Genomic DNA, 230,686 nt, shown 5'->3' with positions numbered 1-230,686 from the left:
CGCCTGGAGAAAACTCTTTGCAGACGAACGGGCCGGTGCCAATGCCTTTGGTGAAATCTTTGGTGCCATCCTGAACTATCAAAAACGCCGGGGTAGCCAGCATGTACGGCACGTCAAAGTTGGCGCTGCTTAACACCAGCTGCACTTCATTATCGTTGACCGCCGTGATGGATTTGAATTGATCGGCCAGCTTAAAGGCGTTAGAGGCGACAGCAGGATCTTTATGGCGGCTCAGCGAGTAGATAACATCTTTAGCGGTAAACGGCTTGCCGTCGTGAAAGGTAACGCCCTGGCGTAGCTTGATGTGCCAGGTAATCCCATCCGTTGATTCAAGCGATTCGGCTAACGCCGGTTGGGCAGCCAGATTTTTATCCAGCTCAGTCAGACCGCTGTAGAACATATACTGGCGGGTGTAATCGCCGCTGTTGTTACTTTTCGCCGGATCTAAGGTATCCGTGGCGGAAGCGTTGGACATCGCCGCCCGAATTTTGCCGCCTTTGACCGGGTTCTCAGCCGCAAAGCTCATCTCCGGAAATGCCATCAGTCCGCTGCTCATTACCGCGCCGGCGGACAATAACTTCATTAAGCTGCGGCGGGAGAGCGATCCTTCCGTGATCAATCGCGTCAGAGCCGGATTTGCCGCACCAGAATCTTTACTCAATTTACTCATCTGCACACCCTCAATAAGCGTTTAATAATCAATTTTCTAAACAGTTCAGGTTGCAGCATCAGGGCAATTGAGCACCTCCCGATGCGCTTACGCCTGTAAGTGATTCGGGTAAGCGAGTGCAGCCATGCCCCTGCGGCCTGAAACAGCACGGAAATTTATGAGAGCCGATCCTTAGCTTTGTAGTACAGCCCGGCGAGGGGCAAAAACCACGGCTTACCGTGATAACCTGGCAAAGCAGGCCATGCGTCGCGCTGCCAGGGATTTTGATGACGTTTTTCAGCCAGCAAGTCAGCCATGACCTGTCCCATCCACACCGACATTTGTGTGCCGTGACCGCTGTAGCCGAGGGAATAAAACACGCCATCGTGCTCACCAGCACGTGGCAGACGATCGGCAGTCATGTCCACCATGCCGCCCCAGCAATAGTCGATGCGTGCTTTCGCTAATGCCGGAAACATAGTGGTCATGGCATCGTGCAGGATTTCGCCGCTGCGCGAGTCTGAGCCAGGATTGCTGACGGCAAAGCGAGCACGACCGCCAAACACCAGGCGCCGATCGGCTGTGGTACGGAAATAGTTGCCGAGATTCATGGAGGTCACGTAAGTGCGATCCTGTGGCAGCACCTGACGCAGCAGTTCATCGCCCAGCACTTCGGTAACCACAATAAAGCTGCCAACCGGTACGATACGACGCTGAAACCACGGAAAGGGTCCCTCATTTGAACAGCCTGTTGCCATTAACACCTTATCAGCCACGATTTCGCCCTGCTGGGTGTGGATACGGTGCCGATAGCCATCAAGACGCACCAGTTGGGTGACAGCATGGTGCGGGTAGATTTTTGCGCCGTTACGTGCCGCCGCTTCTGCCAGACCCGCACCAAATTTGCCCATGTGCATTTGTCCGCCGCGCTTTTGCAGCAGGCCGCCGTGAAAATCATTGCTGCCAACTTCACGGTGGATCTCATCTTTGCTAATCAACTCAATTTCAGGATCGACGGTACGGCGCATCAATTCCCAGGCTTCACGTAATCCCTGAAAATGGGAGGCTTTACTGGCCAGCTTGATTTTGCCGCACAGGCGAAAATCGCAGTCGATCTGCTCTTCACGCGTCAGCTGCTCGACATAACTTACGGCATTGTCATAGGCGCGATAGAAACGGCTGGCCTGCTCAACGCCCTGACTTGCTACCAGCGAGGCAAAATTTTGCGCGACGCCGGTGTTGCAGTGACCGCCGTTGCGCGCTGAGGCCTGGCTCATGATGTCGCCGCGCTCAAGCAGCACCACATTTATGCCATTACGCGCCAGATTCAACGCCGCTGAGACACCGGTAAAACCGCCGCCAATGACCACGACCTCCGCGTGTGACGGCAACGGCTCACGGGCGGCACCGGTAAAGGCCGGTGCGGTAGCTTGCCAGAACGATTCCAGTTTCATGGGGTGATCCTCAGAGTCCAACAACACCCGGCAGATCGCCGATGTCTTTGATTTCGGTGTAGCCGTAAGCCGGACAACCCGGTTCGTGACCCCGGTCTACCCAGACTTTATGAGTAATGCCGAGATCGTGAGCGGTCATCAGGTCATAACGCAGGCTGGATGAGACATGCAGGATTTCATCCGGGCGACACGCCAGCTTCTCCAGCATGTACTCAAAACCTTTCATCTGAGGTTTGTAAGCACCTACTTCTTCTGCCGTAATGGTCATGTGAATCGGCGCGCCCAGACGCGGAACATGATGAGGAATCAGGTCTTTCATTGAGTTGGTCAGTAGCACCAGCGGAAACGCTGTAGCCAGCTTTGCCAGGCCCGCAGGCACGTCAGGATGCGGCCCCAGGTGGCGCAGTCGGTGTAAATAAAGTCGCTATCCGCTTTATCCCAGTTCACACCCCATTTTTTACAGGTGCGCTGTAAGGCGTTGCTGACCACATCGTAGTAAGGTTTCCACGCGCCTAACACCTCATCCATACGGTAGCGGGCGAAATCGGTGATAAAGGCACTCATCGCTTCGGGTGCGACGCGGTCGGTGAAGCAGCGTTTGGCTGCACCTGCCATGTCAAAGTTGATCAGCGTGCCGTAGCAGTCAAAGGTGATGTATTTAGGTTTAAACAGTGCCATGAAACAGCCTCGTCATTGTCAGATGTTCAGTTTAGAAATCGATAAGTACGCTTTTCTGGCGCTGGCAGGCCTGAAATGCCTGACGCCCTAAATCCTTGCCGATGCCAGATCCGATAAAACCACCGGTGGGAATAATGAAATCACCGGAACGGCCGTAACGGTTGATCCATACGGTGCCGGCATCAATTGCTCGCATCGCGCGTAATGCACGCGGCAGGCTGAGGGTATGCACCCCGGCACATAAGCCATAAATCTCATGTGCTGCCAGGGCTAAACCCTCTTCTTCATCATCAAAAGCCTGGACGGTTAACACGGGTCCGAAAATTTCCTGCTGCACGGCCGGATTGTCCTGACGGACGTTGCTGAGCAAGGTAGGCTGCCAGAACCAGCCCTCTTCGGTATTGGCGAAGCGTTCACCGCCAACCAGTACCTCTGCCCCCTGCGCTTTGGCGGCCTGAATTACTGAACAGACTTTGTTGCCCTGACGTTCGTCGATCAGCGGCGCATAGCGGCTGTCACTGTTCCAGGTGACGCCTGGCTGGGCTTCGCGACACAGTACAGCCAGCTTTTCCACCAGCGGGTCGGCCATGCCGCGCTGCACAATAAGACGTGTTCCCGCCACGCATGCCTGGCCGCCGTTGGCGGTGAAGCCACGAAAAATTCGCTGCGCCAGAACGTCGATATCGCCTGCATCGTCAAATACCAGCTGTGGGCTTTTGCCGCCGAGCTCCAGCGTGACCGGTTTCATCCCGAACTGCGCGGCGTCGCTCATAATGCAGGCGCCGGTCAGCGTGGAGCCGGTAAACGAGACTTTGCGCACCAGCGGATGTTTCACCAGCGCGCTGCCGGTTACGGCGCCGCTGCCCTGAATAATGTTTAAAACGCCTGCCGGTAATCCCGCCTGTAGCGCCAGTTCCGCCATACGCACCGTTGAGAAAGGCGTGAGCTCTGAGGGCTTGAGCACCACAGCATTTCCTGCTGCTAATGCCGGCCCGCATTTCCATGAGGCCATGGAGAGCGGAAAATTCCACGGCGTGATGGCACCAATCACGCCATAGGGTTCAGCAATCAACATGCCAAGGCTGCTTTCACGGGTAGGAAACAGATCGCCACTGTATTTATCTGCGCATTCGGCGTAGAAGCGGATGGCTTCGGCGGTAAACGGAATTTCGTGCTGCACTACGTCGCTGATGGGGCGGGTGGAGCCAAGGGCTTCCAGTTGCGCCAGTAAGCTGTCCTGCTCAATCAGATCGGCCCAGCGGCGCAATACCCGGCCACGTTCGCGCGGTGAACAACCTGACCAGCCGCTGGTTTTCAGTGCCTGATGAGCGACCTGGACGGCGCGATCAACCTCTTCCGGTAGTGCTTCATTCAGCGTGGCGAAAACCTTGCCGTCAGAGGGGCGTTTCACCGCAAACGATGCACCCTGCGTCTGCACATGCTGCCCGCCAATATAATGACCAACAGGAAGAGAAATTTTTTCAGGGTCGAAACTTAACATGGAAAAATCCTTATTTGTTAAACCCATCACTCGCTGGCGAATAAATTTTTCAGCGGCGCTTATATTCACTGTTAATAAGCTAATGCAGAAAGTATGCCAGTCGGGCAAAAAAAAAAATGCGTTTAAAAGAGCGCAAAAAAATTTTCTGCCGTTTTAAACAAGTAAAATTTGCTGAATTGCCGAACCTTTAAACAGATGATTTACTTCACAAAACAGACGCATTCTCTTGGTGCAATGCGCATGAAACTTGCACTAAAACAGAGAAAAAGCGTGAAACCTGACGCAGTGCACAAAATAAAAAGCGCCCGCAATAAAGGATTGCAGGCGCTTTTTTAAAATTAATGTTGATTATTCAAAGACTGCCAATATGAAAAGTTTTCTGCTCCAGATATTCATCGATTCCGTAGCGCGATCCTTCCCGCCCTATTCCTGATAATTTTACACCGCCAAAAGGAGCAACCTCTAAAGAAATGGCACCGGTATTAAATCCAACCATGCCAAATTCTAAAGATTCAGCAACCCGCCAGGCACGGCGAATATTTTCAGTAAAGAAATAAGCGCCTAAACCGTAAGGCGTATCATTAGCCATCGCGATAGCCTGCTCTTCATCATCAAAAATAAACAGCGGTGCGACCGGCCCGAACGTTTCCTCATGCGCAATACGCATCTTATTTGTCACATTGCCCAGAACGGTCGGTTGAACAAACGTGCCGTTATCTTTGCTGATCCCACCAGTCAGTAAGGTTGCGCCCTGGCTGAGTGCATCATCAATGTGGCTGTTTACTTTTTCGACGGCGCGATCGTTGATCAGCGGGCCGATGGTGCTGTCGGGCGCAAAGCCATCGCCTACTTTCAGTGTTGCTACCGCCTCCAGCAGGCGCGCTGAAAAACGTTCATAGATGCCGCGCTGTACCAGAATACGGTTGGCACAAACGCAGGTTTGTCCGGCGTTACGGAACTTGCTGACCATAACGCCCGCAACGGCGATTTCAATATCCGCATCATCAAAAACAATTAACGGTGCATTACCGCCGAGTTCAAGGCTGAGACGCTTTATGCTGTCGGCGCTTTGCTGCATTAACAGCTGTCCGACACGGGTGGAACCCGTAAAAGAGATTTTGCGCACCGTGCGGCTTTCAGTAAGCGCCGCACCAATCTCCGTTGGCAAACCTGTCAGCACCTGCAGCACGCCGGACGGAAAACCTGCCCGTTCAGCCAGCACCGCCAGCGCAAGGGCTGAAAGTGGCGTCAGTTCAGAAGGTTTGACAATGACTGGGCAACCGGCAGCCAGCGCAGGCGCGACTTTGCGGGTGATCATCGCTATCGGGAAGTTCCACGGCGTGATCGCGGCAGCGACACCCACCGGCTGCTTCAGTACCAGAATGCGGCGATCGTGAGTGGGAGCGGGAATGGTGTCACCGTATATGCGACGCGCCTCTTCGGCGAACCATTTGACGAAGCTGGCCCCGTACAGCACTTCGCCTTTAGCTTCTGCCAGCGGCTTGCCCTGCTCAGCGGTCATGATCGTCGCCAAATCGTCGGCGTTATCGATAATCAGCTGGTGCCATTTTTCCAACAGCGCAGCGCGGCTGGCAGCGGGTGTTTTGCCCCAGCTGCTGCGCACTGACTCAGCATGTGCAATAGCCTGTTCCGTTTCTTCACGTCCCAGCGCAGGGATCGTAGCGAGGGTTTCGCCGTTAGCCGGGTCGATAACCGGCAGCGTTTCGCCCTGATGCGCATCCTGCCAGCGTCCGTCAAACAACGCCTGCTGGCGCAGCAGATTGCCATCCTTAAGTTGTATACGCGACATAACATCCCCTTTTGATGATTTAAAATCACTTTATCGCGTCGCATCGGCGCAGGATGTTTTTCTGAGGGGTTAGAAAGAAAGTTACGTGAGTTTTACTGGCGGAAAAAAAATTTTATGCCGTGAATCCCTCCCGGCCTGGCCGGAAGGCGTCGGTTCAGATTTGGAAGTCGATAATCTGCTCTTCTTCGCTGGCGTAAGAGAGCGCCTGGCGTTTGATCTCTTCCAGCGAGAGATTAGCGTTACACAGCTCAAGAAACTGCCAGACATAATTGCGCTGTAACTGACCGCGCTTAAGGCCAAGCCAAACGGTGTTGGCCTCAAATAAATGGGAGACATCGATGCGCGTCAGATCCTCGCCCGCTTCCGTTTCACAAGCCTGATCTGCGAGGATCCCGACACCCAGCCCAAGTTTGACATAGGTTTTTACCACATCGGAATCCTGTGCGCTTAACACGACATCGGGCCGCAACCCTGCACTCTGAAACGCTCGATCAACGCGCGAACGTCCGGTAATTCCCTGCCGATAAGTGATTAACGGATGCTGGCTGAGTTTATTGAGTGAGACAGGCTGATGCTGCTCCAGCTCATGACCTTTTGGTACCAGCAAAGCATGATGCCAGCTGAACCATGGAAATGCCGCCAGATTTGGGTTGTTGACCAGCTGTTCACTGGCAATGCCGATATCCGCTTCGCCCGCCATTAACATCGTGACAATTTCCTGCGGCGAGCCCTGGTTTAGCTCCAGACGCACATTGGGATAGAGTTGGCGGAACGCTTTGATGACGCGAGGCAGGCTGTAGCGCGCCTGCGTATGCGTGGTGGCGATGGTTAATATACCGCTGGTTTGGTTGGTAAAGACATCCGCGAGGCGACGCACTTTGCCCGCCTCATCCAGAATGCGTTCAGCAATGGTAAGCAGCGCCTTGCCGGGTTCCGTCATGCCTAACAGACGCTTACCCCGACGGATAAAGATCTCAACGCCAAGCTCATCTTCCAGATCGCGAATATGGCGACTGACGCCCGACTGGGAAGTAAACAGCGTGTTTGCAACTTCCGTTAAATTAAACTCACAGCGGGCCGCTTCACGGATAATTTTAAGCTGCTGGAAATTCACGGCGTTTACCTCCCTTTACCTGATTGGTTTATCTGATGTTAAGAAGGAAAATTGATAACAACAAATAATAAAAAAAATTCTTATATGACAATAGGGAATAAAAGGCGCGCAGGGTTCGGGGGCGAACTGGTGCTGATTTCGTTCGCTGCGCGAACAGGGCTTCGTTCGCTGCGCGAACCGGGTGCTGATTTTGTTCGCTGCGCGAACTGGCGCTGATTTTGTTCGCTGCGCGAACTGGCGCTGAGAAGGTTTCGTTCGCTGCGCGAACAGGCACGGAGAAGGTTTCGTTCGCTGCGCCAACGGGCGCTGATTTCGTTCGCTGCGCGAACCGGGCGCTGAGAAGGTTTCGTTCGCCCGGCAGCCGGGCAGTTTCATTTTCCCCGCTGCAGGCGACCGACAAGGGTTGCTGAGCGGCAACCCTTGACCCGCGCTTCCGGCCTGCCCGCCCGCCGCTCCGCGGTCCCTTCGCTCTTTCTGGATTTCTGACGGAACGGCTGAATTCACCCTCCGTGGTTCATTCCAGCCTCTTCGCGGCATCCATGCCGCTCGTCCTGAAATCCCTCATCCGCTCAGCGTGCGGGAAGGCCTCTGACAACCCCCCGCTGCACCAGCGGTTTCCCTGTTTTCATAACGTCATCGTTGTTTGCTCATGCGAAAATCCCTCATCCGCTCAGCGTGCGGGAAGGCCCCGACAAACCCCCGCTGCACCCGCAGTTTTCCTGTTTTCATAACGTCATCGTTGTTTGCTCATGCGAAAATCCCTCATCCGCTCAGCGTGCGGGAAGGCCCCGACAAACCCCCGCTGCACCCGCATCTTCTGTTCTTTATAAACCTCATGGCGGTGAGTTTTTGAGTTTAGAGTTTTGCGTTTCAAAATCTCAGACAACACGAATCTGTTTTAATAAATAAAAGGATTACAGGCGGGGGTTGGTGGAGGCATCCGGCGCGCTGAGGAAAGAGCGCAGGCCAGGATGAGCCGACAGGACGTCGGCGAGAGGCCGGAACGCGCCAGGGACTGGCAAGTCCGGGCGGTCCGTCAGGCCGCAGCGAGAGACGAAGGTACAGCAGAGGCTGCCGGGCGCGGGGATTGTCAAGGGGGCCGCAACGCCCCCTTGACACGCCCGCCTGCACGGAGGCGCTGAAACTGCCGCACGCCTGGCGGGCGGAACCTGCACGGAGCGTGTTTACCCGCACGGCGGGTTTCGTTCGCTGCGCGAACAGGAAGGCCTCTGACAAACCCCCGCTGCACCCGCAGCTTCCGTTCTTTACAGACTTCATGGCGGTGAGTTTTTGAGTTTAGAGTTTTGCGTTTCAAAATCTCAGACAACACGAATCTGTTTTAATAAATAAAAGGATTACAGGCGGGGGTTGGTGGAGGCATCCGGCGCGCTGAGGAAAGAGCGCAGGCCAGGGTGAGCCGACAGGACGTCGGCGAGAGGCCGGAACGCGCCAGGGACTGGCAAGTCCGGGCGGTCCGTCAGGCCGCAGCGAGAGACGAAGGTACAGCAGAGGCTGCCGGGCGCGGGGATTGTCAAGGGGGCCGCGACGCCCCTTGACACGTCCGCCTGCACGGCGGTGCTGAAACTGCCGCACGCCTGGCGGGCGGAACCTGCACGGAGCGTGTTTACCCGCACGGAGTGTGTTTACCCGCACGGCGGGCGGAACCTGCCCAGAGTGTGTTTACCCGCACGGCGGGCGGAACCTGCCCAGAGTGTGTTTACCCGCACGGCGGGCGGAACCCGCACGGAGCGGAGTATTACCCGCACGGCGTGCACACCCACACGGCGTGCCCCTTAACTCACTAACATCAGTTCACGCTCTTCGGATAGCGGCTTGTTCAGCAATGACAGCAAAATATTCTTCACGGCTTGCGCTGATGGCGACAGCGGCAGACGCGCGGACACATTCAGTGACAACGGCAGGTTCAGTGAGGGGCTGTTAATGCGTGCCATCCAGGCGTTGGTTGAGCCGACCAGCGAACGAGCAGCGGATTCGGGCAGCACAGTAACACCCATGCCGCTGGAAACGGCGGCCGTCAGTGTAGAGATCGATTCAATCTCACCGATAATGCGGGCGCTTAAACGGCGCAGCGAAAAGGCTTCATCAACACGTTTACGCACGGCGCTGTAGTCACGTGGCAAAAACAAACTCATCTGTGCCACATCGGCAAGATCTACGGTCGCACCCGGACAATCTGTGGTCCCGACCAGATAAAGTTCCTCTTTCATCAACGGAATGCTGTTGATACCCGCCGTTGGCGCACGATCATACAGCACCGCCATATCAAGCTGACCGTTCATCACCTTTTCGTTCAATGAACTACCGCTGTTTTCATGCAGGTAAACCAGCACATCTGGAAACTGCTCGCGCACGGTTTGTAGCAGCGGCATGGTCAGTGACGATGCCGCTGTCCCCGGTGCCAGGCCGATTGACACCTGACCATTTAATGCCTGTCCTGCATTGATCACCGCAGTTTGTGCCTGCTCACACTGGCGTAAAATGGTACGTGCGTGCGCATAAAGGATCTTACCGGCTTCGGTCGGCGTCACGCCGCGCTTAGTACGGATGAGCAATTGCTGGTCCAGTTCATTTTCCAGCGTGGCAACCTGTTGACTCAGCGCAGGCTGCGCGATGTGCAACACTTCAGCTGCCTGGGTCAGACTGCCGATATCGACGATTTTTACAAAGTACTTCAGTCGTCTTAAATTCATCTTGCCTCCGTCACCTATCCCCGAATACCTGACTGGTCTGAGCCAATCGCTTTGTTAGTAATCAGATTGCAATATGCAGGCCAGTTTTTTGCAATTCAGCCAACAGTCAGGCCAGCCTCTTGCTAACGGTCAGTAAAATAAGCGTTTCTGATTACCTCATAAGAGGTAACTGGCGGGGCGTATATTGATTAACGGATGACAAAGGCCCGCTTGCACTGTCATAGTGCAGAAAATGAAAAACAGGTGTGCAAAAAAGTGATGGCCCGGCGAGCACTTTTAGTGCATTTCACAGACGCAAGGCACGCTAAAGGCGCGTGGCGACTGGATCAGAGAAGAGTCAGGCGTTAAGGAAGTGTAAACGTTATCAGTAGTTAATCTTATAGACGACATGTGTGGCCTGCTACCGTTACGAACTGACTGCGGGTAGCCGGAGCGTCGGAGCGAGCAGGCAAGCGCCTTCGCGGTGTGGGAAGGCGACAAGATTGTTCAGCCCCGGAAGCATAAATAACGGTGTGACCGGGGTGAACAGACGCAGCCAACGCCTCCACAACGCGAAGGAGAAAGAGCATTAGCGTTTTTTGCGGTTGCGGCGCATATCAATTGAAACAGCAGCCACGATAATGATGCCTTTAATGATGTCCTGAATATACGCATCAACACCCACAAAGGTGAATCCGCTCTTGATCAGGCCGAGAATGACAGCGCCTATCAGCGTACCGGTAATACGCCCTACCCCCCATCAGGCTGCTGCCACCGATAACGGCGGCGGCAATGGCGTCCAGCTCGTAGGCCATCCCCATGCTTGACTGTCCGCTACTGACGCGCGCCGCCAGTACCACACCGGCCAGACCAGAAAGCGCGCCGGCAATGGTGTAAACGATGACCAAATATTTGTTGACGTTAATACCGGAGACTTTCGCCGACGTCATGTTACCGCCGATGGCGTAAACATATTTGCCGTAGCGCGTATGCTTCAGAGCAATATGGAACAGAAAGGCGACGACCAGAAAGATAATGACCGGCATGGCGCCCTGACCAATCGCGGTGAAGCCATCGGACAGAAAGCTGATGGGATTACCCTGGGTATAATATTGTGCCAGACCGCGAGCCGACACCATCATGCCCAGCGTGGCGATAAACGGAGGGATCCCGGTGCGGGTAATCAACACACCATTAACCAGCCCACACAGCAAACCCACGCCGATCCCGGCACCAATCGGTATCGCCGCAGGCATATTCACCAGTGACGGGAACATCGGCGACAGGCTGTCAGAAGTTTGCGCCAGGCTGGCCGCGACGACTGCGGTAAGCGCAATGACCGAACCGGAAGATAAATCAATACCGGTGGTGATAATGACCTGGGTCACGCCAACCGCAATGATACCGATGATGGCAACCTGAAGCAGAATCAGAATCAAACGGTTGGTATTAAGCAGGAAAGACTGATCGCGAACGTACCAGCCCGCCATTTCAAAAATCAAGGCAATGCCAACCATCACAATAAAAATACCGGTATCTTTAGGTAATTTATGTCGCAGGTTCGCCAGGAAAGAAGGTTGCTCAGGGGCCGCAGGGGCCGTTACTTTTATATTGCTCATAATCGTCTCACGCCTCACTCGGATGCCAACGACAAAATGGTTTCCTGGTCGGCTTCTTCTTTATCGAGGATGCCGGTTATACGTCCGCCATGCATCACCATCACCCGGTCACTCATGCCTAAGATTTCCGGCAGTTCAGACGACACCATGATGATGGCCACGCCACGGTTGGCCAGTTCACTGATTAAGCGATAAATTTCTGCTTTAGCCCCACCACATCAATGCCGCGGGTAGGTTCATCCAGAATCAGAATTTTGGGTTGTGCCAGTAGCCAGCGAGCAATCAGGACTTTTTGCTGGTTGCCCCCGCTGAGGTTATTGATGATTTGATCCATCGTTGGCGTTTTGATGTTCAGACGACGGATTTGATCCATGCAGTCCTGCGCCATCCTGACATGGCTGACAAAGCCGCTTTTGCCACTGTATTCCGGCATGTTGACGATGCTCATGTTTTCCAGCACCGATAACACCAGAAACAGGCCCGATTTTTTACGATCCTCGGTCAAAAACGCCATGCCCTTCTCAATGGCTGTCGAGGGTGAATCAATATTCACCGGTACGCCATCAATTAATACCTCACCGCTGTCGAAACTCTCCATACCGAACAGACTTTCCATCACTTCACTGCGCCCCGCCCCAACCAGACCGGCTACGCCCAGAATTTCGCCTTTACGCAGGGTAAAGTTGATGTCAGTGAAGCGATCTTTGCAGGTGAGATTGCGTACCGTCAGTACCTCTTCACCGATGGCATTGTTGAATTTCGGAAACAGCTGCGTCAGTTCACGCCCCACCATCTGTGTAATCAGCGACTGGCGGGTAAACTCAGTGGTGTGATTACTGCCAATCCAGCTGCCATCACGGAAAATGCTGATCTCATCGGTGATAGCGAAGATCTCATCCATTTTATGACTGATATAGACGATGGCTTTACCCTGCTTACGCAGGTCACGAATAATGGTAAACAGATGCGCCACCTCGGTTTCGGTCAGCGCAGATGTCGGTTCGTCCATGATGACGATGTCGGAGTTCCATGACACCGCTTTAGCGATCTCGACCATCTGTTGCGAAGCGATACTTAAATCACCCACCATACGATCGGCTTTGAGACGGATATTCAGTTTGTTTAACAATTCCTGGGTGATTTGGTTGAGCTTGCCGTGATCAACGAAGCCATACTTCATTGGTTCACGCCCCAGCCAAATGTTTTCAGCAACCGTCATATAGGGCACCAGATTCAGCTCCTGGTGAATCATTGAAATGCCCGAACGCAACGCATCCATGGTGTCCTGAAACTGCACCGGCTCCCCTTTAATGCGAATGGTGCCCCTGTCGGGACGATACATCCCGATCAGGCACTTCATTAAAGTGGATTTGCCCGCGCCATTTTCACCCATCAAGGCATGTACCGTTCCCGGACGCACACGTAATGACACGTTGTCGAGTGCTTTCACTCCGGGGAAGAACTTGCTGATGCCTTCGGCTTCAAGCGCAAAAGCGGACATACATCACCTCCGTACGGCGAAAGAACCATTATTTTTGATTGCGATTCACAAACTGTTCCATGTTGTCTTTGGTGATCAACTGATACGGGATATCGACCACTTTTTGCACTTTTTCGCCTTTTGCCAGTTTCACCGCTGTCTGCACCGCGCCCTCACCCTGCCCTTTCGCATCCTGGAAAACGGTCGCGACAATTTTGCCGTTTTTCAACATCTGCAAGGCGTCGGGCGTGCCATCTACCCCGGCGATTAAAATTTTATTGGGGTTTTTACCCAACGCCTGCAACGCACCGATAGCCATTTCATCGTTATTGGATGCGATGGCCTGGATATCGTCCCCTGCGGTCATCCAGTTGCTCACCACATCCACCGCATCGTTACGCATGAATTTGGCCGTCTGCTTTTGAACCACTTTGATGCCGGGATATTTAGCCACAACCGCTTCCACGCCTTTGGTGCGGTCGCGCGTGGCCTCGTTTGCCAAATCACCCAGCAAAATGGCGACGTTGCCTTTACCGTTCATCGCTTTTGCCAGGGCTTCCATTTGCAAACGTCCCGCCAGTTCAGAATCCGATCCGACATAGGCCATTTTGTCAGTGAGTTCCGCTTGTGGACGACGGTTAACGAACACCAACGCAACGTTGGCTTTTTCGGCCTGGTCCATAATGGGTTTAACTGCGTTGGTATCCACTGGGTTAACGATGATGGCGTCAACGCCCTGACCAATGAAGTTTTGTACCTGTTGTAGCTGTTGTGACACATCGCCTTTGGCGTCTTCGATCTGCCCTTTTACGCCCTCTTTTTGCATCTCTTTTTGAATTGAGGTGCGGACAATGGTCAGAAAGTTGTCGTCAAACAGCGCCATTGAGACGCCAACCTGAATATCTTTTGCCATCGCGGCGGCGGGTAACATGCAGGCTAACAGTGAGGCAACGATCGTTCTTTTGATGTTCATAGGGATCCTTCTTTATTGTTAACTTGCTCAGTTGGCTGACACCGCGAATGAAAAATATCTTTTACATTCATTCAACCCGGCTGGCGTTTTTTGGTCGGTTAGTCGAGGTAAAACACGGGTTTAAATCTATTTTTGTGACCCATAACTCCTTTTCACAATCTCCTGATTTGAAACCGTTTAATTTCAAAACCACGTTTTATTTCTCTCATGCTGTTTCGTCCGTGAAAACAAACAGTTCATTTGTTCCATATGGGTAGTTTTTGAAATTTTTATCATAAAAGCACTGAAATGCTTGTTTTAACATCATCAAACAACAAAACTTTGACATGCCTCTAACATCTGCAGAGAAATGCGTTTAAAGTGAGATCCTGTTGGCAGTTTGAAAAGCAGGCGAATGTGATGAAAAAGCGCCAATCCGCTGCTTTTACGCGCACTTGAACGCAATTAGTAAAAGAGTGCTTTGACATCCGTGAACGGCATCGCTAATATTCGCCCCGTTCCAACGATTCCTCTGTAGTTCAGTCGGTAGAACGGCGGACTGTTAATCCGTATGTCACTGGTTCGAGTCCAGTCAGAGGAGCCAAATTCGAAAAAAACCGCTTAAGGCAACTTAAGCGGTTTTTTTATGCCTCTGTTCCGCCTTCCTGTCGCATATTCACGCTAACGGCTGTGTTAATCTCTTTCTCCTGTTTTACTGATCACTTTTTTGAGCACTATGTCGGCACCCACAAAACGAAAAAAATGACCCTGAAGGGCTAAAAAAACGCATCATTGCTGGCGCGTTAAAAACCTTTGCTGAATTTGGTATGCAAGGCGCGCGCATGGAGCAGATTGCGGAAAACGCGCAAACCACGAAGCGCATGGTGGTGTATCACTTTGGCAGCAAAGAGCAGCTTTATATCGAAGTGCTGGAACAGGTTTATCAGTCCATTCGTCAGCACGAAACGGGCCTGAATCTGACGGTGATGGATCCGGAAACGGCGATGACAAAACTGGTCGAAGCCAGCTTTGATTATCACGTTTCACATCCTGACTTCATGCGGCTGGTGTGCAGTGAAAACTTGTTGCGTGGCCGCTACATTAGTCAGTCGGTTCGCATCAAGGCGCTGAACCGCAGTGCGCTCGATCTTCTTGATGACATTCTGACGCGCGGACAACAGCAAGGTCTGTTTATCAATGAAGTAGAGACGATTGATGTGCATCGCCTGATCAGCAGTATTTGTGTTCACCACGTCTCTAACCGCTATACCTTTAATGCGCTGTTTAGTCCGGACAACAGCGAGGAAGAAAGCATTCATCGCAACCGGCAATTAGCGGTAACGGCAACGCTACGCTATATCCGCAAGCACAATTAGCCACCTCAGGCTGCGTTTTTAATGGTCTACGCTTTATAGACGAACCCGTAACAAACCATAAAAACAGGAACGCAGTAGTGAGCAGAGACGCCCGCCTTTATCCGCTTCGCCAACCCCATATCAACCCGCATGATGATGCTGTCTGGAACTGGGCGCAAAATGCTCAGATCGGCAGCCGTCATCAGGTGCGACGCCCGGCGAGCGAAGCGGATCTTCAACAATTACTACGCCAGACACAGGACCAGGTACGCGTTATCGGCAGCAAACTGTCGCCAGGCAGAATGCTGCACGTCAGCGAAAATGATCTGCTGCTGGATCTCAGTGCCCTCTCCGGGGTGCTAACCAGCGATGAAAACAGTGTTACGTTTGGCGGCAGTACTCCGCTGCACCGGGTTTACAGCATATTGACCAGCATGGGCCGTATGTTGGGTTCATCACCCGGCGTGATCGCGGTGCAAACGCTGGCAGGTGCCATGACCACCGGCACGCACGGACAGGGATTGCAGCAGAGTTCGCTGGCAGATGAGGCGTTGCGCATTCGTATGGTGCTTGCCGATGGATCGCTACGCGAGTTTGTGCGTGGGGAGAATGATTTTGCTGCTGCGCAAGTGACGCTGGGCGCGTTGGGCATTGTTACTGCCGTGACGTTACACACCGAACCCTTTCGCATCTTTACCTGCCATAAATATGCCGTATCGGCAGATACGCTTGAGCAAGATTTGCTGCACTGGAATGAAAGCTATCCATTAAGCAAAGCCTGGTGGTTCGTTGATGATAATGTGATGCATGTCTGGAACGCACACCAGGCGAGTGAAAGCGATCGACAACGTTATGAGCAGCAGGGCCGCCAGGTACTTCTGCACGCCGAAACGGGCGATGACAGCCTGAACGACACCATTGATCAAACGCTGGCGCACATGCACCGCGATACCCAGATTCAGGGTAAAGGCGGTAAACAGTTCCGTACCGTGACCCGCTTTCGTGATTTTACTGACGTGACAGGCGACATTTATCAGCTCTTTTGTCGCGGCATTGCGGTACCGCAAATCAACGTAGAAATTGGCGTACCGCTGGCAAACACGCCAGCCATTATCCGCAAAATCAAAAGCTGGTATGCGCAAAACCGCCCGCATATGCACTACCCCATTATCCTGCGCTGTACGGGCGCATCATCAGCCTGGCTCAGCCCAGCGTATGAACAACCCACCTGCTTTTTTGGCTTTGTGGTTTATTACGCCGATGACGGCTCACTGTCACAGGATGGCCTGCATTTTCTGACCGAAGTCGAAAAGCTGCTGGCAGAAGAAGGCGGACGCCCGCACTGGGGCAAATATTATGACGACACAAGTTACACGTGGCGCGAAATTTATCCCCGCTGGGATGATTTCCGGGCATTGCGCAGCCAGCTCGATCCACAGCGCCGCTTCAGTAACGATTATGTCACAACACTTTTTGACTGAATTTAACGGGGGAAATCATGTTTGCCTGGGTAACGTTGTTGACTCAACCCGACTATCTGGTGGGTGTTAAAGCCCTTCACCACTCATTAAAGCAGAGTAAAACCCGCTGGCCGCTGGTGGTAATGACTACCGATGCCATTTCGCTGGCCGATCGTGAAGATTTGCAGGCACGGGGCTGCGTCATTCATCACGTCACGCCGCTCGCCCCACGGGACGATTTGGACCATCATTACGCTTCTGCCAAGTTCAGTGAAGTCTGGACCAAGCTCCGTGCCTGGCAGCTGACCGAATGTGAGCGCGTGGTGTTTTTAGACGCCGACATGCTGGTAATGCAAAATATGGACGAGCTGTTTACGCTGGATCTCGGCGATAATTTGCTGGCCGCGTGTCACGCCTGCCGCTGCAACCCGAATAGTATTGCTACCTACCCGGCTAACTGGCAGCCGGAGTTTTGTCACTATACCTGGCAGGAGCGTGGCGAACCGGCTCCCGCCATGCTTGATAATTATCTGAACGGTGGTTTTCTGGTCTTCAGACCTGATAATGAGGTGTTTGAAGCCATGGCGCAGCGTATTGCGGCGATTGACGATTTGAGTGCTTATCCTTTTTCTGAGCAGGATTTGCTCAATGAAGTGTTTGCCGGACGCTGGCTGCCGCTACCTTATATTTACAACGCGCTGAAAACCCTGCCGTTCCAGCACAGCCGTTTGTGGCAAGGCGATAAAGTGAAAAACCTGCACTTTATTTTGGCTAAACCGTGGGATCGTGATTTAGACCAGCCAGAGATCGAGCGCGATCGTTACTACGCGCTGGATAAACTGTGGTGGGAGAAAAGTACGGATAGTTAATTATCTGAACATTTGCAACCAGCCTGTTGTTTGTTTTAATCACCTCATAAATAACAGGCATCGCATTAACCGGACCAAACTTACTCCAATAATTCGAAGCCGGATGTAAGGGTTTTATATGAAATTTAATTTTAATCGAAGGGGATTAATGGCTTTTATATTGTTTAATCCCTGAAACGAATGATGTAAGTGAGCCATTTAGTTGTTCTTTCAATGTTACTTTCGCTTTTAATTCTTGCAGCAAGCCTGCGGGGATATTCGTTCTGACTAAACCGTGGAATCGCGATTTGGATCAAACTGAACTTGAGCGCGTTAGCTATTATGTCCTGGAAAAATTCCGGTGGAAAAAAGGGTCAACCCTCTGTTGGCTCATCCCTCACCGTTCTCTTCTTTCTGGCGCGGGTGACCTTCCCGCTTTTATCCTGTCTGGATAGCTAAATCTATTTGATTACCTTTTACAGGAGTAAATAACGTGATTCGTTCAGCGAGAGCACAAGATTTACCGGCTATCATCGCTATTGCTGCCAGCACAACGATGTTTATGAGTGATGAGCTTGACCATTTTCGCGATCTGCTGGCTTCCTTGTTCCATCAGCAGGAGACTTTGCCGAATGAAGCGGGGCTGATTGTTGCGCTGAACGGGCCTGGCGATGAGGCAGATATTGTCGGTGCCGCCTTTTTCATGCTGGAGCCGATGGCACAGGGGATCATGAATTTGCTGTTTATTGGTGTCGCGCCTGAAGCGAGAAAACGCGGCTTTGGTCGCGCGTTGCTTGACAGTTTTGGCGAGGCAGTTCAGGAACATAGCGCCCGACTGGCTATCATTGAAACGGCTGGCGATAAACTGTATGAACCGGCATGGCGTCTTTACGAGGCAGCAGGCTTTAGACAGGAAGCATGTATCCGTGATTATTATGATGACGGGCTTGATAAACTGATATTTAGTCAGCGTTTTGCAAGGTAAAACCCGGTAGTCAGGCTCCTTCCCTCGCGGCTTAACTGGCTCTTTTCCTGCAAGGTTGCTGCAAATTTCAGCAGTCAGAAGATTTTATGAAAAAGAGCTTTGACAAGCCAAAGTGAGGCCGTTAATATGCGCCCCGTTCCAACGATTCCTCTGTAGTTCAGTCGGTAGAACGGCGGACTGTTAATCCGTATGTCACTGGTTCGAGTCCAGTCAGAGGAGCCAAATTCGAAAAGCCCGGTCTTTGCAAAAGACCGGGCTTTTTTCGTTGTGTTGAAAAATGGTGTCGAGACGTTGAGCCAGAAAGGGCTGCGGCCTGGCCGCAGCACATTATTAACGCCAGCCTAATTCTGGCGCGACGTATTTCAGGATCGATTCAATCACGTGCGCATTGTACGCCACACCGAGCTGGTTTGGCACGGTGAGCAGCAGTGTATCTGCTTCCGCAATGGCTTCATCCTGCGCCAGTTGTTTAATTAACGCTTCCGGCTCCGCCGCATAGCTTCGGCCAAAAATGGCGCGGGTTTTTTCGTCCAGGAAGCCTACCGAATCCTGCTCCTGACCGCTGCGGCCAAAGTAAGCCCGGTCCGTATCATTAACTAACGCAAAGATGCTGCGACTGACAGAAACGCGCGGCTCATGCGTGTGCCCGGCAGCTTTCCATGCTTCACGGTAAGCCCGGATCTGCTTCGCCTGCTGAATGTGGAACGGCTCACCGGTTTCGTCATCTTTTAAGGTTGAGCTTTGCAGATTCATCCCCATCTTCGCTGCCCACTCTGCCGTGGCGTTGGAGCCGGAACCCCACCAGATACGCTCACGTAAGCCCGCAGAGAAAGGTTCCAGGCGCAGCAGACCCGGCGGATTGGGAAACATCGGCTGTGGATTCGGCTTCGCAAAACCTTCACCACGCAACGCGTCAAGGAACACTTCTGTGTGACGACGTCCCATATCCGCGTCAGATTCCCCCTCTTGTGGCGCGTAGCCAAAATAGCGCCAGCCATCAATCACCTGCTCAGGTGAGCCACGACTTATCCCCAGTTGCAGGCGGCCACCAGAAATCAGGTCAGCAGCGCCAGCATCCTCCACCATATAGAGCGGATTTTCGTAGCGCATATCGATAACGCCAGTGCCGATTTCGATTTTGCTTGTGCGTGCGCCCACCGCAGCCAGGAGCGGAAACGGTGAACTGAGCTGGCGGGCAAAGTGGTGTACGCGAAAATAAGCCCCATCAGCCCCCAGTTCTTCGGCGGCAACCGCCAGATCAATGGATTGCAGCAGCACATCCTGCGCCGAGCGCGTCGCTGACTGCTGAGAAGGCGTCCAGTGACCAAAGGATAAAAAACCAATCTTTTTCATGCGTTGCTTCTCCGTGCGGGCCGTTTGCGCCCTTTTAACTTGATGGGCAAAGGTTACGCCAGCCGGGTCGCCACTGATAGTCAATTTCTTTCAACCGCATTTTCGACTTTTTCGACAGAGCTTTTGGCTGGCGTCCTTGCCCTGACATCCTTATTTGCGTGAAGCGATAATCTCATCAGCAACCTGGCGTGGCGCTTGTGCATAGTGGCTGAACTCCATGCTATACGTTGCACGGCCTTGCGTCAGAGAGCGGACGCTGGTCGAGTAGCCAAACATTTCAGCCAGCGGCACTTCGGCACGAATGATGCGGCCACCAAAATGCTCGTCCATCCCCTGGACTGCGCCGCGCCGTGATGAGAGATCGCCCATGATACCGCCCGCATACTCTTCCGGGGTTTCCACTTCTACTTTCATTACCGGTTCAAGGATCACCGGATCGGCCAGTTTCGCCGCGGCCCGAAAGCCCAGGATGCCCGCCATGCGGAACGCCATTTCTGATGAGTCAACGTCGTGGTAAGAGCCAAACGTCAGGGTCGCTTTGATATCCACAATCGGATAGCCCGCTAACACACCGGTATTGAGTGCTTCACGAATCCCTTTTTCCACCGATGGTATATATTCACGCGGCACCACACCGCCTTTGGTGGCGTCTTCAAAGGCAAAACCGCTGCCGGGTTCACGCGGGGCCAGACTCAGCACTACGTGCCCGTACTGCCCTTTTCCCCCGACTGACGTACGAACTTGCCTTCTACATCCTGCACCGCTTTGCGTATCGTTTCGCGGTAGGTAACCTGTGGTCGGCCAATATTCGCCTCAACGCCAAATTCGCGTTTCAGGCGATCAACGATAATCTCCAGATGCAGTTCTCCCATGCCGGAGATGATTGCCTGGCCAGATTCTTCATCGGTGTGCAGATGAAACGACGGATCTTCTGCCGCCAGGCGCTGTAAGGCGAAACCCATTTTTTCCTGATCGCCTTTGGTCTTTGGCTCAATCGACAATGAAATAACCGGCTCGGGAAATTCCATCCGTTCAAGGGTGATCACCGCGTTGGGATCGCACAGCGTTTCACCGGTTGTGGCCTCTTTTAATCCCACGCAGGCCGCGATATCACCCGCGCGGATTTCATCAATTTCATGGCGGGCATTAGCATGCATCTGGACGATACGGCCGATGCGCTCTTTCCTGCCTTTCACGGCGTTAAATACGCTGTCGCCTTTGCGCAGCACGCCGGAATAGACCCGTACAAACGTCAGTTGCCCGACAAACGGATCGCTCATGAGTTTGAACGCCAGCGCCGAAAATGGCTCGTTATCATCTGCATGTCGCTCGACGACATGACCCTTTTCGTCCATCCCTTGTATAGAGGGAATATCTGCTGGCGAGGGCATCAGTTCAATGACGGCATCCAGCATGCGTTGCACGCCCTTGTTTTTGAATGCGCTGCCGCACAGCATCGGCTGGATCTCCCCCGCCAGGGTTCTCAGACGCAGCCCTTGTGTCACCTGCGCTTCAGTGAGATCGCCGTTTTCCAGCCAGGCCTCGGTCAGGGTTTCGTTGGCTTCTGCCGCGGCGGCGACCATTTTCTCTCGCCAGATTTGCGCTTCTGCTCGCAGCGCCTCGGGGATATCGCTATAACTGAAGCTCATCCCCTGCGTGGCGTCATCCCAGTAAATCGCCTGCATTTTATTCAGGTCGATAACACCGACAAAATGCTCTTCGCTGCCAATGGGGATCACAATCGGCACCGGATGGGCTTTCAGCCGATCCTGCATCATCTGCACCACGCGGAAGTAATCCGCGCCCTGACGATCCATTTTATTGACGAAAGCCAGACGCGGAACGTGGTATTTATTGGCCTGTCGCCAGACGGTTTCCGATTGTGGCTGTACGCCGCCCACGGCGTCATAAACCATCACCGCACCGTCCAGCACCCGCATCGAACGCTCCACTTCAATGGTGAAATCAACGTGACCGGGAGTATCAATGATGTTGATACGGTGCGGTTCGAACCGGCTATCCATGCCCGGCCAGAAGCAGCTCACCGCAGCAGACGTAATGGTAATGCCACGCTCCTGCTCCTGCGCCATCCAGTCAGTTGTTGCTGCGCCATCATGCACCTCTCCCAGCTTGTGGCTCATTCCGGTGTAAAACAAAATGCGCTCAGTTGTGGTGGTTTTACCGGCATCGATGTGCGCGGAGATGCCGATATTGCGGTAACGTTCGACAGGCAGGGTTCGGGGCATGATGCGTCCTTAGTCAGTTTGACTGATAATGCGGTGAGCACCAATTGCTCACCCGCGCCAGCAAGCTTAGACCAATGGTACGTATAAATACGAACAGTTTGAGCTATAATGCGTCAGGTAAATCACACACTCAGGAAATTCATGATTACGAATCATCCCGAAGCGGAGCAGATCCGCCTCGAAAATATTTTGTTTGCTTTAGGTAATCCGCTGCGGCTGGACATTGTACAAACGCTGGCACGAGAAGGAGAACAGTCTTGCGGCATGCTACGCGGCGAAGTCGCGAAATCTACCATGACCCATCACTGGCGCGTGCTGCGTGACAGCGGCGTCATCTGGCAGCGCCCACTCGGCAGGGAAAATCTGATTTCTTTACGTCGTGACGATCTGGAACAGCGTTTTCCTGGCTTACTGGAGAGCCTGCTGACGGCAATGACGCATAATTAAGCATTTCCTGGCTGGAAACCGCTGTCGCCACGCTTTAAGGTAACGATTTCAGCTAAAGGGAAACTTCATGCGCATTTTGATAGTCGGCGCCGGTGCAACCGGCGGATATTTTGGCGCGCGTCTGGCCCAGTCGGGAGAGGACGTTACGTTTCTGGTGCGTGAGCGCCGTTACCAACAGCTGCAAGAGACCGGACTGATCTTGCAGACGCCGCAAGGCACCGAAACCTTGCAGCCACAGCTGGTACAGGCGCAAACGCTGAACAGCCATTACGATCTGATTATTCTGACGGTGAAAAGTTTTGGCCTCGATCAGGCGATGGATGACATCACGCCTGCGGTCGGTCCTGACACCTTAATCATGCCGATCCTCAACGGCATGCGGCATATCGATACCCTGCGCAGTCGCTTTGGTGACGGCAAGGTGATTGGCGGCTTGTGTAAGATCAATGCAACGCTTGGCCCTGAGGGCGAAGTGGTGCAGATGACGCCGCTGCACCAGATTTTTTATGGGGCGCTGAACGGTGAAAACGATGCACGATTACAGCGTGTCGATGCCGCGTTGCGTGGCAGCGGGGTCGATACCATTTTTAGCGAGGATATAATCAGCGAGCTGTGGGAAAAGTGGCTGCTGCTCAGCACGCTCGGTGCCGTGTGCTGCCTGGCCCGTGGCAATACGCAGCAGGTGTTGAATTCACAGGGCGGTGAAGCGTTACTGCAAGATATTTTCACTGAAATCCTGACAATTATCAGTGCAGACGGCTATCAGCCTCGTCCGGCGATAACTGCGAAAATCTATGAGTCGCTGAACAATCCCGCTACGCCGATGACCTCATCACTGTATCGCGATCTGACGCAAGGCTACGACATCGAAGCCGGACAGGTGATAGGTGATCTGCTGCTGCGCGCCCTGCGCAACGGCATCAGTGCGCCGTTGCTGAATGCGGTGAACGTTAACCTGCAGGTCTATTTGCAGGGACGCTAATGCTTAACGGCTAATGCGCGCCTGGAGATGGGGTAAGCGCATTAGTCTGTGCCACGCATGATCGATCTCATCCGGCATCTCGACTTCACCAAAAAATCCTTTGCCTTTTGGCCCGTAGCCCTGCTCATCATTGCGCAGGCGCTGTACTTCCCCATCAATAGCGAAAGAAAACGCTCCAGCGACCACAACCCTTGCGGTGGCGCACCGACAATGCGAACCATTCCGGCGTCGGTGATCAGTTGTGGCGTAAATACCGGCCAGTTGATGAAGCGTGGCGCATCGCTGCGGTTACGCCATTGCCAGCGAAACGTCGCATCGGTACGGCGCTGCATTAACGGATCCTGAATCAATATAATCTGCTGAGGTTGCAGGTTATGGTTATCCAGTAAACGCTGGCTGAACGCCGCGTTTTCGCCGCAGTTGCGCGACGCCCCTTCCAGCAACAGCTGCACGTCAGGCAATGCAGCAAAGGTGCGGGCAATTTCAGCCAGCATCTGCGCTTCACTTAATCCCTGGGTATTGATTTGTCGATAGAGTGGATGTGCCGCCATCGCTTCTGCCAGCACGGCTGTGGCGTGACCGATGCCGCCACTGATTAACAAAGGCAACGTGAATTTTTTAGCCAGCGCCACCGCGCCTTCAATGTTTGGCAACACGGAATGTCCCGCCAGAATCGCCAGCTCTGCGCTGATTTCACCTTCATGTGGCATTTCATCCAGCGCCAGCCAGGCAGCGATAAGATTGATATCCTGGATGTGGTTGTCAGTGAGTTGCATATTTTCCTCCTGTTCACCGCGCAGTCTACCCCTGTCCAGGCACGATGACAGGGAAAAATTTGCTACACTCGCCGCTCTATCTTCAGGAGAGAACCATGATTTCCCGCTCCGTGACCCTTGATGACGTCGCTCAACTGGCCGGCGTCTCTTACCAGACCGTTTCGCGCGTGCTTAATCGCTCTGAGCAGGTTTCAGCGCGCACCCGAGAAAAAGTCGAAGCGGCAATGCAGCAGCTTAATTATGTACCGAATCGCGTGGCCCAGCAGCTTGCAGGCAAAGCGACACGTACGCTCGGCCTCGCCACCAGCAATCTGTCATTAATGGCACCGGCGCAAATCGCTGCAGCCATTCAGCAGCGTGCCGCCAGCGCCGGCTATCACCTGGTGATCGCGATGAACAGCGGTCAGCCGGTCGAAGCGACAATTAATGAACTGCTGGCGCAGCGTGTGGATGGGCTACTGATCAATATGCCGTTGCAGGCTGAACGGGCGGAGCAGATTCAGGCGCTGTGCGGGGAAAAACCCACGCTGTTTTTAGATGTCGAGCCACGAGCTGCGGTAGCACAGTGTCAGTTTCCTAATGAGGCGGGTGCACGCGCCGCCGTTGACCATCTGGTTGCGCTGGGCCACGTGCAGATTGGTTTGTTAAACGGCCCCGTAGATTCAGTCGCCGCCCGCCAGCGCGAAGCGGCCTGGTTAGCGGCGCTGGCCGAGCGTCAGTTAACCCCTTATTGCCTGCTGCGCGGGGACTGGAGCGCCCGGTCGGGGTATCAGGCGATGCTGAATCAGCTCCCTGACGCTTTGCCCTCAGCCCTGCTGGTGGCGAATGATCAAATGGCGCTGGGTGCAATGCGGGCGCTGCATCAGTATGGCGTGCGCATTCCTGCGGAGATGTCGTTAGTGGGTTATGACGATACAGCGGAAAGTGCCTGGTATCAGCCGCCACTGACCACCGTAAGGCAGGATTTGCAGCGGCTGGGTGAAGCAAGCGTTGAGCAGATAGTGTCACGCTTAGCGGGCAGCGAAACCCCTGCTTTAGCGTTAGAGACAAAACTGATTGTGCGGGAAACCACGGCGGCGCCTGGCGATGAAAGCTCAGCGTTACCTGAACTGGCGCAGCAGTTACAGCAGATAGCGCGACAACTGATGAAGCCTTCTGCGTATTAATGCACCACTTTACAACCTGTGACCCCCTCACCCAGCGCGCCCTCTGTTTATGAGGAAGAACTAAAGTGAGGGGAGCCAGCACAAGCCCTGTGCTTACTGCGGCTTGACTTCGCCCATGCTTTTGAGCTTTTTCGACAGCTCGCGGCGCTCTTTAGAGAGGTCGGCGTTTTTGATGATGTACTCGTCAACACGATCTTCATAGTCAACGCGCATGCTGGCGATGATTTCCTGAATCGCCTCAATGCTCATGCCGGGTTTGATGTATTCACTCAGGTTGTCCAACAGCAATACACGCTTCTGGTTATCACGAATTTTCTTTTCGTTGTCGGTGATTTCACGCTGCAGTTTATTTTTGCGGCGGAACATACGCACGAATTCCAGTACGTCCTGAAATGACTGCTTGGCATTTTCCATGATGGCACCTTCTTTGAGCCTGCTGTCGCAGGGAGAGAGTCAAAACGATCAGCTTAGCGGCTAGCCAGCCTTGTAAGCAATTTTCACAGCTAAATTCAGACTGGCTCTTATCTTAGCGCAAAGAAAGCAGTTTTCACATTAAGTCATTGTCTGAGGTGATTATTTGCGCAACGCCATACGCAGCAGATCAGACATACGCTCTAACTGCTTCGCCAGCTCCAGGCTCAGCCAGACGTAACCGTAAATCGGCGTCTCCTCTAACCTTTCACTGCCTGCGTCGGCAATTAACTGCTTCAATTCCCGTGTAATTTCAGCCAGTTCATGACTGGTAGCGATCACCTGTTCGGTTTCGCCGCGTACCGCCAGAGTAGAGAGGGCGCGTAGCGTGTTTTCGGTCATCTGCTGGGTGCGACGTAAGGTTGGCGCATTGAGCAAGATCAGATGACTTTCACGAGATGCCCACCAGGCATTAATTTGCATCTCAACTGTGTACACCATATTACGGTTGATGGTTTGAATCGCTTCAAACACCGATTTTGGAATACGTGTCTCTTTACTTGACGGCTCCAGCAGTGCACGCATCTTGATGATGCTGGTGAGCAATTTGCCTAAGGGTTTACCCAGACGCGGCTTTTCCACCAGGTTATGCGAAAAACCTGCATGATAAATCGTGGCGATTTTTTCCAGCGAATCAGACAGCTGAATACGCCAGTGGGTATAGGCGCGCTGCGCCCAGATAGCACTGAACAGCAGCGCCAGCAGCGATCCCAGAATCACATCGCCGCCGCGCCATAACGCCATAGTGAAGTCGCCTGCCGGTGCGCCCACCACCACGCTAAGGGTGATACCAATCAGCAGCGCCATATAGGGATGTTTACCCAGAGTAAGAAAACCACAGACAAACATCACCACCGCACACCAGGCCAGCATCACCGGCAACGAAATAAGCTCCAGCTTTAACGCGATCAGACCTGAAATCGATCCTGCCAGCGTACCGCTAATACGCTGTATTGCGCGCGGAAAGACGTTGCCCCACGTTGAGATAGGCCCCATCACCACCACCAGCGTGATAAGCGGCCATGTTCCTTCGGGAATATCTGTAATGCGCACAAACAAAAAGGTCAGCAAAAGGCAATAGCAATGCGTACACCATGTACGCTGCGGTAATAGCGGTAGAACCAAAACTCCAGTTTCGATATTGGTTTATCAGGACGCAAGATGGTTTTCCGGTTGCAGGATCATTATGTGCGCTATTTTAACCCGTCGCGTTGCTAAGGCTTAATCACGCTTTTCCATTTCAAGACAGTGTTGACCTTCCCTTACAATTATCAACAAACAGTTTACATGGCGAGGCCACCCATAAAACAAACATATAACTTATTGTTAAGATTGTTCTTTTTATTTAACACAGAGAAAGAGAGCAACATGAAAAAAGAGCCAGCTGGCTGTTTTTCAACGCAGAAGAAGCGCGTACTGTTGAAGCGATGGTTGACTGCCGACAACCTCAGCGGGGGCGGCAAAGACGCAGGATATGCCCCCTTCATTGATCACGACAGGGCAGCGACCGCACTGCCCTGTTATTTTTTCACCGGAATGTAGAGATCGATATCCCAGACGCCACTTTGTGCCCCATCGTTGAGATAGTGATCAAAACAAGGACGCTTATCTACCTGCCAGCTGCTGCCAGGTAACCATTGCTGAAACAGCGTCAGCCAGGGTTTAGCGAAATCGCCATCATCGACCACCACCCGTGCGACAGCATACTTGCCACCCGCTAACTCACCTTTTTGCGGCGCACCCTCACCCGCAGGCTGATAGTCAGCGTTCACGCTGATTACGGTATCAATGGCCCGCTGTGAAGCAGCAGCGTCATTGGGATTACTGTGATAGATCGCCATCCATTCGCCGGTAAGATTGTGCTGCGTCACCCATTCAGACAGGCGGGCAAATCCTTCTGGCGCCGTTTCATCCCACGGCCCGATTAAATGAAATCCGACCCAGGGCGTAGCTTCGCGTTCAACGATGGTTACCTTCATCACCCTTCCTCTGTTTGTGGCTCAATGAAGCGTCCTACTCTGACACAGCATCACCGGGCGCACTTTGCGTAGGGCCACAAACCTGAATCAGAGCTTTTGCTTAATGTAATCTTCGATGCGCGTAATGATGCCCGCTTCGTCTACCGCCTGTAGCATGACCAGCGGATAACTCGCCAGCTGCTTATCTTTATCCATCACCTGAATCTCACCAATGGTTTCATTGGCTTTCAGCGGTGCGTCCAGCGATTTGCGGTTGATAACGTATTTCGCTTTGACGTTTTGCACTTCGCTGCGCGGCAGTGACAGATAAACGTCGTTCGCGGTGCCAACCTCAACCTGATGCGGATTGCCGTACCAGACATTTTCAGTGCCAATTTTTTTGCCACCGTGGAAGAGTTGCACGGTATCAAAGGTGTTCTGTCCCCACACCAGCAGTTTACGCGCCTGCTCTTCACGTCCCTTTGCACTCTTACCGCCCATCACGACGGCAATCAGGCGGTGTTGACCCACAACATTTGACGCAATGATATTAAAACCAGCGGTGGCGGTATGGCCAGTTTTCAGCCCATCAACGTGCAGATTGTTATCCCACAGCAGGCCGTTGCGGTTATTTTGCGTGATGCCGTTCCAGGTCAGCGTTTTCTCTTTGTACATAGCGTAAAAATCGGGTTCGCCATCGATTATGGCGCGTGACAGTTTCGCCATATCTGACGCGCTGGAGAACTGCCCTGGCGCATCAAGACCGTGTACCGTTTCAAAATGAGTATTGGTCAGGCCCAGGCTTTCAACGTAATGATTCATCAGCTTGACGAAATTAGCTTCGCTGCCCGCAACGTAATCCGCCAGCGCAACACAGGCGTCATTGCCTGAATCGATAATGACGCCCCGGCTCAGATCGCGCACGCTTAGCTTGTCGCCGGGCTTAAGAAACATCAGCGATGAACCTTTGAAAACCGGATTTCCTGCCGCCCAGGCATCTTTACCCACGGTGACTATATCGTCGCGGGTGATTTTTTTCTGATCGATAGCGCGGTCAACAACATAGCCCGTCATGAGTTTGGTCAGGCTGGCCGGATTACGCCGCTCATCAGGATTTCCGGCGGTCAATACCTGGCCGGTGGTTGCATCCATTAGCACCCAGGATGCAGCATCAATTGCCGGTGGCGTCAGAGGGAACGGCATATCACCGGCCTGAACCAACGATGCCCAAAGAGTGGCAGTTACAGTAATCAGCAGACGCCTTTTCAACACTTCATCCTTAGTTGCGCAAATATATGATTAAAAGAAACAGCCGCACTTTTTACGGCAAAAGCGTTTAACAGGTTTGAAGAAATTGAAAAAAAGTATGATCGCTGCGGTGTTGCTCTCAGCCTGCACGCAGGCGGTTGTGCTCAGCGGCGCACAAGACTATCCTGAGTATTGATTTCTACCCGCTCAGGACAACGACGTGCCCTCGGAATTAACTTTTTTATTTCACGATTATGAAACCTTTGGCACCAGTCCCTCGCTGGATCGCCCGGCACAGTTTGCAGGTCTTCGTACAGACAGCAACTTCAATCCGGTTGGCGAGCCACAGGTATTTTATTGCCGTCCGCCAGATGATTATCTTCCTCAGCCTGAAGCCGTGATGATTACCGGTATCACGCCGCAAATCGCCATGGCGCGTGGTGTAAGCGAAGTGGAATTTGCCGAACGCATCCATGCCCTGTTTACCGAACCGCAAACCTGCGTGGTTGGCTATAACAATGTGCGCTTCGACGATGAGGTTACGCGCAACATTTTCTATAGAAACTTTTACGATCCTTACGGCTGGAGCTGGCAAAACGGTAACTCGCGCTGGGATCTGCTGGATGTCATGCGCGCCTGTTATGCGTTGCGCCCAGAGGGCATCAACTGGCCGGAAAATGACGACGGTTTCCCCAGCTTTCGCCTGGAACATCTGACTAAAGCTAACGGTGTGGCGCATGAAAATGCGCACGATGCGATGTCTGATGTGTTCGCCACCCTGGCGATGGCAAAACTGGTAAAAGAGAAGCAGCCAAAGCTGTTTGATTTTCTGTTTACTTATCGCAACAAAAACAAGCTGATGACGCTGATTGATATTCCGCAGATGAAGCCGCTGGTGCATGTCTCCGGCATGTTTGGCGCTGAACGGGGGAATACCAGTTGGGTTGTGCCACTTGCCTGGCATCCTGATAACCGCAATGCGCTAATTGTGGTGGATTTAGCCGCAGATATGACGCCGTTGCTGGAACTGGACGCTGATGCCCTGCGTGAACGGCTGTATACCCGTAAAAGCGATCTTGGCGATTTGGCTTCAGTGCCAATCAAGCTGGTGCATATTAATAAGTGTCCGGTCCTGGCTCCGGCTAATACCTTACGACCCGAAGATGCCGCGCGGTTAGGCATTGATCGTCAGCACTGCCTGAATAACCTGGCGCTGCTACGGCAACAGCCAGATGTGCGGGAAAAAGCGGTGACGCTGTTTGCCGAAGCTGAACCGTTTACGCCTTCAGAAGATGTTGATGCTCAGCTTTATAACGGCTTCTTTAGCGATGCCGATCGGGCGGGCATGAATATCATCCGCCAGACCGCGCCGCAGAATCTGCCCGCTCTCGATTTAACATTTGAAAGCCCACGGGTGATGAAGCTGCTGTTCCGCTATCGCGCACGTAACTTTCCCGGCACGCTGGATGACGCCGAGCAGCAACGCTGGTTGCAGCACCGCCGTGACGTGTTAAATGCAGAAAAAGTCCAGGCGTTCTTGCTTGAGCTGGAATCGCTGGCAAGCTTGCACGAAGAGGATGCAGAGAAGCTGGGTCAGTTGAAGGCGCTTTATCTTTATGCGCAAGCGTTGGTTTCTTAGCGTTTGTTTTCTCAGTGCGCTAAGCGCACACCAGGGCTGAGAGAGGGTTCAGACCAGGATCTGAAACCTCTCTCCCTGAAAGATTAAATCAGCGTCCACACCAGCCAGGTAAACGCGAAGCCACATAATCCCATCAGGGTTGTCAGCACCGTCCAGGTTTTTAACCCATCCGCCACCGACAAACCGAGATAGCGCGTAACCACCCAAAAACCGGAATCATTGACGTGCGATAAGCCCAGGGCGCCAAAGCAGGCTGAAAGTGCCACCAGAACCAGTTGCATATCCCCTAACCCGGTCACCGCGGTGCTCAGCAATCCACAGGTTGTGACAATCGCGACCGTGGCTGAACCCTGTGAGGCACGCAGCGCCAGCGATAAAATAAAGGCAGCAGGAATTAACGGCAAATGAATCGTTTGCAGGGAACTGGCCAACGCTTTACCTACGCCAGATTCAACCAGCACTTTACCAAACGCACCGCCCGCTCCGGAGACCAAAATGACCCCCGCCGCCGTTGAAATCGCATTATTTGACAGCGTTTCCAGCTTCTCTTTCGGCCAGCCACGACGTAACCCAAGCAACCATCCCGCCAGGGCGAGGGTAATCAACAGGGCGATAGCCGGTGCGCCTATTAGGGTCAGCACTTTCAGCGCCATGCTTCCTGGTGCAAGGTGCGGTGGGACTAAAGTTCCCAGCATGATTAATACAATAGGCAGCACAATTAAGCTCGCGACCAGCATGGCGCCAGGCGCGTTTTTCGTCCGCATTTGCGGCTGCGATTGATCCGCAGATTCCGTCAGTTGCAGTTGCTCAAGCACCTGCACAGAAAGGTGATATTTTCTGCGATTGAGCGATTTGGCAATAAAATAGCCAACAACTCCCACCGGCACGGAAATTGCAATGCCCGACATCATCAACCAGCCCAAATCAGCATTGAGCAAGCCCGCCGCCGCCGCCGGACCGGGGTGAGTTGGCACGGTAACATGTACCATCAGCATCATGCCCGCCATTGGCAGACCAAATTTCAGCGGCGACAGGCGCATCACTTTACTGAAGCCATAAATCAGCGGGACGACAATGATGAAGCCCACATCAAAGAAAACCGGCAGGCCAAGGATGAAACCGACAATGGTCAGGGCTGCTGCCATTCGCTGCGGGCCGCACAGGCTGGCGAAGCGATTTGCCAGCGCGTCAGCACCGCCTGAGGCCTCAATAATCGCGCCAAGAATCGCACCTAACACGATAATGACGGCGATGCTGCCTAACAGGCTTCCCATGCCCCCAGTATCACTTTCATGATGTTTTCAGCAGGAATGCCGGTGGTTAATGCCACAAACAGGCTGGCAACCAGCAACGCGATAAACGGATGAACCTTGGATTTTATTACCAGCAGCAGCAGTAATATCACGCTGACCAGTGCAATGGATAACAGCAATGTAGTGGACATCGGAAGACCTCTAAATAATTATATTTTTCAGCAGTTTAATAAGCGTTTAACTTTGGTGTCGGGCACAATTTGGCTACAGCGCAACCCACATCGATTCGCCGTAAACCGATGTGGTCTGCATGATTTTTTACTTAACGGCGCTTACGCCAGGGTTCAAACCAGCCGAGTCCATCAACGGTATTACCCCGCGGAATATATTCGCAGCCGATCCAGCCGTCATAGCCAACCTCATCAAGCAGGCTGAACAGGTACGGGTAGTTAATTTCCCCCTCATCCGGCTCATGGCGATCGGGCGCAGAAGCGATCTGCACATGACGATAACGACCCGCATTGTGGCGGATCAGGTGGCTGAGATTGCCGTCCACTAATTGCGCATGAAACAGATCAAGTTGGGTAAAGACGTTGGGACGATCAATTAACGCCATCATCTCCAGCGTTTGATACTGGCTGGAATAGAGATAATTCGGCTTCGTTTTGGGGTTTAACGCTTCAATCAGCAAGGTAATGCCGTGCGGTGCAAACTGCGCCGAGGCGTAATGCATATTGCTTATGAAGGTGTCGACGTAAGCCTGACGATCCGCACCTTGCGGCACCGTCGCAGACATAACGTGGACCTGAGGACAGCCGAGCGCCAGCGCATATTCCAGTGCGCGATCGATATCCGCTTTTGCTTCTGCTTCCCGGCCAGGAATGGCCGACACGCCCCACTCGCTTGCCGCCACGTTTCCGGCAGCGGTATTGAATAACACCAGCTTAAGCTGATGTGCTTCCAGCAGCTGCTTTAACTGCGCGGCGGGATAGTCGTAAGGAAACAGAAATTCTACCGCCTCGAAACCAGCATTAGCCGCAGCGGCAAAGCGTTCCAGAAACGGTACCTCAGTAAACTGGGTAGAGAGATTGGCAGCAAATTTCGGCATTATCGACTCCTTAACTCAGCAACTTCGCTATCGCTGAGATAACGAATCGCACGATCGCCCAGCGTGAACATCAGTCGCGCGGTCTCTTCCAGCTCTTCGGTATTGTCAGCGGCTTCACGCAGCGATTTGCCTACCACGACCGGCCCATGATTCGCGAGCAGAAAGGCACGGTAGCGACCTGCCAGCTGCGCTAAATCGTCAGCCAGACGCTGATCGCCTGGCTTGTAATAAGGCACCACCGGTACATCACCTACGCGCATCACCACATAGGGCGTAAAGGGGCGAATACAGTTTTCTGTGTCTAATCCCTGCAGGCAGGAAAGCGCCGTCAGGTAATGGCTGTGCAGATGCACCACCGCTTTGCAGTCAGGATTGTTCAGGTAAAGCGCACGGTGAAAAGCGATCTCTTTTGACGGTTTGTCGCCTGAAAGCCACTCACCTTCTGGCGTGACTTTTGACAACCGGGCGGGATCCAGTTCGCCTAAGCACGATCCGGTTGGCGTCGCCAGCAAATTGCCATCTTCCAGCAGTAGCGATAAGTTACCGGCAGAGCCGGTGGCGTAACCGCGCTGAAAAAAGGACGCACCGAGTTGCACCATTTCCTGGCGAGCTTGTTGTTCAGTCATGGGAAAACTCCGTTTGAGCACGGCGGAAGAAATCTTCATCGCCAAAATTGCCGGATTTCAGCGCCAGCGACAGCGGCTGATGAATATCACGCACCCAGGGCACGCCTGGCGAAATCGTCGGGCCGATGTGAAACGCGGTTACGCCAAGGCTCTGCGCCACCACGCCAGAGGTTTCGCCCCAGCCACAATAAAACGCTGCCAGCCGCGTGTTTTCAGCTCTTTCGTTACCGCCGCAAACAGCGACTCCACCGCTTCGCTGCTGCGCTGCGCGCCATATTGCTGTTGAATAGCCTGCAACTGTTGCGCATCTGCGGTGGCAAACAGCATCGGTGCCAGCGCCTGATCGCTATTGGCATCAACCCAGTCACACAACTGCTGCGCATAGCTTTGCGTCTCCTCCAGGCAACGCCTGACCAGCACTTCCTGCGCCGGTGCCTGTTGACGATAGGCATTGACCTGACGGTTGGTCATTTGCGAGCAGGAGCCGGAGATGACTACCGCACGCTGGCCCTGTGGGCGGCCTGCCTCTTCGGCGCTGCTGTGATCGGCGTCAGCGGCTGCCCACTGTCGCGCCAGGCCGATCGCCAGGCCTGAACCACCGGTCACTAAACGCATGTCGCGCAGTGCTTCACCCTGCGTTAACAGGTGCTGCTCATTAAGCGTATCGAGCACCACATAATTAATGTTCTGTTCACGCATATTGTTAAGCTGACTGCGCACCGCTTCCGCGCCCTGATCCAGCAGCGGTGCAGCGATTAACCCGGCTTTCCCGCGTGCCTGACGTGTCATCAATCGCAGCAAATTACTGTCTGTCATCGGTGTCACAGGATGATGGCGCATACCGGAGTCGGATAAGAGCTGCTCGCCAACAAACAGATGCCCCTGATAGACCGTGCGCCCGTTAACCGGCAGCGCCGGACAGATCACCGTTTGCGTTTCATTCAGCGCCGCCAGCAGTGCATCCGTCACGGGACCAATATTGCCCTGTTCAGTGCTATCGAAGGTCGAGCAATATTTGAAATAGAACCGCTCGCAGCCTTGCTGTTGCAGCCAGCTAAGCGCAGCCAGTGATTGCTCAACCGCCTGCTCAACCGGGCAGGAGCGGGATTTCAGGCTGATCACAATCGCCTGAGCTTCCAGCGCATCACTGTTATCAGGAATGCCATTAAACTGAATAGTGGAAAGCCCGTTCTGCACCAGAAAACTGGCAATGTCGGTTGCGCCGGTAAAGTCGTCGGCTATCACCCCTAATCGCATCATGCTTTCTCCTGACCTTGTGGCAGCGTGATGCCGCTGAAAATCTTGATGACGGCGCTGTCATCTTCGCGGCCATAACCGGCGTTGCTGGCTTCGGTAAACATATTCAGTGCAGTAGACGCCAGCGGCAGAGGGAAATGCAGCGATTTCGCGGTATCAGCCACCAGGTTAAGATCTTTAACAAAGATATCGACGGCAGATTTTGGGCTGTAATCCCCGTCAACGACGTGGCGCATACGGTTTTCGAACATCCACGAATTGCCTGCTGCATTGGTCACCACGTCGTACATGGTATCGAGTGGAATGCCCGCGCGCGCCGCCAGCGCCATCGCTTCTGCGCCCACGGCAATGTGTACGCCAGCCAGAAGCTGATGAATAATTTTAACGGTAGAGCCCAGACCGATCTCTGTGCCAACGCGATACACTTTAGCGGCTACCGCATCCAGCACTGGCTGTAAGGCTGCAAATACCTCTTCACTACCTGAAGCCATCACTGTCATGTCGCCGGTTGCCGCTTTGGCCGCGCCACCCGAAACCGGCGCATCAAGCATTAAAAGCTGATGCTCTGCGAGCTGTTTTTCAAACTGCTGCGCATCCTGAGCAGAAATGGTTGATGAGATCATTACCGCCGTGCCGGGTTTCAGCTTCGCTGCCAGGCCATTTTCACCAAACAGAATCGCATTGACCTGCCTGGCATTCACCACCAGCACTAACACCGCATCGAGCTGATCGGCAAAACTGTCGGCAGAGGTTTGCGCATCACGAGCGCCTGCCTGACGCAAGGTCTCTAACGCAGCAGGATTGAGATCGACGCCCCAGGTATTCAGACCCGCGCGAATACAGGATTGCGCCGCGCCCATGCCCATTGAACCTAAACCAATTACACAGATGTTTGAGACTGGCACCGTCGGCCTCCGCTGTTAAATTAAGTGATTATTTGTTTGATGATGTTAATCGTGACAGGATAACGGGCGAAAAAACGTGTGTGTCATCACAAAAATTCACTTAACATTGTTAAAAGAACATATTTTCACAAAGGTGTTTATTCGCCCAAAGCCTTATGCACGGCGCTTCTGATGCCTTTGTGCTGTGAACCCTGCCAGTAATTCAGGCTTCGCCTTGAGTAATGATTACATTACAATGTGAAAAAATGATAACTATCAAGGAGCCGATGTGATCCCAACAGAACGGCATCAGCAGATTTTGGCACTGGTCGCTGAGCGTGGTGTGGTAAGTATCGCTGAATTAACCGATCGGTTAGGCGTGTCGCACATGACGATTCGCCGCGATGTGCAGAAACTGGAAGAACAAGGTGCGGTACTGTCAGTATCAGGGGCGTGCGCTCGGCAGATCGCCTGGCTGCTGAACCCTCGCATCTGACAAAAACTGCCCTGTATAACGACGAAAAGAATGCGATTGGCCGACTGGCGGCTCAGCATATACCGCGCAACAGCTGTATCTATCTGGACGCGGGCACCACGACGCTGGCGCTGGCACGTGAACTGGTGAATCGCGACGATCTGTTGGTGGTGACCAATGACTTTATGGTGGCAAACCTGTTAATGGAAACCAGTCTTTGTCGGGTTATTCACACGGGTGGAACAGTTTGTCGGGAAAATCGTTCCTGTGTCGGCGAGGCCGCGGCACGCAGTTTGCGCCATCTGGCAATTGATATCGCCTTTATCTCTTCCTCTTCCTGGGGACCGCGCGGATTATTTACGCCAGACGAAGATAAAGTGACGGTAAAGCAGACGGTAAGTGAGGTAAGCAGTAAGTGCGTGCTACTGAGTGACAGCTCAAAGTACAACAAAATCGCGACGTTTTTAGTGCTGCCACTGGCGCGGTTTGACACCATTATCACGGATAAGCAACTAAGCCGGGCGGCGCAGGATGTGCTGAGCGGTGGAGCGTGGGAACTGATTATCGCGGGTTGAGGTTCTGTCTTACGGCCTGATGCCGCATCAATCTGAGAGACGCGGCGGGATACGGTTCAGGCAGCCTCTTCCCTCTCTTTTACAGGGAAGAAAGAGGCTGTTAACCGGGTTTAAATCTCTTCGCTAAATTGCGGCACCGGATTGCGGAAGCTGCGGGTCACAAATGCCAGATAGAGGATCCCGATAGCGGCCCAAATCAGGCCCAGCACCATCGAACTCTCTTCCAGGTTGATCCACAACGCACCGACCGTCAGTGCGCCAAGCAGCGGCAACACCAGGAATTGCAGGTTATCTTTCAACGTGCGGTTACGTTTCTCACGGATCCAGAACTGGGCAATCACTGACAGGTTAACAAAGGTAAAGGCGACCAGCGCACCGAAGTTAATCAGGGCCGTTGCCGTGACCAGATCAAAGTTAATCGCCATCAGCGCAATAGCACCAACCAGCAGGACGTTCAGAGAGGGCGTGCGCCATTTGGGGTGGATATAACCGAAGAAACGCTCCGGGAATACGCCATCACGCCCCATGACGTACATCAGACGCGAAACGCCTGCATGGGCTGCCATACCTGACGCCAGTACCGTGACCACAGAGAAGATCAGGATGCCAACCTGCAATACTTTACCGGCGACAAACAGCATGATTTCTGGCTGCGATGAATCGGGGATCCTGGAAGCGTGAAATGTCCGGGAAGTAAAGCTGCAGGAAATAAGACGCCACAATGAAAATCACGCCACCAATCAGGGCGGTCAGGAAAATCGCGCGCGGAATGGTGCGTTCTGCATCTTTTGTCTCTTCAGACAGCGAGCTGATGCCGTCAAAGCCGAGGAATGAGAAGCAGAGGATCGTCGCGCCGGTAATCATTGGCACTACGTGAGCATTTTCAGACCAGAATGGCTTGCTGCTGGTCAGTGTTCCTGCGCCTTCACCGTTTGCCACGCCATAGATAACCATCGCGGTGATACCCACCATGACGATAACCTGCAGCACCACAATCAGGCTGTTGAAGTTAGCGACCGTTTTGATGCCCTTCAGGTTTGAGAGCGTCATAAAGCCCACCAGCAGCACGACAAAGATCCACGATGGGATGGCGGGCACCAGTGTTTCAAAATAGTTTTTAGCCAGCAGAATATTGATCATCGGCATGAACAGGTAGTCCAGCAGTGATGACCAGCCAACCATAAAGCCGACATGCGGACTGATGGCCTTCTGAGCGTAGGTATAAGCGGAGCCCGCAGATGGGAAGCGGCGTACCAGCTTACCGTAACTCACGGCAGTAAACAGAATCGCAATCAGCGCAAACGCGTAAGCGGTGGCAACGTGACCGTCGGTCAGCCCAGAGACGATACCGAAAGTATCAAACAGGGTCATAGGCTGCATGTAGGCTAAGCCCATCATGACGACCGGTAATAAAGTCAGTGTTTTTTTCAGATGCGCACGCTGTGGTGCAGCAGTATTAAGCGACATGCTTCAGTCCCCCTGTGTGGCAACCTGGCTGGGTTGATTCACGGGGCAACTGCGCATAATGCGACAGGAAGTAAAGTTAGCAGTACGCGCGGCGCCGTAGTCATCACGAAAACGCGTACCAGCATGGGCTGGCAGAGTGGAAAACATCCCCATCTTTATATCCTCAATCTCACGCCTGCGCGTGTTTTCAGTGTTTATCTATCCGGGTGCGTGCCCGGCCTCGGTTAAGTCGGCAAAAAGCTGTTTGTAAAAACACAATGCAAAAAAATAACCGGCGCGGTTAGCGTCGGTTATATTCTTTTTTGCAGGGCGCGTATTTTGCCTCAAACTATTGGCTAAGCACAAGATGTTGGGGCATCAAATGCAAAAAAAGTCCTTACGCATTTTTCAGCATCCAGTCTATTTCGGTGGCGGTGATTAAACGCTCAAACTGCATCAGCTCGTAATTTTTGCAGCTGTACCATACTTTGCCAAAACGCTCGCCCAGCAGTTTTTGTAGCGGATAGCTGTTTTCAAACTCATACAGCGCATCGCTTTGACGAATCGGTAACGCCAGCCCTTCCGCTTCGTGTCCGTTGCCTTTCACCGGCTGCGGTAGCGGTAAAGCATTATCCAGTCCGTGGAGCATACCGGCCAAAATCGCTGAAACCACTAAATAGGGATTGGCATCGGCACCGGCCACGCGGTATTCGATGCGATGATTTTCAACATCGCCACAGGGAATGCGCAGCGCCACGGTGCGGTTATTGTGGCCCCACGAAGCCTGAAGCGGCACAAAGGCTTCCGGCACAAAGCGGCGAAAAGCATTTACATTGGGGGCCAGAAGAGCCATAGACGCCGGCATTAAGTCGATCATCCCTGCCAGCACGCGCTTCAGCAGCGGCGAATCACTGCCGTCATCACAGGCAAATGCATTGTGATCGGCTGCATCCAGCATACTGATATGCACATGCATGCCACTGCCCGCATATTCTTCGTAGGGTTTAGCCATGAAGGTTGCCGTCATGCCGTGATTTTCCGCTACCTGGCGAATCAACCGTTTTAACTGGATGGCATGATCGCAGGCTTTCAATACGTCACGCGTGTGATGAAGATTAATTTCAAACTGGCCTGGCGACGCTTCTGCCAGCGCGCCATCGGCAGGAATGCCCTGCAGTCTGGCTAAATCATCAATATCCCGTAATACATCGGCAAAGTGGTCAAGATTATCAACGGAATAGACCTGACTCTGCATGTTGCGCTCATCACTTCCGGGCGCACAAGGCGGCTGAATATAGCCCTCCGCATCACGCTTTTTATCCACCAGATAGAACTCCATCTCTACCGCTACCACCGGAAATAATCCACGATTGCGTAGCTGTTGCCACAGCTGATTCAGGACATTTCGGGGTTCAACGTCAAAGGGAGTGCCATCTTGGTTGCGCATGGTTAGCAGCAATTGAGCGATATGTTTAGGATCGGATGCTGAGGGAGCTAAGGTATCAAGAACAGGCAGGCAAAGATTATCTGGTTCGCCGAGCGATTGCCCCAGCCCGGCTTCTTCAACAGTGTTGCCCAGAATATCCATAGCAAACACTGAGGCGGGAAAATAACATCCTTTTTCGAGCTTCGGTAATGCAGAAACAGGAATACGTTTACCGCGAAAGACACCATTTAAATCATTTAACAGGATATCGACATACTGCGTTTCTGGATGGCGCTCCAGCCAGGTTTTCACCTCAAGCTGGAACGCGCTGGTTCGTCTCTCTTCACTGTGACGCGTAAAGTCTTCTACTTCTACCAGGTTTGTCATGATCTTACCCGCCCCTTTATAGGTTTGCGCAATGCTCAAAATAACAGCCACTCTTCTAACATAGCGCCAAGACAAAAAGTGTGCAAATGTTACAAATCTGTTTGAAGAGCGAAGCGCGGATTGCTAGATTGGTAAAATATTGAACATTTTGTCGCCATATCCACCCCGCCGGTTAATATTTTGAACAGCAATGCGAGGGAAAGTAATGGGCATTATTTTTAACAAACCCTTGATTGGCGTAGTGATGTGCCAAATTGATAAAGGCGGCCATCCCACGCAAACAGTGCATAACAAATACCTCGACGCCGTCATATCAGCGGGTGGCGTTCCTCTTGCACTGCCACATAATTTGATGGATGTCCCTCTTCTGTTAGAAACCGCGTTATCTGTTCTGGATGGCGTACTGTTGACCGGCAGCCCCAGTAATATTGAACCCTGGCATTATGGCGAGGAAGGCAAGGAGCCACAAGCCGATCCAGGCCGCGATCGACTGGCTTTTAACCTCATTACGCATGCAATCGGTAAAAAAATGCCGCTGTTTGGCATTTGTCGTGGCATGCAGGAGTTAGTTGTTGCCAACGGCGGTGCGCTTTACCGTCAAATCAGCCAGCATCGTCAGTTTCAGCGCCATCATGAAGATCTCGCGCAGCCGCTTGAGCAGCAGTATGCGCCTGCGCATGTGGTAATGATTGAACCTGACGGCCTGCTTTACCGCTTGCTCAACAGCACCACGCTGGCCGTGAACTCCTTACATCAACAAGGGATCCGTGAAACAGGTCCACAACTGCGCATCGAGGCGCGCGCCCCCGACGGCCTGATCGAAGCGGTCAGCCTGCGCCATCACCCCTTTGCGCTGGCAGTGCAATGGCATCCTGAATGGCACGCAGAAAGTGTGCTGGCCTCGCGTCAGTTGTTTGAAGGATTTATCCGGGCAGCTCTGATCTATCACAAGGAAAAAACACCATGAATGATGCCACTCTGACCCCCGGACGACGCTTATCACAGATCCGGCAAGAGTTGGGATTGTCTCAGCGACGCGTCGCTGAACTGGCAGGTTTAACACACAGCGCCATCAGTACTATTGAGCAGGACAAGGTGAGTCCGGCAGTCAGTACCTTACAAAAGTTATTAAAAGTGTATGGTTTGTCGTTATCGGAGTTCTTTTCTGAGCCTAAGCATCTTACGACGCCCAAAGTGATTGTCGGGCCGGAAGATTTGCTGGAAATCGGCAGTCAGGGCGTCTCGCTGAAATTAATCGATAACGGACAGACCAAACGCACGCTGGGCATGTTGCTGGAGACCTATCAGCCGGGTGCCAGCACAGGTGAGAAGCTACGCCACCCCGGCGAAGAGACCGGCACACTACTGGAAGGCGAAATTACCCTGGTGGTGAATGGGCAAAGTTACCATCTCTATGCGGGCGAGAGTTACGTTATCGATACCGGTTTACCGCACAGCTTTACCAATACGGCCGATCAGCTTTGCCGCATTGTCAGCGCCCATACGCCGGCCAATTTCTAATAACGGTTGAGCATCAGGAGGTTGTGATGAAATACGTGGAGAGTTATTACGCTGCAACAGCCAATCCTCATGCGCCATGGCCGCTGTTGCAGGACAGCATCCTGTGTGATGTCTGTATTATTGGCGGTGGCTTCACTGGCCTTTCCGCCGCGCTTTATCTGACCGAAGCGGGTTACGACGTCGTGGTGCTCGAAGCAGCGCGCGTCGGCTATGGGGCCAGCGGTCGTAATGGCGGCCAGGTGGTGAACTCATACAGCCGTGATGTGGATGTTATTGAGCAGCGTTACGGTAAAGAGAGCGCCCGCATGCTCGGCAGCATGATGTTTGAAGGTGCGGAGATCATTCGCGATCGCATTGATCGTTACGCTATCGCCTGTGATTACCGTCCCGGCGGGATTTTCGCTGCGCTTAATGCCCGACAAATGGGCCATTTATGTACTCAGGAAAAATTGTGGCAGCAATATGGCAATCACGATTTGGAATTGCTGGATGGACGCGGCATTCGCCGTGAAATCGCCACCGATCGTTACGTCGGCGGTTTGCTCGACAAGCGCGGCGGTCATCTGCATCCTCTTAATCTGGCTCTGGGCGAAGCAGAAGCGATTCGTCGCCACGGCGGCCGTATTTATGAACAATCAGCGGCACTGAATGTAGCTTACGGTACGCCGAATCGCGTGAAAACCGAACAGGGTGAAGTCACGGCAAAATATGTAATTTTTGCCGGCAATGCCTATCTGCCGACCAGGGTCGAACCGCGCCTGAGTGGTAAAAGTATGCCCTGCGGCTCACAAATTGTGGCTACCGAACCGCTGAGCCGCGATCAGGCGCTGGCCTTACTGCCAAACAATCATTGCGTGGAAGATTGTAACTATCTGCTGGATTACTTTCGTCTGACTGCCGACAATCGTCTGCTGTATGGCGGTGGCGTGGTCTACGGAGCGCGTGAGTCTGGCGATATTGAGGCGCTCATTCGCCCGAAGCTGCGTCGTACCTTTCCGCAACTGCAAAATGTGAAGCTGGATTTTGGCTGGAGCGGTAACTTCCTGCTCACGCTGTCACGCATGCCACAGTTTGGGCGCCTGGAAAATAACGTCTATTTCATGCAGGGCGACAGCGGTCACGGCGTTACCTGTACGCATCTGTCAGGAAAATTAATCAGCGAAGTTCTGCGCGGCGATGCGGAACGTTTCGATGCATTTGCTAATTTGCCTCATCTCCCCTTCCCCGGCGGCCGCCGGTTTAAGATCCCGTTAACCGCAATGGGCGCAGTGTGGTATGCGATCAGGGATCGGTTGGGGGTTTAAGTTCTTTTAGCTAACGGGCAAACAGGGCGGCAAATGTCGCCCTTTATCATTCATGCCTTCACAGATTATCGAACTTGCTATCGCACGATTGTAATGACAAGATCGAGCTCTTTGAAATTTGGGCTACGAAATGATTAAGTTGTTTGCCAGATATGCTTCGATAGGGGTTTTAAACACTCTCATTCATTGGGCCGTCTTTGCCGCTATATATGCGTGTGGATTTAAGCAGTCACTTTCTAATTTTGCTGCCTTTTGTATTGCAGTTACGTTTTCGTTTTTTGCGAATGCCAAGTGGACTTTCAACAGCGAAGCGACAACGGCACGATATATCCTTTACATCATTTTTATGGGCGCAATGGCGACATCGATAGGCTGGTTAGCAGACCATATGCATATAAACCCGCTAATAACACTGGTAATTTTCTCTGCAATTAGTTTGGTTTGTGGCTTCATCTACTCTAAATTTTTTGTGTTTAGGGAAAGTAAATGAAATTATCTTTGATTGTCCCGGTATTTAACGAAGAAGAAACAATTCCGCTTTTTTATAAGGCTGTGCGCGAATTTGCGCCTTTCAGTGCTTATGACATTGAAATCGTTTTCGTTAATGACGGTAGCCAGGACCGTACAGAAACAATCCTTAACCAACTCGAAAAAGATGATGCATTAGTAAAACACATCTCTTTCACCCGTAATTTTGGCAAAGAGCCTGCACTTTTTGCTGGGCTGGAAGCAGCTAGCGGGGAAGCGGTTATTCCAATAGATGTTGACTTACAAGATCCTATTGATGTGATTCCCGACATGATTGAAAAGTGGCTCGACGGTGCCGATGTCGTCCTTGCTAAACGCGTTGACCGCAGCACTGATTCACATTTAAAAAGGAAAACGGCAGAGTGGTTTTATAAACTGCATAATAAAATCAGCTCACCTAAAATTGAAGAAAATGTAGGCGATTTTCGCCTTATGTCACGCAGTATTGTTGAGAATATAAAACTCCTGCAAGAACGCAACCTCTTCATGAAAGGTGTTTTAAGCTGGGTTGGTGGAAATACTGAGGTAGTTGAATATACCCGAGCAGACCGCGTGGCGGGAAAAACGAAATTCAATGGCTGGAAATTATGGAACCTGGCTCTTGAAGGTATTACCTCCTTTTCAACCTTCCCGCTTCGCATGTGGACTTATATTGGGCTTTTTGTCGCTACTGTTTCCTTTTTTACGGTGCGTGGATGGTTATTGAAACCATTATTTGGGGAAATCCAGTCAAAGGTTACCCATCCATTATGGTCGCCATCCTTTTTCTTGGCGGCATTCAACTTATTGGTATCGGTGTTTTAGGTGAGTACATTGGCAGGATCTATATAGAAAGCAAAGGACGCCCGAGATTTATTTTACAGAAGACAGTGAAGGATAAAAAATCTGATGTTTAAACTTAATCAGTACTCATTTTCTAATTTTAAAATAGCTTTTATATTAGCTATATTATCCTATTTTTTTGTCTATGGATTTGAAATCACCCATTTTACGCTTTCTATTGATGAAGAGCCTTTAGACAATTTTTTCCAAACGCTTTCAGCAGGTAGATGGGGCCATGCTTTATTACGTCATTATGTTTTACCTGAACCCTACGTTCCCTTTTTTACCACCGCTTTCAGCTTACTTGTTCTTTCCATCTCAGCGGCATTTTGTGCAACATATCTAAGCTTAAACAAGTTACAGTCAGCAGCATTTGTTATTATGCTTGCGGCCATGCCACAGTTTGCTTATCAACTCGAATTTTCTAATCAAGCCGATACTGTATCTTTAGCTTTTTTATGCTCTGTTTTATCACTCTTCATGCTTGAGTCGTTTAACCTGGCTCGATATGCTATCTTTATCATCTTAACGATCCTTTGCCTCTCTGTTTACCAATCTATTTTTTTGTTCGCTGCCACGCTTCTCTGTGTAAAATTAACCATTGATTCACTCCAAGAAAAAATTAATTTTAAGGATGTATTTAAACGTATAATTATTTTTGGCGCTCTTGTTTTAATTTCTCTCGTAATCAATAGTTTTTTATCTAAATGGATTGCTTCTTTTTACAATGTTCAGATTTCAAGCTATCTGTCTTCCATGATCGGATGGGGTAAAAGAGATATTTATTCCATATTTAAAAGCGTGCTGTTTTTCATAAGAGATTGCCTGGCTTTTAAATATGCCTATGGCATGAATTCATTTCCTTTTGCTCTACTGTGGCTTCTTGGAATTATACTGCTTGCTGTTAAGCGCAAAAAAACACCCTGCTGGTGTCATTTATGGCGTTAGCAACTTTATTGTCTGGTTTTTTACTTAATTTTGCGATAGGTTCCGACTTACCGCCCAGGACCATGACTCAGTTACCCTTAGTATTTGCAGGATTATTTGCAACTCTCCTGGTGGTTTTCAGATGCAAGCCTGCTATTCTCATCGTTCCGGTGATATTCTTATGTGTCGGTGCGGCAGCATCAAATAAGCTTTTTTACAGTGATTACATGGCAAGAAAATCTGATAGCTTTTTTGCACAACAGCTAATTACGGCGATTTATCAGAAATATCCAAACTTTGATGTAAATAGCAATCCTGTTTATTTTTATGGCAGCTACTCCCCGATTAATTCCTGGAAAATCCCTAATGCTGATGTTTTTGGTCATTCTTTCTTTGAATGGGATGGAGGAAACAATCGCAGAATGTATTTGTACTTTTCAACGGCTAATTTAATAAAATTTGTCGAACCGAATGCTCAGCAGGTTGATCAATCAATTCAGGCTGCAAAAGTGATGGCGACCTGGCCAGCAAGAGAGTCTATCAATAAGGTAAATGGCGTTGTGATTGTAAAACTAAGCGACAAATTAAGTCCTTACAACAGATAACTATTTTTCTGGACAGACTATTTATTGAAGATTTTATCAATCTGAGTTCGCAAAAGTCGAACTCAGATTTTTACAAACTGATATCAACAACGGTGACAGCTGCAATCTCCTTGAAACAGGTGCTCAGGTCTGGTTGAAAATTAACTGAGTGTAGCTTTACTCCAGCGGCATTTTGCCCGGATCATCATAGATATATTCAAATCCCAGCTCACTACAGATCCGTGTGCCATCAATCAGTTTGCCGCTGTCATTGCTTTCTTCAGCTAAAAATTGCGGCGGCTCTAGCCCTAGCTGACGCGTTACAGTGGAATAAAACGTCGCACGCGACGGATGTTTTGGCGCACACAGATTGAAAACACGTCCGCCCTTTGGCGTTTGCAGCAACAGCATGATCGCTTCAACAACATCATCCAGGTGCACTAAATTTACCCCGTGTGAACCGTTTGCCACCTCTTTCTTACCGGCTAAAAAACGCCCCGGATGACGTTTCGGACCAACCAGACCTGCCAGACGCAAAATATCGACGCTGGTGCCGGGTAAGTCATGTAGCCAGCTTTCCAGTGCTACCAGCGTTTTCCCCGCCAGCGTTTCTGGCTGAAGTGCGCTGTTTTCCTTCATTAAGCCTGAATGGCTGCCATAAACAGAGGTTGAGCTGGTAAAAATAATACGTGGCACGTTATACACCAGCGCGCTGTCTACCACGTTCTGCACTGCCTGCAAATATTTTTCGCCGCCCTCTGCTGTGCGGCTGGCGGGCAAAGTTACTACCAGCGCATCCACATTCAACAGCGGTTCGATATCTTCCGCGTCGCACATCATCTCTGGCGTCAGCTCAAGCTGAAATGCTTCGATACCACAGCGACGGGCCGCATCAACGCCATCGGGCGTGGTTTTGCTGCCGGTTACCTGCCAACCGCGCGCTGTCAATGCTGTTGCCAGCGGCATGCCCAACCATCCCAGACCTACAATCGCGACCTTTTTCATCTCAACTCCCGGCTTTGCACAACATAATGTTATTCATACTAGTGCTGTGCTGCGTTGCAAACCAGTTCAATCTGTTTCGGCTCTTTCTGAATGTAAAGATTAAAAAAGGGTTGCCAATCGCAGTGAACCTGGTTAGGTTAATCAGCACATAAATGAATACTCATTCATCTGGATTTTATATGACACGCGTTCAGTTCAACCACCATCATCACCATCATCCTGACTAGTCTTTCAGGCGATGAGTGCTGGGAGACTGTCAAGATCTTCCAGTGGTGTGAACGCAAGAGAACCCCCGGAAGATCGTCTTCCGGGGGTTTTTTTATGGGCTGACGTAACCCAACAGGATTGCATAAGAGGACAGGAATCATGTTAGACAATACCCGTTTACGCATAGCTATGCAGAAATCAGGCCGTTTGAGTGATGATTCACGCGAATTGCTGGCGCGTTGTGGCATTAAAATTAATCTTCAGCAGCAGCGTCTGATTGCTTTTGCTGAAAATATGCCGATCGATATCCTGCGCGTTCGCGATGACGATATTCCGGGCCTGGTGATGGATGGCGTCGTAGACCTGGGTATTATCGGCGAGAACGTTCTGGAAGAAGAGTTATTAACCCGCCGCGCACAAGGCGAAGATCCACGCTATTTCACCCTGCGTCGTCTTGACTTTGGGGGTTGCCGTTTGTCGCTGGCGATGTCGGTTGATGATGAATACACCGGCCCGCAATGTCTGCACAATGCCCGCATCGCCACCTCTTATCCTCACCTGTTAAAAAAATATCTCGATCAAAAAGGCGTAAGCTTCAAAACCTGTATGCTTAATGGCTCAGTTGAAGTAGCCCCGCGTGCGGGTCTGGCTGATGCCATCTGTGATCTGGTGTCAACCGGTGCCACGCTGGAAGCAAATGGCCTGCGTGAAGTTGACGTTATTTACCGCTCTAAAGCGGTGCTGATTCAGCGCGATGGTGAAATGCCAGGCGCGAAGCAGGAGCTGATCGACAAGCTGATGACGCGAATTCAGGGTGTGATTAAAGCACGTGAATCGAAATACATCATGATGCACGCGCCGAGCGAACGTCTGGAAGAGGTGATTCAGCTTTTGCCGGGTGCCGAACGTCCAACCGTTCTGCCTTTAGCTGGCGATCAAAGCCGCGTAGCGATGCACATGGTCAGCAGCGAAACCCTGTTCTGGGAAACCATGGAAAAACTGAAAGCGTTGGGTGCCAGCTCTATTCTGGTATTGCCCATTGAGAAGATGATGGAGTAAGCCATGGCCTTTGCAACCCCAATCGACTGGCAAGCGTGTAGTAAAGAACAACAGCAGGCGCTGCTGATGCGTCCGGCTATCGCGGCATCCGAAACGATTACCCAAACGGTACGCGAGGTTCTGGAGCAGGTTAAAACCAACGGTGATGACGCCCTGCGCGCCTTCAGTGCTCGCTTTGATAAGGCGCAGGTTGAAGATCTGCGCGTTACGCCGCAGCAAATGGAAGAAGCCAGCGCGCGACTGAGTGATACACTGAAGCAGGCCATGGCTGTTGCCGTCAGCAATATTGAAACCTTCCACAATGCGCAAATTCTCGCGCCGGTTGATGTGGAAACACAACCCGGTGTGCGCTGCCAGCAGATTACCCGTCCGGTAAAATCGGTGGGTCTTTATATTCCTGGTGGCTCCGCACCGCTGTTTTCGACGGTTCTGATGTTAGCCACACCCGCGCGTATTGCCGGTTGTGGTCGCGTGGTGCTGTGCTCTCCGCCGCCGATTGCCGATGAGATCCTCTACGCGGCACAGCTGTGTGGCGTAAAAGAGGTGTTCCAGGTTGGCGGTTCGCAGGCTATTGCTGCTCTCGCCTTTGGTACTGAAACCGTGCCGCGCGTGGATAAAATTTTTGGTCCTGGTAACGCTTACGTAACCGAAGCTAAACGTCAGGTCAGCCAGCGCCTTGATGGTGCGGCGATTGATATGCCCGCCGGCCCGTCTGAAGTGTTAGTGATTGCCGATGAGGACGCAACGCCCGCCTTTGTCGCCTCCGATCTGCTGTCACAAGCTGAACATGGCCCCGATTCTCAGGTGATTCTGCTGACGCCGTCATTAACCTTAGCGCAGGGCGTTGCCGAGGCAGTCGAACAGCAGCTGGCGCAGCTGCCACGCGCAGCTACTGCACGTCAGGCGCTGGAAAGCAGCCGCCTGATTGTGGCGCGCGATCTTGAACAATGTGTTGAGATTTCAAACCTGTATGGCCCGGAACACCTGATTATCCAGACTCGCCAGCCACGCGATCTGGTCGATTCAGTTACCAGCGCCGGTTCGGTGTTTTTGGGTGACTGGTCGCCGGAATCAGCGGGTGATTATGCTTCAGGCACCAATCATGTATTGCCGACTTATGGTTATACCGCAACCTGTTCCAGCCTGGGTCTGGCCGATTTCCAGAAGCGTATGACGGTGCAGGAGCTGACGCCGCAAGGCTTCCTCAATCTTGCTGCCACCATTGAAACCCTGGCTGCCGCAGAACAGCTGGATGCCCATAAAAATGCCGTTACCTTGCGCGTTGCCGCACTGAAGGAGCAAGCATGAGCCTGAATGTTGAAGATTTGGCGCGCGCCAACGTGCGCGCCTTGACGCCCTATCAGTCTGCACGTCGTTTGGGTGGCAACGGTGACGTCTGGCTGAATGCCAATGAGTTTCCGCTACCAGTGCCGTTTGAGCTATCGCAGCAGACCCTGAACCGCTATCCAGAATGTCAGCCCAAACAGGTGATTGAACGTTATGCGGCCTATGCTGGTTTGCAGCCAGATCAGGTGCTGGTCAGCCGGGGAGCTGATGAGGGTATTGAGTTGCTGATGCGCGCATTTTGCGAGCCGGGCAAAGATGCCATTCTGTTCTGTCCGCCCACTTATGGCATGTACAGCGTAAGCGCGGAAACCATCGGCATTGAGTATCGCACCGTTCCGGCACTGGACAACTGGCAGCTCAATTTGCCTGCGATTGCTGACAAGCTGGATGGCGTAAAACTGGTTTATATGTGCAGCCCGAACAACCCAACCGGCAATCTGATTAACCCAGACGATATTCGCCAGTTGCTGGAGATGACTGCCGGTAAGGCGCTGCTGGTAGCCGATGAAGCTTATATTGAGTTCTGCCCGGAAGCGACGCTGGCAGGATGGCTGAAAGATTATCCACATCTGGTGATCCTGCGCACCCTGTCAAAAGCGTTTGCCTTGGCTGGCCTGCGTTGCGGCTTCACGCTGGCGAATAAACCGGTTATCGATCTACTGCTGAAAGTCATCGCGCCTTATCCCCTGGCAACCCCAGTAGCCGATGTAGCGGGCCAGGCACTGAGCGAACAAGGCATTGCATTGATGCGTGAACACGTGGCTGAGTTAAATGCGAATCGTAGCTGGCTGCTGGCGCAGTTAAATCAGTGTGCCTGCGTCGAACAAACCTTTGCCAGTGACACTAATTACGTGCTGGCACGCTTTACCGATTCGCCGGTGGTATTTAAAACCCTGTGGGATCAGGGCATTATTTTGCGGGACCAAAACAAAAACCCGGGCCTGTCGGGATGCCTGCGCATTTCCATCGGCACGCGTGAAGAGTGTCAGCGTGTGATTACCGCGCTGCAAGCCTTATCTGTGGAGTAAGCATGAGCCAGAAGACCCTTTTTATTGACCGCGACGGCACCATTATTTCTGAACCACCTGCTGATTTTCAGGTGGATCGTATGGATAAGCTGGCGTTTGAACCTAATGTGATTCCAACGCTGCTGGCGCTGCAAACGGCGGGTTATCGTCTGGTGATGATCACGAATCAGGACGGGTTAGGCACGTCCAGCTTCCCGCAGGCTGATTTCGACGGCCCGCACACTCTGATGATGCAGATTTTAACCTCACAAGGCATTCAGTTTGACGATATCCTGATCTGCCCTCATATGCCTGACGACAACTGTGATTGCCGCAAGCCGAAAACCAAAATGGTAGAAGCCTGGCTGGCCGAAGGCGCGATTGATGTGGCTAACAGCTACGTCATTGGCGATCGCCTGACGGATGTGCAACTGGCGCAAAACATGGGCATTCAGCCGATTCGCTATGGTGCGGAGGGTGAAGACTGGAATGCGATCCTGCAGCGCCTGACTAAACGCGACCGCTACGCACTGGTGAATCGCAACACCAAAGAGACGCAGGTTAAAGTTGAAGTGTGGCTGGACCGTGAAGGCAACAGCAAAATCAATACTGGCGTCGGCTTCTTCGATCACATGCTTGACCAGATTGCAGTTCACGGCGGTTTTCGCATGAATATTGAGGTGAAAGGCGATCTCTATATTGACGACCATCACACCGTAGAAGATACCGGTCTGGCGCTGGGCGAGGCGTTGTTAAAAGCATTAGGCGACAAACGCGGCATTGGCCGTTTCGGCTTTGTTCTGCCGATGGATGAGTGTCTGGCACGCTGTGCACTGGATATCTCTGGTCGTCCGCATATTGAATTCAAAGCTGAGTTTAACTACCAGCGCGTTGGCGATCTCAGCACCGAAATGGTTGAGCACTTTTTCAGTTCGCTCTCCTACAGCATGATGAGCACGCTGCATCTGAAAACCAAAGGTAAAAACGATCATCATCGCGTTGAGAGCCTGTTTAAAGCCTTTGGTCGTACCTTGCGCCAGGCGATTCGCGTTGATGGCAACACCCTGCCGAGTTCGAAAGGAGTGCTGTGATGAATGTGGTGATCCTTGATACCGGCTGCGCCAACCTGTCGTCGGTAAAGTGGGCTATTGAGCGTCTTGGTTATACACCTGACGTCAGCCGCGATCCCGATGTGGTGCTGCGCGCCGATAAGCTGTTTTTACCCGGCGTGGGTACCGCGCAGGCTGCGATGAATCAACTGGAAGAGCGCGATCTGATTGAACTGGTCAAAGCCTGCACACAGCCAGTGCTGGGCATCTGCCTCGGTATGCAATTGCTGGGCCGTGGTAGCGATGAAAGCGGCGGTATTTCCACGCTGGGCATAATCGATGAGCCGGTCTCACTGATGGATACGCAAGGCTTGCCTCTGCCGCACATGGGCTGGAACCAGATTACCGCTAAAGCCGGTAATCATCTGTTCCGCGACATTGCTGAAGACAGCTATTTTTACTTCGTCCACAGTTATGCGATGCCGGTTAATGCCTGCACTATCGCGCAGTGTCACTACGGTCTGCCGTTCACTGCTGCGGTGCAGAAAGATAATTTCTTCGGTGTGCAATTCCACCCGGAACGCTCTGGCAAAGCGGGCGCGCAGTTGCTGAAAAACTTCCTGGAGATGTAATGATTATCCCTGCGTTAGATTTGATTGACGGTAAAGTGGTTCGCCTGCATCAGGGCGATTACGGTCAGCAGCGCGATTACGGCAGCGATCCGCTGCCGCGCCTGCAAGATTACGCCAGCCAGGGCGCAACAGTGCTGCATCTGGTGGATTTAACCGGCGCAAAAGATCCGGCAAAGCGCCAGATTTCGCTGCTGCAAACGTTGTTGACTGGCGTTGACGCTATCGTACAAGTGGGTGGCGGTATTCGCACCCGTGATGACGTCAAGGCGCTGTTAGATGCCGGTGCCAGCCGTGTGGTGGTAGGCTCCACGGCGGTAACGCAGCCGGAAGAAGTGAAGCGTTGGTTTAATGAGTTCGGGGCTGATGCCATTGTGCTGGCACTGGATGTACGCATTGACGCTGATAATCGTAAAGAAGTGGCGATCAGCGGCTGGCAGGAAGCCGCAGGCGTGACGCTGGAAGAAGTCATTGCGCAGTTTCAGCCGGTTGGCCTGAAGCATGTGCTGTGCACTGATATTTCACGCGATGGCACGCTGAGCGGCTCTAACGTTGCGCTGTATCAGGAAGTGACTGCACGTTATCCAGCGATTGACTTTCAGTCTTCCGGTGGCATTGGTGAACTGAACGATATCGCCGCGCTGCGCGGCAGTGGCGTGCAGGGTGTGATCGTTGGACGCGCGCTGCTTGAAGGTAAATTTACAGTTTCGGAGGCAATCGCATGCTGGCAAAACGGATAATTCCCTGTCTCGACGTGCGTGACGGTCAGGTAGTCAAAGGCGTTCAGTTTCGTAATCACGAAATCATTGGCGACATCGTGCCACTGGCGCAACGTTACGCTGAAGAAGGTGCCGACGAACTGGTGTTTTACGATATTACCGCCTCCTCTGACGGGCGCGTCGTCGACAAAAGCTGGGTATCGCGCGTGGCGGAAGTGATCGATATCCCTTTCTGTGTAGCAGGCGGTATCAAAACGCCGGAAGACGCGGCGCGCATTCTTGAATTTGGTGCAGATAAAATTTCCATCAACTCGCCCGCTTTGGCCGATCCCACTCTGATTACCCGCCTGGCCGATCGCTTTGGTGTGCAGTGCATTGTGGTGGGTATTGATACCTGGTTCGATGAAGCCAGCGGTAAATACCACGTCAACCAGTATACCGGCGACGAGTCGCGCACCCGCGTAACGAAATGGGAAACCGTTGACTGGGTGCAGGAAGTTCAGAAGCTGGGCGCAGGTGAAATCGTCCTGAATATGATGAACCAGGACGGCGTTCGCAATGGCTATGATCTGGTACAACTGAAAAAAGTCCGTGATGTCTGCAAAGTGCCACTGATTGCCTCTGGCGGTGCCGGCACTATGCAGCACTTCTTCGACGCATTTGAGCAAGCCAATGTTGATGGTGCGCTGGCAGCGTCGGTGTTTCACAAACAAATTATTAATATCGGTGAGCTGAAAAGCTTCCTGATCGACAAGGGTGTGGAGATTCGCGCGTGTTAACTGAACAACAACTGGCCCAGCTTGACTGGGACAAAACGCAAGGCATGATGCCGGTTATCGTCCAGCACTGCGTTTCAGGTGAAGTGCTGATGCACGGTTACATGAATCAGGAAGCTCTGGCCAAAACCCTACACGAGGGCAATGTCACCTTTTTCTCACGGACCAAAAGTCGTTTGTGGACCAAAGGCGAAACCTCTGGCAACTTCCTGAAAGTTGTCAGTATCACGCCCGATTGCGATAACGATACGCTGCTGGTATTAGCAAATCCGATTGGCCCAACCTGTCACCGCGGCACATCAAGCTGCTTCTCGCCTGCGGCCCCAGACTGGACTTTCCTGTACCAGCTGGAACAGCTGCTGGCCGAACGCAAGCATGCCGATCCGGACAGCTCCTATACCGCTAAACTTTACGCCAGTGGCACCAAACGCATCGCACAAAAAGTGGGTGAAGAAGGCGTTGAAACGGCGCTGGCAGCCACGGTGAACGATCGCCATGAACTCACCAATGAGGCATCAGACTTAATCTATCACCTGCTGGTGTTATTACAGGATCAGGATCTGGACCTCAGTACCATCATCGCAAACCTCCGTTCCCGCCATAAGTAAACGGTGCAATATGCTGCTCAAAATTGTGCTGAAATGGCCATTTTGAGCAGCATGCTTCTCAAACGCCTTATTCCGGGAGATTCAATGACAACCCATGAAAAGCTCATCGCTCTGCTTGACCAGCATCAGGCGCGTTATCGACTCATGCAACATGAAGCGACGGGGAAATGTGAAGCGGTAGCAGCAATTCGCGGTACGCAGGTTGGGCAAGGGGCTAAGGCATTAGTGTGTCATGTGAAAGGCAACGGCGTGAAGCAGCATGTCCTGGCAGTATTGCCTGCCGATCAACAGGCTGACCTCAGCAAAGTAGCAGAAGCCGTCGGTGGACGTCGCGCATCGCTTGCCAGCCCGGCAGAAGTTGATGCATTAACAGGCTGCGTATTTGGCGCGATTCCTCCTTTTAGTTTCCATCCGGCCCTGAAGCTGCTTGTTGATCCTTTGCTGTTCGAACGCTTTGATGAGATTGCCTTTAACGCCGGATTGCTTGATCGCTCAGTCATCGTCAATACGCACGATTATCGTGCGCTGTGTAATGCTAACGTCGTGAAAATAATCCAGTAATTGCCATAACGCCAGGTGAAAGGTACTCTCAGTTCTACACATCACGACAAAAGAAGAACTTTACTATGGCACGTTTTTTCACTCCCAAAACCCTTTCAACGCGTTTGCGTCAGACGCTGCTACTGGCAATGATGGCCGGCAGTGCTTTCACTGCGCAGGCGAAAATTGAGCAGGTGCGCTTTGCCGTTGACCCCACCTATCCGCCTTTTGAATCGAAAACGCCACAAGGTAAGCTGGTGGGTTTTGATATCGATCTGGGGAATGCACTTTGTGAACAGATACAGGCTAAATGCGTGTGGGTCGAAAGCCAGTTTGACGGCATGATTCCCGCCCTGAAAGCACGTAAATTTGATGCCATTCTGTCTGATATGGGCATCACCGAAGAGCGACTGAAGCAGATCGACTTCACCGTGCCGCTGTACGATACCAAAACCCAACTGATTGCCCGTAAAGGAGCTAATATTCTGCCCACCGCAGAATCGCTGAAAGGCAAAACCGTAGGCGTAGAGCAAGGCACAGTACAGGAGCGTTATGCACTGGCGAAATGGCAGCCGTACGGCGTAACCGTTGTTCCTTATGGCGATCAGGCGCAGGTTGAAAGTGATTTGATTTCTGGCCGCCTCGATGCCGTCTTTACTGATGCTGCTCAGGCAGCCATGGGGTTCCTGAAACATCCGCAAGGCAAAGATTTCGAGCTGGCTGGCCCTACCGTGCAGGATCCTATCATCGGGCCGGGTACCGCTATCGGTTTGCGTAAGGGAGACAGTGAATTAAAAACCGCCCTTGACAGTGCCTTTGGTGAAATCAAAAAGAATGGCACCTTCGATAAGCTTCAGAAAAAATATTTCGCGACGGATATCTCTATTCAGCAATAACCTCACAGGCGGTATTTATGCCGCCTGGCGTAATCCAGCACTATAATTTCATTCTCTGCTTAATTTAAGGACGACAGGTTACTCGTCTGCTGCCGATGACAGGACAGATATGCATCAACAACATCATCCTCTGCTAAGCGCCTCGTTGGGCACACAACGCGAAATTATCAGCTTCCACTTTGGCGAAGACAATAAGCGTCAGGTTTATATTCAGGCGGCCCTGCATGGCGATGAACTGCCCGGTATGGCGGTCGCCTGGTTTCTGAAAAAGCGCCTCCAGGCGCTGGAATGTGCTGGTCAGTTGAAAGCTGCGTTTACGCTGGTGCCGGTAGCAAACCCTCTGGCGCTGGGTCAGCACTGGCATGGCACCCATCTTGGACGTTTCCATACCCTTTCTGGCCAGGATTTTAATCGCAAGTTCCCTTCCCTGGGCGAGATTCTGGCAACGAAAGTGGCTCACTCTTTAACACAAAACGAGTCAGATAATAAGCAAATCATTCGTGAAGCGATTGATCGCCATTATCGCGACACCATTGCTAAAACGGAATTAGAGGCCCAACGTTTTACCCTGATGCGCATGGCCAGTCAGGCTGATTTAATGATTGACCTGCACTGTGACTGGGAAGCGTTACCGCATCTCTATACGACGCCTCACGCCTGGCCTGATATTGAACCGCTGGCGCGCTGGCTGGGAAGTGAAGTGCAGTTACTGGCGCAGATTTCGGGCGGTGAGCCCTTTGATGAAGCATGCTGCGAACCCTGGCTGACGCTGGCAGAACGTTTTGGTAAAGAATATCCCATGCCGCGTGGCCTGCTGCCGGTAACGCTTGAACTGCGCGGTGTACGTGACGTGTCACCTGAACAAGCTGAAAAAGATGCTGATGCGATTATCCAGGCGCTGGTTGAAGGCGGTTATATTGCGGGTGAAGCTGGCGAAGCGCCAGCTTTGATTAACCCGGCAACGCCACTGGCTGGCTGTGAGTATATCCACGCGCCACATTCAGGCCTGATTCTTTATCGCCAGGCGTTAGGGGCATGGGTAAAAGCGGGAGAAGTTGTCGCGGAAATTATCGATCCCATTACCGATCAGATTACGCCACTGATCGCTGAGTTTGGCGGCGTTGTTTACGCCCGACACTGGGTGCGGTTTGCAACGGCAGGTATGCTGGTAGTAAGGCTGGCAGGAGAAAATGCGAAGCGCGCAGGCTCCCTTTTAGTGGAATAAAGGTTAATCGCATAAGAGATCGCTTTTCAAGTTCAGGCTATTCGCTTAAAGAATGACCTGAACTTGTTATTAGGAATTATCTGTTTTACTAAAATAAAGCAACTTTTTAACAGTACCGGAAAAAAGGCTTTGTTAACCTCATTGTTATTTTTATAAATGAGCTAACATTATGTCTGAAAAAGATTACAGCCCAATTCCTGAAAACTTTGATGAAAAACTCTATTTGGCGCTCAATCCAGATGTGCGACTCGCAGGCATGGATGCGAAAGAACATTACCAGAAGTACGGAAGATCAGAACAGCGCCCTTACCAGACAGCTTTTTCCCATCTACATTGTTTGCCCGAAGATTTCAATTCACTGGTTTATTTAGCATTAAATCCAGATGTGAAAAACTCAGGAATGAACGCGGCGGAACATTATCTTCAATATGGCATTAATGAAAAGCGTTGCTATAGCGTGCCGGGTGTCGCTCCGCTCCCGGACGACTTTGATCCTGAACTTTATCGAGAAATGTATAGCGATATCGTTTTAAGCAATAGCGATCCTGTTTTGCATTACTTAAAATATGGCAGAAGCGAGGGCAGGATCTATAACTTCAACTTCCATGGAAAACGCGCCCCTGACACCAAACCTATTTTTTTCCTGCACATTCCTAAAACTGCGGGCTCGTCGTTTAATAAGTATGTTTCGGAGAAAATGGTTTGCGTAGAGCACATTGAAAGTAAACCTGCAATTTACACAGAAGTTGATAAAAACATCGCTGACTTCGACTTTGTTTCTGCACATATTGATTATAAAAACCCACTTTCAATTATTCGAAACTCTTCGTGGTTTCGATTTACTTTTTTGCGTGACCCCATCGCACAGACTGTTTCCCATTTAAAATGGGTTCGTTCATTTGGCACAGATGAACGTGCGCATGAGCGTCATATTTATACAGAGGAAGAAAACGCATTATTTGCTCGCTTACAGTCCGTCACTCTAAATGATGTCGATACTCTGAATGTATTATTTGAAAGCTGTGCGCAGTTCAGAAAATATTTTGATAATTGCCAGGTGCGTTATTTGTCTAATGCTGATAATGATCGAATTGATGAGCAGGATTTTATTAGAGCCATAAGCAATACAAAGTCACTTGATTATATCGCTTTTTGCGAAACTGCCGCTGAAGACTCTTTGGCTATATTAAACGCTGCAGGCTGGCAAACTAATCCAGATGCGTTCCCTGTTACTAACCTCTCTCCCAGCAAGGAAATGCCTGATTTTTCCAATACTGAAATACTTGCTTTTTATCAGAAATTAACGCGCTACGATCAAAGGCTTTACGACATGTTTAAGCAGTTAAGAAAAAGTAATTTAAGCGAAGGCGAAGGCTAAAACTTGAATAAGGAACAGGAAGGGAAAATCATACTGGCAAAAGAATAAAAAACTGGTGAGAAAATAAAGCCACCCGCAAGTTTGCAGGTGGCTTTTTTATTAATCCAACCACTCGGTGTGGAATACACCGTCTTTGTCGATGCGCTTATAGGTATGCGCGCCGAAGTAGTCACGCTGTGCCTGAATCAGGTTTGCAGGCAGTACCGCTGAACGATAGCTGTCATAGTAAGCAATCGCTGCGGAGAAGGTTGGCGTTGGGATACCATTCTGTACCGCATAAGCGACAACATCACGCAGCGCCTGCTGATATTCATCAGCGATGTTTTTGAAGTAAGGCGCTAACAGCAGGTTTGCAATATTGGCGTCTTCGGCATAAGCATCAGTGATTTTTTGCAGGAACTGAGCACGGATGATGCAGCCAGCACGGAAAATCTTAGCGATCTCGCCGTAGTGCAGATCCCAGTTGTACTGCTCAGAAGCCGCCTTCAGCTGCGAGAAGCCCTGAGCGTAAGAAACGATTTTGCCCAGGTAAAGTGCGCGACGCACTTTTTCAATGAATTCAGCTTTGTCACCAGTAAAGGTTTTTGCTTCTGGGCCACTCAGCACTTTTGATGCAGCAACGCGCTGGGTTTTCAGTGAAGAGAGATAACGAGCAAAGACAGATTCGGTGATCAGTGACAATGGCTCACCCAGATCCAGAGAGCTCTGGCTGGTCCATTTACCGGTACCTTTGTTAGCGGCTTCGTCCAGGATGACATCAACCAGATAGTTGCCATCTTCATCTTTCTTAGTGAAGATATCTTTAGTGATGTCGATCAGGTAGCTGCTCAGCTCACCGTCGTTCCACTCACTGAAAGTTTTAGCAAGCTCTTCGTTGTCCAGACCCAAAGCGCCTTTCAGCAGAGAATATGCTTCTGCGATAAGCTGCATGTCGCCATATTCGATACCGTTGTGTACCATTTTTACATAGTGACCCGCGCCATCTGGGCCGATGTAAGTGACACAGGCTTCACCTTCTGCTCGTGCAGCAATTTTATCCAGGATTGGTGCAACCAATTCATAGGCTTCTTTCTGACCGCCAGGCATGATTGATGGGCCTTTCAGTGCGCCCTCTTCGCCGCCAGAAACGCCGGTACCAATGAAGTTAAAACCTTGCTCAGAAAGTTCTTTGTTACGACGGATAGTATCTTTGTAGAAGGTGTTACCACCATCAATCAGGATGTCGCCTTTATCGAGGTGTGGAGTCAGGGAAGCGATGGTTTTATCAGTGGCTTCACCCGCCTGCACCATCAGAAGAATGCGACGCGGTTTTTCCAGCGATTCAACGAAATCCTCAATGCTGTAATAAGGCGCGAGTTTCTTGCCCTGGTTCTCTGCGATGACTTCATCAGTCTTTTCACGAGAACGGTTGAAGATAGAAACAGTATAACCGCGGCTCTCAATATTAAGAGCCAAATTGCGGCCCATCACTGCCATACCTACAACGCCGATTTGTTGCTTGGACATTATATACTCCTGTCTGAGGTTCACTCGCCTGTCATCTGGACAAACGAACTAATGTGGCAAACATGTTAACTCATGAAACGCAAAAAAAGGTAGTGATTGATGCGATAGAAAGTAAACTCAGAAATAGCCAAACCGCATACTAATTACTCAATTATTGCGTCAAAGTATCCTCTTTTTTTGCATGACCTTTAAAATAGTGTGGCAATACATCATCAGGTTTACCGTCCATTTTAACTGTGCCATGCTCCAGCCAAAGAATACGTGTACAGGTTTTCTGTAAAAGTTCGTAACTATGGCTGGCGAGTATTAAAATTTTTGTGGAATTAATCAAATGTGTAAGACGATTTTCAGCTTTTTCTTTAAAACCTTCGTCTCCCACAGAAAGCCATTCATCCATTAGCAATATTTCTGGCGTAAAGATGGTTGATACACTAAAACCTAAACGCATTTGCATGCCAGAAGAATAGGTTCTAACCGGCATATCAATAAAATCACCTAAATCGGTAAACTCAATAATCTCTTCGATTTTACTGTTAATTTCACGCTTCTTTAGACCTAACAGTGCTCCGCGGATATAGATATTTTCACGTCCAGTAAACTCAGGATTGATGCCAAGCGATATTGAAATCAAAGAGCCGATGTCGCCTTTTATTATCGCCGTTCCACTTGTAGGGTGATAAACACGGCTAAACATACGTAGCAAGGTTGTTTTACCGGCTCCGTTATGTCCAATTAACCCTACTCTTTCTCCGTCATTAATTTCAAAATTCAGATTATTTAATGCTGACACAACAACTTTGCCATTGCTTTCGCCAACTTTTCCACCAGTAGCAAAATTAATAAACCCTTTCTTTATCGAACGGGCAGCAGCATTGAATATAGGAAATTCAATTCCTACATCCTGAAATTTAATACATGCCATATATATTCCTACACCCAGTACGGGACACGATACTTATATTTGCTAGTCATATAAGTTGAAAAACAAACACCTAAAACTGCCATAATGATAGCCGTATAATAACTAGCAGGGGCGGGAATTGTGCCCAACAATGGCGCACGGACTAATTCTATAAGATGATAAAGAGGATTGAAATTTAACAAAGCTTCACCTGTACGATGCGTTAATAATTTTGGCATCCAGATAACAGGTGTGAGATAAAATATTACTTGCATAATACTTAATACGATTTGCGTCATATCTCTGTAACGTGCACATACCAGAGAAAGTACCATTAATACCCATGAAAGATTAACTATAAGCAGTAAAAAACCAGGAACTGCTAACAGAGCTTCCCAGGCCAGGCCCTTACCTACAGCCAAAAGTACCAGCGGAAGTATTACAATATTATGCAGAAAAATAATTAAATTTTTCCAAATCACCCGAAGAACGTGAACATGAAGAGGAACAGGCAATTGTTTAATAATACCTTCTGAAGAAATTAAAGCATCGCATCCTTCAGTGATACTACTCAATAAGAAATTCCAGATTATGAGTCCTAACGTCAAAAAAGGGAGGAATTCTTTAACATCCGTTTTAAATAAATTCCCGAATACTAATCCCATTGTTGTGATCATAACAGCCATGCTGATTGTGATCCAAAACGGTCCCATTTTTGAGCGTTTATAACGCATGCGAATATCCTGACTTCCCATTACCCTAATGATATGGAAGTTACGGATAGCTGATATTAAATCATCTAAGCCTGGTGAGCTTTTCAAAAAATTCATTACAAAATTCCATGTTGATATGCCAAACGGTCAAGCCCCACCAAAAATCTGTCGCCACATAGCCGTGATGTCATTAATGTCATAAAATCATCTCTCTGAGACTCGTCAAGTTGATCTCTGAGTTTAATAATATCATTTAGATTACATACACAGCGGAAAATAAGATCCAGTTTAATAATAGGTAAACCAACGTGATGCAGTGCCAGACAGTTAATGTGTATTTGTGAACCTAAGGTAAATTCATCAAGATAAAGATATATTAGTCGTTGCTTAAGAATATGTAGATCAGGATTTTTCTCAATATTCTCTACTTCAAAAAATTTTATGACTTCCAAATAGTCAACATTTTTTAGCTCTTTTTCTTCGAGATCATAACTAAGATTGCTGCTTGGAAGTAAAGCTTTATTCTTTTCAAGAAAATTTAATTTAAATTCATATTTTTTGAAGTTTTCATTTTGCACGAAACGACTATAATACGATCGCAATACTTCATCATTTTTAAACAAAGAAGTGATACTTTGATTATACCACGCTCTTTCACCTTCACGGCGATAATAAAAGAAATGATTAAAGAAATTAGCATCATTTTTTAACTTATCTTCCATAAAGGAAATGTTAAATATTGATTTAAAATTTTGTTCTGAGCTAGCCAAAGATTTTAGTAACTTACTCAAAGCAAACTCGCCGCGCTTAATAACTAGTGGGCGTACATTAGATAGTTTGTAGCCATACCAATAGTTTTTAAAGCGTTCATTCCTGACAATATCACCATTTACAGAAATGCAAAATGAACCTAAATGATGGGAGTGTTGGCTGTTTTCAGTCGCGCCGAGTACTTCTGTTTTTGAATTAAAAAGCTCGTAGATAAACGCACTCAGATTTTTTAGTGAAAAGAATACACTATCATTAATAATCAACAATCTTTCGCAGCTGGTATCAATCTTATTTTCATAAATGTATTTCATTCCAGCCTGATAACTACCGAAATCCCTACCGAAATTTTCTCTTTCGATGTACACATCAACTAAAGAATCAGGATACTCTTCAGCTTTCAATTTCAATGTGTTTACGGCGATTACAAATATATTTTGTTCTTTAGCAACTTTCAGGAGTTCTTTTGTATCATTTCTTAAGGTGCTTTTTTCATACAGGGCTAGCAGCATAACTTTACCACCGTTGAAATCAGTGGTTTTAATAACATGTGTATACTTTTTAATTTTTTGCTATCGCGCCAAGATAGTAAACCAAAATAAATAAAAAGCATAACCTTGATGCATAATCTAAAAAAAACCTGAATAGCTCTCTTCATATTCCCCACCAAATTCCTATTTCAGCTTATTAAGTGCGCTCATAATCATGAAAATGAATGTTTCTAATTTATATTGCCTATACACTTTCGCATAAATAAAACTTTTCACTCTGAAAAATGCATTCGGACTGGAACAGCCTGAAAAGGTTTTGCATATCTTTTGATTTTCCAGAGTAAAATCTTCAATAAAAAATTTAATCCATCGATCATTAATTTTAGTCCAGCGTCTAAACTCTCCCGAGAACAATTTTTTTAGCCTATATACTTTTGAAAAAAAGTGATTATTGCTCCCAACCAGATTATTTTGATGCTGTCGATATAAAAGACCAGGTTGGGGATCGTAAATAATCACCCCACCCAATCCAGAACATAAAATATATAAAAACCAGTCATGCGATACGATTTCAATATCAGCGGGTATACTCTCGACACGTTTTTTTAAACTGTGATTAAAAAGCATTGTATTACCGCCAGCATAACTTTGTATTAGGGCATTTTTGAATGAAAATTCTTTTTTTAAACTGAGGCGAATAGCCTAAAGGCAACTCATTTTCATCGATTAGCTCAGTTCTGCCACCATATAACAACTCAGTTTGATTATCCCTTTTTGCATCATTAGCAATATTGAGAGCTCTTTCAAGTTTATCTTCCAACCAAATATCATCCTGATCGCAAAATGCATAATAAGGCGACTGAATTGATTTGTTTTTTAAGAGATGCAGAAAGTTTTGAGCAAAACCTTTATGAGGGCCTTGTAAAATATTTACTTTACCGGGAGGTAATTCCCTGGCAAAACTTTTGATTATTTCAAGTGTACGGTCAACTGAACCATCATCGGAAACATACAATACCCAGTTTTGATAAGTTTGAGCACGTATTGAATCGAGTTGTCGTTGAATGTACAGCTCTCCGTTATATGTACCTAACAGGATACTGACAGTGCCAAAATCGGAAGTTTTCACGTTTGCTTTGATATCATTTTGAAGAAAGTATGCTGTACTGCATAACATTCTTCATTTAAAAAACAAAATAGTCAGCGATTATGCTGACTATCTGACTTAGTTAAAGTAAACGGCTTTCTGAAACGAAAGCCCTTCCATATCTTTAGCCGAAAGTAATGGTTGCACGCCTTCAGCTAACGGCCATTCAATTCCGATAGTCGCGTCATTCCAGAGCAATGAGTGTTCTGCTTTAGGGTTATAATAGTCAGTGCACTTATAAACAAACTCAGCACTGTCTGACGTTACCAGGAAACCATGTGCGAATCCTTCCGGAACCCAAAGCTGACGCTTATTATCTGCGGACAAAAACACACCAACCCACTGCCCAAACGTTGAAGAAGATTGTCGCATATCTACGGCAACATCAAAGACTTCACCCGACACAACGCGGACCAACTTCCCTTGGGTATTTTCCGTCTGATAATGCAGCCCACGCAGAATACCTTTCGATGATTTAGAATGATTATCCTGGACAAACTGGCGTGGACAAACCAGCTCTTCAAACTTCTTCTGCTGCCAGGTTTCCATAAAGAAACCGCGCTCATCACCGAAAACAGACGGCTCAATAATTTTTACGTCAGGAATTTTCGTTTCGATGACTTTCATTACAATTTACCTTCATAAAGCGACATCAAATATTTACCGTATTCATTTTTCATCAAAGGCTGAGCCAGCGTTTTCAACTTCTCACGATCGATAAAGCCCATGCGGTAAGCAATCTCTTCCGGGCAGGCAACTTTTAATCCCTGACGCGTTTCAATCGTCTGGATAAAGTTGTTGGCTTCGTTCAGGCTTTGGTGCGTGCCGGTATCTAACCAGGCATGGCCACGCCCCATGATAGAGACGGAAAGCGCACCTTTTTCCAGGTAAAGATTATTGATATCGGTAATTTCTAGCTCGCCGCGTGGTGAGGGCTTAAGGTTCTTAGCCATTTCAACCACACTGTTATCGTAAAAATAGAGGCCTGTCACAGCATAATTGCTTTTCGGCACTGCTGGCTTCTCAACCAGTGAAATGGCTTTACCCGTCTGATCAAACTCGACCACACCGTAACGTTCCGGATCGTGTACGTGGTAAGCAAATACCGTTGCGCCCTGCTCTTTTTACAGGCTTCTTCAAGTTGCTTATGCAGGTCGTGTCCGTAAAAGATGTTGTCGCCCAAAATAAGTGCGCAGGCATCATTACCGATAAACTCTTCACCCAGAATAAACGCCTGAGCCAGCCCATCCGGGCTTTCTTGCACCTTATACTGGATGCTGATTCCCCACTGGGATCCGTCACCTAACAGACTTTCAAAGCGTGGCGTATCCTGTGGGGTACTGATAATCAAAATATCGCGGATCCCCGCCAGCATCAGCGTGCTCAGTGGATAATAGATCATCGGTTTATCATAAATCGGCAGCAGTTGTTTACTAACCGCCATCGTCACCGGATAAAGGCGCGTACCCGAGCCACCCGCCAGAATAATACCTTTGCTGTTCTTCACGACATTCACCCTTTAATTAATAGATATTCCATCGGACACGCTTTATGCATACAGCTCATCGATAAGGCGAGTGACACCCGTTTCCCAGTCAGGAAGCGTGAGCGCGAAGGTTTCCCTGAATTTACGTGTGTCTAAACGTGAATTGCCTGGACGTTTCGCTGGAGTAGGAAAAGCGGACGTGGCTACCGGATTAATGGTTTTAACATTTAATTCGATTCCCTTGCTCTGCGCATAACGGATAACCTTACCGGCATAATCATACCAGGTTGTGGTTCCTGCGGCGATCAGGTGATAAAGCCCACTGACTTCCGGCTTTTCTAAGGCAACACGAATAGCATGTGCCGTGCTGTCTGCAATTAAATCTGCACCCGTAGGGGCACCGAACTGATCGTTGATTACCGATAATGTGTCACGATCTTTGGCTAAGCGAATCATGGTCTTGGCAAAGTTATTACCGCGTGCGGCATAAACCCAGCTGGTGCGAAAGATCAGGTAATGACGCATGTTGCGCGCAATAGCCTGTTCGCCTTCAAGTTTGGTTTGGCCGTAGACATTAAGCGGCGCTGTTACATCGCTCTCTTTCCACGGCGTATCGCCTGAGCCATCAAACACATAATCGGTAGAATAGTGTACTAACCATGCGCCGCACTCCTCTGCCGCTTTGGCTAAGGCTTCAAGTGCAGTGGCGTTGATAAGCTGGGCTTTCTCTTGTTCTGACTCTGCTTTGTCCACCGCAGTATAAGCCGTCGCATTAACTATCACGGCTGGCTGTAATTTGCGCACGGTTTCAGCAATGCCGGTGGGGTTTTCGAAATCACCACAGTAGTCAGTAGAGTGTCGATCCAGTGCAGTCAGACTACCCAGCGGTGCCAGCGCACGTTGCAATTCCCAGCCTACCTGACCATTTTTACCAAATAAAAGAATATTCATTAGCTACGCTTCTCGTAGTTTTCTTCGATCCAGTTTTGATAAGCACCACTTTTAACATGCTCAACCCACTCCGGGTTATTCAGATACCATTCCACCGTTTTCTTTAAACCGGTTTCAAACGTCTCCTGAGGCTTCCAGCCCAGATCCCTTTCAATTTTCGACGCATCTATCGCATAGCGTCGGTCATGACCAGGTCTGTCCTGGACATAGGTAATTTGATCGCTGTAAGGCGCAGCTTTCGGGCGGAGCTGGTCAAGCAATTCACAGAGTGTAAGCACAACATCAAGGTTTTTCTTTTCGTTATGACCACCGATGTTGTAGGTACTGCCCGGCTGTGCTTTTTTCACCACCGTGTAAAGCGCACGCGCGTGATCTTCAACATATAACCAGTCACGAATTTGGTCGCCTTTACCGTAAACAGGCAGAGGCTTACCTTCGAGCGCATTGCTGATGATCAACGGAATCAATTTTTCAGGGAAATGATAAGGCCCGTAGTTATTGGAGCAGTTAGTAACAATAACCGGCAATTTGTAGGTGCGACCCCAGGCTCGGACCAAATGATCGCTGGCGGCTTTGGTTGAAGAGTAAGGGCTGCTTGGCGCGTAAGGCGTTTCTTCAGTGAACAGCGGCAACTCACCTTCCATTTCGTCAGGATGAGGCAGATCGCCATAAACTTCGTCAGTAGAAATATGATGGAAGCGAAACGCATTTTTACGCGCTTCGGGTAGGGCTGACCAGTACTGGCGGCAGGCTTCCAGCAGCGCATAAGTACCGACAACGTTAGTCTGTACAAATTCTGCCGGGCCGGTTATTGAGCGATCAACGTGGCTCTCTGCTGCCAGATGCATAATCGCATCGGGTTGGCATTCATTGAGGATGTTACTGATGGCCTGTCCATCGCAAATATCAACATGTTTAAATTGATAGCGAGGATTTTGGCTGACATCTTTTAGCGACTCGAGATTACCTGCATAGGTCAATTTATCAATATTAATAACATCATCATCGGTATTATTAATAACATGTCTAACAACTGCCGAACCGATAAAACCTGCACCACCCGTAATTAAAATCTTCATAACGTTTCGTTAATCCTGACAAGCTAACTGAGGCATCGCTGCCTGTATATAAAACAGACAATCTTTAGCAGTCTTTAAACACGCTACCGCCCTTGGGTCACAGCTCCCACGACGCTGATTATCTTCGGCCAGAGTGAAATCTGTTACTGAGCATAGCAGCAGCCAACAGTATTTCATTGAAAGATAACTCTTTATTACGAAAGTAAATTAAGCAGAATTATCAATGGATAATTTCAAATTCTATCACTCGCGTTAAACAATGACGAACAAAATGATTTTAAGTAATGAACGTTAGTACATGTATTAACCGCTTATTAGGCGTAGATGATGGTTGCTGATGCGTCAATAGCGGACAATCAGAATTTTATGAAAAAAACAGAAGAGTCTTTTTATTTGGAGAAAACGAAGGGCGAGCAATATCGCCCTAAAAAAAATCAACGAAAACCGTTTGGATTTTTTTGCTGCCAGTTCCACGTGTCACGCATCATCTCGTCAATACCCCGCGTCACGCGCCAGTCCAGCTCGTTGTTCGCCAGTGAAGCATCTGCCCAGAAAGCAGGCAGGTCACCCTCGCGGCGGGGTTTGATGTCAAAGGGAATGGTTTTGCCAGACGCTTGTTCGAAAGCCTTGATCATTTCCAGCACGGAAAAGCCTTTGCCACCGCCAAGGTTGTAAGCTTTATAGCCTTCAACTTTTTCTAAATGATCCAGCGCCTTCAGATGCCCTTCTGCCAGGTCAACAACGTGAATGTAGTCACGCAGGCAGGTGCCATCTGGCGTGTCATAATCGCCGCCAAATACACCCAGCTTTTCAAGACGCCCAATCGCAACCTGAGCAATATAAGGCAACAGGTTGTTAGGAATACCGGTTGGATCTTCGCCAATCTCACCAGACTCATGGGCGCCCACTGGGTTGAAGTAGCGCAATGCAATGGATCTGAAGTTGGGTTCAGCCTTAGCGAAATCTCGCATCACCAATTCGGTCATCAGCTTGGAAGTGCCGTATGGGCTGGTGGTTCCGCCAATCGGCGTGGTTTCTACATAAGGAACCGGTGCATCTGCGCCATAAACGGTCGCTGAAGAGCTAAAAATAAAGTTCCATACGCCCGCGCTGCGCATTTCTTCTAACAGCACTACCGTACCGGCAACATTGTTTTCATAGTATTCAAGCGGCATGCGGGTAGATTCGCCCACGGCTTTCAGCGCAGCGAAATGAATCACGGCAGAAATGCTGTTCGATGCAAACAGATCGCGTAAGCAAGCGCGGTCGCGAATATCGCCTTCAACAAAAGTGGCCTGTTTACCCGCCAGCTTTTCAACGCGGCTAATCGCTTCGCGCGAGGCATTACACAGGTTATCCAGTACTACAACGTCGTCGCCACGCTGCAACAGCGCCAGCACCGTATGGGAGCCGATATAGCCTGCGCCGCCCGTTACTAAAATAGCCATGTGAACTCCTTTCTCTCTGCCGCGTCAAAACGCGGCACATAAATGTTGAAGGTTACTTCGCCAGGATTTTTTGAATAGCTTCGCGGAAATCACGGCCCTGCGTGTTGTTACGCAAGCCATAAGAGACGAACGCCTGCATGTAGCCCAGCTTACGTCCGCAATCGAAGCTGTGACCTGTGAGCAGTGAGACATCGACGGTTTTCTTTTTGCTCAGGCTGGCAATGGCATCAGTGAGCTGAATACGGCCCCATGCGCCCGGCTCGGTGTGCTCTAACTCTGCCCAGATATCAGCAGAGAGTACATAACGACCCACCGCGGCCAGGTCTGAATTCAGTTCATTTGGCGCGTCCGGCTTCTCAACAAAATTGGTGATGCTGCTGACATCGCCTGGATTATCCAGCGCATTTTCAGTGGTAATCACTGAATACTCAGACAGATCGGAATCAGGCATGTGTTTCGCCAGCACCTGGCTATGGCCCGTTTCTTCAAAGCGTGCCACCATCGCGGCCAGGTTGTAGCGTAAATGGTCGGCGGTAGAGTCATCCAGCAGGACATCCGGCAGTACCACCACAAAAGGATTGTCGCCAATCATTGGGCGGGCACACAAAATAGAGTGACCAAGACCCAGCGGCTGTGCCTGGCGCACGTTCATGATTGTCACGCCTGGAGGACAAATTGACTGCACTTCACTCAGTAACTGACGTTTTACACGCGCTTCGAGCAGAGCTTCCAGCTCGTAGGTGGTATCAAAATGGTTTTCAACTGCATTTTTGGAAGCGTGGGTGACCAGCACAATCTCTTTAATACCCGCTGCAACACACTCATCCACAATGTATTGGATCATCGGTTTATCCACGACGGGCAGCATCTCTTTCGGAATGGCTTTCGTCGCTGGGAGCATATGCATACCGAGACCCGCAACCGGGATTACTGCTTTAAGCTTGGTCATATTTGTTCCATTTAATGAAGTGATGACATGGGTCGATTATGCAGGATCGGCCAGAACTGCAAGTATAATCTTTATCTGAAAAACCTACACTAACTCGCTGTCAAATCTTAGAAATTCGGCTTTTTGCCCATTGCGTCAGACATCAGAATCTCAGGAAAGACAATCAGTAATCTGCTGTTTAAATTCGATCTGCTCAAAATAAATAAAATGATCGCTAAGACCAGCCATAAAAAGAAACGGGCGACATAAAGTCGCCCGTGATTAACGCTTATCCTGTGGTTATAACCACTGTTCAAACCATTGCGGCATCACAAACAGATCAAAGTGATTGACCAGCAAAATCACCGCGACAAACACCACTGATACAGATACCCACTGGCGGGCATAAGGCAAAAAGCGAATACCAATCACCGGTTTTATAAAGAACGGATGCGCAAAGGCCGCAATTAATACCTGCGAAATAGAGAGCGTTAAGGCGACATAGAGCACATTCGGCCAGATAAAGGTCGTGGCTAACACCGCCATCACCACCAGGCTTGCCACAACGTTCCAGTAAAACTCAACGTTGGTGCGTCCATTCGCCTGCGAAATAGCGCCCGTTAAGCCGCCCATTGGGCGCAGCATACCAAACAGCAACATCAGCGGAATGAGGTGATAAACCTGCTCATGCGACGCGCCATACAGTACGCGCACAATCACTGGCGAGAAGATACCAATCACCAGGTACATGAGGCTACTGAACATCATAATGACGAAAGTACCCTTGAGGAACAGCTTCTTCAGTTGCTCTGCATCGTGCTGCTTCTCGGCAAAACGTGGCAATGCCAGGCGATTAATCACCGGCGAAACCAGTTTCAGCGGTTGCAGCACCAGCTCTTTCGCCAGTGAATAGACGCCCAGCATCTCCGCTCCCATCACTTTCCCCACCACCAGCGCATCTGCCTGGGTGCGTAGCTGGTTAATGGTCTGCGAGCCTAACTGATAAATACCGTAACGTACCGCGCTGATAAATGTCGCTTTGTCGAATTCCCACGTCGGACGCCAGGATTTCTCACCAAAGGTGATCATACAAAGAATGCGCGTAAAGGCGTTGATAAACAGACCAAGAATCGCTGCCGCAACCGTCAGCGAGGTAAACTCCAGCATGGCGACGACACACAAAAAAGCGAACAGCTTAGTGCCCATTTCGATTTTCGCCAGCGACACCATGCGTTTCGTCTTGATGTAGTGCGCCTGGTATTGCGAAAGATGGCCCAGCACCAGGAAGTTAAGGCTGGTCAGCATGATCAAACCAACCAGTTCCGGCAGATGATAAAACCACGCCACCGGGAACGCGATGGCGAGCATGATCACACCGGTACAAAGACTGAGCGAGACGTTTACCCAATAGATAGTGCTCTGCTCGCGACGGGTAATATCCTGACGATGTACGATGTAACTACTCATCCCCATATCTTGCAATACGCTGGCGACAGCCAGAATGGCATTGATAATAGCCAAAAGCCCCAACTCATGGGCTTCCAGCTTACGGGCAAGAATACTGAGTTGTGCGACCTGAAGTACCGCAGAAAAACAGGTACTGCCAAACAACCACATTGCCTGTGACTTTAATCCACTCACACCATCCGCTCCAGAATCTGCGCCAGCTCGCCATAAGCGATATGCTGATTGAATTCGGTCTCAACTTTATGTCGGGCCGCTGCGACAACCGGGGCAACATCTACATCACCAAACGTGAGTTTCAGCAATGTTTCCGCCAGCGCCCGTGGATCATCTTCTTCCACCAGCCAGCCGGAAACGTTGTTTTCAATCAGTTCAGGAATACCGCTGTGAAAGGTGGATACCACCGGTAACCCCACCGCCATCGCTTCCATCAACGCCACGGGAATACCTTCCATATCGCCATCGGCCGCGGTTTTTGACGGTAGCAGGAAAATGTCTGCGTCGCTTAGCGCGCGGCGAATCTCATCCTGCGGCTTAAAGCCCGGCATGGTGACGCAATCTTCCATGCCTTCCTCAGCAATGAAGGCGCGCATCATTTCATCCTGATCGCCATTACCAATAATGGTGTACTGGAACTTGCCGCCACGCTGTCTCAGAATAGCACTGGCTTTTACTGCCACATCCAGCCCTTTCTTCTCGGTAAGACGTGCAACTGAAACAATACGCAGCGGCTTATGAAAGCCCTGCCGCGGCTGGAAATTGAATTTTTCCGGCTCAATTCCCATGCGCGTAACATGAATTTTTTCAGGTGGACAGCCCATTTCGATCAACTTGTTTTTCCACAGATTGCTGATCGGCAGCATCAGTTCACTCTGCTTAAACAGGTTAACGTAATCGTATTTGTGCTCTTTGAGAATATGACGACGCGAAATATCCGCGCCGTGAAATACGGTGGCTTGTTTACCCTGTAACACACCCAGTTCACGCAGTTTATTGGCTAACGCACCGGCGTAGCCGAAATGCACCAAAAAGACGTCTGCCGTGAAGGTTTGACTGGCATTGGCGACAATAGACGGCAACAGCAGCTTGCTGGATTGTGCGCCGTAGCGGCGCACGTTGAGCGAACGAAGCAGCGAGGGTTTCGCTAACCTGGGCAATACCAGCCTCAGACGCTGGTTCAGCTTATCGATAAGCGAGACTTTCTCTTCTGGCAGTAAATAGTGCGTCTTTGCCGCCAGTCCATATTCATCGAAGGCCGCATGCCGGTTCACCAAATCACCCGGAAATACCGAAATAATCTCCACGTCGTAACCGGCATCAATAAAATGGGTTACCTGATTCAGCACAAATGTCTCAGAGGCAACCGGGAAACGCATGGTGAAAAAAGTCAGCTTCATCTCATTACCCTAATACTTTGAGAATCTCTTCAGTGATCCGATTGCCAATTTCCCTTTCATTCGCAACGGCCGTGTTGACCTTCTGCCTGATGTTGTCGTAATCAGCCAGGACCGTCTGGACCTTGTCGATCAGCGAGCCGTCCATCAGGCTTTGTACATCGGTTGCCATCTGCGGCAGGCCAAGCTGATTCATCACGCCCATCGACTTGTGCTCATAGTTGATAGCAACGGCAGGTGTTCCGAAGTTCATTGAAATAATGGCGGAATGCAAGCGTGTGCCAATCGTCAAATGACAGTGGCTTAAAAGAATTCCCAACTCAAGGTCATTAAACTCATCCATGATGACATGGTAATGCTCAGGGTGCTCAACATGCTCGCGCAGCGTCAGTGCCACCATGCGGTCATCTTTTGCGTAGCTGTCGATGCCGGTACAGGTTGAGAAAGCGACAACCTGATAACCTTCAGCGATCATTGCGTTAATCACGCGCCCGAAGGCTTCTTCATACTCTTTTTGGGTGACACCCAGACGTTTGTCAAACGGTGCCAGTTCACGCACGGTAATCGCAATGGTTTTACGGGCACTGATTATTGATTTCCAGTGCAACAGGTTGTGGCTTGGGTTGGCCACTTCACGCGCCTTCACCAAAAACGCAGTATCCACGCCAGCGGCCACTTTGCTGCTGGTCACGCCGTCGCGCTTCATCAAATCAAGACTCACTGATTCACGCAACACCAGGCTGTTTACGCGATCAAAAACAAAATTGGCTAACGCATTAACGCGCGGATTCTGGAACGGCCCAACGGAATGACCGATCATATAAATCGGTTTTTTTGCCATCAGTGCGCAGAGTGCATGGTCAAACTGGGTCACGCCATAGAGATCAACGAAAAACGAACCGCCAACCTGAATAATCGCATCATATTTTTTCAGGCTTTCGGTAAACGCTTTCAGGTGAGGAGGAACCGCAAACGACTTGTATATACCGCCTTTGCCGAGATGCGCCATCATAATGTCAGGCATCAGGCGATTGGCTACCTTGCGTTTTACCGAGCCGACTAACCCCTTCGCTGACTTACTGTTATGCAGAAACAGTGAATCCTGTTGAATGTCCTGCTGAAGCAAATAACCAGAGCTGGTTGGATAACGACTGATCACATCAATATCTAAATCACTGCGTGCGGACTGCATTGAGTCAATCAGTCCACGGAGAATCGCGCCATCCCCACGATTTCCACAGGTATGGTTACCCACCAATAAAATTTTCATAAAAACTCCGAATGAATTTTTTTAATTCTGTAAGCCGCCATCGTCCAAACTGGCAAAGTGAACTCTGTTAAAAATGTGCAATAAGGCAAAAAGTACCCAAAGGTTCTGCTTCATACATAACTGGCCGCGTGTGTAACGGCGGCCAGTAATCACCCTCACGATTTAATTGAGAAGTAAGGCATTGCGACCTGTTTGCCGTTGATTACCACCGAAACAAATCCAGCGGGCTCGCGGGTATCAACCTGATCGTCTGACAGGGGACGCGAGGCCAGCAACAGATCGCCCTGCTCATTCGCGCCGATTCCGGCTTTGCCGTTGTGCAGGCTGAAACGCTGTGGCGCAAGCTGGCTACCGTCGCCGCCTGGAGGAGTGCCTTTCACCATTTTGGCGTTTACCCGGGCACAGCGTCCGGTATCAAAGCGTGTTTTACCGGTGCCTTTTACCAACACCGCCGCGGCAGGCATCCATCCCGCCAGCTTAACGAAGATCCGCACATCCGTGTCATGGGCCGCAATGTAGCGCACTTCAACCACCGGACTGCTGCCTTCGGCTGACCAGCTGGCTTCGGATTTAGCTTTTTTACGCTGAACGTGAATCACCGCGCGACCGCCGGTCGTGTTGCCATTAACGACATGCATCAACGCCGCGTTATCCGTGCCATTGCTGAACTGCGACTGACCAAAAATCTCGATTTCCCACGCGTCACCCACATTCGGTGAGTAAAGGCTGCCAAGCTCGAACCAGGTCTGTTGATTGCTGTTGTTTTCCAGCCGCCAGCGCGAGGTGATGTAGTTGTAATTAAGGCTGCCATCTATCGCCACGCCGTATGATTCAACCCGGGTTGAGCCCATTTCCCAGATGCTGAGCAGGCGGTCGCCCTGCGCCGAGTTATCGATCCAACTGCCCGATTGCAGATTGGTCTGACGCATATTCAGACGCGAGTTGTGGGCAATCAGCGGGTTTTTACAATCTTCCAGGCTGAGCGCATCAACAATCCACTGGCCGTTTGAGATGTCGCCAGGATAATCGCAGTGTTCTATCCAGCCGTTATGAATAATGGACTGACCACAGCGCGGCAAATTCAGCACTTTGCCGCCACGGCAGTGCTGCGCATTGAAGTTTGATAATTCAATGGCAGTGCTGTGATCCCAGTTGCCTTTTTTTTGCCCGGACCAGCCCGCTTTAATCACATCACCGGTGCAGCGTGAGGCGTACCACTGGTCGATTTTGCAATCGAGTGTATCCAGCAGGCTGATTGCCGTGCCGCCTACGCGACTAAAGCGCAGACAGGCGCCACGGAAAAATTGTCCGCCAGGGCAAACATTGCGGAAAAGCCCCTGTTTATTCGGATTGGTGTCCGTATTGCCGTTAAAAATCAGGTTAGAAATCTCAACCCAACGCGCATTCATATCAAAAATAAATTCAGATTTGCCGTCTGATATCAGCGTAGTCGCGGGGAAATAGCCAAAATTGACCATCGCGCCTGAAATGCGGAAGAAGCGCAGTGGCTCTTTGCCAAAATCACAGGCGGTAACAAAGAAGGTACCCGCTGGAAATTGCACGCAAATTTGCTGATTCGCCTGCAGTGACCACTGATACATCGCTTCTATCGCGGGCGCGGTATCTGTTTTACCGTCGGCAATGGCACCAAAATCAAACAGTGTCAGACGGTTGTAATCTTCCACGACACGTCGCCAGTGAAACCCCTGACCGGCAAAATTGACGCCTTCATCATCTTTGGCATCCGTAAAACTGCCGATGAACTCACCGCCACCGACTTCAAAGCCAGCATGCCAGCTTTTTAACTTGATTTTTGCCCCTTCAAACAGCGGGCGCGTTTTGCGCAACTCCTCTACTGAAGCGATTTCACCAATCAGTTGATAGCCCGTCGGTTGCGCCAGACGCTGACTGAAATCAGCCTGACCGGGACGGCTTACATCCGCAATGCTAAACAGCGTTTCACCCTTGTTATCTTCTACCGTCATTGAGTGAGACGGATCGGCGATTAACGCTGAGTTATCATGAATAAACTGCGCAAAGTTGCCTTTATTCAAGGCTATGGGCTGGCTGATTTCCGACACTTTACCGCTGGCATCACGCAAGAAAACCGGGATTTGGTTACCTGCTTTGCTGGCATCGCTGCCCGCTTTACCTATCCACAACTTGCCTTCAAAACTTTGCCAAAATTGCGAGGGCATGGCATAGACATTTTCCGGGGTCAGAATCGGCACGTCCCCTTTTGGAATGTCAGCAGCATCAACAGGTGTCAGGGCTGTGCCATTACTTTTTGCTGCATAGCTGGAAAAAGTACTCACAGAGAGAGCACCAACAATGGCTGAAGCTGCGGTTTGCAACACTTCTCTTCTTTTCATCAGACTTTCCCATGGTTAAAAAGGCCGCATTACCGGCCGTGGCTACATCCCTTGAGGCATTTTGCAAACAGGCTTCGTGTGCCCGTGTTAAACCAACGCCAGCCAGCTTTGCTTGATTTGGTTACCGTCAAATTTCAGTGCGGTATCCTTTGTTTTTTCGCTCATGCTGTAAAACAGCGCATCGTCGCTCGCCAGCTGATCCATGCGGGCTAAAAATGTCGCTTTATCATTCATTGGCACCAGGAAACCATCTTCAGCGTGATTGATGATCTCCTGGGGACCGGTTGGGCAGTCATATGCCACCACCGGTAATGACCAGGATTTCGCTTCCAGTAACACCAGCGGCAATCCTTCGTAGCGTGAAGTCATTAATGCCATATCACTGTTACGGTAGTAGTCATTGATATTGCTGACCTTGCCGACAAAATTAACGCTATCAGTGATGCCCAGCACTGCGGCTTGATCCTGCAATTGCTGGCGCAGCTCACCATCGCCCGCAATCACCAGCGTCCAGTCAGGATGGGTTTTGGCAAAATCACGCCAGATATCCAACAGTAAATCGAAACCTTTTTGGTGATCCAGACGCCCCACCGCTAGCGCCTGGCGGCTGCGCGTCTGACGCTGAAAGGCTTTATAAACCACTGGATTAGGGATTTGCTTGCTGGGAATGCGCCAGCGACTGAAAACCTGATGATCCTTCTCTGTCAGGACAATCACGCAGTCGTAGTAGCGCAACAGCAGATATTTGAGGAATTTGATTGGTTTACTGAAGGAGTTAATGGCGATGTGTTCGCAGGCATAGGCTTTGCCACGCTTTTTCTTCATTGCCAGCAGGTTCCAGAACGCGAACATCACGCTCAGACGCCCCATGCTAATCAGGAAAACAGTGTCAAAATCTTCGGCGTGGATGCGGTTAACAGCACTTTTGATCGGATTACTGTCTCCTTCAAAGCTCACGATCTCTTTGACGTGCTCGAAGGGATAGAATGTTTTTCCGCTGCCTTCCAGCGAATAGAGGGTGACATCGTGCATCTCACCAAGACATTCCGACATAAAGTTACAGATGTTCTCAGTGCCTGCGTAAGAATAAGCATCTTTGATCACCAGGACGATTTTTTTCATGAAACGCTACCCACCTCAAAAGAATAAAAGACAATCCTGCCGATCGGCTTAACGATGCTTAAGGGTAAACAGCACCCCATTCACCATATACCAGGCGTAATAGTAATAGATTTTTAAAGGATTGTTTTTATAGATAATTCTTAATAATTCAAGGTGCCATTTCGCCGCTTTGTTTTTATTGCGTGAAAGGGAATCCCCTAATTCGTAATAATTGACAAGAATTGTCTGAATCACGCGTGCCTGCTTATAGCGGGTAAACAATTCAAAAAGGAACAGAAAATCTTCGTGGCCTTTCCGCTGGAAGAAAATACCCTGTGGCGGACGGCGGAAACAGACCGATGAGAAACAGACGCGATACTGCTTCTTTACGAAGTTTTCTTGTTGCAGGTAGGGTTTGGAATAGGTGATATCGTGGTCGGCGTTGCGGGTTTTATAGTGATATTCGGTAATAACAAAATCATCGCCAGCCGCAATGGCTGCGGCCTGCTGTGCCAGTTTGTCAGTATGCCACTCATCATCGCTATCAAGAAAAGCAATGATCTCTTCGCGGGCCGCCCGTAGCCCTACGTTGCGGGTTTCTGCGGCCCCCATGTTAACGGCGTTATCCAGAATGGTAATACGTGCATCCTGACAATGTTCACGAACAAATTCGAGTGAGTCGTCGGTGGATTTATCATTGACCAGATAAAGGTGCCAGTCGGTGTAACTCTGATTGATAATAGATTGCACGGCGCGTAATACCGTCTGACGTGCGTTATACATAGGCATAACGATGCCAACGGTTCCAACGTGATTAATCATCTTCGTTCCTGAATAAAAAAGAAATCACCAAAAATTTGCGCCTGCTAACAGGAGCAAAGCGGATCTAAAGGACTCAGGAGAGCGCCTTCTCACCGCCAAAACGCGACCTCACCTTATCTTTCAGACGATTCATAAAGTAAGCGCGATTGTCTTTATTGGTCAGAAAGAAGTAGCGTGCAAAGCTCACGCTAGCCATCAAGGCATTACCATCCATTTTATAGCGCAACGGCAGTTTGAAGGCTTTGTAAGTGTGAATGTCACGCGGCGTCAGGTGCGGTTTCATGGTATCCAGCCAGAAAATCGAATACTTCACCGATTCGCCTTTATGTTTGGAACCAAATTTGGTGACCAGATGATAATTCGCCAGGGGTGCGCTAATCATTTCGAAGGCATAACCCATACGGTCAGCGCGAATGCAGAAGTCATAATCCTGATGACGAATATAGCGCGCATCAAACTGGATTTTAGCCGCGTCTTCCCGCTTCAACACAATGGTGCTGGTCTGGATAAAGCCATAGCAGCCAAACAGATATTCAGCAACGGTTTCATCTTTACCCGGTGGCTGCATTGGCATGACTTTCAGGAAATTGCCATCCTGATAGATATTCACCTGGCTGAAGATGACAACGTTTTGCTTGCCCTGGGCCTCCAGCTCAGCAATTTTTTCACTGACTTTCAATAATTTGTCAGCATGCCATTCATCATCGGCGTCCAGAAAGCTGACATAATCGCCCGTCGCTAATTCAATACCTTTATTACGGGCACCCGCTCCGTTCAGCTTTACGTCAGACAGCACCAGATTGATAGCTAAATCCTGATAGCGTTCGCTGCGCACGACTTCAGCCAGCGCAGCGGCATCAGCGGATTTATCATCCACGATAATCACTTCAAAATTGCGGTAGCTCTGCGCTTTAACACAATCGAGTGTGGTAACGATAGATTCTGACGCGTTGTAAGCAGGAATTACGATGGAGAAACGAATATCCTTCATTGCCAGCACCTCATTCAAATAACACAAAATTTAAAGACATAATCTGTATAAAAGAAATTCGTTGATGTCCTAATTTGATGGCGAGGCTTTGATCGCCACTTTTTTCTTGCTGCTGCCAATAAACGGCTTTTCCACATAGAGGTAAGTCAACTTCGCAACATAAAACGAGACCACGAAGAAGAGTGTGGAGAGCAAGGTATAAAACAGAAACGAATGCTGAATCATTGACGCCGGGATTTGCTTGATGAAGTAAAGCACCACGCCATGAATCAGATAGAGGCTGTAACTGACTTCGCCAATCGCCATCAGGGTTTTGTTTTCCAGCAGTCCAAACACGGCATTGCCGCTGCTGACAATCAGAAAGATGCCTGACAGGCACACCAGAAAGACCAGGTAAAAGAAATTGTTACTGGTAAACGTCAGTGAGAACAGCGTCAGCAGTATCACAACGATGCTCGCAACACTTGATGTTTTATAGCGGGTAAACAGGTCCCGGTAGGTATACGCCATATACCCCATAGCAAAACCGAGCACCGGGCGAGGATCGGTGTAAGCCGTACTCCATAAACGCAAACCCACGGCCACACAAAAATGATGCCAATCGACGCCATGATTAACAGCGTTTTATATTTGCCGCCCGTTGCGCGATTCACCACGTAAATCAGCGGGATCGATAAATAGAGCATCCATTCCAGGCGCAACGTCCACTCTACGCCAGCGTTAACATCCGCCGTTAAGAAGCTGCCAATGTAGTAATTGCCTACAAACAACAGCCACTGCACAGCATCTGTTAATTGAGTGAAGCCAAATTTGAGATCGCCGTGCAGCAAACCGATGCTGATAATGACAAAACCCGAAAACCAGAACATCGGTAAAATACGCCGTATGCGTGATTTTAGTAACTTCACTGTCAGCTGTCCCGGCGACATCGCCTCGTTATCCAGCCAGCGATAAAACAGGAATGCTGAGATCATGAAAAATAGCAGCACGCCAAATTTGCCCGCATTAACGAAAAAGTTACCTTCTGAAAACAGCGAGAAATAATGCTTATCAAAGATCCACTCGTGATCAAGTGAATAGATATAGTGAACCAAATGAGAAAACGCGACGATGCTTGCCAGTAGCGCACGCATCCCGGAAATACTTTTTATGCCGCTCTCGTTGTAAATACCTTTATGGTAAGAAAAGGCGCGCAAAATAAGGAGCGCCAAACAAAATGACAGCACCATGATAAAAATATACATGTCAGCTCCTGTTAAAAACCATTAGCTGTTACGCTTTAAAACTTTATCAAAACTGGCGCTCAATACATCGAAAGTACGCTGTGCTTTTTGCTTATAAAGTTCTTCAGAAGGATGGATACAATCTGGCGACATCTCTTTTTGCCAGTCACGATTCTCTTTTATCACACTAAACTGCCTTACAATCGGTACATTTTGCTCTTTCGCAACTTCATTTAACTGATAAACATAAGGCCAGATATTCCAGCGTTCTGCCCGGCCACAAACAGGGTTCGGCTCTTGTAATATCACCAACTTATTACTGGCTTTCGCCCCTTTCACCAGTGCCGTCATAATACGTCTATATTCTTGTGGGCTTTCCTGGTGTGCTTTCTTATCTTTATAAAAATAAATACGCGCATCGTTGATGCCGTAATTCAGTAAAATGATACTGGCACTGGATTGACGCATACGCTCTGCCCAATCCAGATGCGATTTATTGTCCTGCGTTATCACCAGTTCAGCGGCTTGCGCACCCGGTACGCCATGATTTTTCACTTCAATATCATCGCCATACGTCTTTTTCAATAACTGATGTAAATAGTTAATTTCGTTGTTTTTTGTAATGACATTCCGGCCACCAGAGGAAATAACCCCTGCGGTAGTCGAATCACCGTAGGCGGCAATAATAAGCGGCTTTTGATTATCGGCTGCCTGCGCCAGCAGTGGCGCAGACATCATCAGAACGGTAAGCAACGTTTTTGTCATAGTTCCTCTTAAACGTTAATGAAATACTTTGAATTCACGAGCAACTTCATAGCCAACAACGGCCTGCTTCTGTGAAATCGTGTTGTAATAGAGGTAATAGACAAGAAAGAAAGCAAACATCGCAAACATTGCAGGTTTTAATATTTTTCTGGACTGATAAATCAACGACGTGAGAAGTATCGGTTCAACCTGCAACAGGTAGTTCGACAAGCGTGCGCCTGAAGAGTAGTTATAAAAGAAGATCCTGATCCCGCCGCCAATAGCGAACGTCAAAATTAATAAATAATTGAGGCGGTAAAGTGCATAGTCGTCACGTTTGAGCTGTTCGCTTAACATGAAATAGACAAAGATAAACACTAACGCCACATTCTTCAGGTTAGAAATAGAGAAGACGCTGCCGGTCTCTGCCGCCGCTGAGTTATCGTTATTATATCCCGCAGCCCTTTCCCCTAACGATCCCAGATGGGAGGAAATCAAGGCAACAAATCCCATTCCACCTACTTTTGACAGCGGGATACTCGCGACGATTATCAGCACCGGCCACCAGCGTGATTCACGAATAAACAGGAAAGGAATAATGGTAACGACCATAACTGCAGTGTTATGACTTAAGAATGAGAGTACAAAAAAACCAAATGCCAGCCAGTAACGTTTTAAATAGATTGTCCACAGCACACCGAGAAAAAAGGCGGAACTTAATCCAAAGCGTATCTGGTTTACATCTTTGTTGATGTAAATGTGTGCGGAATAAAGCACCAGCGCCAGAACTGGATATGGCGACATTTTTTTGAAGAAAATGGCATTGACCGCAACCGCCAGAATACAGAACACAAATAAAAATGCGCTTGAGTTATGTGAAATCAGGCTGGTTATCCAGGCAATAGCAAAAATCAACGGCTCGTAACGGAAGAACGCCACGGTGGTAAAGAAACCGTTAACCTGAATACGTTGAATAAAATCGTCAAAGAAGCTGCGGTACTGGTAATCATCCATTCCCGTGCCTAATCCACGAATGCCACCAAAGATAATTAATGTAACCGCGGCAACACAAAGCATCCAGGTAAGAAGATGAATGCTTCGTTCATTTTTTTCAGCAGGATTTCGACCAGACCAATGACCAGCAAAAACCCTGATATATACCAATATGGAGCCATGGTGTGATTCCTTAATTCCACAAGTTCTCATGCCAACAGTGACTTGCGCTAATGACATCCAGCTGTCTCAGCGTATCGTGCACTCCGCACCAAAGGCGGATAGTGAACGAAAAGTCACGTTGATAAGGCTTCTGTTTAGAGGCACGCGTTATAAGACGTTTAGGTTCGTCGCGTTGTTTTAGCGTTGACCACAGAATGACCTGTGCAAATCGTTGCGTGTCGTCATGCAAATCGTGCGATAAAAAGGGGCGGTCTGCCCGCCCCTTTAACCACTCAATGATCAGCTTTTGGTCGGTTTACCGTATTCATAATCGTAATAGTCGAAACCATACCCGTAAGCATTCGCCGCTTTACGTACCACGGCGTTAAGGATCACACCTTTAATCTCAATACCATTCTGGGCAAAGCGTTTGAAACTCACATCCACTTCTTTCGTGGTGTTGGTTTCAAAACGCGCCACCATCAGCGAAGTGCCTGCCAGCTTACCGATGATTGACGCATCGGTAACAGCCAGAATTGGCGGCGTATCGATCAGCACCAGGTCGTAGTTCTTGCTTGCCCAATCCAGCAACTCACCCATGCGGCGATGCATTAACAGTTCCGACGGGTTCGGTGGCACCTGGCCGCGTGGCAGGAAGTCAAAGCCATACACACCTTTTTGAATCAGCGCCGGGCTGAATTCAGTTTTCCCTGACAGCACGTTCGACAAGCCTGACTTGTTTTCAGCGCCTAACAGTTCATGGGTATAACCACGACGCATATCACCATCAATGAACAGTACACGCTGGCCCGCTTTTGACACCAGCGTTGCCAGGTTGGCACAGATAAAGGTTTTACCAATTCCTGGGCTGGCACCGGTAATCATCAGGATATTGTTCTTCGCTTCCATCATGGCGAAATGCAGACTGGTACGCAGACTACGTATCGCTTCGATCGACAGGTCAGTTGGGTTACCCAGCGCCAGCAACGTATCGTGCGGATCGCTTTTGAGTTTTTGACCGCGACGCGCCAGTGCTTCGGTATCCTTTTTACGCTGCCACTCAGAAAGCGGGACGCTGGCGTACACGTTCATGCCCAGCTCTTCCAGCTGATCCGGGTTTTCGATGCCGTGATGCAGTAACGCTTTCAGCAGAACCAAACCGACTGAAACGAACAGGCCGAAGAGCAGGCTAGCTGCAATGATTAACATTTTCTTCGGGGCGACAGGTGAGTTGGCTGTTTCAGCATTATCGATGATACGAACATCACCTACGGTGCTGGCTTTACTGATGCCCAACTCTTGCTGACGATTCAGCAACTGCATGTAGATTTCCTGGCCTGACTGAACATCACGCGTCAGACGTAAGATCTCTTGCTGCGTTTGCGGCATTTGCGAAATTTTCTTGTTCAGCTGCGCCTGCTCACCTTCCAGCGTTTTGCGTTTTTCCAGCAATGCACGGTAAGTCGGGTGATCTTTGGTGAACAGCTGTGAAACTTCCGCTTCACGGAAAGTCAGCTCATTTAACTGGCTCTGCACGCTGACCGATGAATCCAGGGCTGATTTGGCTTCCAGTGAAAGGTCAACCGATTCGTTCTGGCGACGGAATGTGTTCAGCTTGTTTTCCGCGTCATCCAGTTTGGCGCGCACTTGCGGCAACTGATTACGCAGGAACTCCAGGCTTTTTTCCGCTTGCTCAGATTTACGCTCAACGTTCTGCAACAGGTAGTTATTGACGATCTGACTCAGAACTTTGCTGGTCTTAACGGGATCTTCACCCAAATATTCCAGGCCTAATACGCCGGTATCTTTACCTTTATCCGCGACGGACAAATTACTCAATACCGAGTTGATGGCTTGCAGATCGTTCAGCTTGGTGACAGTGAAGCTGGTGCCTTCTTCAGCGTCGATTCCGCTCACCAGCATGGTGATCTCACCGTGAGTTTCCAGCTGACCGACTTTACCCTTGAACAGCTCGTCGCCATCTTTCGAAACGGTATAGGTATCGGGGCCGGTGACTTCCAGCTCAACATTACGCTTATCAACCGTGCGGGGAATTTCCAGGCGGGAAATAGCAATATCAGACGGTTTGTTGCCCATCAGGCGTGACAAACCTTTACCGATAACCGGGAAATAGTTCTGCTCAACAACCGTGTCCAGACCCAGATCGTTAACGGTTTTACCGATAACCATACGGGATTCCAGAATTTGAATTTCCGTATCTGATGCTGGCGTGGCTGGCAGAATGTTTTGCAGATCGTCGAGTACCGAACTGGCATTCTTCTGCTCAACCTGCACTAAGGCATCAGCACTGTAGATCGGCGTTGCGAAGAGTGTGTAGAGCGTTCCCACCAGCATAAAGAAGGCGGTAACGGCAACAATGATCCAGCGATGATCGATCAGCTGTCCCACAAGATGCGCCAGATCCCATCCATTCGAATCCTCTCTCGGCGCGGTCATAACCTTGTTTTTTATATTCATGGATAATCCCAACTATCGGCTTAATACGTTGACCCATTTCTGGGTAGCGTTTTCCAGTAACCCGTAAACCTCTTCAAAGGCCTCACGGCTTTTTCTGTACGGATCCGCAATTTCTCGTTGATTGAGCCAGTGCCCAAGTAACATGGTTTTGCCACGTGCGGCCGGGTCGATGCGATTAACCTGCTCAACGTGCCGCTTCTCCATGACCAGAATCAGGTCGTAATTACGGCACATATCTGCCGTTAATTGCTGCGCCTGATGACCTTCCAGCGACAGGCCGTGTACAGCGGCCACATCACTGGCAGTCTGGTCTGCCGGGTAACCTTTCAGCGCGCCAAGCCCTGCTGAGGCTACACGGGTATGAGGAAGTGCGCGTTTAAACAGGCGCTCCCCGGTTGGAGAGCGGCAAATGTTGCCAACGCAAACGACTAACACGGACGTAATCATGGCTAAACCTTAGTTTGACCAGTTGCGGAAACGCAGTGCGCTCTCGCTCGCGTCGTTGATGCCCGCGATGGTCGGCAACAGCTGCGAAATTACGCGGTTCCAACGCGTGAGCGGCGTGGAGGTGACATACACGATGTCGTAAGGTTCCAGTTGGAATTCGGTACCCATCACCATCGATGCCGCATCTTTAGTATTCAACTGATAGATGTTGGCAATCTTGCTGCGATTGGTGCCACGGATTGGACGGATAACAAACACACCCGTTGCGTCAGACGTGGTTTGATCCATGCCTTGTGCATTACCCAGTGCTTCCGCCAGAGTCATGCCGCTACGGTCCATCTTCAGGGTCGTTTGCTGACGCACTTCACCCATGACGAAGACTTTCAGCTCATCGTTACGTGGCACATACAGAATGTCGCCAGGATAGAGCAGATGGTTTTGGCTCAGGTCGCCATTTTGCATCAATGCCTGCAGAGAAATGCGCTGCTCGCGACCATTATGGGTGAGTACCACATTGCGCCAGTCTGCATCGGCAGTCAGGCCGCCCGCGGCGTTGATGGCATCCAGAATGGTCAATGGCACGTTAGTAATGGGCTGCTGGCCTGACGTGGTGACCGAGCCGGTTACGTAAGTTTTTTGCGATTTAAACGACGCGATGCTGACATCAACCTGAGGGCTTTCAATGTACTGTGCCAGGCGGCGTGCAATTTCGTTACGTACTTCCCCAACGGTACGGCCCGCTACGCGAACACGACCAATGTAAGGGTAGAAGATTGTCCCGTCGGAATGCACCCAGTTGCCGGTGTCGCTGGCACTACGATACTGCCCCGCTGGGGTTGTCAGTTCTGGGTGATCCCATACGGTTACGGTCAGTACATCACCAACACCGATACGGTATTCATAGTTTTGAATCTCGTTTTGCAGCGCAGGATTGGCTTGCGCAACGAGGGGTTTGGGACGCATCTGCTCGACCAGGCGCGGTGTTAATGGAAAGACGTTGACGTATTTGTCGATGTCAAAGTTGCTGTCCTGTTGCTCAATGACATCTTTTCCCATAGTGGACAGGCGTTGACCTGGTTCGATCGTACACCCGGTGAGAAAAGTGGCGGATACCAACAAAGGTATCAATTTCATTTTGATTGTAATCATTTAGATCTTCGCTATCAGTTATTGATTGATAGAGGCGAATACGCCGCTGTGTAAGCGTCCAACAAAAAGTAAACCCATCTAATTAAGCACTGAACCTGTTGTTCATTATCCTTTGCTCCTGTTTTTTCTGTCGCCGCCAGTGAACAAGGCGAAATACCTTTAAGTACATCATGAGTGCTATCAAATAATGACTTAACGCCTTGGTTTATGGCTGCTAAAGAGACGCCTGACAACGGCACTAAAAGTGGAGAACCTGTACAGTACGTTCCCCTTTTCGCCTCACGATCAATACGCACCATCTCGCTTCAGCACGACACCCACTGTTTTGAACAGAATGGCGATGTCATTCCACAGTGACCAGTTTTTCACATACCACGAGTCAAAATAGACCCGCGTTTCATAATCAACGTCGTTACGACCGCTGACCTGCCACAATCCCGTCATGCCTGGCTTCGCCATCAGGTAATAATCAACATCACCGGCATAACGACAAAGTTCGTCTTCAATCACGGGGCGCGGACCAACCAGACTCATGTCTCCCCGAACCACGTTCCACAACTGTGGCAGTTCGTCGAGGCTGGTTTTACGGATAAAATGGCCCACTTTAGTAATGCGTGGATCGTTTTTAAGTTTGAAATCTTTGTCCCATTCCGCCCGGGCCACCGGATCGGTGCGCAAGACTTCTTCCAGCACTTCTTTTGAATTGATCACCATGGAGCGAAACTTAAGGCATTTGAATTTACGACCATTCATACCCACGCGTTCATGACCATAAATGGGTGGCCCCCGTCACGACCCACCATGAAACCCAGCACCAGAAGCGCAGGCAGTAACATCACGATAATGGCGAGCGCGCCTACGATATCGAATGCACGTTTCAGGAAGCGCGAAGTCCGTTTTGCCAGATTATTTTGCACCCGAAGAATCATCACTTCGTGGCTAAAGATGTACGCCATATCCGTGCCGTAAAGTGGCACACCGCGCAGGGTAGGAATGACAGAAACTGAACGGCAATTGTGCATCGCCAGCGATTTCAGCCACATGTCACGATACTGGCTCTGCTCAAATTCAACCGCCACGATAAACTGCGTTTCGCTGTTGGTCAGGCTCCATAATTCCTGCTCATCACGCAGAACCGGCACGCCGGAAATGCTGCCTTGTGGACAGGTGCCGTCAACGTCGTAAAAGGCGATGACATCAAAGCCCATCACTTCTTCACTCTGTAATGCCTGCCAGGCTTCCTGTGCATTTTTACTGCTGCCGATAATAATGGTTTGCTTTTTCCACAAACCGTATTGATTCAAGACGCGTTTTGAAAGAGCACGGCAAACAGGAATTAACATTAACGCCAGCGCCCATGTTAATAACCACACAAAGCGCGACATCTGCCATTGTGATAATGCGGTAATCGACAAATCAATAACGGAGAAAATAAGAATGGTACGAAAAATTTCTTTTAATTCGAACCAGAAAGGCTTGCGGTAAGTATAGTGACGCAGCCTGACCCAAAACCATCCTACGCAAATAATGGACAGACAAATATGGGTGGCGATTTTTAAATTCATTTCTTTTTCAGATATATCTGCCAGCGGTGAATCTGACATCATATTAATAAGCATCATTGCGACAAATAATGCCGCATTGAAGCAAATTAAATCTGAACAGGCTAATAATAATTTGGTGATAAGACTTTTAAACGTAAATTCGGTGTCGCGCATATTTAACTCTTTATTTTATTTCCTTAAACCCGTAACGCTCAAGCCTGTATATTAATTGAGCGGTGTTGCATTTTCAGGCTGAAACGTTGCTGAGGTGAGCTCCTGCGGCGTTTACGCCAATGCTCTTACCAATAAACCAATAAAATTGTGATAGATACCAACAGATTACTCTGACTTTCATGCAGTAATGAGTTGGTTATTTAATAAACGAAGAAAGCAATTCAGGCACGCTACCGCCCTTGGCTGTCGCTGCCAATACCGCTAATCATCATATTTCCCTGCATGATGAACCGATAAGGGACGCATAAAGCGCCGCTTTCCCGGTCGAGATCACAATTCATAACTTTTAACGCTGATTCACCGCGCGAATAACAACATAAGCGCAGACATTTACTAACTCGTTGCTATACTAGTTATTACTGGCTTGTTTACAAGTAGGCCCCGCCTTCCCTGGACTATTTTAGGAATAAGACTACCACTCATTAGTATTGAGGCCAGTCAGCACTTACCATTCCCTCTGCAAAATTCAGATTTATTCCATACTCAAAGCGCGAAGAAATTGCATCAGAATTGCATGCCAGAATGAGACGAAAAGTTATTGGCTTTGCGAGATTCACTTTTTCCTCGCGTGCAAATTTAATGCAATACGAAAAAAGCGGCTGTCAAAATCAGGCAATATACTGACATAAAGCGAGCCGAAACCTTACAGAACGGCTATTTGTCGCCTGCTTTTTACTCCACTATCATCAGATAAACCTCATTTTCAGACATTCAGGTGAATAAAGCATGTTGGAGGGAATAACCGATCCTTCGCTGTGGGCAGGATTAGTCACGCTTATCGTTCTTGAGCTGGTGCTGGGCATTGATAACTTAGTGTTTATCGCTATCCTGGTGGAGAAGCTTCCAGAAAAGCTTCGCGACCGCGCGCGGGTGATTGGCTTAGTGCTTGCGCTGCTGTGTCGATTACTGCTGCTTGCCTCACTTTCATGGCTGGTGACGCTGACTCAACCGCTGGTAACGCTGTGGGACCACGCTTTTAGTGCACGCGATCTGCTGCTGCTGTTTGGCGGTATTTTTCTGCTATTTAAGGCCACTACGGAATTGAATGAACGGCTCGAGGGCAGTGATGACGATCCAGGTCAACAAAAAGTCGGTGCTAAATTCTGGCCCGTTGTGGCACAAATTGTGGTTCTGGATGCCATCTTTTCATTAGACGCGGTAATTACTGCTGTTGGCATGGTAAAAGATTTGCCTGTCATGATGACGGCCGTGACTATCGCTATCTTATTGATGTTATTAGCCAGTAAGCCGCTTACCCGCTTTGTAAACAGCCATCCCACCATTGTTATTCTCTGTCTTAGTTTTTTACTGATGATTGGTTTCAGCCTTGTGGCGGAAGGCTTTGGCTTTGTGATCCCGAAAGGCTATTTGTATGCGGCGATTGGTTTCTCAGTGCTGATTGAGGCGCTTAATCAACTGGCACAATTTAATCGCCGTCGGGTTTTATCGGCGGGTAAGCCTTTACGCCAGCGTACTGCTGAAGCTGTGCTTCGTTTATTACGGGGTGAAGCTGAACGGGCCGAACTGGATGCAAAAACATCGTCTCTGATTGCGGACAATCATTCTGGCGCCTTATTTGATCGCCAGGAGCGGGTAATGATCGCCCGGGTATTGGGGCTGGCGCAGCGTCACGTCAACACTATTATGACCTCACGTCACGATGTAGAGCACATCGATTTGAGAGAAGATCCGGCAGAAATCATGTCCCGCCTCGATCGCAATCAGCATACCCGCATTCTGGTGACGGAAAATACCAATGAACCGCTGGGCGTGGTTCACATCATCGATCTGCTGCATCAATCGCTGCATCACGATTCCCTCGATCTTCGTGCGTTGATCCGCCAGCCGCTGGTGTTCCCGGAGCGATTAACCCTGTTACAGGCACTGGAGCAATTCCGACAGGCTCATACGCACTTTGCATTTGTGGTGGATGAGTTTGGTTCAGTTGAAGGGGTGGTGACGCTGAGTGACGTAATGGAAACCATTGCAGGCAATCTGCCTAATGAAGCGGGGGAAATTGATGCACGTTATGATATTCAGCCCAACGGCGACGGCGGCTGGATTGCAAATGGCCATATGCCCCTGGAAGATCTTGCGATGTACGTCAAATTGCCGCTGGATGAAAAGCGCAGTTATCACACGCTGGCGGGATTATTGATGGATAGCCTGCAACATATTCCACAGGAAGGCGAAGAGCTGGAAGTGGGTAATTATCTGTTACGCACTTTGCAGGTAGATAACCATCGCATTCAGAAAGTCGAAATTATCCAGCAGCCTGCGACTGCGGATTATGAAGTATGATGAAAGCGCCCATTACGGGCGCAGTAAATTCTTCATATTTTGATTTTTGTCATTATCCTGCTGGCGATCTATCCACTGATTTAAACGGGATTTTGCCTCGCTCTGTAACCTGTCACGTAATATCTGATCGACCGGCAATGAATATTGCACATTATTCCAGTTACCAAATATGCGCAGCGGAATAGCCTGCTCAGAGAGGGCCGCCACCAGCTTTTCATCACCGCTCCAGCCGGTGAGATTCAGGCCAAGCGTCATATCTAACTGCTGTTGCACCAGGTTAACCTGGCCTTTGCCCTGTAATGCCAGTTTGTTTCCGTTGCCGTTCAGATCGCTGAAGGTCAGTTGCCCATGATCCAGCACCATTTTTCCAGCAATCTGTTTGATCCCCTGCTCTTCGTTGCCATCACTGCTTACCCGATTACTCACTCGCGCCACGGCACGACGCACCATTTGTTGCAGATTAATCTGGGCCAGCCTGAGATCGCTGGCGCTGATTTCTGCACTGCCCTGCCAGCGGCTTTTCGCCGCCGCCACAGAGAGGTCTGTTCCTGAAAGCTGACCCGAAAGCGTCACCGTTCCCTGCAAGGATTCGGGTAATTCAAAAGCCTTAAGCAATGGCTGAATAGCAATCTGCTGTAATTCTGGCCGTAAGTTAACCCGCGTTTCGGGCTGACGAATATCTATCGTCCCGGGCAAAGAGAAGCTGCCCGCGCCAGACGTACCTTTGAAGGTATTCAGCGTCATTAAGCCTTGCTGATTACTGGCGTCAATTTGCAGATTATTCAGCGTCAGGCCGCGCCATACCGCATTATCAGCGCGCAGTTGAAGCAGCAGATCCAAAGTATTGAGTTGCGAATCCGCATTATTTTGCAGGCGCGGTTCGGCAATAACCGGCGCGCGGGCCACCACCGCGTGTTGAGCACCTTGCGTCTCAGGCACCGGCGCATTAGCCATCAGGTTATCGAAATTAAGCGTCGTCGCATGCAGGTTGAGTGCTAAATGCTGCGGCACGGCCAGGCTTCCTTCGGCATGACCTGACAGCGTTGTGTCATTGGCAACCAGTTGCAGATTCGACACAGAAAACTGTTGGTTGTCATCCTGCCAGCTGCCTTCGAGGCTAAGTGTTCCTTTGATGCCCTGCGGAGGAATATTGGCACCCGCAAGGGTGTAATCCAGTTGACTAATTTTACCGCTAAGACGATGCGGATAGTGTGCCGCATCCAGCTGGCCTTTGAGGTTCACGGTCGCGTTGCGTTGATTACGCGACAGGCTGGTACTGAGCGCAACTGTGGCTTGTTTACGCGCGTCCTGCTCCAGATTGAGATTAAAGTTGCGGAAGTTATATTCTTCTCCTCCCGCACGCTGCCAAATCAGCAGGCTGTCAGCAACTTTAAGCTGGCCAATATCGAATGACCACCCGTTTGAAGACGAAGCGGGCTGTTCATTACGTGGCGCCTGTGGCGCATTTTTTGGCGTTTGCGTCGCGCTGTCTGGGGTGACGCGCACCACCGCATTTTTCAACATGACCTGTCTGACTTGCAACTGGTGCGATAACAACGGCCAGAGCGCCACATCAAGACGCATATTCTCCGCCGAAACCAGCGGTTGCGCTGCACCGGGTGCGGTCAGGCTCATGCGCCCGGCCAGAATGCTCATTTGTGGCCAGACGTGCCAACGCAGATCACCTTGTAATGCAAGCCGATAACCACTGCGTTGTTCAACCTGTTGCACCATATAGGCACGGAAGTCGTTGGGATTCACCAGTAATACTAATGCGGTCATTCCCGCTACGACCACCACCAACAAGATGGCCAGCGTGGTTATCACTCTTCTCATGACATCCTCAGTGCAATCAGTCTTTGTCGATACGGCTGGCGTCAGCACCCTGCTGTCCGCGGTATTTAGCGTCTTCGCGGCGATTATAAGGCCGTGCAGCCGGGCCAGAGAGCGGTTCAAAGCTCAGTGCGCCAATCAGCATGCCAGGGCGTAATGCCAGCGGCAATTTACCGGAGTTATAAAATTCAAGCACGATGCGACCATGCCAGCCAGGATCGATGCGGTGCGCAGTAACATGCACCATCAGACCGAGACGCGCCAGCGAGGAGCGCCCATCCAGCCAGCCCACTAAATCGTCAGGAATAGTGACCGACTCCAGCGTAACCGCCAGCGCCAGCTCACCCGGATGCAAGAAAAAGGCTTCACCTTCCGGCAGCACGATTTCGTCGCTCATGACGCGATCGAGCGCCGCGCTGACTTCGTGTTTGGGACCGCTCAGATCGATATAGGCTGCGGTGTGTCCACTAAAGGTGCGGAACTGGTTGCCCAGACGCACATCGACCGTGGCGCCATTGATGCGTTCCACCGGGGGGCGCGGCGTAATTGCCAGCTTGCCAGTGTCGAGCCAGGCTTCAATATCGCGGTCGCATAATCTCATTGACGTAACTCCATGACGTAAGTGTAGCGAACAGACGCCGCTGCGCACTGTTCGCACCACATCCCGTGGGACGCGGACTATTCAAAAAACTGGTTGATTTTGGCTTTGAGGATATCAATAGCGATACGGTTTTTCCCACCACGCGGCACAATGATATCGGCGTACTGTTTAGACGGTTCGATAAACTGCAGGAACATGGGACGCACCGTTTTCTGATACTGGCTCATTACGGAGTCCATAGAACGTCCACGTTCGTTAACGTCACGTTTCATACGACGCATCAAACAGATATCCAGTGGCGTATCAACAAAAATAGAAAAGTTAAGTTCCTGACGCAGACGCGCATCGGTGAGCAGCAGAATCCCTTCCAGAATGATCACTTTTTTGGGTTTCAAATGAATCGATTCTTTGGTGCGGGTATGTTCAACATAGCTGTAAACAGGCAACTGGATATCCTGGCCCGCTTTTGCCGCCCGCAAATGCTGCAACAGCAAATCATGATCCATCGCGCTGGGATGGTCATAATTGGTTTTAACCCTCTCTTCCATGGTGAGGTGACTTTGATCTCTGTAATAAGCATCTTCCGGGATCACCCCGATATGCTCGTCACCAACCTGATCACGGATTTCACGATAGAGCGTGCTGGCGATTAAACTTTTACCGGATGCGGAGGCACCGGCAATGCCAACAATCACGCACTGATGAGACTTGTCAGTCATACTTTCAAAGACCTGATAACTGGAGCCTGCAACTGTACACGGATTACGCGTTCAGTTCGCGGGCCTAAATGGAGAGGGTGAGTTGGCGCTAAGTATAGGGATTTCGTCGTTTTGATGCCAGAGAAATGGCGCCAGCACGTTTTCAGATTTTACCCTTTTGCAGCTAATCGTTTCATCGATAAACTGGTTATCCATTTTGTTTTGAATGAGCCGGCATTGGCGAAACGCTTTTTTCGCCGAATGATAACGGGAATCATTGTAGCCGATCACATTCACAAGGAGTCCTATGCACTGGAAAACCTTAACCTATTTTGGCGACAGCATGTTGTTGATTCCGACAGCAGTCATCATCGCACTCGTTCTACCGTGGAAGAGTGATAATCGCCGCACAGTGCTTTACTGGATTGTGGCATTTGGCCTGGCAGGCCTGTTTGTCAGCCTGTCCAAAATTCTGTTTCTGGGCTTTGGTATTGGCAGTGCGCGCTTTAACTTTACCGGCTTTAGCGGCCACAGCGCCATGTCCGCTACGCTATGGCCCGTGATGTTGTGGCTGATCTCGGGCCGCTGGCCGGTCTTATGGCGCGGTTTTGCTATTGGTGTCGGCTATATGATCCCGCTGATGGTTGGCTTCTCGCGACTGGTGATCCACGCCCACTCAAAAAGCGAAGTGGCAACGGGCTTGCTGCTGGGTTTTACCCTGAGTACGGCTTTTTTAATTTCCCAGCGGCGTACCGCACTAAAAGGGTTTAGCTGGCCGCAGGTCAGTGTCGCGCTGCTGGTGCCGTTATTGCTGTTCGGCCACGGTCGTGTTGCTACTACCCAGCAGTTTCTTGAGCGTTTTTCTGCCGATCTCGCGGGGTTAGAAAAACCCTTCACCCGCGCCGATCTTTTTCGAAAGTAATCAATAGTATGACTCTTTATTGAGCAAAGCGTCATTCTATCCCTCGAATAACGCACAAAAGTGATTTCACGGCAATATTCTCTGACGAATGTGCTAGCATGCCCGAAAGTGAATGACGAGTGCATATTTCGCCTTTGCGAAGCAGTGCACGCTGCTGGGTTTATGCATGACCATTGAAATAATGTCCTCGCCAAACAAAACGCACAACCGATTGCTCAGCGCCTTACTGCTGGGCGTTAGCGCCTTTTTCTGACGCTGTTTTGCCTCGAACTGATCATGGTCAGTGGAAAAATTTCCCCGCTGTGGTTTGCGACAGCGTTAATGACCGTGGTGGTGTTTCGCTGCCCGTTGCGCGATCTCCCTTTACTGCTGCTGTGCTGTGTTATTGGCACCGCGTTCGCTAACGCCCTGGTGATTGGCCCGGCCTTTTCGAATATAAAATTTGTTCTCCTGAATCTGTTGCAGGCGCTGACTGGCGGCTTCCTGTTACGTCTTTTACTGGATCGGCGGGCTCCGCTGAACTCAATGCTCGACTGGGCGCGGTTTATCGGTTCAGTTGGCATCATTACGCCGCTAATTGGCGGTGCAGTAGCCACGTTGCTGCTGCATACCGGCGACAAAGTCTCCTATTCTTTCTTTTATATGTGGGTCATCTCTGAAGTGATTGGCATGCTGGCACTCGGGCCGGTTCTGCTGTTGCTTCCCTGGCCGCACAGGCGCCTCAATCTTTCAGAATTGCGTATCACTGAAACCCTGTTCACGCTGGCACTCACCCTGACCGCCAGTTATCTGGCGCTGCGCTTCATGCCGTGGCCGTTTACCTTTATCGTGGTGATTTTATTTTGGTGTGCAGTACGCCTGCCAAAACTTGAGGCGTTTATTCTGTTTTTCCTCAACGCCTGCTTTATCTCAACGCTGTTGGCATTTGATCTCATCTCTGTGAGCAGAAGCAACAGTACGTTTGGCCAAATCAGCAGTTGGTTGCCCTTTTTGCTGGTGTTAATTCCCAGCCACGTGATGTCACTGATAATGGATGCTTTTCAGCGTGAAAAAAATCATATCAGTGAAAGCGAAACGCGCTTTCGTCATGCTATGGAGTATTCTGCAATCGGTATGGCGCTGGTGTCACCACAAGGTGCCTGGCTTCAGGTCAACCATTCGCTGTGTCAGACGCTTGGCTACCCGGAAGATGAACTCAAACGCCTCACCTTTCAGCAGATTACGCATCCTGACGACCTCAATAATGACCTGACGCAGCTCAATAAATTGCTGAGCGGTGAAATCTATACCTACACGCTGGAAAAACGCTACTTTCGTAAAGACAATGACATTGTGTGGGCGCGCCTTACGGTGTCGCTGGTACGCGATGCGGCTCAGCAACCGCTCTATTTTATTGCGCAAATCATCGATATTTCGGAACTGAAACAGAGCGAACAGGTGAATCGCCGCCTGATGGAGCGCATTACCCTTGCCAATGAAGCAGGAGGTATTGGCGTATGGGAATGGAATTTACTGACTGGCGAAATGCTGTGGGACAAGCGGATGTATGCGCTGTTTGGTCTCGCGCCTCATGAGTCACCCAGCTACGATCTCTGGCTGCATTTGATGCACCCAGCCGATCGTGAACATGTTGCTTTGATCATCCAGCAGGCCATTGAACACCGCAGCGCCTTTCACATGGAATTTCGTATTACTACTCCTGACGGTCAACGCTGGTTACGCACGCAGGCAAACCGGCTTTTGAGCCAGGAGGGCCGTATTGAACGCATGCTGGGAATTTGTCAGGACATCACCTCGCTGCGCACGCTGAACGAGGCCCTGTTCCAGGAAAAAGAGCGCATGGCCATCACGCTTGATTCCATCGGTGAAGCGGTAATAAGTACCGATGTAGAGATGCGCGTGACCTTTATGAACCCCATCGCTGAAAAGCTTAGCGGCTGGTCGCAGGAGCAAGCGGCTGGCAAACCCTTAAGTGAACTGCTGCACATTACCCAGGGCCGCCTTGGTGCGCAGATTGAAAATTTGCTGTTGTGTCATTTGCCCCATGAAAAAACTACGCCAGATGTTGCAGAAGAGCTGGTACTACATACACCTGCGGGTGAGAAGCTCGATATTCACTACAGCATCACCCCGCTGAAATCTGAAGCGGGCGCAGAAATGGGGGCGGTAATGGTTATTCAGGATGTCAGCGAATCGCGTAAAGTCATGAAGCGCCTGAGTTACAGCGCCCTGCACGACACGCTGACCCGCCTGCCAAACCGTGCCAGCTTTGAGCATCAGCTGAAACGCCTGTTGATGGCTGCCGCAGAGCATCAACAGCAGCATGTGCTGGTATTTATCGATCTCGATAAATTTAAAGCGGTGAACGATACGGCCGGACATGCCGCAGGTGATGCACTGTTACGTGAATTGTCAGAATTGATGCAGCATCACCTGCGCAGCAGTGACTTCCTGGCGCGACTGGGGGGTGACGAATTTGCCCTGCTGATGCCGGAGTGTCAGGTTGATCCCGCGCGCGAAGTAGTTCAGCGCATTGTCAGCGCCATTAATGATTACCGCTTCCACTGGCTGGGCCGTGTTTATCAAGTGGGTGCCAGCGCCGGTATGACGCAAATCTCGCCTGAGAATTGCCACAGTAGCGAGGTCCTTTCCCAGGCCGATGTCGCCTGTTACAACGCGAAACGCAGCGGACGTGGTCGGTATGTGGTGTATGAACAACATCAGTTACCGCTGGCGGGTGAACACCACCCGCTAAATGCCGCCGCCCTGAATGCGCTGAAAATTGATCTGAATGCCTGGGCGGTTGCCCCGCCGCAAACGCCGCAAGCCCACTCTTTTTGGCTACTGGAACCGGTGTTTACGGCAAATGGCACGCTGCTAGATGAATCGCTGTTACGTAATAACTTGCCCGATGAAGCCTTACAGCGGTTGATCGATAACAATATTATTGAGGCTTTCTTCCGGCATGACCTGCAGACGCTGAGTAAAAAAGGTATCGCTGTGATTTTGCCTCTGAATGCCAACGCGCTGAACGATGCTGAGTTCGTGCAACGCTTATGCAGCCGATTTAATCAAGCGGGTCTGGCTACCTGTCGCAGCGGTTTTGCCTTCGATGCGGCAAGCGTGCTGAATGGCAGCGATCGCCTGCATGCGGCACTGCTGCAATTACGGCATTGCGGATGCCGCATTGTGCTGGCGCATTTTGGTCGCAACCTTGACGCATTCAATCAACTGACCGGCGAGATGGTAGATTGCCTGCTGCTGTCACCTGAACTGATCGCCAACGTGCATAGCAACCTGATGGATGAAATGCTGGTGTCAATTATTCAGAGTCAGGCCGGGCAGCGAAATATTGCATTACTGGCGGGGCCGGTTACAGTACCTGCCGTGTTGAACACGCTGGCAAGCCGCGAAGTCAGTGGTGTCTGGGGCAGCGCAGTGGCCGCACCGCAACGGCTTGAGACGCTGGCTGAGTAGCCTCTTCTTCCCGCTCATGATCCCTCTGGTGGGAGCTTGCCAGCCAGTTAAAGCTGCGCTAAAGTCGCCCCCTTTTTTCCGGCATGGGGGCGAAAATGTTCATAGGGTTCGATTACGGCACGGCCAACTGTTCAATTGCAGTAAGCGAAAAGGTGCGCCGCGTCTGTTGACGCTGGAAAATGGCCAGCGTTTGCTACCATCAATGATCTGTGCGCCAACGCGTGAATCCATCAGTGAATGGCTTTATCGTCACCACCAGGTTGCTACACCCGATAGCGAAACCACGGCGCTGTTACAGCGTGCGCTGCGTTTCAACCGCGAAGAAGATATTGATGTTCTGCCAAACAGCGTGCAATTCGGTTTGACCGCGCTACAAAACTACATGGTCGATCCTGAAGATGTCTGGTTCGTTAAATCCCCTAAATCTTTTCTGGGTGCCAGCGGTCTGAAGCCGCAGCAGATTGCGCTGTTTGAAGATCTGGTGTGCGCCATGATGCTGCATATTCGTCAGCAAGGTGAAAGCCAGCTCGGCCAGGCAATCGATCAGGCAGTGATTGGTCGCCCGATTAACTTTCAGGGTTTGGGCAGCGAAGACGCTAACCAGCAGGCAGAAGGCATTTTGTTACGCGCCGCCAGACGCGCCGGCTTTCGGGATGTTGAGTTTCAGTTTGAGCCGGTTGCAGCCGGTCTGGATTTTGAAGCCACGCTGGAAAAAGAGACGCGCGTGCTGGTTGTCGATATTGGCGGCGGAACCACCGACTGCTCCATGCTGCTGATGGGCCCACAGTGGCGCAATCAGGCCGATCGCCGCGAAAGCCTGCTTGGCCATAGCGGCTGCCGTGTCGGCGGTAACGATCTGGACATCATGCTGGCATTCAAAACGCTGATGCCGCTACTGGGCCTGGGTGGAAACACGCAAAAAGGCACCGCCCTGCCCGCTCTGCCGTGGTGGAATGCCGTTGCCATCAATGACGTTCCGGCACAAAGTGAATTTTATTCCGCTGCCTGTGGCAAACTGCTGCGCGATTTAGTGCGCGACGCTGAGAACAGCGACGTGGTTACGCGCCTGCTGAAAGTGTGGCAGCAAAAACTGAGCTATCGCCTGGTGCGTGCGGCAGAAGAGAGCAAAATTGCGCTATCCGATCGTGCTGAAACCGACGCCCTGCTCGATTTCATCGCGCCCTCTCTGCATACCGCGATTAGCGTTAATATGCTGCAAGAAGCGATCAGTCAGCCGCTGGAGAAAATTCTTGAGCAGGTTGATTTGGCGCTTGCCACCAGCTCGATTAAACCCGATGTTATTTATCTGACCGGCGGCAGCGCCCGTTCGCCGCTGCTGCGCGCCGCGTTACAGCAGGCCCTGCCAGGTACGCCAGTCGCAGGTGGCGATGATTTTGCTTCAGTAACCGCCGGGCTGGCGCGTTGGGCTGAAGTGATGTTTGCCTGATGGTTTATGTAATGTCCGTAAAACGGCCCTTTAAGGGCCGTTTTTTGTGGCTGTAATTTAAGCTGAAAGATCCGGGCCAGCAACAGCGTGGCCGGGCTGCTTTTGACTTCCCTTTAAAAGGCAATATTCGCGCTGATACCGCCAATAAACGCATCTTTCACTTCACTCACCGCACCCGGTGCCGTGACGTATTGCAGGTTTGGACGCAGCGACATCCAGTTCGTTACTTTCGCGTTGTAGTAAACTTCGTAGTTGTACTCTGAACCTTCCTGAATCGGCAGATAGGTCGGGCTGTCGAAGTCGGTCTCACCATTAGCCGCATTTTGCTGGCGCAGCGAACGGGTATAGTCACTGTTTACGTGAATACGCGCTGCGCCGACCCCAATCTCATCGTTCGGACGCGCATCAAACGGCCCTTTCCAGGTCAATGCGATCGATTGATAGTTATCGGTTTTGGACGTTTTATGATCGTTCATCACCGCCTGTACGCGCACGCCTAAACCGCGATTCACGTCGCCATCTTGTGCCGTCAACTGCTGTTGCAGCAGCACATAGCCGCCATAGGCGTGATCTTTCTCCTGATAAGCGCCGTCGCGCCAGCTGCCATACACATCGCCGTTGGCAGAAGAGTAGTAATAGCCCAGGCGGTAGTTACCCGGCAGCTTCTCTGGACCAAAAGTGGGTGTCCAGCCCAGTTCAACCGGCACCATATTGCCTTCTGAATTGCTGGTATCGAGGCGGAAACCGTCACCGCGATCGTAATTAGCACGGTTTTGATTATAAAAACCCACCTGCAGGAAGAGTTCTGGCGTGACGTTCAGCTTGATGCGCCCGCCCCACTGCGATACCGGCCAGTTAAACCAGCGATCGCCGCGCCAGTTACCCGCCTGCCCGCTACCCAGCGCCAGGTTCTGGAACAGGTTGCCGTCAAAGTTATCAAAGTCTTCACCCACGGTTACACGTCCGGCTTTGATATCCACCACGTTGTCGAAAAAGCCTTTGCGTAACCAAAACTGCGTCAGACGCCAGGTTTGTCCACGCCCGTAAACTTCCTGAACCGATGACAGCATCCCGGTGCGTTTGTCAGCAACCTGATCGGAGAGGTTTTGTCCGTCACGGTTGGTTATCGTCATCTGAAATTCGCCATCCTGCCAGTTAAGCAACTTCTCCAGATTGAAGTTTGTGCCAAATGACCACTGGTCGCTGTAGCGCATGGTGGTATTGGTGTCTGCCCCGCCGCCTAAATTTGCGGCGCTTTCCATGGTGTAATTAACGTCGAATTTGATGCCATCGTTCTGAAGCTGCGTTCGGTAGCCGCCCCAGTCGCCAAACATCCATTCAGAATCGGGACTCAGCGCATCGGCCGCCAGTACCGACCCGCTTAGCATGGTAAACATCAGAGCGCCGCTTGCCACGCGACGCAGCGGAAAATACTGCACTGCTTTTTTGTTTTTCATAGAGATTATCTTTATCAGGAAATAACCGGCAGAGGATAAGACTGACAAAAGGGAAATATTTATAAAATGGTGCGCACACCCTCGCGTAGTACCGGTTTGATTGTATAAATGTGAGAGAGATCGCTGACTGGACATTCTTTTTTGTTCAATGCGCACGTATTGCCCTGCGCATAAAAAAGGCGCAAGCGCCCCGCGTGTTAATTAATTGCTGGCCTGGGTCAGGTGATCGATCTCCTGCTGCGTCAGTTTTAGCGCCATCGCACCCGTCAAATCATCCAGTTGTTGCAGTGACGTTGCACTCACAATAGGCGCAGTAATGCCCGGCCGGGCAATTTGCCACGCCAGCGCCACCTGGGTTGGGGAAACCTGATGCGCGTGGCTGACCTCATCCAGTGCCGCCAGGATTTTTAACCCACGTGGGTTCAGATATTTTTCAACGACACCCTGTCCGCGTGCGCTTTTGCTCGCATCGGCTGCGCTGCGGTATTTGCCGCTTAAAAACCGCTGGCAAGGGAGTAGTAATTGATGACCCCTAACCCCTGTTGTCTGACGACGTTTTCCAGCTCCGCTTCATATCCTTTGCGATCGTAAAGGTTGTACTCCGGTTGCAGCGTTTCATAACGCGCCAGCCCCTGGCTTTCGCTGATTTGCAATGCTTCCTGTAAACGCGCCGCACTGTAATTCGACGCCCCGATGGCGCGCACTTTTCCCTCTTTGATTAAGCTGTCAAAGGCGCTGAGCGTCTCCGCTAACGGAGTATCTTCATCATCGCGGTGTGCCTGATAGAGATCGATGTAATCGGTTTGCAGACGACGCAAAGAATCCTCAACGGCCTGACGAATATATTGCGGTTTTAAACCGTTTTTTTCAGGTGACAGTTCCATGCCTACCTTGGTCGCCAGGACAATGCTGTCACGCTTGCCACTTTTTTAAGCCAGTGACCGATAATCATTTCTGATTCGCCGCCCTCATTACCCGGTGCCCAGCGTGAATAGACATCCGCAGTATCAATAAACCACAACCCTTTTTCTACCAGCGCATCTAACAGCGAAAACGAGGTGTTTTGATCGATTGTCCAGCCAAAAACATTGCCACCAAAGGTTAACGATGGCACTTCAATGCCGCTGTCACCTAACTGCCGGGTTTCATTTTGACGCATAATTCCTCCTTTTATCGAATCGAAACGGTTCTTTAATCAGCATAGCAAAGGGATAATTGACCTTAATGCGTATTCCGGGCGGAAGAGTGTCAGATTATGAATACTTACCCTGCTCTGACAGTTATCCTTATTTCCTTCAACTTCTGCCCGCCAGAGGCGACTACACTCTTTCGTTTGCAGGCTGGCCCTTTTATACCTGCCTCATGGGACTACAACACCGCCGGAGAGCATGAGAAACAATGACGCGACACTCCTTTGCCAAAAAATTCCTGTTTGTACTGATTGTGATTACTGCTGTGGCTGGCGCTTATTACTGGTGGCAACATCCCGCGCAGCCCGATACCGATCCCCAGGCGGAAGCAAAACCCCAGCGTGGACAAGCCCGTTCCAGTGGGCAGCGACCCTTAGCGCCGGTGCAGGCAGCCACGGCGACAACGCAGAGCGTGCCGCAATATCTCAGTGGATTAGGCACAGTCACGGCGGCGAATACCGTCACGGTGCGCAGCCGGGTAAATGGCGATTTAGTGGCACTGCATTTCAGCGAAGGCCAACAGGTTAAAGCGGGAGCGTTACTGGCAGAGATCGATCCACGTCCTTACCAGGTTGCGTTAACCCAGGCGCAGGGACAGCTGGCGAAAGATCAGGCCACGCTTGCCAATGCACGCCGCGATCTGGCGCGTTATGAAAAGCTGGCAAAAACTTCGCTGGTGTCGCAGCAGGAGCTGGATACGCAGCGTTCGCTGGTCAGTGAAACCCTGGGCACGATTAAGGCGGATCAAGGCAGCCTGGCCAGCGCACAGCTCGATCTCACCTATAGCCGCATCACCTCACCCATTGACGGCCGCGTTGGTCTGAAGCAGGTTGATGTGGGCAACTACATCACCAGCGGTGATACCACTGGCATCGTGGTGATTACGCAGACGCACCCTATCGATGTGGTTTTTAGCGTGGCGGAGAATAACATCAGCCAGATCCTTCAGGCGCAAAAAAGCGGCGATCCGCTGCTGGTTGAAGCCTGGGATCGCAGCAATCAAAACCTGATTACGCGCGGAATATTACTCAGCCTGGATAACCAGATTGATGTCACCACCGGCACGATTAAAATCAAAGCGCGTTTCGATAATCAGGATGATCTGCTGTTTCCTAACCAGTTCGTTAATGCGCGACTGAAGGTCAACACGCTGCAGGACGCGATTGTTATCCCGACTGCCGCGCTGCAAATGAGCAACGAAGGCCATTTTGTTTGGGTGGTAAACAGCGACAATCGCGTCAGTAAAAAAAGCGTGAAGGCGGGTTTGCAGGACAGTCAAAAAGTGGTGATTACCGCCGGACTGAATGCAGGTGAGCGCGTGGTCACTGACGGACTTGATCGCCTGACGGAAGGCGTGAAAGTCGAGGTGGTCGCCCCCAAAGCACGGCGACCACCAACAGCCGCGCAACATTACCGTCACAGGGAGAGCGCAAGTAATGCAGGTCATGCCTCCTGATGGCAGCGGCGGGCCGTCACGCCAGTTTATTCTGCGCCCGGTCGCCACCACGCTGCTCATGATCGCCATTTTACTGGCGGGTGTGCTGGGCTATCGCTTTTTACCGGTTTCGGCACTACCTGAAGTCGATTACCCCACTATACAGGTGGTCACGCTCTACCCTGGCGCCAGCCCGGATGTGATGACATCCGCGATTACCGCGCCGCTGGAGCGACAGTTCGGTCAGATGTCAGGTTTGAAGCAGATGGCATCGCAGAGTTCAGGCGGTGCTTCGGTGGTGACGCTGCAATTTCAGCTTAATCTGTCACTGGATGTCGCTGAACAGGAAGTGCAGGCTGCGATCAACTCCGCGACAAATCTGCTGCCTGATGATTTGCCTAATCCTCCGGTGTACAGCAAAGTCAATCCTGCCGACCCGCCAATCATGACGCTGGCGGTGACCACCAGCAGCATGCCCCTGACGCAGGTTCAGGACATGGTGGAAACACGTGTTGCACAAAAAATTTCTCAGGTTTCGGGGGTGGGTCTGGTTACTCTGTCGGGGGTCAGCGCCCGGCGGTGCGGGTAAAAATGAATGCCCAGGCGCTTGCAGCCCTTGGACTGACCAGCGAAACGGTGCGCACGGCGATCAGCAATGCTAACGTCAATTCAGCCAAAGGCAGCCTGGATGGCCCTACCCGCTCGATTACGCTTTCTGCTAACGATCAGATGAAATCGGCAGAGGATTATCGTCAGCTGATCGTCAGTTACACCAACGGTGCGCCAGTACGGCTGGGGGATGTTGCCACCATTGAACAGGGCGCTGAAAACAGCTGGCTGGGTGCATGGGCGAACCGCGATCCCGCTATTGTTCTTAACGTTCAGCGTCAACCCGGCGCGAACATCATCGCGACGGCGGATAACATTCGCGCCATGCTGCCCGCCCTTACCGCAGCGTTACCAAAATCGGTCAATGTGCAGCTCCTGACCGATCGCACCACCAATATTCGTGCCTCTGTAAGCGATACTCAGCATGAGTTGATGCTGGCGATGGCGCTGGTGGTGATGATCATCTATCTGTTTCTGCGCAACGTGCCCGCCACAATTATTCCGGCGGTTGCCGTGCCGCTGTCGCTGATCGGCACCTTTGCCGCCATGTATTTTCTCGGTTTCTCCGTCAATAACCTGACGCTGATGGCGTTGACTATCGCAACCGGCTTCGTGGTTGATGATGCGATTGTGGTGATCGAGAACATCTCACGCTACATCGAAAAAGGGGAAAAACCGCTTACCGCCGCGCTCAAAGGCGCGGGAGAAATCGGTTTCACCATCATCTCTCTCACCTTCTCTCTGATTGCGGTACTGATCCCACTGCTGTTCATGGGCGATGTCATTGGCCGCCTGTTCCGGGAGTTCGCGGTTACGCTGGCCGTAGCGATTTTGATTTCGGGTATCGTCTCACTGACGCTGACACCCATGATGTGCGCACGTATGCTCAGTGCTGAATCGCTGCGCAGGCAGAACCGTTTTTCGCGCGCCAGCGAAGCGATGTTTGAACGCATCATTGCCCGGTATGGCCGTGGATTAACCAAAATCCTTAATCATCCGTGGCTCACTCTGTCAGTGGCCATTAGCACGCTGGGACTCACAATATTGTTGTGGATAGTGATCCCCAAAGGTTTCTTCCCGCAGCAGGACAACAGTATTATTCAGGGGACATTACAGGCACCGCAATCGGTCTCTTACGCCAGTATGGCGCAGCGCACCCGGGATGTGGCGTCGGTTATCATGAAAGATCCGGCGGTACAAAGTCTGACGTCGTTTGTGGGCGTTGACGGCACCAATGCCGCGTTGAACAGTGCGCGTTTGCAGATCAATCTGAAGCCGCTCAGCGAACGTGACGATCGCATTCCTGAAGTGCAACAGCGTTTACAACAGCAGGTCAGTCAGCTCCCCGGCGTTCAGTTGTGGCTGCAAGCGGTACAGGATTTAACCATTGAAACGCAGGCCAGCCGCACGCCTTATCAGTTCACGCTACAGTCGGGATCGCTGGAATCACTCAGCACCTGGGTACCGGCGCTGCTGGGCGAGCTGAATAAACTTCCGCAACTGCGTGATGTCAGCAGCAACTGGCAGGATCAGGGGCTTGAAGCCTATGTGAATGTCGATCGCGCCAGTGCCAGCCGCCTAGGTATTAGCATGGCTGACGTGGATAATGCCCTTTTATAATGCCTTCGGTCAGCGCCTGATCTCAACCATTTATACCCAGGCTAATCAGTATCGGGTCGTGCTGGAACAGGACACCAGCGCCACGCCGGGACTTGAAAGCCTGGACGGCATTCGCCTCGCCAGCAGCGAAGGTGGCAGCGTACCGCTGAGCGCGATTGCCAGCATCGGGCAGCGCCATACACCGCTCAGCGTGAGCCACCTTGATCAATTCCCTTCAGCCACTTTCTCTTTTGACGTTGCGGAGGGTTATTCACTGGAAGATGCGGTAAAAGCGATCTCACAAGCTGAAGCGCAGTCAGGTATGCCCGCCGAGGTAATGACGCAGTTCCAGGGCAGTACGCTGGCGTTTGAAGCGGCGCTCAGTAGCACTATCTGGCTGATTGTCGCGGCGATCGTGGCGATGTACATCGTACTCGGCGTGCTGTACGAAAGCTTTATTCACCCCATAACCATTCTTTCAACGCTGCCCACGGCGGGTGTCGGCGCGCTGCTGGCGCTGCTGTTAAGCGGTAACGAACTCGATATTGTCGCTATCATCGGGATTATTTTGCTGATCGGTATCGTAAAAAAGAACGCCATCATGATGATTGACTTTGCGCTGGCAGCCGAGCGTGAGCAAGGTATGTCACCCTATGATGCGATCTATCAGGCCTGTCTGCTGCGTTTCCGGCCCATATTGATGACCACGCTGGCGGCGCTGTTCGGCGCATTGCCGCTGATGCTGAGTACCGGCACCGGTGCAGAATTACGTCATCCACTGGGTATCGCCATGGTCGGCGGCCTGATCCTCAGTCAGATCCTGACGCTGTTCACGACGCCGGTGATCTATCTGCTGTTTGATCGCCTGGCCCATGCGACGCGGCGCCGTTTTCGTCGGGCGGAGGCTGAGGGGTGAAATTCTTCGCACTGTTCATTCACCGGCCGGTTGCCACAACGCTGCTGACTATCGCTATTGCGCTGGCGGGGATTCTGGGTTTTCGCCTGCTGCCCGTGGCACCGCTGCCCCAGGTCGATTTCCCAGTCATCGTGATTTCGGCCTCACTGCCTGGCGCATCACCTGAAACAATGGCGTCATCAGTTGCAACGCCACTGGAGCGTTCACTGGGGCGCATCGCTGGCGTCAGCGAAATGACCTCCACCAGTTCGCTGGGCAGTACCCGTATCATTCTGGTGCTTGATTTTGACCGCGACATTAACGGCGCGGCGCGCGACGTGCAGGCTGCGATCAACGCGGCGCAAAGCCTGTTGCCCACCGGCATGCCGAGCCGCCCAACCTATCGCAAAGCCAACCCGTCTGATGCGCCGATCATGATCCTGACGCTCACCTCAGACGTTTATAATCCGGGTCAGCTCTATGATTACGCTTCCACGCAACTTGCGCAGAAGCTGTCGCAAATTGAAGGTGTGGGTGATGTCACCGTCGGCGGCAGTTCGCTACCCGCAGTGCGCGTGGCGCTTAATCCCCAGGCGCTGTTCAGTCAGGGTGTCTCGCTGGATGCGGTACGTGAAACCATTTCCAACGCCAATCAGCGTCGCCCTCAGGGTGCGGTGGAGGATGGACAACAGCGTTGGCAACTGCGCACCAATGATGCGTTACAAAGCGCCAGTGAGTATCGGCCCCTAATCGTTCACTACAATAATGGCGCGGCGGTGACGTTAGCGGATGTCGCCAGCGTTGAAGATTCGGTCCAGGATGTGCGCAATGCCGGGATGTCGCAAGGAAAACCGGCGGTACTGCTGGTGGTGCGCAAAACCCCCGAAGCCAACGTCATTGACACGGTGGATCGCATTCGTGCTGCGTTACCTGCGCTGCATGAGGTGATCCCTGCGGCGATCAATCTTGAGGTGGCACAGGATCGCTCGCCAACCATTCGTGCATCGCTGCATGAAGTTGAGCAGTCGCTGGTGATTGCGGTGGCGCTGGTGATTCTGGTGGTCTTTGCTTTTTTGCGCTCTGGCCGCGCCACGCTGATCCCGGCGGCGGCAGTCCCCGTTTCGCTGATTGGTACGTTCGCGGCGATGTATCTGTGCGGCTTTAGCCTGAATAACCTGTCGCTGATGGCCCTGACTATCGCGACCGGTTTTGTGGTTGACGACGCCATCGTGGTGCTGGAAAACATTGCGCGTCATGTGGAGGCGGGCATGAAGCCGCTGTCAGCGGCGTTGAAAGGGGTGCAGGAAGTCGGCTTTACCGTGCTGTCGATGAGTTTATCGCTGATTGCCGTCTTCCTGCCGCTGGTGATGACTGGTGGCCTGATTGGGCGCTTTTTTGCCGAGTTTGCCATTACCCTCTCTGTCGCGATTGCTATCTCGCTGTTTGTCTCCGTCACCCTGACCCCCATGATGTGCGCTTACCTGCTAAAACCGCATGCCCCTCGCAGCCAGCCGCGTCGACGTGGCGCAGGCCGAATGCTGCTCGCCTTGCAGCAAGGTTATGGCCGTTCGCTGAGCTGGGTATTCGGTCATGCACGCTGGGTATTACTGCTGCTGTTTGGCACCGTGATACTGACCGTATGGCTCTTTATTAACATCCCAAAAACCTTCATGCCGGAACAGGATACCGGCCGCCTTTCTGGCTTTATCTCTGCCGATCAGAGCATTTCGTTTCAGGCGATGCGCGGTAAATTGCAGGATTTCATGGAAATCGTCGGGGCGGATCCGGCGGTAGAGAGCGTGGTGGGCTTTACAGGCGGTCAGCGTACCAACAGCGGTTCGATGTTTATCTCGCTGAAGCCGCTGTCCGCGCGTAAAGAAAGCGCACAAGAGGTGATTACCCGACTACGCGGTAAGCTGGCAAAAGAGCCTGGCGCGAATTTATACCTCAACGCCGTACAGGATCTGCGCGTGGGTGGACGCGAATCGAATGCCAGCTATCAGTATTCCCTGCTGTCAGATGATTTAAACGATTTGCGCACCTGGGAGCCACGGATCCGTCAGGCTTTCGCCGCCCTGCCGGAATTAGCGGATGTGAACTCCGATCAGCAGGACAAAGGCAGTGAAATGGCGCTCACTTACGATCGTGAAAGCATGGCGCGCCTCGGCATTGATGTTTCCGAGGCTAATGCCTTGCTGAATAACGCGTTTGGGCAGCGGCAAATCTCCACCATTTATCAGCCATTAAACCAGTACAAAGTGGTGATGGAGGTCGATCCGCGCTATACCCAGGATATCAGCGCACTGGAGCAGATGTTTGTTATCAATAGCGAAGGTAAAGCGATTCCGCTGTCGTGGTTCGCTAAATGGCAGCCTGCAAATGCCCCGCTGTCGGTTAATCATGAAGGCTTGTCGGCCGCCTCTACCCTCTCGTTTAACCTGCCGGACGGCGTGCCGCTGTCGCAGGCGTCAGCCGCAATCGAGCGTACCATGACCGCGCTCGGCGTTCCTCCCAGCGTGCGCGGCAGTTTTGCCGGTACTGCGCAGGTATTTCAGCAATCGCAAAACAGTCAGGTTTGGTTGATGCTGGCCGCCATTGTCGCGGTCTATATCGTGCTGGGTATTCTCTATGAAAGCTACGTACATCCGTTAACCATACTCTCCACCCTGCCCTCGGCTGGCGTGGGCGCGCTGCTGGCGCTGGAATTATTTGATACGCCCTTTAGTCTGATTGCGCTGATTGGCATTCTGTTGCTGATTGGCATCGTTAAAAAGAACGCCATCATGATGGTCGACTTTGCGCTTGAGGCTGAACGGAACGGCAACCTGAGCGCCCGTGAGGCGATTTTTCAGGCCTGCCTGCTGCGCTTCCGTCCCATATTGATGACCACACTGGCCGCCCTGTTTGGCGCACTGCCGCTGGTGCTGACCAGCGGCGACGGTGCGGAGCTGCGTCAACCGCTCGGCATCACCATTGCAGGCGGGTTAGTGATGAGCCAGCTGTTAACGCTCTACACGACACCGGTTGTGTATCTGGCGATGGATAAGCTGCGGCGCAAAAAAAAACGCAGCGTGTTGATAGCAGAATAGTCGCAGTGCCGATTTTTTCGTTACGCGCGCAGATTAATGTTCGAAACCCGTTTTGCGCTGTAAAACCAGTGCTCGTTAAAGGAAATATGCCATGAGTATGCAAAACACGATGGTGCGCTGGCAACTCTGGATTGTCGCGTTCGGTTTCTTTATGCAGACGCTGGATACCACCATCGTCAACACGGCGATTCCGGCGATGGCACGCGATTTGGGCGTCAGTCCGCTGCATATGCACTCAGTGATCGTTTCTTACGTCTTAACGGTTGCGGTGACGCTGCCGCTCAGCGGCTGGCTGGCCGATCGCTTTGGCGTACGCAATATTTTCTTTACCGCCATTGTGCTGTTCAGCCTGGGCTCGTTGCTGTGCGCATTTTCCGCCACGCTGAATCAGCTGGTAATGGCGCGTGTCGTGCAGGGCATTGGCGGTGCGATGATGGTGCCGGTCGGGCGGTTAACCGTGATGAAAATCGTGCCGCGCGAGCAATATATGTCGGCAATGACGTTCGTGACGCTGCCGGGGCAGATTGGTCCGCTGCTGGGCCCGGTCCTGGGCGGCGTATTGGTAGAGTACGCCAGCTGGCACTGGATCTTCCTGATTAATATTCCGGTCGGCATTGTGGGGGCAATTGCAACCCTCAAACTGATGCCGAACTATTCGATGCAAACCCGTCGCTTTGACTTTTCTGGTTTTGTGCTGCTGGCGGTGGGAATGGCAACGCTCACCCTCGCCCTTGACGGTCAGCGCGGCAGTGGAGGGTCGCCGCTGCTGCCCGGTGCGATGATCCTGACAGGTTTCTTCTCGCTGTTATTCTATCTGATGCATGCTCGCGGCAATGAAAGCGCACTGTTCAGCCTCAAACTCTTTGCCAATCGTACCTATTCTGTTGGCCTGCTTGGCAGCTTTACTGGTCGTATCGGCAGCGGCATGTTGCCCTTTATGACGCCTATTTTTTTACAGGTCGGCATGGGTTACAGCCCGTTCCATGCAGGCCTGATGATGATCCCGATGGTGCTCGGTAACATGGGGAATGAAACGCATCGTGGTGCGTATCGTCAATCTGTTTGGTTACCGCCTTGTGCTGGTTGGCTCCACCGTCGCGCTGGCGCTGGTGGTGCTGCTCTTCCCGCTGGTGGCGATGATGGGCTGGATTTGGCTGCTGCCGCTGGTGTTGCTGCTACAAGGCATGGTCAATGCGATTCGCTTTTCCTCAATGAATACCCTGACGCTGAAAGAATTGCTGGATGAACTCGCCTCCAGCGGTAACAGCCTGCTCTCTATGATCATGCAGTTGTCGATGAGTATCGGCGTCACTATTGCCGGTTTGCTGCTCGGTGCCTTAGGCCAGGACAGCCTGTATGACAGCGCAGCAAGTCATCAAATGTTTATTTACACCTACTTGTGCATGGCAGTGATTATCATTCTGCCTGCCCTGATATTTTGGCGTGTTCCTAAAGAAATGAGTAAAAATGTCGACCTGCGTCGCCGGAGAAGTCAATGAAATCCTTTTTGCGTCCGGGCATTGGCGCCAAGCTGTTTATCGCGATTTTTTCAACCTGCATGCTAGTGTTAATCACCATGCACTGGGGGTACGCCTGAGCTTTGAGCATGGCTTTGTTGATTACATCAAGCGCGGCAATCAGCAGCGGTTAAGCATGCTGAGCGACGCCCTGGCCGATCAGTATGAACAGCATGGCAACTGGGATTTTCTGCGCCATAATGACCGGCTGGTGTTCAACATCCTGCGCTCGCTGGAACAGAATCCCGATAGCAATAACCAGCTTCCACCGCACGGCTGGCGCACCCAGTTCTGGATTATTGATCAACAGTTTAAAGTCATGGTGGGTCCGCGCTCTCCCGTACCGCCCGAAGGTTCTCGTCGCAACATAACCCTGAGTAACGGCAAAATCGTAGGCTGGGTCATAGGCTCGCCACCTGAACGCCTGACGCGCAGCACCGACATTAATTTTGATCAGCAGCAAAGGCGTACCAGTTGGTACATTGTGGGCTTATCAACCCTGTTAGCGGCTCTGGTCACCTGGCTGATTGCACGCGGCCTGCTGGCGCCGGTCAAGCGGCTGGTGGATGGCACCCATCATTTGGCTGCCGGCAATTTTGCCAGCCGGGTAGAAGTGAGCAGCCACGATGAGCTGGGCCAGCTGGCGCAGGATTTTAACCGTCTCGCCAGTTCGCTGGAGAAGAATGAGAGTATGCGCCGCGCCTTTATGGCTGATATCTCTCATGAGTTGCGCACGCCTTTGGCTATTTTGCGTGGTGAACTGGAGGCGATGCAGGATGGCGTGCGCAAACTCACGCCGGAAGCGATCGGTTCGCTGCAAAGTGAAGTGGTGGTGCTGACGAAGCTGGTGGATGATTTGCATCAGTTATCGCTTTCCGATGAAGGGGCGCTCGCTTACCGCAAACAAGCGACCGATCTGGTGCAGCTACTGGAAGTCACAGCGGGCAGTTTTGCCGAGCGTTATCGCTCGCACGGTTTACATCTGACACTGAACCTGCCGGAAAATGCGCCCTTCTTTGGCGATCCCGATCGCCTGATGCAGCTTTTCACTAACCTGCTGGAGAACAGCCTGCGCTATACCGATACGGGTGGCACGGTTCAGGTGCGGGTCTGGTATGAATCGCCTGACTGGGTGCTGACCTTTGATGACAGCGCACCGGGTGTCGATGGCGAATATCAGGCACAAATCTTTGAGCGGTTTTTCCGTACCGAAGGTTCACGCAACCGCGCAAGTGGCGGATCTGGCCTGGGGTTAGCGATCTGTAAAAACATCGCCGATGCGCATGACGGGCATATTTCTGCAGAGCACTCTGATTTAGGTGGCCTGAAAATCACGCTACAATTGCGTTATGTTCCTTTTACGTAGCTGAATATGAACCCGGAAAACCAGGATCCGCTGATTCTTATTGTGGAAGATGAGCCGAAGCTGGCTCAGTTAATGATCGATTATCTGCAGGCGTCTAACTACCGAACGCATCACCTTGCGCGCGGTGACGAGGTACTGAGCTATCTGCATCAGTCACCGCCTGACTTACTGCTGCTGGACTTAATGCTGCCGGGTACGGATGGCCTCACGCTGTGTCGTGAAATTCGCCGCTTTTCCGAATTACCCATCATTATGGTCACTGCGCGCACCGAAGAGATTGATCGGCTGCTGGGGCTGGAGATTGGCGCTGACGACTATATCTGCAAGCCTTTCAGCCCACGCGAAGTCGTGGCGCGGGTTAAAACCATTTTGCGACGCGTGAAGCGGTCGCCCGAAGAGGCGCAAAAAGCGTCACCGCTGAAAATCGATGAAGGTCGTTTTCAGGCTAGCTGGCGTGAACAGCCGCTCGATCTGACGCCCGCTGAGTTTCGCTTGCTGAAAACTCTGTCGTTAGAGCCGGGAAAAGTCTTTTCCCGCGAGCAGTTGCTGAATCACCTTTATGATGATTACCGCGTCGTTACCGATCGCACCATCGACAGTCATATTAAAAATCTGCGCCGCAAACTGGAAAGCCTTGATGACGAGCAGCCGTTTATCCGCGCCGTGTATGGCATGGGCTATCGTTGGGAAGCCGACGCCTGCCATTTGATTTAGATTGATGTAGATCAATTTACCTCAGGCTTTTCACAGCCTACAATTCCGCACCTTTTACAGGGCCGTTTGCCCGGCCACTGTACCTGCCGCTCTTCAGCGGCATACTGACCTGACATCAGTGAGAACAACATGAAACCAGAACTGCTTTCTCCAGCGGGAACGCTGAAGAATATGCGTTATGCCTTTGCTTATGGTGCTGACGCAGTGTATGCCGGTCAGCCTCGTTACAGCCTGCGGGTACGCAACAACGAATTTACCCATGAGAACCTTGCGAAAGGCATTAACGAAGCCCACGCGCTCGGTAAAAAATTCTATGTCGTCGTTAACATTGCCCCGCATAACGCCAAGCTCAAAACCTTTATTCGGGACTTAACCCCAATTATTGAAATGCAACCCGATGCCCTGATCATGTCTGATCCGGGCCTGATCATGCTGGTGCGCGACGCTTTTCCCCGGATGCCCATTCATCTTTCTGTGCAAGCCAATGCCGTCAACTGGGCAACGGTAAAATTCTGGCAGCAGATGGGACTGACGCGCGTGATCCTTTCTCGCGAGCTGTCGCTGGAAGAGATTGCTGAGATTCGTCAGCAGGTGCCGGAAATGGAACTGGAAGTGTTTGTTCACGGTGCGCTGTGCATGGCCTATTCTGGCCGCTGCCTGCTTTCCGGTTATATGAACAAACGCGACCCGAATCAGGGAACCTGCACTAACGCCTGCCGCTGGGAATACAAGGCAGAAGAAGGCAGGCAGGACGAGATCGGCAATATTGTTGAAATGCATCAGCCGTTAACCGTGCAGGCGACTGCGCCTACCCTCGGCGTGGGTCAGCCTACCGATAAAGTCTTTCTGCTTGAAGAGAAGATGAAACCGGGCGAAGTGATGAGTGCGTTTGAAGACGAGCACGGCACTTACATTATGAACTCCAGAGATTTACGTGCCGTAGCGCACGTTGAACGCCTGAGCCAGACAGGCGTGCATTCGTTAAAAATCGAGGGGCGCACCAAATCATTTTACTATTGCGCTCGTACCGCCCAGGTTTATCGCCAGGCGATTGACGATGCCGCAGCGGGTAAACCTTTTGACCCTGCCCTGCTGGAAACGCTGGAAGGCTTAGCGCATCGTGGTTATACCGAAGGCTTTTTGCGTCGACACACGCATGACAGTTATCAAAATTACCAGCAGGGTTATTCGATATCTGAGCGGCAGCAGTTTGTCGGTGAATTTACCGGTGAGCGGCGTGGCGGCTGGGCTGAAGTGGCGGTGAAAAATAAATTCATGCTGCACGACAGTCTGAAAATTATGACGCCGTCCGGCAATCTGATCTGCACGCTGGATGCGCTACAAAATGCCCGCGAAGAGGCCATTGACGTCGCGCCGGGTGACGGGCACCGCGTCTGGTTGCACGTCCCTGAAGAGGTCGATTTGCAATTTGCGCTGCTGCTACGCAACTTCAGCAAGGGCCTGAGTACCCGCGATCCACAGGGTAAATTGTTAACCAGCGAAAATATTAAATGAAGTTAGATTAGGATCACAGACCCTGACGTTTCGCTGTTTTATAGTCGCGCCTGCTGCTAACGAGTAAAAATCAAAGCAAGTCATAACAGGAACCACCTCATTCACCCGTCCGGCTCCCCGTGCGGGTTTTCTTTTTTCTCTCTTTCACCAATAATTTTCCTGGCGTAGCTGTGCTATAAACAGCGGTATCGGCTGCTCTCTAAGGAACGGAAATGGATAAAAAATCGCTAACGCTGCTCATTCTTAATGGCAAAGGCGCAGGCAGTGATGATTTGCGTCAGGCGATCACCACCCTGCGAGATGAAGGTTTTAATATTGCAGTGCGTGTAACCTGGGAAAAAGGGGATGCCGAGCGTTTATTAAACGAAGCCGTCACGCTACAGGCAGCAACCGTAGTGGCTGGCGGAGGTGATGGCACCATTAACGAAATCGCGACGGCACTGGCAGCCATTGATGCAGCAGCGCGTCCGGTATTGGGTATTTTGCCACTCGGCACCGCGAACGATTTCGCCACCAGCGTGGGCATCCCGCAAGAGATGGAGTCTGCGCTGCGCCTGGCAATTGTGGGTAAAGCCACTGAAATAGACCTGGCTTGCGTTAATCAGACACGCTACTTCATTAATATGGCTACCGGCGGTTTTGGCACGCGCATTACCACGGAAACGCCTGAGAAACTGAAATCGGCACTGGGCGGTGTCTCCTACTTTATTCACGGTTTGATGCGTATGGACGCACTGAAACCCGATAATTGTGACATCAGCACGGCAGACTTTCACTGGCAGGGTGATGCGCTGGTTATCGGCATCGGTAATGGACGTCAGGCGGGCGGTGGTCAGCGCCTGTGCCCTACGGCATTAATCAATGATGGTCAGCTTGATATCACGATTGTCACCGCACAGGAGCTGTTGCCCACGCTGATCCACTCACTGACTGGCGATGATGAAAATCCGGGTATTGTCCGGACAAAATCACCCGCTCTTACTATCCGTTCGCCACACGAAATGACGTTTAATCTGGATGGTGAACCGCTGTCGGGACGCGAGTTTATTATTGAGATCCTGCCCGGCGCGTTGAGCTGTCGCTTACCGCCCCAGTGCCCGCTGCTGGCCTGAGTTTTCTTTCAAAAGGCAGAATAAGTCTGCCTTTTCCTTCCCCGCGCTTCGCGTTCTGGACAGTGTGATTCTGTTCACAACTCTGCTACATAAACTTGTATGGTAGTATTAATACGCGTACTTTTTCATCATTAACGCTGAGCGAAGGCTGAAAAGATGAAAATGAAAAGTGTAGTCATTGAACAACCTGGCGAACTGGTTCTGGCTGAACGCCCGCTGCCGCAGCCGGCGGCCGGTGAGGTGCGCGTCAACGTCCGGTTTGCCAGTATTTGTGGCTCAGATGTGCATATCTGGCACGGCCATAATCCCTTTGCCAACTATCCGCGCGTGATTGGTCATGAGTTTTTTGGCGTGATTGAAGCAGTCGGTGACGGCGTTGACACCGCACGATTAGGTGAGCGCGTGGCCGTCGATCCGGTCGTGAGCTGCGGGCATTGTTATCCCTGCTCAATAGGCCGCCCTAACGTCTGTAAAACGTTGCAGGTCATTGGGGTGCATCGCGACGGTGGCTTTAGCGAATATGCCGTGGCCCCGGCGAAAAATGCCTATCGCTTACCTGATTCCATTCCCGACAGGCTGGCAAGCATGGTCGAACCTTTTACCATTGCAGCTAATATCACCGCCTTTCTGCAACCACAACCGCAGGATGTCGCGCTGATTTATGGCGCAGGCCCGATGGGACTGACAGCTATTCAGGTATTAAAAGGCGTCTATAAGGTTGAGCAGGTTTTGGTGGTTGATCGTCTGCCAGAGCGGCTGGAGCTGGCGTTACAAAATGGCGCCGATCGTGTGTTTAACAATGCAGCGGTGCCGCTGGCCGCACAGCTGGAAGGACTGCAACCGACGCTGATTATCGATGCCGCCTGCCATCCCGCTATTTTAGCCGAGGCCGCTGCCCTCGCCTCGCCGGCGGCACGTATTGGCCTGCTGGGTTTTTCAGGTGAGCCGTGCAGCATTACCCAACAGAGTTTGACCAGCAAGGAGCTGTCACTGTTCACCTCAAGACTGAACAGCCATCGCTTTCCACAAGTGATTGAATGGATGGAAAAAGGGTTAATCCAGCCACAGAAGCTGGTCACGCACTATTTCCCTTTACATGACGTCGAACGCGCCATGACGCTGTTTGAAAAAGATCCACGCACCTGCTGCAAAGTCATTCTTCAGATGCCATAACCTGAACTGAACACCAGGTGTTTCTGCCGGTGCGTACCCGCCGGCCTATTACAAGTAGAAAACAGATCCGGAGTTTCTATGTTCAAGAATCTGCGCTGGACCCTCGTATTACTGCTGTTCCTTGTTTACATGATCAACTACCTCGATCGCGTCGCCCTGTCGTTGACTGTTCCGCTGGTTGAGAAAGATCTGGCGATCAATGCTGAACAGTTCGGCATGATTTTCGGCAGCTTCTTTTTGGTTATGCGTTGTTTAACTTTGTGGGTGGCCTCGCGACTGACAAGTTTGGCCCTAAAATTGTGCTGGGCGTGGCGGTCGGCGCGTGGTCAATTTTCTGTGGCATGACTGCGCTGGCGACCGGTTTCTGGTCAATGTTGATTTTGCGCGTGCTGTTTGGCATGGCGGAAGGTCCAATCTGCGCCTCAGCGAACAAAGCCATTAATGGCTGGTTCCCGAAAAAACAGGCGGCAACCGCGATGGGGTTACTCAGTGCCGGCTCGCCTTTAGGCGGTGCCGTTGCCGGGCCGATCATTGGTTATCTGGCCCTCGCCTATGGCTGGCGTCCGGCCTTTGTGATCGTCTGCTGTATTGGCCTGGTATGGATGGCCATCTGGCTGTTCTTCGCGGCAGATAATCCGGCGAAGAGCAAGTTAGTCACTGAGAAAGAGCGGGCACTGATTGATCGCATGAAAGCGGAAAACCCGAACGATGAGGCCGATCTGTCGCAAACCTCTCATGGCTTCGGCTATTACCTGCGCCAGCCCATTATCCTGGTCACGGCGTTCGCCTTCTTCTGCTACAACTACATTTTGTTCTTCTTCCTGAGCTGGTTCCCGGCCTATTTGGTACAGGCGCACGGTCTGGACATTAAAGCCATGAGTATCACCACCATGATCCCGTGGATTGTGGGATTTGTTGGCCTGGCTCTTGGCGGCTGGATTTCCGATAAAATTTTCAATATCACTGGCAAGTTGCTGTTATCACGTAAAATTGTGTTGGTGGTCTCACTGTTTGCAGCTGCCATTTGTGTTGCGCTGGCGGGTACGATAAAAGAGGTGGTCCCGGCGGTAATGATGATGTCGGTCTCGATCTTCTTTCTTTACATTACCGGTGCAATTTACTGGGCGATTATTCAGGATGTGGTACATAAAAGTCGTGTCGGCAGCATCAGTGGCTTCATCCATCTGGTCGGCAGCTTGTCCGGTATCATCGGTCCCATCGTGACGGGCTTCATCGTGCAGCACACCGGCAAATTTGACAGCGCCTTTGTGCTGGCCGGATGTGTCGCCGCCGTCGGCGCATTCCTGGTACTGTTTGTCATTCGTAGTCCGAAAACCCACAAAAATCCGGTTTCGGTTTAATCCTCTCGTCGTTAACGGGGCGCATGACGCCCCGTTTGCCATAAGGACAGAGCATGTTAGAGATTGATCGCCTTCCCGCTGACGTTCAGCGCCCAGGCTACGACCGTAGTCAATTGAAAACGCGTATGGTGCACATTGGCTTTGGCGCATTTCACCGCGCCCATCAGGCGCTTTGCAGCGATAAACTGGCCGAACAGGGCAGCGACTGGGGCTATTGTGAAGTTAACCTGAATAGCGGTGAACTGATTCAGGCGCTGCGTGAGCAGGCCCTGCTTTATACCGTAACGGAAATGGCAGATGACTCGCTGAATACCCGCGTCATTGGCGTCATTACCGCTGCGCTGCACGGCAAAGGGGACGGCATCGAAGCGGTGATCAACGCGATGAGCCAGCCAGACGTCGCCATTGTCTCCATGACGGTTACCGAGAAAGGCTATTGCCACTTGCCCGCCAGCGGCGATCTCAATCCAGAGCATCCCGATATCGTGCACGATCTTGCTCATCCGACGGCGCCACGGTCGCTGCCGGGTTTGATTCTTGCCGCCATCCGTCGCCGCCGTGACGCAGAGCTGGCGCCTTTTAGCGTGATGTCCTGTGACAACATGCCGGAAAACGGGCACGTTACGCGCAACGTGATTGTGCAACTGGCGCAGCGTCAGGATGCCGCGCTGGCAGATTACATCCAGCAGCACATCACCTTTCCCTCTACTATGGTTGATCGCATCGTTCCGGCAATGACCGACAGCGCATTCAAACAGCTCAGCGCGCGTCTCGGCTCCTGCGACCCTGTGGCTGTGGAAGCTGAACCGTTCTTCCAGTGGGTAATTGAGGATAACTTTGTCAGCGGTCGTCCGGCATGGGAAAACGCCGGAGCTGAGCTGGTAAAAGATGTACTGCCCTTTGAAGAGATGAAACTGCGCATGCTGAACGGCAGTCACTCTTTCCTCGCCTATCTCGGGTTTCTCGCCGGTTATGAGCATATCAGCGACTGTATGGCTGACCGCCATTTTCGTGCGGCGGCACGTGCATTAATGGTCGATGAACAAGCGCCCACGCTGCGCACGCAAGGCGTGGATTTGCATGCCTATGCTGATTCGCTGATCGCCCGCTATGAAAACCGCGCCATTAAGCATCGCACTTATCAAATCGCAACCGATGGCACCCAAAAACTGCCGCAGCGCCTGCTTGACAGCGTGCGCTGGCACTTAGCTAACGGCAGCCGCTGCGATTTACTGCTGCTCGGCGTGGCCGCCTGGATGCGCTACGCTGGCGCAGTGGATGAACAAGGTCAGCCCATTGAGATCCGCGATCCACTGAAAAACCAACTGGCAGAGTGCGTGGCTAACAGTGAAGAAGGTGAAGCGCGGGTACGCGCGTTACTGGCCATGAAAGCGGTATTTGGTGAAGACCTGGCAGAGAATGCAGAGGTCGTGGCGAAACTGACCAGCTTTTATCAGCAACTGACGCAGCAAGGCGCACGTGCCACGGTTCATCAATTCATGGACCACGGATAATTGTTCAGTAGCAAAAGCACTGGCGCAGACGCAGCGCGCTGATTAGACTGGTTCTTTCACATCAGGCTGGCACCCGCCAGCCGTTATACGGATATTGCTGCATGTCGATCGCCTATACCATTACCACCAGCGAACCGGTGAACCAGCAGATTTATCGCTATCTGCGCAAAGATATTGTTACCTGTGCGATTGAGCCGGGTTCGCTGCTGTCTGAAAAAGAGGTTTCCGCTCGCTTTAACGTTTCGCGTCAGCCGGTACGTGAAGCGTTTATTAAGCTGGCAGAGGCAGGTCTGGTACAGGTGCTGCCCCAGCGAGGCACGTTTGTGCGTAAGATCTCTGCCAAGCGCGTCGCTGATGGTCGTTTTATCCGGGAAGCGGTAGAGATTTCGGTGGTACGTCGCGCTGCGCAGGAGATCGCGTCACCCGCCCTGATGGCGCTGGAACACAATTTACAGCTGCAAAAAATGGCGTCTGAACGCCATGACAGTCAGGCTTTTCTCAGTCTGGATGATGAGTTTCACCGTCTGATCGCTGAAAGCATCGACTGCACGCTGGCATGGGAAACCGTAGAGAATATCAAGGCAACCATGGATCGGGTGCGCTTTTTAACGCTCAGTGAGGTCTCTCCGCCGGAGAGCCTGATCCAGCAGCATGAAGAGATTTTCGCTGCCCTGAAAAATCATGATGTTGATGCCGCAGAAGCCGCCATGCGTCGTCATCTGCAAGAGATGATATTTTCCATTACGCCCATTGCGGAACGGAACAGCGAGTGGTTTGAAGGGATCTGAGCCGGATTACTACCTGAAGAACAAGGGCCAGCCATTGATGCTGGCCTTTTTATCGTTATGCAACAGCAGATTACACCGTCGGCGGCAAAGCCGGGTTTAATTAAGCAATTGTCACATCTTTAGACAGATAAACATCCTGTACCGCGTTAATCAGCGCCACCCCGTCTTTCAAAGATTTTTTAAACGCTTTACGGCCTAAAATCAGCCCCATGCCGCCAGCACGTTTATTAATAACTGCGGTACGGACGGATTCAGCGATATCAGTTTCACCCGCCGATGCGCCACCCGAGTTAATCAACCCGGCACGACCCATGTAGCAGTTCGCCAGTTGATAACGCACCAGATCGATTGGATTTTCGCTGGTCAGTTTGCTGTAGACGCGCTCATCGGTATGACCAAACTTCACCGCGTTGTAGCCGCCGTTATTCTCAGCCATCTTCTGCTTAACGATATCGGCACCAATTGTCGCAGCCAGATGGTTCGCCTGGCCGGTTAAATCAGCACTGGAATGATAATCGACACCCTCTTTTTTGAAGTCGTTATTGCGCAGATAGGCCCACAGCACCGTCACCATGCCCAGTTCATGCGCCCGCTCAAACGCGGCGGAGATTTCTTCGATCTGGCGGCGTGATTGCTCAGAACCGAAATAAATGGTTGCGCCTACTGCGACCGCACCCATGTTAAACGCCTGCTCTACGCTGGCGTACAGCGTTTGATCGTACTGTGCCGGATAGCTCAGCGTTTCGTTGTGGTTCAGTTTCACCATAAACGGAATGCGGTGCGCATAGCGACGTGATACCGAAGCCAGCACGCCGTAAGTTGACGCGACACAGTTACAGCCCGCTTCAATTGCCAGCTCAACGATATTTTTCGGATCAAAGTAGTGTGGATTAGCTGCAAACGAAGCGCCCGCGGAGTGCTCTACCCCTGATCGACCGGCAGAATCGACAGATAACCGGTGCCCGCCAGACGCCCGGTATTGTAGAGCGTTTGCATATTTCGCAGCACCGCAGGAGAACGGTTGTTGTCGATCATCACGCGATCAACAAAATCCCCGCCTGGTAAATACAGGCTTTCCGCTGGAATAGTCATGCAGCGATGTTGGAGAAGGGAATCAGCTTCCTGACCCAATAACTGTACGATGTCCGTCATGTAAACTCCTGTCAGATGTCAAAGGTGAACCGGCACCCGCCGGTTCGACCCCAACAGCCTGGACTTGAATAGCCTGAAGACGCAAATGGCTGACTCCATTTTTCAGACAGATCCGCAGGAAAAAATCGCCTCTTTGGCCGTCTGCCCTACCACCATTGATGAAAGTGATGCACTGGCCCAATTCCTTTCCCCACCTCCAGTGAATCGGCCTGCATCAGCGCCTGCTGTAGCCAGGCTTTCGCCTCAGTCAGCGTGTCGTGCCAGTTAGCATGGCGCGGGCGCAGCGCAGCTAAGGCGGCTGACAGCGTGCAACCCGTGCCGTGGGTATGACGAGTATTCACACGCGGTGCGCTAAACCGTTGCTGCTGCGTTGGGGTGAGCAGCCAGTCTGGACTTTCCTTATCGCTGAGATGGCCGCCTTTCATCAGCACCGCCTGACAGCCCAGAGCCAGCAACGCGCTTCCCTGGCTCAGCATTTCCTCTTCATTGCGCGCCACCTCGCTGTTCAGCAACGCCGCCGCTTCGGGCAAGTTAGGCGTAATGAGCGAAACCTGTGGCAACAAAAGCTCGCGCACGCTGGCAATGGCATCCGGCGACAGCAACGCATCACCGCTTTTTGCCACCATCACGGTGTCGAGCACCACAAAGGGTAAACTGGCACGTTTCAGGCGGTCAGCAACCTGTTCAACAATCGCCGTTTCTGACAACATGCCGATTTTTACGCTATCGATGCGCACATCATCCAGCACGGAATCAAGCTGTGCGGCGACAAAACCGGGATCGACACGATAAACCGACTGCACCCCACAGGTGTTTTGTGCCACCAGTGCGGTGATAACGCTGGTGCCGTAAGCACCCAGCGCGGAGAAGGTTTTTAAATCAGCCTGGATACCCGCTCCGCCACTGGGATCGGTTCCGGCAATGGATAATGCATTAACACGTTTCATGCAGCCACCTCCAGCGTCCATAACGCATCGAGAAACGCCGGAACAAAACTGCCGGGACCCTGTGCCTGCGCAGCCGCTGTTTCGCCTGCGAGCGACATTACCCGACAGGCGCAAGCGGCGTTGAGCAGCGTATCGCCGGGCAGACTACAGAATGCTGTAACTACTGCCGAGAGGGCACAGCCTGTTCCCACCACACGTGTCATTAACGGAGTGCCGCCTGCAATACGCAGCGTGCGCAAGCCATCAGTAACGTAATCAACTTCCCCGTGACGACAATCAGAGTCTGATATTGACGGGCCAGCTGTTGAGCCGCATTCAGCGCCGCATCAGCCTGATGCAGGCTGTCCACGCCCCGCCCGCCCGTGGCCTGCTGCGCTAATGCTAAAATTTCAGAGGCATTCCCCGGATCGCCACAGGTTTTTCACTGAGTAAATGCTGGCAAAATTCGCTGCGCAGGTTCAGCGCACCGACCGCGACCGGATCCAGTGTCCAGGGCGTTCCGGCGCTGTTTGCGGCCGTCACGGCTGCCTGCATCGCCTGCTGGCGCTCACGAGTCAGCGTGCCGACGTTAATTAACAGCGCATCGGCGAAGCCGCTAAACTGCGCCGCTTCTTCTGGATCGATCACCATGGCAGGCGAAGCATTTAATGCCAGTAATACATTGGCGGTAAAGGTTTGCACTACATCATTGGTCATGCAGTGCACCAGCGGGGCGTGCTGGCGGAACTGGTGCAAAACGGGCGCGAATTGCGCGTCAGAGAGGTGTTCAGGTTGATGTGTCATTATCACTCCCAACCGGCGAACAAGAAGACGAATGCGGTCAGGCATCAGACTTCCCTACGCTGGCATTATCCAGATCAGGTAATACGGGTATTTCTCAGCCTTCACAAAGAAGGGCACCCCGAGTCATTTGGTAAGAATTAGCTTACTTTTTGCCAGATTAGGGGAAGTTGCCTGCAGGTGCAAGCCCGCCCTGTCGGTTATCGCTTCTTCACCATGAAAATACGCATAACCCCTTTTTGGCCCCTGTCCCAGATGGCAAAAAAGGAGACGAAGCTCCTCTGATGTTTTAACCGCCTGTACTGTTTTAACCACTGCTCACAGCCAACGTTAGCGACTGTGCGAAGCTGGCTTGTGCGGCTCTCGCCGTAAAAGCGACCTAATCCGCAAATCTGCTCGAATCGCTGGCTATTGTGAGCGGTACGGATGCCTCAAGGTTTACGTTAAACACTGGTGCAAGGCTGTACGCTGAAGCATTATCCCCACCAAGAGACATAGCAGAATCACGGACTGATCCCCCAGACAAGCTGTACTGATTCGTCGCTGTTCCGGCATTGACAGCTCCTACGCCCAACCAATCCATAATGGCTGGCCCCACTCAACGAGTAGTAAAGCAGTGGCGGCAGAGCTACAACGCAACACCAGAACAAACCTGTTCTGTTGTGCCTGAGTGATACAGCACGAGAGTGCGTTACGCATCTCTGACCTGTTAACCCTCACCTGGTCACAGTTCCGTGTAGGAAAAACGCACATCGAAGTGAAACAGCAAAAATCTAAACGTAAGGCTGATGCTAAGAAGAAGGTGAAACCGCTTCGTATCAAGATCACCGATACCATGCGGAAAATCGTAGAGATGCGGAGGGAAGAACAAGCCGCTATGCCAGTGAGGACGGATTTCATCAAGCTCAGGGTGCATTACCACTTGTCGGGTGGCGTTTTCTGTTTTCCCCTGCCCTGCTTCTGCAATCAGGAAATAGTACCGCTGGCAATCCTCATCCTATTTGACTTGTGACTTTTCGAGTTTGGCAATTTTGCTTCTCCTCGCGCCTGTGTATGCCAACAACCCGGTAATCCATTTCTGCCAGCTATCCGGCTGTTTTAGCGCCCACCCAACAAACTTTTTCATCTCCGCAGTGCTGTATGTGCCAAATCTCGCTTTTGATAGTGCAGCCACTATCTGGCAACTTCATTAAAATGTCTTTTTTTCAGTAAGAAAGGTCTTGAACATCAATTTACAGATTTTGAGATGCTTATTAAGGGCTTTGGCTTCTGCTAACTCATCCGGTGGTACGTCACCCATTCCATCCGTTGCTGGATATTCATCGAACGATACCTTTTCTGCTTTATACATAGCCCATGCATCAGCAAGATTTAACGCTACTGAGGGTTGTGCCTGTAGTGGGAACAGGAACCCTTTGTGGCAAGGAAACTGGCGTTAACTTCACTGTTCCTGCCAGAGAGTTACCTGATCTCGATCAATGCACTCGTCCAGCCAAACAGTCTTAATGGCGCATACATTTCGTTTTCACGGCTTCGCAGCTCACCTTCTTCTGACTCATTTCCCGGGTCGCCAGAGCCTTAATAATCGCCATGAAATTTAACTCATTGATTATCACCTGAGAAATAATAAAGTCTGTGTACTTTCTGCCGATAGTTGGTGCATAACCACACTAAAGGTAAGCCATTATGTTTAAGTCAATTCGTACACGGATCGTTGCCATAGCGGTGGTGTGCTTAGTTGTTGTACTGCTTCTTAACACCACTATTAATCTCCGGGTCATGCGCCAGTATAATCAGCAAGCGCAGAGCAATATTCTCGCCAGTACCAGTAGCAGCCATTCCATAGCTATTGAAGACTGGATAAACGCAAAAATGGCGGTTATCGCTTCGCTCGATAAAGTTGCGATGTCATACAATCCGGCCCCCTGTTTGCACAAATCGCCTCTTCAGCTGGCTTCTCAAATGTTTACGCCGGTTATCCCAACAGAACAGCCATACTGAGTAATTCTGCCGGTGTGCCTGATGATTTTGACCCCACCGAACGCCCCTGGTATCTGGAAGCGGTGAAACGTAACCAGCCGATCGTGACTGCCCCGTATGTTGACATTGGCTCCGGTAAGCTGGTGGTGACCTTTGCCGTACCCGTGACAAAGAATGGCAAGTTACAAGCGGTGATTGCGGGTGATCTGAAGATGGACAGCGTCATCACCAACGTGCGTAGCATTCGGCCAACGCCCGACAGCAGCGGGCTGTTACTGAATAAGGATGGCACGGTGATTGCAGCCAATGATCCTGCTCTTACATTGAAACCGTTCAGCAAAGCTATCCATGGTATCGATTTCGCCGCGCTGGCTTCCGGGGCGACACTGACCGGTAAACTGAAGGAGACAAAGAAAATATTTTCTGCCACACCGATAAAAGGCACGGAATGGTTGTTAGTGGTTGCGTTAGATGAGGCCGATATCAGCTCGGGTATGCACGCGCTGCTGAAAGTCTCTTTGCTGTCGCTGGTGTTGTTGGTCATAGCGGGAGGCCTGGCGGTGCATTTGATCATTGTCCGGCAGATGCAACGACTGATCGCCATCCGTGACACGATGATGCTTAACGATTTATCGCGCCGCTTGCCCGAAACAGGCAATGATGAAGTCACGCAAATTGCTCAGGCCTTCAACGCCTTCAGCGATAAGCTCTCCTGCCTGATGAAACAGCTTCGCGAATCGGGTACCTCTGTTAAGCATGCCGCACAGGAGATCGCGGCGGGTAATAACGATCTTTCCGGCCGTACCGAACAGGCCGCTACCAGCCTGCGTGAAACGGCGTGCGCACTGGAGCAGATTATTGGTTCGGTTAAACAGTCCGCAGACTCTGCCGCTGAAGCAAACCAGCAGGCACTGCATGCAACTCAGGCGGCGACACATGGCGGCGATGTGGTTTCCCATGCCATTTCGACAATGCAAACCATTGAAAGCGCCTCTGCGAAGATTGGCGATATTACCAGCCTGATTGATGGGATCGCTTTCCAGACAAATATTCTGGCGCTAAACGCCTCTGTCGAAGCGGCACGCGCAGGTGAACAAGGGCGCGGTTTTGCCGTGGTGGCGGGAGAAGTTCGTAATCTGGCCAGTCGCAGTGCCCAGGCCGCTAAAGAGATTAAAACATTGATTGAATCCACCACCGACAGCGTGGCAGTCGGTTCGCGTTATGTACGCCTGGCGGGAGAGAGTATGCAAGAGATTGTGACCTCCAGTAATAGCGTCTCCAGCATCATCCACGAGATAAGCATCGCCAGCAGCGAACAGATGCAGAGCATTCAGGAAATCAACAATGCGGTAACGAATCTCGATCGTATGGTGCAGCAAAATGCCGAACTGGTCGTTGAATCCGCAGCCGCAGCCAGTGCGTTGCAGAGCCAGGCGGGAGAGCTTGCCGACACAGCCGGACATATGTAAAACACCTCAATGGATCAGGCGAGAAATCGCCTGATTTAATGGTTTTAGCGTTATGCCCTGTTTCCTGCCTCTGACTTACAGCAATCCGCCTGTTACACCCCGCACGACAACCTGTTAGTCTTAAATGATTGAAAACCTGCCTGCTTAATTGCCTATGTCTGCCTTACTGGATACGCTAAGTCATCAGATTTATTTGTCGGCCCCGCTGTTTGTTCTTATCTTTCTTGGCTATAGCCTGACGCGCTTCGGTAAATGGCCCGCCAGTATCAGTGAAGGCATGAACCGGTTTGTCTTCAACGTTGCTCTGCCCTGCATGTTGTTCCGCGTAATGAGTGATTTCTACAAAAGCCCGCCGGTGGATTTCCGTCTGCTGCTGGCGTTTTTCGGCAGCTGCCTGTTGGTATTCATTACCGGACGCATATGCGCTACCCGCTTATTTGGGCTGGATGGCGTAGCCGGTTCGGTATTTGCGCTGGGCGGCATTTTTTCCAATAACGTGATGCTTGGTATTCCTGTTGCCACCGTGTTGCTCGGCCCACAGGCTTTGCCTTCGGTGGCGCTGGTGTTGGTGTTTAACAGTCTGATTCTCTGGACCCTGCTCACGTTGTCGGTGGAGTGGTCAAAGCACGGCAGTTTTTCGCTAAAGGGGCTGAGTCGCACGTTGATTAGCGTGTTAAAAAACCCGTTAATTATCGGTATTCTGAGCGGTACTCTGTGGAGTTTTTTACAGCGTCCGCTGCCACTTTTGCGGCAGAGCCATTGCGCATGCTGGCCTCGATTGCCGCACCGCTGTCGCTGGTTACGCTGGGAATGACCCTCGCGCATTATCGGGTTCGCGACGGCCTGAAAGAGAGTTACACCATCTGTATTCTGAAATTAATTGTGCAACCAATGACCATCTGGGCCATTGCCTGGCTGACACATTTGCCCCCGCTGGAAAGTAAAGTTGTGGTGCTGCTGGGTTCGATGGCGGTGGGCGTCAATGTCTATTTGATGTCGCAAAAATTTAATGCCATTCCCGGCCCGGCGGCTGCCAGTATGCTTTTTCTACGATTTTTGCTGCCTTCACTACGCCGTTGTGGATGATGTTAATGTCGCTGGCCGGATACTAAAAAAACCCCGGAACAGCGGTTCCGGGGTTGCTGCGTGGCTATCGCAAAAACTTATTCAGCCGATTTGGTACGAATCAAATAGTCAAAGGCGCTGAGTGAGGCTTTTGCACCTTCACCGCTGGCAATGATGATTTGCTTATACGGCACGGTGGTGCAGTCGCCTGCCGCGAAGACGCCTTTCAGGCTGGTTTCGCACTTCGCGTCGATAATGATTTCGCCCATTTTGTTACGTTCTACCGCACCTTCGAGCCACGGCGTGTTCGGCAGCAGACCAATCTGTACGAAGATGCCGGACAGGGCAAGTTCGTGTGTGGTCTGGGACCTGCGGTCAATGTACTGCAAGCCAGTGACTTTGCTGCCGTCACCCGTGACTTCAGTGGTCTGAGCGTTCAGGATCACGTCAACGTTTTTCAGGCTGCGCAGTTTATCCTGCAACACCTGATCAGCGCGCATTTCGCCCGCAAATTCCAGCAGGGTTACGTGTTCAACGATACCGGCCAGGTCGATTGCGGCTTCAACGCCTGAGTTACCGCCACCGATAACGGCAGTACGTTTGCCTTTAAACAGCGGGCCGTCACAGTGTGGGCAATAGGTTACACCTTTGGTGCGATACTCTTCTTCACCCGGCACGCCCATGTTGCGCCAGCGCGCCCCTGTCGCCAGGATGATGCTGCGTGATTTCAGCACCGCGCCGGATGCCGTTTCAATCGCGTGTAAGCCGCCTTCAACCGCCGCTGGAATCAGCTTGATGGCGCTCTGGCTTTCGATCACGTCGATATTGTAATCATCTACGTGCGCACGCAGGGAACCAGCCAGTTTTGCCCCTTCGGTTTTGGGTACAGAGATGTAGTTTTCGATATCAACAGTATCGAGAACCTGACCACCGAAACGTTCACCCATCAAACCGGTACGAATACCTTTACGTGCTGAATAAATCGCGGCGGCTGCGCCCGCCGGGCCGCTACCTACGATCAGCACTTCATAGGCTTCACGTTTGTTCAGTTCGGCTGCTGCACGTTTTTCAGCATTCACGTCTACTTTGTTGACGATTTCAGCCAGGCTCATGCGGCCCTGACCAAATTCCTTACCGTTCAGATAAACGGCAGGTACGCCCATTACGTTGCGTTCCTGAATTTCGTTCTGGAACACACCACCGTCAATCGCGGTGTGGCTGATGCGCGGGTTCAGGATCGCCATCAGGTTCAGTGCCTGTACCACATCAGGACAGTTGTGGCATGACAGTGAGTAATAGGTTTCAAAATGCAAATCGCTATCCAGCGAAGCCACCTGATCCAGCAGGCTTTGCGCTTCTTTGGATGGATGTCCACCGGTCTGCAGCAGTGCCAGCACCAGTGAAGTAAATTCGTGGCCCAATGGCGAACCCGCAAAGCGTGGCCCGTTATTAGCACCAGGGTTGGTAATTAAAAATGAGGGTTTACGCGCCTGGCGATCGTTCTCTTCACGAAAGCTGACTTTATCAGACAGTCCCGCAATATCGACCAACAGATCACGAATCTCTGCTGATTTTGCGCCATCATCCAGAGTGGCAATCAACTCAACAGGTTTGGTTAATTTCTCAAGATAAGCTTTGAGCTGAGTTTTCAAATTTGTGTCGAGCATAGTGAATTCCTGGTCAAAAAATCGGGTGCCGTGGCACCCGATGAGAGAATGATCGAAAGGCCGAAGCGAAATTAGATTTTACCCACGAGGTCCAGTGACGGAGCCAGCGTTGCTTCACCTTCTTTCCATTTAGCCGGGCAAACTTCACCTGGGTGAGACGCAACGTACTGAGCCGCTTTCACTTTACGCAGCAGGTCAGATGCGTCACGGCCAATGCCTTCAGCAGTGATTTCGATTGCCTGAATGATACCTTCTGGGTCAACGATGAAAGTACCACGGTCAGCCAGGCCCTCTGCTTCACGCATGATTTCGAAGTTACGGGTCAGCGCACCTGTTGGGTCGCCGATCATCGCATACTGAATCTTCGCGATAGTTTCAGAAGAACCATGCCAGGCTTTGTGGGTAAAGTGGGTGTCGGTAGAAACGGAGTAGATATCTACGCCCAGTTTCTGGAATTCTTCGTAGTGATCAGCCACGTCACCCAGTTCAGTTGGGCAAACAAAGGTGAAGTCAGCTGGATAAAAGAAGAAAACACTCCATTTACCTTCAACGTCTTTCTCGGTTACTTCGATGAATTCGCCGTTTTTGAAAGCAGCGTTTTTAAACGGCTTAATTTTGGTATTGATAATAGACATCTGGTGGCCTCCATTAAAAGATGTGATGCACGTTACAGAATTTTCGGGCCAACATCTAATATGCAATCGTTATCAATCAAATAAACGAAAGCTATCAAACGTCGATCTTATTGATCTTTAAGGCGCCGGTGCGCAGTTTACACGTAAAACTGCCTGGAGAGGGCGGTTTATCTTTTTCTGGTGGAGCTGCTAGCTTTGTAGGAAAGCGTTTTGCTGGAGTGTGAGCTGTGCATATTCGTCCCTTTACTGAAACCGATCGCCCTTTTTTGCGTACCTTGTTTCTGGCTGCCCGTCGTCATAACTGGCGCTGGATGGATGGCAGCCACTGGAAGCTGGAAGATTTCGATAGCGTCATTCTGGGCGAAACCGTGCTGGTTGCTGAGCAGGATGATCATCGCGTCGGTTTTGCAGGCGTGCTGGAAAACGATAACTTTTTGCACAGCCTGTATGTTGACCCGGATTATCAAGGATGTGGCGTTGGCAGCGCCCTGCTGGAAGCGGTGCAGGCGCGCTTTACTTCAACCGGTGCGCTGAAGTGTCTACAGATGAATAAAGCCGCACAGGCTTTTTATCTGCAACACGGCTGGCAAATGATTGCGCAGGGAGAAAGCGGCCAGGGAAATATATCTTAATGCACTATCCGCTGACGTCGGCACACGCCAGCGGACAGTGAAACCTCTAAATTGCCCGGAAGGCAATGTCATCTGGAATCACTTCACCCTGCCAGTAAAGTTGTGCGGCAACGCGCCCAGCCAGTTGACGATACAGTTCAGTAAATTCACTCTCTGGACGACGAACAACGGTGGGTTCGCCATCATCCAGATCTTCGCGCAGATTAATATGCAGAGGAAGCTGCGCCAGCAACTGCGTTCCGTAATCCTTCACCATTTTTTCTGCGCCGCCAGCGCCAAAAACAGGCTCGTGGAAGCCGCAGTTGCTGCAAATATGGATGCTCATGTTCTCAACGATGCCTAATACCGGCACGTTGACCTTTTCAAACATCACCATGCCCTTGCGCGCATCAATCAGCGCAATATCCTGTGGCGTTGTCACCACTATCGCGCCGGTAACCGGCACGTTTTGCGCCAGCGTCAGTTGAATATCACCCGTACCGGGCGGCATATCCAGCACCAGATAATCGAGTTCCGGCCACAGCGTTTCATTCAGTAACTGCATCAGCGCCTTGCTGGCCATGGGACCGCGCCATACCATCGCGTTGTCATCCGTTACCAGATAGCCAATGGAATTGGTTGCCAGACCATGCGCCATGATGGGAGCCATATGCGTACCGTCTGGCGACGTTGGACGCTCATGTTCGGTGCCGAGCATATTTGGGACGGAAGGCCCATAAATATCCGCATCAAGCAGGCCGACACGCGCTCCCTCCGCAGCCAGCGCCAGCGCCATATTCACTGCCGTGCTTGATTTACCAACGCCGCCCTTGCCTGAGCTGACGGCAATAATATTTTTTACGCCTTTGGTTCCCGGCAGATTTTTCACTCGCTTCAGCGTGGCGATATCGTGACTCAGCCGCCAGTCGATGGCTCGCGTACCGGTCAAACGCAGCAGTTCTGAGCTGGTCTCGGCTTTTAACGTTTCAAAGGCACTGGCCCAGGCAAAGGGCATAATCAGTTCGATATGCAGTTTGCCATCCAGTTGCGCCACATGATGCAACGCTTTTAACGCAGTGAGATTCTTTTTAAGGGTCGGATGCCTGAAGCCATTTAATACGCCCACAACAACGGCGCGCAAGGCTTCAGGTGAATGCGGTTCCCGGGATTGTGCTGTCATCCCTGCTCCTTTTCGATTGTTCTGACGCTGTGCTTCAGCGGTGTATTGTCAATAATATCAGAAGCCCGTGATTATGAGTGACGCGCCAGATGCGCAATCCCTTATGTTTACGCCGGGAGAGGCTTCGGTTACCATCTAAGCCCGTTTTTTCAATCAACAGAAAGCTACGCAAACTATGACTCAAGTCGCTAAAAAAATTCTGGTAACGTGCGCACTGCCCTACGCGAACGGTTCAATCCATCTCGGCCACATGCTCGAGCATATCCAGGCGGACATTTGGGTGCGTTACCAACGAATGCGTGGCAATCAGGTTTACTTCATCTGCGCCGATGACGCGCACGGAACGCCCATTATGCTGAAAGCCCAGCAGCTTGGTATTGCGCCGGAGCAGATGATTGCTGAAATGAAGCAAGAGCATGAGACTGACTTTGCCGGCTTCAATATCAGCTATGACAACTATCACTCCACTCACGGTGACGAGAATCGCCAACTGTCAGAGCTGATTTACGGTCGCCTGAAAGAGAACGGTTTTATTAAAAACCGCACCATTTCTCAGCTTTACGACCCGGAAAAAGGCATGTTTCTGCCGGATCGTTTTGTCAAAGGCACCTGCCCGACATGTAAGTCACCCGATCAGTATGGCGACAACTGCGAAGTGTGCGGTGCCACTTACAGCCCCACTGAACTGATTAATCCAAAATCTGTGGTGTCTGGCGCGACGCCAGAACTGCGTGACTCTGAACATTTCTTCTTTGATCTCCCCTCCTTCAGCGAAATGCTGAAAGCCTGGACCCGTTCTGGCGCATTGCAGGAGCAGGTAGCGAATAAAATGCAGGAGTGGTTTGAATCGGGTTTACAGCAGTGGGATATTTCCCGCGACGCGCCTTATTTTGGCTTCGAAATTCCAGGCGCGCCGGGCAAATATTTTTACGTCTGGCTGGATGCGCCAATCGGCTACATGGGCTCGTTCAAGAATCTGTGTGACAAGCGTGGCGACCTCGATTTTAATGAGTTCTGGAAAAAAGATTCCACCACCGAACTCTATCACTTCATTGGTAAAGACATCGTTTACTTCCACAGCCTGTTCTGGCCAGCCATGCTGGAAGGCAGCAATTTCCGCAAGCCAAACAACCTGTTTGTTCACGGCTATGTGACGGTAAATGGCGCGAAGATGTCTAAATCACGCGGCACCTTTATTAAGGCCAGCACCTGGTTACAGCACCTGGACGCCGACAGCCTGCGTTATTACTACGCTGCCAAGCTCTCTTCACGCATTGATGATATCGACCTGAACCTGGAAGATTTCGTACAACGCGTAAATGCTGACATCGTTAATAAAGTGGTTAACCTGGCGTCACGTAACGCAGGCTTCATCACTAAACGCTTCGGCGGCAAACTGGCTGGCGAACTGGCCGATCCGGCCCTGTACCAAACCTTCCTGGATGCTTCAGAAAAAATTGGCGAAGCCTGGGCAAACCGTGAATTTAGCCGTGCGATTCGTGAAATCATGGCGCTGGCCGATCTGGCCAACCGCTATGTTGATGAGCAAGCGCCGTGGGTGGTCGCAAAAGAGGAAGGCCGTGATGCCGATCTGCAGGCTATCTGCTCGATGGGTATTAACCTGTTCCGCGTGTTGATGACCTGGCTGAAGCCGGTGCTGCCCTCACTCAGCGAGCGTGCTGAAGCCTTCCTGAACAGTGAACTGCGCTGGGATGCCCTTCAGCAACCGCTGCTGGATCATCAGGTTGCCCCTTTTAAAGCGTTGTACAGCCGCATTGAGATGACCAAAGTGAATGGTCTGATTGAAGCATCAAAAGAAGATGCTGCCGCTGCCAACAAGCCTGCTGCAACCGGCCCGCTGGCTGATGCGCCCATTGGCGACGCGATCACCATTGATGATTTTGCCAAAGTCGATATGCGCGTTGCGCTGATTGAAAAAGCGGAGCGGGTTGAAGGTTCTGACAAACTGCTGCGCCTGGAGCTGGATCTGGGTGGCGAGAAGCGTCAGATTTTCTCCGGCATTCGTGCGGCATACCCCGATCCGTCGGTACTGGTAGGCAAGATGACCATCATTGTTGCAAACCTGGCCCCACGTAAAATGCGCTTCGGCATTTCTGAGGGTATGGTGTTGTCTGCCGGACCCGGCGGAAAAGATCTGTTTGTGCTGTCAGTAGACAGCGGTGCTGTGCCGGGCATGCCGGTGAAGTAAACTTATCGCTTAACTCTCCAGTCGGTTACCCGCATTTCTGCGGGTAACCTTCCCTGGAAGAGTTTTATCACCGGACTGCGGTCATGTTTTTTACCCGCTCTTCTGACGCGCACTGGTACGATAGATACTCACTTTCTCTACGAAAGGCTTTCAGGGTTACAAAACATCTCTTAACGTGAGTTCTCCATTGATATATTTAATAAATTTTTCAATGGCGCTGTTAACTTTTTTCCGTATCTCCTCTGTCTGGAGGGCGTCTAATTTTTTCCCTTTCGGTAAAATTGTTGCATCATCAAAATCAATTAAATTAAAGCCATTGGCGTCATCATAAAGAATATTTGCATTATTAATATCATGATGCATTACCCCCTTTCCGCGAAATTTATTTGCAATTTTTTTGCTTCAATTTCAGGCTTAATGAATGACAGCGAACGCCTGTAATGGGTTAAATCTTCTGCTTCAGACTGAAATATTGAAGACAGTGTTTCCCCGGTATTTTTTTCATAGCAACCAATACCAGAGCTTTTCCTGAAACTGTTTCATCTTCAATTGGCTTAAGAAATAACACAGCACTGTCTTCACCATATATCCGGCGAAACACCTCAGCATTTTTTGCGGCCATCAACAAGCTACTTTTCTGCTTCTGGGAAAGATAGTTTTTATACACTTTAATCAGTTCACCTTCCTGGCTTTCATATACCGTGCCGCGGCTTCCCTTAGCAAAAACGTTGTCGGAGGAGAGAAAATCAAGATTACGGGGCGCAATCACCCGCTGCATAGGGTTAGCCCTGCCTGTCGCCTTATAATACCAATCCGGTGCAGTCAGTATTGTTCCGTCAGTTAAGGGATCGCTCCAGCTCTCGGGAATATTATTTTCCAGAAAGTTTTCTGCGGTAATCCTGTCATGAAAATCTCTGTATTTTATAAGTCTGCGCGTCGTTGCTGAAGCATATTTATTAATCCACTGGCTTTCTTCTAAAATAAGCGGAGAATCGAGTGATGAAAGCCCGCTCTGACTAAATTGATGAGCAGTGAGATCAAAAACATAGTTTTTTTCTTCAATGGGGGCGATAACAACAATATGGCCAGTGACCTTGCTGCGTATTTTTTTATTGCCGTTACTCCACATATAAATGATTCGGCAACGTAAATCTTTAATGGATTTTTTATTTAAGAAATCCGCAACAATCTTTGCTGCATCAGCACATTTTGCTGCAGGAGACTGCATAATTTTCTCAAGCGCATCTGACTTCTTTAGCTGCGTGTAATAGTCATTAATGATCGGATCTTCAGCAATATTTACGTTGACACTTTCTGATGTTACTTTTCTGATTGGCTCTAATGTACAGCCACCCGTCAGATCGCGTTTCGCTATTCTCGAACATCCTGCAAATTTTTTCATTACCCCTTTTTCGTTCTTACCCTTACTAACATAATCAACAAATTTTCCCGTTTTCTTATTATAAATGCACGCCAGTGCTGGTCTCTCTTCCGAGCCGATCGCATAAATATTATTTGATAACTTCCTGATAAGAATATACTCTTCGCCAATCTGCAAATATTTTTTCCCTTTTGCGCCTCGAATAATTCCTTTTGTATCTCTGGGGCCGAGCAGTGATGTATCGATTGTTTCCTCAAACATTCCGGCATCTATTTTTTTCATTATCGATGCTGAAACAGGCGAAAAGTTGATATTCTGCGAAAACTTATTAGCAGCATAACGGGAATCTTTAAAAATCCAGCGATTATCCTCATCTAACATCACGGGATAACCTGCTTTTTCAGGTGCATTCCGGGAGTAGATTTCCCAGACATCCGTGTCGGCCGTTATTCGAAACGCAAGATATTTCCCATTCATACGAATATGCCGATACTGAGCAGAAGGAGAGGATTTATAGCTAATCTGATAAATTTTGGTGCCATATAGCCTGGCCGAATTCTCAACAGAAAGGGTAATATCATCAAATTCTTTAACGGAAAGCTCATTGATGATCTTCTTTTCCGTGCTTTTAAAACGATGCAGGTCAGCATAATCATCGAAAATATAATCTTTAAAGGTCGCAAAACTTAAACCTGAAAGCATTTTTTGCTGAGCGGTAATCACTTCCGGGTAATTATTCACAGCCTCGATATTTTCAGCATCAAGATACACCTCGCCATCAGGAAGCATCGTAATTGACGCATCTAATGCGGAACTCAGCGTTAATAATAAAACATTAACACCGTCAAAAAACAGGGCCTGACTGGCTTCGCTACGTTCATTATCATTATCATTATCAGCATCAAATCCCTTTTCTATATCTAGCGCAACTTTAGCAAAAAACACAAAGGGATGTGGGATCATAAACCCGGCAACCTCTAATCCCTCTATCCACATATCACGTATGACTTCACTGTTTGATTTTATTAAGTTGTCACAATCGGAAAAAGAACGCGCCTTCTGCCGCTGGGTAATAAAATCGATAATATCTCCCTCTGTTTCATGCATTGCATACATAATTTTATGCTTGTAAAGATCGTTTTTCCCTATATCCTCTAACCATCTTTCAACGCCATAATAAAACTCACCATCGATTTGCTCTTTTATGGCGAAGTTTTGCAAAAAACTGTTTCGATGCTGTTTGTTTTGACATAAACGGGCTAACCAGGATTGTAATCCTTCCATATCATCGAAAGAATAAAATATGCTATCCGCCCTTGGTGTAAAGACGACTAAAGAATTATCTTGTTCAGATTTAAAAACAATCACATCAGTAGAAAAATAGCCATCTATATCAAAAATATAACTTGTGGACTCCCTTTTTCCGTTGCTCCCGGTAAATTAAAGGCTGTCAGTAATAGATTACGATCACGTTGCTTAATGTCACGATTGACACGGCCTGTTTCAAGTCCGGCAATGACCACAGCAAGGTTCGATATTTTATGAGCATCCTCATATTTGTTCCAGTAATCCACAAGCTGATCCGCGTATTTTGTATAGAAATCTGCCTCCCAGACATCCCGGGCCAAATCTGAGGGCAACAACGGGATCATTTTTCCCTTTTCATCGTAAATCGCGCTCAGGACGTTAATTTCGTCAGGGTTGCTCCAGTGGGAGCTTCTAAAATTTTCCATCAAACAGTGAGTTAATCTTATGGAACGTAACGGTTTTTCTGTATGAATCCACCCTGTGAATGATGCGCTATTACTCTGCGCAAACTTATACGTATTCAGGTATACCTTATCAGGATCTATCTTCAGCCCATGCCGGGTATAAATAATATTTTTAATGCATGCTGCAGCCGATTGAGTAATATCCGGGTATTGTGCGTCCAGCAAATCATAAAAACGTTTTAATGAAACGTAGTCCTTTGCCCTGGTTTTAACAGGAGCTTTTCCGGGAGAGCGGTTTTTATTTGCCTTTACATCCCTGAATTTATTATCCCTTTTTCTTTCAGAAGGCACCGCAGCGGCTGCCACAGGAAACGTCAAAGGATCATACTTCAACAGAAATTCATTAACGTGATTAAAAACATCCTGGATGAGAGTTGTCTGTTTTACAGGAGCAGCATACTGCTGCATGTTTTTTGGAGAAGCAGCAGTGTCGTTATTATGGGCAGATCCTGAAGAAAATAAACTTATTGTACCTGGTTTTTTATTTGCCAGTTGAATTTGACTCAGCGTACTTAACACCAAAAGCGCAGTGTGATAAGCCCCAGGCTTTTTCATTGCTGGCCGTCGGTTATCAGGTTCCAGATTGTGCACCGTATTACATATAGCTATCAGGTTTTCACAAACGTCTTTTCTGATGCCCGTGTCGCTGCTGTTTTTTTTAGTTTTTATTGCAGGCAATGGTTTGTAAAAATGTTGATCCATTTTATTATCGAACTGGCCGGTTTTAATTCGATGAGATAATGCGTTCACTGGCATACTTTTATCCTTAATATGCTTTATGCGGTTAATGCTCTAAATTCCATTGAAATTAAATAGTCCACAAAGACCCACACAGAAATAACACAAGATCATTAAAAATAATTTCAATTATCAACTATTTCCCCAATGACAAATACGAATTCACTTAACAGACCGCTAACCCTTCAAAATTAAACCAGCTGAATTTCAACGTTGCGGAATCAGGCCAGAAAACGCCCTTTTTTTCCGCTGGATTGCTCATTGCTGAACACATGCTGGCATCTTGCCGCAAATGTGATCTCTGGCACGCTCAGCGGTTAATGCGTATGATGAAGCGCAATGAAAACAGGAGCCTGTTATGCCTACCGTGCTGTCTGTCTGCGGGCGCTACCTTCGCGCCTTTATCATCATTTATCTCTGTTTATATGCAGGAAATGGCCTTGCCTTGCTGCTGCCTATTACCATTCCAGGCAGCATTATCGGCATGCTGATTTTGTTTGCCTTGTTAGCCTCACAAATCTTACCCGTCAGTTGGGTTAAACCCGGCTGCCATTTAATCATTCGCAATATGGCTTTGCTGTTTGTGCCGATTAGCGTAGGGGTAATGAGCTATACCGATATCCTTACCGCGCAATTTGGTCCCATCGTTATCTCCTGCGTTATCAGCACGTTTATGGTGTTAGCGGTGGTGGGATTAAGCGCACATAAACTGCATACCCGCCCGATCAAGGAGCCACGTAATGAGTGATATGTGGTGGTCGCTGCCGCTTACCGTTGTGGCATTTTTCATTGCGCGTCGATTAGCGGCCCGGCTCAAAATTTCGCTGATAAACCCGCTGCTCGTCGCGATGGCCATCATTATTCCTGTCCTGCTGATTCTGCATTTGCCTTACGCACGCTATTTTGCTGGCAGTCAGATTCTCAACCAGCTTTTACAACCCGCTGTTGTCGCGCTGGCTCTGCCCTTATATGAGCAAATGCATCAGATACGTGCACGCTGGAAATCGATTATCAGCGTCTGCTTTATCGGCAGCCTGACAGCAATGATCTCCGGCACGGCTATCGCATTATGGATGGGTGCTACGCCAGAAATTGCCGCAACGATTATGCCAAAGTCGGTGACCACGCCAATTGCTATGGCCGTCTCCGGTTCGCTGCATGGCATTCCCGCTATCAGCGCCATTTGCGTGTTGATCGCTGGCGTACTCGGCGCGGTGTTTGGTCATATGTTACTGAATCTGTTAGGGGTCAAAACTCAGGCAGCCCGTGGGCTGGCAATCGGTAATGCTTCACATGCCCTTGGCACGGCGCGCAGCGCAGAAGTTGATTTTCAGGAAGGGGCTTTTAGCTCACTGGCGCTGGTGATTTGCGGCATTATTACCTCGCTGCTGGCACCGTTTATCTTTCCGTTAATGATGCACTGGTTTGGCTAAAACTTGGGAGAGATCTCGCAAAGTTGAAATAAGCGAAGCATGTTGCATTGTCAGAGCGATGACGATCACATATAACCGTTTACCGATATACCGCCCGATACAATTAAGAGGCCCTCATGCATCCACGTTTCCTTTCCGCTTTCGATGCGCTGCCGTCGACTTTGCACACAGCACTGCGCCCTGTTCTGGATACCCCTGATTTTCAGGCGATGTTAACCGCCGATCAGGTCGCCAGCGTGATGCAGCAAACTCAGCTGGATGCAGACACGCTGGCCCTTGCCATGCTGCCTCTGGCGGCAGCATGCGCAGTTGCCACGGTTTCCCATTTCAATGTCGGTGCGATTGCGCGCGGCGTCAGCGGCAACTGGTACTTTGGTGCCAACATGGAGTTTGTCGGCGCGCCAATGCAGCAGACCGTTCATGCCGAGCAGAGCGCGATAATTCATGCCTGGCTACGGGGAGAAACGCGCCTTGATACCGTCACCGTCAATTACACCCCTTGTGGACACTGCCGCCAGTTTATGAATGAACTGAACAGCGGTACTGCTATCCGCATCAGTCTGCCGCAACGCGATGTCAGTACCCTGGCAGATTACTTACCGGATGCTTTTGGCCCTCGCGATTTAGGTATCACTGAACTGCTGATGGATAAAATCGATCACGGCTACGTCGCTGTAGGCGATGCGTTAGTTCAGGCCGCGGTAGCAGCCGCCAATGCCAGCCATGCGCCTTACAGCACGTCACACAGTGGCGTTGCCTTGTTAACCGCATCGGGTGCCGTTGTGGCAGGCCGCTACGCTGAAAATGCCGCCTTTAATCCCAGCCTGCCGCCGTTGCAAGCGGCCCTTGTGCTGCTGAATATGCAAGGCGAAGCCTGTGACGCAATCACACATGCAGTCTTAGCAGAAGTGAAAAATGCCACGCTGAGCCAGTTTGCCGCCACGCAGGCAACGCTGCAGACGCTTGGTTGCCATGAGCTGTTGCAGGTTGAATTAAACAGAGCATAAGCCTCTGTCACCCAACCAGGAGTTTTGTGACCTTTTATTAACAAATGCTGTACTTCTGCGGGAAAATTAATAGGATCGGGCGCCAGAAATCACACCATAATAATTTACCCTGAGTGATTTGAGTTGCACGAAAGCGGCAAGCGAGAAGAGTGTAGAAACCTTACCCCGGTAAGTGTTCTGGATGAACAGGCGCAGCCACAACAGATGCAGCGCGAAGCATAACGGGTATAAAAACTGGCGTTACCTGTTCGGCATAACGTCAGACAACACTGCAACCGGAGCATCATTGCATGGAACTCGACTACGAAAGTAAACGTCCGCTTTATATCCCTTACGCTGGCCCGATTCTGCTGGAGTTTCCCCTGCTGAATAAAGGCAGCGCCTTTTCTATTGAAGAGCGTAACGAATTTAACCTCAACGGCTTATTGCCAGAAGCGGTTGAAAGCATTGAAGAGCAGGCGCAGCGTGCCTGGCGTCAGTTCCAGGACTTTAAAAATAATAACGATAAACACGTCTACCTGCGCAACATTCAGGACACCAACGAAACGCTGTTCTATCGTCTGCTGGACAACCATCTCGAAGAGATGATGCCCATCATCTATACCCCAACGGTTGGCGCAGCCTGCGAACATTTCTCAGAAATCTATCGTCGTGCGCGCGGTGTCTTTATCTCTTACCCGAATCGCGATCGCATTGAAGACATGCTGCAAAACGCCACTAAGCAGAATGTAAAAGTGATTGTGGTCACCGACGGTGAACGTATTCTTGGTCTTGGCGACCAGGGTATCGGCGGCATGGGCATTCCAATCGGTAAACTGTCGTTGTATACCGCGTGTGGCGGGATCAGCCCGGCTTATACCCTGCCGGTTGTGCTGGATGTCGGCACCAACAACCAGCAGCTGCTAAACGATCCGCTCTACATGGGCTGGCGTCATCCGCGTATTACCGGCGAAGAATATGATGCATTCGTCAACGAATTTATTCAGGCAGTAAAACGCCGCTGGCCAAAAGTACTGCTGCAATTTGAAGATTTCGCTCAAAAAAATGCGATGCCACTGCTGGAACGCTATCGGGATGAAGTCTGCTGTTTTAATGACGACATTCAGGGTACGGCTGCTGTTACCGTAGGAACGCTGATTGCTGCCAGCCGTGCTGCAGGCAGCCGCCTGTGTGAACAAAAAGTGGTATTCCTCGGTGCCGGCTCTGCGGGTTGCGGCATCGCTGAACAGATCATCGCCCAGATGAAGTCAGAAGGCCTGAGCGACGAGGAAGCCCGCAGCCGCGTGCTCATGGTGGATCGTTATGGTTTGCTCACCGATAAACTGACCAACCTGCTCGATTTCCAAAGCAAGCTGGTGCAAAACAGTGAAAACATCAAAGACTGGGACGTAGCCAGCGATTCAATTTCATTGCTGGATGTGGTGCGTAATGCACACCCGGATATCCTGATTGGCGTTTCAGGCCAGCCAGGCTTGTTCACTGAAGAGATCATTCGCGAAATGCACAAGTATTGTGCGCGTCCAATCGTGATGCCGCTCTCTAACCCCACCTCGCGTGTGGAAGCAACGCCTGCCGATATTATCGCCTGGACTGATGGTGCCGCGCTGGTTGCAACCGGTAGCCCATTCTCGCCTGTTAGCTGGAATGGCAAAACCTATCCCATTGCGCAGTGCAACAACTCTTATATCTTCCCGGGCATTGGTTTGGGAGTGATTGCGTCGGGTGCCAGCCGCGTTACCGACAGCATGTTGATGACCGCCAGCCGTGCGCTTGCCGACTGTTCACCGCTGGTAAATGATGGTGAAGGCCCGGTGCTGCCAGAAATCAAAGATATTCAGGGCGTGTCGAAAATTATCGCCATGGAAGTCGGTAAAGCTGCGCAGTTAGCTGGCGTTGCGGTTGTCACTTCAGAAGATGTGCTGTCGCTGGCGATAGCCAACAACTTCTGGCTACCGCAGTATCGCCACTACCGCCGTACCTCTATCTGATTTCCCTTGCCGGGCCGCTTTCGGTCCGGCAATGTTCAAATTTACACCAGCCAACCGGTGTAAACTTGCTTCCCTGAATCACCTCAAGTAGCCTTGTGCCATCGGAATTTCCTGACAATGAGTGCCCTCGCGCATGTTAAAACGCGTTTTCATTAGCCTGCTTTTCATCATCTTAGTGGTGATGGCGACGGCGCTCGGCCTTGATCGCTGGATTAGCTGGAAAACCGCTCCCTATATTTATGAAAACGTCTCTGCATTACCCCATCGACAGGTTGGCGTGGTATTAGGCACCGCCAAATATTATCGAACCGGCGTCATTAATCAGTATTATCTCTACCGTATGCAGGGTGCGCTGAACGCTTATAACAGCGGTAAGGTGAATTACCTGTTACTGAGTGGCGATAACGCATTACAGAGCTATAACGAACCGATGACCATGCGCCGTGATTTGATTAAAGCGGGTGTGGATCCTGCGGATATCGTGTTGGATTATGCGGGTTTTCGCACGCTGGATTCGATTGTGCGCACACGTAAGGTCTTTGACACTAACGACTTCATTATCATCACACAACGTTTTCACTGTGAGCGTGCGCTGTTTATCGCACTGAATCTTGGAATACAAGCGCAGTGCTACGCCGTTCCATCCCCTAAAAATATGCTGAGCGTGCGTTTGCGAGAAGTAGCTGCGCGTTTGGGTGCACTGACCGATCTGTTTGTACTGAAGCGTGAACCCCGTTTCCTGGGTCCTCTGGTGCCGATTCCCGCTGTACATGAAATACCTGAAGATGCGCAAAGTTACCCTGCGGTAACGCCGGAACAACTGCTCGAACAGCAGCAAAAGCCCACCAGTAAAAAGAGCGACCCGAAGGTCGCTCTTTTTATTATCGAAGGAATTACTTTTTGCGTGAATACTTCAGCGAATCCAGCGCCACGGCAAAGATAATAATGCCGCCCTTGATAATGTACTGCCAGTAAGGGTTAACGCCGATGTAGGTTAAACCATAGTTAATAACCGTAAAGATCAGAACACCGGTTACCACGCCAGCAACAGTACCCACACCGCCGGCAAACGACACGCCACCCACCACGCAGGCAGCGATAGCATCAAGCTCATACATAAAACCAAGGTTGTTCGTTGCCGAGCCGATACGCCCCGCTTCCAGCATGCCACCGAACGCATAAAAGACGCCTGACAGGGCATAAATCATGATCAGGTTTAGCGGTACATTAACGCCAGAAACTTTCGCCGCTTCCGGATTGCCGCCGATAGCAAAGATATTTTTGCCAAAGCGGGTTTTATTCCACAGAATCCAGACAAACACGATGGCGATGACCGCATAAAACGTAATAAACGAGAGCTTGAAGTCACCAAAACGCAAGAAACCCTGGGCAAATTTAGAGAAGCCCTGATCAAAACCGGCAATCGGTGACGCGCCTACAAAGTCGTAGTAGAGCGAGTTGATGCCATAAACGATGATCATGGTGCCTAACGTGGTGATAAAAGGGGTAACTTTGAGGTAAGCAATAATCACGCCGTTTACCAGGCCAATCACACCACCAATAATGCACACCGTCAGGATCACGAGCGGAATTGGTACAGTATCCAGTTGTGGAAAGACTTTGTTAGCGTTGTCCATAGACTGCAGCAACGTGGCTGCCACCACGGCCGCTAAACCTACCTGACGACCGGCTGACAGGTCAGTACCCTGCGTTACAATCAGACCGGCAACGCCCAGCGCGATAATAATACGCACTGAAGACTGCGTCAGAATATTACTCAGGTTCATTAAACTTAAAAATGTCGGGTCCTGGAAAATAATAATTGCCAGCAATACCAGCAGCACGACATAAATGCCGCCCTCTTTTAGCCAGGTTAGCGCATTCTTTTTGTAGTCGCTTTCATGTTAACAGCCCTTGCTTCATTAAAGGTGTAATGACGCTAAACGCAATATTTCGTTCTGCGTGGTCGTTTTTGTATCAACAATGCCTGCCACCATGCCGTTACTCATTACCAAAATACGATCGGTAATGCCTAATAGCTCGGGCATTTCAGAAGAGATAATAATGATGCCCTTTTCTCGCTTCGCCAGCTCTGCAATAAGCTGGTAAATTTCGAATTTCGCGCCAACGTCAATACCGCGCGTAGGTTCGTCAAGCATCAGGATTTCAGGCTGGGTTAATAACCAGCGACCAATAATAACTTTCTGCTGATTTCCCCGGAAAGGGAACCAATTTGTGTATGGTGACCGGGCGTTTTTACCCGCATGGCGTCAATCACCCACTGGGTATCGCTTTTCATGCGTTTATTATCCAGCAGCCCCATGCTGTTTTTATATTTTTGATATTAGAAATAAGCGAGTTAAATCCAATATCCAAAAAGCATAAATACCGGTTGAGCGACGCTCTTCCGTTACCAGAGCAAAGCCGTGGTTAATGGCCTCATTGGCACTGTGATTATTAATCAGTTTCCCGTGCAGCTTGATGGTGCCGCCCGATTTTTCACGAATACCAAACAGCGTTTCAACGATATCAGTACGTTTAGCGCCGACCAGCCCGGCAATGCCGAGAATCTCCCCTTTATGCAGATCAAACGAGATGTCGCGAATCGAAGGCTGACGCAATGACGTCAGGTTACGCACCTCAAGAATGGTTTCACCCGGTACATTGGTTTTATCAGGGAAACGCTGGTTCAACGAGCGGCCGACCATCATGGCAATGATCTTATCCATATCCAGCCCTTCCAGGGGTTGGGTGGTAATCCACTGCCCGTCACGCAAAATAGTGATTTCATCGCAAAGCTGAAATATCTCTTCCATTTTATGCGAGATATAAACGATGCCGCAGCCGCGATCTTTTAATTTGCGAATAATCGTAAACAGGTGATTCACCTCTTTCTCGGTTAACGAAGAGGTTGGCTCATCCATAATGACGATTTTGGCGTCGTAAGAAAACGCTTTGGCAATTTCAATCATCTGCATTTGCGAAACAGAAAGACTGGCTACTTTATCACGGGGATCAATATCAATATCCAGCTCGTCAAAAATAGCCTTAGTGTCGCGATACATTTTATCCTGATCGACAAAAAAGCCTTTGCGTGGATAACGTCCGAGCCACATGTTATCCATGACGGTGCGTTGTAAAACCAGGTTCAGTTCCTGATGCACCATTGAAACACCATTTTCTAATGCTTCTTTAGAACTGGTGTAATCAATTTCTTTACCCTGAAACAGAATGCTGCCTGTATCTTTTTTATAAATACCAAACAGGCACTTTAATAAAGTGGATTTACCGGCGCCGTTTTCCCCCATTAATGCATGGACGGAGTGAGGCCGCACTTTTAAATTCACATTATCAAGTGCTTTAACGCCGGGAAATGATTTGCTGACATCAGTCATTTCCAGCAGATATTCGCGCTGCGCGGTCGTATTATCACTGGCCATAATTTACCTGGCTAAAAAACGGTGGTCACGTGAAAAAGGCGCGGCGTCAACCGCGCCCGGATTTGAAATTATTTCTGGAACTGAGACAGGTTTTCTTTATCAACCGCCACATAAGGTACGCGGACGATTTTATCTACCATTTTGAAATCTGTACCATCGGTAGCCTGTTTGCCATCAGCCAGGTTTTTCGCCATATCCAGCGTCGCTTTCGCCTGGTTTTCCGCATCGTTCAGCACGGTTCCTGCCAGCGCACCCGATTTCACCAGCGCCAGAGCTTCTGGCAGCGCATCCACACCAAATACCGGAATGGAGGTCATGTTATGCGCTTTTAACGCTTCTACAGCGCCCATTGCCATCGCATCGTTATTGGCAATAACCACTTCGATTTTTTTGGCATTCGGGCCGGACAGCCAGGCATCCATTTTGTCTTTCGCCTGTGCGGTATCCCACATCGCAGTATCCATCGCTAACTGCTGGGTTTTCACTCCGTCCTGATTCAGCGTATCAATCACATATTTAGTACGCGCTTCTGCATCCGGATGGCCTGGCTCACCTTTCAGCAGCACGAACTGAACCTGACCATCTTTGTTCAGATCCCAGGCTGGGGTGGCTTTCCAGTGTTTCTCAATCAGTTTGCCCTGAATGATGCCTGACTCTTTAGAATCGGTGCCGACATAATAAGCTTTGTCATAACCCGCCAGCACTTTGGCATTTGGCTCTTTGTTAAAGAACACCACCGGCACGTCATTGCTGCGTGCTTTATCAACCACAACGGCAGCCGCAGCCGGATCGACCAGGTTAATCGCCAGCGCCTTCACGCCTTTCGCCATCAGTACATCAATCTGATCGTTCTGTTTAGACTGGTCATTCTGCGAGTCATTCATCAGCAGCTGTACGCCGCCGACGGCTTTCGCTTCTTTCTCAATGTCCTTGCGCACCATTGACATAAAGTTGTCGTCATATTTGTAAATGGTCACGCCAATACGGGTGTCAGCTGCGTGAGCAGTTGCACCAAACATCATGCTGGCAACCAGTGCTGTGAGCGTGAAAACCTTCTTATTCATGGTATCTCCGGTTTTTTTGCAGGGTCTTTTTAGCTCTGCCGCGACAGAAAGGCGGAAGAACAATCGGTAACATTTATTCGGCGAGCGGAATGCTCTAAGCGTTACGCCAAGCCGCTGGAGCGCCGTCCAAAATCTGACTTCCCTGTGCGTTAACGCTTCCTGAAAAGAGGGGTTAACCTTTTAATCGGTGGCTGATACCACGCCTGTCTGAGTTAATGCGGCGTTACATAATGTTTCAGCCCGGTAAGACGCTGCCATCATAGTGAGGGCCATGTTAATTAACTGTGAATGTAATCACAGATTGAAAACGGTTACATGGATGAATCGCCTGAATTAGTGACCGACTCCACATTTTGCTTTTGCGCCACGGAATGTCGGCGCACCAGGGTCGGCATAAAGAGATGCTTTGCGCTGTCATCAAGCAAACCAGACGCGCCTTGTAAAGCGAGTTCAGTTGCCAGTTTAGCCATAGAAACAATGGGATAACGCACGGTTGTTAACTGCGGATCGGTGTAACGCGAGACAGGAATATCATCAAAGCCAATGACGGAAAAGTGCTGAGGCACCTGAATGCCGTTATCTTTCAGCGCAGTCAGCGCGCCTGCCGCCATGCTGTCGTTATAAGTAAAAACAGCACTTAAATTAAGATTACGTCCCAGTAATTCCACCATGGCAGCTTCCCCACCCTGCATATCAGGCTCTGCACTGGCAATCCAGCTCTCTTGCGGACGTATGCCCTGCTCTGCCATGGCCTGTAACCAGCCTTCTCGCCGTTGCTCAACGTCTTCGATTAAATGACTGGAACAGAGATAACCGATACGCGTATGACCATGTTGCAGCAGGGTGCGCGAAGCCATAAGCGCCCCTGTTACATTGTCCAGACTGACACAGCGTGATTCAAATCCGGGAATAATGCGATTGATCATGACCATGCCGGGCACCTGCCGCATAAACTGCGCCAGTTCAGCGTCTGAAAGCGTTTTCGCGTGAACCACCAGCGCGTTACAACGCTGGCGAATCAGCACTTCAATAGCATGCCGCTCCTTCTCTTCCTGATGCCAGGAGTTGCTTATCAGTACATGCTTGTGCACACGCTGAGCGACAGTATCTACTGCTTTAACCAGCGCACCAAAAAAAGGGATCAGAAACATCCATCACCACAACGCCCACGGTGTCGCTCACCTGGGTAGCCAGCGCCTGGGCGTTTGCGTTGGGTCGATACCCTAACGCATCAACCGCTTGTAACACGGCATCACGCGTTTCAGAGGTTACGGCGCTGCTGTTGTTTAGCACACGCGAGACGGTCGCCACCGACACGCCAGCCTGACGGGCAACATCACGAATCGTTATCATGCAGCATTTCCACAGAGGAAGAATAAGGCATCACGCCGGTAAGAATACCGGCGCTATTTTGTCAGGGGGCGGGCGTGGACAGCGTGAATTGCGTCACATCAATGAAAACGGTTACATACAATTCTGCAACCTTTGTGACCGCTGTCATTTTCTTTCAGGCATCTGTGCAGATGATTTACCGGCAGCAAGTCGGGTTAAGCGACGCCACAACCATTCAAACGGGCCTTGCGGTAAATAGCGCAGCCAAATAACTGAAAACAGAATATTAATGAGCCAGATTGCCGGCACCAGCATTAACAGCCCGAGGCGATCAAAATGCATAAACAGACCGAAACGGTAGAACAACGTGGTGCAAATGAGCGTTTGCAGCAAATAGTTGCTCAGGGCCATACGACCTACGCACTGAATGACGTAACTGATGCGCCAGCGAGAGAGTTGAGGCCAGAATCCGAGACACAGCGCAGCGTAGCCCAGACTGATAAAGGGACTGGCAAGATCGCGCGGTACCTGCAGATAAAAACCGGTCCAGCGAAACGCCCAGTGCAACAGCCATTGCGCAACCACGCCTGGCACCGCGATGGCAAAGCCGACCAGCAGCAGAATAATGCCGGTACGGCGATAGTGCGCAGGAGAATACGCTCCTTTCCACCAGCCGTTACGCATTAATGCCGCCCCGATCATCATCAGCCCTGCTAACTGCCAGCCATATTGTGATGCCAGCGCCATCAGGCCGGATGAGAGATAATCCAGACGTTTTTGTACCGCTTCCCAGCCGCCAGCCAGTTTCCAGAATTTTTCATACTGCAAATCTGCTGCGCCGGGAAGCCACGCGCTGGTAGGTTCAGAACCGGACAGTGAGCCAAAAATCAACAAGACGCCGCAGCCAACCAGATACAGCAGAATGCCTGTGTGCATCAACGCCTGAGTTGAAGGCACATCGCGCAGCATACGCCACACCACCAGACCGATAATGCCGTATGCCAGTAAAATATCACCGCTCCAGAAAAACACCCCATGTATAAAACCCAGCAACAGCAATAAGGACAAGCGTGCCGTTAGCCAGCGGCTACCGCGCGGCAACAGTAATTGCAGACCGGCACCAAACAGTAAGGCAAAAAGGGTGAGAAACTTTAGCTGAGCAAAGAGATCCAGTAACGCCCAGGTCCACGTATCTGTGGCCGTGATGCTGCCCTGCCAGGCAGGATTAAGGTAGGCAGCAGAAGGTAAGCCGAAGCCCACAATGTTAAGCAGCAGGATGCCGAGAATGGCACATCCACGAATGAAATCCAGCGCGAGGTAGCGTTGCATGTGGTGTCCCGAAAATAAAAGGTGGGCAACCTGCGCTGCCCACCTTCTCTTTTAACTGTGCCGAACCGCGCGCAAAAATTCCTGACGCGTATTTTGACTGGACTTAAACAAACCACCCAGTGATGTGGTGGTGGTCGCGCTGGTGGCATCTTTCACGCCACGCGCTTTAACGCAGTAATGTACTGCATCAATCGAAACGGCAACATTATTCGTGCCGAGCAGCGTTTGCAACGCCACCAGCACCTGCTGCGTCAGGCGCTCTTGTACCTGCGGACGCTGGGCAAAGAACTGCACAATACGGTTGATTTTCGACAGACCAATCACTTTATCTTTTGGGATATACGCCACTGTCGCTTTACCGTCGATGATCACGAAGTGATGCTCACAGGTACTGGTCAGCGTGATGTCGCGGACCGTGACCATTTCATCGACCTTCATCTTGTTTTCAATCACGGTGATCTTGGGAAAATTGGCATAATCCAGTCCGGAAAAAACCTCATCCACATACATTTTGGCGATGCGGTGCGGGGTTTCCATCAGGCTGTCATCTTCCAGATCCAAATTCAGTAGCTGCATGATTTCGGTCATGTGGCCAGCGATCAGGCTTTTGCGGGTTTCATCGTCCATAGTACGCATCGGGGCGCGTAATGGCGTTTCCAGGCCTCGCGCCAGTAACGCTTCGTGAACCAGGGCAGCTTCCTGACTTAAGGTACTCATTTTACTCTTCTCCGGCAGGTGATGCGCCCGCCGGACAGGATCCGCGGGCCGAATTTCTGAGCGCGTATTGTGAAACTTTCCGTTGCGGTAATCCAGCAATCAATGAGATTGGTGATGAAAGCTTTTCATGCAGATCGTCGCCAAACCAGAAGACCGCCGATCACCAGCCCCAGACCGGCAATCCACAGTGCTGGCTCCAGTCGGTGTAACAGGACGGTTGACAGTGAAGAGAGCACAGGCCCAGCCAGCTGACCAACAGCGTAACCGGTAGTCAGTAAGCCAGCCATATAACGCATGTGCTGCGGTGCCAGTTCACGCGCATAAAGCAACGACAGCTGCACCACGCAGAGAAAACCGCCGCCCACCAGCAGCGCGCCAGTCAGCAGGCCGCTAAAGCCTGGCAACGCTGCCGCCGCCAGCACGCCCAGCGCCTGGGCCCAGAGTGTTATTGCCAGCCGCCTGTGGCTACTGCCCCAGCGGCGCGTCAGGATGGTTACACCGATGCCGGTGACCGCCGCGCCACCGTAAACCGGCCAGACAAACTGGGCAAAGGCGCTGTCAGGAAACCGCGTTGCCGCCATTTGCGATAAAAGGTTGCTGGCAGGATATAGCCAAATCCCGCCAGGCTGTAACTCCAGACCAGCCGCTTCAGGTTGCCGGTCATGACTAACGGCTCAGGGGCGCTCCCGGCACGATGAACATCGCCACGGCGCGGCAAATTGCGGGCAATCAATGCCACTAAAATCAGCCCCAGCGCACCATAGGCGGCCCAGGCCAGTGAGGCGTTAACCTGAAAGCTGTGAAGCAGTACCGCCAGTAATCCGCTGACAAAAATACCGCATCCGGGCCCGGCAAAAACCGCTGCCGACAGACCGGGACGCCCATGCTGATGCAGTTGTTCATTACTCCACGCAGCCACCAGCACCATGGCCCAGCCACTGGCACAGCCGATCAGGAAGCGAATAAGACCGTGCAGCCACGGGCCGCTGGCGCAGGCGGAGAGTAGCGTTAAAAACACAGCCCCCAGATGCCCAGTTGCAGGCGTAGTTCAACGCGACGATGCGCTCGCATGGCGTCAAACGATCCACATAAGTAACCAAGATAATTCAAGGCAGCGACCAGGCTGGCGCTGGTCAGCGTCAACTGATGTGCCTGAATCATTAGCGGAACCTGAGGGGTAAACGCAAAACGGCCAATTCCCATTGCCACAAACAACGTGATAAATGCGCTAAGCGCGACACGTAACGCCATTCTCCAACTCCTGCGGGTTTATTCTGACTTGCTTATAGCATGCGGGATGATTAAACTCACGAAAAGTGAATAAAAGTCACAAAGTTGTTTACGAGAAGAGAAGATATGGATCTGGTTCAGTTACGTATGTTTTGTTCGGTGGCCGCAAGCGGTTCGCTGGCGCGTGCAGCCGAACAGCTCCATCGCGTGCCCTCTAATCTCACCACGCGATTGCGTCAGTTAGAAGAAGAATTGGGTGTTGATCTGTTTATTCGTGAGAAGCAGCGCATTCGTCTGTCACCGATGGGCCATAATTTCCTTAATTATGCGCAGCGCATCCTGGCCCTGAGCGATGAAGCCCTTAGCATGACGCGCGCGGGTGAACCCGCCGGGAATTTTGCCCTTGGTTCGATGGAGAGCACCGCCGCTACGCGCCTGCCTGGCTTACTGGCCGCCTATCATCAGCGGTTCCCTAAAGTCGCCCTGTCGCTGATTACCGGCACCTCAGGTGAAATCATCGACCGTGTGCGCGAAGGCACTCTGGCGGCGGCGCTGGTGGATGGCCCGGTTCAGCATGACGATCTCAACGGCTGTATCGCCTTTCGTGAAGAGATGATTTTAATTACCGGCCTTGACCATATACCGATTACCAGCGCCCGCGATACGCAGGAAGATACCCTGTTCGCCTTTCGCAACAGCTGCTCATACCGCGTTAAGCTGGAAGCCTGGTATCGCGACAGCCAGGCCGCGCCGCATAACGTGATGGAGATTCAGTCCTATCACGCAATGATGGCCTGCGTAGCGGGTGGCGCTGGCGTGGCGATGATCCCCTCTTCGGTGTTGAAACAGATGCCGGATCGGGCACGTGTCCAGGCCCATAGCCTGCCGCCGGAATATCGCGATACCGCGACCTGGCTGATGTGGCGACGCGACGCCTTCACACCTAACGTAGAGGCGTTGAAATATTTAATTATCGAGCAGTTTGACGATCGTCCGCTCAACGACGAGCTGATGCATCCACTTAACGCAACAGAATAAATTTCACATTGCTGTTTAAACCATCACGACCATCCAGACGCGACCCGAGCTGGCGCGTCACAATTGATTGAAGAGGGATTGCATGAATATGATCAAAACCCGTGCCGCCGTTGCCTGGGCTGCTGGCGAACCGCTGAAAATCGAAGAAGTTGATTTGATGCCGCCGCAAAAGGGGAAGTGCTGGTGCGTATCGTTGCCACTGGCGTATGTCATACCGATGCTTACACCTTGTCGGGCAAGGATCCCGAAGGCGTGTTCCCGGCGATCCTGGGTCACGAAGGTGGCGGTATTGTAGAAGCGGTTGGTGAAGGTGTGACCAGCGTTGAAGTTGGCGATCATGTGATTCCGCTTTACACCCCGGAATGCGGTAAATGCAAATTCTGCCTGTCTGGCAAAACTAACCTCTGTCAGGCCATTCGCACCACGCAGGGCAAAGGTTTGATGCCCGATGGCACGACCCGCTTCTTTAAAGACGGCAAGCCAATTTTCCACTATATGGGCACGTCAACCTTCTCTGAATACACCGTAGTACCGGAAATTTCGCTGGCCAAAATCAGCAAAGAAGCGCCCCTGGAAGAAGTTTGCTTACTGGGCTGTGGCGTCACAACCGGCATGGGCGCAGTTATGAATACCGCTAAAGTTAAAGAAGGCGATACCGTTGCCATCTTCGGTCTGGGCGGGATTGGTTTGTCCGCAATTATCGGCGCCAAAATGGCGAAAGCGGGCCGCATTATTGGCATCGACATTAACACCAGCAAATTCGATCTGGCGCGCAAACTGGGTGCAACCGATCTGATCAACCCGAAAGATTATGACAAGCCGATTCAGGAAGTGATTGTTGAGCTGACCGATGGCGGCGTCGATTTTTCATTTGAGTGTATCGGCAACGTAAATGTGATGCGTTCAGCCCTTGAGTGCTGCCATAAGGGCTGGGGCGAGTCCGTGATCATCGGTGTTGCCGGTGCAGGTGAAGAAATATCGACCCGCCCGTTCCAGCTGGTAACAGGTCGCGTCTGGCGTGGTTCCGCGTTTGGTGGCGTAAAAGGCCGCTCGCAGTTGCCGGGCATTGTGCAGGATTATCTGGACGGTAAATTCGCACTGAATGATTTCATTACCCACACCATGCCGCTGGAAGAGATCAACGAAGCCTTTGATTTGATGCATGAAGGAAAATCGATCCGCTCGGTGGTGCATTTCAACAAGTAATCAGGAGGCGTTATGGCATCCAGTCTGGAGCTTTTGGAAGAGCATCGCATATTTGGTGGCTGGCAGCAGCGTTGGCGTCATCAGTCGGATGTACTGAACTGTCCAATGACGTTCAGCATTTACCTGCCGAATCCGCAAAATGATGCGCCACCGCCCGTGGTGTGGTTTCTTGCCGGGCTGACCTGCAATGATGAGAATTTCACCACCAAAGCGGGTGCACAGCGCGTGGCGTCAGAGTTGGGTTTGGTGCTGATCATGCCGGATACCAGTCCGCGCGGTGCAGAGGTGGCCAATGATGACGGCTACGATCTGGGACAAGGCGCCGGTTTTTATCTCAATGCGACGCAGCAACCCTGGTCGAGCCATTTCCGCATGTTCGATTACCTCAGCAAAGAGTTGCCTGCACTGCTTGCTGACAATTTTAAGGTCAGTGATCGGCAGTCGATCATGGGCCACTCAATGGGTGGACACGGTGCACTGATGCTGGCGCTGCGGCTTGGCGGTCGCTTTGCCTCAGCCTCGGCATTTGCGCCGATCGTTAATCCAATGGATGTGCCCTGGGGGCAAAAGGCGTTCCGGGCCTATCTGGGCGACGATCCGCACGCATGGCGCGAGTATGACAGTTGTCAACTTATGCGCGAGGTGCAGCACCGGTTACCGATCCTGATCGATCAGGGTGACAGCGATCAGTTTCTTGCCGATCAGCTACAGCCGGAGCGTTTAGAGACGGTCGCCAGAGAGATGGCTTTTCCCCTGACGCTGCGCATTCAGCCGGGTTACGATCACAGCTATTTCTTTATCGCCAGTTTTGTTGAGGATCATCTGCGCTTCCACGCACAGCATTTGCTGGCCTGAGCCTGTTCCTCTCTTGATCCTCCCCGTCGCGGGGAGGATCATGCTGCCGACCATCGCTAACGCAGGTCATCGTTGATCAGCCCATCAACGATGACCTGCGGTATACCGCGCGAGCAGTGTTCAATGCGCCCTTTTACGCCATAAACCTCTGCCAGCGTCTCCGGCGTGATCACTTTGTCCGGCTGGCCTTCAGCAATTAACCTGCCCTCTTTCAACATCAACACATGCTGCGCATGGCGTAACGCAATATTGATGTCATGCACCACCACGACCGTCACGATATTGCGCTCGGCAGTTTCGCGCCGCACCAGATCCATGACGTGAAACTGATAATTTAAGTCCAGCGCGCTGAGCGGTTCATCCAGCAACAGTAATTCTGGCCGCCGGACAAGCGACTGGGCCAGACCAACCAGCTGTTTCTGTCCGCCTGAAAGCTGATCAAGATAGCGCATCGCCAAATGTGCAATGCCCAGCTGTTGCAGCAACGCGATAATTTCCGCTTCGCTGGCAGCATGAGGCAAAGCGCCGGAGGCCCGCTGCGCCACGATAACCGACTCCAGCACGTGAAGATGCACACCCGCCGGCAGAGACTGAGGCAAATAGACCACCCGTTCTGCCCGGCGGGCAACAGGTTGCTGTACCTGCTCCTGACCATTGAGCCACATCTCGCCGCGTCCCCGGTTCAGGCCAGCCAGCGCACGCAGCAGTGTCGATTTACCGCAACCATTTGGCCCCAACAGCACGGTGACTTCACCGCGCGGCAGGGCTGACACGTGGAGATGCTCAATCACACTGCGTTTCGGGTAGCCCGCACTGAAATCGCATAAGCGCAGACCTTCACTCACAGGCTCCCCGATGACGCAAAATGACGCTGAGGAAAAACGGCACGCCTGTTAATGAGGTCACAATACCAACCGGAATAATGACGCCAGGCAGCAGATTTTTAGATGCCACTGACGCCAGCGATAACACCAGCGCGCCCGTCAGCGCACTGGCAGGCAGATAAAAGCGGTGATCTTCACCAAACATCATGCGGGCAATATGCGGTGCCACCAGCCCGATAAAACCAATCGGCCCGACAAACGCCACCGCCAGCGCGGAGAGAATGCTGATGCGCAACAAGGTGGCGAGCCGTAAACGGCGGACGTCAATACCAAAACTCACCGCACGATCTTCACCCAGACGCAGTGCCGTCAGTTTCCAGCTACTCAACAGTGAGAGCGGCAACAGCATCGCGAAAGCCGCACTCAGCACGCCCAGCGATTGCCAGGAAGCCCGTGCCAGGCTCCCCATTGTCCAGAACACTAATCCTTGCAGAGTATCTTCACTGGCGATGAACTGCATCATCGACACCAAAGCGTTGAAGGTAAACACCAGTGCAATGCCAAACAGCACCACGCCAGAAGAAGAAACGCGTGTCCAGCGGGTCACGCCATCCAGCATGAACGCGGCAATCAGCGCAAACACAAAAGCGTTAACGGAGATCAGCCACTGCGCTGGGACGCCAGGCAGACCCATGCCCGAAACAATCGCCAGTGCAGCCCCCAATGCCGCCGCCGACGAGACGCCCAGCGTAAACGGACTCGCCAGAGGATTATTCAGGACAGTCTGCATCTCAGCGCCTGCCAGCCCGAGTGACAAGCCAACAACCATGGCCATCAGTGCATACGGCAATCGAATTTCCCATACAATCACGCGCGTACCGGCAGCCACGCTGTCAGGATGCAGTAAGGCGTTCCACAAGGTAGGCAGTGAAAGTCCGGCTGGCCCTAAGATGAAGTTAAGTATCAGCGAAGCCAGAATGGCTAACAGCAGCACGCCCGTCCACAGCAGCCGACGACGCAACAGGCGACGGTAATGGCTGATGGCAGGCGGCTCAGGCCGGGTTAGCGAGGGATCCGTGGTCATAATCTGTTCCTGTTATGGCGGGCTAAACAAAAAGCGCAGCCACAATAGTGCAGACCGGGAAGATCATCAAATCAGGCTGACAACGAAAAAAAGCGCGGTGCATCACACCGCGCTTTTCACTGTCACTCAAGGATTAATCCTGATGGGTCGGAAATTCCATTTCACTGTACTTCACGAAACGGCCGCCGCGCACCAGTCGGTAACCCAGCCAAATGATCAAGAACAGCGGAATACCGATGTAGGTGGCAGCCACGCCGTACCAGTCGATGCGATCGGCGAGAAATGCCTGATAGTTCTGACCTAACGTGATGATTAAGCAGAGCACAAAGGCAAAGACTGGACCCAGCGGGAAGAACCCTGACCGGTAAGGCAAGTCACTCAGGCTGCGGCCCTGCGCCACATACCCGCGACGGAAACGGTAATGACTGATTGCGATACCCAGCCAGGCGATAAAGCCGGTCATTCCGGAGGTATTCAACAGCCACAAGTAGACCTCCTGATTACCAAATTTAGAGGTCAGGAAGCACAAGCCTGCGACCACGGTGGTGGCATACAATGCGTTACGCGGCACACCGCCTTTCGACAGTTTGGCGAAAATACGCGGTGCTTTACCTTCGCTGGCCAGGTTGTAAAGCATGCGTGTGGAGGCGTACATGCCGGAATTACCCGCCGACAATACCGCCGTCAGGATAACCGCATTCATCACCGCTGCGGCTGACAGCAAACCCGCATTCTGGAACACCAGGGTAAACGGACTGACGCTGATATCCGTGACATCGTTGTGCAGCAGTTGCGGATCGGTATAGGGCAGGATCAGGCTGATAATCAAGATGGCAAAGACATAAAACAGCAGAATACGCCAGAATACCTGACGCACCGCGCGCGGAATATTTTTTGCCGGATCTTCTGATTCGCCTGCCGCGATACCGATCAGTTCGGTACCCTGGAAGGAAAAACCGACGATCATCGCGACGCCAATCATTGCGGCAAAGCCACCCGCAAACGGTGCTTCCCCGACCTGCCAGTTATGCCAGCCCGCATTTTCTGCACCGCGCATAATGCCAACAATCATCAGCACGCCAACCACGATAAAGATGATAACGGTGGCGACTTTAATCAGAGAGAACCAGTATTCCGCTTCACCGAAGCCTTTTACTGAAATGTAGTTAAGCAGGAACATCAGTCCGAGGAACAGCGCACTCCAGATCCAGCCTGGCGTATCCGGGAACCAGTAATTCATCACCAGTTGTGATGCCACTAAGTCCACCGCGATAGTCACCGCCCAGTTATACCAGTAGTTCCAGCCCAGGGCGAAGCCGAAGCCTTCCTCAACATATTTTGCGCCATAGGTAGCAAAAGAGCCGGAGACAGGCATGAATGCCGCCAGCTCGCCCAGGCTGGTCATCAGGAAATAGACCATCAGGCCAATCAGAGCGTAGGAGAGCAGCGCGCCACCCGGCCCCGCCTGAGAAATGGTGGCGCCAGAAGCAACAAACAGGCCGGTTCCAATCGACCCCCAATGGCAATCATCGTCAGATGACGCGCTTTCAACTCACGTCGTAACGCAGGTTGTTGTGTTGTATTTAGGTCGTTATGCATGTGTAAACGCTACGTCTGCTAAAAATGAGGCGCGATTGTAGCAGCTAGCCCTGCTCTGTATAGCGATGCTGCGCAGTTATTAGTTACCTTCATGATCGCCATTAAATTATTAGCCAGCCCAACGGCAGGAAGCGGGATGACGAATAAAATTTATTCGCGGCAGTAAGACAAAAAGCGCGTCAAAGCCCTGGAAATGTGTTTCTGCCGATGGTGAATGCGATACAGAGTACGTGTCAGGCGCGGCAGTGGGATCTCCAGCTCCACCAGCGTGCCCGCTTCCAGCAGATCGCTAATCACCCGACGTGACAAACAGCTGATCCCCATGCCGTGGCGCACTGCGTGTTTAATGGCTTCAGAATTGCCCAGTTCCATGCCGAGCTGGAAGGCAGGCAAATGCGAAAGCAGCAGATAATCGACGATTTCCCGTGTACCAGAGCCGCGCTCACGCAGGATCCAGGGGCCGCCGCCAGCGTGTCCAGCGTGACGGGCTGCTGTATGATATCCGCACCAGGCGCAGCAAACACCACCAGTTCATCTTCCAGCCAGGCTTCGCTAACCAGATCGGTCATATGGCAAGGGCCTTCTATCAAACCGACATCTACCCGGAAATCTGACACCGCATTAATCACATCCTGGCTATTGCCAACGCTCAACTCCAGCGGCAGGCCAGGAAAATCACGGCGATAACCGGCTATCATGCCTGGCAGCAGATAATTGCCGATGGTGCTGCTGGCATAGATGCGGATCGCACCGTTGTCTTCTTTAAACAGTTGCTCGATTTCATCGGCCTGCTCCAGCAACCTTACCGCGCGCGGATAGAGCAGCCGGCCATGTTCGTTGAGCACCAGGCGTTTACCGACGCGATCAAACAGCTGGACGCCAAGCTGAGCTTCCAAATCTGCCAGCGCCGCACTTACCGCAGACTGAGAGAGCGCCAGAACCTGCGAGGCCTGCGTTGTTGAGCCACTTTTCAACACTTCGGTAAAAACCGCTATCTGACGCAGCGTAATATGCATGCGCGTTCCTTCATTCTTAATGCTTCACAAGATAAATCACCACGGCGAGCCATAGCAGGACCACCAGTAACACTCCCCAGCCAAACGCTTTTTTACCGCGCACGCGCTGGGCTTCAGCACGTTCAGTGCTGCTGATACGAATCTGACGCGGCAGCAGCCGCAGTAATGCCATGACGCCAAACGGAATAATCACGGCATCATCAAGCAGCCCCATCACCGGGATCACATCAGGGATCATATCCACCGGACTGATGCCATAGCCAGCCAGCCCTACGGTTGCCAGTTTGATCCACCAGGGTGTACGCGGATCGCGGAAAGCGAACCACAGCACAAAAATATCTTTTTTAATTAACGTGGCCCAACGGCGCAATCGTCCAAACAGCATTTTGCCCGCCTTATCACTTATACAGGTTAATTATAAATATATTATCAATTTCACTTTTAAGCCAGTGGCCGCCATTATCACCGCTCAACCAGGAGTAACGATTATGGCCGAAATCAGTTTTCAAAAAGCATATCCCCCGTACAGCTTTGGTTGCCCGGGTTACTGCTGACCGCTTTGATTGCCAGCGCCGCCGCTCTGCTGGCGCAACAGCCATGGCTGACGGGCCTGGGGTTGGGTTCGCTGACCTTAGCCATTATGCTGGGCATCATTATTGGTAACAGCGTTTACTCGCCTTTAGCGTCACACTGCGATGCAGGTGTGGGCTTCGCGAAGCAAAAACTCCTGCGCCTCGGCATTATCCTGTTTGGCTTTCGCATTACGCTGCAACAAATCACTGACGTCGGCGCGAGCGGCATCGTGATTGACATGCTGACATTAACCAGCACTTTTTTCATCACCTGCCTGCTGGGGATGCGGTTGCTGAAGCTGGATCGGGAAACCGTCTGGCTGATTGGCGCAGGCAGTAGCATTTGCGGTGCTGCCGCCGTGCTGGCAACAGAACCGGTCGTGAAAGCCGCGCCGTCAAAAGTCGCGGTTGCCGTCGCCACCGTGGTGCTGTTTGGCACGCTGGCGATCTTCATTTATCCCCTGCTCTGGCCGCTGGTGCATCTGCGTTTCCCCACGATCGGCCTGACGCAGTTTGGTATCTTTACCGGCTCCACCCTGCATGAAGTGGCGCAAGTGGTCGCGGCAGGTCACGCGATGGGTCCTGATGCAGAAAACAGTGCTGTGATTGCCAAAATGCTGCGCGTGATGATGCTGGCCCCCTTTTTACTCTGTTTAGGCAGCGTGCTGCGTCGCCAGCAGCGCGGGACAGCGACGCAGCGTCCCGTGACGTTTCCGTGGTTTGCTCTGCTGTTTGTGGGAGTGGCGCTGTTTAACTCTCTGCATTTGCTGCCTGCCAGCGCGGTGGCGACAATCAACACACTGGCGAATCTGTTACTGGCCATGGCGATGGCGGCGCTCGGCTTAACCACGCGTTTTGGTGCGCTGCGTGAAGCCGGTTTTAAACCCTTGCTGCTTGGTGCGCTGGTGTTTGTCTGGCTGATCCTCGGCGGCGGATGCATCAATCTGTTGGTACAACATTTCATGGGCTAAACGCATCGGGTATCATGCGGCTTCATTAATACAGTGACTCCAGGAGTACGGCATGAAATATATCGGCGCACACGTCAGCGCGTCTGGTGGTGTTGACCAGGCGGTATTGCGCGCCCATGAGTTGGAAGCCAGCGCCTTCGCTCTGTTCACCAAAAATCAGCGTCAGTGGAAAGCAGCACCGCTTTCCACTGAGACAATTGATGCGTTTCGCAGCGCCTGCGAAAAATATCATTTTGGCCCACAGCAAATTCTGCCGCATGACAGCTTTCTCATTAATTTAGGCCATCCGGTTATGGATGCTCTGGAAAAATCACGCGCTGCGTTTCTGGATGAATTGCAACGTGCCGATCAGCTAGGCCTGACGCTGCTTAACTTTCACCCCGGCAGCCATTTACAGCAGATTGATGAAGAAGCCTGTCTGAAGCGTATCGCTGAATCTGTGAATATCGCCCTGGATAAATCACAAAACGTGACGGCGGTGATTGAGAATACCGCCGGGCAAGGCAGCAATCTGGGCTACCGTTTTGAGCATTTAGCCACCATTATTGAGCATGTCGAAGATAAATCGCGTATTGGCGTCTGCCTTGATACCTGCCACGCCTTTGCGGGGGTTATGATTTGCGTACTGAAGAAGATTGTGTGGCAACCTTTGCTGAATTTGACCGCATCGTTGGCTTCAACTATCTGCGCGGTATGCACCTGAACGATGCAAAAAGCGCATTCGGCAGCCGCGTTGACCGCCATCACAGCCTCGGTGAAGGCAATATTGGTAAGACGGTGTTTAGCTGGTTAATGAAAGATGACCGCTTTAATGGCATTCCAATGATCCCGGAAACCATTAACCCTGATATCTGGAAAGATGAAATTGCCTGGCTGAAAGCACAACAGCAGAACTAAAAAAGGGAGCCAGTTGGCTCCCTTTTTCACTTCATTGATCAGGCTTTCGCCAGTTCTTCTTCTGGACGTTTCAGCACTGCGTAACCCAGACCGGCGATAGCCGTACCTATTACAATCGCCAGCAGATAACCGAGCACTGGCGTAATCGCACCCGGGATCAACAGGACGAACAGGCCGCCGTGCGGTGCCATGAGTTTGGCACCCAGCGCCATGGAAATCGCACCCGTTACCGCACCGCCTACGATACAGCACGGCAGAACACGCATTGGGTCACGCGCAGCAAATGGAATTGCCCCTTCGGAGATAAAGCACAGCCCCAGTACCAGCGCCGCTTTACCCCCTTCCTGCTGACCTTTATTGAATTTACGACGCGCCACCAGCGTAGCCACGCCCATCGCCAGCGGAGGCACCATGCCTGCCGCCATGATCGCGGCCATCGGCGCATAAGTTTGCGAACTCAGTAAGCCGACGCCAAAGGCATAGGCCACTTTATTCACCGGACCCCCATGTCAGTACACATCATGCCGCCCAGAATCGCACCCAGCAGCACTGCATTCGCCGTACCCATGTTTGCCAGCCAGCTGGTCAGGCCGCTCATGATGCCAGCAACCGGTTTGCCCACCACATAAATCATCAGCAGGCCGGTAATCAAACTGGCGAACAACGGAATGATCAGGATCGGTTTCAACGCCTCCATACTTTGCGGCAGCTTCACTTTGCTGCTGAGAAGCTTAGCGGCGTAACCGGCGATAAAGCCAGCGATGATGCCGCCAAGGAAACCGGCATTGATGCTGGTCGCGATCATGCCGCCAATCAAACCCGGGGTCAGGCCTGGACGGTCAGCGATTGAGAAAGCAATAAAGCCTGCCAGCACCGGCACCATCAACGCAAAGGCGCTGCCGCCACCAATTTGCATCAAGGCCGCCGCCAGCGTGCCTTCCTCTTTAAAGGCCGTGATACCAAAGGCAAAGGAGAGCGCAATACTCAGGCCGCCCGCAACCACCATTGGCAACATGTACGACACGCCGGTCAGCAAGTGACGGTAAGCCCCGGCACTCTCTTTTTCTCTTCCTGACTGCTGCTCTGCGCGCCAGAGGGTTTGTACGGTTTCGCTTCAGCAACTGCTTTATCCAGCTCCTGCGCAGTTTTCTTCAGCGCCAGGCCGGTTGAGGTGCGATACATCGGTTTACCGGCGAATTTAGCCAGATCCACTTCGATATCGGCTGCAACCACCACCAGATCGGCCGCTGCCACTTCTTCTGGCGTAATGGCGTTGCCTGCGCCGACTGAACCGCGGGTTTCAACTTTTACCCACCAGCCACGTTTGGTAGCTTCAGCCTGAATCGCCTCAGCCGCCATAAAGGTATGCGCCACACCGGTTGGGCAGGCGGTGATCGCAACGATGCGCTTTTGTCCGCCCGTTTGTGCCGTTGCGGCTGGCGCAGCGACGTCAGGCGCTGCCTGCCAGCTTGTGGCTTCAACTTTGGCACGGTTCAGGAACTCTACCGGATCGGTTACCGCCTGTTGCACCTCTCCCAGCCAGACCGCTTTGCCGTTTAGCGCCGCGTCGTTTGGTATCTGCTGACCCGTAACGATCACCAGCTCCGCTTCAGCAGGATTTTCAGTGATTGTCAGACCGGCTTGTGCGGCGGCTGCGGTAAGGCGCTGTTTCGCCATGTAGGCGGATGCCAGGCCAGTGTTTGGATCTTTTATCAGCAGCGTTTTCATTATCGCTCTCCTGCTGTTAGTTAACGGGTTGTAAGTCGACACGCGCCATCATCGCGGCCAACTGGGTACGATCGGTCACACCAACGTTGCTCTGACTGACAGCCATAGCCGCCACCGCAGTGGCAAGACGCAGTGTGTGTTCGCTGGATTCACGCATCAACAGGCCGTAGATCAACCCGCCAACCATTGAATCTCCGGCACCGACAGTGCTGACCACTTCACACACTGGCGGTTTGGCGAGCCATTCGCCTGAGGCATTAACCCAAAGCGCGCCTTCGGCACCCAAAGAAATCACGACATGTGCAATGCCCTGCTCACGCAGCTCATGCGCGGCACCAATCACATCCTGCAGCGTTGGCAGTTTGCGACCGGCCCAGATTTCCAGTTCGCGACGGTTCGGCTTCACTAACCACGGCGCGGCTTTCAGACCTGCAACCAGGGCTTCGCGGCTGCTGTCAAAAATGATGCAAGGACAGTGGGTGCGCAGATCGCTCATCCACTGGGTGAATGCATCAGGATTAACCCCGGCAGGCAGACTACCGCTGACGCACACCATGTCGAACTGGCCGAGCCAGGTAAGTGAATCGCTGGTAAAACGATCCCAGTCCTGGCCATTGACCTGAAAACCGGAGAAATTCAGATCGGTGACGTCACCGGTTTGCTCAGTCAGCTTCACGTTGATACGGGTACGTCCCGGTACTACCTGAAAACGGTTGGCAATTCCCAGTTCGCTAAATAATTGTTGGAAACCGTCCTGATTCTCTTTACCCAGGAAGCCGCCCACCGTGACATCAATGCCTAAATCTTTCAGCACCTTTGCCACGTTGATACCTTTACCGGCAGCATGGAGACCGGTGGTTTTTACCAGATTGACTTCGCCACGCTCGATTTCAGGCGTGTAGCCCACTAAATCGTAAGCGGGATTCAGGGTAATGGTTGCAACACGTCTGCTCATGCTACCCCCTCGCCCAGACCGCTGGTGATCGCTTCTTCGATTGCGGCCAGTGCCTGCTGTGCATCCTCACCGCTGGCGGTAAAGCGCAGGCGATGGCCTTTTTTCACGCCGAGCGCCACCACTTTCATCAGGCTGCGTCCGTTAGCCGGTTTGCCACTGCCGTCGAGGTTGGTGACGGTAATGTCGCTGTTGAACTGTTTGATAACGCTGACTAACGCCGTACCGGGCCGGGCATGTAAGCCATGCTCGTTGCGAATGGTAAATTCAGCGGTTAACACCTCGGCCTGCTCATCCACTTCACTGGTCAGCAAGGCGTAAATGCCTGCCGCATCGGCTTTTAACAAACGCCCGGCTTTATTGTTGAGTAACAGCGCACTCAGATAACCCAGCACCTCAAGTGGACGATCGTCGACAGCCGCTACGCTGATCAACATCGCGACAGACTCGCCCTGATGATCAAAAGCGGTTGCAGCACGGCTTATCGCCACGCCGCTGCGTAAATTGCCATGGGGGCTGTCACTCAGCCAGATGCCCTGCCCCAGGCTTAACGGTGCCGCAGACACTACGCTGGCAACATAGCGGGCATCTACCACGCCCGCCGCCTGTAAACGTCCGGCATTCAATGCCTGTAGCGTGATCAGGTCATTTGCCGCAACGTCAACGCTAATCAGGTTGGTGTCAAAGCTGAATTCCGCCGCTTGCTTCTCGCCCATTAATAGCGCGCGCAGATCCTCAGCTGACGCCGTTTTAAGCTGCTCTGCAATGCTGTCGTCGCTCAGTACATGGGTAAGTTGACGCAGCAGCGCCAGATGTTCATCAGATTTGGCGGCAATACCGATCGCTACGTAGGCCGTTTGTTCTTCGCCCCACGCAATACCTTGTGGAAACTGAAAGACCTGCACGCCGGTTTTCTGCACCAGGTCGCGGGTATCCGTGGTGCCGTGCGGAATGGCGATACCGTTGCCAAGAAAAGTCGAGGTTTGCTGCTCACGCGCCAGCATACCGTTGACATACCCTTCTGCCACATTGCCGGCAGCCGCTAACGCTGCGGCGACCTGACGAATAGCGTCTTCTTTATTTTGCGCGCTGGCTCCGGTATGGATAGCCTGCAATTCGAGCTGGAACATAATTCTCCTCGCTTGCTGAAAGTGAATCGTTTCAGCTCAATGGCGGATTGAATCGCGGTTCACCACACAGAGAGTCTTGTGGAGAACGCTGAAACGTTTCAAGGATTCTGGTACAGCGAACGAAAGCAGGCAAGAAAATGCGCAAACGGCGTAGCAGATTTTTGACGCTACGCACAATTCATAACTTATTTAAGATTTTATTGCATACGGCGCTGACGGCGCTGCTGTAACCGCAGCGGTATAACGGTTTGATTTTCAGCAAACTTCAGCCTTTCACGGCGCAGTGTCAGCTTCCAGTTTCAACAGATAAACCATCGCCTCATCACGCGAATGACCACACATTTCGCGCTCAGGTTGCAAACCGGCACAGACTGCAGGACGCAGAGCAGAACCAAAAATTTTGCAGCGCAAATTCTCATCAAGCTGAACACAGGGCGTGTTGGCGGGCTTGCCGTTAGGCATGCCAGGAATAGGTGAGGAAACAGAAGGCGCCGTACAGCAGGCACCGCACTGACTACGGCATTGCATAACGCACTCCGGCAGGGAAATTCGTCGCGACAATAGCAGGCCAGTATACGAAATGCCATGCTTCTCTGTAAGCGAGCAAAATTTCCTGCGCGGCATATTGCCTGTTTTCACCCGCGCGGGTAACGTGGCGCGCAATTGAATCTCAACTAAAGCGAGAACAGCAATGCCAAAAGCGAATGAAATAAAAAAGGAATGGCAGTCACCCATAACGGAAAACTGCTGCTGGTTAAAGATATTGATATTCAAAGCCCGAGCGCACGCGGTGCCGCCACGCTCTATAAAATGCGTTTTGCCGATGTCCGCACTGGCCTGAAAGTGGAAGAGCGTTTTAAAGGCGACGACATCATTGAAACCATTTCACTCAGCCGCCGCAGCGTCACCTTCTCTTACATAGACGGTGATGAATATGTGTTTATGGATGATGAGGATTACACGCCTTACACCTTCAAAAAAAATCAAATAGAAGAAGAGCTGTTATTCATCCCTGAAGGCGGTATTCCCGGCATGCAGGTTTTGACCAGGGAAGGCGAGTTGCTGGCACTTGAACTGCCGCAAACGGTTGACATGGATATTGTCGATACCTCGCCGGGTATTAAAGGTGCGTCTGCCAGCGCCCGTACCAAACCCGCCGGAATGAGCACCGGCCTGGTGATTCAGGTGCCGGAATACCTCAGTAATGGCGATCGTATTCGTATTCACATTGCTGAACGACGCTATATGGGCCGTGCCGATTAACGTTGAAGCCCCAACTCGCCAGCGATAAATGTTATAAGATAACATCTTCACTGGCGATTTTTCTGACCGGAGCGGTAAACATGACGCGCGTTAACCTTCTTACTGGATTTTTAGGCAGTGGTAAAACCACCACGTTGCTGCATTTACTGGCCAACAAACCCGCCAGTGAAAACTGGGCGGTGCTGGTGAATGAATTCGGTGAAATCGGTATTGATGGCGCACTGTTAGCCGATCGCGGCGCGACGTTAAAAGAGATCCCCGGCGGCTGTATGTGCTGTGTGAATGGCTTACCCATGCAAATTGGGCTGAATAAGTTGTTAAAACAAACTCGTCCCGATCGCCTGCTGATAGAGCCTACCGGCCTGGGCCATCCGCGCCAGCTTCTGACTCTGCTGAGTTCACCTGTCTATCTGCCGTGGCTGGAACTCAACGCGACGCTTACCCTACTCGATGCGCGCCAGCTTTCTGACCCGCGCGTCGTGGAAAATGAAAACTTCCGCGATCAGCTCGCTGCAGCGGATATCATTATTGGTAATAAATGCGATCGCTGGAGCAGCAGCGATCGGCAGGCGTTGCTGCGCTGGCAGGAAAGCAACCTGGACGGACGTCCTTTTTCTCAACCGAGTTTGGACAAATTTCTCCCGCCTTGCTCAATACCCCGCGCGGCAAACCGCGCGACATTCCACAACCGCAACACCATCAGCATCGTTCATTACCCACCAGCGGCATTGCGGCGCTGCGTCTGGATGGCCCGTCGCGCTGGCGTCGTGCACTGAATGAGGGGCAAGGCTATGTGGCCTGCGGCTGGGTTTTCGACAGCGAAACCGTGTTTGACACGCTTCCTCTGCTGGAATGGGCGCGTTTGGTTCCGGTTGATCGGGTGAAAGGTGTGCTGCGCGTTGCAGAAGGCTCGGTCAGTATTAACCGCCAGGGTGATGATGTGCACATCGAAACCCTGCCCTCTTCCCCGCCCGACAGCCGCATTGAGATGATTCATTCCGGGCCAGCTGACTGGAATAAACTACAATCCGCATTGTTGAAGTGCCGTTTACCTTATTCAGGTTAATTTCTGCGGTTATTTTTTATATATGAGCTGAGATATGCGCGCTATTCGTCTTGTTACGATCCTGCTGCTTAATGCATTGGGTGTTGTGCTGTTTTTATCGTGGTATTTACCGCCTGAGCATGGTTTTTGGTTCGGCGTCGATAAAACCATTTTCTTTGGATTTAATAATCAGATGGTGACGCATCCAGGCTTTGCCCTGTTAGTGGCGATCACCAATTTCCGTGGCTTTGATCTGGTTTCATTGCTGGCGATGGGGCTGCTTTATTTCTCGTTCTGGCGACGCGAAACACCCGAAGGCCGCCGTAAACTATTAGCCATTGGCATTACGATGTTGCTGACAGCGGTTATCCTGAATCAGCTGGGCCATTTACTGCCGGTTCAGCACTCCAGCCCCACGCTGTTTTTTGAACATGTGCATCGCGTTAGTGAGCTCACCGGTATTCCCGCTAAAGATGCGTCAAAAGACAGCTTTCCCGGTGACCATGGCATGATGCTGATTATTTTCGCCTGCTTTATGTGGCGCTATTTTGGCGGGCGCGCATTTTTAATGGCCGTGGCGATCGTCATTATCTTTTCGCTGCCGCGCGTGATGGCTGGTGCACACTGGTTTACTGATATCGCGGTGGGTTCGTTGTCCGTGGTATTCGTCGGATTAAGCTGGTGGCTCCTGACTCCCGCCAGTGATGTTGTGGTGAATTGGTTTTATCACAAATTGCCTGGCAAATATAAACCCCTTGCCTGATTGATTAGCGCGGACGGAGGATAGGTATTTATCTGAACCGTCTGCGCTTATTAAAAACTTAAATATATTATTAGCATCCTAACCAAAACCGTTAAAAGAAAAGGTGATGGCTTTTAACACGGTGAAATATCCTGCCCGTCACGCTGTCTAGCGTAAAAACTCTTAAAAACCCCGCTATGGCGCGAATTAGCCCCATCTTATCTCCTTATTTTCGCCATTATTTTCTGTTTATTGTTGATAAAGTAGACAGTGTGTTACAGATTGATTTCACATCATAAAAACCTATAAGAATTTACTCAAAACCACTCGCCACGGCGTCTGTAATCGGTTAACCTCAGTCGCAATGAGGAAACAGCAGCAGAAAATTCGGCCTTCTTTACCGTTAATTTGTGGTCATTAACACATTTTAGTAATTAAGGATTTGTCTTAGACTGATTCGCTTATTAATCTCATTCCGTTTTGTCATCTGGCTGGCGACAATCTTGTCGTAAGGACATCGAAGGAAAACTCGAAGAATGGTCAAGTCTCAACCAATACTGAGATATATCTGGCGGATTGTGCCCGCACTGGCGCTGGCAACCCTGCTCTCAGCATGTAGTAGTACTCATAACAGTCAGAATGCGAATAACGAGAATCATGAAGTTAACAACCAGAATGGTTTTTTACTTCAAGCGTCTCAGGATGAATTTGAAGAAATGGTGCGTAATGTCGACGTTAAGTCGCGCATCATGGATCAATATGCCGTCTGGAAAGGTGTACGCTATCGCCTTGGTGGTGAAACCAAACGCGGTATTGACTGCTCCGCATTCGTGCAGCGTACTTTCCGTGAACAGTTTGGTTTAGAGTTGCCGCGCTCAACTTCCGGGCAGCAGGACACCGGCAAAGAAATTTCACGCAACAAATTGCGTCCCGGTGATTTGGTTCTGTTCCGTGCAGGTTCCACAGGCCGCCATGTTGGCATCTACCTTGGTAATGATAACTTTGTTCATGCCTCGACCAGCAGCGGCGTAATGATCTCGAATCTGAACGATAATTACTGGAAGAAACGCTACCGTGAAGGTCGCCGGGTTTTAAGTCGTAACCCAAGTTAGTCCCCGCTTCGTATACCTTCTCAGCCAGAGAAAACAAAAACGCTGCTTATGCAGCGTTTTTTTCATCCTATAAGGCTTAAACCCGCTTATTAATGAAAAAAGCAATTGTTTATCAAAAGAATAACGAGACATTCTCCGTCATCTCGTTATATTCTCAGTCGCTTACACCAGAGCAGTTGTGCGCAGTTAAATTATAATAAAACAGGTTCAGAGGAAGCACTTCATGCCACTGTCGGCGGCGCTGATGCGCCATGCAACTTATCCTCGCCGTATCGCCTGGCGTAGCGCGATTGTCGGCGGCGCGTTTTTTATATTATTCACCTCACTCCTTCTCAATCTGACCTGGCACCAGCGCGAACGCCAGCATGAACAGCTATTAATCAGCAGTCGCAATGCGCTTCAGCACACCCTGACTTCACTGATCAACAATACGCTTAATCCTTTGCTCTCATTTAGTCGTGCCGACTGCTATGAAATCAATCACGAACTGACCTCGCGCGCCGCCTTTTCCGATAACCTGCGCACTATCTTGCTAGTCAATGACGGTTATGCTTTTTGCTCCTCCGCAACCGGCAATCTCTATTTGCCGCTCAATATGATCTCGTCGCAAACCGATTTGACACGTGACAGGGATTTACAGGTATTAAGCGGTGTGCCGCTACCTTCATCGAAACCTGTTTTGGCGATATGGCTCAAAAACGCCGGCAGCATTCAGTCTGGGGTTTTTGCCACTCTCGACCTGTCGCTGACGCCGTATCAACTGCTGGCCTCTTCTCACCCTGAGACCTCCGGCATGGCATTAGTGGCGCAAAAAAGCGCCTTAACCAGTTGGCAGTCCACGGCGATCAGTAACCGTGATCTGCCGCCGCCGCTGATGACACTGGCTTTATCCGGTTACCCTCTGCAGTTTGTGCTGTACGGTTCCACGTTGTCGCTGAATGATTATCAAACCATCATTCTTAGCAGCATTTTGCTGTCGCTACTCGCCAGTGCTCTTTGCTGGCTATTGCTGTCACGCTATCAGCGCCCCGGCAAAGAAATTTTGCAGGGCATCAGGCGCGGCGAGTTTCACGTTGAATATCAGCCTTTGATTACATCCCATGATGGCCAGCCTTACGGTGTGGAAGCCCTGTTGCGCTGGACACATCCGACGCATGGTGCCATCACGCCCGATGTGTTTATCAGCTATGCAGAAGCACAAAACGTCATTATTCCGCTGACACGTCACCTGTTTCAGCTCGTGGCGCGCGACGCGCATCAGCTTTGTCGTCATACGCGGCTGGGTACGATTATGGGGCTTAATATCTCCCCGCTGCACCTGGCTTCGGATTCGTTTCGTGATGACGTTATGCACTGGGTTGACATCATGCCCCTGGGCATTTCAATTATGTGTTTGAAATTACCGAGCGAACGATGGTGCGTGAAAAAAATGCTGCCGAGCTGTTTAACTGGCTGCATCAGCGCGGCATTAAAATTGCTATCGATGACTTTGGCACCGGCCACAGTGCCCTCATTTATCTTGAAAAATATGCGTTTGATTATCTCAAAATCGATCGCGGTTTTGTGCAGAGCATCGGCACAGAAACGCTGACTTCGCCGGTTCTGGATACGGTATTGCAACTGGCGAAAAAGCTCAAAATGAACACGGTGGCGGAGGGCGTAGAGACTGGCGATCAGGCCGCCTGGCTGATTAATCGCGGCGTGACCCATTTACAGGGTTATATGTTCAGTCGTCCCTTGCGGCCTGAGCCGCTGATTGATTACTTTCAGCTGCATAACAGCTGACGCCGTTATGTTAAGCAAAAACAATAAGAGAGCGCCTTGCTTATGCTTCGTTTCGTCACATTGCTGCTGTTCAGTGCGCTGTTTGCGCCGTTACAGGCAGCAACAATCAGTGAAAGCTACGCCTTTGCTCAACTCGGCGCGCCAAAATATGCGGTGAATTTCAGCCATTACGATTATGTTAGATCCCGCCGCCCCCAAAGGCGGCAAGATCACCATGGCGGTGGTCGGCACTTACGACAATTTCAATCGCTACGCTTCTCGCGGTAATGCTGGCGTGGGCACCGGTGCGCTCTATGACAGCTTATTCACAAATTCTGACGATGAACCCGGCAGTTACTACCCCCTGATTGCCGAATCAGCGCGCTATCCCAGCGATTACCGCTGGATGGAAATCACGATTAATCCGCACGCTCAGTTTCAGGATGGTTCACCCATCACCGCCAGTGACATGGCTTTTACGTTTAAAAAATTTATGAGCGAAGGCGTGCCGCAGTTTCGCGTCATCTACAGAGGCGTCAGTGTGAAAGCCCTTAACCGGTTAACTGTACGCATTGACGTGCCTGAACCTGATAAGGATTTGATTCTCGGTTTGCTCACCCTGCCTGTGGTCTCTGAAAAATTCTGGCAGGACAAAAAATTTAACGAGCCGCTGAGTACCCCTCCCCTGTCGAGCGGACCTTACCGTATCAGCAACTGGAAACTGGGCCAGTTTATTGAATACAGCCGGGTAAAAAACTACTGGGCCGCCAATCTTCCGGTTAATCGTGGGCGCTTTAATTTTGATGTGATGCGTTACGACTACTATCTCGACGATAACGTCGCCTTTGAAGCCTTTAAATCAGGCGCATTTGATCTTCGCGAAGAGTCATCCGCCAAAAAATGGGCAACGCAGTATGGCGGGCGCAATTTCGATAATCATCACATTGTTAAATACACCACCCCAACCAGTGCCGCAACGGATACCCGCTGGCTGGCCTTTAACAATGAAAAACCGCTGTTTCACGATCGTCTTGTGCGTCAGGCGCTGACGTTAGCCTTTGATTTTGAATGGATGAATAAAGCGTTATTTTACGGCGCTTATAAACGCACCAGCAGCTATTTCCAGAACACCGAGTATGCCGCGACAGGCTATCCTGATGCCGATCAACTGGTGCTACTCGCCCCTTACAAAGCGCAACTTCCTGCCGATTTGTTCACGGAAAAGTATGTTCCCCCCACTCCGATGGCAGCGGTTACGATCGCGGCAATTTACTCAAGGCGCTGGCGTTACTGAAACAAGCGGGCTGGAATATCAAAAACCAGCGGTTAATTAACGATAAAACCGGGCAACCTTTTAACATTGAGCTGTTACTGCGTGGCGGAACAAATAATGAGTGGGCGCTGCCGTTCCAGCACAGCCTGTCACGTTTGGGGATTACGCTGACATTGCGCCAGATCGATACGTCGCAATATTTACGACGGCTGCGTGAAGGGGATTACGACATGATCGCGTCTAATTATCTGGCAATGCCCTTTCCCTCAACCAGCCTGCAAACCCTCTGGCAATCCGACTATATCCAGTCAACATGGAATACCGCCCGCGTGAAAGATCCGATTGTTGATCATTTCGTGAAAGAAATTACCGCGCATCAGGGCGATGCAAAGGCGCTGTTGCCGCTCGGCCAGGCGCTGGATCGGATTTTATTGTGGAATGCATACATGATCCCGATGTGGTTTAACGCTGAACAGCGTCTGGCCTACTGGGATAAGTTTTCTCATCCTGCCATCAAACCCGCCTACAGCAATGCGCTGGATAGCTGGTGGTATGACGTGAACAAAGCCGCGCAACTGCCGGCAGATCGACGCTAAGGAGAACAGAGTTGGCGGCTTATTTTCTGCGCAGGCTTTTACTGATCATTCCTACCCTGTGGGCCATCATTACCCTTAATTTCTTTATTGTACAGATTGCGCCGGGCGGCCCCGTCGATCAGGCGTTGGCCAATATTGAGTTTGGTCAGACTACCGGTTTACCGGGTGGTGGCGGCGACAATGCTGGCGCTCGTGCCAGCCTCAATCATCCCAGTCCAGGCGACAATCAGTATCGCGGCGCACGCGGTCTTGATCCGGAAGTGATCGCAGAGATCAAGCAACGCTACGGCTTTGATAAGCCGATGTGGCAACGCTACGTTGAGATGTTGTGGAACTATGTGCGCTTCGATTTCGGCGACAGCCTGTTTCGCAGCGCATCCGTGCTGCAATTGATCAAAGAGAGTTTGCCGGTTTCCGTAAGCCTGGGTTTATGGAGCACCCTGATCATATATTTAGTATCGATTCCGCTCGGTATTAAAAAAGCGGTGCGTAATGGCAGCGCCTTCGACATCTGGAGCAGCACGTTCATTATCATCGGTTATTCCATACCGGCGTTTCTGTTCGGCATCATGCTGATTGTCCTGTTTGCAGGCGGCAGCTACCTCGACTGGTTTCCGCTACGTGGACTAACTTCGCCGCAGTTCGACAGTTTGCCGTGGTATGACAAAGTGCTGGATTATCTCTGGCATATCTCCCTGCCGGTACTGGCAACGGTGATTGGCGGTTTTGCCACCCTGACGATGCTGACGAAAAACGCCTTTCTTGATGAAATACGTAAGCAATACGTGGTGACCGCCCGTGCCAAAGGCGTACCTGAGCAACGGATCCTTTATCAGCACGTTTTTCGCAATGCGATGTTGCTGGTCATTGCCAGTTTCCCGGCCACTTTTATCAGCATGTTCTTTACCAGTTCGCTACTGATCGAGGTTATGTTCTCACTAAATGGCCTGGGGCTGTTGGGCTACGACGCCACCATTCAGCGTGACTATCCGGTGATGTTTGGCACCTTATACATTTTTACCCTGATCGGCCTTCTTATGAATATTATCAGTGACTTAACCTATACACTGGTCGATCCGCGAATCGATTTTGAGGGCCGCTGATGCGCTTATCTCCCTGAATCAGCAACGCTGGCAGCGTTTTCGCCATAATCGTCGCGGCTACTGGTCGCTGTGGATTTTTCTGGTGATTTTCATGCTGTCGCTGTGCGCCGAATTGATTGCCAATGACAAGCCGCTGTTGGTGCATTATCAACAACGCTGGTACGCCCCGCTGATGTTTGATTACAGCGAAACGGATTACGGGGGCGAGCTGGCCACGCCTGCCGATTATCAGGACCCCTGGTTACAACAGCGTATTGAACAGCAAGGCTGGGCATTGTGGGCGCCAGTTCGCTTCAGTGACAGCACCATCAACTTTGCCACGCAGGTGCCGTTTCCTTCTCCGCCTTCGTGGCAGAACTGGTTAGGCACTGACGCCAACGGCGGTGATGTATTTGCACGCCTGTTGTACGGCACGCGAATATCGTTGCTGTTTGGTCTGCTGTTGACGCTGTTTTCCAGCGTGATCGGCATCGTAGTGGGTGCCGTTCAGGGTTATTTCGGCGGCAAAGTCGATTTAGTCGGGCAACGATTAATTGAAGTGTGGTCCGGTATGCCATCGCTGTTTCTGCTCATTCTGCTCTCCAGCGTAATTCAGCCCGGCTTTTGGTGGCTGCTGCTGGTGACGGTGGTGTTTGGCTGGATGAGCCTGGTGAGCGTGGTGCGCGCCGAATTTTTGCGTACCCGCAATTTCGATTACATTCGCGCGGCGCAGGCTTTAGGCGTTAGCGATGGACGCATTATGCTGCGCCATATGCTGCCGAACGCAATGGTAGCCACGCTGACGTTTCTGCCTTTTATTCTCTGTGGCTCGATTACCACACTCACCTCGCTGGATTTTCTCGGCTTTGGTCTGCCCGTCGGCTCGCCTTCGCTTGGCGAACTGCTACTTCAGGGCAAAAACAATCTTCAGGCACCCTGGCTCGGCTTATCGGGCTTCTTTTCGTTAGCGATTTTACTGTCGCTGCTTATTTTTATCGGCGAAGCCGTGCGCGACGCCTTTGATCCCAGCAAAGGACGCTAAATGTCGCAGCCGTTACTTGCCATCAATCATCTTTCCGTTGCTTTTCGCCAGGGCGAAGCGTTGCATTCGGTCGTAAATGACGTCTCGCTACAGATCGCCGCTGGCGAAACGCTGGCGCTGGTGGGCGAATCGGGGTCCGGTAAAAGCGTGACTGCGCTTTCGGTGATGCGCCTGCTGCATGCATCGTCGGTGACTTATCCGAGCGGAGAGATCCTGTTTGCCGGACAAGATTTGCTCCATGCCAGTGAGCAAACGCTGCGCGGTATCCGTGGTAATCAGATTGCCATGATTTTTCAGGAACCGATGGTGTCGCTTAATCCGCTGCACACCGTTGAGAAACAACTTTATGAAGTGTTGTCACTGCATCGCGGTATGCGACGCGAAGCGGCGCGGGCTGAAATGTTGAGCTGTCTGGATCGCGTGGGCATTCGTCAGGCAGCATCGCGGCTAAGCGATTTTCCGCATCAGCTTTCCGGTGGCGAGCGTCAGCGTGTGATGATTGCGATGGCGCTGTTAACGCAGCCAGCATTGTTAATCGCCGATGAACCGACCACCGCGCTGGACGTCACGGTACAGGCGCAAATCCTTACCCTGCTGCGTGAGCTTCAGCGTGAACTCAACATGGGCATGCTGTTTATTACGCACAATCTCAATATTGTGCGTCAGTTAGCGGACAACGTCAGCGTGATGCGCAACGGGCGCGTGGTGGAGCAAAACCGCTGTCAGCACCTGTTAAATCAACCACAGCATCCCTATACGCAGCAGCTGCTGGCCGCCGAGCCGGAGGGCTGCGCGCTGCCGCTGCTGCCTGATGCGCCGGAGATCCTTAAGGTGAACAATCTGCATGTGGGTTTTCCACTGCGGCGCGGTGTGTTGAAGCGTCAGATCGGCGAAAAAGTGGCACTGAATAACCTCAGCTTTAGCCTGAAACGCGGAGAAAGTCTGGGGCTGGTAGGAGAATCTGGCTCAGGAAAAAGCACCACCGGGCTGGCGCTGCTGCGCCTGATTAAGGCGCAGGGAGAAATCTGGTTTGATGGTCAGCCGCTGCATCAAATGCCGCGCAGGCAGCTGTTACCGCTGCGTCGCCGTATTCAGGTCGTTTTTCAGGACCCTAATTCGTCCCTTAATCCGCGCATGACGGTGCAGCAAATTATTGCCGAAGGTCTGGCTGTCCATCACCCTCAGCTCAGCGCAACCGCGTTACAGGCGCGTGTCAAAGCAGTCATGGAAGAAGTGGGCCTGGATGCGGACAGCCGTCATCGCTACCCTGCCGAGTTTTCAGGAGGCCAACGGCAACGCATTGCGATTGCGCGCGCGCTGGTTCTGGAGCCGGAACTCATCGTATTGGATGAACCCACCTCATCACTTGATCGTTCAGTGCAAAAGCAAATTTTGACACTGCTGCGTCGGTTACAGCAGCAACATCAGCTGAGTTATCTGTTTATCAGTCACGATTTGGATGTGGTGCGCACGCTTTGCCATCAGCTCATCGTGCTGCGGCAGGGGGAAGTGGTGGAACAGGGGAATGCGAAAAGTTGTTCGCTGCGCCCGCTCAGGCCTATACGCGTGAGCTGTTCGCCTCTGCGCAACCTAAAGTCTGAGAGTGTTGAAACAGAAGCCTGACCCGCTTTACAGGGATCAGTGACCGTTAAAAGTCTCTGCAATGGCAACGCCCTGATTTTTCAGGCAGCAGTTTGTGGCGCTTTCATCGCTGCGCTGGATAAACAGGCAGGGCTGCCCTTCGCATTCGGCAACTTTGCACTCCACCTGGATGGCTGCCAGCACGTCGCGCAACTGGTGAAGAATTTCCCATGCAGGATTACCGTCATGGCTGATCAAACGCAGCGCAATAACATCCTGATCATCTGTCACCCCGTCATCGGCTTCGATGGCGCTGTGACGATCGCTGGCCCAACGAAAACGTTGTGGCAGGCGATGCACGACTGAAAGTTGCAGCATAGTGAGTAATGTCCCCAGAAATTGACTCTCAATTCACAACAAACGGCGTATAGTGCGGTGAATCCCTTTTCCCGATCAAACATAACAAGGACGTCAAGGCCTGCCTTCTCGTTTCTTAATAAAGCGCATCGGTAAAATTGTTTTTTGCGAGTAGTCTCGCAATTTAAAACTATATGTACCGCGTTGAGCAGCACTTAACAATCATTTTAGACGCAAAATAATTACTTTATTGGCTATATTTTTTCACATATTAGAAACATCGCACCCAGACTGGCATACGACGAGACGAAAATAACGCAAGGACAGCGCGACTGCGCCCGATTAACGGGCAGCAGCGCGTGGGCGAGAAGCGTAAGAAAACAGCAGGATAGAGAGAGTGGCACACAGCGCGATAGTGCCAACCATTGGCCAGGCGCTGTTAAAACTGGCGAGCGATAAAAGTGCCCCAACCAGCGCACCAACGCCAAAGCGCAGCGTACCTGCCAGTGATGACGCCGTGCCTGCCATATGCGGAAACTCATCAAGGATCACCGCCATCGCATTCGATGACACCATCGAGACACAGCCGATAAACATCGCCACGCCGAACACCAGCGGCAAAAATCCCAGATTCAGCGCGCTGACAATCAGCAGCCAGATCCCCATACAGAACTGAATCACCAGGCCTAAACGGAACATCGCCACCGGGCCGAAACGGCGCACCGCACGGCTGTTAATCAACGTCATAACAAACAGGAACACCACGTTGAGGCCAAAGTAATAGCCGAAGCTTTGTGGCGAGACGTGGTTCAGTTCAATGTAAACGAAGGGACCCGCATTCAGAAAGGTAAACAAGCCAGCAAACGAGAAGCCGCTCGACAGCATATAGCTAAAGGCGCGTTTATGACGAAACAGCGTGACAAAATTCCCCAGCGTGGTGCGCAGGTGGAAGCGTTGTCGCTGCCCGGGCTTGAGCGTTTCGCGAATTTGCGTTGCCACCAGCAAGGTGGTGATCACTGCCGCAAGCGACAGTGTCCAGAAAATAGCGTGCCAGCTCCAGAGCAGCAGCAGCCAGCCGCCAATAATCGGTGCCAGCAGCGGTGCGATGGTGGTAATCAGCATGACAAATGACATCATGCGCGAGAAGTCCTCTTTCGAGTAACTGTCGCGCATCAGCGCATTAATCACCACGCTGGCAGCTGCCGCCGATAAGCCGTGCAGGAAGCGCATGGCAATCAGTTGATCGATAGATTGCGACAGCGCACAGGCTGCCGCGGCGCAGGCAAAAATCAGCGTGCCCAGAGTAATTACCGGCTTGCGACCATAGCTGTCCGCCAGCGGACCATACACCAGCTGGCCAATTGCAAATCCGAGGATATAGAGATTGAGCGTCATTTGTACGCTCCCTGCCGATACCGCAAATTCGCGAGCAATTTGCGGCATCGCAGGCAAGTACATATCAATCGACAGTGGCATTAACATCGCCAGCAGGCCGAGGATGACCACTAAACCCACCGGCGAATTTTTTTCCTTGCGCACAGAATCTCCCGCTATTTCTGTTTTAACTCGTCAGGCAAGCCGACGCTGGCGATCTCTTCTTCAGTTAACGCACGGTATTCGCCAGGTTCCAGATCGGCATCCAGCGCAATCTCACCAATCTTTTCACGATGCAGGCCCACGACACGATTACCTACCGCGGCAAACATGCGCTTCACCTGGTGATAGCGCCCTTCGCTGAGTGTTAGTAGCACCTCAGTTGGCGTGATTATTTCTAACTGCGCCGGTTTGGTCAGGTTTTTTCTCGCCATGCAGTTGTACACCAGCAGTAAACTGCGCGGCTGTATCCTCAGCGATCGGGTTTTCCAGCGTCACGCGATAGGTTTTTTCACAGTGATGACGTGGTGAGGTAATGCGATGTGACCACTGACCGTCATCGGTCATCAACACTAAACCGGTGGTATCAATATCCAGGCGACCGGCAGCATGCAGTTTGAATGCCATCGGTTCTTCAAGGAAATAGAGAATGGTTGGATGATCCGGATCGTCGGTTGAGCAGACGTAACCTTGCGGTTTGTTGAGCATGAAATAGCGCGGCCCGGTCTGCATCTGCAATGCATTGCCGTCGTACTCTACCTCATGTTCGGGCAGCAGTTTGAACGCGGTGTCACGCACCACTTCTCCGTTAACGGTCACTTTTTGTCCACGGATTTCACGTGCAGCGATAGCACGGCTGATTTCCAGTTGCTGAGAGATGAATTTGTCGAGTCGCATGAATTCGTTTTGCCTGTTACTGCGGAGGGAAACTGAAACGGCGTTTTTAACCGTTGAAATTGTACGGGAAGTATAGCCTGATCCGGCGTCGCCTGACAGAGCGTTTACTGCGCTTTCGTGGCATAATTACCGCTGGTTTTACAAAAGTGATACAGCATGTCTTTTACCTTACGCCCTTATCAACAGGACGCGGTCGATGCTACCGTGGCGTATTTCCGTCGTCATCATGAACCTGCCGTCATTGTGTTGCCTACGGGGGCGGGAAAAAGTTTGGTGATTGCCGAGCTGGCACGCCTGGCGCGTGGCCGGGTACTGGTGCTGGCGCACGTCAAAGAACTCGTAGCGCAAAACCACGCCAAATATCAGGCTTACGGCCTGGAAGCGGATATTTTTGCCGCAGGTTTGCAGCGTAAAGAGAGCCAGCGCAAAGTGGTGTTTGGCAGCGTGCAATCGGTCGCGCGTAATCTTGCGCAGTTTGACAGCGCCTTCTCGCTGGTGATTGTCGATGAATGTCACCGCATTGGTGATGACAGCGACAGTCAGTATCAACAAATTTTTAGCCACCTGCGTCAGCACAATCCCCAACTGCGTCTGCTGGGTCTGACGGCCACGCCCTTCCGTCTTGGCAAAGGCTGGATTTATCGTTTCCACTATCACGGCATGGTGCGCGGCGATGAAAAGGCGCTGTTCCGTGACTGCATTTACGAACTGCCGCTGCGCTACATGATTAAGCATCAGTTTCTGGTTACGCCAGAGCGGCTCGACATGCCGGTGGTACAGTACGATTTCAGCCGCCTCACGGCCCAGGCTAACGGCTTGTTTAGCGAAGCTGATTTGAACCGGGAACTGAAACAGCAACAGCGCGTCACGCCGCACATTATTCGCCAGATTGTTGAATTTGCTGAAGATCGTCTTGGCGTCATGATCTTCGCCTCCACGGTCGATCATGCGCGTGAGATTTTACGTTTACTGCCGCAGAACAGTGCGCTGATATCGGCAGAAACTCACGCCCGCGATCGCGATGCGCTGATTGTGGCGTTTAAAGCGCAGCAATTGAAATTTCTGGTGAATGTAGCGGTATTGACCACCGGTTTCGATGCGCCTCATGTGGATCTGATCGCTATTCTGCGTCCGACCGAATCAGTAAGTTTGTATCAGCAGATTGTCGGACGCGGCTTACGCCTGTCTCCCGGCAAGACCGATTGCCTGATCCTGGATTATGCAGGCAATCCCCACGATCTGTTTACGCCAGAAGTCGGCGCGCCTAAAGGCGCCAGCGATAATCAGCCCGTGCAGGTATTTTGCCCTGCCTGCGGCTTTGCCAATACTTTTTGGGGCAAAGCCACGGCTGATGGCATGGTGATTGAGCATTTTGGCCGCCGCTGTCAGGGGGTGCTGGAAGATGACGACGGCACGCGTGAACAGTGCGATTATCGCTTCCGCTCTAAAAGCTGCCCGGACTGCGGTGCCGAAAACGACATTGCGGCGCGGCGTTGCCATCAGTGCGACCATATTCTGGTGGATCCTGACGACATGTTGAAAGCGGCACTGAAGCTGAAAGATGCGCGCGTGCTGCGCTGTGGTGGCATGACGCTGGAACAGGGTCGGGACAACAAAGGTGAATGGCTTAACGCTACTTATTACGATGAAGACGGCACCAGCGTCAGTGAACGCTTTCGCCTGCAAACGCCTGCGCAACGTAAAGCATTTGAACAGCTGTTTATGCGCCCGCACCAGCGTGCACCAGGCGTGCCGCTCGGCTGGCAAACGGCTGCCGATGTTGTGGCAATGCAGCCCCTGTTGCGCCATCCCGATTTTGTTGTGGCGCGAGCAAAAGGGCACTTCTGGCAGATCCGCGAAAAGGTGTTTGATTACCAGGGGCGTTTTCGCCGCGCGAATGAACTGGGATAATCATTTGCCGGACACCAGCATAACGGCTATAATGCCGCCCGCTTTTGCATGTGCATGAGCAATTTTGAATAACCTGCCTGCTGCTGGGTCGCCTGTAGCAGGAATCATAAAGAGACGTAGCAATGTTCACTATCAATGCAGTAGAACGTAAAGAGCAGGGTAAGGGTGCGAGCCGCCGCCTGCGCGCAGCGAACCGCTTCCCGGCCATCATCTATGGTGGTAAAGAAGCCGCTGTTTCTATCGACCTGGATCACGACCAGGTGATGAACCTGCAGGCTAAGCCTGGGTTCTACACCGAGGTTCTGACTCTGGTTGTCGACGGTAAAGAAACCAACGTTAAAGTGCAGGCTGTTCAGCGTCACCCGTTCAAGCCAAAACTGCACCACATCGACTTCGTTCGCGCTTAATCGCCGAATGCGTTGATGTAAAAAGGCCGGTTGCGAAACCGGCCTTTTTATTTTGTCTGCTTTACCGCACTGTTTAAACCGCTGCCTCCGTGAGTTTTACTTTCGACTCAATAAATTCGACCACCGCCCTGGTGACATCGGCTGTTTTGGCTGTACCGCCGACATCCGGCGTCAACACCCCTTTTGCACAGGCATACTCGATCCCTTCCATCACCCGTGCTGCTGCCTCGCGCTCGCCCAAATGCTCCAGCATTTGCACGGCAGTCCAGAAGCTGGCCACCGGATTGGCGATCCCTTTGCCGGTAATGTCAAAGGCTGAACCGTGGATCGGTTCAAACATTGAGGGAAAACGGCGTTCAGGATCGATGTTCGCTGTTGGCGCAACGCCGAGGCTGCCCGCCAGCGCACCGGCAAGATCGGAAAGGATGTCGGCATGAAGGTTGGTCGCAACAATGGTATCCAGGCTTTGTGGATGCAATGTCATACGGTGCGTCATGGCGTCTACCAGCATTTTGTCCCACTTCACGTCGGGAAATTCCTGCGCCACTTCGGCAGCAATCTCATCCCACATCACCATGCCGTGACGCTGAGCATTCGATTTAGTCACGACGGTTAACAGTTTTCGTGGACGGGACTGTGCCAGTTTAAAGGCATAACGCATGATGCGCGTCACGCCCACTCGGGTAAAAATAGCCACCTCTGTGCCTACTTCTTCAGGCAAACCTCTGTGCGCCCTGCCCCCATTGCCCGAATATTCTCCTTCCGAGTTTTCACGTACAATCACCCAGTCCAGATCGCCAGGGCCGCAGTTACGCAGCGGTGGCGTGATCCCCGGCAGGATTTTAGTCGGGCGCACGTTGGCATACTGATCAAAGCCCTGACAAATTGGCAGGCGTAACCCCCACAGCGTAATATGATCCGGTACGTCAGGCGCACCCACGGCACCAAAGTAGATGGCATCGAATTTTTTCAGCGTCTGTAAGCCCTCTTCAGGCATCATCACGCCATGCTTTTTGTAGTAATCCGACCCCCAGTCAAAGGTTTCAATGGCAAATTTGAGTTTACCGTTTTGACGCTCCAGGGCGCGTAGCACTTCGATACCGGCAGAAATAACTTCGGGGCCAATACCGTCAGCGGGAATAGCAGCAATAGAATAGGTACGCATAAGAGTCTCCGGAATCAGTTAAGGGGATTTAGCATGAGGAAGTTCAGCGGACTGCGGCGTTTTACTTTTCGCAGACAGCAGTAAGACGATCAGGGCAGAGAGCGCCAGCAGCGCAGCGACAAAAAAGAGCCCCAGGTGTAAGAACCGGTTTGCTGCCGAATGACGCCGATCATCATCGGACCGACGAAACCGCCTAAATTGCCGATTGAGTTAATGGTGGCGATACCCGCCGCTGCCGCCGGGCCTGAAAGAAACAGCGTTGGCATGCTCCACAGCGGCGGTTTTGAACAGCTAATACCGACCGTGACCAGCGTCAGCGCCACAATCACCGTTAACAGTGAACTGACGTTACCGGCGTAGATCAGCCCTGCCGCCGCCAGCAAACAGGCTGTGATAACGTGCCAGCTGCGTTCACCGCTGCGATCGGAGTGACGCGCCCACAGAATCATGGCCACCACGCCGATTACCGCCGGAAATGCATTTAAAAAACCGATTTCCAGTGAAGAAGCACCAAAAGCGTGAATGATTTGCGGAGACCAGATGCCAAGGGTATATAAGCCAGCGGAAGTGCCGAAATAGACCAGTGCCAGCGCCAGTACCCGGCGATCGGCCAGCCCGCGCCAGACACTGGTGTGGCTCTGTTGCGAGGCGCGTGCCTGCTCTTCAGCCTGCATGGTGTTTTGCAACCATTCGCGCTCTTCATCCGTCAGCCATTTGGCTTTGGCCGGACGATCGGTCAGGAAAAACAGCACCACAATCCCGAACAGCACCGCAGGCACCGCTTCTAACAGAAACATCCACTGCCAACCGGCATATCCCAGCAATCCGTGCATTTCAAGCAGCGCAGCAGAGATGGGCGAACCCAGCGCCGTTGATAACGGCGCGGCGGCCATAAATATCGCGGTCACTTGCGCACGCCGTGCCGCCGGGAACCAGAAGCTGAGATAAAGAATGATACCGGGAAAAAATCCAGCTTCAGCAACACCGAGTAAAAAGCGCAGAATATAAAAACTGGTGGTGCCCTGGACAAATGCCATACAGGCGGAAACCAATCCCCAGGTAATCATGACGCGAGCGATCCAAATACGTGCGCCGACTTTATGCAATATCAGATTGGACGGAACTTCAAAAAGAAAATATCCCAGAAAAAAGATCCCTGCTCCCAAACCAAATACGGTTGGTGAGAAACCTAAATCCTGGTTCATGGTTAATGCAGCAAAACCGATATTAACGCGATCGAGAAAAGCGATGAAATAGAGCAGCATAATGAAGGGCACAATGCGCAGAGTAACTTTACGCATCACCCTTTTTTCGAGGTGAGAGTTCATATTAAAGTGCTCCAGGTTTGTGTAGGGTAAATGTTATTTTTTTGTGTTCGATCTCAGTATGCCTTTTTGCCTGAGCTTATCATCAGGGCTGGTTTATATAAATTATTTGAATAATGCGCGGGCGGGAAAATTATGGATATAAATCAATTGCGTTGTTTCATTACGGTAGGTGAAGAGCTGCATTTTGGCCGCGCGGCGCAAAGGATGGAAATGATGCCTGCGTCACTAAGTCGCTTTATTCGCTTGCTCGAAGAGGACCTTGGCGTACGATTATTAAATCGCTCAACGCGCAATGTGGCATTAACGCAGGAAGGCGAAGAATTTTTCGATGAAGCGGTAAAACTGGTTGCGCAATTTGATGCACTGGCCTGGCGTTTTCGGACGGCAAATAAGCGGGGACGCAAAGCATTACGTATTGGTGCCATTGACAGTGCAGCGCGCGGATTAATTCCCCACTTGCTGAATTACTTTATGCAACTTTATCCGGATGCAGATATTCACTTAACTGAAGATAAAACAATAAATCTTATTCCCCGCCTCAAATCAGGCTGGCTGGATATAATTTTTATTCGCCCACCGGAAAATCTCGACAGCCGGTTGGCGTGCCGTTTAATTGCGCGCGAAACCTGCGTACTTGCCGTGCCGGTTAATCATCCCCTGGCCAGTAAAAGTTGTGTCAGCGTCACTGATTTTGCCGAAGAATCGATGATCTTACCGGAGCGCAGGACGCGCCCCCACAGCCATGATTTAACCATGAATATTTTTAAATCAGCGGGCCTTACGCCGCACATTGCGCAGTTTGCTGAGGAGAAACAGACAATTTTAAGTTTTGTATCCGCGGGCTTAGGGCTGGCAATTGTGCCAACCTCATTTCGCAACATTAACAGTGAAGGCGTCACCTGTATTGCGCTGGAGACAGACGAGAAAGTCAAAAAATTGCCGCTCAGCGTCGCCTGGTTAAAAGGCCGTGATGACGCCAGCATCGCGGCCTTGCTACAGATTTTAGCTGACAACCGGACCACGTTGATTACACCGCTGTAGTGAAAGCAAAGCGATCCGGGGATGCCTTTCCCGGACCGGTAGGTTATTTACTGCTGGTGCGATGCTGTAACTGATCGCGCAGATTTGGCGGGGTGCCTTTGATGGTCAGGGTATCTGTCGCGGCATCCCAAAAGATGCGTTCGCCCAACAGCATGGCATCAAAATTAAGGGTTAATCCGCCCCCGCTGCCCGCAAATTTGGTTAACTGACGTAACGTGCTGCGATCGGCCGGAAAGTGCTCTTCAAGCTCATAACCTTGCTCCTGAGTAAAAGCCTGAAACGTTTTCTCACCCAGCGTCGGAAGTTCGCCCGACAACGCTTCCAGCGCAATTTCCTCGCCCGCCTGCAATTGTTCATTGCAGTAGCTGTAAACCTGCTGACGATAATTCTGGCGTTCATTTTTATCCAGATTCGACTCATCGCAGTAATCATCTACCGCCTGTAACAGGCCACGGTTTTGCGCTTTGGTGTCCAGACCCACTTCAGCACCGAGGAAATCCATAAAGAAATCAGCAACTTTTCGACCCACGCGCCCACGCAGAAAAGTCAGATAGCGGGTCGATTCGGGATTCGTTTCCCATTCCGTTAAATCGATACGCGCAACGATATCGGCGTGATTAATATCAAGATAATGGGTGCTGCTAATATCCATCTGCTCATTAACGCGCATGCTCGACTGGCTGTTGAGCACTGTGACCAGTAAATATTCCACCGCCAGATAGCGATAGTGAATAAACAGCACCACACCGCCTTCGGCAAACGGGTATTTTGCCAGCTCATCACGCAGGCGGCCTGTCGCGGCACGACTGAAAGCAAGAAAATCATCGTTGCCCTTGCGGCAGTTGCGCAGCGCCTCGGCCAGTTCACTTTCAGCGTTAAACAGACCGTAAGCTTTGCTTTTAGCACTGTAAACACGGTGCAACTCTTCAACCATCGCTTCAACCGTGTTGGTGGCGGGCAGCAATGAATCACGCAGCACCAGTTCCAGCTGATTCTCGTCGCGTTTAATTAACTGATGCAGGGCAATCTGGTCGATATCCAGACTCATGGTAGACTCTCCTTTAAGCTCAGGCGCGTATTCAAACACCGCCCGCCTCGGCTTTCAACTGCATGCAGCAAGCCTGAGCTGCACGACTGATAAAATTGCGGAAAAAAGCGCATTGTTACGGTAATATACCGCCTTTTGAAACGAGATTAGACGACGATATGCCACAATCATCCCGTTATAGCGACGAACGCGTGGAACAACTCCTCGCGAAAATGGTGCAGATCTTAGAGAAAGACCAGGCGCCGACTGACCTTTCCCTGATGGTGCTGGGAAACATGGTCACCAACCTGATCAACAATGATGTCGCGCCGGCCCAACGTCGTTCGCTGGCTCGCTCCTTCGCTGAAGCTTTACAATCTTCAGTGCGTGATGACAACGCTCACTAATTGCTGATTTGATTTCATAATATGGTAACCAACCGGCAGCGATACCGCGAAAAAGTCTCCCAGATGATCAGTTGGGGGCATTGGTTTGCTCTGTTCAATATCTTTTTCGCGCTGATTTTAGGCAGTCGCTACCTGTTGGTCGCCGACTGGCCCTCCTCGCTGACCGGGCGCATCTACGCCTATAGCAGTTGGATTGGCCACTTCAGCTTTATTGTCTTTGCGGTGTATCTGCTGATCATTTTCCCACTGACGTTCGTGGTGATGTCGCAACGCCTGTTAAGGATAATGTCAGCGGTGGTTGCCACCGCCGGACTGACGCTGGTGATGGTCGACAGCGCCGTATTCAGTCGCTTCCACTTGCACCTCAATCCGGTGGTGTGGGAGTTAGTCATCAATCCCGACCAAAGCGAAATGGCGCGTGACTGGCAGCTGATGTTTATCAGCGTGCCGCTGATTTTCCTTGTGCAGATGCTGTTTGCCACCTGGAGCTGGCAAAAGCTGCGCAGCCTTAATCGCCGCTCGTTTGGCAAGCCGCTGGCCGCCCTGTTTATTAGCGCCTTTTTTGCCAGTCATTTGATGTATATCTGGGCTGATGCCAACTTCTATCGCCCGATTACCATGCAGCGCGCCAATCTACCGCTCTCTTATCCTATGACCGCGCGCCGCTTCCTGGAGCGGCATGGCCTGCTGGATGCACAGGAGTATCAGCGTCGTCTGGTGCAACAGGGCGATCCTGAAGCGTTGTCGGTACAATATCCGTTGAGTGACATTACGTTCCGCGATGGCGGCACGCGCAATAATCTGCTGGTGATCACTATTGATGGGCTGAACAGCGCCAGCATGGAAAAAACGCTGCCCGAACTTAACCAGTTTGCTAACGATAACGTGCGTTTTGCGCAGCATTTCAGTGCGGGAGACACGCCGGAAAAAGGTTTGTTCGGCCTGTTTTATGGCATCTCCTCCAGCTATATGAATGGCATCCTGGCCTCGCGCACGCCCTCAACGCTACTCGGTGCGCTGAGCAGCCAGGGTTATCAGTTTGGCCTGTTCTCTTCAGAAGGCTTTAATTCGCCGCTTTATCGTCAGGCTTTATTGGCGGATTATTCCTTGCCTGCCAGCAACAGCCAGCCCAACGCCACCACGGTGACACAGTGGCAAAACTGGCTGAACAAGCAGAACGATAATAAAACCCCGTGGTTCTCCTGGGTGGCGCTGAGCGGTGCAAATTTGAGTGGTGACAGTGCCAAAACCCGTCAGCGCAGCTATTTACGTCAGGCTTCTGCCATCGACGAGCAGATCCACAACGTGCTGACGGTGCTGCAACAGCGCGATTTGCTGAAAAATACCGTTGTGGTCATTACCGCGCAGCGCGGCCTGGCACTGAATGGCAACGCCGATAGCGCAGGAAATCGCGCCAGTTTACAGGTGCCTCTGGTGATCCACTGGCCAGATACTCCCGCACAAACCATAAGCCGCCTGACCGATCATCAGGATGTCATGGCGACTCTGATGCAGCGTCTGCTGCACGTACGCACCAATCCGGTGAACTATTCGCAGGGTGAAGATTTATTTGCCGCGCAACGTCACCACGACTGGGTGGTGAGTAGCGAAGAGAACAAACTGGTGATTACCACCCCGCAGACAACGCTGGTGCTTAACAATAACGGTAACTATCACGCTTATGATGCACAGGGAAATCCGCTCAAAGATCATAAGCCGCAACTGGCGTTATTGTTGCAGGTGTTGACGGAAGAGAAGCGATTCATCGCAAACTGATTAAATATGAGACAGTTAGTCACTGTGTAGCTTGCATTCATGGCAATTCTCAGTAGACTAGGTCACCAAAGTTCGGCACGTAGCGCAGCCTGGTAGCGCACTGTCATGGGGTGTCAGGGGTCGGAGGTTCAAATCCTCTCGTGCCGACCAAATTATCCCTAAAAAAGCAGCCTTTCACGGCTGCTTTTTTTATGACAATTTTTTGACCTTTAACTTTTGTGCTCTCGCGTTAATGGTGTCTATACTTAGCTTTGTGTGGGTAACGAGAGGAGAGTTTATGCTATTAGTCGAAAAAGACGATCCAAACGAAGCACCAGAATCCGGCGATAAAAGTCCCCAGCCGGACCAGAAGTAACCCACAAAGGCCGCATACCTACATGCGGCCTTTTCATTGCGTAAAAGATTGCCCTGACCGCATCAGACTTTCCGATTTTTCTCCAAATCTGCACTTTAAGAAAAGTGCCAGGCAGCGCAATTTCTTTTCACGATTCATAGCGTTACTTCGTGCATCTAACCGCGTTCTGTATCACAGATCACGCAAAATGTGACAGCGTTTCATCAAACTGAAACAAAATTGTCACAGAATTATCCTACTCTAAAGGCCCCTGATTTTTGACGGAACATTTTTATGGTCATCAAAGCGAAAAGCCTCAAGGATGCAGAAGAGATGCTCTATTCCGGCATTAGCAAAGTTGAGCTGGCTTATGATATTGGTAGTGACGACTTCTTTCGCCTGGCATCACGCTGGTGCGATCGCGGTGCGCGAATCAGCAAAGGTCACAACCACTTTGTCGTTTCACTGAAAAGCTTCGCCATTCCGCCGAACGACTGACTATTCAGGGTGGCTTGCGCGCGTTGCGGCTGACTGCTTAAATGCCCTTTTCATCTTTAACGTAGCGTCGCATGCACTACCCCAAAATTTCCCTGCCGCTTCCCGCAAGCGGCTTTATTGTTTCTCAGCAGCTAAACGACAGCGACCCGTTGCTGGCGATTTCGCATTTCAGTCTCGATCATTATGATGATGCCCTGGCGGACGCCTGGGGTTTACCGCTGCCCGCACGGTTGCAGCAGGCGGTAAAAAAGCGGCGTGCGGAGTATCTTGCCAGCCGGTTACTGGCACGCTCGGTGATGGCAGAATGGGGGTTTGCGCATTTCACGCTGCACAACGCAGCCGATCGCTCTCCAGTCTGGCCTGCTGGCGTTCAGGCATCGCTGTCACACAGCAGTGGCACTGTGGTTTTAGCTGCGACCCGGCAGCCGCTGTGCATTGGTGTTGATGTGGAACAGTTTATGTCTGCCAGTACCGCTGATGAAACGGCGGATATGCTGATGGGTGCCGGGGAACAGGCATACCTGCGCATCTTACCTCTCGATTTTGCTCACGCCGCTACGCTGCTATTTTCGCTGAAAGAGAGCCTGTATAAAGCCCTGTGGCCCGTTTTGCATCAGCCAATGGATTTTCATCAAGCCGCGCTGATCGCCGTGGACTTCGCGCAAAATCGCGCTACGCTGCGGCTGGAGCACGGCTTTAACGCACCGTTTCAAAAGGGTGTTTGTTGCAGGCAGCGTTTTTAATCCAGGATAAACAGGTAATTACGCTGCTCAGCCACCCTTTTAAACAACCGGCTTAGCAAACAGATTAAGCCAGCGACCCGGGCACCAGAGAGATTAAGCAAGGCGGAAACCGCTGTTTCCGCTACGCTTTGCCAGCACGTTACTGACCGGTATCGGTGCGTTTTACCGCATCCAGCGTTGCCATATCGCGATCGCTGCCGGTCAGCTCAAACAGTTGTCCCTCGCGCATCTCAAGCAGACGATCGGCATGAACAAAGTAGTGATCGTCATGGCTGATGGCGAAGACCGTTTTGCCCGCAGCCTGTAACCAGGGCAGCAATTCGCGATAAAAGATACGGCGGAAATGGGGATCCTGATCCGCCGCCCATTCATCAAGCAACAAAATGTCACGCTCTTCCGCTGCGGCCAGCAGCAGCGCCAGCCGCTTACTCTGCCCTTTCGACAGTTGCAGGTTAAGTACTTTGTTGCCCTCGATCTTTAACTTGTCCTGCATCTTCAGCTTTTCCAGCCACTGCTGCATCAGCATCGGGCTGGCAGGCACACCGTCGCGGCTGATCAAGCGATCAAACAGATGCACATCGGTAAACACCGCCGAAAAGTGTTTACGCCACATGTCGGGATTACTGGCGTCAATGGCTTGACCATCCAACAGCAACGTACCGGATTGCGGCCGATACAAACCGGTAAGCAGCATTGCCAGCGTCGATTTACCGCTGCCATTACCGCCAATCAGAAACACCAGTTCGCCGCGCTGTAGCGTCAGGTTAACCGGCCCGACGCTAAAGCCGTTCTCACCGTAATGAAAACTGACGTCGCGCAACTCCAGAGTTTGCCACTCCGTCAGCGTCGGTGAGGTATTAAATTCGGGCTGATAAGGTGCCAGATGAAACGCATTCAGTTTACGAAATGCGACCTGCGCACTGAGCAAGGTAGGCAGTGCGCCAACTGCCGAGAGCAGCGGCGTGCGCAGGAACAGCAGCGTCAGTGAGAAGGTTGCCGCCACAGCGGTATTGGCCCAGCCCAGGCTGTTCGCCATGAAAAACACCATTCCAATCGCGCCCAGCGTCATGATATTTGACCAGTTCACTGCGCTGAGATGATAGGTGTCAGCGCGCACGATATGATGACGGTAGCTGTTGGCGTTTTCCTGATAAACAGTGTCGTATATCAGTCTGGCGCGCTCGCGGTTCAGTTGAAGCTCTTTGCGCCCCTCAATCACCGTTTGATAGTCGCGATAGAGGTTATCCTCTACTTCCCTCAGTTTTGCCATATGTTGATAAACACGTGACACCAGCAGCCAGCCCCCACCAGCGTAACCGCCAGCCATAAGCTGGTGACTAACAACATTTTGGGCGACAGCCAGGCGAGATAAAGTGCTGAACCGAGAGTGATAATAATGCCCTGAATCAATTCTGGCAGTCGGACGAAGGCGATGGTGATAGCGCGCACGTCGCTGGTCAGGCCAGCCAGCAGTTGCGCATTGCCAATCTGTTCAATGCGTTCAACCTGAGTATCCAGAATGCGTTTAATGAATTCGCCACGCATGCGCCAGACAAACTGATGTCCCAGCATGGTCAGCGCCAGTTGCGAAGCCAGCGTCACCGCCATCAGCAGCAGTAGCTGCAGCAGGAACTGCGGTAATACCGCGAAAGAGGTGTTAATGGCGACAATCATTTCGCGGTTGATAAAGGCGATCATGCCAATACCCAACACCGCGCTCAGCAAAGTGAGAAAGATAACCCCGATAAATGGCCAGCGAAACTGGCGAAAAACAACGTTTAACAACGCCATAAACAAGATCCAGCAGTCAAAAAGCAGCCTGCAGTTTAAAGCGATGCGAAACGATAGCAATAGTTATTCGTATGGCGCGCAACCAGGCGCAAGCGATTAATGCGCGCGCCGAAAGGTCAGGTTGTAGCGGAAGGCTCCGGTTAACGGATGCACGCCGGGTTTGAGCGGCAAAATACCGTGATAACGCAGACGTGACGGGCCGCCCCACACCACGACATCACCCTGTTCGAGCAACACGCGCTGCGTAGCATCACCACGTTCAAAACCGCCAAACTGGAATACCGCCGGTAGCCCTAACGATACCGAGACGATGGGCTGGCGCATATCCTTTTCATCTTTATCCTGATGCAGCGTCAGCTTTGCACCTGGTTCATAGCGGTTAATCAAACAGGCGTCCGGGTTAAAATCAGTGAAACCCGCTTCCCGCGCGGTTTCCTGTGCCAGATGACGAAATAAAGTGGGCATCGCTGGCCAGGCACGCCCGTTTTGCGTATCCCGCTCGCTGTATTGATAGCCCCGGGAATCCGTCGACCAGCCTAAATCACCACAGTTGGTCATGGCGACGGACATGCGATGACCGCCAGGCGTAATGCGATGAACAAAAGGATTTTGGTCCGCAATGCACAGAATCTCCTGATAGAGCCTCTCTGCGATATCACGCGCGCGGCGACGCAATATAACAGCACCTTCCGCCAGCGGCTCTTGCCATGGCGAGTCTTCGCTAAACAGATCCAACATACCCTACTCCTGCTGCTAGTCAGGTTTGATAACAAAGGCGGCGAACTGCGGCGACATCCAGCTAACAAATTTATCGCCCTGCTTGCTAATTAAATAGGCCGCCAGATGATGTTTGAGCACCAGCGACTGGGCTTTTTCCGTGCCCAGCACCATTAAACCGGTGTCCCAGCCGTCCGCTTCCAGCGCGGTAGGCGCGATGACCGTCGCTGAAACCAGCTTGTGAACGATGGGTCTGCCGCTGGCGGGATCGATAACATGAGAAATACGCTTGCCATCCAGTTCATAATAGTTGCGATAGCTGCCCGACGTGCTGATGCCATGACCTTGCAGCTCGACGCGAGCCTGTACCGCGCTTTCACGATCGGTCGGCTTTTGAATGGCGACGCGCCAGGGCTGATTGTTGGCGTTCCTGCCGCGACTCAGTACCGCGCCTCCTACTGACACCAGATAGTTATTGATGCCCTGCTGCTCCATCAGGCGCGCCAGGTGATCGGTAGCGAAACCCTCACCCATGGTGGAAAGATCGACATATAAATCGGGCAGATCTTTTTGCAGCCACTGGCCGTTAACGCCCTGAATAACATGCAAATGTTGCAATCCCGTTTGTGCTTTGGCAGCCTCGATTTGCGCCTTGTCGGGGGTATGAACGGGCTGTTTATCCGGCCCAAAGCCCCACAGATTAACCAGCGGGCCGACGGTAATATCCATCGCGCCTGCGGTTTTTGCACCAATGCGCAACGCCTGCGTGACGATGTCTGCCATATTGTCGCTGACCGGCTGTGGTGCGGTGCTGCGCGTCTGGTTAAAGCGTGACAGTACAGAGTCAGGTTTCCAGGTAGAAAGCTCGGCATCATCAGCATCAAGACGTTGTTGAATCGCCTGCTGCAAGGCAGCCTTGCGGGTATTATCAACGCCCGCCACAGTGACGCGCCATACCGTTCCCATGGTTTTCCCTTCCATGATCAGTTGCTGTGACGAATGACTATCACACCCTGCTAATAAAAAGATTGCTATACCCGCCACCAGCAGATTAATCTTATTATTCATCATTCCTCGCCTGTAAATCTCTGTTTCAGCCTGATACAAAGCATAAATGCCCTGTAAACTTATCAAAAGTGCGTTGAATCAAACGGTATTTCTCTTCAGCATGAACCTTTCTGCTTACCCCAGCGCATAAAACGTGAGGTGCATTTAATGATTTATATGATTCTTGCTGTCGCTGTCGGCCTGTTTGTTTTGAGCAGTTATAAGCTATGGCAACAAAAGCGTAATAAGCATATGCCCTACCGTTCGCGCCATAACTAAACTTACCTGCACCAAAACAGAGCAAACTGACTCGTTCAACGCTGCGGTATTTTAACAGCAAGCATAGGGCATCTGTGGTCGTGAGTGCTTTAAAACTGGCATGAATTCTGCACTGTTGAAGGGAGGTTTATCTCTGAGAGGTGCGGAATGGAAAAGAGAACATCGAAGCGTACAGCCTTACAGCACTGGCTGAGTTTTTCAGCTTTCACGTTAGCAGGCGCAGCCTTTGAAGGCACGGTTCCGCCGGTTCAGGCCGTACCAAAGGCGAAAAAGTGGCGTCAGGCAGAGTAAAAAGAGCGTGGCCGAAGCCACGCTCTTTGACACTCAGAACTGGTAAACCAGGCCCAGTGCTACGACGTCATCAGTGTTGATGCCTGCCGCGTCAGTAAACTCATTGTCATCCAGCATGTTGATTTGATAATCAACATAGGTAGACATATTTTTGTTGAAGTAGTAAGTCGCACCTACATCAATGTATTTTTTCAGGTTTTGTTTGCCATAGCCTTCGATATCGGTACCGCGAGAGGTCACGAACGCCAGTGAAGGACGCAGGCCGAAGTCAAACTGATATTGCGCAACCAGTTCCCAGTTTTCAGCTTTATCAGCATAGCCATAAGCCGCACTGCTGCTGCTACCGAAGCGGGTAGCGTTGTAAGACTGGGTGTACATTGCTGCCAGATAGATATTGTTAGCGTCATATTTCAGGCCGCCGGTATAGGCTTCCGCTTTATCACCGTTGCCTAACACGTCTGCATATTCAGCACTCTGACCATTCTGATCGTTGGTACGATCGGACTGGAACATCGCCGCGCCGATACCGAAACCAGAACCCAAATCATAAGTGGTGCTCAGGCCCCAGCCGTCGCCGTTTTGTCCCAGCACATCACGGCCATTAGGTGATTCGTCACCGTTGCCGTTTTTGCCCTGATACTGCACAGCAAAGTTCAGACCTTCAACCAGACCGAAGAAGTTGGTGTTGCGATAGGTCGCCATGCCATTTCCGCGCTGGAACATGAAGTTATCCGCGCCGTAGGTATCGCCACCGAACTCTGGCAGCACGTCGGTCCATGCGCCGACATCATACGCCACGCCGTAGTTACGACCGTAGTCGAAAGAACCTGCATCACCAAACTTAAGACCGGCGAAGCCCACACGGGTGTAGCTGTCCGCGGTGCCTTCAGACTCAGCGTTGTTCAGGGCAGCCTGGTATTCCCACTGTCCAAAACCGGTGATCTGATCGCTGACTTCCGTTTCGCCTTTAAAACCGAAGCGCAGATAAGACTGGTCACCATCGGAACCGTCATTATCAGAAAAATAGTGCAGACCGTCGACTTTACCGTACAGGTCTAATTTGTTGCCGTCTTTATTGTAGATTTCAGCTGCGCTTGCTGAACCTGCGGCGATTAACAGCGCAGGGATCATCAGGGAGAGAACGCGACGTTTCATTTTATTACCCTCTGTAATGTGCCTTTATAATTTGCCACTGCAAACTGAACGATTAAAAATTCAGCCGGCAAGCCATTGTTATTTTATAACGGGTAATAATCCATCACGAATATGCTACTAAATTTCCAAAACTGTTTCAGAATGCGAAACAGTTATTGCAAAATGTAAATAAAGGGGAACTAATAACCAGCACATATCGGTAAAAAATATCGCACAAAATGACAATTTAATTCTCAATCCTTGTATATCAATAACTTATATGGGAATAGTCCTAAGCACTGAATGATAAAACTTTTGAGGCATCAGAGAATACAATACATCCCGCTATCATCATTTATTTCATTATTACCTTCATTCACCCCGAATGAGATGTTTACCCTAATTTCCCGCCGGACACTGTTGTCCGGCATTTTTTTGCCTGAAATTCAGACGAAGCGGCATATAAACGTAAACTTTATTGGGCGGGTTAAAATAACGCCGCTTACTTTTTGTCTGGTGGGTTAAATTCAGCATGCTTTACGCCGATATTTGATAAATAAATGGTCACTTAATTTATCACCGTAATAAAGCGTGCTGAGTTGGCTACTGGATCGCGTTATTAGCGTTCACGCATCGATTCTTTAACTTTATTCAGCGGTTTAAGCAGATAATCCATCACTGATTTCTGACCAGTTTTAATTTCAACATTGGCCACCATGCCGGGAACAATCGGGAATTTACGGCCCGCGCGATTAGTGAGTTCCGCTTTTTGCGTGCGTACGTAGACGCGATAGTAATACTGGTCACGTTTGACCTCATCCTGCAGCGTGTCAGGTGAGACCACTTCGACTTCGCCAGGCAGATCGCCATAAATAGATGAATCGTATGCGGTCACTTTCACGACTGCCGCCAGACCCGGGCGGATGTAGGCGATGTCACGCGGGTTGATACGGGTTTCTATCAATAACTGATCTTCCAGCGGGACAATCTCCATCAGCTTACCGCCCGGCTCCAGCACACCGCCTACCGTTGTCACCTGAATATCTTTGACGATGCCGCGTACCGGCGAATAGAGCGTAGCGCGCGTCAGCTGATCTTCCTTGCCTGCTGCAACCTGTAGCTGCGCATCCAGTTCAGCGTTGTTTTTGACCTGTTCTTCATGGGCGCGTACCAGGTAATCATTACGTGCTTCATCAATCTTGCCGCGCAAATCGCTGACCTGACGACGCAAACGGATCACTTCTACCTGCCCCGCTGCGCCCTTTGCCACCAGCGGCTCAGTCATGCGCAGCTCATCCTGCACCAGGCGTAATGACTGTTGCAGGTTGCTGATCGTTTCCGTCAAATTACGCCGACGGGATTCATAGAGCTGCGTCTCCCGCATCACCAGCTGTGGCTCCTTCAGGGTTTCAGCACTAAATTTAAGCCGCTGCCCCGAAAGCTCAGCATCCAGACGCTCTGCCGAGGCGCGTAGCGTACGGACTTTTGCCTGCGCCTCACCAAAGTTGGACTGAAAGCGCGTGGGATCGAGCTTCGCCAGCACCTGACCTTTCTCAACAATGTCGCCTTCATGCACGTTAAGCTGCTCGACGATACCGCCATCGAGACTGTCAATCACCTGCGCCCGGCTCGACGGTGTGACTTTACCGGTGCCGACGGTTACTTCGTCAAGAATGGCAAAGTGCGCCCAGATCAGAAACAGCGCCAGCGCCGCGGTGCACAGCCAGATAATGGCTGAGGTGCGGCGTTCATGGCGCGCAAGGTCTTTGTCAATCATTACCAGACTCATGCGGCATCTCCTTTATTCGGATCGGTAACGGTGGCACGACGCAAAATTTCATCACGCGAACCGTCGGCAATGATGCGGCCGTTATCCATAACGATGATGCGATCGACCATTTTCAGCAGCGCCGGACGATGGGTAACCAGCACCAGCGTGCGCCCGCTGATCCAGCCCTGCATCTGACGGATCACATGCTCTTCTAACTGCTCATCCATCGCCGCAGTGGGTTCATCCAGCAGTACCACCTGTGGCTGACGCAGGATCATGCGGCTGAGCATCACCATTTGCCGCTGCCCCCTGACAAACCGCGCCCGCCTTCATTAATAATGCGGTCAAGGCTGGCGGCATCTTGCTGTATCAGCGAAAGGGCTCCACTGATGCGCAGCGCCTGCAGCATCTCCTGTTCGCTGGCGTGAGGATTGCCCAGCATCAGGTTTTGCCGCAGCGTGCCAAAAAACAGGCGGGAATCGTTGGAGAGCCAGCCGAGCTGACGGCGTAAATCGGTTGGATCGATGCGCTCAATGTCTACGCCATCGACAATCACTTTGCCCTGGTAGCCATCGCCTGACCGGCAAGGATTTTAAGCAGCGTCGATTTGCCTGCGCCTACCCGGCCCAGAATCGCCACTTTTTCCCCTGGCTTAATTTGCAGTTGCTGGACGTTAAGCACGTTTTTCTCGTTCTCTTCATCGTAGCTGTAATGCACATTGCGCAGATCGTAATGACCAGTAAGCGTCGGGCAGTGCGCCAGCGTGGCGGCATCGGGTTGATCGAGCGGCTTTTTCAGTAACTCGTCCAGCCCTTTCATGGCGGTTTTAGCATGTTGCCAGCGAGAGAATACCATGGTCAGCTGCATCAACGGCGCAATGGTACGTGATGACAGCAAGCTACAGGCCACCAGCGTACCGGTAGTGATTTGCGTATCGAGCACCAGATAAACCCCGAAAACTAACATCCCGGCGTAGGTCAGTTGCTGCACAGTGGCGGCCCAGCCTGTGAGACGTGCACCCCACAAACGCTGTTGATTACTGATTGATGCACTGACTTCATGGGTTTGTTCCCACTGACGCTGGAAATAAGGTTCGGCCTGCAAAGCTTTGATGTCTTCAATGCCTTCGATGGTTTCCACCAGCACCGCATTACGAAGCGCGCCTTCGCGTAATCCCTCTTTGGCCAGCCGCGCCATTGGGATCTGCACCAGCAGGCCAGGGATCACGATTAGTGGGATCGCCGCCAGCGGGATCAGGACCAGCCAGCCACCAATAAATGACATGATAAACAGAAAGAGAATAACGAACGGCAGATCCGCCGCCGCGCCAACGGTGGTGGAGGTCAACAGTTCACGCACCTGATCGATTTCACGCAGTTGCGAGATAAACGAACCTGTTGATTTAGGCCGCGCTTCATTGCGAATGCTCATGGCGCGCGCAAACAGCATGGCTGAAACCTTCAGGTCGATGCGTTTCCCCATCAAATCGGAAACCTGAGTGCGCATCAGGCGGATCAGGTATTCGATGCCTGCCGCAATTAACACGCCAACAAACAGGACCCATAATGTGGCTTGCGACTGCGCGGGGATCACTCGATCATAGACCTGCATGGAGAACAGGATCCCGGCGAGTGCCAGCACGTTACCGATAACCGAGGCCAGCGAGATTTCCGTGATGCGCCGTCCCATGCCGCGAAAGTTCTTCCAGAACCAGTGCGCTTCATAAGGCTGTACGAATTCATCAATACGCGCATCGCGCCCGCGTGCCGCTACGCCGATAACAGCCACTTCGCCCTGCGCGCGGGCCAGTAATTCTGCCAGCTCGCCCTCACGCACCACGTCACCGCCTTCACTTAGCCAGTAACGCACGCCGCCTTCAGCATCAATGCCCTCCACTACCGCGACGCTGCCGCTCTCTAACACCAGCACCACTGGCGTGATCTCCTGACGCCAGCGCAGTTTGTTTTGCGGCACCATGGTTAAATGCAGACCAAGCAAGCCAGAGAGGCGCTCAAGCTGTTGCGCAGCAGGAAGTTGCTCAAACCAACGCATTTGCTGACGCAGCGTTTTTCCGTCGGCAGGTTTACCGAAACGCGCCGCCACCCGCAGCATGGCGGCAATCCAGTTATCGGTATTCACATTTTGTACAGTCATAGTTAATGCCTTTAAGTGCGGAACTTGCTATTGCAGCGAAGGAAGAAGATCACCGCTGCTTTTCTGACGATCGATGCCCATAATATCGAGCAGATTATCCACGGCAGCGGCATAGCGGACGGTGGCATCCCAGCCATCGTAGAGTGCAGTAATGCGCGAACTGTCAGCCTGAAACACATCCTGTTCCACGCTGAGCAGATCGTTCAGGCTGCGCTTGCTGAGGCGGTATTCATCGGCATAGACGCTGCGGGTGTGATCGGCGCTGGCAAGCTGAACTTCTCCTGCCTGCTGGCGCTGTTGTGCGCCAATCATGTCAGCATAGGCTGTTGAGGCATTTTCGTTAATGGTGAGCTTGGCTTGCTGGACCGCTGCCTGCGCCGCTTCTCGATCGCCCTCAGCTGACTGAGTTTTTGCATTGACCATGCCGCCCTGATAGAGCGGCGCTTCAACCCGCAACTGCACTTCGTCATCCCAGTATGACTGGCGATCGTTCTCGTAACGGGTACGGCCCGCTTCCACTTTAATGGTTGGCCAGTGACCCGATTGCGCCTGGCGCACACGTTCGCGCGCGGCTTCCTGCTTTGCCTGCGCGCTACGTACCGCAGCACTGTTTTCATAAGCGATTTTGTCGAGGGTAATTTGCTGTTTGAGCAATACCTGCGGCAGTTCCGGCAAGCTGTCTGGCACCACGCCGGTTAGCACTGTTAATTGCGCTTTGGCCGAGCGCAGTTGAGCACGATATTGCTCCAGCGTGGCGTGCATCGAGGCGATACGCGTTTCCGCTTGCAAAACGTCGGACTGGGAATTGAGTCCCGCATCAGCGCGCATTTCGGCAATCTCGCGCACATGTTCCAGCGAATCGATATTTCGATGCGCCGTATCGGCCAGCGCCTGATAGCGTTTTACCTGAAGGTAGGCTTGTAGCGTGTCTTCCGCCACTGTGGTCATTGAGTCGAACAGGCCATAACGATAGGCATCGGACAAGGCATGTTGTTCATCGATAGCGCCACTGGTACGACCAAAGTCATACAATAGCTGGCTAAGTGTAATGCCGCCGGAGCCGTTGTTGTTCAGGCTACCGGCGGAGTCAGTCTGGTGCGAGCGGCCCGCTGCACCTTGCAGAGAGATTTGCGGATACCAGGCGCTTTTCGCCGCATCTAAATCGCCCTGACCGATATGTATTTGTGCCGCTGCTTCCGAAATTTTGGGGTTACGCGCAAAGGCCCTGAGAATGGCGTCTCGCAGTGTTAAGGTCGCTATTTGCTCCTCACTGGGTGCCGCACGCCAGTTAAATTCTGCTTTAGGTAAGGGTGCGGCAACAGCCGCGGGTAATCCTACGCCGTTGAGGGCGCATAACAACAGGGTAATTCGCGCTTTGTTCATCATTAACACCAACAGGTTTTCTTATCATCATTGTGTTTTTTCCCGGTGATTAAGCGTGCAAAGACAAACTGCCGCGACTGACGTAACCTATTTTTAATACTGTTTTTTTAGGACCGATAAGCCAAACGCTAAGCGACCCTTAACATTATTAGATCAAATCCTTCTCTTCTTCCTGCTAAAAAAGGCTGAAATCGTTAATAGTTTTTCCATTCGCTGATTTTTTGAGCGTAGATTTTGTACCAGCCAGTACAGACAGGCTAACCAAACCCGTCTGTACCGCTGGCATTAATCTTAGATAACAAGCTTTAAGCGATTGGCTGTACAGCGGTGTGCTGTAACAAATGGTCTGCAAGGGTATAAGGCGAATCGGTGACTAAATTTGTGTCCAGCGTAGCCGCGCTGGCGCTGGCCGATGCCGAATGCGCAGCGGTGGAAGCAACACTGAATGTATCGAGCACATCATCAAGCACCAGGCTGTTAAGCGCGTTTGCTGTGTCGTGCGCATTGACTGTTACAGTTTCGCTGGCGCTAGCCTGATTTCCGGCACTGTCTTTCGCCGTCGCTTCTAACTCATATTGACCATCATCCAGCGGTGCCAGTTGCCCTGCCAGAATCGTGAGCGCCCAGCTACCATCCGCTTTTACTGTGGTGCTATAGCTTTGATCGCCCAGAGTGAGCGTCACGACGCTGCCCTGATCGAGATGCTCACTGCTACCCTGAATCAGATGCCAGGTATTCACATCCGCCGCATCGATAACATTATCATCAAACGGTGTCTCTATCGTGAGGCTCGGCAGTTCATGGACCGCAACGTTGAAGAAATCGCTCAGGGTTTGCGTATCACTGTTGCCATATTGATCCCAGCGGTGCGCTGTGGCTGTTACCGGGCCATCATCCAGCGCCATCAAATCAGCGGTCGGTAAGGTAATCATTCCGTGATCCGGCTGATAAGTTTTACCGTTGATTTCGAGATCGTTTACCCCTTCAATGTAGAACGACAGGCCGTGCTGCGCTTCTTCATAATTGAGCGTCATATCACCGCCGATATTCATCTCGTAGTAGACCGGAATAAAGCCGGTAACCACCTTGAGCGTTAAAGAGCTGTCGGTATAGTTGTTGGCACCATCAGTGATAAAAGCGCGTACCTCACCCGAATCGATAAACCCTTCAACATCCGACGCTGAAATCAATACCTGCCAGTGGCCATCTTCACTAATCGTAGCCTGGTGCTCTTTTGCATCTGCGCCTTTAAGAATTAATGTCTGTCCCGGCGCGACCACTGACAGCGTACCGCTCAACACCAGATCCTGTTGAGATTCGGCAAGGTTGATTACGTTGTCATCCGTTACCTTGTCGAAATAGATATTTGGCACGCTGCTCATATGGGTGATCAGCGTCAAATCGTGCGTTACCGTGGTGCTTTTACCGTTGGGATCGGTTGCGGTGACTTGCAGGCTATAAACACCATCTTTTAGCGCGGCTAAATCATCAGCATGAAAACTCGCGCTCCAGGTGCCGTCCTCGTTCATGGCACCGATGGCAGTTTTATCGCCCAGCTTCAGCGTGATCTTTGAGTTGTACGCCATATGGGTGGCGGTGCCGGTAATTACTACGCCATAAACGCTTTCCGCCACGTTAACCGCGTTGTCACCGCTAATTGCGTCTACGGTCACAGTGGGCTTGATAGTTTTATCTACGTATAACCCGAAATCAACCGTGGTTTCACTGCTATTACCGGCTTTATCGGTGATAGTCAGGGTTAGTGAATAGTTGCCATCCGGCAGTCCTTTTAACGCCTCTGGCGGCATTGAGGCGTTCCAGTAGCCCCATTTATTCACCGTACTTTGCCAGCTCTGATCATTAAAGGTCAGCGTCACTGTTGAACCCGCCTCCCCTTCTGCCCGCCCACGTAAATGCACGCGGTTATTCGCCTCCCAGCCGGCGATCACGCCATCCATTGCCAGCGGTTCATAAGGACGCAGTGGAGCTGGTGCCTGGGTATCGGCGGCGCTTACTGCCAGCGTATTCAGGCTGGCCGACGTACTAAGCGTCTCGACTTCCGCCGTGGCAACCGGGGTCACGCTGCTGCGGGAAACGGAAGATGCAACTGCAGCATCGGGAACAGCAAAATCGCTGACGGCAGCTTGCAAAACAGACTCTAACCGAACAGCACGGTAATTATCACGTTGGGACATAAGTAACCTCGGTTCAAAACAGAAATGACGGCCACAAGTCATCAGTGACACTGATAAATGCCTGTGGTCAACGTTAGGTTCAGGCCAGACGATGCAGCCCGTTTCCCTGGCAGGGACGGGTTACCCGCAGGTAACAGGGATTAATGAGTCAGTCTCGTGAACGGAGACAAAGAAATCTTTCATTTTTGATTTTATGCCAGTTACGGTATTGCGCCGTTTAGCTGCCACTAGCCTAAACTTTCATCGAATTGATGAATAGTGGCGAAAATCTGGAAAGAAAAAATTATCACTTAAGGCAAATAAAAAAATCAGCGGATGCTCACACACCCGCTGATTGATTAATGAAACTAACTGCTCAGGTGACTTTACACAATGTGTACCTGTAAGTTGTGCTGCACTAACACATCGCCCAGAGTGTTATCGCTGGTCAGCGCCGAGTTGTGATAGACCTCAAAAGTCTGTCCATCGACTGTGCGCTGTCCGGCCACTTCCCACACGCCGCCGTTGGTATTGGCGAGCGTGACCTGGTTACCATCGGCACCTTTGATCACTAAATCATCGCTCTGTTTGTCAGTAATATTGAGTGCTTCATTGAGATCCAGTTTTACCGCATTACTGCCGGTTTTACCCAGATCCAACACTTCGATGTGCTCAACTTTCAGGCCCAGCGAGGTAAGATCCAACAGCATGTTGTCACCGTTTAACACCAGCGTATCGGTGCCCGCGCCGCCATCAATGTGCGTGAAGTTCAGCGTACTGAGCGTCACTGTGTCAGAACCGCTGCTGCCGGCTACAGACGCGCCTTCCGCTGTGGTGCCATCGGCCAGACTGATCACTAAACCACCAATGGTGTAACTTTGATCATCGGCGACGGCAGTAGCGGCAACCGCTGTGCTGCTATCCTCTTCGCTGCTGGTGCTCGCGGTTGAGGTCTCGCTGGTGGTATCTGCTTCCGTAGTGAGTGTGGATGCGACTCTGGCCACGTTTGCAGTGGTCTCCTCACCATTACTGGTAGCTGCGACCGTACTGTTCTCATCCGCTGATGCCGCAACGAGGGCGCTATCTTCCACCGACAAGGTGCTGACGGCAGCCGCTGGCGCTTCAACCGGCACGTATAACAGCGAGCCCAGTGCCAGTAACACCACAATACTGCTGGCGTTACCGGCGGGATCTCTGATGGTGACCTGAGCTTGCGTCAACGCAGAGAACAACACACCGCCTAACAGGCCTGAACCAAAGAAGGCCGTATAGCGACCATAATTATTAGTGTTGGCACCCACTACCCCTGTTGCCGTTATGCCAAGCGGTTGCCCCAGTAGATTCAACAGCGATACGGTCACGGTCGATCCCTGCGGTGCATTCCATGTAGAACCGGATACCTGCAGGCCGAACAGCGTTGATGACAGAATATTGGTGACGGCATCAACCCCAACGTACGGCCCGTAGTCATTCAGCGTCACAAAGGTGCTGTTTGCCGTTGCCGTGTTGCCGCCCACATCCCTTACGGTGGCAACAATCGAGCGACTACCGTCAGAAATGGCTTGCAAGTCCGCCGATGGCACGCTGACTGACCAGGTACCGGTTGAGGAAACCACAGCGGTGTAAGTGGTTCCCGCCACGTTCACCGACACGGTGCCACCGACGGCATTAGTCGCGGTGCCGCGAATAGTTTCCGCAGTACTGGATTCAGCAATATTCAGGTAACCATCACCGCCAAAGTAGTTGCTGTTGATGGCTACGGTTGGTGTGGTGTGGCTGGCTACGCCCAATGTTGCCGTACCGGTGCCGGAGACGCCTGCTGCGTTGGTGACGCTGGCGGAGACGGTATAGGTGCCATCGGCAATCGCCGCCAGCGTCGCCGCCGTCAGCGAGAGCGACCAGGTACCAGCCGAGCTGACGGTTGTGCTGTAGTTGGTGCCGTTGATATTGACGTTTAAAGTCGATCCTTCAGCATTTGTCGCCGTACCGCTGATGGTCTGGCTGGCTTTCACATCCGCCACGCTTAACGCATTATCACCAAATAGCGAGGTGATGCTTACCACCGGCGCAACATGGCTGGTTACGCTGAGATTAGCGGTATTCGTCGTCACGTTGCCATACACATCACTGGCAGACACGGTGACCGTCTGGGTGCCATCAGCAATAGCGCCGAGATTCGCTCTCGGTACGCTAATGGTCCAGCCGCCTCCCGCCGTGATCACACCGGTATAGGTCACGCCGTTAAGGGTTGCCGATACGGTCGTGCCGGTTGCCAGGTTGCTGCTGGTGCCGCTGATAGTCTGATTAACAGAGAAATCACCGGCGCTCAGTACGCCATCACCAAACACGGTGTTCAGCGTCAGGGTTGGCAGATTGGTCACGTGCACCTGCACCGTTCCGCTGGCCGTTGCCGCATTGCCCACTGCATCGCTCACGGCAGCGGTAACGGTGAAAGAGCTGTTACCGTTCGCCAGCGCGGTTAACTGTGCTGCCGTCAGGTTCGCTGTAAAGGTGCCGCCCGCCTGAACCTGTACCGGAATCGTGAGGTTACCAACCGTCACATTGACGGTGCTGCCCGCCGCCACGTTGGTGACTGTACCCGTTACGGTTCCGGCGTTTTGCGCCTCGTTGAAGTTCAGCACGCCATCAACAAACAGGGGATTAAGCGTGACAGCCGGCAAGGTATGCGTGCCCACGGTGGCCGTTGCGGTTGCCGTGCCGACGTTACCCGCCGTATCCGTTACGCTCACCTCCACGGTTAACGCGCCGTCAGGCAGCGCCTGCAACTGCGCTGGCGTTAATGGAATGCTGAAGTTACCTGCGGCATCGGTTGTTGTGGTGGCAAACGGCTGGCCATTCACAGTAACGACAACGCGGGAACCTGCATCCGCATTGGTTGCAACGCCAGTAATGGTTTTCGCGGTTTGTGCATCAACGGCGCTGAGCAGTGCATCAGTAAACAGCGGACTGATGGTGACGGTCGGTGCCAGCGTATCAACACGCACGCTGCTGGTGGTAGTAACGGTATTGTTCGCCGCATCCGTGACGGTAGCGGTGATGACATTAGCGCCCTGCGTCAGGCCCGCCAGAACCGATGCCGGAACCGTCACGCTGAAAGCCCCGCTGGCACCCACTGTTACCGGCACACTACTGCCGCCTATGCTCAGGGTAATCGGTGTGTTTTCCGCGATATTGGTGACCACTCCGCTGATCACCTGCTCGCTGCCGACTTCCGTCTGATTCAGCAAGCCATCACCCAGTACTGAGGTGAAGGTGAGCGTTGGCTGCTGGGTAAAGACACCAATGGTAGTGCTGTTGCTGGAGACGTTACCCGCGCTGTCCGTTACGCTCACGGTAAGTTGCTGGTTACCGTTCGGCAACGTTGTCAGGTCGGCCGCAGGCAGATCCACGCTCCAGTTACCGTTAGCCAGCACGGTAGTGGTATAGGTTTTACCTGCAAAATTCACCGTGACCGGTGTGCCTTCGACACCATTAGTGATAGCGCCCGTAATGGTCTGCCCTGCTGCGGCTTCTGCCACGTTTAGCAGGTTATCGCCAAACACCCCAGTCAGTGCCGGTACCACAGGTGCCGACGCGACCACTGCAGTCACGCTAACGGTTTCTGTCGTACTGTTGCCAAGCGGATCGGTTACGGTAAAGAGCAGATCGGAGGTCCCTTCCGGTAGCTGGCTCAATGCCGTAGTGGGAAGCGTAATTGACCAGCGTCCATCCTGAGCGACTATCGCATTATAATCCTCGCCGCCAATCGTCACGGAAACCGTCGCCCCGGCAACTGACGTCTGCGCTGTACCGCTGACGATCTGGCTGGTTGCCGCTTCTGCGGCATTCAGCACGTTGTCGCCAAACAGGGTGATTTCATTTAAAGCAAGCTCAGCATTTACCTGTTTGTTTACCGCCAGGCTGCTGCTGGCTGCGTTACCTGCTGCATCTGTGGTACTCACGGTGAATAATTGCGCGCCATCGTCGTTACCTGCCAGCGCACCCGCAGGAATAGTGAAGCTGAACGAGCCGTCTGCTTGCACCGTAGCGGTACTCAAAGCGGTAGTTCCACCATTAAGATAGAGAGAAATGGTTTGGTCTTCTGCTCCAACGGCGCTGCCGGTTAATACCTGCTGCGCCGCCACTTCTGCGCCGTTGATCAGGTTATCGCCGAGATAAGCATTGATGGTGATGGCTGGCGCTAGCGTATCAACTTCAACATTGCTGGTAGCGGTGGTACTGTTGCCCGCAGCATCGGTCAACACGGCGGTGATAGTTTGCGTGCCTTGCGGCAACGCAGCGACATCCGCACCTGAGATAAAGGTTGACCATGTTCCATTAGCCTGCACGCTGGCGCTGTAGGTCTGATTATTCAGTGTGATCTGAACAATGCGACCCGCTTCGGACTCAGAGGCTGTACCGCTAATGGTCTGACGCGCCAGGCTGTCAGTAATGTTAACGGCGTCGTCACCCGTAAAGGCATCAATTGTCAGCGCAGGTGACGTCAAATCGACCAGCACACTGCCGGTGGTGCTGGCGCTGCCCGCTGCACCGGTGGCGCTCACGCTGATCGCTTGCGTGCCATCGGTTAAGCCCGTAACCGGCACGTCCAGCGTCCAGCCCCCTCCGGCATCGACGGTGGTACTGTAATTTGCCCCCCAATTGTCACCGTTACCAGCGTATCTGCGCCAAGATTCAGCGCCGTACCGCTCACCGCGACCGTGCCACCATCCAGGGTACTGATGATGTTATCTGGTGAAACTGCGCCCAGCGTGACCACTGGATCCGGTGGCAGTGTCCGATCAACCGTGACCTCGAGGGTTTCGGTTGTTGGGTTACCCGCCAGATCCGCAACCGTGATCTGCACGCTGTTAGCTCCGGTATTCAAATCGGCAAGCTGTGCAGGTGTTAAGATCAGACTCCATGCACCCTCTGCCCCCACGGTGGTGCTTAAGGTCGTGCCGTTATAGCTCACCGTGACCACTGAACCGGGTTCAGCCCCGGCCGCCGTTCCCGCCAGCGTTTGTGCCTGAAGAATATCGGCGTAATTAAGGTTGTTATCACCGGCGAGGTTAGCAACAGTCAGCTCCGGCGCCGTGAAATCCACACGTAAATTGCCGTTAATGGTGCTGCTGTTACCAGCGATATCCGTTGCGGTAACGGAAACCGCATAGGTCCCTTCAGCAAAGCCCGCCAGATCCGTCGCGCTTAACGGCAGCGTCCAGATACCGTCTTCATCTACCACTGCGCTATAAGACTCATCGCCCATCGTGACATCTACGGTCTGCCCGGCACCTGTTTCCCCCGTGGTTCCACTTAAAACAAAGCCGTTATTGATCTCGTTAGCGTTGAGTAAGCCATCATCAAACTCGGCATCTACCGTTGGGTTTGGGGCAGTGAAATCGGCGGTAAAGGTATAAGGCAGCTCCACGCTGTTGCCCGCTGCATCCACCACGATCAGCGTCAGGGTATGCGATCCTTCACCCAGCGCATTCAGAACTTCTGGCGGTAATGTCAGCGACCAGGCACCATCCTGCTGAACCGTCCCGGTATAGGCGATGTCGTTGAGATCGATCGTCAGGCTGACTGCCTGATTCAGACCGGTACTGCCGGTATCACCGGTCAGCGTGACGCCTGCATTCGCTTCCTCAACATTGAGGATATTGTCTGCGCCAAACAAATTGACATCAAAAGTGGGTGTGGGTGGCGCGGTCGCCGTGACCAGTGGCTGCGTTGCCGTGTCAACGTTTCCGGCGGCATCGGTTGCGGTCACGGTGATCACATAGTTACCGTTACCCAATGCGCCCAGTTGAGCAGGCGTCAGGCCAAGTGACCAGCTGCCATCTGCTGCGACCGTTGCCGGACTGCTCAATACCACGGTGTTAGCCGCATCGGTAAAGCTCACCGTGACGGTTTGACCTGCGCTGATGATGCCCGTTGAGCCAGTAAGCGTTTGCGGCTGTGTCGCTTCAGTGGCATCCAGCGCACCGTTGCCAAACGGCAGGTTAAAGCTGACTTCAGGCAGGGTATTAGCAATCACCAATACGTCAGCCGAGGTGCTGCTGCTGTTGCCATTAGTGCCCAGTACCGTAACGGTGACCGGTAAAGTGCCATCCGGTAGCGCCTGAAGATCGGCCGGATCGAGCGCCAGCGTCCAGCTACCGTCTGCGGCAGGCTCCACCGTATAATCCGTGCCGTTGAGGCTGATGGTGACGGTATCTACAGCGTCTGTATCGATACCCACCGTTCCGCTCAGCGTCGCTGTGGTTAGCGTATCTGTGCCATTGATGGCGCCATCACCGAAAGGCAGATCCAGCGTTGGGGCCACGTTCGGCGTCACCGCTGAGGTGAAGGTGCGGGTAGCATCAGTAGTATTGCCATTGGCATCGGTGGTGGTGACGGTAATAGTGTGTTCACCATCAGGTAACGCGCCGACCAGGACTGCTGGCAACGTCGCACTCCAGTTCCCCGCCGCATCCTGCACCACGGTCAGCGGTGTTCCATCCACATTAACAGAAACCGTTGCGCCGCTGGCGGCATCTACCGTGCCGGTAATGAGCTGATCGCTACCCGCTTCGTTGGATGTGATCGCATCGTCGCCACCGAACTGCCCTTCAGGAACCGTTGCTGCCACGGGCGGCGTCAGCGCCAACACAATCGGTGTAATAGCCTGCGCTGGGTTACCTGCGGTATCTGTCGCTGAAACGATCAGACTGGTTGCACCTGAAGGCAGGCCATTGAGTGCGCCAGCCGGTACGTCGAGGCTCCAGCTGCCATCGGCGCCGGTAGTGGTTGAAAACGTTCTGTCTTCGATGGTCACGGTAATCAGCGTATCGGCTGCCAGGCTTGAAGTCCCGGACAGCGTCTGTGCTCCCGCCGCATCAGCAACATTAATAACGCCATTCTCAATACCCGCATTCAGCGTCAGCGTTGGCAAGGCAGTGGCAATAGCTAAATCCTGCGTCGTCTCAGAAACGTTACCTGCGGTATCGGTTACCGAAATCGTTAACTGCTGCGTCGTGCCGTCTGGCAGCGCCAGCAGAACTGAAGACGGAATTTCCAGGCTCCAGTTGCCGTCACCGTCTGCCACGGTGCTGTAATCTACCCCGTTCAGCGTAACGGTAACCGGCAGATTGCTCTCTGTAGCACCCGTTACCGTCAGGTTCGCCAGTGATTCGGCATTATTGAGCGAGCCACCGCTGCTGAGCGTGACATCCTCAAGCAGTGGCAGATCGCTATTAACCGTGACCACACTGGTGGCGCTGGCTGGATTGCCATACTGATCGGTTGCGTCGACGGTTACCGTAAGATCGCCCTGCGGCAACGCATCTACTTCAGCTGGCGTCAGGCTATAGGCCCAGTTTCCGCTGGCATCCACGCTTGCCTGGTACTGTACGGTAAAATCACTGGTTTCATTAGTGAGCGTAATGGTAACAAGCTGATCGGGCAGAAGATTACTGCTGCCGCCGCTGATTTCTACCGCTTGTGATCCTTCCTGATCGTTGATGACGTTATCACCAGCAACCACATTCAGATTCAATACCGGTTGGCTGGTATCGCCTGCAGCGATGATAAAGGTGGTGCTGTTACTGGCTGGGTTACCAACACCATTCGCTGCGTTTACAACGACCGTCTGGATGCCGTCGCCCAGCGCCGCAATATCTGCTGCAGTCACATCGACACTCCAGCTACCGTCGGCCTGAATGGCTGTCTGGTAAGGGGTGCCCCCGACAGTAACGGTGACCGCATCACCCTCTGCCATATTGGTGCTGGTTCCGCTCAGCGTCAGGGTTTCTGCCGCTTCGGCGCGGTTGACTACGCCATCATCACTGATGGCATCAAAGGTCAGCGTCGGCTGTTCGCTGACGGCCACAGCAAACGTCAGATTCTGCGAGCCTGAAGCTTCGTTACCTGCGGCATCACGCGCGGTGATATTGACCGGATAGCTCGCCGTATAGTCCAGGTCAGCGAAAGCACTGGCCGGAATGGTAACGCTCCAGCTCCCGTCATTCAGGATCTGCGTTGGGTAATTTTGCCCGTTGAACGTCACGGTGACGGGCTGACCCGCATCCGCAACGGAAGCGGTGCCGGTGACGGAAAGATCCTGCAGCACTTCAATTGCGTTAATAACATTGTCGGTTGCGATGTCATTGACCGTGAGGGTTGGCGCGGTGAAGTCAACCATAATGCTGCTTTCAACACTACCGGTGTTTCCTGCGGCATCACTGGTGTTAACCACAATCGTACTGACGCCTTCGGTCAATCCTTGCAGTACGCCACTGTCGAGCGTCAGCGTCCAGTTGCCCTGTGTGTCGACATCGGCACTGTACGGCGTGTTGTTCAGCGTGACCGTTACCGTCTGTCCCGCACCCGTAATGCCTGTGGTGCCACTCAGCGTCTGGCTCTGCGCCGCTTCTGCCTGGCTCAGATAACCATCGCCAAACGGGGTGTTAAGGCTCGGTGCCAGCGTACCGGTCGCGACCGTGATATCGCGCGTTTCGGTGAAGCTGTTACCTGCTGCATCGCTGACCGTCGCGGTCAGGGTATAAACGCCGTCAGTGATCTCCGCCAGCGCACCGGCTGGCAGGTCGAAGCTCCAGTTGCCATCCGCATCTACCGCGGTGCTCCAGATTTGATTGTTCAGGGTGATGGTGACGGTCTGGCCTTCTCCCGCATCACTGCTGCCAGTGAGCGTAATGACCGCGTTGCTTTCTGCAGCGTTCACCACGTCATCTTCGGCAATTGGTGCCAGCGTCAGGGTTGGCGGCGTCAGATCCACCGTCACGCTGCCTGTAGCCGTGTTGGCGTTGCCTGCGGCATCGGTTGCGGTGATGACAAAATCTGTGGTGCCGTCAGTCAGACCAGCAAACGCACTCGCTGGCAGGCTGATACTCCAGTTACCGTTAACATCGACAGTGCCGCTGTAATCCGTGCCGTTAAACAGCACGCTGATTTTCTGACCATCACCGCTGCTGCCAGTGGTGCCGCTCAGGGTTTGTACGCTGGCAATCTCGCTCGTGTTGAGCACGCCATCGCCAAATGGCAAAGAAAGCGTTGGTTCAGGCAGTGTTGTCAACACATTCAGCGTCGTGCTGCTGCTGACGGTTGCGCCCGTGGTATCGGCAGAGGTAACCGTGACGGTGGCCGGACCATCAGGCAGATCGGCCAGCGCCGTTGCCGGGATGACCGCGCTCCAGGTGCCCGCAGCAGACACGGTGGCGGTGTAAGCGACGTTATTAAACAGCACGGTTACCGTACTGTTCTCAGGCACGTTTGCTGATGTCCCTGAGATAATCAACGGTTGCTCAACATCCGCCGCGCTCAGGTAATTATCCGTGCTGATCGCATCCAGCGACAGCCCGGAAGCCGTGCTGTTAGCAGTAATGGTAATATCACTGGTGGTGGTGTTACCCGCCGCGTCACTAACAGCCACCGTGTAGCTTGCCGTGCCATCAGCCAGGGCTGCCAGCGTGCCTGCGGGGACGGTCAGGCTCCATGCCCCGCTCGACTGCACTGCTCCGCTGAATATCTGACCATTAATGTTTACCGTCACAAACTGGCCCGGTTCCACATTGGTTGTGCTACCCGAAAGTAGCTGGTCAGTCTGGCGTTCCGCACCATCAATGATGTTATCACCGGCAAAGGCATTCAGCGTCAGCGTTGGCAGGCTGGCTGGGTCGGCTCTTACCGTCAGATTGCTGGTGTCGCTGGTGACATTACCTGCGGTATCAGTTGCGGTTACGGTAAGCGGATAAGCACCGTTCACCAGTCCGCTGAAGGCAGTGGCTGGAACCTCCAGGGTCCAGTTACCCTCCGCATCCGCTGTAGTGCTGATTGTGGTGCCGTTAAAGGTGGCGGAGATAATGGCGCTACCTTCGCTGGTGCCGCTCAATGCCAGAGGCTGCGTCACTTCATTGGCATTCAATACGCCATCACCGGATGGGGCATTGACCGCTAAATCTGGCGCAACGGTATTAACGGCAAACGTGCCGTCAACGCTGCTGGTGTTACCAGCAATATCTGCTGCGGTAACGGTGTAGGTGGTATCACCCTGAGGCAGTGCCGCCAGAACGCCCGCTGGGATGGTGGCTTGCCAGGCACCGGTAGCATCAACCGTGCCGCTGTAATCGACGCCGTTGAGCGAAACCGTGACGGTTTGTCCCTCACCCGCGACGCCGGTTGTGCCAGTAATTACGCCATCTGCTGCGGCTTCATTCGCATTCAGGATGCCATCGCCAAACGCGTCACCTGCCGTAGCCTGTGGCACGCTGGTCGCCAGCACGTTAAGGATTGAGCTGCTGGTCGCCAGCGTGGTGCCTGCGGCATCGGTGACGGTAGTGGTGACCGACAGTGCGCCATCAGCTGCCGCGCTGAAGGTGCCCGCAGGCAGCGTCAGCGTCCAGTTGCCGTCTGCGCCCACAGTGGTAGTGAAGCTACCGCCATTAACGTTAACGGTAACAATGCTGCCTTCTGCAATGTTGCTGGTACTGCCCGCAAAAGTGACGGCACCATTAATTTCCTGCGCATTGAGGTAGTTATCGTCACTGATGGGGGCCAGCGCAACGCTGCTGATGGTGGTATCGACGCTGAAACTCGCTTCGCCAGTGGCACTGTTACCCACTGCATTGGCGACGTTAACAGTGAGCGTCTGGCTGCCATCGGTCAGCCCAGCGAAGGCCGTGGCAGGCAGAATAATGCTCCATTCACCGCCTGCGCCAACCACTCCGCTGTAACTGGTGCCATTAAGCGTTGCGATGACAAGCTGACCTTCTTCGACATTAGTGGTTGAACCGGTCAATGTTTGTGGCTGCTGCTGTTCAGCGGCACTGACCACGCCATCACCGGCAAAAGCAGCGATATCAATCGTGACGGTTGGCTGAATCGCCGGATCGCTTGCCACAATCAAATCAGTGGTTTGGATAGTCTGATTGCCCTGGGCATCAGTTACCGTAATGGTCAGCGGATTAGAGCCAGCCGGTAGCTCCGCCAGATCGGTTGGTGCTATCTGCAATGACCAACGTCCGTTAACAGCGACCAGTGTGCGGTAAGTTTTACCGTTCAGTGCCACGCTAACGTCATCGCCATTCTGGCCGGTACCGCTGACCACTAACGGCTGCGTCAGATCGCGGGTGTTCAGCGCATTATCGCCGCTCACCGGATCGACGCCTAATGACGGCGCGCTGGTATCAACGGTCAGGCTACTTTCCTGGTTGGTGGTGTTGCCTGCGGCGTCGCTGATAGTGACCGTGACCGGGTAATTACCGTTGGTCAGCGAAGAGAGATCGCTGGCAGGAACATCCAGCGCCCACTCCCCGTTGGTGCCAACAGTCCCCGTATAAGTGACGCCATTCAGTGACACGCTAACGCTATCGCCTGCGCTGCCACTGCCAGTAAAGCTGATGCCAGCGGCCTGTTCGCCAGCATTGAGCACTCCATCGCCAGCAAACGCATCAACCGTTAGCGTGGGCGCGGTAGCATCAATCGTCAGCGGTGAAGAAGTGGTGCCGCTGTTGCCGCTGGCGCTTGTCACCGTGACATTCAGATCGTAGCGACCGTCCGTTAAGGCTTGCAGATCGGCGGCAGGCAGCGTGGCGGTCCAGCTACCATCTTGCGCGACGGTGGCGCTATAAGTTTCACCATTCAGTTCCACGCTAACGCTTCTGCCCGGTGCGGCGCTGCCGCTCACCTCAACATCGCTTTGCGCTTCCTCAGCATTGATAATGCCGTCACCCGCGACAGGGTTGACCGTTGTAGTTGGTGTGCCGGTATCTACGGTGATCGGTAGCGTGGTGCTGGTGACGTTTCCGGCTGCATCGCTCACGGCAACGGTAACGGTGTTTGCTCCCTGTCCCAGGCTTTGCAGAGCGGTTGGCGGGATAGTTACGCTCCAGTTACCATCATCATCAACGGTCGCTGGATAACTGTTATCTCCTACCGTTACCGTAACGGTTTCTCCTGCGGTTGCCGTGCCGGTCAGGGTTTGTGGTGTGTTCAGCTCTTCGCTGTTGAGAATGCCATCGTCAAACGGGGTGGCAACAACAGGCTCAGCCAGAGGTGTCGTCGCAACCAGCAGAGTCTGACTGCTTTCCGCGCCACCCGCTGTCACGGTGACGGTTTGATTACCCTGTGGCAGGCCGCTGAGATCTGCTACTGGCACCGTTACCGTCCAGGCTCCGCCTGCATCAATCGTCGTGGAGTAGGTGTTGGCCCCAAGCGTGACCGTCACCACGCTATTAGCTGGCAGGTTTGCCGTGCTGCCGCTGATCAGCAGATCGGCCTGCGCTTCGTTGGCATTCAGCGCATTATCTTCACTAACCGGGGCGATGGCCACCAGCGGATCGCCGGTCGTTACCACATCCAGGCTGCCTGTTGCGTTAGCCGGATTTCCTGCTGCATCGGCGGTACTGACGGTGAACGTTTTCGTTCCATCTCCGCCAAGCGACCCGGCAGGCAGCGTGACACTCCAGCCACCGCCCGCCTGCACTACGCCATCATAGCTTTGCCCGTTAATGGTTACGATGACCGGCTGACCGGCTGGAATATCCGTGGTTGTGCCGGTGATCAGCACATCACTGAGCTGCTCCGCCCGATCAATCACGTTATCGCCGGTAACCGGATCCAGGGTCAGGGTTGGACTGGTCTCAGCAATAATCGTGACATCCGATACCACCGTGGTGCTGTTTCCAAATTCATCACCAATCGTGACCGTGACCGGATAAACGCCATCCCCAGCGTATTGACCGCATTAGCCGGAACGGTGACCTGCCAGTTGCCATCATCTCCCACCGTAGTGGTGTAAATTGTGCCGCCAAAGTCGACTGACACCGTGTTGCCTGGCGTACCGCCTGCGCCATCTAAGATCAGATCCTGATTAACTTCGCCACTGTTGATGTAACCGTCACTGGCAGGCTGCGTAATGGTTGCCGTTGGCGGTGTGGTGGCGAACTGCAGCGTATCGGTAAAGGCAGAAGTATTGCCGTTTGCATCGGTGGCGGTAACGGTGACGGACTGCGCGCCATTCGGCACTAACGCCAAATCAGCCGCCGGAACGTTAACACTCCAGTTGCCATTCTCACCGACGGTTGTACTGTAATTTTGTCCGTTGAGGTTTACCGTAATGGTGTCACCCGCATTGCCGCTGCCGGTAACCACTAACGGCTGCTGTGCATCACCTGCATTAATGATGCCGTCACCGCCGAGATCATCAACGGTGATATCAGGTGTTGCTCTTGCCACTGTCACGTCGGTGGTTTGCGTGCTGCTGTTACCGGCAGCATCGCTGATGGTGACGCTGACCGGATAGCTCTGATTGCCAAGGTTAGCCAGATCCGCTGGCGGCACCGAGGCGCTCCATTGACCGTTGGTGCCCACGACGGCTGAATAGATTTGTCCGTTGAACGTGACGGTGACATTTTCGCCTGGCGTACCGGTGCCGCTAAATAACAGCGGCTGCGTCAGATCGTTGGCGTTGAGCACGCCATCGCCCGCCGGAGCGTTAACGCTAACCACAGGGGCCAGGGTATCGACGGCGAGCGTTTGTGTTGCGGTGGAGACATTGCCACTGGCATCGGTCAGCGTTACGCCGAGCGTATAACTGCTGCCATCTGCCAGGCCCTGCAAGGCTTCGGCGGGAACGGTTACCGTCCAGTTGCCATCGTCCCCTACGGTTGTGCTGTAGCGTTGCCCGTTGAGCGTAACCGCCACCACGTTGCCAGGCGCACCGCCTGATCCCGTTACCGGCAGGTCGCTGCCCGCTTCATTGCTGTTGAGAACACCATCACCGCCTGCGACTGGCGAGACAGTCAGCGCGGGATTGTTAGTCGCAACGGTGAAATCCAGCGTGTCGCTGTTGCTGTTGCCTGCTGCATCCGTTACCGTCACGGTCAGGCTGTTAGCCCCCTGCGGTAAGGTTGCCAAATCAGAGGCAGGAATCGGAAGGTTCCAGCTGCCGTCGGCATTCACAGTGGCGCTATAGGTTTTGCCGTTAAGCGTAACCTGCACCAGCTGACCTTCTCCGGTCACCCCCGTACTGCCGCTAATAATCTGATCGCTGCCCGCTTCGGCACTGTTCAATACCCCGTCGCTGAACGCGGTTTGATCGAGATTAACCTGAGGCTGGGCGGTGACGGCAACCGTCAGTCCAGCCGAATCGGTTAAGACATTATTGCTGGTGTCTGTCACGCTGGCCGTGATTTGCTTCAGTCCATCCGTTATACCTGCAAAAGCACTGGCTGGGATGATGACGCTCCAGCCCCCCTCTGCGTCAACGGTGCCGCTGTAGCGGGTGCCATTAAAGTCCAGGGTGACAATTTGCCCTTCAGCCACACCCACTGCCGAACCCGTGATAACCAAATCGTTACCGGCTTCCTGCGCATTGAGATAGCCATCTGTACTGAGCGGTTCAGTCATGGTGAGCGTACCAGGCTCAGTCACGGGCGCTTCTACGGTAAGTGTCAGATCGCCGGTTGCGACCGTGCCCGCCGCATTACTGACGCGCACAGAAATAGTGCCAGTGCCTGCTGCCAGCGCCGCCAGCGCAGCGGCCGGAACGGTGACGCTCCAGCTTCCGTCTGCACCAACCTGACCACTGTATGTCTGACCGCCAAGCGTGACGGTGACCTGCTGTCCGGCTTCTACGTTAGTGGTGCTGCCCGAAAGAATTTGATCGCTGGTTTTTTCGCTGTTATCCAGCGTGTTGTCACCTGCAAAGGCATTTATCGCCACAGCAGGCGCACCTGGCGTGCCTGGCTCAGTCACGGGCGCTTCCACGGTGAGTGCCAGATCGCCGGTTGCGACTGTGCCAGCCGCATTACTGACGCGCACAGAAATAGTGCCAGTGCCTGCTGCCAGCGCCGCCAGTGCAGCGGCCGGGACGGTGACGCTCCAGCTTCCGTCTGCGCCAACCTGACCACTGTACGTCTGACCGCCAAGCGTGACCGTAACCAGCTGTCCTGCTTCTACGTTAGTGGTACTGCCTGAAAGAATTTGATCGCTGGTTTTTTCGCTGTTATCCAGCGTGTTGTCACCCGCAAAGTCATTTATCACCACAGCAGGCGCACCCGGCGTAGCAGGATTATCATCGCCACCTCCACCGCCACCGCCGCCACCACCGCCGGCGCCAATCGCAACGCCCGCCAGCCCTAAAATACCCAAACCGCTTGCCGTTATAACAGCGGTGGAGGCATTAGCATTTTCAGCCAGCAGCAGCGGTTCTACGCTGTCGAGCGATTCATAAGTTGGCGTAACGGCGGTTGCAGCCAGATCGCTGCCTTCCGCTGCGTCCGGGAACAGAGCATGTTCCGGTGGGTTTACGCCATCATCAAAAACCAGTTCGCTGTGTTCGCCTTCGGCGTCATCAAAGAAAAATTTCTGATAGCGCATGGTACTGCCATCGCGCATATGCAGAATAAGGTCATCACCCTGACGTTCGTACTGAACCACCATCGCGCGAGTGCCGTTAATGCGGACTACGCTGGGTTCTGTGAGGTTAATTGTTTGCGTCAGGCCGCCGTTAGACTGAGAAATCAGTGTGCCATTTTCACGTGAAATGATGTCAACTCGACCTTGAGTGAGCTCTGCCATTTGTAACCTCTACTCCACCAGATTAGCTAATATACTGAATTTAAAAAACATTAATTAAATTAACGCTTTAAAATCCACGCATGACGCTACTTTCTGTCAGACAGAAAGTGTTTTAACCTGGTGTGTGTAAAAAAGGCTTAGCAGCCGACTCACCCACCACCGAAAGATACCAGCGGTTTGGCTTATTTAAATTGCATTTGTTGCTTTGTTTTTAAGCAAAAATCTCGCGTTTTGCCTGGATTAATCATTAGCGTAACGCAAAGAAAAATCAAACTTAATGTACAGATATTGTTATGTTTTATCGTTCAACACATTAATTAAATTTTAAATAGTTTCGCCAATTAACTTTTCTTTATCTTTGTTTTTACATAGCTAATTGCAGGCTCGGGTTTCCTAAAGCTGCCAAAAACGTTCAATAAAGCGTCAAAAATCACGCACAGGCACAAAAGAATAATTTTTCTGGAAAAGTGATTAAGTGCACAAATCACTGATGAGCAAACACGCATTTAACCTGATAACAGATTGAAAAGTTTGAAAGAAATTTGACTTAAGTCAGCCAGACAAAGCGGGGTTAATGCCAGGAAAGTTCTGGAAAAAAATTGTGTCGGGCAAAAAGTCGGTAAACTGCGTTTTTTGACAACAGTTCGCTGCATATCGAAGCCACAATAATCTGTAACAGCGAGCAACTTTTCGCCGGCTTAATGCTACACTTTGCCGCTTTGCTACAGATGAATTTTACCTATGACCGCACTGGACGCCGCACAGCAGAATAAACAGCAAAGCCGCCTGTTTTGGGGCACACGCACCATCTTTTTAATCAATGGATTAGGCATGTCTGCCTGGGCGCCATTAGTGCCCTTCACGCGCGATCGCCTGGCGTTAAGCGGCGGATCGCTCGGTGCCTTGTTGCTCTGTCTGGGGGTAGGATCGCTGGCAGCAATGCCTGTTACCGGCACGCTGGTGGCACGTTTTGGCTGTCGTCGCGTCATGCTGTTATCAACCATTCTGGTGTTAGCGATGTTGCCGCTGCTGGCCATTGCCGAGACAAAAGCGTTGATGGCGGCATCGCTAATGATGTTTGGTGCAGGTTTAGGCACGCTGGATGTCGCGATGAATTATCAGGCCGTTGAGGTTGAAAAAGCCTCTGGCCGTCCCATGATGTCTGGCTTTCATGGCTTCTTTAGTCTGGGCGGCATTTTGGGTGCCGGGACGGTTAGCTTATTACTCAGCCTGGCCTTTACGCCTTTAGCCGCTGTTCTGGTGGTGATGGCGGTGATGCTGCTGTTACTGCTTTGGCATCTTCCTGCGTTACTCAATGATCGACTGCATCAGCCCGATCAACCCTGGCTGGTTATTCCACGAGGCGGCGTAGCGTTTCTCGGCTTGCTCTGCTTTATTTTATTTCTGGCTGAGGGCGCAGTATTAGACTGGGGCGCGTTACTGCTGTTACAAAATCCAGCGATGTTGCCTGCCTATGCAGGGCTGGGCTATGCACTGTTTTCCTGTGCCATGACGGTTGGCCGCTTTACCGGCGACAAAATCATTCATCGCTTTGGTCGTTATCCCGTTATGCTGGCGGGTGCTTTGGCTGCGGCGGCAGGCATGACGCTGGCGGTTTGTCTTCCCTGGCCCGAAGCGGCCCTGTTTGCCTTCCTGCTGGTTGGCTTCGGTTTAGCGAATACGGTGCCAATGTTGTTCAATGCTGTCGGTAATCAACAGGATATGCCCGCAAATCTGGCAATTTCAGCCATGACAACGCTGGGATATGCGGGTATTCTCTCAGGTCCGGCCTTAATCGGTTTCATTTCCCATTGGATCAGCCTCAGCGGCGCGTTTTTACTGATTGCGCTGTTGCTGCTAGCTGTGGCCGCCAGTGCGCGACTGGTTGCGCGATAATTCAGGTACCTGAGACGCTATGTTGTATAAGTTTCCCCTGACATCCGGCAATGTCACCCGCTTCTTTGTGGTTTTTAATCTGGTGCTCCTGTTAGCCCTGGGTTTCGTTGTACATAACTCCGTCAGTGCCTGGTTGACTGAGAAACGCTATGCCATGACCGATGCCGCTCGTAGTATGCAAAAGCGTATCGATGCTTACCGTTTTGCCACCTGGCAAATTTATGAAAACCTTGCCACCAGCGCAGCCGGCTCGCCGCCCAGCAGCAATTTACAGGAAACGCGGCTGCGTCCTGATGTCTATTATCTCGAAAAGACCCGCCGTAAAACCGAAGCACTGATCTTTGGTTCGCATGACAGCAGCACGCTGGATATGACGCTGCGCATGTCTAATTATCTCGATACGCTTTGGGGTGCAGAGAACCCAACCTGGTCAATGTACTTTCTGAATGGTCAGGATAACAGCCTGATTATGATCTCGACCCTGCCGCTGAAAGATATGGCCACACGTTATAAAGAGAACGCCATCACCTCTCTGGTTGACAGTCGCCGCGCCGAGATGCTGCAACAGGCCAATGCGCTGGATGAGCGCGAAAGTTTTTCTCCGCTGCGCCATTTAGCGTTCCAAAATGATCACTATTTCACGGTGCGCACCACCTTTAATCAGCCGGGTCATTTGGCAACCGTGGTCGCGTTTGATCTGCCGATTAATGACTTAATCCCACAAAATATGCCGCTGGAGAATTTCCAGTTGCGTCAGGATAGCGTCCTGCCCACCGCCAGCGATCGGGAAGAAACTGAAACCACGCAAATTACGCTGGCGAATCCTGACCTGGAGATTGCTGCCACGCTGCCGAGCACCTCGCTACAGCTGGTGTACCGCGTACCGGTGACCCGACTGTTTATCGATACGCTGCACAATCTGCTTTGGCCGCTGTTGATCAATTTGCTGCTGTTCCTGCTGTCGCTGGCGGGTATGGTATTGCTGCGCCAGCAATCGCTGCGTCCCAGCGAGAATCAGAGCGCCGAGCTGGATTCGCTGCGTGTCCTGAACGAAGAGATTGTTGCCAGCCTGCCGGTCGGATTGCTGGTGTATGACTTTGCCAGCAACCGCACCTTGCTGAGTAACAAAATTGCTGAACATCTTTTGCCACATCTCAATCTGCAAAAGATCATTAATATGTCGGACCAGCACCAGGGTGTGTTGCAGGCCACCATCAATAACGAAGTGTATGAAATCCGTCATGCGCGCAGCGTGCTGTCGCCGCATACGCAACTGTTTATGATGCGCGATCAGGATCGCGAGTTGCTGGTGAACAAGAAGCTGCAAAAAGCCCAGCAGGTACTGGATCGCAATCACCAAATGCGTCAGCAATTGCTACAAAATTTGGGTCATGCGCTGAACCTGCCGCTGGAAAAGATCGTGGCGCAGCTGGTGCAGCTCAGCCAGCGTGATGAAGACGAAACGGTGCTGGATGTTTTAGATGAAAGTCAGGGCCTGTCGCGTTTGGTGGACGATATCGTATTACTGAACCGCCTTGAAGCGCACGACTGGTCGCCCGATGCAACCGTGTTTAATTTGCAAGAGCTGTTAGATGAGATCGCGCTGGAGAGCCTGCCGCTGATGCGCCGCAAGGGCCTCTCTTTAGTGATCAATAATCATCAGCCCAATGATGAGATGCGCTTTGGCGATCGCCGTGCGCTACGCAAAGTGCTGACTACGCTGATGCACTACTCGCTGACCACGACGCGCTGGGGCAAAATTTCAATCGACATAAAAGCCGCAAATGAGCGTGCCGATCGCCTTAACATTGAGCTGGTTGATACCGGTGCCGGCCTGACGGTTGATGAACTGGCAAACGTCGATTTTCCTTTCCTCGGCGATACCCACCAGGATCGCTACGGACAGGCTTCTGGCATGGCGTTTTTCTTGTGTAAGCAGCTTTGTAAGCAAATGGGTGGCAGCCTGGAGATTGTGGCAAAAATTGATATTGGCACCCGCTATAACATTCAGTTGCCGCTGGCGCTGGAGCAGCGGCACGATGAAGAAGAGGAGAAGATTCTGGATGGCGTAACTGCGCTGGTAGAAGTGGCGGTTGAAGATGTACATAAAATCGTGTGTCGTCATCTGGAAAACTGGGGCGCACGCTGCCTGACCCCAGACGAGCGTATTTCAGGCCAGGATCATGATGTGCTGGTCACCGACGATCCCGCGAAGCTGAGCGGCTGGGCATTACTGCTGGCCGAAGACGAATTGGGTCATCATGCGCTAAACGAACAGCAATATCGGGTCAATTTCAACCTCAGCAATTCACTCCTTGATGCTTTGCTGGCGCTGATTGAGAAGCAATTGTCCCACGATGTAATGGAGGATGACGCTGAAGAAGAAGCTACCTCGCCACTGTTGAGCGGTGGCTATTTCCAGCTGTTTACTGAGACAGTACCGGATGATGTAAAGAGATTGTATACTGAGTCGGCGGAAAAGGACTACGCCTCGCTTGCTCAGACAGCGCATCGCCTAAAAGGCGTGTTTGCCATGCTCAATTTGACACCAGGCAAACAGCTTTGTGAAGAGTTAGAACAACACATTAAAGCGTGTGACGATTCAAACATTACAAATACCACCAGTGAAATTGACGCTTACGTTAAGACACTGCTGCAGCAAGGTAACCAATAAGATGAATAACTTAAATGTAATTATTGCCGATGACCATCCAATTGTTCTTTTCGGTATCCGAAAGTCTCTTGAACAAATTGAATGGGTTAACGTTGTAGGTGAGTTCGAAGACTCAACAGCATTAATTAACAACTTATCCAAACTGGATGCCAACGTTCTGATCACCGATCTTTCTATGCCCGGTGAGAAATATGGCGATGGCATTACGCTGATTAAATACATTAAACGTCACTATCCCGATTTGTCGATTATTGTTCTGACCATGAACAATAACCCGGCGATTCTTAGCTCCGTGTTGGATCTTGATATTGAAGGCATTGTGCTGAAGCAAGGCGCGCCAACCGACCTGCCAAAGGCGCTGGCTGCATTGCAAAAAGGCAAGAAATATACGCCAGAAAGCGTGGCGAAGCTGCTTGAGAAAATTAGTGCCGGTGGCTATGGCGATAAGCGTCTGTCGCCAAAAGAGAGTGAAGTTTTGCGTCTGTTCGCTGAAGGTTTCCTGGTGACTGAGATCGCCAAGAAGCTGAATCGCAGCATCAAAACCATCAGTAGCCAGAAGAAGTCGGCGATGATGAAGTTGGGTGTTGATAACGATATTGCGCTGCTGAACTATCTTTCATCGGTCAGTGCGACGCAAGTCGACAAAGAATAAGCGGTTCCCCAGGCGGTACATTGCGTACCGCCTGTTTTTTGACTCTACCCTTCTCGCGTTTTACGCACCCGCTCCGCATAAATCGCCAGCGTCACCTTCAGCACATCCAGCGTAACTGGTTTCGACAGGCAGTTATCCATCCCCGCATCCATACAGCGTTGTTTCTCTTCAGCCAGCGCATTCGCCGTGACGCCGACCACCGGGAAGACGTGTCCCAGCTGACGCAAACGCTGTGTCAGACGATAACCATCCATGTTCGGCATGTTGACGTCGGTCAGCACGATATCAATTTCATTGCGGCTTAAGACATTGAGCGCATCGATGCCATCCTGGGCTGTTTTGACCTGATAGCCCAGGGTGCCAAGCTGTTCGGAGAGCAGCATACGGTTTATCGGATGATCATCAACAATCAGTACCATGATATCGTCGTTGTGCACCTTCTCTTCTACTGGCCCCGCCAGTAGAAGTGCATCCGCTGCATCGCTGTCAACGGCGATACGGTAAATACGCGCCAGCAGAGTAGGCAATTCCTGTAGGGTTGCCGTGCTGTGCACCCAACGGCCCGGATGAATTTCACGCGGCATGTCCGCATGACCGCCGTTAAAGGTAATGATCGCGCGCAGCGGCATATCCATTTCCAGCTCATGATCGGCCAGCAGCACATCATCACTGCCAGCTTTGCCCTGATATTCGGCGACGTTAATGCCCTGCTGTTGCAGCTGCCGGGTAAGAAATTCCGCCAGATAGTCATTACGCATCGCCAGCCAGAGGGTTTTGTCCTGCATGCCCTGGAGCAGCGGAGGCGAAAGCTGTTGCCCCTGTCCCTGATAAACAGGGATCCTCACGATGAACTGGCTGCCCATACCCGGCTCAGAATCGACTTCAATATCACCATCCATCATGTTGATGAGTTTTTCGCAAATCGCCAGCCCTAAGCCGGTTCCCTGGAAATTGCGCTGCACGCCGTTGCCAACCTGGAAGAAAGGATCAAACAAGCGCGGCATCTCTTTTGCCGGAATGCCAACACCAGTATCACGTACCCGAAACGCCAGATAGCCTTCTGTCACAAAGGCATGCAGGATAATGCAGCCGGTATGGGTAAATTTGATGGCGTTATTTAACAGGTTGGAGATGACCTGTTGCAGGCGCAGCGGATCGCCATCCAGTGACTGTGGGACATCATGTTCAATGTAGCAGTACAAGGTCAGACGCTTTTTCACGACCAGCGAGAGGTAATTGCCCACAATGTGCGTAATCACCTCGCGCGGCGCGAACGGCCGTGGCTCAATCTTCAACTGTTCCGACTCAATTTTCGAAAAGTCGAGAATGTCGCTGATGATTTTAAGCAGCAAACTGGAGGAGTTGTTCATCGCCGTGACTAATGAGTCCACACCGGCAGGCAACTGTTTCGTTTGCAGCAAATCAAGGTTGCCGATAATGCCATACAGCGGTGTGCGCAGCTCATGGCTGACGGTTGCGAGGAACATCGATTTCGACTGGCTGGCCTGTTCTGCTGCGTGCGCCATTTCCTGTAGAGATTGCTCCATACGCACACGCGCTGAGACATCGACCAATACGCAGATCGCCACATTTTCATTACGATACCGCGAGTGAACAAAACTGATTTGCAGGTTGGTATTACTGCCCGTGAGCACATCGACGAAATTGACCTGCTGGCCGCCGATGATTTCATTGAGGCGCTGGCGATCTTCCTGCGTGAGCAGCGTCAGATAGTTATGTGCCAGTTCGTTACTCAGGATGTTGGTGCCATCCCGGGTGCGCAATATGCAGATGCCAACCGGCGCTGAAGCGACGATTTTGCGGTTAAACTGTTCATGTTCTTCAAGCCGATGCGCATTCTCTTCTGCCGGAAAAAACATGCGGCGTTCAAACAACCAGGCAAGGGTAAAGAGCAGTACGGCACTGAATACGTTGAGTAACAACGCATTGATCATCATCAGCCTGAGCTGATCAACCAGCACATCGGTAGAAACCGACCACACAATGCTAAGATCAGAGGGCGGCAACGGTTTTTTCAGCACCAGCTGGCGATAGCCATCAAGATAACCGAACCAGGTTTTATCATCTGGCAAATCATTCATAGAGAAACCCACGCCGCCACGCCGTGAGGTAAGCAACGGACGATAGTTTTCGTCAGTAATGGTCGCCATGACCGGCAGATTACCCGGCTGAATGAATTCGTCGAGGCGAATGTTTTGCTCAACACCCAGCAAGGCCTGCAATTTATTGGCGACGTAAACCGGCACGACCATATAGAAATTGCCGACGCCGGGCTGCGTACTGTTGTTGATCCAGTACATGGGATTACGACGCTCTTCTTCATTGCTGTTGCGATAGCGCAGTACATGCTCACGTAACGCTTTCAGGCTGCGCTCGCGATCAACATTGCTGCTGCCAATCGTAAAATCGGCAAGGCACTGATTTTCCCCGCCAAGAAAAAAATACCCGGTTAAGCTCATAAGAGGAGGCGAAGTTACTTTTCCAGTAATTGATGTAGTAACTCAGCGAGTCGAGCGAATTACGCCAGGTGTTGCTCATTGACGTGCAGTCGCCATTTGAAAACAGCGGCGTAAACTGCGGTTGAGTGGTTTTGCCTGGCATTAAGCCGGTCAGCACATCCAGTCCGCTGCTGGCGTTGGTTAAGCGATTTTCAGTAATGTACTTCAGCTCGCGCATCATGTCCGCAGAGTGCCGGATATACCATTCCACCTGGCCATAATTATTGGCAAATTCCTGACGAACCTGGTTCTCTTTATCGTGCAGCACATTAATGATGTAGAACGAGGTCAACACGGCACCTAATAACCAAATCAACAGCGCCAGCGCCCGGAATAAATAGCGCGAAATACGCAGAGTGGTGCGAAAAGAGACAAGATATTTCAAAGGGAACTCGCAGTTGGCAAGATGAAACGCATAATGATGTCAGATTGCCCATACACTAGCTTTATCGCGTGAAAAAAGCCAGCCGGGGGCGGGTTCAGCAAAGGCTTTGAGAATTTTTGAGGTTGATTGATTTGCGCCTGATGTGAGGCTGCTTTGCGACAGAACACGCCTTGTCGCGTCTCACCGCGACCCTTATCAAAAAAACGGCAGGCCGGGTTTCCCCTGACCTGCCGTTTTTAAGCGAAGATTACACTTCAGCCTGCTGACACATTACTCTTCTTCGTCTGCTGCAGGTGCGTCATCTTCATCATCGATATCCGCTTCAGGTGCGATATCTTCATCGCCTTCCGCCACAGTGCCGTCGATTGAATCCAGCTCTTCTTCTTCAACCGGTTCAGCAACACGTTGCAGTCCCACCACGTTTTCGTCTTCTGCGGTGCGGATCAGAATTACGCCCTGGGTGTTACGGCCCACGACGCTCACTTCAGACACACGGGTACGCACCAGCGTTCCGGCATCGGTGATCATCATGATCTGATCGCTGTCGACAACCTGCACTGCGCCAATCACCGGGCCATTTCGCTCGGTCACTTTGATCGAGATAACACCCTGCGTTGCACGCGACTTGGTTGGGTATTCCGTATTCGCGGTACGTTTACCGTAGCCGTTCTGCGTGACGGTAAGAATCGCACCATCTTCGCGTGGCACAATCAGCGAGACAACGCGATCGCCTTCTGCCAGCTTGATGCCACGAACACCGGATGCAGTACGACCCATAGCGCGTACAGCCGTTTCCGCGAAGCGCACCACTTTACCGGCAGCGGAGAACAGCATCGCTTCATCGTTACCGTTGGTCAGTGCCACGCCAATCAGTTCATCATCTTCACGCAGATTGACGGCGATAATACCGGCACTGCGTGGACGGCTGAACTCTTGCAGTGCGGTCTTCTTCACCGTACCGCTGGCGGTCGCCATAAAGATATTGAAGCCTTCGGTGTACTCACGCACCGGCAGGATTGCCGTGATACGCTCGTTGGCTTCCAGCGGCAGCAGGTTGACGATTGGACGTCCGCGTGCGCCACGACTCGCTTCTGGCAACTGGTAGACTTTCATCCAGTAGAGGCGGCCACGGCTTGAGAAGCAGAGGATCGTGTCATGGGTGTTTGCCACCAGCAGACGGTCGATGAAGTCTTCTTCTTTAATACGTGCAGCCGACTTACCTTTACCACCGCGACGCTGAGCTTCGTAATCGCTTAATGGCTGATACTTGACGTAACCCTGATGTGACAGCGTAACAACAACGTCTTCCTGATTGATCAGATCTTCGATATTGATGTCAGCACTGTTCGCCGTGATTTCAGTACGACGCTCATCACCAAACTGATCGCGCATTAATTCCAGCTCTTCACGAATGACTTCCATCAAACGTTCTGCGCTTTGCAGGATGTGAATCAGTTCCGCAATCTGATCGAGCAGCGTTTTGTACTCGTCCAGCAGTTTCTCATGCTCAAGGCCGGTCAGTTTTTGCAGGCGTAAATCGAGAATCGCCTGCGCCTGCTGTTCAGTCAGATAATACTGGCCGTTGCGAATACCAAACTGCTCTTCCAGCCACTCTGGACGTGCCGCGTCATCGCCAGCGCGCTCCAGCATCGCAGCAACGTTACCCAATGCCCATGCCTGCGCAATCAAACCGCTTTTCGCTTCAGCTGGGGTTGGTGCACGACGGATCAGCTCGATAATCGGATCGATGTTAGCCAGCGCAATCGCCAGGCCTTCAAGGATATGTGCGCGATCGCGTGCTTTACGCAGTTCGAAAATGGTACGGCGCGTAACCACTTCACGACGATGACGAACGAAGGCTTCCAGAATCTCCTTCAGCGTCATGATCTTTGGCTGGCCCTGATGCAGCGCCACCATGTTGATGCCAAAAGAGGTCTGCAGCTGCGTCAGTGAGTAGAGATTATTCAGGACCACTTCACCCACGGCGTCGCGTTTGATCTCAATCACGATACGCATACCGTCTTTATCAGACTCGTCACGCAGTGCGCTGATGCCTTCAATACGCTTCTCTTTCACCAGCTCCGCAATTTTTTCGATCAGGCGCGCTTTGTTCACCTGATACGGCAGCTCATGAATGATGATGGTCTCACGACCGGTTTTGGCGTCGGCTTCGACTTCGCCACGGGCGCGAATGTAAATTTTACCGCGACCGGTACGGTAGGCTTCTTCAATACCACGACGGCCATTGATAATGGCTGCTGTCGGGAAATCTGGCCCCGGAATATGCTCCATCAGCCCTTCGACGCTGATGTTCTCATCGTCAATGTAAGCCAGACAGCCGTTAATCACTTCAGTCAGGTTATGTGGCGGAATGTTGGTCGCCATACCCACAGCGATACCGGACGAGCCATTCACCAGCAGGTTAGGAATTTTGGTCGGCAGAACGTCAGGGATCTGCTCGGTGCCATCATAGTTCGGCACAAAGTCGACGGTCTCTTTTTCCAGGTCAGCTAACAGGTCGTGGGCGATTTTGGACATGCGCACTTCGGTATAACGCATCGCAGCGGCGGAGTCGCCGTCGATGGAGCCGAAGTTGCCCTGACCATCCACCAGCATGTAACGCAGGGAGAAAGGCTGAGCCATACGTACGATAGTGTCGTAAACGGCGGAATCACCATGCGGGTGATATTTACCGATAACGTCACCAACGACGCGGGCAGATTTTTTATAGGGTTTGTTCCAGTCGTTACCCAGTTCGCTCATCGCGTAGAGCACGCGACGATGCACCGGCTTCAGGCCGTCACGCACATCGGGTAAAGCTCGGCCAACGATGACCGACATGGCGTAATCGAGGTAAGAATTCTTTAATTCTTCTTCGATATTGACCGGTGTAATTTCTCTCGCAAGGTCGCTCATGGAGCCGCTATCCCTCTACTTAATCCCGGATTTTAAAGGTGCGAAAGTATATCACACTGCATTCATCTGGTGAACGTTAACCACCGATTTCACGCGCTTTTCCTTGCGTCTGAAAGATGCGCCGCAGCGGGTTAAGCGTTTATACTAAGTCCACATTTTGTCAGGAGTTACGATTCAATGAACGCACAACCGCAGAATCATCAGCACAACGTCGATGCACAGGAAATTGCCAAGTTTGAGGCCGTTGCCTCGCGCTGGTGGGATCTGGAGGGTGAATTTAAGCCGCTGCATCGCATTAACCCGCTGCGCCTCGGCTATATCGCGCAACACAGCAATGGCCTGTTTGGCAAAACGGTGCTGGATGTTGGCTGTGGTGGCGGCATTTTAGCGGAGAGCATGGCGCGTGAAGGTGCGCAGGTAACCGGGCTGGATATGGGTGCGGAGCCGCTTGAAGTCGCGCGTCTGCATGCGCTGGAGAGTGGCGTAAAACTCGATTACGTGCAGCAGACCGTTGAAGAGCACGCCGAGGCCCATGCCGGTCAATATGATGTGGTGACCTGCATGGAAATGCTGGAGCACGTGCCCGATCCACGTTCGGTGATTCACGCCTGTGCGCGTCTGGTTAAACCGGGCGGCGAAGTCTTTTTTCAACCATCAACCGCAACCCTAAAGCCTGGCTGATGGCGGTGT

General features: G+C 51.8%; 135 protein-coding genes, 3 tRNA genes, 49 pseudogenes, 1 riboswitch and 1 other annotated feature (2 of these 189 only partly in view). Of the genes and pseudogenes, 84 read left to right on the top strand and 103 right to left on the bottom strand.

What is annotated here, in order from left to right; genetic code table 11:
- From O3W44_RS19360 to O3W44_RS19315, 10 genes and pseudogenes are all read right to left on the bottom strand, one after another.
- Positions 1–670, bottom strand: the beginning of a protein-coding gene (locus O3W44_RS19360) for an ABC transporter substrate-binding protein (RefSeq protein WP_269294323.1). It extends 935 nt beyond the left edge of the window; 670 of the gene's 1,605 nt are visible here — the first part of the coding sequence; it begins with the start codon at positions 668–670; its stop codon lies beyond the left edge, outside the window.
- A gap of 155 nt (positions 671–825) precedes the next feature.
- Positions 826–2,103, bottom strand: coding sequence for an NAD(P)/FAD-dependent oxidoreductase (locus O3W44_RS19355; protein ID WP_269294322.1), 1,278 nt, complete (start codon positions 2,101–2,103; stop codon positions 826–828).
- 10 nt (positions 2,104–2,113) lie between these two features.
- Positions 2,114–2,781: pseudogene (locus O3W44_RS19350) on the bottom strand (haloacid dehalogenase type II).
- A gap of 31 nt (positions 2,782–2,812) precedes the next feature.
- On the bottom strand, positions 2,813–4,282 hold the full coding sequence (locus O3W44_RS19345) for an aldehyde dehydrogenase family protein (RefSeq protein ID WP_269294321.1): 1,470 nt from the start codon (positions 4,280–4,282) through the stop codon (positions 2,813–2,815).
- Between the two features lie 352 nt (positions 4,283–4,634).
- Positions 4,635–6,092 (bottom strand): NAD-dependent succinate-semialdehyde dehydrogenase, encoded by a 1,458-nt coding sequence (locus tag O3W44_RS19340; RefSeq protein ID WP_269294320.1) that lies wholly within the window; start codon positions 6,090–6,092, stop codon positions 4,635–4,637.
- A gap of 154 nt (positions 6,093–6,246) precedes the next feature.
- A complete protein-coding gene (gene cbl, locus O3W44_RS19335) occupies positions 6,247–7,206 on the bottom strand; it encodes an HTH-type transcriptional regulator Cbl (RefSeq protein ID WP_269294319.1) in 960 nt (319 codons plus the stop codon).
- Positions 7,207–8,999: 1,793 nt separating this feature from the next.
- Positions 9,000–9,917 carry a nitrogen assimilation transcriptional regulator NAC gene (gene nac / locus O3W44_RS19330; protein WP_269294318.1) on the bottom strand — a complete coding sequence of 306 codons (918 nt, stop codon included), beginning with the start codon at positions 9,915–9,917 and terminating at the stop codon, positions 9,000–9,002.
- 568 nt (positions 9,918–10,485) lie between these two features.
- Positions 10,486–11,506, bottom strand: a pseudogene (locus O3W44_RS19325) (ABC transporter permease).
- A 23-nt stretch (positions 11,507–11,529) separates the two neighbouring features.
- Positions 11,530–13,016, bottom strand: a pseudogene (locus O3W44_RS19320) (sugar ABC transporter ATP-binding protein).
- 28 nt (positions 13,017–13,044) lie between these two features.
- Complete coding sequence (locus O3W44_RS19315; RefSeq protein ID WP_269294317.1) at positions 13,045–13,968, bottom strand: sugar ABC transporter substrate-binding protein; 924 nt, start codon at positions 13,966–13,968, stop codon at positions 13,045–13,047.
- Positions 13,969–14,475: 507 nt separating this feature from the next.
- On the opposite strand from O3W44_RS19315, the gene O3W44_RS19310 reads away from it, so the two are divergent.
- The 6 genes from O3W44_RS19310 (at position 14,476) to O3W44_RS19285 (ending at position 18,817) form a co-directional block, all read left to right on the top strand.
- Positions 14,476–14,551: transfer RNA gene (locus O3W44_RS19310), tRNA-Asn, on the top strand.
- A gap of 238 nt (positions 14,552–14,789) precedes the next feature.
- A complete protein-coding gene (locus O3W44_RS19305) occupies positions 14,790–15,323 on the top strand; it encodes a TetR family transcriptional regulator (protein WP_269294316.1) in 534 nt (177 codons plus the stop codon).
- 77 nt (positions 15,324–15,400) lie between these two features.
- The gene (locus tag O3W44_RS19300) at positions 15,401–16,783 is read left to right on the top strand and encodes a D-arabinono-1,4-lactone oxidase (RefSeq protein WP_269294315.1); all 1,383 of its coding nucleotides are present in this window, start codon (positions 15,401–15,403) and stop codon (positions 16,781–16,783) included.
- 17 nt (positions 16,784–16,800) lie between these two features.
- The gene (locus tag O3W44_RS19295; protein ID WP_269294314.1) at positions 16,801–17,631 is read left to right on the top strand and encodes a glycosyltransferase family 8 protein; all 831 of its coding nucleotides are present in this window, start codon (positions 16,801–16,803) and stop codon (positions 17,629–17,631) included.
- 472 nt (positions 17,632–18,103) lie between these two features.
- Positions 18,104–18,595, top strand: a complete 492-nt coding sequence (locus tag O3W44_RS19290) for a GNAT family N-acetyltransferase (protein WP_269294313.1) — start codon at positions 18,104–18,106, stop codon at positions 18,593–18,595.
- Positions 18,596–18,741: 146 nt separating this feature from the next.
- Positions 18,742–18,817, top strand: a tRNA-Asn gene (locus O3W44_RS19285).
- A 108-nt stretch (positions 18,818–18,925) separates the two neighbouring features.
- Here the strand turns inward: O3W44_RS19285 and O3W44_RS19280 are convergent.
- Together O3W44_RS19280 and fusA are read right to left on the bottom strand one after the other, a co-directional pair.
- Positions 18,926–19,948: an LLM class flavin-dependent oxidoreductase gene (locus tag O3W44_RS19280; protein ID WP_269294312.1), complete on the bottom strand. Its 1,023-nt coding sequence runs from the start codon at positions 19,946–19,948 to the stop codon at positions 18,926–18,928.
- A gap of 150 nt (positions 19,949–20,098) precedes the next feature.
- A pseudogene (gene fusA, locus O3W44_RS19275) lies at positions 20,099–22,194 on the bottom strand (elongation factor G).
- 141 nt (positions 22,195–22,335) lie between these two features.
- Between fusA and O3W44_RS19270 the strand changes: the two are divergent.
- Positions 22,336–22,641: an ArsR/SmtB family transcription factor gene (locus O3W44_RS19270; RefSeq protein WP_269294310.1), complete on the top strand. Its 306-nt coding sequence runs from the start codon at positions 22,336–22,338 to the stop codon at positions 22,639–22,641.
- A gap of 67 nt (positions 22,642–22,708) precedes the next feature.
- Positions 22,709–23,623 carry a ketopantoate reductase family protein gene (locus tag O3W44_RS19265; protein ID WP_269294309.1) on the top strand — a complete coding sequence of 305 codons (915 nt, stop codon included), beginning with the start codon at positions 22,709–22,711 and terminating at the stop codon, positions 23,621–23,623.
- A 41-nt stretch (positions 23,624–23,664) separates the two neighbouring features.
- On the opposite strand, the gene O3W44_RS19260 is transcribed toward O3W44_RS19265, so the two are convergent.
- Positions 23,665–24,399: a YdcF family protein gene (locus O3W44_RS19260; RefSeq protein WP_269294308.1), complete on the bottom strand. Its 735-nt coding sequence runs from the start codon at positions 24,397–24,399 to the stop codon at positions 23,665–23,667.
- A 95-nt stretch (positions 24,400–24,494) separates the two neighbouring features.
- Here O3W44_RS19260 and O3W44_RS19255 point away from each other — a divergent pair, with 95 nt between their 5' ends.
- Complete coding sequence (locus tag O3W44_RS19255) at positions 24,495–25,565, top strand: LacI family DNA-binding transcriptional regulator (RefSeq protein ID WP_269294307.1); 1,071 nt, start codon at positions 24,495–24,497, stop codon at positions 25,563–25,565.
- 93 nt (positions 25,566–25,658) lie between these two features.
- On the opposite strand, the gene tmaR is transcribed toward O3W44_RS19255, so the two are convergent.
- From tmaR to dacD, 4 genes and pseudogenes are all read right to left on the bottom strand, one after another.
- Positions 25,659–25,979 carry a PTS system regulator TmaR gene (gene tmaR / locus O3W44_RS19250; protein WP_269294306.1) on the bottom strand — a complete coding sequence of 107 codons (321 nt, stop codon included), beginning with the start codon at positions 25,977–25,979 and terminating at the stop codon, positions 25,659–25,661.
- A 159-nt stretch (positions 25,980–26,138) separates the two neighbouring features.
- A pseudogene (locus O3W44_RS19245) lies at positions 26,139–27,196 on the bottom strand (FUSC family protein).
- A 360-nt stretch (positions 27,197–27,556) separates the two neighbouring features.
- On the bottom strand, positions 27,557–28,015 hold the full coding sequence (locus tag O3W44_RS19240; RefSeq protein WP_269294305.1) for a GyrI-like domain-containing protein: 459 nt from the start codon (positions 28,013–28,015) through the stop codon (positions 27,557–27,559).
- 87 nt (positions 28,016–28,102) lie between these two features.
- Positions 28,103–29,263, bottom strand: a complete 1,161-nt coding sequence (gene dacD / locus O3W44_RS19235; protein ID WP_269294304.1) for a serine-type D-Ala-D-Ala carboxypeptidase DacD — start codon at positions 29,261–29,263, stop codon at positions 28,103–28,105.
- A 199-nt stretch (positions 29,264–29,462) separates the two neighbouring features.
- On the opposite strand from dacD, the gene sbcB reads away from it, so the two are divergent.
- Positions 29,463–30,881 carry an exodeoxyribonuclease I gene (gene sbcB / locus O3W44_RS19230; protein WP_269294303.1) on the top strand — a complete coding sequence of 473 codons (1,419 nt, stop codon included), beginning with the start codon at positions 29,463–29,465 and terminating at the stop codon, positions 30,879–30,881.
- Positions 30,882–30,964: 83 nt separating this feature from the next.
- Here the strand turns inward: sbcB and O3W44_RS19225 are convergent.
- From O3W44_RS19225 to ltnD, 5 genes and pseudogenes are all read right to left on the bottom strand, one after another.
- A pseudogene (locus O3W44_RS19225) lies at positions 30,965–32,325 on the bottom strand (GntP family transporter).
- A 131-nt stretch (positions 32,326–32,456) separates the two neighbouring features.
- Positions 32,457–33,242, bottom strand: a complete 786-nt coding sequence (locus O3W44_RS19220; RefSeq protein ID WP_269294302.1) for an HPr family phosphocarrier protein — start codon at positions 33,240–33,242, stop codon at positions 32,457–32,459.
- A complete protein-coding gene (gene otnC / locus O3W44_RS19215; protein WP_269294301.1) occupies positions 33,242–33,868 on the bottom strand; it encodes a 3-oxo-tetronate 4-phosphate decarboxylase in 627 nt (208 codons plus the stop codon). The genes O3W44_RS19220 and otnC overlap by 1 nt, the downstream gene beginning before the upstream one ends.
- Positions 33,861–35,125: pseudogene (otnK, locus tag O3W44_RS19210) on the bottom strand (3-oxo-tetronate kinase). Before otnK ends, otnC begins: the two are co-directional and overlap by 8 nt.
- Positions 35,125–36,030, bottom strand: a complete 906-nt coding sequence (gene ltnD / locus O3W44_RS19205; protein WP_269294300.1) for an L-threonate dehydrogenase — start codon at positions 36,028–36,030, stop codon at positions 35,125–35,127. Before ltnD ends, otnK begins: the two are co-directional and overlap by 1 nt.
- 268 nt (positions 36,031–36,298) lie before the next feature.
- Between ltnD and ygbI the strand changes: the two are divergent.
- Positions 36,299–37,059 (top strand): annotated as a pseudogene (gene ygbI, locus O3W44_RS19200) (DNA-binding transcriptional repressor YgbI).
- A 110-nt stretch (positions 37,060–37,169) separates the two neighbouring features.
- On the opposite strand, the pseudogene O3W44_RS19195 reads toward ygbI, so the two are convergent.
- Positions 37,170–38,526, bottom strand: a pseudogene (locus O3W44_RS19195) (APC family permease).
- Between the two features lie 376 nt (positions 38,527–38,902).
- Complete coding sequence (locus O3W44_RS19190) at positions 38,903–40,318, bottom strand: glutamine synthetase family protein (RefSeq protein WP_269294299.1); 1,416 nt, start codon at positions 40,316–40,318, stop codon at positions 38,903–38,905.
- Positions 40,319–40,523: 205 nt separating this feature from the next.
- Between O3W44_RS19190 and puuD the strand changes: the two genes are divergently transcribed.
- The 7 genes and pseudogenes from puuD (at position 40,524) to O3W44_RS19155 (ending at position 46,025) form a co-directional block, all read left to right on the top strand.
- A complete protein-coding gene (gene puuD / locus O3W44_RS19185) occupies positions 40,524–41,285 on the top strand; it encodes a gamma-glutamyl-gamma-aminobutyrate hydrolase (RefSeq protein ID WP_269294298.1) in 762 nt (253 codons plus the stop codon).
- Positions 41,282–41,839 carry an HTH-type transcriptional regulator PuuR gene (gene puuR / locus O3W44_RS19180; protein WP_269294297.1) on the top strand — a complete coding sequence of 186 codons (558 nt, stop codon included), beginning with the start codon at positions 41,282–41,284 and terminating at the stop codon, positions 41,837–41,839. The genes puuD and puuR overlap by 4 nt, the downstream gene beginning before the upstream one ends.
- A 26-nt stretch (positions 41,840–41,865) precedes the next feature.
- A complete protein-coding gene (locus O3W44_RS19175; protein WP_269294296.1) occupies positions 41,866–43,143 on the top strand; it encodes an NAD(P)/FAD-dependent oxidoreductase in 1,278 nt (425 codons plus the stop codon).
- Positions 43,144–43,273: 130 nt separating this feature from the next.
- The gene (locus tag O3W44_RS19170) at positions 43,274–43,633 is read left to right on the top strand and encodes a GtrA family protein (RefSeq protein WP_269294295.1); all 360 of its coding nucleotides are present in this window, start codon (positions 43,274–43,276) and stop codon (positions 43,631–43,633) included.
- A pseudogene (locus tag O3W44_RS19165) lies at positions 43,630–44,567 on the top strand (glycosyltransferase family 2 protein). The gene O3W44_RS19170 and the pseudogene O3W44_RS19165 overlap by 4 nt, the downstream one beginning before the upstream one ends.
- Positions 44,560–45,441 carry a glucosyltransferase domain-containing protein gene (locus tag O3W44_RS19160; RefSeq protein ID WP_269294294.1) on the top strand — a complete coding sequence of 294 codons (882 nt, stop codon included), beginning with the start codon at positions 44,560–44,562 and terminating at the stop codon, positions 45,439–45,441. Before O3W44_RS19165 ends, O3W44_RS19160 begins: the two are co-directional and overlap by 8 nt.
- A complete protein-coding gene (locus O3W44_RS19155) occupies positions 45,432–46,025 on the top strand; it encodes a hypothetical protein (RefSeq protein WP_269294293.1) in 594 nt (197 codons plus the stop codon). The genes O3W44_RS19160 and O3W44_RS19155 overlap by 10 nt, the downstream gene beginning before the upstream one ends.
- Before the next feature lie 156 nt (positions 46,026–46,181).
- On the opposite strand, the gene O3W44_RS19150 is transcribed toward O3W44_RS19155, so the two are convergent.
- Positions 46,182–47,009, bottom strand: a complete 828-nt coding sequence (locus O3W44_RS19150; RefSeq protein WP_269294292.1) for an SDR family oxidoreductase — start codon at positions 47,007–47,009, stop codon at positions 46,182–46,184.
- Between the two features lie 179 nt (positions 47,010–47,188).
- Between O3W44_RS19150 and hisL the strand changes: the two genes are divergently transcribed.
- The 13 genes from hisL (at position 47,189) to O3W44_RS19085 (ending at position 58,449) form a co-directional block, all read left to right on the top strand.
- On the top strand, positions 47,189–47,236 hold the full coding sequence (gene hisL / locus O3W44_RS19145) for a his operon leader peptide (RefSeq protein ID WP_100396937.1): 48 nt from the start codon (positions 47,189–47,191) through the stop codon (positions 47,234–47,236).
- Positions 47,212–47,332, top strand: a sequence feature (His leader region). It overlaps the preceding gene by 25 nt.
- Positions 47,333–47,375: 43 nt before the next feature.
- Positions 47,376–48,275, top strand: a complete 900-nt coding sequence (gene hisG, locus O3W44_RS19140; protein ID WP_269294290.1) for an ATP phosphoribosyltransferase — start codon at positions 47,376–47,378, stop codon at positions 48,273–48,275.
- Between the two features lie 3 nt (positions 48,276–48,278).
- Positions 48,279–49,583, top strand: coding sequence for a histidinol dehydrogenase (gene hisD / locus O3W44_RS19135; RefSeq protein ID WP_269294289.1), 1,305 nt, complete (start codon positions 48,279–48,281; stop codon positions 49,581–49,583).
- On the top strand, positions 49,580–50,650 hold the full coding sequence (hisC, locus tag O3W44_RS19130) for a histidinol-phosphate transaminase (protein ID WP_269294288.1): 1,071 nt from the start codon (positions 49,580–49,582) through the stop codon (positions 50,648–50,650). Before hisD ends, hisC begins: the two co-directional genes overlap by 4 nt.
- A 2-nt stretch (positions 50,651–50,652) precedes the next feature.
- On the top strand, positions 50,653–51,720 hold the full coding sequence (hisB, locus tag O3W44_RS19125) for a bifunctional histidinol-phosphatase/imidazoleglycerol-phosphate dehydratase HisB (RefSeq protein ID WP_269294287.1): 1,068 nt from the start codon (positions 50,653–50,655) through the stop codon (positions 51,718–51,720).
- Positions 51,720–52,310 carry an imidazole glycerol phosphate synthase subunit HisH gene (gene hisH, locus O3W44_RS19120; protein WP_269294286.1) on the top strand — a complete coding sequence of 197 codons (591 nt, stop codon included), beginning with the start codon at positions 51,720–51,722 and terminating at the stop codon, positions 52,308–52,310. Before hisB ends, hisH begins: the two co-directional genes overlap by 1 nt.
- Complete coding sequence (gene hisA / locus O3W44_RS19115; protein ID WP_269294285.1) at positions 52,310–53,047, top strand: 1-(5-phosphoribosyl)-5-[(5-phosphoribosylamino)methylideneamino]imidazole-4-carboxamide isomerase; 738 nt, start codon at positions 52,310–52,312, stop codon at positions 53,045–53,047. The genes hisH and hisA overlap by 1 nt, the downstream gene beginning before the upstream one ends.
- Positions 53,029–53,805 carry an imidazole glycerol phosphate synthase subunit HisF gene (gene hisF / locus O3W44_RS19110; protein WP_269294284.1) on the top strand — a complete coding sequence of 259 codons (777 nt, stop codon included), beginning with the start codon at positions 53,029–53,031 and terminating at the stop codon, positions 53,803–53,805. Before hisA ends, hisF begins: the two co-directional genes overlap by 19 nt.
- Positions 53,799–54,410, top strand: coding sequence for a bifunctional phosphoribosyl-AMP cyclohydrolase/phosphoribosyl-ATP diphosphatase HisIE (hisIE, locus tag O3W44_RS19105; protein ID WP_269294283.1), 612 nt, complete (start codon positions 53,799–53,801; stop codon positions 54,408–54,410). The genes hisF and hisIE overlap by 7 nt, the downstream gene beginning before the upstream one ends.
- A gap of 84 nt (positions 54,411–54,494) precedes the next feature.
- Positions 54,495–54,971 (top strand): YbaK/prolyl-tRNA synthetase associated domain-containing protein, encoded by a 477-nt coding sequence (locus O3W44_RS19100; protein WP_269294282.1) that lies wholly within the window; start codon positions 54,495–54,497, stop codon positions 54,969–54,971.
- A gap of 65 nt (positions 54,972–55,036) precedes the next feature.
- Positions 55,037–55,846 carry an ABC transporter substrate-binding protein gene (locus O3W44_RS19095; RefSeq protein WP_269294281.1) on the top strand — a complete coding sequence of 270 codons (810 nt, stop codon included), beginning with the start codon at positions 55,037–55,039 and terminating at the stop codon, positions 55,844–55,846.
- A gap of 109 nt (positions 55,847–55,955) precedes the next feature.
- Positions 55,956–57,071 (top strand): succinylglutamate desuccinylase/aspartoacylase family protein, encoded by a 1,116-nt coding sequence (locus tag O3W44_RS19090; protein ID WP_269294279.1) that lies wholly within the window; start codon positions 55,956–55,958, stop codon positions 57,069–57,071.
- Positions 57,072–57,240: 169 nt separating this feature from the next.
- Positions 57,241–58,449, top strand: a complete 1,209-nt coding sequence (locus tag O3W44_RS19085) for a sulfotransferase family 2 domain-containing protein (protein WP_269294278.1) — start codon at positions 57,241–57,243, stop codon at positions 58,447–58,449.
- 99 nt (positions 58,450–58,548) lie between these two features.
- Here the strand turns inward: O3W44_RS19085 and gndA are convergent, their stop codons facing one another.
- From gndA to wbaP, 27 genes and pseudogenes are all read right to left on the bottom strand, one after another.
- Positions 58,549–59,955, bottom strand: coding sequence for an NADP-dependent phosphogluconate dehydrogenase (gene gndA, locus O3W44_RS19080; RefSeq protein ID WP_269294277.1), 1,407 nt, complete (start codon positions 59,953–59,955; stop codon positions 58,549–58,551).
- A gap of 151 nt (positions 59,956–60,106) precedes the next feature.
- Complete coding sequence (locus O3W44_RS19075; protein WP_269294275.1) at positions 60,107–60,877, bottom strand: ABC transporter ATP-binding protein; 771 nt, start codon at positions 60,875–60,877, stop codon at positions 60,107–60,109.
- Between the two features lie 8 nt (positions 60,878–60,885).
- Positions 60,886–61,686 (bottom strand): ABC transporter permease, encoded by an 801-nt coding sequence (locus tag O3W44_RS19070; RefSeq protein WP_269294274.1) that lies wholly within the window; start codon positions 61,684–61,686, stop codon positions 60,886–60,888.
- Positions 61,686–62,849, bottom strand: a complete 1,164-nt coding sequence (locus O3W44_RS19065; protein ID WP_269294273.1) for a rhamnan synthesis F family protein — start codon at positions 62,847–62,849, stop codon at positions 61,686–61,688. Before O3W44_RS19065 ends, O3W44_RS19070 begins: the two co-directional genes overlap by 1 nt.
- 162 nt (positions 62,850–63,011) lie before the next feature.
- The gene (locus tag O3W44_RS19060) at positions 63,012–63,455 is read right to left on the bottom strand and encodes a hypothetical protein (RefSeq protein WP_269294272.1); all 444 of its coding nucleotides are present in this window, start codon (positions 63,453–63,455) and stop codon (positions 63,012–63,014) included.
- A 4-nt stretch (positions 63,456–63,459) separates the two neighbouring features.
- On the bottom strand, positions 63,460–63,957 hold the full coding sequence (locus tag O3W44_RS19055; RefSeq protein ID WP_269294271.1) for a glycosyltransferase: 498 nt from the start codon (positions 63,955–63,957) through the stop codon (positions 63,460–63,462).
- A 96-nt stretch (positions 63,958–64,053) separates the two neighbouring features.
- The gene (rfbC, locus tag O3W44_RS19050) at positions 64,054–64,602 is read right to left on the bottom strand and encodes a dTDP-4-dehydrorhamnose 3,5-epimerase (RefSeq protein ID WP_269294270.1); all 549 of its coding nucleotides are present in this window, start codon (positions 64,600–64,602) and stop codon (positions 64,054–64,056) included.
- Positions 64,602–65,482 (bottom strand): annotated as a pseudogene (gene rfbA / locus O3W44_RS19045) (glucose-1-phosphate thymidylyltransferase RfbA). Before rfbA ends, rfbC begins: the two are co-directional and overlap by 1 nt.
- A 42-nt stretch (positions 65,483–65,524) precedes the next feature.
- The gene (gene rfbD / locus O3W44_RS19040; protein ID WP_269294269.1) at positions 65,525–66,412 is read right to left on the bottom strand and encodes a dTDP-4-dehydrorhamnose reductase; all 888 of its coding nucleotides are present in this window, start codon (positions 66,410–66,412) and stop codon (positions 65,525–65,527) included.
- Positions 66,412–67,491, bottom strand: coding sequence for a dTDP-glucose 4,6-dehydratase (gene rfbB, locus O3W44_RS19035; protein WP_269294268.1), 1,080 nt, complete (start codon positions 67,489–67,491; stop codon positions 66,412–66,414). The genes rfbD and rfbB overlap by 1 nt, the downstream gene beginning before the upstream one ends.
- Positions 67,492–67,925: 434 nt before the next feature.
- The gene (gene galE / locus O3W44_RS19030; RefSeq protein ID WP_269294267.1) at positions 67,926–68,939 is read right to left on the bottom strand and encodes a UDP-glucose 4-epimerase GalE; all 1,014 of its coding nucleotides are present in this window, start codon (positions 68,937–68,939) and stop codon (positions 67,926–67,928) included.
- A gap of 52 nt (positions 68,940–68,991) precedes the next feature.
- Positions 68,992–69,888, bottom strand: coding sequence for a UTP--glucose-1-phosphate uridylyltransferase GalF (gene galF / locus O3W44_RS19025; RefSeq protein WP_269294266.1), 897 nt, complete (start codon positions 69,886–69,888; stop codon positions 68,992–68,994).
- A gap of 279 nt (positions 69,889–70,167) precedes the next feature.
- On the bottom strand, positions 70,168–71,508 hold the full coding sequence (locus tag O3W44_RS19020; protein ID WP_269294265.1) for a lipopolysaccharide biosynthesis protein: 1,341 nt from the start codon (positions 71,506–71,508) through the stop codon (positions 70,168–70,170).
- Positions 71,505–72,728: a glycosyltransferase gene (locus O3W44_RS19015; protein WP_269294264.1), complete on the bottom strand. Its 1,224-nt coding sequence runs from the start codon at positions 72,726–72,728 to the stop codon at positions 71,505–71,507. The genes O3W44_RS19020 and O3W44_RS19015 overlap by 4 nt, the downstream gene beginning before the upstream one ends.
- A gap of 4 nt (positions 72,729–72,732) precedes the next feature.
- Complete coding sequence (gene wcaK, locus O3W44_RS19010) at positions 72,733–73,995, bottom strand: colanic acid biosynthesis pyruvyl transferase WcaK (RefSeq protein WP_269294263.1); 1,263 nt, start codon at positions 73,993–73,995, stop codon at positions 72,733–72,735.
- A gap of 155 nt (positions 73,996–74,150) precedes the next feature.
- Positions 74,151–76,367, bottom strand: a complete 2,217-nt coding sequence (locus O3W44_RS19005; protein WP_269294262.1) for a phage tailspike protein — start codon at positions 76,365–76,367, stop codon at positions 74,151–74,153.
- A gap of 87 nt (positions 76,368–76,454) precedes the next feature.
- On the bottom strand, positions 76,455–77,489 hold the full coding sequence (locus O3W44_RS19000) for a glycosyltransferase family 4 protein (protein WP_269294261.1): 1,035 nt from the start codon (positions 77,487–77,489) through the stop codon (positions 76,455–76,457).
- Positions 77,490–77,537: 48 nt separating this feature from the next.
- On the bottom strand, positions 77,538–78,290 hold the full coding sequence (locus O3W44_RS18995) for a glycosyltransferase family 2 protein (RefSeq protein WP_269294260.1): 753 nt from the start codon (positions 78,288–78,290) through the stop codon (positions 77,538–77,540).
- 73 nt (positions 78,291–78,363) lie between these two features.
- On the bottom strand, positions 78,364–79,281 hold the full coding sequence (locus O3W44_RS18990; RefSeq protein ID WP_269294259.1) for a glycosyltransferase family 2 protein: 918 nt from the start codon (positions 79,279–79,281) through the stop codon (positions 78,364–78,366).
- Positions 79,282–79,350: 69 nt separating this feature from the next.
- Positions 79,351–80,414 (bottom strand): annotated as a pseudogene (locus tag O3W44_RS18985) (acyltransferase family protein).
- 132 nt (positions 80,415–80,546) lie between these two features.
- Positions 80,547–81,269, bottom strand: coding sequence for an SGNH/GDSL hydrolase family protein (locus O3W44_RS18980; RefSeq protein ID WP_269294258.1), 723 nt, complete (start codon positions 81,267–81,269; stop codon positions 80,547–80,549).
- A gap of 15 nt (positions 81,270–81,284) precedes the next feature.
- Positions 81,285–82,423 (bottom strand): annotated as a pseudogene (locus O3W44_RS18975) (EpsG family protein).
- Positions 82,424–82,703: 280 nt separating this feature from the next.
- A complete protein-coding gene (gene wzc / locus O3W44_RS18970; protein ID WP_269294257.1) occupies positions 82,704–84,881 on the bottom strand; it encodes a tyrosine-protein kinase Wzc in 2,178 nt (725 codons plus the stop codon).
- A 12-nt stretch (positions 84,882–84,893) separates the two neighbouring features.
- The gene (locus O3W44_RS18965) at positions 84,894–85,328 is read right to left on the bottom strand and encodes an arsenate reductase/protein-tyrosine-phosphatase family protein (RefSeq protein ID WP_269294256.1); all 435 of its coding nucleotides are present in this window, start codon (positions 85,326–85,328) and stop codon (positions 84,894–84,896) included.
- A gap of 9 nt (positions 85,329–85,337) precedes the next feature.
- Positions 85,338–86,477 carry a polysaccharide export protein gene (locus tag O3W44_RS18960; RefSeq protein WP_269294255.1) on the bottom strand — a complete coding sequence of 380 codons (1,140 nt, stop codon included), beginning with the start codon at positions 86,475–86,477 and terminating at the stop codon, positions 85,338–85,340.
- A gap of 14 nt (positions 86,478–86,491) precedes the next feature.
- Positions 86,492–86,776 (bottom strand): hypothetical protein, encoded by a 285-nt coding sequence (locus O3W44_RS18955; RefSeq protein WP_269294254.1) that lies wholly within the window; start codon positions 86,774–86,776, stop codon positions 86,492–86,494.
- Positions 86,763–88,195: pseudogene (wbaP, locus tag O3W44_RS18950) on the bottom strand (undecaprenyl-phosphate galactose phosphotransferase WbaP). Before wbaP ends, O3W44_RS18955 begins: the two are co-directional and overlap by 14 nt.
- 786 nt (positions 88,196–88,981) lie before the next feature.
- On the opposite strand from wbaP, the gene O3W44_RS18945 reads away from it, so the two are divergent.
- Entirely contained in the window at positions 88,982–90,556 is a 1,575-nt protein-coding gene (locus O3W44_RS18945) for a TerC family protein (RefSeq protein WP_269294253.1), read from the top strand.
- Between the two features lie 12 nt (positions 90,557–90,568).
- Here the strand turns inward: O3W44_RS18945 and asmA are convergent, their stop codons facing one another.
- From asmA to udk, 3 genes are all read right to left on the bottom strand, one after another.
- Entirely contained in the window at positions 90,569–92,392 is a 1,824-nt protein-coding gene (gene asmA / locus O3W44_RS18940; RefSeq protein WP_269294252.1) for an outer membrane assembly protein AsmA, read from the bottom strand.
- A gap of 16 nt (positions 92,393–92,408) precedes the next feature.
- Complete coding sequence (gene dcd, locus O3W44_RS18935) at positions 92,409–92,990, bottom strand: dCTP deaminase (RefSeq protein ID WP_269294251.1); 582 nt, start codon at positions 92,988–92,990, stop codon at positions 92,409–92,411.
- 77 nt (positions 92,991–93,067) lie between these two features.
- Positions 93,068–93,709, bottom strand: a complete 642-nt coding sequence (udk, locus tag O3W44_RS18930) for a uridine kinase (RefSeq protein ID WP_269294250.1) — start codon at positions 93,707–93,709, stop codon at positions 93,068–93,070.
- A gap of 286 nt (positions 93,710–93,995) precedes the next feature.
- Between udk and O3W44_RS18925 the strand changes: the two genes are divergently transcribed.
- The 3 genes and pseudogenes from O3W44_RS18925 to yegD all read left to right on the top strand — a co-directional run bounded on the left by O3W44_RS18925 (position 93,996) and on the right by yegD (position 99,534).
- Positions 93,996–94,610 (top strand): phosphatase PAP2 family protein, encoded by a 615-nt coding sequence (locus tag O3W44_RS18925; RefSeq protein ID WP_269294249.1) that lies wholly within the window; start codon positions 93,996–93,998, stop codon positions 94,608–94,610.
- A gap of 166 nt (positions 94,611–94,776) precedes the next feature.
- Positions 94,777–98,087: pseudogene (locus O3W44_RS18920) on the top strand (diguanylate cyclase).
- Between the two features lie 95 nt (positions 98,088–98,182).
- Positions 98,183–99,534, top strand: a pseudogene (gene yegD, locus O3W44_RS18915) (molecular chaperone).
- 113 nt (positions 99,535–99,647) lie between these two features.
- Here yegD and O3W44_RS18910 read toward each other — a convergent pair.
- Together O3W44_RS18910 and O3W44_RS18905 are read right to left on the bottom strand one after the other, a co-directional pair.
- Positions 99,648–100,991 carry a carbohydrate porin gene (locus O3W44_RS18910; RefSeq protein ID WP_269294248.1) on the bottom strand — a complete coding sequence of 448 codons (1,344 nt, stop codon included), beginning with the start codon at positions 100,989–100,991 and terminating at the stop codon, positions 99,648–99,650.
- A 201-nt stretch (positions 100,992–101,192) separates the two neighbouring features.
- Positions 101,193–102,150, bottom strand: a pseudogene (locus O3W44_RS18905) (aldo/keto reductase).
- A gap of 239 nt (positions 102,151–102,389) precedes the next feature.
- Here O3W44_RS18905 and O3W44_RS18900 point away from each other — a divergent pair.
- From O3W44_RS18900 to O3W44_RS18845, 13 genes and pseudogenes are all read left to right on the top strand, one after another.
- Positions 102,390–103,618 (top strand): annotated as a pseudogene (locus tag O3W44_RS18900) (MdtA/MuxA family multidrug efflux RND transporter periplasmic adaptor subunit).
- Positions 103,618–105,845: pseudogene (locus tag O3W44_RS18895) on the top strand (efflux RND transporter permease subunit). Before O3W44_RS18900 ends, O3W44_RS18895 begins: the two co-directional pseudogenes overlap by 1 nt.
- Positions 105,832–106,740 (top strand): efflux RND transporter permease subunit, encoded by a 909-nt coding sequence (locus O3W44_RS25035; RefSeq protein ID WP_442954652.1) that lies wholly within the window; start codon positions 105,832–105,834, stop codon positions 106,738–106,740. The pseudogene O3W44_RS18895 and the gene O3W44_RS25035 overlap by 14 nt, the downstream one beginning before the upstream one ends.
- The gene (mdtC, locus tag O3W44_RS18890; RefSeq protein WP_269294247.1) at positions 106,737–109,808 is read left to right on the top strand and encodes a multidrug efflux RND transporter permease subunit MdtC; all 3,072 of its coding nucleotides are present in this window, start codon (positions 106,737–106,739) and stop codon (positions 109,806–109,808) included. The genes O3W44_RS25035 and mdtC overlap by 4 nt, the downstream gene beginning before the upstream one ends.
- A gap of 91 nt (positions 109,809–109,899) precedes the next feature.
- Positions 109,900–111,307, top strand: a pseudogene (gene mdtD, locus O3W44_RS18885) (multidrug transporter subunit MdtD).
- A pseudogene (gene baeS / locus O3W44_RS18880) lies at positions 111,304–112,691 on the top strand (two-component system sensor histidine kinase BaeS). The pseudogenes mdtD and baeS overlap by 4 nt, the downstream one beginning before the upstream one ends.
- Positions 112,692–112,697: 6 nt before the next feature.
- Positions 112,698–113,405, top strand: coding sequence for a two-component system response regulator BaeR (baeR, locus tag O3W44_RS18875; protein ID WP_269294246.1), 708 nt, complete (start codon positions 112,698–112,700; stop codon positions 113,403–113,405).
- A 129-nt stretch (positions 113,406–113,534) separates the two neighbouring features.
- Positions 113,535–114,920, top strand: coding sequence for a prephenate-dependent tRNA uridine(34) hydroxylase TrhP (trhP, locus tag O3W44_RS18870; RefSeq protein WP_269294245.1), 1,386 nt, complete (start codon positions 113,535–113,537; stop codon positions 114,918–114,920).
- 212 nt (positions 114,921–115,132) lie between these two features.
- Complete coding sequence (yegS, locus tag O3W44_RS18865) at positions 115,133–116,032, top strand: lipid kinase YegS (protein ID WP_269294244.1); 900 nt, start codon at positions 115,133–115,135, stop codon at positions 116,030–116,032.
- Positions 116,033–116,194: 162 nt separating this feature from the next.
- Positions 116,195–117,205, top strand: coding sequence for a Zn-dependent oxidoreductase (locus O3W44_RS18860; RefSeq protein WP_269294488.1), 1,011 nt, complete (start codon positions 116,195–116,197; stop codon positions 117,203–117,205).
- A 78-nt stretch (positions 117,206–117,283) separates the two neighbouring features.
- Positions 117,284–118,566, top strand: a pseudogene (locus tag O3W44_RS18855) (MFS transporter).
- A 53-nt stretch (positions 118,567–118,619) separates the two neighbouring features.
- Positions 118,620–120,080, top strand: a complete 1,461-nt coding sequence (locus O3W44_RS18850; RefSeq protein ID WP_269294243.1) for a mannitol dehydrogenase family protein — start codon at positions 118,620–118,622, stop codon at positions 120,078–120,080.
- Positions 120,081–120,181: 101 nt separating this feature from the next.
- The gene (locus tag O3W44_RS18845) at positions 120,182–120,868 is read left to right on the top strand and encodes a GntR family transcriptional regulator (protein WP_269294241.1); all 687 of its coding nucleotides are present in this window, start codon (positions 120,182–120,184) and stop codon (positions 120,866–120,868) included.
- A gap of 100 nt (positions 120,869–120,968) precedes the next feature.
- Here the strand turns inward: O3W44_RS18845 and fbaB are convergent.
- From fbaB to O3W44_RS18825, 4 genes and pseudogenes are all read right to left on the bottom strand, one after another.
- Positions 120,969–122,020 (bottom strand): annotated as a pseudogene (gene fbaB / locus O3W44_RS18840) (class I fructose-bisphosphate aldolase).
- Between the two features lie 146 nt (positions 122,021–122,166).
- Positions 122,167–122,967, bottom strand: a complete 801-nt coding sequence (gene thiD, locus O3W44_RS18835; protein WP_269294240.1) for a bifunctional hydroxymethylpyrimidine kinase/phosphomethylpyrimidine kinase — start codon at positions 122,965–122,967, stop codon at positions 122,167–122,169.
- Positions 122,964–123,795: pseudogene (thiM, locus tag O3W44_RS18830) on the bottom strand (hydroxyethylthiazole kinase). Before thiM ends, thiD begins: the two are co-directional and overlap by 4 nt.
- A riboswitch (TPP riboswitch) is annotated at positions 123,785–123,881 on the bottom strand. Its footprint overlaps the pseudogene before it by 11 nt.
- Before the next feature lie 731 nt (positions 123,882–124,612).
- Positions 124,613–125,079: pseudogene (locus O3W44_RS18825) on the bottom strand (integrase); the annotation flags it as partial.
- Positions 125,080–125,433: 354 nt separating this feature from the next.
- Between O3W44_RS18825 and O3W44_RS18820 the strand changes: the two are divergent.
- Both O3W44_RS18820 and O3W44_RS18815 read left to right on the top strand, forming a co-directional pair.
- Positions 125,434–127,196: pseudogene (locus tag O3W44_RS18820) on the top strand (methyl-accepting chemotaxis protein).
- 154 nt (positions 127,197–127,350) lie between these two features.
- A pseudogene (locus O3W44_RS18815) lies at positions 127,351–128,308 on the top strand (AEC family transporter).
- 51 nt (positions 128,309–128,359) lie between these two features.
- Here the strand turns inward: O3W44_RS18815 and ahpF are convergent.
- Together ahpF and ahpC are read right to left on the bottom strand one after the other, a co-directional pair.
- Complete coding sequence (gene ahpF, locus O3W44_RS18810) at positions 128,360–129,928, bottom strand: alkyl hydroperoxide reductase subunit F (RefSeq protein WP_269294238.1); 1,569 nt, start codon at positions 129,926–129,928, stop codon at positions 128,360–128,362.
- A 71-nt stretch (positions 129,929–129,999) separates the two neighbouring features.
- Positions 130,000–130,563: an alkyl hydroperoxide reductase subunit C gene (gene ahpC / locus O3W44_RS18805; RefSeq protein WP_269294237.1), complete on the bottom strand. Its 564-nt coding sequence runs from the start codon at positions 130,561–130,563 to the stop codon at positions 130,000–130,002.
- A 227-nt stretch (positions 130,564–130,790) separates the two neighbouring features.
- On the opposite strand from ahpC, the pseudogene O3W44_RS18800 reads away from it, so the two are divergent.
- A pseudogene (locus O3W44_RS18800) lies at positions 130,791–131,236 on the top strand (GNAT family N-acetyltransferase).
- Positions 131,237–131,241: 5 nt separating this feature from the next.
- Here the strand turns inward: O3W44_RS18800 and apbC are convergent.
- A complete protein-coding gene (gene apbC / locus O3W44_RS18795) occupies positions 131,242–132,354 on the bottom strand; it encodes an iron-sulfur cluster carrier protein ApbC (RefSeq protein ID WP_269294236.1) in 1,113 nt (370 codons plus the stop codon).
- A 175-nt stretch (positions 132,355–132,529) separates the two neighbouring features.
- Here apbC and metG point away from each other — a divergent pair, with 175 nt between their 5' ends.
- Positions 132,530–134,563 carry a methionine--tRNA ligase gene (gene metG, locus O3W44_RS18790; RefSeq protein WP_269294235.1) on the top strand — a complete coding sequence of 678 codons (2,034 nt, stop codon included), beginning with the start codon at positions 132,530–132,532 and terminating at the stop codon, positions 134,561–134,563.
- 156 nt (positions 134,564–134,719) lie between these two features.
- Here the strand turns inward: metG and O3W44_RS18785 are convergent, their stop codons facing one another.
- From O3W44_RS18785 to O3W44_RS18775, 3 genes are all read right to left on the bottom strand, one after another.
- Positions 134,720–134,926, bottom strand: coding sequence for a hypothetical protein (locus O3W44_RS18785; RefSeq protein WP_269294234.1), 207 nt, complete (start codon positions 134,924–134,926; stop codon positions 134,720–134,722).
- 82 nt (positions 134,927–135,008) lie between these two features.
- Positions 135,009–137,312, bottom strand: coding sequence for a hypothetical protein (locus O3W44_RS18780; protein WP_269294233.1), 2,304 nt, complete (start codon positions 137,310–137,312; stop codon positions 135,009–135,011).
- A 20-nt stretch (positions 137,313–137,332) separates the two neighbouring features.
- On the bottom strand, positions 137,333–138,472 hold the full coding sequence (locus tag O3W44_RS18775; protein WP_269294232.1) for a dermonecrotic toxin domain-containing protein: 1,140 nt from the start codon (positions 138,470–138,472) through the stop codon (positions 137,333–137,335).
- Positions 138,473–138,812: 340 nt separating this feature from the next.
- Here O3W44_RS18775 and O3W44_RS18770 point away from each other — a divergent pair, with 340 nt between their 5' ends.
- The 5 genes and pseudogenes from O3W44_RS18770 to sanA form a co-directional block, all read left to right on the top strand.
- On the top strand, positions 138,813–139,202 hold the full coding sequence (locus O3W44_RS18770; RefSeq protein WP_269294231.1) for a CidA/LrgA family protein: 390 nt from the start codon (positions 138,813–138,815) through the stop codon (positions 139,200–139,202).
- Entirely contained in the window at positions 139,195–139,887 is a 693-nt protein-coding gene (locus O3W44_RS18765) for a CidB/LrgB family autolysis modulator (protein ID WP_269294230.1), read from the top strand. The genes O3W44_RS18770 and O3W44_RS18765 overlap by 8 nt, the downstream gene beginning before the upstream one ends.
- 116 nt (positions 139,888–140,003) lie before the next feature.
- Entirely contained in the window at positions 140,004–140,894 is an 891-nt protein-coding gene (gene cdd / locus O3W44_RS18760; protein WP_269294229.1) for a cytidine deaminase, read from the top strand.
- Between the two features lie 290 nt (positions 140,895–141,184).
- A complete protein-coding gene (locus O3W44_RS18755; protein WP_269294228.1) occupies positions 141,185–142,882 on the top strand; it encodes an NAD-dependent malic enzyme in 1,698 nt (565 codons plus the stop codon).
- Positions 142,883–143,015: 133 nt separating this feature from the next.
- Positions 143,016–143,723: pseudogene (gene sanA, locus O3W44_RS18750) on the top strand (outer membrane permeability protein SanA); the annotation flags it as partial.
- Between the two features lie 52 nt (positions 143,724–143,775).
- Here sanA and mglC read toward each other — a convergent pair.
- The 7 genes and pseudogenes from mglC to O3W44_RS18715 form a co-directional block, all read right to left on the bottom strand.
- Positions 143,776–144,735, bottom strand: a complete 960-nt coding sequence (gene mglC, locus O3W44_RS18745; RefSeq protein WP_269294487.1) for a galactose/methyl galactoside ABC transporter permease MglC — start codon at positions 144,733–144,735, stop codon at positions 143,776–143,778.
- A gap of 69 nt (positions 144,736–144,804) precedes the next feature.
- Positions 144,805–146,322 (bottom strand): annotated as a pseudogene (gene mglA / locus O3W44_RS18740) (galactose/methyl galactoside ABC transporter ATP-binding protein MglA).
- Between the two features lie 68 nt (positions 146,323–146,390).
- The gene (mglB, locus tag O3W44_RS18735; RefSeq protein WP_269294227.1) at positions 146,391–147,386 is read right to left on the bottom strand and encodes a galactose/glucose ABC transporter substrate-binding protein MglB; all 996 of its coding nucleotides are present in this window, start codon (positions 147,384–147,386) and stop codon (positions 146,391–146,393) included.
- Between the two features lie 311 nt (positions 147,387–147,697).
- Positions 147,698–148,739, bottom strand: a pseudogene (gene galS, locus O3W44_RS18730) (HTH-type transcriptional regulator GalS).
- Positions 148,740–148,883: 144 nt separating this feature from the next.
- Positions 148,884–150,047: a DUF418 domain-containing protein YeiB gene (gene yeiB, locus O3W44_RS18725; RefSeq protein ID WP_269294226.1), complete on the bottom strand. Its 1,164-nt coding sequence runs from the start codon at positions 150,045–150,047 to the stop codon at positions 148,884–148,886.
- 51 nt (positions 150,048–150,098) lie between these two features.
- A complete protein-coding gene (folE, locus tag O3W44_RS18720; RefSeq protein ID WP_269294225.1) occupies positions 150,099–150,764 on the bottom strand; it encodes a GTP cyclohydrolase I FolE in 666 nt (221 codons plus the stop codon).
- Between the two features lie 125 nt (positions 150,765–150,889).
- Positions 150,890–152,015 (bottom strand): annotated as a pseudogene (locus O3W44_RS18715) (YbfB/YjiJ family MFS transporter).
- Between the two features lie 105 nt (positions 152,016–152,120).
- Here O3W44_RS18715 and ptrR point away from each other — a divergent pair.
- From ptrR to fghA, 3 genes and pseudogenes are all read left to right on the top strand, one after another.
- The gene (gene ptrR / locus O3W44_RS18710; protein WP_269294224.1) at positions 152,121–153,032 is read left to right on the top strand and encodes a putrescine utilization regulator PtrR; all 912 of its coding nucleotides are present in this window, start codon (positions 152,121–152,123) and stop codon (positions 153,030–153,032) included.
- An 82-nt stretch (positions 153,033–153,114) separates the two neighbouring features.
- Positions 153,115–154,238 (top strand): annotated as a pseudogene (locus tag O3W44_RS18705) (S-(hydroxymethyl)glutathione dehydrogenase/class III alcohol dehydrogenase).
- 12 nt (positions 154,239–154,250) lie between these two features.
- The gene (gene fghA, locus O3W44_RS18700; RefSeq protein WP_269294223.1) at positions 154,251–155,093 is read left to right on the top strand and encodes an S-formylglutathione hydrolase; all 843 of its coding nucleotides are present in this window, start codon (positions 154,251–154,253) and stop codon (positions 155,091–155,093) included.
- Positions 155,094–155,149: 56 nt separating this feature from the next.
- Here fghA and O3W44_RS18695 read toward each other — a convergent pair whose 3' ends face one another.
- The 5 genes and pseudogenes from O3W44_RS18695 to O3W44_RS18675 form a co-directional block, all read right to left on the bottom strand.
- Positions 155,150–155,938, bottom strand: coding sequence for an ABC transporter ATP-binding protein (locus O3W44_RS18695; protein ID WP_269294222.1), 789 nt, complete (start codon positions 155,936–155,938; stop codon positions 155,150–155,152).
- Positions 155,931–157,001, bottom strand: coding sequence for a FecCD family ABC transporter permease (locus O3W44_RS18690; protein ID WP_269294221.1), 1,071 nt, complete (start codon positions 156,999–157,001; stop codon positions 155,931–155,933). The genes O3W44_RS18695 and O3W44_RS18690 overlap by 8 nt, the downstream gene beginning before the upstream one ends.
- Positions 157,002–157,134: 133 nt before the next feature.
- A pseudogene (locus O3W44_RS18685) lies at positions 157,135–158,600 on the bottom strand (amino acid permease).
- Positions 158,601–158,750: 150 nt separating this feature from the next.
- Positions 158,751–159,616, bottom strand: a pseudogene (gene yieE, locus O3W44_RS18680) (DNA-binding transcriptional regulator YeiE).
- Positions 159,617–159,632: 16 nt separating this feature from the next.
- Positions 159,633–160,001, bottom strand: coding sequence for a YkvA family protein (locus tag O3W44_RS18675; RefSeq protein ID WP_269294220.1), 369 nt, complete (start codon positions 159,999–160,001; stop codon positions 159,633–159,635).
- A gap of 150 nt (positions 160,002–160,151) precedes the next feature.
- On the opposite strand from O3W44_RS18675, the gene O3W44_RS18670 reads away from it, so the two are divergent.
- Both O3W44_RS18670 and nfo read left to right on the top strand, forming a co-directional pair.
- A complete protein-coding gene (locus O3W44_RS18670; protein WP_269294219.1) occupies positions 160,152–161,159 on the top strand; it encodes a YeiH family protein in 1,008 nt (335 codons plus the stop codon).
- A 52-nt stretch (positions 161,160–161,211) separates the two neighbouring features.
- Positions 161,212–162,056: pseudogene (gene nfo, locus O3W44_RS18665) on the top strand (deoxyribonuclease IV).
- A gap of 38 nt (positions 162,057–162,094) precedes the next feature.
- Here the strand turns inward: nfo and fruA are convergent.
- The 4 genes and pseudogenes from fruA to O3W44_RS18645 all read right to left on the bottom strand — a co-directional run bounded on the left by fruA (position 162,095) and on the right by O3W44_RS18645 (position 166,394).
- Positions 162,095–163,784 (bottom strand): annotated as a pseudogene (gene fruA / locus O3W44_RS18660) (PTS fructose transporter subunit IIBC).
- 16 nt (positions 163,785–163,800) lie between these two features.
- Entirely contained in the window at positions 163,801–164,739 is a 939-nt protein-coding gene (fruK, locus tag O3W44_RS18655) for a 1-phosphofructokinase (RefSeq protein WP_269294217.1), read from the bottom strand.
- Complete coding sequence (gene fruB / locus O3W44_RS18650) at positions 164,736–165,866, bottom strand: fused PTS fructose transporter subunit IIA/HPr protein (RefSeq protein WP_269294216.1); 1,131 nt, start codon at positions 165,864–165,866, stop codon at positions 164,736–164,738. The genes fruK and fruB overlap by 4 nt, the downstream gene beginning before the upstream one ends.
- A gap of 273 nt (positions 165,867–166,139) precedes the next feature.
- Complete coding sequence (locus O3W44_RS18645) at positions 166,140–166,394, bottom strand: YkgJ family cysteine cluster protein (RefSeq protein WP_269294215.1); 255 nt, start codon at positions 166,392–166,394, stop codon at positions 166,140–166,142.
- Positions 166,395–166,557: 163 nt separating this feature from the next.
- Between O3W44_RS18645 and yeiP the strand changes: the two are divergent.
- From yeiP to yejF, 9 genes and pseudogenes are all read left to right on the top strand, one after another.
- Positions 166,558–167,129 (top strand): annotated as a pseudogene (gene yeiP / locus O3W44_RS18640) (elongation factor P-like protein YeiP).
- Between the two features lie 80 nt (positions 167,130–167,209).
- Positions 167,210–168,195 (top strand): annotated as a pseudogene (locus tag O3W44_RS18635) (CobW family GTP-binding protein).
- A gap of 34 nt (positions 168,196–168,229) precedes the next feature.
- Positions 168,230–168,937 (top strand): phosphatase PAP2 family protein, encoded by a 708-nt coding sequence (locus O3W44_RS18630; RefSeq protein WP_269294213.1) that lies wholly within the window; start codon positions 168,230–168,232, stop codon positions 168,935–168,937.
- Positions 168,938–169,452: 515 nt separating this feature from the next.
- Positions 169,453–170,028, top strand: a complete 576-nt coding sequence (gene mepS / locus O3W44_RS18625) for a bifunctional murein DD-endopeptidase/murein LD-carboxypeptidase (RefSeq protein WP_269294212.1) — start codon at positions 169,453–169,455, stop codon at positions 170,026–170,028.
- A gap of 223 nt (positions 170,029–170,251) precedes the next feature.
- A pseudogene (locus O3W44_RS18620) lies at positions 170,252–171,813 on the top strand (cyclic di-GMP phosphodiesterase).
- A 42-nt stretch (positions 171,814–171,855) separates the two neighbouring features.
- Positions 171,856–173,661, top strand: a pseudogene (locus tag O3W44_RS18615) (extracellular solute-binding protein).
- Between the two features lie 11 nt (positions 173,662–173,672).
- Positions 173,673–174,764, top strand: a complete 1,092-nt coding sequence (locus O3W44_RS18610) for a microcin C ABC transporter permease YejB (protein ID WP_269294211.1) — start codon at positions 173,673–173,675, stop codon at positions 174,762–174,764.
- Positions 174,751–175,785, top strand: a complete 1,035-nt coding sequence (locus O3W44_RS18605) for an ABC transporter permease (protein ID WP_269294210.1) — start codon at positions 174,751–174,753, stop codon at positions 175,783–175,785. The genes O3W44_RS18610 and O3W44_RS18605 overlap by 14 nt, the downstream gene beginning before the upstream one ends.
- Positions 175,786–177,386 (top strand): annotated as a pseudogene (gene yejF, locus O3W44_RS18600) (microcin C ABC transporter ATP-binding protein YejF). It begins immediately after the preceding gene.
- A 37-nt stretch (positions 177,387–177,423) separates the two neighbouring features.
- Here yejF and O3W44_RS18595 read toward each other — a convergent pair.
- From O3W44_RS18595 to rsuA, 3 genes and pseudogenes are all read right to left on the bottom strand, one after another.
- Entirely contained in the window at positions 177,424–177,744 is a 321-nt protein-coding gene (locus O3W44_RS18595) for a hypothetical protein (RefSeq protein ID WP_269294209.1), read from the bottom strand.
- A gap of 321 nt (positions 177,745–178,065) precedes the next feature.
- Positions 178,066–179,262 (bottom strand): Bcr/CflA family multidrug efflux MFS transporter, encoded by a 1,197-nt coding sequence (locus tag O3W44_RS18590; RefSeq protein WP_269294208.1) that lies wholly within the window; start codon positions 179,260–179,262, stop codon positions 178,066–178,068.
- An 11-nt stretch (positions 179,263–179,273) separates the two neighbouring features.
- Positions 179,274–179,994, bottom strand: a pseudogene (gene rsuA / locus O3W44_RS18585) (16S rRNA pseudouridine(516) synthase RsuA).
- Between the two features lie 156 nt (positions 179,995–180,150).
- On the opposite strand from rsuA, the gene O3W44_RS18580 reads away from it, so the two are divergent.
- Together O3W44_RS18580 and rplY are read left to right on the top strand one after the other, a co-directional pair.
- Entirely contained in the window at positions 180,151–181,905 is a 1,755-nt protein-coding gene (locus tag O3W44_RS18580; protein WP_269294207.1) for a DEAD/DEAH box helicase, read from the top strand.
- A gap of 122 nt (positions 181,906–182,027) precedes the next feature.
- Positions 182,028–182,312 carry a 50S ribosomal protein L25 gene (gene rplY / locus O3W44_RS18575; RefSeq protein WP_269294205.1) on the top strand — a complete coding sequence of 95 codons (285 nt, stop codon included), beginning with the start codon at positions 182,028–182,030 and terminating at the stop codon, positions 182,310–182,312.
- 73 nt (positions 182,313–182,385) lie between these two features.
- On the opposite strand, the gene O3W44_RS18570 is transcribed toward rplY, so the two are convergent.
- Positions 182,386–183,477 carry a tartrate dehydrogenase gene (locus O3W44_RS18570; protein ID WP_269294204.1) on the bottom strand — a complete coding sequence of 364 codons (1,092 nt, stop codon included), beginning with the start codon at positions 183,475–183,477 and terminating at the stop codon, positions 182,386–182,388.
- An 18-nt stretch (positions 183,478–183,495) separates the two neighbouring features.
- Positions 183,496–184,805 (bottom strand): annotated as a pseudogene (locus O3W44_RS18565) (MFS transporter).
- 132 nt (positions 184,806–184,937) lie between these two features.
- Between O3W44_RS18565 and O3W44_RS18560 the strand changes: the two are divergent.
- Positions 184,938–185,846, top strand: a complete 909-nt coding sequence (locus O3W44_RS18560; RefSeq protein ID WP_269294203.1) for a LysR family transcriptional regulator — start codon at positions 184,938–184,940, stop codon at positions 185,844–185,846.
- A 43-nt stretch (positions 185,847–185,889) separates the two neighbouring features.
- Here O3W44_RS18560 and yejK read toward each other — a convergent pair whose 3' ends face one another.
- Positions 185,890–186,894, bottom strand: coding sequence for a nucleoid-associated protein YejK (yejK, locus tag O3W44_RS18555; RefSeq protein WP_269294202.1), 1,005 nt, complete (start codon positions 186,892–186,894; stop codon positions 185,890–185,892).
- Positions 186,895–187,052: 158 nt separating this feature from the next.
- Here yejK and O3W44_RS18550 point away from each other — a divergent pair, with 158 nt between their 5' ends.
- The 5 genes from O3W44_RS18550 (at position 187,053) to O3W44_RS18530 (ending at position 190,631) form a co-directional block, all read left to right on the top strand.
- Entirely contained in the window at positions 187,053–187,280 is a 228-nt protein-coding gene (locus tag O3W44_RS18550; RefSeq protein WP_193405004.1) for a YejL family protein, read from the top strand.
- Between the two features lie 21 nt (positions 187,281–187,301).
- Positions 187,302–189,056: an LPS biosynthesis-modulating metalloenzyme YejM gene (gene yejM / locus O3W44_RS18545; RefSeq protein WP_269294201.1), complete on the top strand. Its 1,755-nt coding sequence runs from the start codon at positions 187,302–187,304 to the stop codon at positions 189,054–189,056.
- A 73-nt stretch (positions 189,057–189,129) separates the two neighbouring features.
- Positions 189,130–189,206: transfer RNA gene (locus O3W44_RS18540), tRNA-Pro, on the top strand.
- A gap of 478 nt (positions 189,207–189,684) precedes the next feature.
- Positions 189,685–189,888 carry a hypothetical protein gene (locus tag O3W44_RS18535; RefSeq protein WP_269294200.1) on the top strand — a complete coding sequence of 68 codons (204 nt, stop codon included), beginning with the start codon at positions 189,685–189,687 and terminating at the stop codon, positions 189,886–189,888.
- Between the two features lie 71 nt (positions 189,889–189,959).
- Positions 189,960–190,631 carry a 4'-phosphopantetheinyl transferase family protein gene (locus O3W44_RS18530; protein WP_331283437.1) on the top strand — a complete coding sequence of 224 codons (672 nt, stop codon included), beginning with the start codon at positions 189,960–189,962 and terminating at the stop codon, positions 190,629–190,631.
- 139 nt (positions 190,632–190,770) lie between these two features.
- Here O3W44_RS18530 and O3W44_RS18525 read toward each other — a convergent pair.
- From O3W44_RS18525 to apbE, 3 genes and pseudogenes are all read right to left on the bottom strand, one after another.
- Positions 190,771–192,422 (bottom strand): annotated as a pseudogene (locus O3W44_RS18525) (multidrug ABC transporter permease/ATP-binding protein).
- A 96-nt stretch (positions 192,423–192,518) separates the two neighbouring features.
- Complete coding sequence (gene alkB / locus O3W44_RS18520) at positions 192,519–193,160, bottom strand: DNA oxidative demethylase AlkB (RefSeq protein WP_269294199.1); 642 nt, start codon at positions 193,158–193,160, stop codon at positions 192,519–192,521.
- 15 nt (positions 193,161–193,175) lie between these two features.
- Complete coding sequence (apbE, locus tag O3W44_RS18515; RefSeq protein WP_269294197.1) at positions 193,176–194,210, bottom strand: FAD:protein FMN transferase ApbE; 1,035 nt, start codon at positions 194,208–194,210, stop codon at positions 193,176–193,178.
- 402 nt (positions 194,211–194,612) lie between these two features.
- On the opposite strand from apbE, the gene O3W44_RS18510 reads away from it, so the two are divergent.
- Positions 194,613–194,756 carry a hypothetical protein gene (locus tag O3W44_RS18510; protein ID WP_269294196.1) on the top strand — a complete coding sequence of 48 codons (144 nt, stop codon included), beginning with the start codon at positions 194,613–194,615 and terminating at the stop codon, positions 194,754–194,756.
- A 33-nt stretch (positions 194,757–194,789) separates the two neighbouring features.
- Here the strand turns inward: O3W44_RS18510 and ompC are convergent, their stop codons facing one another.
- The 9 genes and pseudogenes from ompC to O3W44_RS18470 all read right to left on the bottom strand — a co-directional run bounded on the left by ompC (position 194,790) and on the right by O3W44_RS18470 (position 218,954).
- Positions 194,790–195,911 carry a porin OmpC gene (gene ompC, locus O3W44_RS18505; protein WP_269294195.1) on the bottom strand — a complete coding sequence of 374 codons (1,122 nt, stop codon included), beginning with the start codon at positions 195,909–195,911 and terminating at the stop codon, positions 194,790–194,792.
- 598 nt (positions 195,912–196,509) lie between these two features.
- Positions 196,510–197,679 (bottom strand): HlyD family efflux transporter periplasmic adaptor subunit, encoded by a 1,170-nt coding sequence (locus tag O3W44_RS18500; RefSeq protein WP_269294194.1) that lies wholly within the window; start codon positions 197,677–197,679, stop codon positions 196,510–196,512.
- A pseudogene (locus O3W44_RS18495) lies at positions 197,676–199,815 on the bottom strand (type I secretion system permease/ATPase). Before O3W44_RS18495 ends, O3W44_RS18500 begins: the two are co-directional and overlap by 4 nt.
- Before the next feature lie 27 nt (positions 199,816–199,842).
- Entirely contained in the window at positions 199,843–201,198 is a 1,356-nt protein-coding gene (locus O3W44_RS18490) for a TolC family outer membrane protein (RefSeq protein WP_269294486.1), read from the bottom strand.
- A gap of 305 nt (positions 201,199–201,503) precedes the next feature.
- Positions 201,504–203,393 (bottom strand): Ig-like domain-containing protein, encoded by a 1,890-nt coding sequence (locus O3W44_RS18485; RefSeq protein WP_269294193.1) that lies wholly within the window; start codon positions 203,391–203,393, stop codon positions 201,504–201,506.
- A gap of 365 nt (positions 203,394–203,758) precedes the next feature.
- Positions 203,759–206,725: a beta strand repeat-containing protein gene (locus tag O3W44_RS18480; RefSeq protein ID WP_442954674.1), complete on the bottom strand. Its 2,967-nt coding sequence runs from the start codon at positions 206,723–206,725 to the stop codon at positions 203,759–203,761.
- Positions 206,705–207,892: pseudogene (locus O3W44_RS25030) on the bottom strand (Ig-like domain-containing protein); the annotation flags it as partial. The pseudogene O3W44_RS25030 and the gene O3W44_RS18480, both read right to left, overlap by 21 nt.
- A 68-nt stretch (positions 207,893–207,960) precedes the next feature.
- Complete coding sequence (locus tag O3W44_RS18475) at positions 207,961–216,042, bottom strand: Ig-like domain-containing protein (protein ID WP_269294191.1); 8,082 nt, start codon at positions 216,040–216,042, stop codon at positions 207,961–207,963.
- On the bottom strand, positions 215,997–218,954 hold the full coding sequence (locus O3W44_RS18470; RefSeq protein ID WP_269294190.1) for an Ig-like domain-containing protein: 2,958 nt from the start codon (positions 218,952–218,954) through the stop codon (positions 215,997–215,999). Before O3W44_RS18470 ends, O3W44_RS18475 begins: the two co-directional genes overlap by 46 nt.
- Before the next feature lie 741 nt (positions 218,955–219,695).
- Between O3W44_RS18470 and O3W44_RS18465 the strand changes: the two genes are divergently transcribed.
- The 3 genes from O3W44_RS18465 to rcsB are packed head-to-tail and all read left to right on the top strand — an operon-like array spanning position 219,696 to position 224,176.
- Complete coding sequence (locus O3W44_RS18465) at positions 219,696–220,850, top strand: MFS transporter (protein WP_269294189.1); 1,155 nt, start codon at positions 219,696–219,698, stop codon at positions 220,848–220,850.
- Between the two features lie 19 nt (positions 220,851–220,869).
- Positions 220,870–223,524 (top strand): phosphotransferase RcsD, encoded by a 2,655-nt coding sequence (gene rcsD, locus O3W44_RS18460; RefSeq protein WP_269294188.1) that lies wholly within the window; start codon positions 220,870–220,872, stop codon positions 223,522–223,524.
- Position 223,525: 1 nt separating this feature from the next.
- The gene (gene rcsB, locus O3W44_RS18455) at positions 223,526–224,176 is read left to right on the top strand and encodes a response regulator transcription factor RcsB (protein ID WP_269294187.1); all 651 of its coding nucleotides are present in this window, start codon (positions 223,526–223,528) and stop codon (positions 224,174–224,176) included.
- A gap of 44 nt (positions 224,177–224,220) precedes the next feature.
- Here the strand turns inward: rcsB and rcsC are convergent.
- A pseudogene (gene rcsC, locus O3W44_RS18450) lies at positions 224,221–227,080 on the bottom strand (two-component system sensor histidine kinase RcsC).
- Positions 227,081–227,350: 270 nt separating this feature from the next.
- Positions 227,351–229,996, bottom strand: a complete 2,646-nt coding sequence (gene gyrA / locus O3W44_RS18445) for a DNA topoisomerase (ATP-hydrolyzing) subunit A (protein ID WP_269294186.1) — start codon at positions 229,994–229,996, stop codon at positions 227,351–227,353.
- Between the two features lie 177 nt (positions 229,997–230,173).
- Between gyrA and ubiG the strand changes: the two are divergent.
- Positions 230,174–230,686 (top strand): annotated as a pseudogene (ubiG, locus tag O3W44_RS18440) (bifunctional 2-polyprenyl-6-hydroxyphenol methylase/3-demethylubiquinol 3-O-methyltransferase UbiG) (it continues 212 nt past the right edge of the window).

The sequence above is a fragment of the Pantoea sp. LMR881 genome (assembly GCF_027157825.1).
Classification (GTDB): domain Bacteria; phylum Pseudomonadota; class Gammaproteobacteria; order Enterobacterales; family Enterobacteriaceae; genus Pantoea; species Pantoea haifensis.
Note: the sequence above shows the minus strand (reverse complement) of the source record. Positions and strands in the feature narration are given on the sequence as shown.

Bases quoted from the DNA above. Each gene is read 5' to 3' on its own strand.
- O3W44_RS19355 (WP_269294322.1), bottom strand. From the start codon at position 2,103: ATGAAACTGGAATCGTTCTGGCAAGCTACCGCACCGGCCTTTACCGGT.
- O3W44_RS19345 (WP_269294321.1), bottom strand. From the start codon at position 4,282: ATGTTAAGTTTCGACCCTGAAAAAATTTCTCTTCCTGTTGGTCATTAT.
- O3W44_RS19340 (WP_269294320.1), bottom strand. From the start codon at position 6,092: ATGTCGCGTATACAACTTAAGGATGGCAATCTGCTGCGCCAGCAGGCG.
- nac (WP_269294318.1), bottom strand. From the start codon at position 9,917: ATGAATTTAAGACGACTGAAGTACTTTGTAAAAATCGTCGATATCGGC.
- O3W44_RS19315 (WP_269294317.1), bottom strand. From the start codon at position 13,968: ATGAACATCAAAAGAACGATCGTTGCCTCACTGTTAGCCTGCATGTTA.
- O3W44_RS19305 (WP_269294316.1), top strand. From the start codon at position 14,790: ATGGAGCAGATTGCGGAAAACGCGCAAACCACGAAGCGCATGGTGGTG.
- O3W44_RS19295 (WP_269294314.1), top strand. From the start codon at position 16,801: ATGTTTGCCTGGGTAACGTTGTTGACTCAACCCGACTATCTGGTGGGT.
- O3W44_RS19280 (WP_269294312.1), bottom strand. From the start codon at position 19,948: ATGAAAAAGATTGGTTTTTTATCCTTTGGTCACTGGACGCCTTCTCAG.
- O3W44_RS19270 (WP_269294310.1), top strand. From the start codon at position 22,336: ATGATTACGAATCATCCCGAAGCGGAGCAGATCCGCCTCGAAAATATT.
- O3W44_RS19265 (WP_269294309.1), top strand. From the start codon at position 22,709: ATGCGCATTTTGATAGTCGGCGCCGGTGCAACCGGCGGATATTTTGGC.
- O3W44_RS19260 (WP_269294308.1), bottom strand. From the start codon at position 24,399: ATGCAACTCACTGACAACCACATCCAGGATATCAATCTTATCGCTGCC.
- O3W44_RS19255 (WP_269294307.1), top strand. From the start codon at position 24,495: ATGATTTCCCGCTCCGTGACCCTTGATGACGTCGCTCAACTGGCCGGC.
- tmaR (WP_269294306.1), bottom strand. From the start codon at position 25,979: ATGGAAAATGCCAAGCAGTCATTTCAGGACGTACTGGAATTCGTGCGT.
- O3W44_RS19240 (WP_269294305.1), bottom strand. From the start codon at position 28,015: ATGAAGGTAACCATCGTTGAACGCGAAGCTACGCCCTGGGTCGGATTT.
- O3W44_RS19220 (WP_269294302.1), bottom strand. From the start codon at position 33,242: ATGCCGAAATTTGCTGCCAATCTCTCTACCCAGTTTACTGAGGTACCG.
- otnC (WP_269294301.1), bottom strand. From the start codon at position 33,868: ATGACTGAACAACAAGCTCGCCAGGAAATGGTGCAACTCGGTGCGTCC.
- O3W44_RS19190 (WP_269294299.1), bottom strand. From the start codon at position 40,318: ATGACAAACCTGGTAGAAGTAGAAGACTTTACGCGTCACAGTGAAGAG.
- puuD (WP_269294298.1), top strand. From the start codon at position 40,524: ATGGGCATTATTTTTAACAAACCCTTGATTGGCGTAGTGATGTGCCAA.
- puuR (WP_269294297.1), top strand. From the start codon at position 41,282: ATGAATGATGCCACTCTGACCCCCGGACGACGCTTATCACAGATCCGG.
- O3W44_RS19175 (WP_269294296.1), top strand. From the start codon at position 41,866: ATGAAATACGTGGAGAGTTATTACGCTGCAACAGCCAATCCTCATGCG.
- O3W44_RS19170 (WP_269294295.1), top strand. From the start codon at position 43,274: ATGATTAAGTTGTTTGCCAGATATGCTTCGATAGGGGTTTTAAACACT.
- O3W44_RS19160 (WP_269294294.1), top strand. From the start codon at position 44,560: ATGTTTAAACTTAATCAGTACTCATTTTCTAATTTTAAAATAGCTTTT.
- O3W44_RS19155 (WP_269294293.1), top strand. From the start codon at position 45,432: ATGGCGTTAGCAACTTTATTGTCTGGTTTTTTACTTAATTTTGCGATA.
- O3W44_RS19150 (WP_269294292.1), bottom strand. From the start codon at position 47,009: ATGAAAAAGGTCGCGATTGTAGGTCTGGGATGGTTGGGCATGCCGCTG.
- hisG (WP_269294290.1), top strand. From the start codon at position 47,376: ATGTTAGACAATACCCGTTTACGCATAGCTATGCAGAAATCAGGCCGT.
- hisD (WP_269294289.1), top strand. From the start codon at position 48,279: ATGGCCTTTGCAACCCCAATCGACTGGCAAGCGTGTAGTAAAGAACAA.
- hisC (WP_269294288.1), top strand. From the start codon at position 49,580: ATGAGCCTGAATGTTGAAGATTTGGCGCGCGCCAACGTGCGCGCCTTG.
- hisB (WP_269294287.1), top strand. From the start codon at position 50,653: ATGAGCCAGAAGACCCTTTTTATTGACCGCGACGGCACCATTATTTCT.
- hisH (WP_269294286.1), top strand. From the start codon at position 51,720: ATGAATGTGGTGATCCTTGATACCGGCTGCGCCAACCTGTCGTCGGTA.
- hisA (WP_269294285.1), top strand. From the start codon at position 52,310: ATGATTATCCCTGCGTTAGATTTGATTGACGGTAAAGTGGTTCGCCTG.
- hisF (WP_269294284.1), top strand. From the start codon at position 53,029: ATGCTGGCAAAACGGATAATTCCCTGTCTCGACGTGCGTGACGGTCAG.
- O3W44_RS19100 (WP_269294282.1), top strand. From the start codon at position 54,495: ATGACAACCCATGAAAAGCTCATCGCTCTGCTTGACCAGCATCAGGCG.
- O3W44_RS19095 (WP_269294281.1), top strand. From the start codon at position 55,037: ATGGCACGTTTTTTCACTCCCAAAACCCTTTCAACGCGTTTGCGTCAG.
- O3W44_RS19090 (WP_269294279.1), top strand. From the start codon at position 55,956: ATGCATCAACAACATCATCCTCTGCTAAGCGCCTCGTTGGGCACACAA.
- O3W44_RS19085 (WP_269294278.1), top strand. From the start codon at position 57,241: ATGTCTGAAAAAGATTACAGCCCAATTCCTGAAAACTTTGATGAAAAA.
- gndA (WP_269294277.1), bottom strand. From the start codon at position 59,955: ATGTCCAAGCAACAAATCGGCGTTGTAGGTATGGCAGTGATGGGCCGC.
- O3W44_RS19075 (WP_269294275.1), bottom strand. From the start codon at position 60,877: ATGGCATGTATTAAATTTCAGGATGTAGGAATTGAATTTCCTATATTC.
- O3W44_RS19070 (WP_269294274.1), bottom strand. From the start codon at position 61,686: ATGAATTTTTTGAAAAGCTCACCAGGCTTAGATGATTTAATATCAGCT.
- O3W44_RS19065 (WP_269294273.1), bottom strand. From the start codon at position 62,849: ATGCTGCTAGCCCTGTATGAAAAAAGCACCTTAAGAAATGATACAAAA.
- O3W44_RS19060 (WP_269294272.1), bottom strand. From the start codon at position 63,455: ATGCTTTTTAATCACAGTTTAAAAAAACGTGTCGAGAGTATACCCGCT.
- rfbC (WP_269294270.1), bottom strand. From the start codon at position 64,602: ATGAAAGTCATCGAAACGAAAATTCCTGACGTAAAAATTATTGAGCCG.
- rfbD (WP_269294269.1), bottom strand. From the start codon at position 66,412: ATGAATATTCTTTTATTTGGTAAAAATGGTCAGGTAGGCTGGGAATTG.
- rfbB (WP_269294268.1), bottom strand. From the start codon at position 67,491: ATGAAGATTTTAATTACGGGTGGTGCAGGTTTTATCGGTTCGGCAGTT.
- galE (WP_269294267.1), bottom strand. From the start codon at position 68,939: ATGGCTATTTTAGTAACGGGCGGCGCAGGCTATATCGGCTCCCATACG.
- galF (WP_269294266.1), bottom strand. From the start codon at position 69,888: ATGACCAAGCTTAAAGCAGTAATCCCGGTTGCGGGTCTCGGTATGCAT.
- O3W44_RS19015 (WP_269294264.1), bottom strand. From the start codon at position 72,728: ATGAAGCTGACTTTTTTCACCATGCGTTTCCCGGTTGCCTCTGAGACA.
- wcaK (WP_269294263.1), bottom strand. From the start codon at position 73,995: ATGAAAATTTTATTGGTGGGTAACCATACCTGTGGAAATCGTGGGGAT.
- O3W44_RS19005 (WP_269294262.1), bottom strand. From the start codon at position 76,367: ATGAAAAGAAGAGAAGTGTTGCAAACCGCAGCTTCAGCCATTGTTGGT.
- O3W44_RS19000 (WP_269294261.1), bottom strand. From the start codon at position 77,489: ATGAAAAAAATCGTCCTGGTGATCAAAGATGCTTATTCTTACGCAGGC.
- O3W44_RS18995 (WP_269294260.1), bottom strand. From the start codon at position 78,290: ATGATTAATCACGTTGGAACCGTTGGCATCGTTATGCCTATGTATAAC.
- O3W44_RS18990 (WP_269294259.1), bottom strand. From the start codon at position 79,281: ATGAAGGATATTCGTTTCTCCATCGTAATTCCTGCTTACAACGCGTCA.
- O3W44_RS18980 (WP_269294258.1), bottom strand. From the start codon at position 81,269: ATGACAAAAACGTTGCTTACCGTTCTGATGATGTCTGCGCCACTGCTG.
- wzc (WP_269294257.1), bottom strand. From the start codon at position 84,881: ATGAATATAAAAAACAAGGTTATGACCGCGCCGAGAGAGGATTCGAAT.
- O3W44_RS18965 (WP_269294256.1), bottom strand. From the start codon at position 85,328: ATGATTACGTCCGTGTTAGTCGTTTGCGTTGGCAACATTTGCCGCTCT.
- O3W44_RS18960 (WP_269294255.1), bottom strand. From the start codon at position 86,477: ATGATTACAATCAAAATGAAATTGATACCTTTGTTGGTATCCGCCACT.
- O3W44_RS18955 (WP_269294254.1), bottom strand. From the start codon at position 86,776: ATGGTGCGTATTGATCGTGAGGCGAAAAGGGGAACGTACTGTACAGGT.
- O3W44_RS18945 (WP_269294253.1), top strand. From the start codon at position 88,982: ATGTTGGAGGGAATAACCGATCCTTCGCTGTGGGCAGGATTAGTCACG.
- asmA (WP_269294252.1), bottom strand. From the start codon at position 92,392: ATGAGAAGAGTGATAACCACGCTGGCCATCTTGTTGGTGGTGGTCGTA.
- dcd (WP_269294251.1), bottom strand. From the start codon at position 92,990: ATGAGATTATGCGACCGCGATATTGAAGCCTGGCTCGACACTGGCAAG.
- udk (WP_269294250.1), bottom strand. From the start codon at position 93,709: ATGACTGACAAGTCTCATCAGTGCGTGATTGTTGGCATTGCCGGTGCC.
- O3W44_RS18925 (WP_269294249.1), top strand. From the start codon at position 93,996: ATGCACTGGAAAACCTTAACCTATTTTGGCGACAGCATGTTGTTGATT.
- O3W44_RS18910 (WP_269294248.1), bottom strand. From the start codon at position 100,991: ATGAAAAACAAAAAAGCAGTGCAGTATTTTCCGCTGCGTCGCGTGGCA.
- O3W44_RS25035 (WP_442954652.1), top strand. From the start codon at position 105,832: ATGCCCTTTTATAATGCCTTCGGTCAGCGCCTGATCTCAACCATTTAT.
- baeR (WP_269294246.1), top strand. From the start codon at position 112,698: ATGAACCCGGAAAACCAGGATCCGCTGATTCTTATTGTGGAAGATGAG.
- trhP (WP_269294245.1), top strand. From the start codon at position 113,535: ATGAAACCAGAACTGCTTTCTCCAGCGGGAACGCTGAAGAATATGCGT.
- yegS (WP_269294244.1), top strand. From the start codon at position 115,133: ATGGATAAAAAATCGCTAACGCTGCTCATTCTTAATGGCAAAGGCGCA.
- O3W44_RS18860 (WP_269294488.1), top strand. From the start codon at position 116,195: ATGAAAAGTGTAGTCATTGAACAACCTGGCGAACTGGTTCTGGCTGAA.
- O3W44_RS18850 (WP_269294243.1), top strand. From the start codon at position 118,620: ATGTTAGAGATTGATCGCCTTCCCGCTGACGTTCAGCGCCCAGGCTAC.
- O3W44_RS18845 (WP_269294241.1), top strand. From the start codon at position 120,182: ATGTCGATCGCCTATACCATTACCACCAGCGAACCGGTGAACCAGCAG.
- thiD (WP_269294240.1), bottom strand. From the start codon at position 122,967: ATGAAACGTGTTAATGCATTATCCATTGCCGGAACCGATCCCAGTGGC.
- ahpF (WP_269294238.1), bottom strand. From the start codon at position 129,928: ATGCTCGACACAAATTTGAAAACTCAGCTCAAAGCTTATCTTGAGAAA.
- ahpC (WP_269294237.1), bottom strand. From the start codon at position 130,563: ATGTCTATTATCAATACCAAAATTAAGCCGTTTAAAAACGCTGCTTTC.
- apbC (WP_269294236.1), bottom strand. From the start codon at position 132,354: ATGACAGCACAATCCCGGGAACCGCATTCACCTGAAGCCTTGCGCGCC.
- metG (WP_269294235.1), top strand. From the start codon at position 132,530: ATGACTCAAGTCGCTAAAAAAATTCTGGTAACGTGCGCACTGCCCTAC.
- O3W44_RS18785 (WP_269294234.1), bottom strand. From the start codon at position 134,926: ATGCATCATGATATTAATAATGCAAATATTCTTTATGATGACGCCAAT.
- O3W44_RS18775 (WP_269294232.1), bottom strand. From the start codon at position 138,472: ATGCCAGTGAACGCATTATCTCATCGAATTAAAACCGGCCAGTTCGAT.
- O3W44_RS18770 (WP_269294231.1), top strand. From the start codon at position 138,813: ATGCCTACCGTGCTGTCTGTCTGCGGGCGCTACCTTCGCGCCTTTATC.
- O3W44_RS18765 (WP_269294230.1), top strand. From the start codon at position 139,195: ATGAGTGATATGTGGTGGTCGCTGCCGCTTACCGTTGTGGCATTTTTC.
- cdd (WP_269294229.1), top strand. From the start codon at position 140,004: ATGCATCCACGTTTCCTTTCCGCTTTCGATGCGCTGCCGTCGACTTTG.
- O3W44_RS18755 (WP_269294228.1), top strand. From the start codon at position 141,185: ATGGAACTCGACTACGAAAGTAAACGTCCGCTTTATATCCCTTACGCT.
- mglB (WP_269294227.1), bottom strand. From the start codon at position 147,386: ATGAATAAGAAGGTTTTCACGCTCACAGCACTGGTTGCCAGCATGATG.
- yeiB (WP_269294226.1), bottom strand. From the start codon at position 150,047: ATGCAACGCTACCTCGCGCTGGATTTCATTCGTGGATGTGCCATTCTC.
- folE (WP_269294225.1), bottom strand. From the start codon at position 150,764: ATGAGTACCTTAAGTCAGGAAGCTGCCCTGGTTCACGAAGCGTTACTG.
- ptrR (WP_269294224.1), top strand. From the start codon at position 152,121: ATGGATCTGGTTCAGTTACGTATGTTTTGTTCGGTGGCCGCAAGCGGT.
- fghA (WP_269294223.1), top strand. From the start codon at position 154,251: ATGGCATCCAGTCTGGAGCTTTTGGAAGAGCATCGCATATTTGGTGGC.
- O3W44_RS18690 (WP_269294221.1), bottom strand. From the start codon at position 157,001: ATGACCACGGATCCCTCGCTAACCCGGCCTGAGCCGCCTGCCATCAGC.
- O3W44_RS18675 (WP_269294220.1), bottom strand. From the start codon at position 160,001: ATGCTGTTTGGACGATTGCGCCGTTGGGCCACGTTAATTAAAAAAGAT.
- fruK (WP_269294217.1), bottom strand. From the start codon at position 164,739: ATGAGCAGACGTGTTGCAACCATTACCCTGAATCCCGCTTACGATTTA.
- fruB (WP_269294216.1), bottom strand. From the start codon at position 165,866: ATGTTCCAGCTCGAATTGCAGGCTATCCATACCGGAGCCAGCGCGCAA.
- O3W44_RS18645 (WP_269294215.1), bottom strand. From the start codon at position 166,394: ATGCAATGCCGTAGTCAGTGCGGTGCCTGCTGTACGGCGCCTTCTGTT.
- O3W44_RS18630 (WP_269294213.1), top strand. From the start codon at position 168,230: ATGCGCGCTATTCGTCTTGTTACGATCCTGCTGCTTAATGCATTGGGT.
- mepS (WP_269294212.1), top strand. From the start codon at position 169,453: ATGGTCAAGTCTCAACCAATACTGAGATATATCTGGCGGATTGTGCCC.
- O3W44_RS18595 (WP_269294209.1), bottom strand. From the start codon at position 177,744: ATGCTGCAACTTTCAGTCGTGCATCGCCTGCCACAACGTTTTCGTTGG.
- O3W44_RS18580 (WP_269294207.1), top strand. From the start codon at position 180,151: ATGTCTTTTACCTTACGCCCTTATCAACAGGACGCGGTCGATGCTACC.
- rplY (WP_269294205.1), top strand. From the start codon at position 182,028: ATGTTCACTATCAATGCAGTAGAACGTAAAGAGCAGGGTAAGGGTGCG.
- O3W44_RS18570 (WP_269294204.1), bottom strand. From the start codon at position 183,477: ATGCGTACCTATTCTATTGCTGCTATTCCCGCTGACGGTATTGGCCCC.
- O3W44_RS18560 (WP_269294203.1), top strand. From the start codon at position 184,938: ATGGATATAAATCAATTGCGTTGTTTCATTACGGTAGGTGAAGAGCTG.
- yejK (WP_269294202.1), bottom strand. From the start codon at position 186,894: ATGAGTCTGGATATCGACCAGATTGCCCTGCATCAGTTAATTAAACGC.
- O3W44_RS18550 (WP_193405004.1), top strand. From the start codon at position 187,053: ATGCCACAATCATCCCGTTATAGCGACGAACGCGTGGAACAACTCCTC.
- yejM (WP_269294201.1), top strand. From the start codon at position 187,302: ATGGTAACCAACCGGCAGCGATACCGCGAAAAAGTCTCCCAGATGATC.
- O3W44_RS18535 (WP_269294200.1), top strand. From the start codon at position 189,685: ATGGTCATCAAAGCGAAAAGCCTCAAGGATGCAGAAGAGATGCTCTAT.
- O3W44_RS18530 (WP_331283437.1), top strand. From the start codon at position 189,960: ATGCACTACCCCAAAATTTCCCTGCCGCTTCCCGCAAGCGGCTTTATT.
- alkB (WP_269294199.1), bottom strand. From the start codon at position 193,160: ATGTTGGATCTGTTTAGCGAAGACTCGCCATGGCAAGAGCCGCTGGCG.
- apbE (WP_269294197.1), bottom strand. From the start codon at position 194,210: ATGATGAATAATAAGATTAATCTGCTGGTGGCGGGTATAGCAATCTTT.
- O3W44_RS18510 (WP_269294196.1), top strand. From the start codon at position 194,613: ATGGAAAAGAGAACATCGAAGCGTACAGCCTTACAGCACTGGCTGAGT.
- ompC (WP_269294195.1), bottom strand. From the start codon at position 195,911: ATGAAACGTCGCGTTCTCTCCCTGATGATCCCTGCGCTGTTAATCGCC.
- O3W44_RS18500 (WP_269294194.1), bottom strand. From the start codon at position 197,679: ATGAGTCTGGTAATGATTGACAAAGACCTTGCGCGCCATGAACGCCGC.
- O3W44_RS18490 (WP_269294486.1), bottom strand. From the start codon at position 201,198: ATGAACAAAGCGCGAATTACCCTGTTGTTATGCGCCCTCAACGGCGTA.
- O3W44_RS18485 (WP_269294193.1), bottom strand. From the start codon at position 203,393: ATGTCCCAACGTGATAATTACCGTGCTGTTCGGTTAGAGTCTGTTTTG.
- O3W44_RS18470 (WP_269294190.1), bottom strand. From the start codon at position 218,954: ATGGCAGAGCTCACTCAAGGTCGAGTTGACATCATTTCACGTGAAAAT.
- O3W44_RS18465 (WP_269294189.1), top strand. From the start codon at position 219,696: ATGACCGCACTGGACGCCGCACAGCAGAATAAACAGCAAAGCCGCCTG.
- rcsD (WP_269294188.1), top strand. From the start codon at position 220,870: ATGTTGTATAAGTTTCCCCTGACATCCGGCAATGTCACCCGCTTCTTT.
- rcsB (WP_269294187.1), top strand. From the start codon at position 223,526: ATGAATAACTTAAATGTAATTATTGCCGATGACCATCCAATTGTTCTT.
- gyrA (WP_269294186.1), bottom strand. From the start codon at position 229,996: ATGAGCGACCTTGCGAGAGAAATTACACCGGTCAATATCGAAGAAGAA.